The organism is Chryseobacterium sp. Mn2064, assembly GCF_049319685.1.
In the GTDB taxonomy this organism is placed as follows: Bacteria; Bacteroidota; Bacteroidia; order Flavobacteriales; family Weeksellaceae; genus Chryseobacterium.
This window is the reverse complement of the sequence record NZ_JBMOUE010000001.1, coordinates 57,672-288,357: the sequence shown is the minus strand read 5'-3', so window position 1 is coordinate 288,357 and position 230,686 is coordinate 57,672. Positions and strand designations below refer to the sequence as shown.

198 protein-coding genes, 2 tRNA genes, 1 pseudogene and 2 riboswitches (2 of these 203 only partly in view) are annotated in these 230,686 nt (G+C 36.3%); of the genes and pseudogenes, 96 read left to right on the top strand and 105 right to left on the bottom strand.

Annotation, left to right across the window (positions count from 1 at the left end; all coding sequences use genetic code 11):
* On the bottom strand, nucleotides 1-728 hold the 5' end (the start) of the coding sequence (locus ACL9RH_RS01270; protein WP_422691512.1) for a family 20 glycosylhydrolase. 1,522 nt of this gene lie to the left of the window's left edge; the window shows 728 of its 2,250 coding nt (coding positions 1-728); its start codon is at nucleotides 726-728; its stop codon lies beyond the left edge, outside the window.
* A gap of 190 nt (nucleotides 729-918) precedes the next feature.
* Between ACL9RH_RS01270 and ACL9RH_RS01265 the strand changes: the two genes are divergently transcribed.
* Nucleotides 919-1,725: a DUF4197 domain-containing protein gene (locus ACL9RH_RS01265; RefSeq protein ID WP_422691511.1), complete on the top strand. Its 807-nt coding sequence runs from the start codon at nucleotides 919-921 to the stop codon at nucleotides 1,723-1,725.
* A 98-nt stretch (nucleotides 1,726-1,823) separates the two neighbouring features.
* Here ACL9RH_RS01265 and ACL9RH_RS01260 read toward each other — a convergent pair whose 3' ends face one another.
* Nucleotides 1,824-2,978, bottom strand: a complete 1,155-nt coding sequence (locus ACL9RH_RS01260; protein WP_422691510.1) for an MFS transporter — start codon at nucleotides 2,976-2,978, stop codon at nucleotides 1,824-1,826.
* A gap of 75 nt (nucleotides 2,979-3,053) precedes the next feature.
* On the opposite strand from ACL9RH_RS01260, the gene ACL9RH_RS01255 reads away from it, so the two are divergent.
* Entirely contained in the window at nucleotides 3,054-3,836 is a 783-nt protein-coding gene (locus ACL9RH_RS01255) for an AraC family transcriptional regulator (RefSeq protein WP_422691509.1), read from the top strand.
* A 223-nt stretch (nucleotides 3,837-4,059) separates the two neighbouring features.
* Here the strand turns inward: ACL9RH_RS01255 and rplS are convergent, their stop codons facing one another.
* On the bottom strand, nucleotides 4,060-4,416 hold the full coding sequence (gene rplS / locus ACL9RH_RS01250; protein ID WP_002980648.1) for a 50S ribosomal protein L19: 357 nt from the start codon (nucleotides 4,414-4,416) through the stop codon (nucleotides 4,060-4,062).
* A 295-nt stretch (nucleotides 4,417-4,711) separates the two neighbouring features.
* On the opposite strand from rplS, the gene ACL9RH_RS01245 reads away from it, so the two are divergent.
* On the top strand, nucleotides 4,712-7,450 hold the full coding sequence (locus tag ACL9RH_RS01245) for a fibronectin type III domain-containing protein (RefSeq protein ID WP_422691508.1): 2,739 nt from the start codon (nucleotides 4,712-4,714) through the stop codon (nucleotides 7,448-7,450).
* Nucleotides 7,451-7,516: 66 nt separating this feature from the next.
* Here the strand turns inward: ACL9RH_RS01245 and ACL9RH_RS01240 are convergent, their stop codons facing one another.
* Both ACL9RH_RS01240 and ACL9RH_RS01235 read right to left on the bottom strand, forming a co-directional pair.
* Entirely contained in the window at nucleotides 7,517-9,046 is a 1,530-nt protein-coding gene (locus ACL9RH_RS01240) for a membrane-binding protein (RefSeq protein ID WP_422691507.1), read from the bottom strand.
* Between the two features lie 49 nt (nucleotides 9,047-9,095).
* Nucleotides 9,096-9,590, bottom strand: a complete 495-nt coding sequence (locus tag ACL9RH_RS01235; RefSeq protein WP_422691506.1) for a DoxX family protein — start codon at nucleotides 9,588-9,590, stop codon at nucleotides 9,096-9,098.
* Between the two features lie 112 nt (nucleotides 9,591-9,702).
* On the opposite strand from ACL9RH_RS01235, the gene ACL9RH_RS01230 reads away from it, so the two are divergent.
* A complete protein-coding gene (locus ACL9RH_RS01230; RefSeq protein WP_422691505.1) occupies nucleotides 9,703-10,404 on the top strand; it encodes a CoA transferase subunit A in 702 nt (233 codons plus the stop codon).
* 47 nt (nucleotides 10,405-10,451) lie between these two features.
* Here the strand turns inward: ACL9RH_RS01230 and ACL9RH_RS01225 are convergent, their stop codons facing one another.
* Nucleotides 10,452-12,254: an ABC transporter ATP-binding protein gene (locus ACL9RH_RS01225; protein ID WP_422691504.1), complete on the bottom strand. Its 1,803-nt coding sequence runs from the start codon at nucleotides 12,252-12,254 to the stop codon at nucleotides 10,452-10,454.
* Nucleotides 12,255-12,378: 124 nt separating this feature from the next.
* On the opposite strand from ACL9RH_RS01225, the gene ACL9RH_RS01220 reads away from it, so the two are divergent.
* Nucleotides 12,379-13,032, top strand: a complete 654-nt coding sequence (locus ACL9RH_RS01220; protein WP_034695353.1) for a CoA transferase subunit B — start codon at nucleotides 12,379-12,381, stop codon at nucleotides 13,030-13,032.
* A gap of 73 nt (nucleotides 13,033-13,105) precedes the next feature.
* Here ACL9RH_RS01220 and ACL9RH_RS01215 read toward each other — a convergent pair whose 3' ends face one another.
* The 9 genes from ACL9RH_RS01215 to ACL9RH_RS01175 form a co-directional block, all read right to left on the bottom strand.
* Complete coding sequence (locus ACL9RH_RS01215; RefSeq protein WP_422691503.1) at nucleotides 13,106-14,098, bottom strand: alpha/beta fold hydrolase; 993 nt, start codon at nucleotides 14,096-14,098, stop codon at nucleotides 13,106-13,108.
* Nucleotides 14,099-14,185: 87 nt separating this feature from the next.
* Nucleotides 14,186-15,172 carry an EamA family transporter gene (locus tag ACL9RH_RS01210; RefSeq protein WP_422691502.1) on the bottom strand — a complete coding sequence of 329 codons (987 nt, stop codon included), beginning with the start codon at nucleotides 15,170-15,172 and terminating at the stop codon, nucleotides 14,186-14,188.
* A gap of 121 nt (nucleotides 15,173-15,293) precedes the next feature.
* Complete coding sequence (locus ACL9RH_RS01205; RefSeq protein ID WP_422691501.1) at nucleotides 15,294-17,915, bottom strand: T9SS-dependent M36 family metallopeptidase; 2,622 nt, start codon at nucleotides 17,913-17,915, stop codon at nucleotides 15,294-15,296.
* Nucleotides 17,916-18,173: 258 nt separating this feature from the next.
* A complete protein-coding gene (locus ACL9RH_RS01200) occupies nucleotides 18,174-19,592 on the bottom strand; it encodes a T9SS type A sorting domain-containing protein (protein WP_422691500.1) in 1,419 nt (472 codons plus the stop codon).
* A gap of 232 nt (nucleotides 19,593-19,824) precedes the next feature.
* Nucleotides 19,825-20,742: a helix-turn-helix domain-containing protein gene (locus ACL9RH_RS01195; RefSeq protein WP_422691499.1), complete on the bottom strand. Its 918-nt coding sequence runs from the start codon at nucleotides 20,740-20,742 to the stop codon at nucleotides 19,825-19,827.
* A 36-nt stretch (nucleotides 20,743-20,778) separates the two neighbouring features.
* Nucleotides 20,779-21,594 carry an SDR family oxidoreductase gene (locus ACL9RH_RS01190; protein ID WP_422691498.1) on the bottom strand — a complete coding sequence of 272 codons (816 nt, stop codon included), beginning with the start codon at nucleotides 21,592-21,594 and terminating at the stop codon, nucleotides 20,779-20,781.
* Nucleotides 21,595-21,807: 213 nt separating this feature from the next.
* On the bottom strand, nucleotides 21,808-23,598 hold the full coding sequence (gene rpsA / locus ACL9RH_RS01185; protein WP_149834761.1) for a 30S ribosomal protein S1: 1,791 nt from the start codon (nucleotides 23,596-23,598) through the stop codon (nucleotides 21,808-21,810).
* Nucleotides 23,599-23,861: 263 nt separating this feature from the next.
* Nucleotides 23,862-26,414, bottom strand: coding sequence for a DEAD/DEAH box helicase family protein (locus tag ACL9RH_RS01180; protein ID WP_422691497.1), 2,553 nt, complete (start codon nucleotides 26,412-26,414; stop codon nucleotides 23,862-23,864).
* A 4-nt stretch (nucleotides 26,415-26,418) separates the two neighbouring features.
* Nucleotides 26,419-28,308 (bottom strand): DNA methyltransferase, encoded by a 1,890-nt coding sequence (locus ACL9RH_RS01175; protein WP_422691496.1) that lies wholly within the window; start codon nucleotides 28,306-28,308, stop codon nucleotides 26,419-26,421.
* A gap of 186 nt (nucleotides 28,309-28,494) precedes the next feature.
* Here ACL9RH_RS01175 and ACL9RH_RS01170 point away from each other — a divergent pair, with 186 nt between their 5' ends.
* On the top strand, nucleotides 28,495-29,802 hold the full coding sequence (locus ACL9RH_RS01170) for a DEAD/DEAH box helicase (protein WP_422691495.1): 1,308 nt from the start codon (nucleotides 28,495-28,497) through the stop codon (nucleotides 29,800-29,802).
* A 74-nt stretch (nucleotides 29,803-29,876) separates the two neighbouring features.
* On the opposite strand, the gene ACL9RH_RS01165 is transcribed toward ACL9RH_RS01170, so the two are convergent.
* A complete protein-coding gene (locus ACL9RH_RS01165; protein WP_422691494.1) occupies nucleotides 29,877-30,770 on the bottom strand; it encodes an SMP-30/gluconolactonase/LRE family protein in 894 nt (297 codons plus the stop codon).
* A gap of 258 nt (nucleotides 30,771-31,028) precedes the next feature.
* On the opposite strand from ACL9RH_RS01165, the gene ccoG reads away from it, so the two are divergent.
* Nucleotides 31,029-32,471 carry a cytochrome c oxidase accessory protein CcoG gene (ccoG, locus tag ACL9RH_RS01160; RefSeq protein WP_422691493.1) on the top strand — a complete coding sequence of 481 codons (1,443 nt, stop codon included), beginning with the start codon at nucleotides 31,029-31,031 and terminating at the stop codon, nucleotides 32,469-32,471.
* A gap of 174 nt (nucleotides 32,472-32,645) precedes the next feature.
* On the opposite strand, the gene ACL9RH_RS01155 is transcribed toward ccoG, so the two are convergent.
* Nucleotides 32,646-33,527: an AraC family transcriptional regulator gene (locus ACL9RH_RS01155; protein ID WP_422691492.1), complete on the bottom strand. Its 882-nt coding sequence runs from the start codon at nucleotides 33,525-33,527 to the stop codon at nucleotides 32,646-32,648.
* A 227-nt stretch (nucleotides 33,528-33,754) separates the two neighbouring features.
* Here ACL9RH_RS01155 and ACL9RH_RS01150 point away from each other — a divergent pair, with 227 nt between their 5' ends.
* Together ACL9RH_RS01150 and ACL9RH_RS01145 are read left to right on the top strand one after the other, a co-directional pair.
* Nucleotides 33,755-34,093 carry a MerR family transcriptional regulator gene (locus ACL9RH_RS01150; RefSeq protein ID WP_422691491.1) on the top strand — a complete coding sequence of 113 codons (339 nt, stop codon included), beginning with the start codon at nucleotides 33,755-33,757 and terminating at the stop codon, nucleotides 34,091-34,093.
* Nucleotides 34,094-34,289: 196 nt separating this feature from the next.
* A complete protein-coding gene (locus ACL9RH_RS01145) occupies nucleotides 34,290-35,534 on the top strand; it encodes a hypothetical protein (protein WP_422691490.1) in 1,245 nt (414 codons plus the stop codon).
* 81 nt (nucleotides 35,535-35,615) lie between these two features.
* Here the strand turns inward: ACL9RH_RS01145 and rluF are convergent, their stop codons facing one another.
* From rluF to ACL9RH_RS01115, 6 genes are all read right to left on the bottom strand, one after another.
* Nucleotides 35,616-36,335, bottom strand: coding sequence for a 23S rRNA pseudouridine(2604) synthase RluF (gene rluF, locus ACL9RH_RS01140; RefSeq protein WP_422691489.1), 720 nt, complete (start codon nucleotides 36,333-36,335; stop codon nucleotides 35,616-35,618).
* Complete coding sequence (locus ACL9RH_RS01135; RefSeq protein ID WP_422691488.1) at nucleotides 36,335-36,913, bottom strand: hypothetical protein; 579 nt, start codon at nucleotides 36,911-36,913, stop codon at nucleotides 36,335-36,337. The genes rluF and ACL9RH_RS01135 overlap by 1 nt, the downstream gene beginning before the upstream one ends.
* 59 nt (nucleotides 36,914-36,972) lie before the next feature.
* Nucleotides 36,973-37,671: a tRNA pseudouridine(55) synthase TruB gene (gene truB / locus ACL9RH_RS01130; protein WP_422691487.1), complete on the bottom strand. Its 699-nt coding sequence runs from the start codon at nucleotides 37,669-37,671 to the stop codon at nucleotides 36,973-36,975.
* A gap of 18 nt (nucleotides 37,672-37,689) precedes the next feature.
* Nucleotides 37,690-38,508 carry an undecaprenyl-diphosphate phosphatase gene (locus ACL9RH_RS01125; RefSeq protein ID WP_422691486.1) on the bottom strand — a complete coding sequence of 273 codons (819 nt, stop codon included), beginning with the start codon at nucleotides 38,506-38,508 and terminating at the stop codon, nucleotides 37,690-37,692.
* 175 nt (nucleotides 38,509-38,683) lie between these two features.
* The gene (locus tag ACL9RH_RS01120; protein WP_422691485.1) at nucleotides 38,684-38,980 is read right to left on the bottom strand and encodes a DUF3098 domain-containing protein; all 297 of its coding nucleotides are present in this window, start codon (nucleotides 38,978-38,980) and stop codon (nucleotides 38,684-38,686) included.
* A 2-nt stretch (nucleotides 38,981-38,982) separates the two neighbouring features.
* Nucleotides 38,983-39,882, bottom strand: coding sequence for a cell division protein FtsX (locus ACL9RH_RS01115; RefSeq protein ID WP_422691484.1), 900 nt, complete (start codon nucleotides 39,880-39,882; stop codon nucleotides 38,983-38,985).
* A gap of 91 nt (nucleotides 39,883-39,973) precedes the next feature.
* On the opposite strand from ACL9RH_RS01115, the gene rsmA reads away from it, so the two are divergent.
* Nucleotides 39,974-40,744, top strand: a complete 771-nt coding sequence (rsmA, locus tag ACL9RH_RS01110; RefSeq protein WP_422691483.1) for a 16S rRNA (adenine(1518)-N(6)/adenine(1519)-N(6))-dimethyltransferase RsmA — start codon at nucleotides 39,974-39,976, stop codon at nucleotides 40,742-40,744.
* Nucleotides 40,745-40,900: 156 nt separating this feature from the next.
* Here the strand turns inward: rsmA and ACL9RH_RS01105 are convergent, their stop codons facing one another.
* The 8 genes from ACL9RH_RS01105 to ACL9RH_RS01070 form a co-directional block, all read right to left on the bottom strand.
* Nucleotides 40,901-43,267, bottom strand: a complete 2,367-nt coding sequence (locus ACL9RH_RS01105; protein WP_422691482.1) for a choice-of-anchor L domain-containing protein — start codon at nucleotides 43,265-43,267, stop codon at nucleotides 40,901-40,903.
* A gap of 346 nt (nucleotides 43,268-43,613) precedes the next feature.
* Nucleotides 43,614-47,219 (bottom strand): choice-of-anchor L domain-containing protein, encoded by a 3,606-nt coding sequence (locus tag ACL9RH_RS01100; protein ID WP_422691481.1) that lies wholly within the window; start codon nucleotides 47,217-47,219, stop codon nucleotides 43,614-43,616.
* Between the two features lie 169 nt (nucleotides 47,220-47,388).
* A complete protein-coding gene (locus tag ACL9RH_RS01095) occupies nucleotides 47,389-49,746 on the bottom strand; it encodes a choice-of-anchor L domain-containing protein (protein ID WP_422691480.1) in 2,358 nt (785 codons plus the stop codon).
* A gap of 218 nt (nucleotides 49,747-49,964) precedes the next feature.
* Nucleotides 49,965-50,522, bottom strand: coding sequence for a hypothetical protein (locus ACL9RH_RS01090; protein WP_422691479.1), 558 nt, complete (start codon nucleotides 50,520-50,522; stop codon nucleotides 49,965-49,967).
* 15 nt (nucleotides 50,523-50,537) lie between these two features.
* A complete protein-coding gene (locus tag ACL9RH_RS01085) occupies nucleotides 50,538-51,308 on the bottom strand; it encodes a TIGR02757 family protein (RefSeq protein ID WP_422691478.1) in 771 nt (256 codons plus the stop codon).
* A gap of 7 nt (nucleotides 51,309-51,315) precedes the next feature.
* Nucleotides 51,316-52,230 carry a ribonuclease Z gene (locus ACL9RH_RS01080; protein WP_422691477.1) on the bottom strand — a complete coding sequence of 305 codons (915 nt, stop codon included), beginning with the start codon at nucleotides 52,228-52,230 and terminating at the stop codon, nucleotides 51,316-51,318.
* Between the two features lie 68 nt (nucleotides 52,231-52,298).
* Complete coding sequence (gene rdgB / locus ACL9RH_RS01075; RefSeq protein ID WP_422691476.1) at nucleotides 52,299-52,874, bottom strand: RdgB/HAM1 family non-canonical purine NTP pyrophosphatase; 576 nt, start codon at nucleotides 52,872-52,874, stop codon at nucleotides 52,299-52,301.
* A 42-nt stretch (nucleotides 52,875-52,916) separates the two neighbouring features.
* The gene (locus tag ACL9RH_RS01070; protein WP_422691475.1) at nucleotides 52,917-53,747 is read right to left on the bottom strand and encodes a lysostaphin resistance A-like protein; all 831 of its coding nucleotides are present in this window, start codon (nucleotides 53,745-53,747) and stop codon (nucleotides 52,917-52,919) included.
* A gap of 107 nt (nucleotides 53,748-53,854) precedes the next feature.
* Here ACL9RH_RS01070 and ACL9RH_RS01065 point away from each other — a divergent pair, with 107 nt between their 5' ends.
* The 6 genes from ACL9RH_RS01065 to ACL9RH_RS01040 all read left to right on the top strand — a co-directional run bounded on the left by ACL9RH_RS01065 (nucleotide 53,855) and on the right by ACL9RH_RS01040 (nucleotide 60,076).
* Nucleotides 53,855-54,559, top strand: a complete 705-nt coding sequence (locus ACL9RH_RS01065; RefSeq protein WP_422691474.1) for a hypothetical protein — start codon at nucleotides 53,855-53,857, stop codon at nucleotides 54,557-54,559.
* A gap of 1 nt (nucleotide 54,560) precedes the next feature.
* Nucleotides 54,561-55,271 carry a hypothetical protein gene (locus tag ACL9RH_RS01060; protein WP_422691473.1) on the top strand — a complete coding sequence of 237 codons (711 nt, stop codon included), beginning with the start codon at nucleotides 54,561-54,563 and terminating at the stop codon, nucleotides 55,269-55,271.
* Nucleotides 55,272-55,556: 285 nt separating this feature from the next.
* The gene (locus ACL9RH_RS01055) at nucleotides 55,557-56,030 is read left to right on the top strand and encodes a hypothetical protein (protein WP_422691472.1); all 474 of its coding nucleotides are present in this window, start codon (nucleotides 55,557-55,559) and stop codon (nucleotides 56,028-56,030) included.
* Nucleotides 56,031-56,108: 78 nt separating this feature from the next.
* A complete protein-coding gene (locus ACL9RH_RS01050; protein ID WP_422691471.1) occupies nucleotides 56,109-57,704 on the top strand; it encodes a peptide chain release factor 3 in 1,596 nt (531 codons plus the stop codon).
* 279 nt (nucleotides 57,705-57,983) lie between these two features.
* Entirely contained in the window at nucleotides 57,984-58,925 is a 942-nt protein-coding gene (locus tag ACL9RH_RS01045) for a hypothetical protein (RefSeq protein ID WP_422691470.1), read from the top strand.
* Nucleotides 58,926-59,044: 119 nt separating this feature from the next.
* Nucleotides 59,045-60,076, top strand: coding sequence for a cupin domain-containing protein (locus ACL9RH_RS01040; protein WP_422691469.1), 1,032 nt, complete (start codon nucleotides 59,045-59,047; stop codon nucleotides 60,074-60,076).
* 114 nt (nucleotides 60,077-60,190) lie between these two features.
* Here ACL9RH_RS01040 and ACL9RH_RS01035 read toward each other — a convergent pair whose 3' ends face one another.
* Nucleotides 60,191-60,556: a hypothetical protein gene (locus ACL9RH_RS01035; protein WP_422691468.1), complete on the bottom strand. Its 366-nt coding sequence runs from the start codon at nucleotides 60,554-60,556 to the stop codon at nucleotides 60,191-60,193.
* A 23-nt stretch (nucleotides 60,557-60,579) separates the two neighbouring features.
* Entirely contained in the window at nucleotides 60,580-61,719 is a 1,140-nt protein-coding gene (locus tag ACL9RH_RS01030; protein WP_422691467.1) for an acyl-CoA dehydrogenase, read from the bottom strand.
* A gap of 343 nt (nucleotides 61,720-62,062) precedes the next feature.
* Between ACL9RH_RS01030 and ACL9RH_RS01025 the strand changes: the two genes are divergently transcribed.
* From ACL9RH_RS01025 to ACL9RH_RS01015, 3 genes are all read left to right on the top strand, one after another.
* Nucleotides 62,063-63,841 (top strand): AMP-dependent synthetase/ligase, encoded by a 1,779-nt coding sequence (locus ACL9RH_RS01025; RefSeq protein ID WP_422691466.1) that lies wholly within the window; start codon nucleotides 62,063-62,065, stop codon nucleotides 63,839-63,841.
* A gap of 10 nt (nucleotides 63,842-63,851) precedes the next feature.
* The gene (locus tag ACL9RH_RS01020; protein ID WP_422691465.1) at nucleotides 63,852-64,514 is read left to right on the top strand and encodes a hypothetical protein; all 663 of its coding nucleotides are present in this window, start codon (nucleotides 63,852-63,854) and stop codon (nucleotides 64,512-64,514) included.
* Nucleotides 64,515-64,591: 77 nt separating this feature from the next.
* On the top strand, nucleotides 64,592-65,020 hold the full coding sequence (locus tag ACL9RH_RS01015) for a hypothetical protein (protein WP_422691464.1): 429 nt from the start codon (nucleotides 64,592-64,594) through the stop codon (nucleotides 65,018-65,020).
* A gap of 91 nt (nucleotides 65,021-65,111) precedes the next feature.
* Here ACL9RH_RS01015 and ACL9RH_RS01010 read toward each other — a convergent pair whose 3' ends face one another.
* Complete coding sequence (locus tag ACL9RH_RS01010; protein ID WP_129058254.1) at nucleotides 65,112-65,888, bottom strand: zinc ribbon domain-containing protein; 777 nt, start codon at nucleotides 65,886-65,888, stop codon at nucleotides 65,112-65,114.
* Between the two features lie 2 nt (nucleotides 65,889-65,890).
* Entirely contained in the window at nucleotides 65,891-66,988 is a 1,098-nt protein-coding gene (locus tag ACL9RH_RS01005) for a Nif3-like dinuclear metal center hexameric protein (RefSeq protein WP_422691463.1), read from the bottom strand.
* A 61-nt stretch (nucleotides 66,989-67,049) separates the two neighbouring features.
* Here ACL9RH_RS01005 and ACL9RH_RS01000 point away from each other — a divergent pair, with 61 nt between their 5' ends.
* Complete coding sequence (locus ACL9RH_RS01000) at nucleotides 67,050-67,877, top strand: ion transporter (RefSeq protein WP_422691462.1); 828 nt, start codon at nucleotides 67,050-67,052, stop codon at nucleotides 67,875-67,877.
* 52 nt (nucleotides 67,878-67,929) lie between these two features.
* Nucleotides 67,930-68,088, top strand: coding sequence for a hypothetical protein (locus ACL9RH_RS00995; RefSeq protein WP_422691461.1), 159 nt, complete (start codon nucleotides 67,930-67,932; stop codon nucleotides 68,086-68,088).
* Between the two features lie 153 nt (nucleotides 68,089-68,241).
* Here the strand turns inward: ACL9RH_RS00995 and ACL9RH_RS00990 are convergent, their stop codons facing one another.
* The 3 genes from ACL9RH_RS00990 to dnaE all read right to left on the bottom strand — a co-directional run bounded on the left by ACL9RH_RS00990 (nucleotide 68,242) and on the right by dnaE (nucleotide 79,072).
* Nucleotides 68,242-70,569, bottom strand: a complete 2,328-nt coding sequence (locus ACL9RH_RS00990; RefSeq protein WP_422691460.1) for a GEVED domain-containing protein — start codon at nucleotides 70,567-70,569, stop codon at nucleotides 68,242-68,244.
* A gap of 222 nt (nucleotides 70,570-70,791) precedes the next feature.
* Nucleotides 70,792-74,076 carry a fibronectin type III domain-containing protein gene (locus ACL9RH_RS00985; protein WP_422691459.1) on the bottom strand — a complete coding sequence of 1,095 codons (3,285 nt, stop codon included), beginning with the start codon at nucleotides 74,074-74,076 and terminating at the stop codon, nucleotides 70,792-70,794.
* A gap of 328 nt (nucleotides 74,077-74,404) precedes the next feature.
* On the bottom strand, nucleotides 74,405-79,072 hold the full coding sequence (gene dnaE, locus ACL9RH_RS00980; RefSeq protein ID WP_422691458.1) for a DNA polymerase III subunit alpha: 4,668 nt from the start codon (nucleotides 79,070-79,072) through the stop codon (nucleotides 74,405-74,407).
* Between the two features lie 263 nt (nucleotides 79,073-79,335).
* On the opposite strand from dnaE, the gene ACL9RH_RS00975 reads away from it, so the two are divergent.
* The 5 genes from ACL9RH_RS00975 (at nucleotide 79,336) to ACL9RH_RS00955 (ending at nucleotide 86,893) form a co-directional block, all read left to right on the top strand.
* The gene (locus ACL9RH_RS00975; protein WP_422691457.1) at nucleotides 79,336-81,477 is read left to right on the top strand and encodes a S8 family peptidase; all 2,142 of its coding nucleotides are present in this window, start codon (nucleotides 79,336-79,338) and stop codon (nucleotides 81,475-81,477) included.
* 76 nt (nucleotides 81,478-81,553) lie between these two features.
* Entirely contained in the window at nucleotides 81,554-83,626 is a 2,073-nt protein-coding gene (locus tag ACL9RH_RS00970; protein ID WP_422691456.1) for an alpha-ketoacid dehydrogenase subunit alpha/beta, read from the top strand.
* Between the two features lie 207 nt (nucleotides 83,627-83,833).
* Nucleotides 83,834-84,862 (top strand): bestrophin family protein, encoded by a 1,029-nt coding sequence (locus ACL9RH_RS00965; protein WP_422691455.1) that lies wholly within the window; start codon nucleotides 83,834-83,836, stop codon nucleotides 84,860-84,862.
* Nucleotides 84,863-85,053: 191 nt separating this feature from the next.
* Complete coding sequence (locus ACL9RH_RS00960) at nucleotides 85,054-86,139, top strand: serine hydrolase domain-containing protein (RefSeq protein WP_422691454.1); 1,086 nt, start codon at nucleotides 85,054-85,056, stop codon at nucleotides 86,137-86,139.
* Nucleotides 86,140-86,155: 16 nt separating this feature from the next.
* Nucleotides 86,156-86,893 (top strand): hypothetical protein, encoded by a 738-nt coding sequence (locus ACL9RH_RS00955; RefSeq protein ID WP_422691453.1) that lies wholly within the window; start codon nucleotides 86,156-86,158, stop codon nucleotides 86,891-86,893.
* 32 nt (nucleotides 86,894-86,925) lie between these two features.
* Here ACL9RH_RS00955 and ACL9RH_RS00950 read toward each other — a convergent pair whose 3' ends face one another.
* Entirely contained in the window at nucleotides 86,926-87,384 is a 459-nt protein-coding gene (locus ACL9RH_RS00950; protein ID WP_422691452.1) for an Lrp/AsnC family transcriptional regulator, read from the bottom strand.
* 157 nt (nucleotides 87,385-87,541) lie between these two features.
* Here ACL9RH_RS00950 and ACL9RH_RS00945 point away from each other — a divergent pair, with 157 nt between their 5' ends.
* On the top strand, nucleotides 87,542-88,768 hold the full coding sequence (locus ACL9RH_RS00945) for an aminotransferase class I/II-fold pyridoxal phosphate-dependent enzyme (RefSeq protein ID WP_422691451.1): 1,227 nt from the start codon (nucleotides 87,542-87,544) through the stop codon (nucleotides 88,766-88,768).
* Nucleotides 88,769-88,848: 80 nt separating this feature from the next.
* Here ACL9RH_RS00945 and ACL9RH_RS00940 read toward each other — a convergent pair whose 3' ends face one another.
* Entirely contained in the window at nucleotides 88,849-89,484 is a 636-nt protein-coding gene (locus tag ACL9RH_RS00940; RefSeq protein WP_422691450.1) for an immunity protein Imm33 domain-containing protein, read from the bottom strand.
* Nucleotides 89,485-89,568: 84 nt separating this feature from the next.
* Nucleotides 89,569-90,573, bottom strand: a complete 1,005-nt coding sequence (locus tag ACL9RH_RS00935; RefSeq protein WP_422691449.1) for a glycosyltransferase — start codon at nucleotides 90,571-90,573, stop codon at nucleotides 89,569-89,571.
* Nucleotides 90,574-90,779: 206 nt separating this feature from the next.
* Here ACL9RH_RS00935 and ACL9RH_RS00930 point away from each other — a divergent pair, with 206 nt between their 5' ends.
* Both ACL9RH_RS00930 and ACL9RH_RS00925 read left to right on the top strand, forming a co-directional pair.
* Nucleotides 90,780-91,793 carry an SDR family NAD(P)-dependent oxidoreductase gene (locus ACL9RH_RS00930; RefSeq protein ID WP_422691448.1) on the top strand — a complete coding sequence of 338 codons (1,014 nt, stop codon included), beginning with the start codon at nucleotides 90,780-90,782 and terminating at the stop codon, nucleotides 91,791-91,793.
* Between the two features lie 39 nt (nucleotides 91,794-91,832).
* Nucleotides 91,833-92,636, top strand: coding sequence for a helix-turn-helix domain-containing protein (locus ACL9RH_RS00925; protein WP_422691447.1), 804 nt, complete (start codon nucleotides 91,833-91,835; stop codon nucleotides 92,634-92,636).
* A 255-nt stretch (nucleotides 92,637-92,891) separates the two neighbouring features.
* On the opposite strand, the gene ACL9RH_RS00920 is transcribed toward ACL9RH_RS00925, so the two are convergent.
* On the bottom strand, nucleotides 92,892-94,058 hold the full coding sequence (locus tag ACL9RH_RS00920; protein ID WP_422691446.1) for a THUMP domain-containing class I SAM-dependent RNA methyltransferase: 1,167 nt from the start codon (nucleotides 94,056-94,058) through the stop codon (nucleotides 92,892-92,894).
* Between the two features lie 137 nt (nucleotides 94,059-94,195).
* Between ACL9RH_RS00920 and ACL9RH_RS00915 the strand changes: the two genes are divergently transcribed.
* Nucleotides 94,196-94,921 (top strand): class I SAM-dependent DNA methyltransferase, encoded by a 726-nt coding sequence (locus tag ACL9RH_RS00915; RefSeq protein ID WP_422691445.1) that lies wholly within the window; start codon nucleotides 94,196-94,198, stop codon nucleotides 94,919-94,921.
* The gene (locus tag ACL9RH_RS00910) at nucleotides 94,921-95,646 is read left to right on the top strand and encodes a ZIP family metal transporter (RefSeq protein ID WP_422691444.1); all 726 of its coding nucleotides are present in this window, start codon (nucleotides 94,921-94,923) and stop codon (nucleotides 95,644-95,646) included. Before ACL9RH_RS00915 ends, ACL9RH_RS00910 begins: the two co-directional genes overlap by 1 nt.
* 58 nt (nucleotides 95,647-95,704) lie before the next feature.
* Here ACL9RH_RS00910 and ACL9RH_RS00905 read toward each other — a convergent pair whose 3' ends face one another.
* Complete coding sequence (locus ACL9RH_RS00905) at nucleotides 95,705-97,096, bottom strand: OmpP1/FadL family transporter (protein WP_422691442.1); 1,392 nt, start codon at nucleotides 97,094-97,096, stop codon at nucleotides 95,705-95,707.
* Between the two features lie 54 nt (nucleotides 97,097-97,150).
* Nucleotides 97,151-98,269, bottom strand: coding sequence for a prolyl-tRNA synthetase (locus ACL9RH_RS00900; RefSeq protein ID WP_422691441.1), 1,119 nt, complete (start codon nucleotides 98,267-98,269; stop codon nucleotides 97,151-97,153).
* Nucleotides 98,270-98,413: 144 nt separating this feature from the next.
* Here ACL9RH_RS00900 and proS point away from each other — a divergent pair, with 144 nt between their 5' ends.
* From proS to dnaJ, 5 genes are all read left to right on the top strand, one after another.
* Nucleotides 98,414-99,889 carry a proline--tRNA ligase gene (gene proS, locus ACL9RH_RS00895; RefSeq protein ID WP_422691440.1) on the top strand — a complete coding sequence of 492 codons (1,476 nt, stop codon included), beginning with the start codon at nucleotides 98,414-98,416 and terminating at the stop codon, nucleotides 99,887-99,889.
* A gap of 116 nt (nucleotides 99,890-100,005) precedes the next feature.
* Nucleotides 100,006-101,322 (top strand): DUF937 domain-containing protein, encoded by a 1,317-nt coding sequence (locus ACL9RH_RS00890; RefSeq protein ID WP_422691439.1) that lies wholly within the window; start codon nucleotides 100,006-100,008, stop codon nucleotides 101,320-101,322.
* A gap of 113 nt (nucleotides 101,323-101,435) precedes the next feature.
* Nucleotides 101,436-102,770, top strand: coding sequence for an Nramp family divalent metal transporter (locus ACL9RH_RS00885; protein ID WP_422691438.1), 1,335 nt, complete (start codon nucleotides 101,436-101,438; stop codon nucleotides 102,768-102,770).
* A 197-nt stretch (nucleotides 102,771-102,967) separates the two neighbouring features.
* On the top strand, nucleotides 102,968-103,504 hold the full coding sequence (locus ACL9RH_RS00880; RefSeq protein WP_422691437.1) for a nucleotide exchange factor GrpE: 537 nt from the start codon (nucleotides 102,968-102,970) through the stop codon (nucleotides 103,502-103,504).
* 101 nt (nucleotides 103,505-103,605) lie between these two features.
* Entirely contained in the window at nucleotides 103,606-104,721 is a 1,116-nt protein-coding gene (gene dnaJ / locus ACL9RH_RS00875; RefSeq protein WP_422691436.1) for a molecular chaperone DnaJ, read from the top strand.
* A 250-nt stretch (nucleotides 104,722-104,971) separates the two neighbouring features.
* Here dnaJ and ACL9RH_RS00870 read toward each other — a convergent pair whose 3' ends face one another.
* Nucleotides 104,972-105,853, bottom strand: coding sequence for a DUF808 domain-containing protein (locus ACL9RH_RS00870; RefSeq protein ID WP_422691435.1), 882 nt, complete (start codon nucleotides 105,851-105,853; stop codon nucleotides 104,972-104,974).
* Nucleotides 105,854-105,985: 132 nt separating this feature from the next.
* Between ACL9RH_RS00870 and ACL9RH_RS00865 the strand changes: the two genes are divergently transcribed.
* Entirely contained in the window at nucleotides 105,986-106,855 is an 870-nt protein-coding gene (locus ACL9RH_RS00865; RefSeq protein WP_422691434.1) for an alpha/beta hydrolase, read from the top strand.
* A gap of 114 nt (nucleotides 106,856-106,969) precedes the next feature.
* Here ACL9RH_RS00865 and ACL9RH_RS00860 read toward each other — a convergent pair whose 3' ends face one another.
* The 5 genes from ACL9RH_RS00860 to ACL9RH_RS00840 all read right to left on the bottom strand — a co-directional run bounded on the left by ACL9RH_RS00860 (nucleotide 106,970) and on the right by ACL9RH_RS00840 (nucleotide 111,998).
* Nucleotides 106,970-107,665 (bottom strand): DedA family protein, encoded by a 696-nt coding sequence (locus tag ACL9RH_RS00860; RefSeq protein ID WP_422691433.1) that lies wholly within the window; start codon nucleotides 107,663-107,665, stop codon nucleotides 106,970-106,972.
* 85 nt (nucleotides 107,666-107,750) lie between these two features.
* Nucleotides 107,751-108,863: a peptide chain release factor 2 gene (gene prfB / locus ACL9RH_RS00855; RefSeq protein ID WP_422692643.1), complete on the bottom strand. Its 1,113-nt coding sequence runs from the start codon at nucleotides 108,861-108,863 to the stop codon at nucleotides 107,751-107,753.
* 143 nt (nucleotides 108,864-109,006) lie between these two features.
* Nucleotides 109,007-109,489: a hypothetical protein gene (locus tag ACL9RH_RS00850; RefSeq protein WP_422691432.1), complete on the bottom strand. Its 483-nt coding sequence runs from the start codon at nucleotides 109,487-109,489 to the stop codon at nucleotides 109,007-109,009.
* Nucleotides 109,490-109,503: 14 nt separating this feature from the next.
* Nucleotides 109,504-110,610 carry an NAD(P)/FAD-dependent oxidoreductase gene (locus ACL9RH_RS00845; RefSeq protein ID WP_422691431.1) on the bottom strand — a complete coding sequence of 369 codons (1,107 nt, stop codon included), beginning with the start codon at nucleotides 110,608-110,610 and terminating at the stop codon, nucleotides 109,504-109,506.
* A gap of 29 nt (nucleotides 110,611-110,639) precedes the next feature.
* Nucleotides 110,640-111,998 carry an AAA family ATPase gene (locus ACL9RH_RS00840; protein ID WP_422691430.1) on the bottom strand — a complete coding sequence of 453 codons (1,359 nt, stop codon included), beginning with the start codon at nucleotides 111,996-111,998 and terminating at the stop codon, nucleotides 110,640-110,642.
* A gap of 116 nt (nucleotides 111,999-112,114) precedes the next feature.
* On the opposite strand from ACL9RH_RS00840, the gene ACL9RH_RS00835 reads away from it, so the two are divergent.
* From ACL9RH_RS00835 to ACL9RH_RS00825, 3 genes are all read left to right on the top strand, one after another.
* Nucleotides 112,115-113,017, top strand: a complete 903-nt coding sequence (locus ACL9RH_RS00835; RefSeq protein WP_422691429.1) for an ABC transporter ATP-binding protein — start codon at nucleotides 112,115-112,117, stop codon at nucleotides 113,015-113,017.
* Nucleotides 113,018-113,019: 2 nt separating this feature from the next.
* Complete coding sequence (locus ACL9RH_RS00830) at nucleotides 113,020-113,865, top strand: ABC transporter permease (protein WP_422691428.1); 846 nt, start codon at nucleotides 113,020-113,022, stop codon at nucleotides 113,863-113,865.
* 112 nt (nucleotides 113,866-113,977) lie between these two features.
* Entirely contained in the window at nucleotides 113,978-114,616 is a 639-nt protein-coding gene (locus ACL9RH_RS00825; RefSeq protein WP_422691427.1) for a hypothetical protein, read from the top strand.
* A gap of 56 nt (nucleotides 114,617-114,672) precedes the next feature.
* On the opposite strand, the gene msrB is transcribed toward ACL9RH_RS00825, so the two are convergent.
* The 4 genes from msrB to ACL9RH_RS00805 all read right to left on the bottom strand — a co-directional run bounded on the left by msrB (nucleotide 114,673) and on the right by ACL9RH_RS00805 (nucleotide 117,146).
* Nucleotides 114,673-115,767, bottom strand: coding sequence for a peptide-methionine (R)-S-oxide reductase MsrB (gene msrB / locus ACL9RH_RS00820; protein ID WP_422691426.1), 1,095 nt, complete (start codon nucleotides 115,765-115,767; stop codon nucleotides 114,673-114,675).
* A 17-nt stretch (nucleotides 115,768-115,784) separates the two neighbouring features.
* Complete coding sequence (locus ACL9RH_RS00815; RefSeq protein ID WP_422691425.1) at nucleotides 115,785-116,240, bottom strand: DUF417 family protein; 456 nt, start codon at nucleotides 116,238-116,240, stop codon at nucleotides 115,785-115,787.
* 79 nt (nucleotides 116,241-116,319) lie between these two features.
* A complete protein-coding gene (locus tag ACL9RH_RS00810; protein WP_422691424.1) occupies nucleotides 116,320-116,589 on the bottom strand; it encodes a hypothetical protein in 270 nt (89 codons plus the stop codon).
* 2 nt (nucleotides 116,590-116,591) lie between these two features.
* On the bottom strand, nucleotides 116,592-117,146 hold the full coding sequence (locus ACL9RH_RS00805) for a sigma-70 family RNA polymerase sigma factor (RefSeq protein WP_422691423.1): 555 nt from the start codon (nucleotides 117,144-117,146) through the stop codon (nucleotides 116,592-116,594).
* 269 nt (nucleotides 117,147-117,415) lie between these two features.
* Here ACL9RH_RS00805 and alaS point away from each other — a divergent pair, with 269 nt between their 5' ends.
* The 4 genes from alaS to ACL9RH_RS00785 all read left to right on the top strand — a co-directional run bounded on the left by alaS (nucleotide 117,416) and on the right by ACL9RH_RS00785 (nucleotide 124,442).
* On the top strand, nucleotides 117,416-120,019 hold the full coding sequence (alaS, locus tag ACL9RH_RS00800; RefSeq protein ID WP_422691422.1) for an alanine--tRNA ligase: 2,604 nt from the start codon (nucleotides 117,416-117,418) through the stop codon (nucleotides 120,017-120,019).
* Between the two features lie 236 nt (nucleotides 120,020-120,255).
* A complete protein-coding gene (locus ACL9RH_RS00795) occupies nucleotides 120,256-122,652 on the top strand; it encodes a hypothetical protein (protein ID WP_422691421.1) in 2,397 nt (798 codons plus the stop codon).
* A gap of 75 nt (nucleotides 122,653-122,727) precedes the next feature.
* Entirely contained in the window at nucleotides 122,728-122,964 is a 237-nt protein-coding gene (locus ACL9RH_RS00790) for a hypothetical protein (protein WP_422691420.1), read from the top strand.
* 8 nt (nucleotides 122,965-122,972) lie between these two features.
* Complete coding sequence (locus ACL9RH_RS00785) at nucleotides 122,973-124,442, top strand: M20/M25/M40 family metallo-hydrolase (protein ID WP_422691419.1); 1,470 nt, start codon at nucleotides 122,973-122,975, stop codon at nucleotides 124,440-124,442.
* 124 nt (nucleotides 124,443-124,566) lie between these two features.
* Here ACL9RH_RS00785 and ilvA read toward each other — a convergent pair whose 3' ends face one another.
* The 7 genes from ilvA to folP form a co-directional block, all read right to left on the bottom strand.
* Nucleotides 124,567-125,829 (bottom strand): threonine ammonia-lyase IlvA, encoded by a 1,263-nt coding sequence (gene ilvA / locus ACL9RH_RS00780; protein ID WP_422691418.1) that lies wholly within the window; start codon nucleotides 125,827-125,829, stop codon nucleotides 124,567-124,569.
* A gap of 14 nt (nucleotides 125,830-125,843) precedes the next feature.
* The gene (gene ilvC, locus ACL9RH_RS00775) at nucleotides 125,844-126,890 is read right to left on the bottom strand and encodes a ketol-acid reductoisomerase (RefSeq protein ID WP_422691417.1); all 1,047 of its coding nucleotides are present in this window, start codon (nucleotides 126,888-126,890) and stop codon (nucleotides 125,844-125,846) included.
* Between the two features lie 146 nt (nucleotides 126,891-127,036).
* Nucleotides 127,037-127,318 (bottom strand): ACT domain-containing protein, encoded by a 282-nt coding sequence (locus ACL9RH_RS00770; protein WP_422691416.1) that lies wholly within the window; start codon nucleotides 127,316-127,318, stop codon nucleotides 127,037-127,039.
* Between the two features lie 15 nt (nucleotides 127,319-127,333).
* Entirely contained in the window at nucleotides 127,334-129,055 is a 1,722-nt protein-coding gene (gene ilvB / locus ACL9RH_RS00765; protein ID WP_422691415.1) for a biosynthetic-type acetolactate synthase large subunit, read from the bottom strand.
* 10 nt (nucleotides 129,056-129,065) lie between these two features.
* A complete protein-coding gene (gene ilvD / locus ACL9RH_RS00760) occupies nucleotides 129,066-130,745 on the bottom strand; it encodes a dihydroxy-acid dehydratase (RefSeq protein ID WP_422691414.1) in 1,680 nt (559 codons plus the stop codon).
* Nucleotides 130,746-130,912: 167 nt separating this feature from the next.
* Nucleotides 130,913-131,785: a branched-chain-amino-acid transaminase gene (gene ilvE / locus ACL9RH_RS00755; RefSeq protein ID WP_422691413.1), complete on the bottom strand. Its 873-nt coding sequence runs from the start codon at nucleotides 131,783-131,785 to the stop codon at nucleotides 130,913-130,915.
* Nucleotides 131,786-132,151: 366 nt separating this feature from the next.
* On the bottom strand, nucleotides 132,152-132,922 hold the full coding sequence (gene folP, locus ACL9RH_RS00750) for a dihydropteroate synthase (protein WP_422691412.1): 771 nt from the start codon (nucleotides 132,920-132,922) through the stop codon (nucleotides 132,152-132,154).
* A 340-nt stretch (nucleotides 132,923-133,262) separates the two neighbouring features.
* Here folP and ACL9RH_RS00745 point away from each other — a divergent pair, with 340 nt between their 5' ends.
* The 5 genes from ACL9RH_RS00745 (at nucleotide 133,263) to tpiA (ending at nucleotide 136,575) form a co-directional block, all read left to right on the top strand.
* Entirely contained in the window at nucleotides 133,263-133,829 is a 567-nt protein-coding gene (locus ACL9RH_RS00745) for a DUF1599 domain-containing protein (protein WP_422691411.1), read from the top strand.
* Between the two features lies 1 nt (nucleotide 133,830).
* Nucleotides 133,831-134,940 (top strand): BT_3928 family protein, encoded by a 1,110-nt coding sequence (locus ACL9RH_RS00740; protein WP_422691410.1) that lies wholly within the window; start codon nucleotides 133,831-133,833, stop codon nucleotides 134,938-134,940.
* 90 nt (nucleotides 134,941-135,030) lie between these two features.
* On the top strand, nucleotides 135,031-135,381 hold the full coding sequence (locus ACL9RH_RS00735) for a TerB family tellurite resistance protein (protein WP_422691409.1): 351 nt from the start codon (nucleotides 135,031-135,033) through the stop codon (nucleotides 135,379-135,381).
* A gap of 17 nt (nucleotides 135,382-135,398) precedes the next feature.
* Nucleotides 135,399-135,803, top strand: coding sequence for a hypothetical protein (locus tag ACL9RH_RS00730; protein ID WP_422691408.1), 405 nt, complete (start codon nucleotides 135,399-135,401; stop codon nucleotides 135,801-135,803).
* Nucleotides 135,804-135,816: 13 nt separating this feature from the next.
* Nucleotides 135,817-136,575 carry a triose-phosphate isomerase gene (gene tpiA, locus ACL9RH_RS00725; protein WP_422691407.1) on the top strand — a complete coding sequence of 253 codons (759 nt, stop codon included), beginning with the start codon at nucleotides 135,817-135,819 and terminating at the stop codon, nucleotides 136,573-136,575.
* 75 nt (nucleotides 136,576-136,650) lie between these two features.
* Here the strand turns inward: tpiA and ACL9RH_RS00720 are convergent, their stop codons facing one another.
* Nucleotides 136,651-137,922: an esterase-like activity of phytase family protein gene (locus tag ACL9RH_RS00720; protein WP_422691406.1), complete on the bottom strand. Its 1,272-nt coding sequence runs from the start codon at nucleotides 137,920-137,922 to the stop codon at nucleotides 136,651-136,653.
* A gap of 260 nt (nucleotides 137,923-138,182) precedes the next feature.
* Nucleotides 138,183-138,372: riboswitch (cobalamin riboswitch) on the top strand.
* A 62-nt stretch (nucleotides 138,373-138,434) separates the two neighbouring features.
* On the opposite strand from ACL9RH_RS00720, the gene ACL9RH_RS00715 reads away from it, so the two are divergent.
* From ACL9RH_RS00715 to ACL9RH_RS00705, 3 genes are all read left to right on the top strand, one after another.
* Nucleotides 138,435-139,541, top strand: a complete 1,107-nt coding sequence (locus tag ACL9RH_RS00715) for a T9SS type A sorting domain-containing protein (protein ID WP_422691405.1) — start codon at nucleotides 138,435-138,437, stop codon at nucleotides 139,539-139,541.
* Between the two features lie 319 nt (nucleotides 139,542-139,860).
* Nucleotides 139,861-140,051: riboswitch (cobalamin riboswitch) on the top strand.
* Nucleotides 140,052-140,155: 104 nt separating this feature from the next.
* Complete coding sequence (locus ACL9RH_RS00710; protein ID WP_422691404.1) at nucleotides 140,156-141,436, top strand: T9SS type A sorting domain-containing protein; 1,281 nt, start codon at nucleotides 140,156-140,158, stop codon at nucleotides 141,434-141,436.
* An 8-nt stretch (nucleotides 141,437-141,444) separates the two neighbouring features.
* Nucleotides 141,445-142,569, top strand: a complete 1,125-nt coding sequence (locus tag ACL9RH_RS00705) for a T9SS type A sorting domain-containing protein (protein WP_422691403.1) — start codon at nucleotides 141,445-141,447, stop codon at nucleotides 142,567-142,569.
* 76 nt (nucleotides 142,570-142,645) lie between these two features.
* Here the strand turns inward: ACL9RH_RS00705 and clpP are convergent, their stop codons facing one another.
* Nucleotides 142,646-143,332, bottom strand: a complete 687-nt coding sequence (gene clpP, locus ACL9RH_RS00700) for an ATP-dependent Clp endopeptidase proteolytic subunit ClpP (RefSeq protein ID WP_027373257.1) — start codon at nucleotides 143,330-143,332, stop codon at nucleotides 142,646-142,648.
* A 111-nt stretch (nucleotides 143,333-143,443) separates the two neighbouring features.
* Nucleotides 143,444-145,429, bottom strand: coding sequence for a DNA primase (dnaG, locus tag ACL9RH_RS00695; RefSeq protein WP_422691402.1), 1,986 nt, complete (start codon nucleotides 145,427-145,429; stop codon nucleotides 143,444-143,446).
* Nucleotides 145,430-145,532: 103 nt separating this feature from the next.
* Between dnaG and tsaE the strand changes: the two genes are divergently transcribed.
* From tsaE to ACL9RH_RS00635, 12 genes are all read left to right on the top strand, one after another.
* Complete coding sequence (tsaE, locus tag ACL9RH_RS00690) at nucleotides 145,533-145,940, top strand: tRNA (adenosine(37)-N6)-threonylcarbamoyltransferase complex ATPase subunit type 1 TsaE (protein WP_422691401.1); 408 nt, start codon at nucleotides 145,533-145,535, stop codon at nucleotides 145,938-145,940.
* A gap of 67 nt (nucleotides 145,941-146,007) precedes the next feature.
* Nucleotides 146,008-147,198 carry an alanine dehydrogenase gene (locus tag ACL9RH_RS00685; RefSeq protein WP_422691400.1) on the top strand — a complete coding sequence of 397 codons (1,191 nt, stop codon included), beginning with the start codon at nucleotides 146,008-146,010 and terminating at the stop codon, nucleotides 147,196-147,198.
* Nucleotides 147,198-147,569 (top strand): hypothetical protein, encoded by a 372-nt coding sequence (locus ACL9RH_RS00680; RefSeq protein ID WP_422691399.1) that lies wholly within the window; start codon nucleotides 147,198-147,200, stop codon nucleotides 147,567-147,569. The genes ACL9RH_RS00685 and ACL9RH_RS00680 overlap by 1 nt, the downstream gene beginning before the upstream one ends.
* Before the next feature lie 20 nt (nucleotides 147,570-147,589).
* Nucleotides 147,590-148,363 carry a histidine kinase gene (locus ACL9RH_RS00675; RefSeq protein WP_422691398.1) on the top strand — a complete coding sequence of 258 codons (774 nt, stop codon included), beginning with the start codon at nucleotides 147,590-147,592 and terminating at the stop codon, nucleotides 148,361-148,363.
* Complete coding sequence (locus ACL9RH_RS00670; protein ID WP_422691397.1) at nucleotides 148,338-149,048, top strand: LytR/AlgR family response regulator transcription factor; 711 nt, start codon at nucleotides 148,338-148,340, stop codon at nucleotides 149,046-149,048. The genes ACL9RH_RS00675 and ACL9RH_RS00670 overlap by 26 nt, the downstream gene beginning before the upstream one ends.
* 108 nt (nucleotides 149,049-149,156) lie before the next feature.
* A complete protein-coding gene (locus ACL9RH_RS00665) occupies nucleotides 149,157-149,546 on the top strand; it encodes a hypothetical protein (protein ID WP_422691396.1) in 390 nt (129 codons plus the stop codon).
* Between the two features lie 98 nt (nucleotides 149,547-149,644).
* Nucleotides 149,645-151,930 (top strand): cation:proton antiporter, encoded by a 2,286-nt coding sequence (locus ACL9RH_RS00660; RefSeq protein ID WP_422691395.1) that lies wholly within the window; start codon nucleotides 149,645-149,647, stop codon nucleotides 151,928-151,930.
* 246 nt (nucleotides 151,931-152,176) lie between these two features.
* Complete coding sequence (locus ACL9RH_RS00655; protein WP_422691394.1) at nucleotides 152,177-152,698, top strand: hypothetical protein; 522 nt, start codon at nucleotides 152,177-152,179, stop codon at nucleotides 152,696-152,698.
* Between the two features lie 240 nt (nucleotides 152,699-152,938).
* On the top strand, nucleotides 152,939-153,781 hold the full coding sequence (locus ACL9RH_RS00650; protein WP_422691393.1) for a prephenate dehydrogenase: 843 nt from the start codon (nucleotides 152,939-152,941) through the stop codon (nucleotides 153,779-153,781).
* 309 nt (nucleotides 153,782-154,090) lie between these two features.
* Complete coding sequence (locus tag ACL9RH_RS00645; protein ID WP_422691392.1) at nucleotides 154,091-154,366, top strand: DUF2089 family protein; 276 nt, start codon at nucleotides 154,091-154,093, stop codon at nucleotides 154,364-154,366.
* A 10-nt stretch (nucleotides 154,367-154,376) separates the two neighbouring features.
* Nucleotides 154,377-154,958: a YIP1 family protein gene (locus ACL9RH_RS00640; RefSeq protein ID WP_422691391.1), complete on the top strand. Its 582-nt coding sequence runs from the start codon at nucleotides 154,377-154,379 to the stop codon at nucleotides 154,956-154,958.
* Between the two features lie 7 nt (nucleotides 154,959-154,965).
* Nucleotides 154,966-156,597: a serine hydrolase domain-containing protein gene (locus ACL9RH_RS00635; RefSeq protein WP_422691390.1), complete on the top strand. Its 1,632-nt coding sequence runs from the start codon at nucleotides 154,966-154,968 to the stop codon at nucleotides 156,595-156,597.
* A gap of 67 nt (nucleotides 156,598-156,664) precedes the next feature.
* Here the strand turns inward: ACL9RH_RS00635 and ACL9RH_RS00630 are convergent, their stop codons facing one another.
* From ACL9RH_RS00630 to ACL9RH_RS00595, 8 genes are all read right to left on the bottom strand, one after another.
* Nucleotides 156,665-158,083 (bottom strand): L-serine ammonia-lyase, encoded by a 1,419-nt coding sequence (locus ACL9RH_RS00630; RefSeq protein ID WP_422691389.1) that lies wholly within the window; start codon nucleotides 158,081-158,083, stop codon nucleotides 156,665-156,667.
* Nucleotides 158,084-158,181: 98 nt separating this feature from the next.
* Complete coding sequence (locus tag ACL9RH_RS00625; RefSeq protein ID WP_422691388.1) at nucleotides 158,182-159,525, bottom strand: ammonium transporter; 1,344 nt, start codon at nucleotides 159,523-159,525, stop codon at nucleotides 158,182-158,184.
* A gap of 85 nt (nucleotides 159,526-159,610) precedes the next feature.
* Nucleotides 159,611-160,261 carry an alpha/beta hydrolase gene (locus tag ACL9RH_RS00620; protein ID WP_422691387.1) on the bottom strand — a complete coding sequence of 217 codons (651 nt, stop codon included), beginning with the start codon at nucleotides 160,259-160,261 and terminating at the stop codon, nucleotides 159,611-159,613.
* A 136-nt stretch (nucleotides 160,262-160,397) separates the two neighbouring features.
* A complete protein-coding gene (locus ACL9RH_RS00615; protein WP_422691386.1) occupies nucleotides 160,398-161,027 on the bottom strand; it encodes a YceI family protein in 630 nt (209 codons plus the stop codon).
* Nucleotides 161,028-161,105: 78 nt separating this feature from the next.
* Nucleotides 161,106-161,672, bottom strand: a complete 567-nt coding sequence (locus ACL9RH_RS00610) for a YceI family protein (protein WP_422691385.1) — start codon at nucleotides 161,670-161,672, stop codon at nucleotides 161,106-161,108.
* 145 nt (nucleotides 161,673-161,817) lie between these two features.
* On the bottom strand, nucleotides 161,818-162,867 hold the full coding sequence (locus tag ACL9RH_RS00605) for a glucokinase (RefSeq protein WP_422691384.1): 1,050 nt from the start codon (nucleotides 162,865-162,867) through the stop codon (nucleotides 161,818-161,820).
* A gap of 116 nt (nucleotides 162,868-162,983) precedes the next feature.
* A complete protein-coding gene (locus ACL9RH_RS00600) occupies nucleotides 162,984-163,547 on the bottom strand; it encodes a hypothetical protein (protein ID WP_422691383.1) in 564 nt (187 codons plus the stop codon).
* A 265-nt stretch (nucleotides 163,548-163,812) separates the two neighbouring features.
* Nucleotides 163,813-165,153 carry a DUF2268 domain-containing putative Zn-dependent protease gene (locus ACL9RH_RS00595; protein WP_422691382.1) on the bottom strand — a complete coding sequence of 447 codons (1,341 nt, stop codon included), beginning with the start codon at nucleotides 165,151-165,153 and terminating at the stop codon, nucleotides 163,813-163,815.
* Between the two features lie 291 nt (nucleotides 165,154-165,444).
* Here ACL9RH_RS00595 and ACL9RH_RS00590 point away from each other — a divergent pair, with 291 nt between their 5' ends.
* Together ACL9RH_RS00590 and ACL9RH_RS00585 are read left to right on the top strand one after the other, a co-directional pair.
* Nucleotides 165,445-166,824, top strand: coding sequence for a DUF1800 domain-containing protein (locus ACL9RH_RS00590; RefSeq protein ID WP_422691381.1), 1,380 nt, complete (start codon nucleotides 165,445-165,447; stop codon nucleotides 166,822-166,824).
* A gap of 95 nt (nucleotides 166,825-166,919) precedes the next feature.
* Nucleotides 166,920-168,104 carry a DUF1501 domain-containing protein gene (locus ACL9RH_RS00585; RefSeq protein WP_422691380.1) on the top strand — a complete coding sequence of 395 codons (1,185 nt, stop codon included), beginning with the start codon at nucleotides 166,920-166,922 and terminating at the stop codon, nucleotides 168,102-168,104.
* Nucleotides 168,105-168,212: 108 nt separating this feature from the next.
* Here ACL9RH_RS00585 and ACL9RH_RS00580 read toward each other — a convergent pair whose 3' ends face one another.
* From ACL9RH_RS00580 to ACL9RH_RS00570, 3 genes are all read right to left on the bottom strand, one after another.
* Complete coding sequence (locus tag ACL9RH_RS00580; RefSeq protein ID WP_422691379.1) at nucleotides 168,213-168,350, bottom strand: hypothetical protein; 138 nt, start codon at nucleotides 168,348-168,350, stop codon at nucleotides 168,213-168,215.
* Between the two features lie 88 nt (nucleotides 168,351-168,438).
* Nucleotides 168,439-169,458, bottom strand: a complete 1,020-nt coding sequence (locus ACL9RH_RS00575) for a helix-turn-helix transcriptional regulator (RefSeq protein ID WP_422691378.1) — start codon at nucleotides 169,456-169,458, stop codon at nucleotides 168,439-168,441.
* Nucleotides 169,459-169,540: 82 nt separating this feature from the next.
* Nucleotides 169,541-169,876, bottom strand: a complete 336-nt coding sequence (locus tag ACL9RH_RS00570; RefSeq protein WP_422691377.1) for a HopJ type III effector protein — start codon at nucleotides 169,874-169,876, stop codon at nucleotides 169,541-169,543.
* A gap of 156 nt (nucleotides 169,877-170,032) precedes the next feature.
* Between ACL9RH_RS00570 and ACL9RH_RS00565 the strand changes: the two genes are divergently transcribed.
* The 4 genes from ACL9RH_RS00565 (at nucleotide 170,033) to ACL9RH_RS00550 (ending at nucleotide 175,009) form a co-directional block, all read left to right on the top strand.
* Nucleotides 170,033-171,415 (top strand): RtcB family protein, encoded by a 1,383-nt coding sequence (locus ACL9RH_RS00565; protein ID WP_422691376.1) that lies wholly within the window; start codon nucleotides 170,033-170,035, stop codon nucleotides 171,413-171,415.
* A gap of 127 nt (nucleotides 171,416-171,542) precedes the next feature.
* Nucleotides 171,543-171,655: transfer RNA gene (locus tag ACL9RH_RS00560), tRNA-OTHER, on the top strand.
* A gap of 243 nt (nucleotides 171,656-171,898) precedes the next feature.
* Nucleotides 171,899-173,653 (top strand): hypothetical protein, encoded by a 1,755-nt coding sequence (locus ACL9RH_RS00555; protein ID WP_422691375.1) that lies wholly within the window; start codon nucleotides 171,899-171,901, stop codon nucleotides 173,651-173,653.
* A gap of 150 nt (nucleotides 173,654-173,803) precedes the next feature.
* Nucleotides 173,804-175,009 (top strand): hypothetical protein, encoded by a 1,206-nt coding sequence (locus ACL9RH_RS00550; RefSeq protein ID WP_422691374.1) that lies wholly within the window; start codon nucleotides 173,804-173,806, stop codon nucleotides 175,007-175,009.
* Nucleotides 175,010-175,074: 65 nt separating this feature from the next.
* Here ACL9RH_RS00550 and cobC read toward each other — a convergent pair whose 3' ends face one another.
* Nucleotides 175,075-175,629, bottom strand: coding sequence for an alpha-ribazole phosphatase family protein (gene cobC, locus ACL9RH_RS00545; protein WP_422691373.1), 555 nt, complete (start codon nucleotides 175,627-175,629; stop codon nucleotides 175,075-175,077).
* Nucleotides 175,614-176,396 carry an adenosylcobinamide-GDP ribazoletransferase gene (locus ACL9RH_RS00540; protein ID WP_422691372.1) on the bottom strand — a complete coding sequence of 261 codons (783 nt, stop codon included), beginning with the start codon at nucleotides 176,394-176,396 and terminating at the stop codon, nucleotides 175,614-175,616. Before ACL9RH_RS00540 ends, cobC begins: the two co-directional genes overlap by 16 nt.
* Nucleotides 176,397-176,576: 180 nt before the next feature.
* On the opposite strand from ACL9RH_RS00540, the gene ACL9RH_RS00535 reads away from it, so the two are divergent.
* On the top strand, nucleotides 176,577-177,569 hold the full coding sequence (locus ACL9RH_RS00535; protein WP_422691371.1) for a hypothetical protein: 993 nt from the start codon (nucleotides 176,577-176,579) through the stop codon (nucleotides 177,567-177,569).
* 57 nt (nucleotides 177,570-177,626) lie between these two features.
* Here the strand turns inward: ACL9RH_RS00535 and cobT are convergent, their stop codons facing one another.
* Nucleotides 177,627-178,634, bottom strand: coding sequence for a nicotinate-nucleotide--dimethylbenzimidazole phosphoribosyltransferase (gene cobT / locus ACL9RH_RS00530; protein WP_422691370.1), 1,008 nt, complete (start codon nucleotides 178,632-178,634; stop codon nucleotides 177,627-177,629).
* Nucleotides 178,635-178,870: 236 nt separating this feature from the next.
* Here cobT and ACL9RH_RS00525 point away from each other — a divergent pair, with 236 nt between their 5' ends.
* The 5 genes from ACL9RH_RS00525 to ACL9RH_RS00505 all read left to right on the top strand — a co-directional run bounded on the left by ACL9RH_RS00525 (nucleotide 178,871) and on the right by ACL9RH_RS00505 (nucleotide 183,687).
* On the top strand, nucleotides 178,871-179,620 hold the full coding sequence (locus ACL9RH_RS00525; protein ID WP_422691369.1) for a nucleotidyltransferase domain-containing protein: 750 nt from the start codon (nucleotides 178,871-178,873) through the stop codon (nucleotides 179,618-179,620).
* An 11-nt stretch (nucleotides 179,621-179,631) separates the two neighbouring features.
* Nucleotides 179,632-180,288, top strand: coding sequence for a hypothetical protein (locus ACL9RH_RS00520; protein ID WP_422691368.1), 657 nt, complete (start codon nucleotides 179,632-179,634; stop codon nucleotides 180,286-180,288).
* Nucleotides 180,285-181,016: an ATP-grasp domain-containing protein gene (locus ACL9RH_RS00515; protein ID WP_422691367.1), complete on the top strand. Its 732-nt coding sequence runs from the start codon at nucleotides 180,285-180,287 to the stop codon at nucleotides 181,014-181,016. Before ACL9RH_RS00520 ends, ACL9RH_RS00515 begins: the two co-directional genes overlap by 4 nt.
* Before the next feature lie 66 nt (nucleotides 181,017-181,082).
* On the top strand, nucleotides 181,083-182,294 hold the full coding sequence (locus tag ACL9RH_RS00510) for a hypothetical protein (protein WP_422691366.1): 1,212 nt from the start codon (nucleotides 181,083-181,085) through the stop codon (nucleotides 182,292-182,294).
* 316 nt (nucleotides 182,295-182,610) lie between these two features.
* The gene (locus ACL9RH_RS00505) at nucleotides 182,611-183,687 is read left to right on the top strand and encodes a nucleotidyltransferase domain-containing protein (RefSeq protein ID WP_422691365.1); all 1,077 of its coding nucleotides are present in this window, start codon (nucleotides 182,611-182,613) and stop codon (nucleotides 183,685-183,687) included.
* 72 nt (nucleotides 183,688-183,759) lie between these two features.
* Here the strand turns inward: ACL9RH_RS00505 and ACL9RH_RS00500 are convergent, their stop codons facing one another.
* A complete protein-coding gene (locus ACL9RH_RS00500) occupies nucleotides 183,760-184,101 on the bottom strand; it encodes a TfoX/Sxy family protein (RefSeq protein ID WP_422691364.1) in 342 nt (113 codons plus the stop codon).
* A gap of 168 nt (nucleotides 184,102-184,269) precedes the next feature.
* On the opposite strand from ACL9RH_RS00500, the gene ACL9RH_RS00495 reads away from it, so the two are divergent.
* From ACL9RH_RS00495 to ACL9RH_RS00480, 4 genes are all read left to right on the top strand, one after another.
* Nucleotides 184,270-184,785, top strand: a complete 516-nt coding sequence (locus ACL9RH_RS00495) for a DUF2975 domain-containing protein (protein WP_422691363.1) — start codon at nucleotides 184,270-184,272, stop codon at nucleotides 184,783-184,785.
* Nucleotide 184,786: 1 nt separating this feature from the next.
* Entirely contained in the window at nucleotides 184,787-184,990 is a 204-nt protein-coding gene (locus ACL9RH_RS00490) for a helix-turn-helix domain-containing protein (protein WP_002980904.1), read from the top strand.
* A gap of 200 nt (nucleotides 184,991-185,190) precedes the next feature.
* The gene (locus ACL9RH_RS00485) at nucleotides 185,191-186,063 is read left to right on the top strand and encodes an ABC transporter ATP-binding protein (protein ID WP_422691362.1); all 873 of its coding nucleotides are present in this window, start codon (nucleotides 185,191-185,193) and stop codon (nucleotides 186,061-186,063) included.
* 2 nt (nucleotides 186,064-186,065) lie between these two features.
* A complete protein-coding gene (locus tag ACL9RH_RS00480; RefSeq protein ID WP_422691361.1) occupies nucleotides 186,066-189,230 on the top strand; it encodes a M1 family aminopeptidase in 3,165 nt (1,054 codons plus the stop codon).
* Nucleotides 189,231-189,314: 84 nt separating this feature from the next.
* Here the strand turns inward: ACL9RH_RS00480 and ACL9RH_RS00475 are convergent, their stop codons facing one another.
* A complete protein-coding gene (locus ACL9RH_RS00475; protein ID WP_422691360.1) occupies nucleotides 189,315-191,555 on the bottom strand; it encodes a polyribonucleotide nucleotidyltransferase in 2,241 nt (746 codons plus the stop codon).
* Between the two features lie 441 nt (nucleotides 191,556-191,996).
* Between ACL9RH_RS00475 and ACL9RH_RS00470 the strand changes: the two genes are divergently transcribed.
* Nucleotides 191,997-193,421, top strand: coding sequence for a sugar MFS transporter (locus ACL9RH_RS00470; RefSeq protein ID WP_422691359.1), 1,425 nt, complete (start codon nucleotides 191,997-191,999; stop codon nucleotides 193,419-193,421).
* Nucleotides 193,422-193,544: 123 nt separating this feature from the next.
* The gene (locus ACL9RH_RS00465) at nucleotides 193,545-193,904 is read left to right on the top strand and encodes a DUF4260 domain-containing protein (RefSeq protein WP_422691358.1); all 360 of its coding nucleotides are present in this window, start codon (nucleotides 193,545-193,547) and stop codon (nucleotides 193,902-193,904) included.
* Between the two features lie 5 nt (nucleotides 193,905-193,909).
* On the opposite strand, the gene ACL9RH_RS00460 is transcribed toward ACL9RH_RS00465, so the two are convergent.
* The gene (locus ACL9RH_RS00460) at nucleotides 193,910-194,680 is read right to left on the bottom strand and encodes a hypothetical protein (RefSeq protein ID WP_422691357.1); all 771 of its coding nucleotides are present in this window, start codon (nucleotides 194,678-194,680) and stop codon (nucleotides 193,910-193,912) included.
* Nucleotides 194,681-194,873: 193 nt separating this feature from the next.
* Complete coding sequence (gene rpsO, locus ACL9RH_RS00455) at nucleotides 194,874-195,143, bottom strand: 30S ribosomal protein S15 (RefSeq protein ID WP_048509788.1); 270 nt, start codon at nucleotides 195,141-195,143, stop codon at nucleotides 194,874-194,876.
* A 173-nt stretch (nucleotides 195,144-195,316) separates the two neighbouring features.
* Here rpsO and ACL9RH_RS00450 point away from each other — a divergent pair, with 173 nt between their 5' ends.
* From ACL9RH_RS00450 to ACL9RH_RS00420, 7 genes are all read left to right on the top strand, one after another.
* Entirely contained in the window at nucleotides 195,317-195,865 is a 549-nt protein-coding gene (locus tag ACL9RH_RS00450; protein ID WP_422691356.1) for a pyruvate decarboxylase, read from the top strand.
* Nucleotides 195,866-196,074: 209 nt separating this feature from the next.
* Entirely contained in the window at nucleotides 196,075-196,221 is a 147-nt protein-coding gene (locus ACL9RH_RS00445) for a bacteriocin-like protein (protein ID WP_422691355.1), read from the top strand.
* 157 nt (nucleotides 196,222-196,378) lie between these two features.
* Nucleotides 196,379-196,525 carry a bacteriocin-like protein gene (locus ACL9RH_RS00440; protein WP_422691354.1) on the top strand — a complete coding sequence of 49 codons (147 nt, stop codon included), beginning with the start codon at nucleotides 196,379-196,381 and terminating at the stop codon, nucleotides 196,523-196,525.
* A 35-nt stretch (nucleotides 196,526-196,560) separates the two neighbouring features.
* Nucleotides 196,561-196,731, top strand: coding sequence for a hypothetical protein (locus tag ACL9RH_RS00435; RefSeq protein ID WP_422691353.1), 171 nt, complete (start codon nucleotides 196,561-196,563; stop codon nucleotides 196,729-196,731).
* Between the two features lie 168 nt (nucleotides 196,732-196,899).
* A complete protein-coding gene (gene mgtE / locus ACL9RH_RS00430; RefSeq protein ID WP_422691352.1) occupies nucleotides 196,900-198,222 on the top strand; it encodes a magnesium transporter in 1,323 nt (440 codons plus the stop codon).
* A gap of 26 nt (nucleotides 198,223-198,248) precedes the next feature.
* Complete coding sequence (locus tag ACL9RH_RS00425) at nucleotides 198,249-198,989, top strand: ABC transporter substrate-binding protein (RefSeq protein WP_422691351.1); 741 nt, start codon at nucleotides 198,249-198,251, stop codon at nucleotides 198,987-198,989.
* A gap of 113 nt (nucleotides 198,990-199,102) precedes the next feature.
* Complete coding sequence (locus tag ACL9RH_RS00420) at nucleotides 199,103-199,573, top strand: cupin domain-containing protein (protein ID WP_422691350.1); 471 nt, start codon at nucleotides 199,103-199,105, stop codon at nucleotides 199,571-199,573.
* Between the two features lie 74 nt (nucleotides 199,574-199,647).
* On the opposite strand, the gene ACL9RH_RS00415 is transcribed toward ACL9RH_RS00420, so the two are convergent.
* Entirely contained in the window at nucleotides 199,648-200,097 is a 450-nt protein-coding gene (locus tag ACL9RH_RS00415; RefSeq protein ID WP_422691349.1) for a GAF domain-containing protein, read from the bottom strand.
* 13 nt (nucleotides 200,098-200,110) lie between these two features.
* On the bottom strand, nucleotides 200,111-201,538 hold the full coding sequence (locus ACL9RH_RS00410; protein WP_422691348.1) for a TonB-dependent receptor: 1,428 nt from the start codon (nucleotides 201,536-201,538) through the stop codon (nucleotides 200,111-200,113).
* A 54-nt stretch (nucleotides 201,539-201,592) separates the two neighbouring features.
* Here ACL9RH_RS00410 and ACL9RH_RS00405 point away from each other — a divergent pair, with 54 nt between their 5' ends.
* Together ACL9RH_RS00405 and ACL9RH_RS00400 are read left to right on the top strand one after the other, a co-directional pair.
* The gene (locus ACL9RH_RS00405; protein ID WP_422691347.1) at nucleotides 201,593-202,360 is read left to right on the top strand and encodes an MBL fold metallo-hydrolase; all 768 of its coding nucleotides are present in this window, start codon (nucleotides 201,593-201,595) and stop codon (nucleotides 202,358-202,360) included.
* Nucleotides 202,361-202,451: 91 nt separating this feature from the next.
* Nucleotides 202,452-202,531: transfer RNA gene (locus ACL9RH_RS00400), tRNA-Leu, on the top strand.
* Between the two features lie 57 nt (nucleotides 202,532-202,588).
* Here ACL9RH_RS00400 and ACL9RH_RS00395 read toward each other — a convergent pair.
* Complete coding sequence (locus ACL9RH_RS00395) at nucleotides 202,589-202,999, bottom strand: hypothetical protein (protein WP_422691346.1); 411 nt, start codon at nucleotides 202,997-202,999, stop codon at nucleotides 202,589-202,591.
* Between the two features lie 504 nt (nucleotides 203,000-203,503).
* Between ACL9RH_RS00395 and ACL9RH_RS00390 the strand changes: the two genes are divergently transcribed.
* Complete coding sequence (locus tag ACL9RH_RS00390) at nucleotides 203,504-204,901, top strand: hypothetical protein (protein WP_422691345.1); 1,398 nt, start codon at nucleotides 203,504-203,506, stop codon at nucleotides 204,899-204,901.
* A gap of 183 nt (nucleotides 204,902-205,084) precedes the next feature.
* Here ACL9RH_RS00390 and ACL9RH_RS00385 read toward each other — a convergent pair whose 3' ends face one another.
* From ACL9RH_RS00385 to ACL9RH_RS00335, 11 genes are all read right to left on the bottom strand, one after another.
* Nucleotides 205,085-205,771, bottom strand: coding sequence for a hypothetical protein (locus tag ACL9RH_RS00385; protein ID WP_422691344.1), 687 nt, complete (start codon nucleotides 205,769-205,771; stop codon nucleotides 205,085-205,087).
* Nucleotides 205,772-205,817: 46 nt separating this feature from the next.
* On the bottom strand, nucleotides 205,818-206,765 hold the full coding sequence (locus tag ACL9RH_RS00380) for a hypothetical protein (protein WP_422691342.1): 948 nt from the start codon (nucleotides 206,763-206,765) through the stop codon (nucleotides 205,818-205,820).
* Between the two features lie 82 nt (nucleotides 206,766-206,847).
* Entirely contained in the window at nucleotides 206,848-207,705 is an 858-nt protein-coding gene (locus tag ACL9RH_RS00375; RefSeq protein ID WP_422691341.1) for a tetratricopeptide repeat protein, read from the bottom strand.
* The gene (locus ACL9RH_RS00370) at nucleotides 207,686-209,095 is read right to left on the bottom strand and encodes a hypothetical protein (RefSeq protein ID WP_422691340.1); all 1,410 of its coding nucleotides are present in this window, start codon (nucleotides 209,093-209,095) and stop codon (nucleotides 207,686-207,688) included. Before ACL9RH_RS00370 ends, ACL9RH_RS00375 begins: the two co-directional genes overlap by 20 nt.
* A complete protein-coding gene (locus ACL9RH_RS00365; protein WP_422691339.1) occupies nucleotides 209,083-209,781 on the bottom strand; it encodes a hypothetical protein in 699 nt (232 codons plus the stop codon). Before ACL9RH_RS00365 ends, ACL9RH_RS00370 begins: the two co-directional genes overlap by 13 nt.
* A gap of 19 nt (nucleotides 209,782-209,800) precedes the next feature.
* Nucleotides 209,801-211,444: a phospholipase effector Tle1 domain-containing protein gene (locus ACL9RH_RS00360; RefSeq protein WP_422691338.1), complete on the bottom strand. Its 1,644-nt coding sequence runs from the start codon at nucleotides 211,442-211,444 to the stop codon at nucleotides 209,801-209,803.
* A 32-nt stretch (nucleotides 211,445-211,476) separates the two neighbouring features.
* A complete protein-coding gene (locus ACL9RH_RS00355; RefSeq protein WP_422691337.1) occupies nucleotides 211,477-212,574 on the bottom strand; it encodes a DUF2931 family protein in 1,098 nt (365 codons plus the stop codon).
* A 47-nt stretch (nucleotides 212,575-212,621) separates the two neighbouring features.
* A complete protein-coding gene (locus tag ACL9RH_RS00350) occupies nucleotides 212,622-214,481 on the bottom strand; it encodes a type VI secretion system Vgr family protein (RefSeq protein ID WP_422691336.1) in 1,860 nt (619 codons plus the stop codon).
* Nucleotides 214,482-214,730: 249 nt separating this feature from the next.
* Nucleotides 214,731-215,138, bottom strand: coding sequence for a type VI secretion system tube protein TssD (gene tssD, locus ACL9RH_RS00345; RefSeq protein WP_422691335.1), 408 nt, complete (start codon nucleotides 215,136-215,138; stop codon nucleotides 214,731-214,733).
* A 178-nt stretch (nucleotides 215,139-215,316) separates the two neighbouring features.
* The gene (locus ACL9RH_RS00340) at nucleotides 215,317-216,012 is read right to left on the bottom strand and encodes a VIT1/CCC1 transporter family protein (protein WP_422691334.1); all 696 of its coding nucleotides are present in this window, start codon (nucleotides 216,010-216,012) and stop codon (nucleotides 215,317-215,319) included.
* Nucleotides 216,013-216,169: 157 nt separating this feature from the next.
* The gene (locus ACL9RH_RS00335) at nucleotides 216,170-216,916 is read right to left on the bottom strand and encodes a polysaccharide deacetylase family protein (protein WP_422691333.1); all 747 of its coding nucleotides are present in this window, start codon (nucleotides 216,914-216,916) and stop codon (nucleotides 216,170-216,172) included.
* Between the two features lie 234 nt (nucleotides 216,917-217,150).
* On the opposite strand from ACL9RH_RS00335, the gene lgt reads away from it, so the two are divergent.
* Nucleotides 217,151-217,987 (top strand): prolipoprotein diacylglyceryl transferase, encoded by an 837-nt coding sequence (gene lgt, locus ACL9RH_RS00330; protein ID WP_422691332.1) that lies wholly within the window; start codon nucleotides 217,151-217,153, stop codon nucleotides 217,985-217,987.
* A gap of 77 nt (nucleotides 217,988-218,064) precedes the next feature.
* Here lgt and ACL9RH_RS00325 read toward each other — a convergent pair.
* Nucleotides 218,065-218,821: pseudogene (locus tag ACL9RH_RS00325) on the bottom strand (SDR family oxidoreductase).
* Between the two features lie 865 nt (nucleotides 218,822-219,686).
* Here ACL9RH_RS00325 and ACL9RH_RS00320 point away from each other — a divergent pair.
* Nucleotides 219,687-220,115 (top strand): cold shock domain-containing protein, encoded by a 429-nt coding sequence (locus tag ACL9RH_RS00320; RefSeq protein ID WP_422691331.1) that lies wholly within the window; start codon nucleotides 219,687-219,689, stop codon nucleotides 220,113-220,115.
* Between the two features lie 101 nt (nucleotides 220,116-220,216).
* Here ACL9RH_RS00320 and ACL9RH_RS00315 read toward each other — a convergent pair whose 3' ends face one another.
* From ACL9RH_RS00315 to queG, 8 genes are all read right to left on the bottom strand, one after another.
* Nucleotides 220,217-221,659 (bottom strand): TolC family protein, encoded by a 1,443-nt coding sequence (locus tag ACL9RH_RS00315; RefSeq protein WP_422691330.1) that lies wholly within the window; start codon nucleotides 221,657-221,659, stop codon nucleotides 220,217-220,219.
* Entirely contained in the window at nucleotides 221,640-224,762 is a 3,123-nt protein-coding gene (locus tag ACL9RH_RS00310; RefSeq protein ID WP_422691329.1) for an efflux RND transporter permease subunit, read from the bottom strand. Before ACL9RH_RS00310 ends, ACL9RH_RS00315 begins: the two co-directional genes overlap by 20 nt.
* Nucleotides 224,763-224,790: 28 nt before the next feature.
* A complete protein-coding gene (locus ACL9RH_RS00305) occupies nucleotides 224,791-225,879 on the bottom strand; it encodes an efflux RND transporter periplasmic adaptor subunit (RefSeq protein WP_422691328.1) in 1,089 nt (362 codons plus the stop codon).
* Between the two features lie 60 nt (nucleotides 225,880-225,939).
* Nucleotides 225,940-226,272 carry a hypothetical protein gene (locus ACL9RH_RS00300; protein WP_422691327.1) on the bottom strand — a complete coding sequence of 111 codons (333 nt, stop codon included), beginning with the start codon at nucleotides 226,270-226,272 and terminating at the stop codon, nucleotides 225,940-225,942.
* A gap of 237 nt (nucleotides 226,273-226,509) precedes the next feature.
* The gene (locus ACL9RH_RS00295; protein ID WP_422691326.1) at nucleotides 226,510-226,962 is read right to left on the bottom strand and encodes an SRPBCC family protein; all 453 of its coding nucleotides are present in this window, start codon (nucleotides 226,960-226,962) and stop codon (nucleotides 226,510-226,512) included.
* Between the two features lie 78 nt (nucleotides 226,963-227,040).
* Complete coding sequence (locus ACL9RH_RS00290; RefSeq protein WP_422691325.1) at nucleotides 227,041-227,688, bottom strand: murein L,D-transpeptidase catalytic domain-containing protein; 648 nt, start codon at nucleotides 227,686-227,688, stop codon at nucleotides 227,041-227,043.
* Nucleotides 227,688-228,371 (bottom strand): TIGR02117 family protein, encoded by a 684-nt coding sequence (locus ACL9RH_RS00285; RefSeq protein ID WP_422691324.1) that lies wholly within the window; start codon nucleotides 228,369-228,371, stop codon nucleotides 227,688-227,690. The genes ACL9RH_RS00290 and ACL9RH_RS00285 overlap by 1 nt, the downstream gene beginning before the upstream one ends.
* A 353-nt stretch (nucleotides 228,372-228,724) precedes the next feature.
* Nucleotides 228,725-229,669: a tRNA epoxyqueuosine(34) reductase QueG gene (gene queG, locus ACL9RH_RS00280; RefSeq protein ID WP_422691323.1), complete on the bottom strand. Its 945-nt coding sequence runs from the start codon at nucleotides 229,667-229,669 to the stop codon at nucleotides 228,725-228,727.
* Nucleotides 229,670-229,839: 170 nt separating this feature from the next.
* Here queG and ACL9RH_RS00275 point away from each other — a divergent pair, with 170 nt between their 5' ends.
* Together ACL9RH_RS00275 and ACL9RH_RS00270 are read left to right on the top strand one after the other, a co-directional pair.
* Nucleotides 229,840-230,139 carry a rhodanese-like domain-containing protein gene (locus ACL9RH_RS00275; protein ID WP_422691322.1) on the top strand — a complete coding sequence of 100 codons (300 nt, stop codon included), beginning with the start codon at nucleotides 229,840-229,842 and terminating at the stop codon, nucleotides 230,137-230,139.
* A 27-nt stretch (nucleotides 230,140-230,166) separates the two neighbouring features.
* A protein-coding gene (locus tag ACL9RH_RS00270) for a hypothetical protein (protein WP_422691321.1) crosses the window boundary here: on the top strand, nucleotides 230,167-230,686 show its 5' portion. Its footprint extends 98 nt past the window's final position; only the first 520 of its 618 coding nucleotides appear in the window; its start codon is at nucleotides 230,167-230,169; its stop codon lies beyond the right edge, outside the window.

Here is a 230,686-nt window from a genome sequence, read left to right as displayed (position 1 = left end):
CTTTTCTGTGCATATTTCACTACATCTTTTATCTGTTCCTGCGTATAAAAATAAGGTCCGTAAGGTTTTCCATCGAAGGTATTGTCTACATAAGCTCCAATCATGGATTCTTTACGTTTTGAACCTATTTGAGTAAGTTTTGGATATTTTTCAATCTCAATTCTCCATCCCTGATCATCTGTTAAATGCCAGTGAAAAGTATTCAGTTTATACATGGCCAGATAATCAATATACTGCTTCACTTCATCTACTGTGAAAAAGTGTCGGCAGACATCAAGATGCATTCCTCTCCATGCAAATTTTGGCTGGTCTTCGATTTTCATGGCTGGAATTTTCTTTGTCTCTTTATACTGTTCCATAATCTGAATCAGGGTTTGAAGGGCAAGAAAATATCCTTGTGGAGTATAAGATGTAATCTGAATATTTTTAGGAGAAATCTCTAATGAATAATATTCTTTTTTCTGTTCGGTACCGGAGATTAAGGAGTGGTTCAATTGAGCTCCCTGATTTTTCTGAACGTTTTGAAATTTCAAAGCAGATCCCAGACGCTTTTTGAAATATTCTGTTTCTTCTTTCGGTAAGTTCACACTTAGCAATAAGGTTTCAGGAATTGTGAATTCACCCTGCAAAAATTCAACTTTTTGGGGATAAGGGATTACATTCAATCTATTCTGAGCAAAAATTACGTTTGAAATCAACACAAAAAATATTAAAAAGGTCCGTATCATGAGATGAGATTAAGGTTTAGCTAAGATAATTATTTTCTAAAACCTGTAACTCATATTGGGTTATTAAAACTGGGATATACAAAATATTATCAATCCAGAATCGTTTTTCTAGGGAATTAATTTTATGGTTTGCTTTTTGCTAAGGATATGCCGATTAAAAAATTTAGTTTTAAATTTGTAAAAAAATACGATGAAAAAAAGCATTTTTCTGGCTGCCGGACTATTATTCTCCATTTCTACGCAGGCACAATTATTAGACATGATAAAATCTACTGTTAAAGACAAAACAGGTGTAGATTTGAATACCCCGGTAAAAACAAAAGGCACAACGACTACTTCTACAACTACGACGTCTTCCAATATTTCATCTGCTAATTTGGGTAATCTTACTTCTTCCCAAATTTCATCAGGATTAAAAGAAGCTCTGAATATTGGTGTTACGGATGGAGTAAAGAAACTGGCTGTTACGGATGGCTTTCTAAAAAATGAAGCGGTAAAGATTCTCATGCCGGAAAAATTAAGGAAAATAGATACGACACTACGTTCTATCGGAATGGGAAGTCTTGCTGACGAAGGTGTGAAGCTTCTCAACAGAGCCGCTGAAGATGCTGTAACAGAAGCCGCTCCTATTTTCACCAAAGCGATCACTTCTATGACCATTACTGATGCCAAAAATATATTATTAGGCAGTGACAATGCCGCTACTTCCTATTTACAGGGCAAAACGCAAAGTCAACTGTTCACCGCTTTCCAACCTAAAGTAAAAGCCTCTCTTGGAAAAGTAGGTGCAGATACAGTATGGAAAAATCTGATCTCAAAATACAATACCTTCACAGGGCAATCTGTAACGACTGATCTTAATGAGTATGTTACCACAGAAACCATCAACGGTGTCTTCAAGATGGTGGCCGATAAAGAAAGCGGAATCAGAAATACTCCTGCGATGAGAACAACAAGTATTCTTCAGAAAGTCTTTGGAGCTCAGGACGGAAAATAATTTCACCAGGTGAAATTCAGATAAGATATTATAGTAAACGGCTGTTTCATTGATGAAACAGCCGTTTATTTTTATGTATTATTTAAAAAGTATCATTTTTAAGTGATTGATTTTATTTCTTTTTGATACCTCATGCATAAAGCTCCAACTCCAATTCCCGAAAAAATGAGGCAGGAAATTCCTAAATTCTGTAGATACCCTATACTCACCAACCCTACTCCTATCAGTGTATAATAAATAAGACCAAACAAAGCCCCGGCACTTCCTGTCTCATCTTTATATCTGATTAACGCAGTGCTTAAAATGTTCGGAATCGTAATACTGAAGGCCGTTACAATAAAAAAGTAAGGAACCAGAAAGGCTATTCCGTAACGCAATAATATCCAGACAAAAAAAGAGGAAATAAAAGCTCCTAATACTCCTGTTTTTATTAAAATATTAGGGTCAGTATTTCTCAACAGTAAGAATCTATTGAGTTTTGCTCCTGCGAAAGTTCCTCCGGCCAGTACAATACTGCTGTATCCGAATGCATAAGAAGAATAATGATTTTCTTTAAATATAAATGGTGCCAATGAGTAGTAAGAAAACAGCAGCACATTGAAACTCATGATCAACAGACAGGATCTGATAATTTCACGATCCTTAGCCATACGTTTTAGTAAGTTCAGAATTGTATGGATATTCATTTCTTTTTCTGAATGATTGGTTTCAGAAATTCTTTTTACGGAAAGCATATAAAATACAACAGCCAGAAAACACAACACTATAAAAACGCCCTGATGTCCTGTAAAAGAAGCCAACACAGATCCTGCTGTCATCCCGATAACAGGACTAACAGATAAACCTATTCCTATCCAAGAAAATACCTTATTGATGCTACTTTTGTCATACATATCCCGTAAAATAGTTTGGGTAGCAATAGAGCCTACGGCAATTCCGAAAGCTGAAATCATTCTTGCTCCCAACAAGATGATAAAATAAGGAGCAAAAATAGCAGCAAAAGTTCCTATTCCGTAAGTAATAAGTCCATATTCTAAGGTTTTTTTTCTTCCGATTCTGTCACATTGTACTCCCCAAAACGCGACTCCTAAGGCAAAAGCTACAAAGTACAAGCTTATCGTCAATGTCGCGGAATCTTCCTTTACCCTGAACTGCTCCTGTACCATTGGCAGCACGGGACTATAGATTGTCTCTACAAACTGTGGAAGCATTACCAGCAAAGTCAATAACCAAAGAGGATTTGTCTTTTTCATTTTTTTCTGCAAAGTTTTGAAATTTCCGATGTATATTTATAATGATATAAAAACAAAAAACATTAAAAATAAGACATGGCTATATTGAAGCAAAACGAAGAATTTGACCCGGATTCTATTAAAGAAAAGGTAGTAGGAATTGCTTCAGATATGATCATGCATGACTCCGGATTCCATCATCATAACACAAAAGCACAGCTTCTTTATGCGCCATCAGGGTGTATGACAGTAACTACTGCTGACAGGCAATTTGTACTTCCTCCATTCAGAATGTTGTGGATCCCAGCTTCTGAAGTTCATAGAGTGAATTTCAGAAATATTGTTTCTTACCGATCTATTTATTTTGATGAAAGTATCTCTGGGAAATATGTACATTCTGGGCTTAAGGTTTTGAATGTAAACCCACTCTTAAAAGAGGTTATTGAAAGAATATGTTTCTGGGATTGGAATTTTCTCCGTAAGGATCAGGAGCATATTATCAATGTTCTTTGGGACGAGATCAATGCTGCCCCCGAAGAAAATCTATCACTTACGATGCCAAAAGATCAGCGTTTGAAAAGAGCTACAGAAAACTGGACAAAACGCATTTCGATGCCTCCTATGTTAAAAAAACTTGCAGAAGAAATCGGAGGGGTTGAAAAAACCATTACCCGTATTTTCAAGAGAGAGACAGGGCTTTCTTATCAGGAATGGAGGCAGCAGTGGCGGCTACAGAGATCAATAGAGCTTTTGGTGGACGGAAATTCAATAGGAGAAGTGTCTCATATTTTAGATTTTTCTTCGGATAGTGCGTTTATAGAGTTTTTTAAAAAACATACTGGGTCGACACCGTTGCAGTATCTTATGAAAAATGAGTGATGTTTTTTTAGGAATATGTTGTTTATTGGATGTTTTTATTTTTGACCACAGATGGTGCGGATTTGCACAGATGTTTGTGTTTCTTTGATGGTAAAAATTAGGATACTGATGTTATCTTATTATAATTATATCGGGATTCTGGATAGATGATAAGTTTATGTATAAAAAAAGAAGCTGTCTACGGATTGTAAACAGCCTCTTTTTGTATTTATTGTTGTCTGAATTATTTCTTCTTGTAAGCAGCGTCTTTGATTCTTGCTTTTTTACCTCTAAGGTCTCTGAAGTAGTAAATTCTAGCTCTTCTAACTCTACCTCTTCTGTCAACCTCGATTTTCTGAAGTGCAGGCATGTTGATAGGGAATACTCTTTCTACACCTACATCACCACTCATTTTTCTGATGGTAAAAGTTTTTGTAGATCCAGTTCCTCTCAATTGGATAACTGTTCCTTTGAAGAACTGAGTTCTAGTCTTTTGTCCTTCTTTAATTTCGTAATACACAGTAATTGTATCACCCGCTTTGAATTCAGGGAATTCTTTTTTAGCAATGTACTTGTCTTGTACGTACTTTAATAAATCCATTATTAATAAAATAAAATGTTAAAGCTAAGCAACTTACACGTTTTTCGTCAGAGGTTGAATAACAGGTTGCAAATGTACAAAATACTTTTTGAATATACCAAACAATTAATGTATTAAAAACTATAATTTTTCAATTCTGATTTTGCTAAAAACTTAACGGTTTCTTTAAGATTCCATCAGATAGAGTTTATATGGGTAACATACTTTTGCCCGAAATGTAAACCAGAATAATACTTTTTTAAAATCCCTGATTTACAATCCACACCTCTACACACTACTTAAAATATAAACTATTATGAAACATTATTTCTTCTTTTTTTGTTTCGCGGTCCAGATGGCTTTTGGGCAGGTTTTGTATCCTTATTTACAAAACCCTACCCCGAACTCTATGATCGTCAATTGGAAAACGTCTTCCGATAATGAAACAACGGTAATTTATGGAGATTCTCCAACCAACCTCAACGTAACAGTAACGGGTACCACCAATATCTTTTCAGATACGGGATACAATAATAACTACTATTACCACACTGCTAAAGTCACTAATTTACAGCCTAATACAAAATATTATTACAAAATAAAAACGGGAGCCAATGAATCTGCGGTTTACAACTTCAGAACGTTGCCGTTACCAGGCCAGTCCGTTACTGCCAATGGAAAGATCCGTTTCCTGATTATGGGAGATAACCAGATTAAAGCTGAACCTCGATATGACAGTCTTACGTTTAATGCTTTTAAGAAGCTGAAACAAAAGTTTGGCGCCACCTCAGATCCATCAGACAATATTGCGCTTACCTTCATGGTAGGAGATCAGGTAGATGTCGGGACTTTGGATCACTATGAGAATGTCCATTTTAAAAAGAATATCAAATTGTCTCCTTATCTGCCTATTCAGACAACAGTAGGAAATCATGAAATGTATGGAACAATGGGAATGAATTCTTACTATGCCCATTTTTATATTGATGAGATCAGTTATAAAGGCATAAGCTCAGGAAATGAAAATTATTATGCTCAGCAGGCTGGTAATGTATTATTCATCAGTTTAAGTTCAGAGCATACAGGCTCTGCACAGCAGACCTGGCTTCAGCAGGTTTTAACCGCGGCTAATAGTGATACTACTGTAGACTGGATCATCTCTTTAAGCCACAGACCTTACCAGGCAGAGCAATATGTAGGCGATATTTCTACATGGGTAAGAGAAAATGCAGTACCACTTTTGGTGACTTCAGATAAATACCTGATGCACGTGGGTGCCCATCATCATTTATACCACAGAGGACAGCTTAAAAATACACCGAATTATCAGATTATTTCAGGGGGAACTGCCTGGGATCAATATTGGGGAATGTCTAATGAAAAAGATTTTGATGATGTACAAAAAACCTTAACAGACTGGACGTACCAAATTGTGGAGGTAGATATCCCAACCGGAAAAGTAGATATTGAGTGCTACTCTATTGGCGGAGTTTATAATAAAAAAAACAATGTACTGGTAGATTCTTTCCACCGATATAAAAATCAGCCTAAACCGGCAAAGCCTTCTATTACCAATACATTCTCCGCTCCTATTACTTTACCTTTGACATTGGATGGAAGCACATTCTCTTCTTCCAACGGAGAGCTTCTAAATACAACCCAGTTTCTGATCAGTAAAGCATCCAATTTTTCTGTGATTGAAAAGGAGGTATACCGTGATTTTGAAAACTGGTTCGGTAAAGACGGAAATGGCACTCCCGATAAAACCAAAAATCTCAATGAAGGAGTCGATATTACCAAAGTTACTTTCGCTGCGAATTCTATCCCCAACGGAATTTATTATGTGAAGACCCGATACAGAGACAGAAATCTGGAATGGAGTGAATGGAGTGATGTAAAACAGTTTGAGATCACAGGAAGTGTAGTATCTAACCCTACTTTTACGCTGGACAAAACGGAGTATACTCAAAACGAGCCGATCACTGCAACGTTCACAGATGGTCCAGGAAATCAGCAGGACTGGGTAGGAATCTATAAAAAAGGACAGACTCCTGCTTCTACAACTTCTCAAGGATATATTTATACCAACGGACAAACGGCAGGAACAGTGACCTTTAATAATGGTATAGCCAATAAAGGACAGTATTTTGCAGCCTTTTTTGCCAACGCTGGATATACAGAAATTACGGCCAGAAAAAATTTCTATGTAGGACCTAAAGTTCAGCTTCAGACAACTGCCGATACGTATCCTGTAGGAGGAACGGTAGTCATTAATTTCACCAATGCTCCAAGTTTACAGAAAGACTGGATTGGAATTTATAAAATGGGACAAACTCCGGGAACTACCGCTTCTATCAAATGGAGCTATGTAACAACAGCATCGGGGACCCTTAATTTTACAGGGCTTCCAAAAGGATATTATTATGCTCAGTATTTGCTGGAAGACGGCTATAACGGAATTGGAGAAAAAGTATTCTTTAAAGTGGGTGACATCGTTACAGATTTATGGATCAACAAACCAGTGTATACTTTGGGCGAAAATATTACAGCCTCATGGACGGACTCTCCGGGAATCATTAAAGACTGGTTAGGAATTTACCCACAAAATATTCAGACACCGGACGATAATTTTGTTTCTTATACTTATTTCGACGGAGTCACTCAGGGAACAAAAACAATTCAGGGAACAGCAGTACCTACTACACCAGGAAATTATTATATGGTAATGTTTACCAATGATTCTTATACCGAAGTTTCCAACAGAGTACAGTTTCAGGTTACCTCTCCTACTTTGGGTGTTGAAGAAACAAAAAGTACAGAAAAAAATGTAGTGCTATATCCGAATCCTACAAAACCTGGGCAGCCCACTTTCATTAAAAGTGATTATCCGATTGAAAAAATCGAATTGGTTTCTGCTTCGGGAGAACTGCTTTATGTTTCTAAAAACATTAATAACCAACGTTTCTCTTTGGTGAATGAAAATCTTCCTAAAGGAGTTTACTTCGTAAAAGTACATGGCAGAAAGCTGTTTACTTTAAAGCTGATCATTCAGTAACGAGTAAATTAAATACGATTATCATAAATCAGGCTGTCATTTCTGACAGCCTGATTTTATTTTTTATTAGTCTAAACTATTATATAAATCTTCTTCAAGAATAATGGTCTGACTGGCATTCGAGAAGTAATCATCTCCTGTGCTGGCCAGAACTTTAGAATCCTGAACCAACTTTCCTTCTTCATTATAAATTTTCAATAGAATCCATTTTCCGCTGCGTTCCAGCTCTTTGACTCCGTTTACTGTTTTCAGCTTCACTTTACCGGATTGAAGACCGCCTGCTTTTACGGTAGCTTTGTTACTTGCTTTGCCTTTTATATACTGTACAATTTGGCCTGTAAAATTGGAATAGTCTCCATCTTCATTAGGAGATTGGGTAAAAGTATATAAAACAGCTCCTTTGTTGTTGTAAACTGTTCCTTCATAGCCATTTTGCTTTGCATTAAGCTTTTTTTCCGACTTCAGCTTCTTCTCTTCTGTATACGTCTTTGTATTCACTACAATTCCGTCTTTGTATTGGTCTTCATTAAGACCTTCATAAGCGATCCCATTATAAGGCATCCCTTCTTTATAGGTCAAAACCGATTTCAAATTTCCTTCAGAATAATATTTAACTTCTTGTGTAACATCATCTTTAAGAAACGTTTCGGTTGACAGTTTTCCGTTTTCATCAAAGACCTTATTAGCAGTAACTTTTCCATTCTGGTAAACATCTATCGTAGAAATTAGCTCGTCGCCATATGCAAACTGATAATCTTCTCCCTCCGTTGGCCTGTAAATATCACTCTCTTTATCATACTGATATACCAGATGGCCTATCTTTTTTCCTGATTGGTCGTAAGTGGTTTTATATCCGTCTTTTTTATTTCTTTTCTGTTCCTGTAAAAGCTTCCCGTTTTTTGAATAGATAACCCCTTCTTTGATGCTGCCGTCACTTTTATATTTCTCAATCTTGGCAATTCTCATAGGATTTGGGTGATAATCTACCTGCGTACTTTCTCCGGAACCTGAAGATGCACTTCCCAGATATTTCCCCTTATCTCCATAAAATTTTGTTTCATACTGCCCTGCTTTATTGGTAAGAGTTTCATGTCGGATACCTTTGATATCTTCATCATACACGGTAGATTTCACAGCTACGGAATTCTCGTAATCGCTGACACTGTTATAAAAATATTCGCTTTCAGGATCTTTGTAGGTAAAAGATTTTCCAGAGAAAGTTCCATCTGATTTATAGACAACATCTTCTACAAGCCTGCCTTTGGTATCATATGTTTGAGAAGGCCCTGACTGCTTCCCTTTAGAATAAGTGACAAAGCTCATTACTTTTCCATCAGGTGTATACCATACTACTTTTCCGTCAAAAACTTCGTTGTTGGGAGTTGTATCAGAAGCCAGACCTTCCATTTGAAGAGCTCCGTCTTTATAGAAATCCTTGATGAGTGTAAGTTTACCTTTAGGTGAGGTTTCACGGTAATATTCCATTTTATCCTGGGTTGTTTTTTCCCAGTTCTCGTCGAAATAAGTCTTCTCTTGTGAATATACGTTGATACTGATTACTAAAGCCAGTAATGCGGACGTAAATAATTTTTTCATGTTTTTTTATTGAGTTTATATATGATGTAAAATTTCAGGGTATTTGTTTTTATCTAAAGTGATTTTTCTTTTTTCCAATAAATCGGTCAACTCCAAAGGCTTTATAGCCATACAGGGAAAATAAGCCTAACAGCATAATATAAAGCACCTGAGGAAGGAAAAAGAAATAAGTAAGCCAGGTGAATCGGTCCATTGCTCTTGAAGGTGTTTTAGGATCTATAGGAATAAGTTCTATAGGAATAGAATGAATATCTTTTGAAAAAAGTGCTACTAACATGATAATAATAAGTGAAAGTGCACTGAACCTGGTGAATAAGCCGATGAGAAGGAATAAGCCCCATATCATTTCGTTGAAAGCAACAAAATTGGCCATAAGCTGAGGAGAAGAAAATCCCAGACTGCTTATAGTTTTAAGCATGTATCCTTGAAAGATAGGATCAAATAATTTGTTAAAGCCTGTAATGAAGAAAAACAAGCCTATGAATAGCCTGCAAATGACATAAAAAACATCAGCAGCATTATTAAAATTCTCTTTTTGTCTCATTGGTGTTTAAAATTTTAACTTGTCAAAAATACAGAAAAGTTAAGATATAGCCTAAATGTCGGATATATGAGAAAATTTATTAAATTTAGCCAACAGAAAAATCTAATATTTCATGATAGATAAAAGAGTAAAAAATGCAAAGGAAGCCATCGAAGGTATACAGGATGGAATGACGTTGATGTTGGGCGGGTTTGGACTTTGCGGAATCCCTGAAAACTCGATCAATGCTTTGGTAGAAAGCGATGTAAAAGATCTTACCTGTATTTCAAACAATGCTGGTGTAGATGATTTCGGATTGGGATTATTGCTTCACAAAAGACAAATCAAGAAAATGATCTCTTCTTATGTAGGAGAAAACGCAGAATTTGAAAGACAGATGCTGTCAGGTGAATTGGATGTAGAACTTACTCCACAGGGAACTTTAGCGGAAAAATGCAGAGCTGCTCAGGCAGGAATTCCAGCCTTTTACACTCCTGCAGGATACGGAACTGAAGTAGCCGAAGGAAAAGAAGTAAAAGAATTCAAAGGAAAACCTCATATCCTGGAACATGCTTATGATGCAGATTATTCTATCGTAAAAGCCTGGAAAGGAGACCACGCTGGAAACCTTATCTTCAAAGGATCTGCAAGAAACTTCAACCATCCGATGGCGGGTGCTGCAAAAATTACCATTGCTGAAGTAGAAGAACTGGTAGAACCGGGACAATTGGATCCGAACGAGATTCACATTCCGGGAATCATGATTCAGAGAATTTTCCAGGGAGAAAAATTCGAAAAGAGAATTGAACAGAGAACGGTAAGAAGTAAAGAATAAACGTTCTCTATAAAAATAAAAAGCGCTGAGATTATTCAGCGCTTTTTTTATTCTTGGATAGTTAGGGTTTTTCTTTCTCCGATCTGTTGTCTCCACATCGCGTAATAAAGCCCTTTCTCGGCTATCAGGTTAGCATGAGAGCCTGTTTCTACGACTTGTCCACGTTCCAGAACATAAATTTTGTCTGCATGCATAATAGTACTTAAACGGTGGGCAATAAGTACGGTAATCTGCTCTCTTTCTTTCGAAATGTCTTTGATTGTGGTGGTAATTTCCTCTTCGGTAATACTGTCCAGTGCAGAAGTAGCTTCATCAAAAATCAATAGATGAGGTTTTCTTAAAAGCGCTCTGGCAATAGCAATTCTCTGCTTTTCACCGCCACTCAGTTTCAGGCCGCCTTCACCAATAACAGTTTCTATTCCTTTTTCTGCTCTTTCCAATAAGGCTGTACAACTTGATTTCTGTAAAGCAAGGGCCAGTTCCTGTTCCGTGGCAGAAGGATTCACAAAAAGAAGGTTTTCTTTGATGGTTCCCGCAAACAACTGAGTATCCTGAGTTACAAAACCAATCTGATTTCTCAGCTCATCGAAGTCAAATTCTTTTCCATTCACTCCATTATAGAAAATATTCCCTTCCTGAGGTCTGTACAAACCTACAAGCAGTTTCACCAATGTACTTTTCCCGGAACCACTTGGCCCTACAAAAGCAATGGTTTCACCATTTTTGAGATCGAAGGAGATATTATTCAACGCTTTATATTGAGCGGACTGATGTTTAAAAGAAACGTGTTTGAACTCCAGTTCTTCAATGGCTCCGATCTGTTTAGGATGAAGAGGTTTTTCCTCCACTGCTTTATTCATCAGACGGTCAAAGTTTTGAAGAGACGCTTCTGCTTCACGGTAAGAGATAATAATATTACCGATTTCCTGCATGGGCCCAAAAATAAAGAACCCATAAAACATAAGCGAAAGGTATTGCCCCGGAGTCACAATGTTCTTAAAAATCAGGTACAATAGCGTAAGGGTAATCATCTGTTGAAGAAAATTAACCATTGTCCCCTGAATAAAGCTTAAAGAACGGATGCTCTTCACTTTTCTAAGTTCAAGTCCCAGAATTTTGTAGGTATTGTTGTTTAAACGGATTACTTCCTGATTGGTTAATCCTAAACTTTTAACAATTTCAATATTTCTCAAACTTTCGGTAGTACTTCCTGCTAAAGCGGTTGTTTCAGTAACGATGTTTTTCTGAATGCTTTTTATTCTTTTACTCAACAAATTGGTAACAAAGGCAATCAGGAAAATTCCGCAGATATAGACTGGCATTATTGACCAGTGTAAACGGATCGCATACACAGAAACGAAGATAATACTCACCAAAATTCCAAAGAAAATATTAATAAAATTACTGATGAATTTCACAGTATCTTCTCTTACTTTTGTTAAAATCGACAGGGTTTCTCCACTTCTCTGGTCTTCAAATTCCTGATAAGGCAGCGCCATAGAATGCTTCAGACCATCTGTAAATATTTTTGCTCCAAACTTTTGGGTAATGACGCTCACCACATAATCCTGAAAAGCTTTGGCAATTCTACTTACCATAGCCGTTCCGATAAGCAGTCCTAAAAAGTAAAAAGCACCATGATAGGCAGAACTTCCGTATAAATATTCATTCAGGTTTCTCGGCAGCAGTTTTTCTTTATCAAAAAAATTAGGATGGGTAACCAGCTGGTCGAGGATATTTCCTGTAATAGCCGGTGCAAATAAAGAGAAAACCTGGTTAATGGTAGCCAACAGTAAAGAAATGACTATCAGCCACTGATAAGGTTTAAGGTATCTAAAAAGTATTTTCATTCTAGTAAAAAATAATGGAACAAAATTACAGATATTATTTTAACTAACAGTGTTAATTATTGAACACAACAAAGCTCTTTTGTATTCTGATGAAAATAATTAAATTGCAGTCTAAGTTTTTATTATGCTTACAAAAGAACAAATTGCCAAAAGAATTTCAAAAGAACTGAAAGATCGTTATTATGTAAACCTGGGGATAGGAATTCCTACTTTGGTTGCCAACTATGTTCCGGAAGGGATCTCTGTAGAATTTCAGAGTGAAAACGGAGTTTTGGGGATGGGCCCCTTCCCTTTTGAAGGTGAAGAAGATGCTGATATCATCAATGCCGGAAAACAAACCATTACTATTTTAGAGGGAGGTTCGTTCTTCGATTCTGCTTTTAGTTTCGGAATGATCCGCGGTCAGAAGGTAGATCTTACTATTCTGGGTGCTATGGAAGTTTCAGAAAACGGAGATATTGCCAACTGGAAAATTCCGGGAAAAATGGTAAAAGGAATGGGTGGCGCTATGGACCTGGTAGCTTCTGCTGAAAATATTATTGTTGCGATGATGCACGTAAACAAAGCAGGAGAAAGCAAAATTCTTAAAAAATGTACACTTCCTCTGACAGGAGTAAACTGTGTGAAGAAAGTAGTTACAGAATTAGCTGTACTGGATGTTACCCCACAAGGTTTCAAACTGGTTGAAAGAGCTCCGGGTGTATCGGTTGAAGATATTATCAAGGCTACAGAAGCAGATCTGATCATTGAAGGTGAAATTCCTGAAATGCAATTCTAAAATATTATAAAGAAAGGTTGTTTCAGCAGTGAAACAACCTTTTTTATTACATTGAGATTTTCTTTATCTTTATTTATTTAATAAAATCATAAAGCGCACTGAAAAATTGAGGATAGACTTCAATATGAGGCAAATGCCCTACATTTTCAATTTCTACCAGTTTTGATCCTGTAATTTCGCGCTGGGTCTTTTTTCCCAATTCCTGATACTGCCCCATTTTCGGTTGAAGCTCTTTCGGCGCCCTATCTTTACCAATTGCCGTTCTGTCTCTCGTTCCAATGATGAGTAAGGTGGGTGCTTTTATATTTTTAAATTCATAACAAACCGGCTGATTGTAGATCATGTCGGAAGTAAGAGCAGCATCCCATGCCACTTGTGGGTAATCTTTATGGAGCGTCCAACCGGCAATTAGATCCAGCCAGGGCTGATATTCTTCTTTCCAATGATTATCGTAATAGAATTTCAGCTGGTAATTTTTATAGGTTTCCGCTGTATTTTTAAGCTCAGACTGATACGCCTGATCAATAGTCTGATATCCTGCAAAAGTCTTATAATCTTCCAACCCTATTGGGTTTTCCAGAATCAGTTTTTGAACTTTTTCCGGAAATAGCAGGGTAAATCTGGTTGCTACCATCCCTCCCATGGAATGTCCCAAAACAATTGCTTTATCTATTTGTAATTCATCCAAGACAGCTTTCGTATTTTCAGCAAGTTGAGAAAATGAAAATTGATAGCTATGAGGTTTTGAGGATTTTCCAAAGCCAATCTGATCCGGAATAACTACCCTAAATCCTTTATCTGACAAATCTTTAGCAGTTTTTTGCCAATATGCTCCATTAAAGTTTTTTCCATGGAGAAGCATTATGGTTTTTCCGTTTGGTTTTTGAGGCTTTACATCCATATAAGCCATTTTCAGATCATTATCCTGAGATTTTATATTAAGAAAATGAACTTCATAAGGATACTGATAATCAGACAACATTGCATCCAAAGGTTTTACCTGTGAAGACATATATGTAGATGCAGCAAGGGTAAAAACCGTTATGAGACTTCTGAAGTATTTCATGAAATTTTATTTTAGATTCTTAAAATTAAAAAAACCGCTCCAAAAGGAACGGCTTTCAATTGATATTTTTATTTAAATATTATTTTTTTACGATAATTCTGCTATTGTTGCTTCTTTTTCTTTTTTGGAAGGAAGATTCATTAGAACGATAGCAAAAAGGATGAGTACAATCCCTACCCATTGTATTAAAACTACTTTTTCACCTAATAAAACAAAGGCCATCGTTACGGAAACCGGAAGTTCTAAAGATGAAACAATACTTCCCAATCCTAATCCGGCATTCGGGAAACCGATATTAAATAAAACCGGCGGAATAATGGTTCCAAACAATGCCAGAACTGCTCCATACGTCCAGAATATTGAATAGTTGAACGAGTGAATATGCTCTGTATTTTCTGTAAAGTTTAAATAAAATGACTTCAAACCATCAAAATACATAGGTCCTATCTGAGCAAAGAATAAAAATGCAAAAATCACGATTGAACCTCCTACCAGCATAATAATACTCTTTCTGAAAACAGGGAGATGAGTAGCCAGCGTATTGGATGTAAACATTGTCAGTGTATATGAAGCAGCTGCCATCAATCCCCAAAATACACCATGCCAATCCAGTTCGATTTCCATATTAATAAGATTGGTTGCCAGAACGGTTCCCAACAATACGATCACTACAGAAATGACTTTTCTTACATTGGGCAGCTTTCTCGTGATAATACTTTCTACCACAACACTAAACCACACCGATTGCATCAGTAAAACAATAGCAATAGAAACATTGATATACTGGACCGCTATATAATAAAACAAACTGGTACCCCCTAATGAAGTTCCGGCTAAGATCAGCATTCTTACTTCTTTTGAGCTAGGTAAAGACAATTTTTGCTTTGCAGTTAACGTTTGAATAAAATTCAGGATCAAAAGTCCTGTGAGACCTAATACGAATTGAGAGGTAGTTACTTCCGAAGTGGTAAACCCATCATGGTAAGCCATTTTCACGAAAGTGGCCAACATACCATATATACTAGCTCCAATTCCTACAAATAAAACACCTTTTAGTATATTTTTCTTCTTCATAATTTTTTTAACAGCCTGCAAAGGTACAACATATAAATTAAATCGTTTCAAGGTATAATGGTAAATAAAATCGCCACAAGCTTTGCTTGTGGCGATTTTTAAAATAGATTATATAAATCCCTTATTTTTTTACAATTACTTTTGAAGCTGCTTCAAAACCAAGTCCTTTTATTTTTACCATATAGGTACCATTAACCAGATTGGTTGTAGAAACCGCTTTTTTAGCATCAGTAGAAATTTTATCTTCTGAAGAAATCAACTTTCCAGACATGTCATAAAGCTCTAGGCTTACTTTCCCAATAGTATTGTTTGGGAAACTGATGAAGAATTCATCTTTGGCAGGGTTTGGATAGATAGAGATTTTACTATCTTTAGCAGAACTTACTTCGTTGGTAGACAGTAAACATTCTGCCGGTACAGTAAAGTCCTGCACCTGATCGTTAATATTATTTTTAACTCCTGCTGAAGCGTTCACACCTAATCCTCTTTTTGCAAAGACATTCCAAATCATACATTTATCTACTCCTGCAGTTGTATTTAATTCCGCTGCTAATATGGCATCTCGTCCTTCGATGAAGCTAGGGTTACATACCTGAAGTTTCAATGCATTTGTAACAAGTTGCAATACTCTTGTGCTTCCATTGGTTGTATTTGCCAATACATCTGAAGAATATCCATATTTTTCAACATACTTCCAGTGAAGATCCCACAGCATCGTTGCCCAAACGAAACCTATAGAGTGTACATCGGTAACCAATGATCCATTGCTCATAAATTCCATTCCATTAGTGTTTCCGTACGTGAAGCCATTCACAGTAAAGTTCGGTGAATATTTTGCAGGTCTGATACCAGCACCACTAGTTGCCTGCCCTATTGCATAAGTACCAATACCTCTTGCTACTGAAGCGTCATCTCCTGGTTTGTTAGTCAGCATCAATGCAAAGAAATCTGACCATCCTTCTCCCATTTGCTCTTTACTTACATTGGTATTTAAACATGCTGCTCCCGTACCTGTAAGTCTATTTGAAATTCCGTGGCCGTATTCATGAGCTACGATACCGTTATCAAAACTTCCGTCCGGAGTCATATTGGCCTTCAGGGTAACATTTACGTTTGTACTTGCGGCAAGCTGAGTTTTTATATATTCTCCTTCCGTATTGGCTATAAGTACAGAAGGAATTGTAATGGTAGGATCTGATCCGGACATATTACTCAACGTCGAACCATTTACTGAGTTGTTATAAACAATTGCGGCTATAGCTCCTGCATCCTGAAGATTTTTTACTTTAACAGTAAAAGAACATGTTCCTCTTTCAACCAAACCTATTTTTTCTGTTAGAGAATTTGCTGGTAAAGCTGTACATCCATCCAGGACTGTAGAAAGTTTTACATCTCCTGTTATCCCATTTAAAGGCAATGAGTTTCCGAACAATGCAACACCAGCTCCTGGTGTACGAGAAACCGCTGCTGTGGGTGCATTATAATAAAATACACGGCCTACAGGAGACCAAAGATACATTTGCATCTTACCGTTATAACCATCCTGTGGTGAAGAGAAGTTCGCATTGTTTGATCCGCTTCCGTCCTGTGCCTCAGCATATACAGAATCGTCATCAACACCTCCTTTTCCAAAATTGTTTTGCTGGAAGTTTCTTGCCGTCTCTGTAAATCCAAATTGATAGAAAATGTCATGCATTTTATTGTTCATATAGAACAAGTTTGTAATCGCTGCATTTCTATTATTAAGAGGTGTCTCGTTAATATTGAACGGGAAGTCGAAATTTCTTGCTGCCCCACCATCTGCTGGTGCCCCGGTAAGATAAGACGGAGGAGTAAGAGCTGTTCCTGCAGCATCTTCATACGCGAATACGTTGTTTCCTCTAGTAATAGTATAGTGATCTATTCCATCAGAATGCCATCCTTCCGGAGAAGCATTTAACAACCAAGGATTGGTAACAAGTGATCTGGATCCGAAAGTCGCGGCTTCAATTGGTAAAGGAAATACATTATAGGTTGCATTATCCGGCGAGAACATAGCTGCATTATTCTGCACTATTCTGTTCTGAGGGCCAATAAGCGTATTTTCGAAATGATCAGAGTGGTTATGTGTAGCATCTGAAGAATATGCATCATCATGGAAGTTACATGATAATGTCAGATTATTTTTGGATAGGATATTTCCATTATTGGCATCCACCAAGATATTCCAATAATTTGGAGATTTTGGTTCTTCCAAAGTGTATTCGTAGGCAAGACGAAGGTTTCCACCTTCATCGCTTGTATAGACTAATCTTTGGTTGGCTGAAGTAGATCTCTGTTTAGTTTTTTCAAGATATCCAAGAATGGTAAAATTTGCAATATCAGAATTTTTCAGTTCTTCGGCAATCTTCTTTAAAGCCGTTGACTTAGTGATTACAGCAGTACCTGGAGTAGAGCTTGTATAATTTTTCACAAAATTATCTGTATAGTAAACAATCTTGTTGTCTTTAATAAGTGCTGTACCAACAGAATTGTATACCGGTAAGCCATTAAACGTTTGTAAAAATTTCACAACGTTACCATTCAGTGATTTTGAAGGATCTACATTATCTATGATGATATTATTAAGATCGGACTTCTTATATTCTCTTATTTTATTTTGAGAAATATAATCTTTAATCAGCTTTTCATTATCTTGTCCAAACAATACAGTTGGAAAAGCAGAAAAAACCGCAAACAAAAGAGGTAGAGTTCTATTTTTCATATCCATTATTAAAGTCGCTAATCTACAAATATTTCACAATATACAACCCATTACAATTCAATAAAATTCAAAAATAAACAAATACAAATGTAAAATAACTCCAATTTTACAGTTACATATTTCTCAACCTAGAGAACTCGTAATTCATTTTACACGGTTAATCCTACTCTTAACAATCGTTAACATTATTTTAATTTCTTTTTATTTGAAAAAAATACTCATAAAAAAACTGCCCAAAAGAGCAGTTCGACATTTTACTTATTTTTTAATAATTTTCTCTGAATACTTTTCATTTTTATCTGTAATGAAGTAAACAATATACACTCCTTCTTTTCGGGAACTTATATTGATGTCCAATTCTTTTTCTTTGTTTACCGCTTTCGTATACATTACATTTCCTGTCACATCTCTGATCTCTAATTTTCCTGTTTCAATATCTTTGCTCAGAATAACCTTAAAGATTCCGTTATTAGGATTAGGTGTCACGGTAAACATTTTTTCTTTCAAAGTTGGTTTCGCAGCTCTTAAATGCGGACATTTCATTGTAATATCATAATCAAAGAACGGATAGTTGTTCCAACTATAGGCAATCTCATACTGTCCATTATAAAGGTAAACCATAGAGAGTTTAAACTTCTGTTCTCCTGTTGCACCTCCATTCACTGCTCCGTCAAAATCCGAAGGCTGAGGATAATAAGACACAAAGTTTCCAGGACCAAATGATGGAGTGAACGGTATAGGAAATACGGTTCCATTCTGTAAACCTATCAGTTCTAGCTTGAAATGTACTAAGGTAGCTCCGGGTGGAAGATAATAATATCCTCCAATACCTGACGTCTGCCCTATACACTCTCCCGGTTCATATCTGAAGTTCAACGTTCCCATTCCATTGGAACTGCATATATTCCCTGCAAGGTTTTGCCAGTAATCCATTTCTGGCTGCCCTACACTGAATCCGTTAGGTCTGCTATAATATAATCTTGGTAGTGTACCGAAATCAGGGTCTAAAGTATTAGGCTCCAACCCTCCTGTATATGAACCTCCTGCACTTGCAATAGAAGCAGCTGCTCCTACCGCCAGATTATTTGTATTGGTATGAATCATTGTAAATTGCGCTCCCATTTCTTTAAACTTTACAGCAGTTTCAAAAGCAATAGGATTACTATAGCCTGTATTGTTATAATTTACCAGATAAGACCCGTTAGCTCCCCCTGAGTTTCTTTCAGCATCTGTAAACACCACAAACTTTAAAGGCTGCATATTCCCCAAAGAGGTTTGAGGGCTTACAATATCAGTACCTCCTGTTCCATTTAAAGCGTTCGCAACTAAATTAAGAGATTCATTAAAAAGATCCCCAAAATCAAGGCGTCTTTCAAAATTTTGAGCTGTAAATCCGTCATTGGTAAAATCAGATTCAATATAAATTAAAGCTTTACCCTGCCCACTGGTATCACCATATATTCCGGTTCCGTATTGTACAACGGCAACTCTGTTTTTTGTATTACATGCTAAAAGCTGCTCCATCAATTTAATAGCTCCTCTTTTCATATTAGCATATTCAGCAGTGGTGATGGAGTTTCCATTATCCAGCATAATAATGTAGTCGTTCCCTTGCGCTTTAAGACCGCTCCATGACATCATGAATGCCAAAAGGAAAAATAAAAATGTTTTTTTCATAGTTACTATTTTAAATTCAGTCGCCTAAAAATAACATTTTTTCTTAATCAAGTGAAATATTTTAATAAAATTAAAAATAACACATAAATATTTTAATTATAAATAAGAATTCAAGATAAAAAATATACCCTTTGAAAATTCAAAAGGTATATGATGATTCATTAATTTCTGTCAGACTATTCTGTAAAATCGCTTTTAACACATTCAATTCCAGTATCAATTCTTTTATAGATTAATTAAACGAATTCCTGAATTCTAAGGGAGTCATTCCTGTTTTCAATTTAAATAGTCTACTGAAATACTGCGGATATTCAAATCCAAGATTGTAAGCAATTTCGCTTACTGAAGCCTCAGATGTTAATAAATTTTCTTTGGCATATTCAATCAATTGATACTGTATCAGTTCTTTGGCATTTTTACCTGTTTCTCTTTTTATCAGATCACTAAAATATTTGGCAGAGAGAAACACTTTACCTGCAAAATACTGAACAGATGGAAGCCCTTCAGTTTTTAATTTACCACTATTGAAGTAGTCTTTCAGCAATCTTTCAAATTTTGCAACGATATCAGTATTTGATGATTTCCGTGTGATAAACTGTCTGTCATAGAATCTTGTACAGTAATTTAACAAAACTTCTATCAAAGAAACAAGTATGGCCTGGCTATGCAAATCTATATTCGTATGAAGCTCTTTTTCAATATTTGAGAGACATTCTGAAAGGATTTCTTTTTCAGAGCCGGACAGATGAAGTGCTTCATTGGCCTGATATTCAAAAAATGAATAGGAGGAAATTTTTCTTGATAAAGAATAACCATTAAATAAATCAGGATGAATAAACAGTCCCCATCCTGACATATTTTCTGTCTCCTCCTCTTCCTGTTCCATTTCAAGGACTTGATTGGGAGCCAGACATATTAGACTTCCATCTTGAAAATCAACTATTTTTCTTCCATATTTCAAATTGTTTTTATTGATATCTTTAAATATCAGGCAATAGAAACTTGCGGAAACCCTGGTATAATCTTCAATAAAATTCTTAACCCAACGAAAATCTATAACCGCCACCAAAGGATGGAAAACCTGGGACGACTTCAATCCGAAAAATGAATATATATCCGTAACCGATGTTAAATTTACTACAGAACTCATTGTAAAAAGAATATTATGAATAGATTATTATGTTTATTATAGTCCGAATTGTTTTTTGATTTCTTTTATAAACGCATCATCTCCTAAAGCTTGTCGGTTTTCTATAATCATCTTTGCATCTTCCCCTGCTATATACCGAAGTTTATCTGTTCCATCGGTAGCTGCTTCATAAATAACGTCCGCTACCATCGTTGCCTCTGAGGCATTTTCAAACATTACTTTTACATTGCCCATCAATTTATTTACCAGATCCTGATATTCAATGATGGTTTCATCGTTTTGCAAATCCAAAGATCTGCCTGCAAATTCGGTTGCAATGGTTCCGGGTTCAATAATCTTCATTTTACCACCGAATTGTTCCAGCTCAAAGTTTAATGCTTCCGATATCCCTTCTACTGCAAATTTAGAACCATGATATAATGCTCCAAAAGGCAATGTCATTTTTCCTGCCATGGATGAGATATTGATGATCATCCCATTTTTATTTTTTCTAAAGTGGGGAATTAAAGCTTTGCTTACCTCTAATAAACCGATCACATTGGTGTTGAACTGTCGAACAACCTGCTCTTTAGAAAATGCTTCTAACGGACCATAAGCTCCATATCCTGCGTTATTCAACAAAACATCAACATTACCAAATTCTGCAATACCTATACGTATGGCATCACTAATAGATTGATCATCTGTAACATCCAACTTTGTCACCAAAACACGTTCAAGGTTTTTAAGTTCAGTTTCAGCTTCCGGATTTCTCATGGTTGCAATGACATTCCAGTTTTTACTTTGAAATAGTTTGGCGGTTGCTTTTCCTATGCCTGAACTGGCACCTGTAATTAAGATTGTATTTCTCATTTTTATTTAAATTAATGAGGCAAAGTTCTTCATTTATAAGGCGTCAGAAAGTATACATTTAGTATGAATTTGTATACAAATTCCGGTTTATGAAAGCAGATGTAAGGTACAAAAACAGACCTGAATATTTTTACTTGTGGTAAAATACCATGAAGTGAACATAAAAAAAGCCGCTCATTTGAGCGGCTTAGTATTGATAAAATGATCCAAGGATTATTTACCTTCTTCCATTTTTCTTTTTAATTCTGCTAATGCATCGATATCTCCAAGAGTAGATCTTTCTTCGTTGTTAGAAGAAGAAGAAACGTTTCTAGAAGAAGATTCTTTTACGTTTTTCTTTTCTTCGTCTCTGAAGATCCCTGTGTGAGAAACTACAACTCTCTTGAATTCTTTGTTGAATTCAATTACTTTGAATTGAGCATCTTCACCTTTCTTGATTTTAGATCCATCTTCTTTCTCTAATAATCTTGAAGGGCAGAAAGCTTCAACCTCAGCATCTTCGAATTGTACAGAAGCTCCTTTATCGTGAACTTCTACAGCTTTACCAGCGTGGATAGTTCCTTCAGCATATTTAGTTTCGAATTTATCCCATGGGTTTTCAGTCAATTGCTTGTGACCTAGAGATAGTCTTCTAGCTTGGATATCTAGCTCAAGAACTACAACGTCTAATTTATCACCTACTGCACAGAACTCAGATGGGTGCTTGATTTTCTTAGTCCAAGAAAGATCAGAGATGTAGATTAATCCGTCGATACCTTCTTCTAACTCTACGAATACACCAAAGTTAGTGAAGTTTCTTACAGTTCCTACATGCTGAGATCCTACTGGATACTTAGCTTCGATGTTTTCCCATGGATCTTTAGATAATTGCTTGATACCAAGAGAAATTTTTCTTTCTTCTCTGTCTAAAGTTAATACTTCAGCTTCTACTTCATCACCTACTTTTACGAAATCTCCAGCAGATCTTAAGTGAGTAGACCAAGACATTTCAGAAACGTGGATTAATCCTTCAACACCTGGAGCGATTTCTACGAATGCACCATAGTCAGCAAGAACTACTACTTTTCCTTTTACTTTGTCTCCTACTTTTAAGTCAGCAGAAAGAGCATCCCAAGGATGAGCTTCTAATTGCTTCATACCTAATTGGATTCTTGTTTTCTCATCATCGAAATCAAGGATTACAACTTTTACAGTTTGTCCGTCCTCAAGGATTTCAGATGGGTGGTTCACTCTAGACCAAGAAAGGTCTGTAATGTGGATCAATCCATCTACACCTCCTAAGTCAATGAATACACCGTAAGAAGTGATGTTCTTAACAGTTCCTTCAAGAACCTGACCTTTTTCAAGTTGAGCGATGATTTCTTTTTTCTGACCTTCGATATCTGCTTCGATCAATGCTTTGTGAGATACAACTACGTTTTTGAACTCAGGGTTGATTTTCACAACTTTGAACTCCATAGTCTTTCCTACGAACTGATCGTAATCTTTAATTGGCTTAACGTCAATTTGAGAACCTGGTAAGAATGCTTCGATTCCGTGAACGTCAACGATCATACCACCTTTAGTTCTAGATTTAACAAAACCGTTAACGATTTCTCCAGTTTCGTGAAGTTCGTTTACTTTATCCCAAGCTTTAAGCGTTCTTGCTTTTCTGTGAGATAACTGTAATTGTCCAGTTTTGTCTTCTCTCTTGTCAACCATTACTTCTACCTCATCACCTACTTTTAGGCCTTGGTTGTAACGGAATTCGTTTAGAGAGATAACACCTTCAGATTTGAAGTTGATGTCTACGATAGCTTCTTTGTCAGTTAATCTTACAACTTTACCAACTAAAACGTCGTTATCGTCTAGGTTGTTTAAAGATCCGTTGTAGATTTCTTCTAAATCGCTTTTTTCTTTTCTCGCATCTGCATCAAGACCTGATTCGAAAGAATCCCAATCAAATTGTTCTGGTGCTACGTTTTGGTTTAATAAAACCTCTGCTGAATTTGTCTCTTTTGACATTTTCTAATAAAAATTTGTATTCCTTCTTTTTTAACGGTTTGAATAAATGCGGATTAAAAAATACGGAAGTAATTAATTGTAAGTAATTTACTCTTCAAACCTTTTCGCCACAAAAGTGGGTGCAAAGATATGAATTTTATTTAAAACAAACAATAGATCTTCTTGGATAAATTTCATCTCCAAACAACTGATTATCAATCTTAAAATTAAGATTAAAAAGAGGTAAGAATTTAAAAATTGAAAGACACGGAAATGAGATCACATCAGTCTGCAAAAGTTTTTTCAAGGGCTTCTTCAAACTCTTTTTCAGTTTCATGGTTATAGAATGGTACTGCAGTGATTAAATAATGGTCGGTATGAATGGTAATGGTTTTCTTTTCATCACCTAAGTTTCGTAAAAAATCATCTTTCCATTTATCATAATCAAGCAGGTGGGTTCCTTTTGGCTCTATGAAAACCTGATAAGTAAGTTCTTTATCTTTCTTCTGGCTGCAAAACAGGATAAAATCCGGTTCAAAAGCACGGCCCAGTTTATCAAAGATCTTCACTTCTCTTTCATTACGAATCAGATGAATTTCCTGAAATTTCTGCTTCAGTGCTTTAAATCGTCTGGAAAACAATTCTACAAATCTTTTTTCTTCATTAGTTCCATAGTTGGCATTATAAACGTACCAAGGTTCTTCCGAAACCAACTTCTCCTGTCCTTTTGCTCTTTCACTGTTTTTTTTAACCCTGATTTCTTTATCTCTGAAAACCTTGTGAATAGGTTCTGCCTGGAAAGAGGAACCTTCGTAATCCGGAACATTATGTTTAATACTAACTTCTATGTTTTGGAGCAACGCATTCAGTGCCTGGAGATAGTCAAAATGTGAAATAATCTGAAGACGCTCTTGAGTTCCGTAGAATATGATTTCTATTCCGCCCAAATATTTCTCATCCTCTATAAAATCCCAGATAGATGCTATATTGGGAAAATATCGCGAAAGGTTATTAAAATAATAAAAAGGATTCCGGCTTACAGCGTATCTGATAACGTGTTTCTGAATCTGCTTGATTTTGATCCCCACAGATTTTCTGCCTTCATCGGCTAGATCATAGTTTTCTGCTTCGGAAAAAATATGGGAAGTCCTTCCGTTTCCCGAAGAAAGCTGATAACTGAACTTAGGCTTCATAATTCCTAAATCTTCAAAAGATTTTACCCGGGCAAAACTTTTAGATATTTTCTTGTTAGAAAAAACAACTCCATTCTTGTAAAGGTTTGTGCTTTTAAAGGTCGTTTTTAGTTTTAATTGCTTCGTTTCAAGATCGGCGTCATCTTCATATATTCCGGAGTCTGCCAATGCTTTTTTAAGTTCTGAGATATAGCGGCTATCTTCTTTGGTATGATAATACAATTCTTCTAAAATTTTCAGATCATTGGAAATGTCATTATCATATTTCCTTATAAATTTATCTTCATCTTCTTTTACGGTAAAAGGATAATATCTCGCTCCGCGGCCAATTAACTGGGCTTCGGAAAGCGTTGTTTTTCCAGGTTTGTTATCTTTTCCATCGCGATCTTCATACAGTCTTACAATGTCAAAAAGATTTAAAACATCCCAACCTTCATTGAGTTTCTGAACCGCAAATATGGCGCGGATCGGGTTATTTTCATCTTCTAATGTATTAAGCAATACCTGATTTTTTTCCGCTTCCATATCATTATTGGCACTTAAACAATTTTCTTCCTTGAAATTGGCCTGTATTCGTTTTACAATATCATCATTTGAAATATTCTTACTTTCAAAAAATCCAAAAGCTTTTTGAATAACAGAAACGGCAGAGGTTTTTCTTATCTTTTCTACCATTGTTTCAGAAAATTCGTCTATCAGTTTATGGAAGTTTTCTTTATTCTGCTCAGATTCTTTGATGGTTTTCTTCGCTTTGAAAAGAATAACAGGTTTCAGATTCACATGGTGAACGGCGGCTAATTCCTGACGGTATAAATTAAGAATCAATGCCTGAATTATCCTTTCTCTTTCATCATACATGGAACGGACAAGATTGATTTCCTTGGAAAATTTATCCATTCTGAACTGGGCCAAATCATATTTATAAATCACTTTGTCTTTGTACTTCTCTGTAATTTCCCGACTTTCATAATCCAAAGTGGCAGTGAATTCCAGCAGGATATTTTCGTAATTCTGATGAAGAATCTCCAAAACAGTTTCCTCCCAGCTTCCAAAGAGATTTCCGCTTTTTGTGCCGCTATTCAGGTGATGCGCTTCATCGGCAATCAGAACTATGTTTTTGTCCTGAAAGTCCTCATAGGTAATGCTGTTTTCTTTAGTATTGTTTAAATCAATATGAAGCTGCTGGATCGTAGTAAATTTGATATTGATATTTTCATGATCGGCTTCATCAAAGTTATCAATCTCTTTCAAAAAAACTTCTTTACCATTGATAACAATCTTTGTATTAAACAAATATTTGGAGGTATGAACATTAAGAAAGTTATCTTTCGTCTTTTGAATAATATTATTACTGTTAACAAAAAACAGAAAGTTACGATATCCTTTTTCATACAAATGAAGCATTAACCCGCCCATTACCATTGTTTTCCCACTTCCTGTTGCCATATTATAAAGAAGATGCAAAGGTTTTTTAGGTTTACCGTCAAAATCTTCCCGTTCTGTATATAAATAACGTTTGAATGCTTCTTCCTGATAAGGACGAATGCCAAATTTCAGATTGTCGGTGATGCCATTCGGTAAAGTAACTTCCGCTAAAGCCTTACGTGCAAACGGATTATTGAAAATTTCGTGTAAAAATGCCATTGGGTTAGTTTTTAAGTTGATAAAATTCTCTCGTTACTTTTTCTTCTTCAGCTGTACATTCAAAATTTTTGTCATTCAACGAAGAAAGGTTAACGTATAGCTGATTCTTATCCAACAGCTCACAAAGATGTTGTTTTTGTTCCTGTAGGCTTAACATTTTAAAATCTTCAATGTGCTGCTCCTGCTTTTGAATATCAACATTATAATTCAGGAAAGATTTGGCTTTCATCTCTTCCCAAATCTGAAGAAGAGCTTTCTCATCTTTTGCGTTTTCTATTTTTTCTATGAAAGTTTGATTGTATTTTTTGAGTTCGAGGTAGGTAAAGGAGCCGCCGCCTTGCCAGTTGAGAGATTTTGAGATACCGCCTTGTTCTCCATCAATCACTTTTTTCAAGCGCTCTACAGCAACAGTTTCTATATAATCCATTTGCTCTATTCCGATATACTGACGATTCATTTTGTGAGCTGTCGAAGCTGTGGTTCCGCTGCCGAGATGGTAATCGAGAATGATATCAGTTTCCAATGTGGATATTTCAATTAATTTTGCTATTAATTGTTCTGGCTTAGGGTAAGCAAATACTTTAGTTTTAAAAATATCTTGAAGATTTTTCGTTCCTTGTCCAGAGAATGATTCGCTGATCCATGAATTAAAAACTATTTGCTTTGTTCCATCTTTTTCATATATTTTTTCATACAATTCTTTTCTACCATCTTTTTCCATTAATATTACTTCATTAGCCTCAATTGACTTTTGAAGTTTGGCTTCGCTCCACCTCCAACAACCTTCAGTCCCGTCAGGAAGAATAGGAAAAATAGTTTCATTATTAAATTCTATTCCATAGTATAAATTTGGTCTATCAATTCTCCTACTATTACTTCCCCATTTTCTGATTAATTGAATTTTATATTTTCCTTTTTCATCCTTTAATGAATAACTAGAGAGATCTTCAACCGTAGTCTTAAAAATCTCTAATTCAGAAATATTTCTCGAGAAACAAATAATTGTCTCATGAATCTGAGCGATAAATTTACTATCCTGTCTTCCTCCTCTACCTTTCCAAACAATATTGCTTACAAAATTTTCTCTTATAAAAATTTCGTCCATTAATATTTTTAGATATGCTTGTTCGTTATCATCGCATTGCACAAAAATCAATCCGTCACTTCTTAATAAATCTCTTGCGATAGTTAATCTATTCTTCATAAAACTCAACCAAGTAGAATGATTAAAACTATCATTATATTTAAATCCGTCATTTCCCGTATTATAAGGCGGATCTATATAAATCAGTTTCACTTTCCCTGCAAATTCTTTTTTCAGAGAATGCAATGCCAGAAGATTATTGCCTTTAATAATCAGATTATCAGTAATGGTTCCGTTTTCGTTTCTGTTAAATTGATCAAAAGCGTGCTCTCCATCTTTGTCAAATCGTTTAGCATTCGTCAGGACTTTTGGATCAAGAAGTTCCGTAATTTCATCCTGCGCCAATGTTTCATTAAAGAAAATCTCTTCTCTTTTATCTTCTTCACGGCTTTGACCGCCTTCCAAAACACAATCTTTAAATGGCCACACCAACGATACTTCATTGCGCTGTTTCAGGTTTTTGCCATCAATCGTTAGACCAACTTTATTTTTAAACTGAGTATAACTGTCGTTCAGATAATTTTTCTGTTCAAGAAACTGAATGAAAAGATTTTGCTTAAAGACCAAAACATCTTTTACGGTCATGAAAAATTTTTCTTTCAGATCCGGATCTTCCAATAATAATCCGATGAGTTCTTCATCCAGGTTTTGTGCTTTATTCAGGACAACCCATTTTTTCACCTCTCCATTATCGGAAACATAATTCGGTTCTTTTTTAATTTGGCTTTCAAGAGTTTGATAAAGTTTCATGGTAATATGTTTTTATTGCCTCAAATTTATTGTCCTTGAGGTCTATCCAGTTACGGTTTCCCATAATTCAAGTGAGGCATGAGATTCTCAAACGGAACAATCAGAACCCTCCCCCCTCACAACACCTACTCTAAAACCCTCCAATTCTAAAACACGCCACCCATCTAAAATCATTACCTTTGCACCATGGAATTAGAATCAATCTATCAAAAGCTGCAGATTCAGGATATGAATCAGATGCAGAAATCTACTTATAAAGCGACAGAAAACAGTCAGGATGTTGTTTTACTTTCCCCTACAGGTTCAGGAAAAACGCTTGCCTTTTTATTTCCGGTTCTTAGGAATCTTAAAAAGAATGTGCAGGGAGTTCAGGCCTTGATATTGGTTCCCGCACGTGAACTGGCTTTACAGATTGAGCAGGTTTTTAAAGCAATGGGAACAGATTTTAAAGTATCTGTATGCTATGGTGGGCATGATAAAAAGATTGAAGTCAATAATTTAATTGAAGCTCCGGCAGTTTTAATCGGGACACCGGGAAGAGTAACTTATCATGTGAGAAATAATAATTTTGATCCTAAAACAATCAAAACATTGGTTCTTGATGAATTTGATAAGGCTCTGGAACTAGGTTTCCATGATGATATGGAGTTTATTTCTAATTCTTTAAAAGGACTTTCCCAAAGAATTTTAACTTCTGCAACAGCAATGGATGAAGTTCCCGCTTTTACAGGATTAAAGGATGAGAAAGTGATCAGTTTTCTGAAAGAAAATGATGTAAAACCAGATCTCCAATTGAGAAAGGTAATGACTATTTCTGAAGAAAAGCTGGACACACTCTTCAATCTCATTTGTAAAATTGGAAACAAAAGAACACTTATCTTCTGTAATCACCGTGATGCTGTAGACCGTATATCTGAGCTTCTTCATCAGATGGGAATCGATAGAGAAACTTTTCATGGCGGCATGGAGCAGGACGAAAGAGAACGTGCTTTGCTGAAGTTCAGAAATGATTCTGCGAGAATCCTTATCACCACAGATTTAGCTGCGCGAGGACTTGATATTCCTGAAGTGGAATCTATTGTTCATTATCAATTGCCTCCTAAAGAAGACGCATTTATCCACAGAAACGGACGTACTGCCAGAATGAACGCCAAAGGTTTTGTATACCTTATCATGACTGAAGATGAAAACTTTCCGTTTATTAAACATAATACTCCCGAAGAAAGTGTTGCAGGGTTTACCAAAGTTCCTCAAAAAACACCATTCCAGACGATCTATATCAGTGCCGGAAAAAAGGATAAGGTGAATAAAGTAGATATCGTAGGATATCTGCTTAAAAAAGGAGAATTACAGAAAGAAGATGTTGGTGTTATTGAAGTAAAAGATACCACCTCTTATGTTGCTGTTTCCCGAAACAAAGTAAATACTCTGTTGAGAAAGCTGCAAAATGAAAAACTTAAAGGTAAAAAGGTGAAAATGGAGATTGCTTATTAAGATAACAAGCCTAATAATTATTATATTGCCCCGAATAAACGAACCAATTGATTTGTTTATTCGGGGCAAAAATTTTACTTTATTCCTCTTACTCTCGTTGGAAATGTGTATACTGACTTTGATGCAGTAATAAAGAGTATATCATTATTTTTTCCGCCAAAGGTAACATTGGATGTCCATTTTTCAGGAATAGCAATATGATAAATTTTCTTTCCGGATCGATTGAAAACGTGTACTCCGTCTCCGGTTAAATAAAGATTTCCATGTTTATCCAATTCCATTCCGTCAGATCCCATTTCGCAGAACAGTTTTTTCTCAGAAAGCTTGCCTTCACCCAAAATATCATAAACGTAAGTTTTTCCAGCATCAATGTCCGATACATAGAGCTTTTTCAGCTTTTCACTTCCTGCAATTCCGTTGGGCTGGGTAAAAGTTTCCAATTTGGATATTCTCCCTTCTTTACTTCTGTAATAAAGGCTTTTGTTGGGTATTTCCTGTTTGAAATTCACCCAATAATCTCTTTCGTAAAGAGGATCTGTAAAGTACATTCCTCCCAACCCGTCGTTCCAAACATCATTAGGACCGTTGAGTCTTTTTCCTTCAAATCCTTTGAATAAAACCTCTACTTTTTTATCTTTTGAAATTTTCCACATTTCTCCCTGATCATCAGAACAGGTAATCAGATAATCGTCTTTATCAAAGTGAGTTCCGTTGGCTCTTCCTGTTTTATTCAAAAACTCGATAATACGGTTGGTTTTCCAGTCCCAGTAATAAATTTTATCATTAGGCTGATCTGTAAAATAAACATTTCCTTCTTTATCTGCAGAGGGCCCCTCTGTAAAACTAAACTGGTCCGAAACCTTCTCCGGCTTTACACCTTCATAAAACATTTTACTACTATTTACTGATTGACAGTTTACTAATGCTAAAACCAAACCAATCATTCCTATTTTCCAGATATTCTTCATGCCATACTTTTAAAGACTGCAATTTACAATATGCTTCATCGGATTCAAAATATTTTCTCATTTTGATACATTATAATTCATACAAACAAAATGTCCGAATTGTACTATTTTGGAAGTAGATCATATTAGGAGCCGGGCAATATATTACGGAGCTTTGCAGTAACGGAATCAACAGATTTTTTTCCGTCAAACAAAGGCTGAAAAATAAAACTGATCCGGATAAGAAATATTACTAAAATACTTTTATAGTCTATTATAATGAGTGCAGAGTCCAACAATATCAAATCTTTAGAAATTGAAAATGAAGATTTCAGAAATTCAGTAGGAACCATGGATGAAACGGGAAAAAGAAAATGGATTTTCCCAAGAAAGCCTAAAGGAAAATATACCAATTATAGGAATTATACCAGCTATTTTCTTCTTGCCTTATTTTTCGGATTGCCTTTCGTCACGATCAACAATAATCCTTTTTTACTGATTAATGTGATCGACAGGAAATTCTTTATTCTCGGTCAGCCTTTTTACCTTCAGGATTTCTTTATTTTAGCATTAGGTGCTGTTACTTCCGTGATATTTGTAATGCTTTTCACTGTAGTATTCGGAAGAATATTCTGTGGCTGGCTTTGCCCGCAAACGCTTTTTATGGAGATGGTTTTCCGTAAAATCGAATATTGGATTGAAGGTGACAGAAATAAGCAGATGAAGCTGGACAGACAGGAATGGGATGCTGAGAAAATCAGAAAAAGAGTAACAAAATGGTCTGTTTTCCTATTTATTTCATTGGTTATTTCTCACTTCATGTTCATGTACATTGTTGGATATAAGGAGGTTTTCCGAATTATGAGCGAAGGACCGGCAGAACATTCCCTGAAATTTATCACCATGATCTTTTTCACGATGACCTTCTATTTCGTTTTTGCATGGCTTCGTGAGCAGGTGTGTACCTTGGTCTGTCCTTACGGAAGATTACAGGGAGTACTGATCGACAAGCAGACCATCAATGTATATTATGATTTTAAAAGAGGGGAAGGACGAGCAAAATGGAGAAATAATGAAGACCGAAAAGTGGCAGGAAAAGGTGACTGTATCGATTGTAACCAATGTGTGGTAGTATGCCCAACAGGAATTGATATCAGAAACGGTCAACAGCTGGAATGCGTAAACTGTACTGCCTGTATAGATGCCTGTGACGAGGTAATGGAAAAAGTAGGTTTACCGAAGGGACTTGTTCGTTATGCTACAGAATCGGAGATTGAGAATCAGGAAAAATTCAAATTTACGTCAAGAATGAAGGCCACAACCGTTATACTTGCTCTTCTGATCGGATTCCTTGGATTTTTGATGTATGACCGTGGTTCTATGGAAGCAAAATTCATTAAACCTGCAGGATCTACTTTCTTCATCAAAGATGGTAAAATCACCAATACTTTCATTTATACTTTACTGAATAAATCTAATGAGAAAAAAATACTGACCATTAAAGTAATGACACCAGCTCATGCAGAGATTACTTATTTCGGTTCTGAAAAAATTATTCTGAAAGGAGACGAAATCCTGAAAGGAAACATCAATATTTCTTTCCCTGAGGAAGATATTAAGTTCTCAAAACAAAATATGGTGATTGGAGTTTTCAATGAAAAAGGAGAACTTGTAGATTCGTTTGAAACTACTTTTGAAGGGCCATTCAAGTTAGCTTTATAGATAATAGGAATAGGTTGCAGGGATTAGGAAAAGTAGTTGAGATTCCCTTAATTTCCATCCTCCGGAGGGGTGGCAAAAATTCTTAGAATTTTTGACGGGGTGGTTTACAACAATCTTCCTTTTTTCTACCATCCTTCCCAAACTTTAAACAAGAAACCATAAACATTAAACTCATTAAGCCTTATATTTCCTCATAAACTGAGTAGGGGTCATTCCGGAGCTTTTCCGGAATACTCTTACAAAGTAGGAATATTCTTCGTATCCCAGCCTCAGTGAAATCTCAACCAGGCTTTCATCCAGATACATCAACATCCTTTTGGCTTCCAGCACTACTCTTTCTGTAATCACATCTGTAGCTGTTTTCTGAACGACAGTTTGCACAATTCTATTTAAATGTTTAGAGGAAATCCCAAGCAGCGAGGCATAATAGGCAATAGATTTCTGTTCGGTAAAATGCTGTTCAATCAAATTCTCAAAATCCTGATAATGTTTAAAATAGGAAAGTCCGCCCGCTGAAGCCAATGTATCAAAATCTTTTGAAAACAAGCGGGTTGAGTTGATAAAAATTCTGGACATCAATGACAAGATCATTCCCTCTTTCATAATATTTTTAGATAAATGCTCCTGCCCCAGCTCCTGAAAAAGAGTAACTGTTGTTTTCAGATCTTCCGTATTCAGCTGTAATTTTCTTGGAAATGATACTGAACCGAAAAAAGGAAAATTTCTCAGTTTCTGATTAACATAATGCATTTCGTAAAATTCCTGAGAGCAGAAAAAAATATATCCTTCAATATCTTCTGAAAGCTCCCAGCTGTGAATCTGCCCGGGTGAAAGAAAAAAAAGACTTCCTTCAGTCACTTCATATTTCTGAAAATCAATTTCGTGTACTCCAACCCCATTGGTAAAAAGAACGGCAGCGTAAAAATCATGTCTGTGTGGCTTCTCAATATGGCTATGCCCCACTACCAGATGGTTTTTCATTGTGTTAAAATAAAAATCCGAGGTAGTTTTACCTTTCTGAAAAAGATCGATATGGAGAACTGAGATTGGATTCATCAACTAAATATTAGAAAAAACAGCATTAAGAGATATCATTCTTTAATGTCTTACAAATTTAGAAAAAAGAGAGGTTTATCTCTGTCTTTTTGAAACAATTTCACCATGAATCTACCTGTAAAAATTATCTTAGAAAATGAATAATATCAGGGTCTGAGCACTCTTTTAAAGATATATTTGGGTGAATCTTTAAAAAATTTTTATCTTTGAAGTTTAGGAGTTGTAAAATGAAAATAAATTTACCTGATAAGCTGTATTATTCTATAGGAGAAGTTGCGAAAGCATTTGATGTAAACACTTCATTAATACGTTATTGGGAACAGGAATTCCCTATTATCAAGCCTAAAAAAAATAAAAAAGGCAACCGATATTTCACTCCTGAAGATATCAAAAATCTACAGATGATCTATCATCTCGTAAAAGAAAAGGGATATACACTAGACGGAGCCCGAGTAGCTTTAACAACCAACAGCAAGATTTCCGAAACTATTACCATTATCGATCGCCTTGAATTTGTAAAAGCAGAGTTGATAAAACTGAAAGAGTCTTTGGGAGATCCTGAATAGGATTTTAAAGTTATTGCTAAACTCCATTTTCTTTAAATAATTCTACATTGTACGCTCAATACATATAATTTTAAAACAATTATATAAAATTTTCATACCAATTTTAAGCACTTCATTACCAGCTATTGCCATGCTTTGTTTTTATTAATATGTTTACTCTATGATGAGAAAAAACTATTACCAAAAACTGGCTTTTATGGTCACGCTTTTGACCATTCTATTGATCTATCAGAAATATACGAGTAAGGAAAAAGAGCCTTTTCCTGATATAAAATTCATTGCAGCATCCTCTACATCTACCCATCTGCTAAGCTTTGATCCTAATTCTCTGGATGAAACCCAGTGGCAAAAATTAGGATTTTCCGAGAAGCAAACTTCCACCATCCTTAAATACAAAAAAATAGTGGGTGGATATTTTACTTCGAAAGAACAGCTGAAAAAATGTTATGCCATTTCTGAAGAAAAATTTAATGAACTGGAGTCGTTTATTGTACTTCCCGAAACAGCTGAAAAGAGCTTTTCAAAGACATTTAAAAATATAAAGAAAGAGATTAGCATCACAGGGAAATTCAATCCGGATAGATATTCTGTAGACGAATGGATGAAAATAGGATTCAGTGAAAAGCAAAGTGAAGCCATATTAAAATATAAAAATTATTTGGGAGGAAGCTTTATCAGCAAAGAGAAATTCAGAGATTGTTTTATTATTTCCGCAGAAAATTACCAAAAACTTGAACCTTATTTGTTGTTGCCTGAAAAAACTCCGGATAATTTCAAAAAAATGGCTGGAAATACGATGGGGAAAGCAAAGATTCAATATCATTATTTTGATCCCAATCAGTTAGACAAAGAGGGTTGGATGATGTTTGGATTTTCAGAAAAGCAGGCTAATACTATTGTAAATTACCGTGACCGGAATTTAAAAGGAAGTTTCAAAAATCTGGAAGAACTTGAAAAGTGTTTTGTGATTTCCTCTGAAAAGTTTCAGGAAATGAAGCCTTATATTAAACTCAACACTGTTTCTACCAAAAGAGAAGACATAAAACAAGAGAAAACAGATTTCTCTAAAATAGATCTGAATGCAGTTACATTCAAACAGCTTATAGAATTCGGATTGGATGAGAGAAGTGCCGGCTCTATGATTGGCTTCAGAAAAAAGCTTGGCGGCTTCGTCAATAAGCAACAAATATTGGATACTTATAATATTGATAAAGAAATTGTACAGAAATTAATTTCAATGGCACCGCTGGATCCTTCAGGAGTTCCAAAGTATACCTTAACAGAAGCGCCAGAAGAATGGCTAAAGAATCACCCTTATTTCAAGTATTCTGCAGATAAGATTATCTACTACCGCATCAGCAATCCTGACGACAGAAAAATATGGAAGTTCCTAAAATTAAAGCCCGAATATGAGGAAAGGATGAGATGGTATACAAAATAACTGAAAAGTGGAAGGTTAAAAATGAAGAACTTACTTGCATTAAGCTATAAACTTCAACTTTTAACTTTCCACTTTTACTTCTTATACTGTTTTACTGGAATCGGTAAGCAATGTATTCAGCGTATTAAATTCTTCTTCTGTAAGATCTCTCCATTTTCCGATGGGAAGATCCAGTTTAATATTCATAATGCGGATCCTTTTCAGCTTTTTCACCTCATATCCAAGGTGTTCGCACATTCTTCGGATCTGTCTATTGAGCCCTTGCGTAAGAATAATTCTGAAATTCATTTCATCAATTTTTTCTACCTCACACTTTTTGGTCACGGTATCCAGAATAGGAACTCCGTTTCTCATTTTTTCAAGAAATCTTGGCGTAATCGGTTTGTCTACCCGTACCAAATATTCTTTTTCGTGATTATTTCTTGCTCTAAGAATTTTATTTACAATATCACCATCACTGGTTAAAAGAATCAACCCTTCACTGGGTTTATCCAGCCTTCCGATTGGAAAGATTCTTTTCGGATGATTGATATAGTCTACGATATTGTTTTTTTCACGTTTTGTATCGGTAGTACAAACAATTCCTACCGGTTTGTTGAAAGCAATATATACAGGCTTTTCCTGAGGTTCGCGAATGGGTTTTCCATCGACTTCTACAAGATCTTCATCAGAAACTTTGGTTCCCATTTCAGGAATTTTTCCATTAATTTTGATTCTGCCTTCTTCCAGCAATTTATCGGCTGCTCTTCTAGAACAGTATCCTACTTCTGATAAATATTTATTGATACGTGTCTTTTCCATTAGTCTATCCCGTAACCGGTATAATTTTTATTACTAAATATTGTAATTCCATAGCTCAATCCTATGAACGCTCCATTGTCACCATTTTTCAGGTGATGGGATTCAAAAACCAAACCTCCTTCCTGGCTTAATCTTTTTGAATAAGAAACCTGCATTCCAATTTTTCCTCCCCAAAATTCTGTATCTGAAACGGCAGAACGATTAAGCTGTTTTCCATAATTAAGATCTATGAAAAAAGGGCGGTCACCAGGTGAAAAAATGATTTTCGGCTGAATAACCCAATAGATCAGATGATAATTGTCCTGAGCAAAGCTATATTTGAATCCTGTTCCTATCGCAAAATTAGGAAGAAAATGATATCCTCCTATCGCCGTCATTCCATAGGTAAATTTACCGAATAATGGCTTCGGTTCAATATATTGCGAATGGGAACTTTCATTTTTCTTATTAATATTAAAACCTACATTGAGAGAGGGATTAAAATAAAAATCCATTTTCGGTTTTTTCTGTTCCGTATCCTGAGCAAATACCCTACACAATGCCAATACTGTAAGGAGCATGGATAATTTTGTTTTCATGGTATTTTAAATTTATCTTTATTGCTCAACTATTCCTGAGAATAAAGGATGGAATATCGTTATGAATTTTCGAATCTAAATTCATTATTTAAAAACTGATCGGTAGCATTCTCAATAGCATATTCTCCGATTTTTGTACGTCTCAATTGGGTAAGATATGCTCCTACTCCCAATTCCTGACCAATATCGTGAGCAAGGCTTCGAATATAAGTTCCTTTTGAACATCCTACCGTAAAACTTACCAAAGGAAAATTGATGGTAATATCTTTGATATAGTGGATGGTTGTTTTTCTGGATTTCATTTCCACTTCCTCTCCTGCCCTCGCAAGGTTGTAAGCTCTTTCGCCATCAATCTTTATTGCAGAATAAACAGGTGGTTTCTGTTCGATTTCCCCTACAAATTTCTCTAAAGCTTCTTTTACTTGATCTTCTGAAATATGGGCAATATCCTGATGAAGGGTTTCCGGCTTTTCAGTATCATAAGATTCTGTCTGTACTCCAATTTTGATCTCTGTCCAGTATTCTTTAGGAGCATCCTGAATTTCGGGAATCTTTTTGGTAAATTTTCCGCAACAAACGATCAGAAGTCCTGTTGCCCTGGGATCCAGTGTTCCTGCGTGCCCGATTTTAAATTTTTTAGGAAGATTGAACTCCCTTTTAAGTTTATATTTCATTTTATTGACAGCTTGGAAGGAAGTCCAGTCCAATGGCTTATCTAATAAAAATATGTGTCCTGATAATAGATCTTCTGCGGTCATGAATGAATAGGTATTCTTTTATTGAAAGAAGTAAAAATAGATTAACAAAGCCACTCCCACAAAAATACGATACCATCCCCAAGGTTTGAAACCATATTTGTTCAGCACTCCAATAAATGCTTTAATAGCGATAAGTGCTACAATAAATGCCACTACATTTCCTACGATAAAAATCATAATATGATCCTGTGATGCCATGATCATTTCATATCCTTTTTGTGGATTGGGAGTTTCTTTACCCCAGGTTTTAACAAAAACGGAATAAACAGTTACCGCCAACATTGTAGGAACTGCAAGAAAGAAAGAAAACTCTGCAGCCGCCTTTCTTGTAAGTCCCTGTGCCATCCCTCCAATAATAGAAGCAGCACTACGACTTGTTCCCGGCATCATTGCCAGACATTGCCAAAATCCTATGGTTACAGCTTTTTTTATGGTAATTCCTTTTTCATCATCAATTTTAGGGTTCTTAAACCATTTATCGGCAAACAGCAAAACAATTCCTCCTGCAACCAATACGGAAGAAATAGCGATCTGATTACCCAAAACAGCTTCTATCTTGTCATCAAATAAATATCCTAAAACCAATGCCGGGACTACAGCAAAAGCCAATTTAAAATAAAACTGGAGATTATTAAGATCAAAAAACTTTTTCCAATACGCTACTACAACAGAAAGGATAGCTCCAAACTGAATAGAAACCTGAAACATTTTTAAAAATTCAGTTTCTTCCAGACCCATAAGGTTTGCAGTGAATCCCATGTGTGCTGTAGACGAAATTGGAAGGTATTCTGTAAGTCCTTCTACGATGGCAATAATAATTGCTTTGATTAAATCCATATTCTTTTAAAATTAAAAGATTAAAAAATTTAAGAATTAAAAGACTGGTTATTCACCGATATAAATATTAATTTTTTTCTGAAAGAAAGTATATTGAGGTATACATTTTCCAATTAATATTCAATTGAATCTTTTAATTCTTAAATTTTTTAATCCTTAAATAAAGTTATTTTATTTATTTTCTTTTTAAGATAGCATACACTTCTATTACAAAACCAATTACAACGAAAAGAGGCGCTATTCTGATTCTTCTGATAGAGAAGATGTCGTCATTCCATGAGTTGGGATCCAATTTACCGTCTACCGTATTGGCATCCGGTCCCATCATCAGGAGAAACCCTACCACGATGAAAGCTAACCCGATCAGCATCCATTTAAAGTTCTGCTGTCCGAAATAGAATGTGTTTTCCTGTGGTACTTCTGCTTCTTTTCCAAAATCTGAAGCGGAAAATTTATTTGTTTTTTTACTCATTATTAAGAATAGTATAAATCGTCAACGTTTGATTTTAAGAATCTCCATGTAGCGAAAATTGTACTTAGGACAGAAATGAAAATTCCTACTCCCAATACAAGAATTACCAACCAGAAATATTGGTTGTTATCCGGTACGAATGCGGAACCAATCTGACTTGTAAAGTAATACCAAACTCCACCCAGTGCAAGAAGTCCTATTACGGAACCTATGGCTCCTAAAATAATAGCTTCTACAATAAACGGCTTAAGGATAAATCTTCTTTTCGCTCCAACCAACTGCATGGTTTTAATGATAAATCTTTTGGAAAATATTTTCAGACGGATGGAATTGTTAATCAATACCACTGCCAACACCAAAAACAGAATTGAAAACCCTAAGATCCACTTTAAGATTCTGCTTAGGTTGTTATATACATCCACCATCAAAGTACTGTCATTCTTCACATCAATAATTCCTGGAACAGATTTGATGACTTTGATTGCTTCGTCAATTTTTGTAGGATCTACGTATTCAGGCTTCAAAGCAATTTCAATAGATGAAGGGAAAATGTTTTCTTCAAATAAAGCATCGCTGTCAATTCCCATACTTCTTTTAGCTTCCTTGGCAGCCATCGCTCTGGAAATATAGGTTGCCTTTTTTACAGGAGCCAACATCTGTACTTGTTTAAAAGTTTCGTCCTCTAGTTTTGCAATTTTAATGGAGTCTTTAGCGTCATAGTTTTCATCAAAATAGGCATTTACTACCAATTGTTCTTTGATGTAGTCGGAATACTTTTGGGCATTAATTAAAATAAGCCCCATTAATCCCAACAAAAACAGCACTAAAGCAATACTTATCACTACCGTAATATTGCTGGACCGAAGCCTTTTCTTATTAAATTCATCTACAGATTTAGCCATTAATATTAAAATTTTTGGCTAAAATAGAAAAAAACTTCCGAAATTTGGGACGAAAAAAAGAAAATCATTGTTAATAAAATCATAAAAAACTTTGAGTGTAAAAGCAAAAAAACATCTTGGTCAGCACTTCCTGACAGATGAAAATATCGCAAGAAAAATCGTAGAAGGTCTTAGTTTTGAGAACTATAATAACATCATGGAAGTAGGCCCCGGAATGGGCGTTCTTACTAAATATCTTTTCGAAAAGGAACATAACATTTATCTTGCAGAGATCGACACGGAATCTATTGAATACCTGAAAAAGAACTATTCGAGAGCAACAGAAAATACTTTTGTGGGTGATTTTCTGAAACAGGATTTCAATTTTATCAAAGATGAGCAGATTGCCATCATTGGTAATTTCCCGTACAATATTTCTTCGCAGATCTTATTCAAGATTGTGGATCATTATGAACAGATTCCTGAGATGGTTGGAATGTTCCAGAAGGAAGTTGCTGAAAGAACCGCTGCGGTACCCAGAACTAAAGACTACGGCATCTTATCTGTCCTGATTCAGGCTTATTATGATGTATCATATATGTTTACCGTTCATGAAAATGTATTCAATCCGCCACCCAAAGTAAAATCGGGGGTCATCAGACTGACCAGAAATCCTAAAGAAGGTTTATCAGGTAATGAAGTACTTTTTAAGCAGATTGTAAAGGCTGGTTTCAACCAAAGAAGAAAAAAGCTTTCTAATGCATTGAAAATTTTGAATATTCCGGAAGCTCTGAAAGGTCATGAATTTTTAGATAAAAGAGCAGAAGAACTAAGTGTGGCAGATTTCATCGGCTTTGCTCATCTTTGGAAAGAAAATCAATAATCATTTGTAACCGAAAGAGCCTTTTAAAGCACTGGGTTATCCTTCAATAAAAAGAGACTGTTCTATAATGTTCAGTCTTTTTTTATGGATGTATTGAAAACAAAACCGGCTGCCTCAGAAATGAGGCAGCCGGTTTCTTATTATACATTATCAATATTAATTTCTATTCTTCAACATAATCCATCCGGACCAGTTCATCTGGGCTTTTGATTTCGGGTATTCAAAATTAAATTTATACCAGTACGTTGCTGTAGGCAATCTCTTCCCTCCTACTGTTCCGTCCCAAATAGGCGTGTCTTTTGAGAATCTGAACATTTCCGATCCATATCTGTCATAGATAGAACCTGTAAAGTTTTTGAATTGTCCAAATGCTTTAAGATCCAATACATCATTGATTCCATCTTCGTTTGGAGTAATGATATTATTGATTTGCAGAGTAAAGAAGTCTAAAGAACCGATACAGTGTGTTCCTACTCTTCTTACTAAAACGGTATAGTTGGTATTATCTAAAAGATTGGAAAATACATTTGAGTCCTGCCAAGTAATTCCATTATCAATTGAATATTCCAAAGTGCTTGGTAAGTTATTCATTAGTGGATTTTCTGCTGTAATTGTTACAGTCTTTTTGATACTTTCGTAGTTTAGACCTGTAACAAAAGGAGTTGCTGCGCCCATTACTTTGGCTTCGAAAATCTTTTTACAGATTCCGTTATCTACTTCCACAGAATAAATTCCCCACTGATCTACATCTATTTTCTGGGTAGTTGCTCCTGTGCTCCAAAGGTATTTAAATCCAGGACCCGCACCTGCATCAAGAGTTACTTTATCTCCTACACATATTTCAACGTCTTTCAAAGGTGATGTGATTTCAGGAGTAACTTCAATTCTTATGGTTGCAGGGTTCAAAGATTTACAACCTTTTGTTCCCAATGCATATACTGTAAATGTAGTCGTTTGGTATAAAGTAACGGTCTGCATATTTCCGGTTCCCAGGAAGTTGCTCCATTCATAGGTATCGCCACCTTCAGCAGTAAGGGTTACAGATTCTCCAGGACATATTTTTATTCTGGAAGATTTTACTTTAGCGGTAGGGGTTGTTTCTTTTAATAATTTCAGTTCAACCATTTTGCTACAGAAACCACCATTTGAAACTACAACATAAAGAATTTGTCCATCGTTACCATTGTAATTTAAAGGAGTTTGAATATAATTTCCGTTTTGCGCAATTGCGTCTGCCTGATCAACATAGAATTTAAAGATTGCTCCAGGCGTAGGGCTTATGAGCGGCATAACTGTACTTAAATCGAAAGTGGTAATATCCGGTGTGGTACAAAGCAGCAAAGTAGCATCCTGAGCCTGCGGAGTGGTACCTCCATGAATCTGTATAGAGGCTTTACCCGGACATGGGTTTCCAGGAACACTTACTTCAATGGTATAAGTACCCGGTTGAGTTGCTGTAATGGAATTAGTTGTCGCGTTAGGTACTGGTGTTCCATTAAAATACCATTGATACACTAAGTTAGGATCACTTACAGAAGCTGTAATCACCTGAGGTACATTATCACACACGTTAATATCTGAAGGAAGTTTCGCTCCTGAAGGGTCTAAAAGATCAACTCCAATATTGAAAGATCCTCCTTCCAAAAATACTGCAGAATCATAGCTATGGTCATTATAATCTGCAATAACCATTTTAAAATGATACTGCTGTCCTGCTACTACAGTAGCTGTTGCCGTAAGCGGAATGGTTCTTCCGTTAAAGTTTGTTTCTACGTTTGCAGTGTTATATCCTGCAAAATATTGTTCATTTACTGCTCCACACGTTGTTCCGATGGCCGGGTGAATATTGGTGATACTTACCGGTCCCGCTCCGTTTGGTAGCACGGCCATATTTACATAAGGTCCTCCTGCAGTTGGTCTCAATAATATAGCAAAAGCATCCGCATAATTACAAGGGAAAGTACTTGTATATTCTTCGGAAGCAATCAAATAATTAAATTTAATCTGAGAAGTAGTAGGAACGAAATCGAATTCCAGAAGTACGGCATCATATAAATTAACTTCAGGTACTCCTATCGCCTGCGCCAGGTCTGCGTCAGATCCTCCACCATTACTATCCCCAAGAGTTCCGGATTCAAGAGCGTTACCTGCTCTTCTGGCGTATCCTGTAGAAAGTATTAAACCATCTTTAAAAGGAAAGTTGGTTGTTGCCTTATGGAAATACCCCCATGCTCTATCTGCATTGCCAGGTGCATGATTTGGAGTAATTTTTACGTTGCTTACATTGGGAGTCAAACAGGTATTGGTTCCTGAAGAAATCAATACATCTTTCACCATCTTTTCTATTGTAAAACTACTTGCCGGATATGCAGGTGAGTTCACATCAATAAAGGCCCCTGCCCTGCGAGACATTGCCGATGATGGCTCTTTTACAGGTTTTCTGGGTTGTGTAGGTAGATTTTGTGAAAATAAGAGACTTGAAATGACAGTAAAGAATAAACAAAGCGGTAAAAGTCTTGACATAATATTTTTGTTTCAACAAATTTAATTTTTTTTTAAATATACCACACACATATTCATTATTTTTATAATAAAAATATAAAAACACAATACTCTTGCGTAAAATTCCTATTAGAAATACTCATTTTTGCAAAACACAGATAATACAATACACTCTAAAATGTTTAATATTTAGCAAAAATAACCTTCATTCCGTAATAATTTAAATTTTCAGGATATTTCGTTTTTCTATTCAAAAACGGAGTTTGCCTATAAAATATTATACTTTTATAAATCTCTATATTCATAAAATAACATCATAGAGAAAAACAAAAAAATCTTTCATTTCTGAAAGATTTTTTCTAATTATTTAATTTCTGTTTTTTAATAATATCCAGCCTGATCGCTGTTCCATTTTCTTACTTGCAGGATTTTCCCACTGTACTCTGTACCAATATGTACCGGTTGGCAGATTGATTCCTTTCAGCGATCCTCTCCATATAACATCCCCTTTTCCAGCTTTAAATACCTCCGCTCCATATCGATCAAAGATAGAAGCAGCAAAGTCTTTATATCCACTAATTCCTGTAAAGTCTATGGTATCATTTACCCCATCCATATTTGGTGTGATAGCATTACTGATCACAAATGTGAAATAATCTAAAGAACTTCCACATTTTGCACCTTTCACTCTCACCATCAGACTGTACATTGTATTATTTAGAATACCATAAAAGATATTTGATGCCTGCCATGTCAATCCGCCATCTATAGAATATTCCAAAATACCTCCTGTAGGATTGCTGGCTGTAGTCGTAAGAACATGATTATCATACACTATATTGGTAAATTGCGGAAGATCCGGATTAATAATCTGAGCAGAGAATGTTTTAGAACACACGCCATTACTTATTGTTACAGAATACGTTCCTGGCACATTCGTAGTAATGGATTGAGTGGTTGCTCCTGTATTCCATAAATAAGTATAGTTTGGTCCCGGCCCAGCATCCAACGTTCCATTATCTCCTGAACATACATACACATCCTGGATTGTAGAAACAATAGCCGGAACAACTTCAATTTTAATAGTGGCAGGATCCAGAGAGCTACATCCATTTCCTCCTAATGCATATACTGAATACACCGTAGTTGTTGTAGGTGTTACCACCTGAGTATTACCATTTCCTGTAAGGCCGATCCAATTATAAGTAACTCCTCCGGTAGCGGTAATAGTAACTGATTCTCCTGCACAAATCTTAGATTTAGATGCTGCAATTCCTGCAATTGGCGGACCTACCTGAACTGTAACAGTGGCAGGTGTTGCAGAGATACATCCGTTGGCTCCCACAGCATACACGGTATATACTGTTGTAGTGGTTGGAGAAACGACCTGAGTATTTCCGTTTCCGGCAAGACCTCCTCCCCAGTTATACGTTACACCTCCCGAAGCTGTAAGAGTAACAGATTCTCCTTCACAAATACGAGGTTGTGATGAAACTAATGCTGCAATTGGCTTCACTTTATCTTCCAATACTGTTACATTCATAGTATAAGTACAGCTTAGATTTCCTGGCTGAGAAATATTGGTTACTGTAAGGGTATAAATTCCGCCTGCACTTACAATTGGAGTAAGCGTGTTGGTTCCTGAAACAAAAGTTCCTCCCGTAGTAGTCCAAGCAATAGTAGAGCCAGTTGGTATTACGGAGGCAGAGGCATTGATGGTTACCTGAGGTGTTGTACAGGTAATTGTTGGAACCGCTGCTGCTGTTAATGTAGTTTCTGCAGTTTTTATCAATTGTAAAGAGACTACATAGCTACAACCACCATTGCTAACCAATACATAAATGGTTTGATTAGCCGGCGGAGAATATGTGGTAGGATTATTTATAAAATTACCATTGGCAGCGTTGGCATCTGCCTGATTAATATAGTAAGTAAATGTAACTCCCGTAGCAGAAGTCATCTGAGTTTCAGCTTCTGTAAGATTAAAAGTTAATCCCGGCTGATAACATTTATGCAATACTGCATTTTGAGCTGTAAAAGGTTCTGATACCTGAATTGTTATGGTACCTGGATTTTGAGAAACACACCCGTTAGCTCCCACCGCCGTTACGGTATAAGTCGTTGTAGTGGTTGGGGATACGGTTTGGGTATTTCCATTTCCTGGAAGACCAACCCAGTTATAAGTCACCCCTCCTGAAGCGGTAAGGGTAACAGATTCACCTTTACATATTTTTATTTTACTTGCTGTAATTCCTGAAACCGGTGGCGCGCTGTCTCCTGTAACGGTAACGTTTGCTACAGATGTACAGTTTACATTTCCAGGCTGATAAGTTTGAGCGATCGTTAAAGTATACGTTCCCGGAGCATTAATAACCGGTGTTAAAGTATTTCCGCCTGAAATAATATTTCCGCCTGTAGTAGTCCATGTGAAAGTAGATCCTGCAGGGTAAACGGAAGCAGAAGCATTCAGCGTAGTCTGAGAACTAGCACAGGTAAGTATTGGTGGCGGAACAATAGAAGCAGTCATCTGCGGAGCTTTTATCAGCTGTAATTGCACTACTTTTGAACAGAAACCGTTTCTTACTCTTACATAGATCGTCTGCCCACCAGGATTTGAATAAGCGGTAGGAGTAGGAATTGTATTGGCATTACCCGCCAGAGCATCTGCCTGTGTCAGATAATACGAAAATAAAGCACCCGGTGTCGTACTGATTGCGGGTTGTGCTAAAGGTAAATTAAACGTTGCATTTCCAGGAGCGTAACAAGCTGTTAATGTTGCATTCTGAGCAGTAGGGGTTGTTCCTCCTACGATAGTAACTGAAGCTTCTCCAGGACAACTATTTCCTGCAACATAAACCTTAACAGTATAAGTACCCGGCTGTGTCGCAGTATAGCTCGCGCTTGTTGCTCCAGGAATCTGAGTGGTTCCTAAAAACCATTGATAAGTAACATTCGTAGACTGTACAGAAGCTGTAAAAGTCTGTGGAACATTATCACATACATTGATAGAAGCAGGAAGCTGCACTCCTGAGGCATCTAAAATATTTACTCCAAGGTCAAAGGATCCTCCATCAAAAAACACGGCTGAATCAAAACTTGAGTCATCATAATCTGCCAGCACAATTTTGAAGTGGTAAGTCTGTCCCGGGATAACGGCAGCTTTTGCTGTTAAAGGAACAGTACGTCCATCAAAGTTCGTTTCAATATGTGCGGTGTTTATCCCTCCAAAATACGCTTCATTCACCGCGGCACAACCTGCAGAGTTTCCGGCAGGAATTGTTGGGTGAATATTTGTTACACTTACAGGCCCCGCTCCTCCCGGAAGAACTGCCAGATTGGTATAAGTAGGATCTCCCACTTTCTTCAGCAATAAAGCAAACCCATCGGTAATTCTACAAGGGAACTGATAGGTAGGATCATATTCTTTCGAAGCAAATAAATAACGGAATGCAATTTCATTAGAAACTGCCACAAAATCGAACTCTATATAAGTAGCATCTTTTAATCTGTTGTTATTGATTCCTAAAGCATTGGCAAGATCTATATCTCCTCCTGTCCCCAGGTCATCGCTCAAATTAGGCTGATAAACATTTCCGGCCTTATTAACGTATCCCGTTGAAAGAACAACTCCTTTCCCAAAAGGAAAATTGGTTGAAGCCTTGTTAAAATATCCCCAGCTTCTATTTTGATTGGACGCGGCTAAATTGGGAGATACCACAACATTACTTATGCTCGAAGAAATACAGGGTCCTCCGGAAATAAGAGAATTCTTTATCAGCTGTTCAATATTGTAACTGGATTCGGGATAGCTTGCTGCATTAACATCTATAAAAGCTCCTGCCCTCATTGCTGAAGAAGAAGGTCTCTTTGTATTAATTAAGCGTGATCTGTCCTGACCTTGACCCAGGATAAAATTCCCGATAAAGGCGAAAAACAATATTAAAAATAAATTTCCTATCCTCCTATTTAACATTTTATATTATTTTAAACAAAAATACTATTTTTTTTGATTAAAATTCATCTTAACATAATTTACATTATTACTAACGCAAATTTATTTCTCGTAGAATATCAACTCTATTTATTGCGATAAAATAAAAAAAGACTGACAAAACTGCCAGTCTTTCAATTATAGTTTAAAATTACTCTAAATTCTTAAGCAATATCCAACCTGTTTTCACGGTAAGCTGTTTGCTGGCCGGATCTTCAAAGGTTATCTGATACCAGTAGGATGAAGTTGGAAGTTTCTTGCCCTGGAAATACCCATCCCAATATGGCCTGATCTTTTCAGCTTTGAAAACTTCTCTTCCGTATCGGTCGAAAACCTGTCCGCTGAAATCTTTGTAATCTACAACACCACTGAAGTCTATGACATCGTTGATATTATCTCCATTCGGTGTAATTACATTTTTCATAACGAATGTAAAATATTCAAGGAAGCCAACACAGCTTGTATATTTTACCCTTACTCTAATGGCGATTACCTTATTTTTAGGAACATTATTAAATGTATTGGAAGACTGCCATGTCACTCCATTATCAATTGAGTACTCCAAGATTCCGTTACTAGGATTACTTGCAGTAAGGATCATGGTTCCTTTTTCGTTATAATCCACATTGGTCACTTCAGGAATAACCGCCTGAATCACCAGAGTTGTGAAGGTCTTAGAACACACTCCGTTACTAATCGTGACAGTATATTCCCCGGCTGTACTGGCTGTAATCGTCTGAGTTGTTTCTCCTGTACTCCATATATAGTTATACCCGGGACCTGATCCTGCATCCAGAACAATTTTATCTCCTTTACAGATATGCCCTCCTTTTAATGTAGAAACGATAGCCGGCACCACTTCGATAGTAACACGAACGGGTTGTAGAGATTTACATCCTTGCGCTCCTATTGCATACACCGTATAAGTGGTTGTTTTAGTAGGACTCACTGTTCTTATTCCTCCAGTACTTGATGTATCAGACCACTCGTAGGTTACGCCTCCGGAAGCGGTTAACAATGTCGATTCACCTACACAGATTTTCAGTTTTGAAGCGGTAATCTGCGTGATGGGTGTTTCTTCTTTTCTTAAAGTCAGTTTGGCAATTCTGCTACAAAATGCACCATTTGAAACAAAAACATAGAGCACCTGTCCATCTGTTCCGTTATAGGTAGTAAGATTTGTAATAAAACTGTTATTTTGAGCTACAGCATCTGCCTGGTTTAGGTAAAAACGAAATACTGCTCCTGGTGTAGTGCTGATTAAAGGTTTAGCATTTTCTAAATTAAAAGTTGTAATGGTAGGTGTTGTACAAAGCTTCATCACCGCATCCTGTACGGTAGGACTCGTTCCTCCCACCACTGTAATTGTAGCTTCACTTGGACACTGATTTCCCGGAACCATTACTTTTACAACATATACTCCCGGTTGAGTTGCAACATACACAGCGCTGGTTGCTCCTGGAATTGCCACTCCATCTTTATACCATTGAAAAGTCATTCCCGGAATTGCTGCAACCTGAGCTTTTAACTGCTTCGGTGTATTGTCACACATATTGATGCTGCCTGGTAAAACAGTACCCGCTTCATCCACAATTTTAATCCCTACATCAAAGGATCCTCCTTCCAGGAAAACAGCAGAGTCATGGGAAGGGTCTTTCGCATCTGCCAATACCATTTTGAAATGATAAGTCTGCCCCGGGATAACATCTGCTATAGCTGTAAGAGGAGTTGTTCTTCCAAAATAATTAGTAACTAAGTGTGGGGAATTTACACCACCAAAATAAGTGGCATTGATTGGACCACAAGAAAATCCGCTCCCTGCAGGTACAATATTGGTAGCACTCACGGGGCCTGCACCTCCTGGCAATATCGCCAGATTGGTATAAGTAGGATCTCCTACTTTCTTTAATAAAAGCGCAAATGCATCGGAATATCCCAGACATGGATAATTCGAAGTATACTCGTCCGAAGCAAATATATAATTAAATTTAACCTGATTAGAATTAGGTACAAAATCAAATTCCAGAGCTACCGCGTCTGTTAAACTTACGGTTGCACCTGTAGCAGTTACCAGATCCGGATCACTTCCTGTTCCTACAGACGCTCCTACGCCGGCAATATAGCTGTTTCCTGCTTCCGAAGCTTTACCGGTTGTCAGAACAATTCCATCTGTAAAAGGAAAGTTGGTGGTTCCTTTATGAAAGTATCCCCAAAATCTATCACTATTGCCTACTTCATGATTAGGAGAAACGGTAACGTTTGTCACATTAGCAGTAGTACAGTTGGTACCGCCATTGATCAGAATATTTTTCACCAGCTGCTCAGGAGTATAACTTGACGGTGTATAAGAAGCTACGTTTACATCTATAAACGCTCCGGCTCTAAGACTGGCAGTGGAAGGCCTTATCTTTTCCGTTTTTCTGGCAGGTACTCTTTGAGAAAATACAGAAACAGAAACCAATAAAAAGACAAAAAGGAAAAAATAGTTTTTTAATCTATAATTAATCATTTTATTTTCGTTTGCTCAAATGTAGCGAATTTATCTTAATCATTTTAATCCAAAACAGGCTTTTTATTTATTTTTTAATAAAAATTAATAGCAAATGTTTTTTATTATTACATTATTCACAAATTAATAGATTAAATTTCAGGAATAAAAAAAACAGACCTAAAAATGATCTGCTTTTATGTTTTTGTTCAAATAAAATATCTTTAAAGAGTGATTTTCTATTCTTCCTCTTTTTTTAATTGATCGATTTCATTCTGAAGCTGAGAAATAATGTCTTTCAAAGCCTTGATTTCATTCTTATTAGAGTTCACATTGCTTTTAAGAATTACATTCTTTGCCCTTTCATTATGATCTTCTTCTTCCTCTTCTTCATTGATCTCTTCAATATCTTCCTGAATATCCTCGATATCTTCATTGATCTCTTCAATGTCTTCACTAATCTCTTCTATATCTTCACTGATTTCCTCGATATCCTCCTGAATGTCTTCAATATCTTCACTGATCTCCTCAATATCCTCCTGAATGTCTTCAATTTTCTCGTGGCTCTTGTTAACCGACATCTGAATAAAAATAGCCAGGTAAATTGCCTCCAGAGAAAGCACCGTCGTCAGGATCAAAAGCATCTTGTCAAACTCCACCAGTTTTACCATAGGGAGCAGAAATGAGGTAAGAAAAAGCAGGGTATGCACAATCAGGGACTGAATAGAACCAATCCAAGAGGTGATACTGTCTGCTATTTTTTCAAGTATTTCTCCTTTTTCATTATATTTTCTCATCCTTCGTTTTATTTTTTACAACAGTTCTTTGGTGACTCCTAATCCAAACAATGCAAAATCATATTTTGCGGGATCTTTTTCATCAAACTTACGGATAGCCACATCCAATTCTTCTACTGTTTTCCAGTCGTTCTGTGTTCTCGAGACCAATCCCAGCTTTCTGGAAATATTCCCCGTATGAACATCTAAAGGAATAGAAAGGTGTTTCTGGTCTATATTTTCCCAAATTCCAAAATCTACTCCACGTTTGTCTTTACGAACCATCCATCTGAGAAACATAATGATCCTTTTGGCGGAAGAGTTTTTATGAGGCGAACTGATATGTTTATGACTTCTGTGTTTTTCCGTTTCCAGAAAGTTTGTTCTAAATCTTTCTATAGCGTACAGAAAATTGGTTTCCTGTTCTTTTACTTGAAACAAGGCTTCCAGGCTTTCATTTTCTTTGTAAATTCTTCCAAACTGTTTGATAAAGTAAGAAAAATCTTCACCGTTAAAAGTCCTGTGAATGCTTTTATCCTGAATAGGTTTCAAATCTTTTTCAGAATGGTTCAGCACAAAATCATAGGGTGAATTTCCCATGATATCCAGCATTTTTTCTGCAGATTTAATGATCGATTTTCTGTTTCCCCATGAAATAGTAGCCGCTAAAAAACCAGCAATTTCAATATCCTGTTTTACAGCAAAACGGTGCGGAATCTGGATCGGGTCATTTTCTATAAAATCTGGCGAGTTATACTGATCGGCTTTTTCATCGAGAAAACTTCTTAATTCTTCAAATTTCAGCATATTCTTTTCAAATCTTTACACTTTCCAACGCCTTTGGCAGGAATGAGTTGGGGAAAATACGTCTTGCTTCATCGGTAAACACGGTCAGGTCTGCATATCTGTTGGAAAAATGTCCGAGAATAAGCTTTCCAACCTCAGCTTTCTGCGCTATTGTTGCAGCTTCCAAGGCAGTCGTATGTCCTGTATAATCGGCCATTTCTTTAAGATCATGTAAAAATGTTGATTCATGATAAAGAACCGTAGCATTTTTAATAATCGGAATGACACTTTCAAGATAACGGGTATCACTACAGAAAGCATACGATACAGAAGGCGCCGGTTCTATGGTCAGGACTTCATTTTTAAGAACATAACCATCACTCAGTACAAAATCTTTTCCTGCCTTTATATTGTGATAATCACAGGTTTCAATTTCGCTGTACTTGGCAATTTCCTTCATATTAATATGTCTGTCTTTCGGTTTTTCTTTAAACAGGTAACCGTTGCAGTATATTCTGTGATCTAAAGGAATTGTATAGACCTCTACTCTATTATCTTCATAGATCTTTTCTGAATACTCTTTATCCAGCTCGTGGTACACCACTTCAAAACCACGATGGGTTTCTGTAATCTGAAAGATCGTCTCCATCATTTTCTTAATTCCCTTTGGACCATACACATGTAAAGGATTTTCTCTTCCTAATAAACGGAAAGAAGCAATAAGCCCCGGAAGCCCGAAACAGTGATCACCATGAAGGTGAGAAATAAAAATATGGTTGATTTTTGAAAATCTTGCTTTTGCTTTTCTCAGCTGCACCTGCGTACCTTCCCCACAATCGATCAGGAAATGTCTTTCTTCCATTTCCAGCAGCTGCGCTGTAGGAGAAGAATTGATGGTCGGAATGGCTGAGTTAAAGCCTAATATCGTTAAATAAGTACTCAAATCAATAGTTTATTGTAACAAATGTACGACAGAAAATCTAAATGGATATTTTACCTTTATAATAAAACTCAATCTGTCACTTTTAAAAAATCCATAAATAGGTCCAAAGCCTGTTTACGGTGGCTGATTTTGTTTTTATCTTCCGGATTCATTTCTGCAAAAGTTTTTTCATATCCCTGAGGAACAAAAATAGGGTCGTACCCAAAACCTTTGAATCCTTTATTCTCCGTTAATAAATTTCCGTATACTCTGCCTTCAAAATACTGTGCTCCATTTTCATCATAATAACATAAAACGGTAATGAAATAGGCTTTTCGGTTTTCGATTCCCTTCATTTCTTCCAATACTTTTTCTATGTTTTTAGCAAAATCATGATCGCCGGCATAACGGGCTGAGAATATTCCGGGTCTGCCATCCAGAGATTCTACCACCAAACCGCTATCGTCTCCTAAACTTGGAATTCCTGTTTTTTCGAAACAATATTTTGCTTTGATCAGGGCATTGGCGTTGAATGAGTCTCCGTCTTCTACAATTTCTTCGTGAATATTGTAGTCGGTAAGGCTTTTCACCACACATTCATTTCCCAGAATCTGTTGAATTTCCTCTTTTTTATGTTCGTTGTGTGTAGCTACTAATAATTCCATTTCTATATTCATTTTCAATTTTACTTTTTCAATTTTGAGCGTTTACAACTCTGCGTAATGCACTTTATACTTTTTCATAAAAAGATAATAAAATACTAAAAAAAGGACAATTCCGATTGCCAATATCAGCCATTCTGAAACTTTAAACGCCTGTGCAAAACTTTCATTTTTACCATAAATAACCAATAATGAGAGGGTCAGATTATTAAACCCATGTAATAGCATGGGCATCAATAACGACTTTGTTTTATGATAGACTAATCCCAACACACAACCTAGCATTACTGCACTGATAAACTGCCATGGATTTCCATGAACCACTCCAAAAATAATGGATGCATATAAAATTGCCTTCCACGGTTCTACTCCTTTATTAATCAATCCTTTTTGAATGATTCCCCTGAAGATAATTTCTTCAAAAATTGAAGCCATAATAACCGTCATGATCAACATAATCACCGGATCGTCGGTAAGCTGACTCATCAATCGGGTAAAATACTCATAAAAATCTCCAAAGAAAGGACCTGTAGTGGGAATCTGAGCCGTAATAAACTCTGAAATAAACATCATCCCGATCATCATGGGAAAAATAAGGAGATAGGTATAAAAGTTAACAGACGAAAAGTTGAAGTTAAGCTTCATGTTCGTAGTACGTCTTACAATGAAGAAATCAAAAAAAGCGATTGCTGTAAGGAATCCTACAGAATTGGCAACCATTAGAAACCATTCTTTAATTTCAAGATTTTCTTTGAAAACAACTTTCCAAAAAGTGCTGAATAAAGAAACAGCCATTGTTCCCACGAATAATCCAACCACCAAAACAACACCGCCAACCCATGTGAAGGTAAACTTCGGATATTTGCTATTTTCCATCCTTTCTCTGTAAAAGTTTATAAAAACAAAGATAATTTTTTTGGCTGCTACAGGCAACTAAAAAAGGAATTTCTTATTTTCGTTCCCTGATCCATGAACATCACAAAATGAATACCGAATCTCCATTCCAAAGGATTGAGTCTACCACCAACCTATTTGCAACTGTTCTTCTGTATGTACTTTGCACTGTTCTGGGCATTTCCTTCATTTTACTTTTTGTTTTAGGGCCAGTTTACGGAATTTATAAAAGAGGATTTGAAGCCATGCTTTCTGCGACTTTGATTTGCTGGGGACTTTCATTGCTGATTCTAATTCCTACGATCCGCTATTATATCATCAAAAGAAAAAAACTCGCTCATAAAATTGTTGTGGATGAAACGGGCATTGTCTATTACAACTCAAAAAATGAAATAACAGATCAGATATTGTACTCAGAACTTCGGCCTTCAAAACAAAATTTTGATATTTATACCGTAAATCCGGTAGGATCAGGAATTGTTCCCATGGTTGAGGTGACTTTACAACAGGAGAAAAACGAGGAATCTGTAAGACGTATTGATATGAATCTTCCTCTTAAAGTTATTAAAAATAAGTTTACGCTTTATGCCCAATTTCTCTATGGAATTGCTCTTTTTCGCACAGACTTAAAGATAGATCCAATGATCTTCCGTATTTATTCCATTGATACAGAGACATGGACAGTCAATAACAAAGGTATTTCACTAGGAGGTTGGCTTTTAATTTTAGCAGCACTTCTGATTACCGGATTAGTTATCGGATTTGTTTTTTTATTATCTGAAAACAAAAATTAATATGACCGAAAAATTTCCAGCAATAGAATCAAAAGCCAACCGGCCATTAACCTATTTTTTTCTGGGGATGATATGGTTGGCCATTATTGCGATCCTTGCAGTTATCGGGTTTGTCTTTGAGAATATTTATGATCATTTCAGATATTATATAAAAAACGACCTTGTCATTTTTATATTATTTGTTCTTGCGCTACTTCTTCTCCTATTTTGCTGCATTGCCCTGATTATGTCTGTAACATTTAGAAAAAAGCAAAAGCCAAGAAGAGTGATTGTAGATGAAAAAGGAGCGACTTTTTACAACAACCGGAATAGCATCATTGAAACCATATTGTACCGTGATCTTCAATCTGCTAAAAATCAATCCGACGATGTATATGTTTATAATACACAAAGCGTAAGATATCCTAAAACCACTTTACGTATTTATCTGAAAGATACAAAAGGCGAAATCATCTTCACAAGTGTTGATTTCAATTTTGAAATGACCATTCTGAATAACCAATATGACCTGTATCGTCATTTTCTAAAAGGCGTTCAACAGTTTCGCCCGGACCTGAAGATAAGTCAACAAACCATTGACCAATATTATCTTACCTCAGAACCTCCTAAAAGTACATTTGGAATGTTTGAATATTTCATGGCCGCTTTTTTCCTGTTAATCATTTCAGCAGTGATATACGCTTTTGTCATCATTATCCGATCTCTTCTTTAACCATTATCTTTAAAAAGTAAGAAAATCAACGTAAAAATCAGTAAATTTAAAAGAAAAACAACCCTTTTTTATAATGTATACAACCCTATGAAACTCCCTCTGATTATTCTCTTCTTTCTATTCTCCTGTTATTGCTTTGGACAAAATGATATTAAATTAGAAATCGTTAATGATACTATAGGTAAAACCTCTTACTTTGACCAAAATAATATTGTTTATTCCATAACCAATCTTTCGAATAAAAACTACGCTCTCATTTTTGATTCCTCCGAGTTCAATGAGTCTATGGAATATGCTGTTGAGCCTTTTTTTATTGGACTTCCTGATTATTATGTTTATGATAACAATACACCTCTACCAACAGCGATGTCTTTCCACATAGGAACAAATAAGTTACCTCAAGGCACCCATTCTAAAGCTTTTGGAATTTTTATTAAAGAAAACCGTAAGAGATTCAACAATAACATTTCAGACATAACCGCTGCTTATAGAGTCTCAAAGTGCATTTTATATTTAAAGGCAGGCGAAAAAAAAATTTTTACAACGCAGGTTGACTTTCCCGGTTATAAAGGCAGAGCTTTTGACATGAAAAATAAAAACATTTATTATTTTCAAATAAGTTTAAATAGCCCTAAAGATCTTATTTCCCAATATTATACTAAAGAAAAAAGAAACAAAAAAAACGATTATACGGTATTTACCGGGCAAGTATTTTCTAATAAAGTTCCTTTAATTTACCATATGTATGGGCAACATTAATTCTGAAACATTCATTGTTATCATTTAAATTTGAAAACCTCGTAAAAAATCCCGATTTTTGCAACTTCAAAATACGATATGTCAGACTTAATCAAAGAAATACAAAAAAGAAAGACCTTTGGGATCATTTCTCACCCGGATGCCGGAAAAACAACCCTTACTGAAAAGCTGCTTCTTTTCGGAGGTGCTATTCAGGAAGCGGGTGCAGTAAAATCCAACAAAATAAAAAAAGGAGCTACTTCCGACTTTATGGAGATTGAAAGACAGAGAGGGATCTCTGTAGCAACTTCCGTATTGGCTTTTGAATATAGAGATCATAAAATCAATATTCTGGATACACCTGGTCACAAAGACTTTGCAGAAGATACTTACCGAACATTAACGGCTGTAGATTCTGTAATTGTTGTAATTGACGTTGCAAAAGGGGTTGAGGAGCAAACTGAAAAACTGGTTCAGGTTTGTAGAATGCGAAACATTCCCATGTTGGTTTTCATCAACAAACTAGACCGTGAAGGTAAAGATGCTTTTGATCTTCTTGATGAAGTAGAACAGAAATTAGGATTAACGGTTTGTCCACTTTCATTACCTATTGGTATGGGAAGTGATTTCCAGGGAATTTACAATATCTGGGAAAACAACATTCAGTTATTCCTGGAAGAGAAAAAACAGAAAGTTGGAGATTCTATTAAGTTTGATGATATTAATGATACTTCCATTGATGAAGTAATTGGTGAAAAAGCTGCAAAAACGTTAAGAGAAGAACTTGATTTGATTCAGTCTGTTTACCCGGAATTTAATCGTGAAGATTATATGAAAGGAGACTTACAGCCTGTTTTCTTTGGTTCAGCTTTAAATAATTTTGGAGTTCGCGAATTATTGAATGCTTTCATTGATATTGCTCCAATGCCACAGCCCAAAGAAAGTGAAACCCGTTTAGTAAAACCTGAAGAGGAGACTTTCACAGGATTTGTTTTCAAAATCCACGCCAATATGGATCCCAAGCACAGAGACAGACTTGCATTCGTAAAAATTGTTTCTGGAACTTTCAAAAGAAACGAAAATTATCTATTGGTAAGAGAAGGCAAAAAAATGAAGTTCTCTTCTCCTAACGCCTTCTTTGCAGATAAAAAAGAAGTAGTGGAGGAAAGTTTCCCAGGTGATATCGTGGGTCTTCATGATACAGGGAGTTTCAGGATTGGTGATACTCTTACAGGTGGAGAAAAACTGAGTTTCAAAGGTATTCCAAGCTTCTCTCCGGAACATTTCCGTTATATCAACAATAATGATCCGTTAAAGGCTAAACAATTAGCCAAAGGTATTGATCAGTTGATGGATGAGGGAGTTGCACAGCTATTTACCCTTGAAATGAACAATAGAAAGATCATTGGAACTGTAGGAGCCCTTCAGTATGAAGTTATCCAATATCGTCTGGAGCATGAATATGGTGCTAAATGTACTTACGAACCACTTTCTATGCACAAAGCTTGTTGGGTAGAGGCTGACGAAAAGTCTGAAGAATTTAAAGAATTTGCGAGATTAAAACAGAGATTCTTAGCAAGAGATAAGTATGATCAGCTAGTGTTTTTAGCAGACTCCTCTTTCACTATTCATATGACACAGGAGAAATTCCCGAATGTGAAACTGCATTTCATCAGTGAATTCAGAGACCACTAAGTAAAAAACAGAATTGCCAAAAGGTGAAATTGTTACGAATATAGATCCGCAGAAAATTTCTGCGGATTTTTTTTGATATACTTTCTAAAAACACTCAACTGGAGAGAATAGATAATATTTTGCTTCCATATATAAAGATCAAGGCTTTGTAAATCTTTTGTAAAAAAAATACAAAACACTAGCAATAAAATAGTTACAATTTTACCAGCACAATACATTTCATTTACAATCTTTACAAGAGCTTCCCTTCTAATTTTACTTCATCAAAAAATTAATGTTATGAAAAAGTTCATATTACTAGTTGCTGTATCAAGCACTTTCATTATGTGTAAAAAAGGTGAAGTTTCACAAGATAAGATTGATGAAGCTATGAAAGCAACGGACAGCATCTCTACCGTCGCTCATGAAACAATAGATCATGCGGCTACTGTTGCAAACCAGGCTATGGATTCTGCCAGTATCAAAATAAAAGATTTTGACAATACCAAAGACGAGATCCAGAAGAAAATAGAAAACACCTCAAAAATGGTAGATTCTTTATCCGAAAAAGTTGCTTCCGCAAAATTGGAATCTAAAATTGAAAAGAAAGACTCTGCTATAAAAAAGGACGAAAAAATAGTTGTAAATGTTCCTGCACCAAAAGTCATTAAAGAAACAAAGATCGTTTATAAAGATAAGCCTCAGAATACTAATTATGAAAAAGACCTTTCTAAAGACAGAATAGTAAAATCTGGCTATCTTGGGATAAAAGCAGACAATGCTGAAACCGTTAAAGAAATTATCCGGGAAGAAGCTCTTAAAAATAACGGTTATATCAAATCCGAAAACCTTGGCTATATGGAGCCGGACAACAGACGTGAAGAAGATCAAAAAGTATATACGTTAGATATCAAAGTTCCTATTCAACATTTCGATGGTCTTATGGACGCTCTCAACTCCAATATTACGGATATTGATACTAAAGATATTCAGGTTTCAGGTCATCAGTACATTGAGAATACCATATGCAGCATCAATATTAATATTACAGACAAAACCAAGGCAGAAAAAGAACCTAAAACATTCGGAGGAAAATCTCTGGCCGCCATCGAATCGGGCTGGGATGTGATTACCTCTATTTTCCTGTTCATACTTCCTTTATGGCCTGTTCTGCTTATTGGAGGTGTAGGATATTATTTTTATAAGAAAAGAAATAAGAATATTCCTAATAAAAATGTTTAATCTATTTAGAAATTCGTTATCGCTACTTATTTTTAATTTTTTTTTAATAATAATTACAATTCCAAGTGATTTCTTATTTCTAAATTTATAAAAATATTCAACACCAAAACACCCGATTCATGAGTAAAGAACTTCCTAACTTTAAATATGAGTTAGAAAAAAAGGAACCCAGATTAGGCCCTGGTGGAGTTACAAGAGGAGTCTCTGTAAAAGAATTTGCAGCCTCTCAAAACCTGGCAGGAGTCAGTATGCACCTTGAACCGGGAGCCATCCGTGAACTTCATTGGCATGCCAATGCTGCAGAATGGGGGTATGTTTTGGAGGGACAGATGCGCACCACCGTCATCGATCCTCAGGGGAATGTTTTTATTGATATTTTTAATCCGGGAGATGTATGGTATTTCCCAAGAGGCTATGGCCACGTTCTACAATGTATAAGCAGTGAAAGCTGTCATTTTATATTGATTTTTGACAATGGTGATTTTTCTGAAGATCATACTTTCAGCATTACCGATTTTATTTCAAGTATTCCGGTGGAAATTGCGGCACAGAATTTAGGAATCACAGAAGAGGAAGTTAAAAAACTTCATCAGGGAGAAGCTTACTTTGCAAAATGTGACCTTCCAGACATTCGCTCCGGGCTTGCTTCACCAAGAAATGAAATCTCGCTGGTATCTAAACACCGTTATCCGCTGGGAGCACAGCAACCTATCGTGGTTCCGGGAGGAGGTTTACAGAGAGTGGTGACACAGAAGGAATTTGATATTGCCAAAACCATTACAGGAAGTATTTTTGAAATAGAACCGGGAGGATTAAGAGAATTACACTGGCATCCCAATGCAGACGAATGGCAATATTACATTCAGGGAAAAGCAGAGATGGGGGTTTTCCTTGCAGAAGGACAGTTTGTAAAAGACGAATTCAATAAAGGTGATGTAGGCTATGTTCCCATGGGAGCCGGGCATTACATCAAAAATATAGGAACAGAAAAGCTTATTGTTCTTTTAGGATTTAACAACGGATTGTATGAAGCGATTGATCTGAGCAGTTGGATCGGTGGAAATCCAAGAGATATTTTAAAAGGAAATTTTGGAGTAAGTGATGAAATTATTGATCAGTTTCCAACCTCCGGTAAGCTTATTATTAAATAAATGAATTTCAGTGATCTCACGGAATTCAGCATAAACCAGGAAATTTTTATTTCATATATTAATATTTTGTGATTTGGTGTAAAATAGGGCCCTCAACTGAGAGCCCTATTTGTTTTATTTCATATTCACTACTTTATCTACAATGTACGTTGTGTTTCCTCTCCATGGAAGAGCCCCTTTGTATTCTTTGTAATGAAGGTCAAAAGTTTTACCGCTATTGGTTTCCAACAGTTTGAAAACTTCCGGATCAGATACAGAAAATTCAAACTCGTAGCTTGTAATAGTTCCTGTTTTTCCGCTTCCAAAACCTTCCTGAATCAACTTCCCTTCATAAGTTTTGAAGACATAGCCTTTTTTCATAGCATAGTTCAGGTACCCTGACTTTACTCCTTCTCCGAAAACGAAAAAGTACTTATACCATACCAATACTCCTAAAAGGAGAAGTACGACCCCTAAAGTGATCCACAAAGATTTTTTCATAAGTAGTGTGTTTTAAATAATTTTTATTTTGCGATACTTCTTGAGATCACGATTTTCTGGATTTCAGAAGTTCCTTCGTAGATCTGAGTGATTTTTGCATCTCTCATCAATCTTTCTACGTGGTATTCTTTCACATATCCGTATCCACCGTGGATCTGTACGGCTTCAATAGTAGTATCCATTGCTACTTGAGAAGCATATAATTTTGCCATAGCTCCGCTTTCAGAGATATCTTTTCCTGCATCTTTTTCACAAGCCGCTTTAAAGCAAAGCATTCTTGCCGCAGTAATCTGAGTTGCCATATCAGCCAATTTGAAAGCAATCGCCTGGTGGTTGATGATTTCAGTTTTGAAAGCTTTTCTTGTTTTAGCATACTTCAAAGCCAATTCATAAGCTCCTGAAGCAATTCCTAAAGCCTGAGAAGCGATACCGATTCTTCCTCCGTTCAATACTGCCATTGCAAAATTGAAACCAAATCCGTCAGCACCAATTCTGTTTTCTTTCGGAACCTTTACATTATTAAAGATCAAAGAGTGGGTATCACTTCCTCTGATTCCTAATTTGTCTTCTTTAGCTCCGATTTCAAAACCTTCCCATCCTCTTTCTACGATGAAAGCGTTGATTCCTTTATGTTTTTTCTCAGGATCTGTCTGAGCGATTACAATATAATAAGAAGCTGTACTACCGTTCGTGATCCAGTTTTTAATACCATTTAAAAGATAGTAGTCTCCTTTATCTTCTGCAGTTGTTTTCTGAGAAGTTGCATCAGAACCCGCTTCAGGCTCAGATAATGCAAAAGCTCCAATTACCTGCCCGCTTGCAAGAGGAGTAAGATATTTTACTTTTTGTTCTTCAGATGCAAATTTCTCAAGACCGGCACAAACCAATGAGTTGTTTACAGACATTACTACCGCTGCAGAAGCATCCACTTTTGCAATCTCTTCCATTGCCAATACGTAAGAAACGCTGTCCATTCCTGCACCTCCGTATTTTGGATCAACCATCATTCCCAAAAGACCCATTTCTCCCATTTTCTTCACCTGTTCTGTAGGGAATTTCTGGTCGCGGTCTCTTTCAATCACTTCTGGTAATAATTCGTTTTGTGCAAAGTCTCTTGCTGCCTGCTGAATCATCAGCTGTTCTTCCGATAAATTAAAGTCCATAAAAAAAATAATTAGATAGCCGTAAATTTACACTTTTTAGCCAAATATGAAAAAAGAAATTAAAATCGGGAAAAAGGCAATCATAAAGGCGATTTTCAGAGTTTTAGAAAGGTGAGATAAGCAATTCTGCATTCACATGAAATGTCCCCTCCATATTATAAATAAGAAGTAAGAATTTTATTAATAAATCCTTTATCACAGCTTATATTCTATCACTTACGGCCCTCTTTTTGATGAATATATTATGGTTAGCATTCAAGTAAATTCTAATTATGAGAATCAAAAGTTCATAATTAAAAAAAATGCTTATATTTAAGTTTCTTTAAAAATTATTTAAAAAATCATGACGATCAAGAGATTATTCGATATTCCGCACTATGCTTTAGAAAAATATCCTAAAACGGATATGTTTGTCACAAAATATCAGGGTGAATGGAAAAAAACTTCTACTCAGGAGTTTATCAATGAAGGGAATAAAATATCCAGAGGATTGCTGAAACTGGGTATCAAACCAGGTGACAAGATCGCTTTGATCACAACCAATTCCCGTACGGAATGGGCTATTATGGATTTTGGAATGTCTCAGATCGGAGTTGTTTCTGTACCGGTATATCCAAGTATTTCACCGGAAGATTATGAATTTATCTTCAACAATGCTGAAATTCAGTACTGTTTTGTTTCCGATAAGGAGCTTTTGAATAAAGTGATGAAAGTAAAGCACAATATCCCAAGCTTACAGGGAATTTTTACTTTTGATAATATCAGTGGAGCAGCTAACTGGAGAGAAATTCTGGATTTGGGTAAAGACGAATCTACACAAATTGAAGTAGAAGACCTTTCTAATGCTATTAATACGGAAGATCTGGCTACCGTCATTTATACCTCAGGAACAACAGGCCGCCCTAAAGGAGTGATGCTTACTCACAATAATATCGTTTCAAACATATTGGGAGCGATCCCGAGAATTCCTAAAAAGAGAAATTTTGATTATAAAGAAGCAAGAGCATTAAGCTTCCTTCCTATCTGTCATATCTTTGAAAGAATGCTGTTCTACCTTTATCAATACAACGGTTTTTCCTTGTATTTTGCAGAAAGCATTGAAAAGATGGGAGAAAACGTAAAAGAAGTGAAACCTCACTATATGACCGTAGTTCCTAGGTTGGTAGAAAAAGTTTATGATAAAATTTACAATACAGGTTCTTCTGCGGGAGGATTGAAATCTAAAATTTTCTTCTGGGCTTTGAATTTAATTAGTAAAAAGAAAACAATATCCAAGCCTTCAGGACTTCAGGAAATTATCGCAGACAAACTGGTCTTTTCTAAGTGGAGAGAAGGGTTAGGTGGCGAAATCATTACTTTGGTTTCAGGATCTGCAGCATTGTCTACAAGACTTAACTTGATGTTCCAAAATGCAGGAATTCCTATTTTAGAAGGATATGGCTTAACGGAAACGTCTCCCGTAATTTCTGTTAACAGTTTCGACAAAATGAAAGTAGGAACGGTTGGAGTTCCGTTGGATAACTTAAAAGTAAAAATTCAGGAAGACGGAGAAATTACAGTAAAAGGTCCGTCAGTATTCAAAGGATATTTCCAGAACGATGAAATGACAAGAGAAGCCTTTACGGAAGACGGTTATTTCAAGACCGGGGATATCGGAAATATTGACAGCGACGGGTTCCTGCAGATTACCGACCGTAAAAAAGAAATGTTCAAAACCTCTGGTGGTAAATATATTGCTCCTCAAACGATTGAAAACCTGGCAAAAGCATCTAAATTCATCGAACAGATTATGGTAGTAGGGGATGGTGAAAAAATGCCATGTGCTTTGGTACAGCCTGATTTTGAGTTTGCTAAAAGCTGGGCCATGAGAAATAATTTGAACATTGGCTCTACACCGGAAGAAATTGCCAAAAGTCCTGAGCTGAAACAAAGAATTGAAAAAGAAATTGACGGCATCAATGAGCATCTCGGAAACTGGGAGAAAATCAAAAAAATAGAACTTACCCCTGAAATCTGGAGCATTGAAAGCGGGCTTCTTACTCCTACTTTAAAACTTAAAAGAAAAGCGGTAAAAGAAAAATTCATTGCTCTTTACAACAAGATGTATGAGCATCATGAATAATTGTATTACAATGAAAATACTTACTATATTCATCAGCCAATCCATCCTTATTGGGTTGGCTTTTTTCATGTGTTCCTGCCAGAAAAAAGAGGATAACAGTCAACTTACCATGGTAAAAGAACAAATAGAAGAACCTCCCCCTCCTCCCTCTTCGGATCTTCTTCATTCTTTGAAAGAAAAGGAATTACTGGATTATATACAGACAGCGAAAACAGTAAAGCCTAATCCTAACAACGGCGCACCTTTCAATCAGCTTGACTATGATAAGATTATTGCATATGATTTTCAAGGAGAAGAAGAAATGTATGAGGATGCCATTGACAGAAAAGGGAAATTCATCCCTGTTATCTTAAAACAACAGTTTCTGACACAACAACAAGCAGATCATATTTTGTCTGCTCTGGCTAAAAATTCCAGTTATGGAGGAGGCTCTGCTGCCTGCTTCAGACCTCATCTGGGATTGGTATTTTTTAAGGGAAATAAAAAGGTTAATCAGATCAGTATCTGCTTGAGTTGTAACGCTTCCCATTCTGAGATAGAAATTCCTGCAAAAAAACACAAACTGGTCAATAAAGGAACAAAAGATGAATATTCTCTGGAAGGATTTACTTCATCTGGTAAGAAGGCAATTGCTCAACTTTGTAAAAAGATCAACTTTCAGTATGGGAGATAATAGTATATATTGTTATACTGTAAGGTACACATCTTAAAAACAACAAGTGTATTATCTCACACCATCAAAAAATAGATATGAAGAAGTTAGTTTCATTAAGTTTATTATTTTCTATAATTTCTTGTACCAGACCAAATACTGATTCAAGTTTTTCAAAACCAATAAAAGTAATAAAATTTATGGGGATAAATAGTTATTCTAATGATATCAATCCTAAAATATTTTGGTCACATACTGATGAGCATATGTTTTTGTTTATGGAAAGAGCAGCTTTTCTTTCCGATATAGAAGCATATAAAGAAACATCTAGCAGTTCTCTTCATGAGTATATTTACGCTTTTATAACTCCAAAAGATACTTTATATTCAGATTACACACTCAAATCATGGATATTGATAAGGAATAAAAAAGAGAAATACTACTATGATGAGGAAGGAAAGACAATGAAATTTTTAAAAAGAACCTATCCTTTTTTTAGAGATTGCCTGAACGCTGATGGAATGTAACTTCTCTCGATACTTCACAATAAAATAGTATAGCAGATAAACAAAAAGCCTCGCAAAATTGCGAGGCTTTTATATTATTTAAAATCAATAATTAGAATTTAATTACAGATTTCATTCTTTCGTTTTCTTCCATTACCAACTCGTCATCTACAAGAATTTTTCCTGAATGCTCGTCAATAATGATTTTCTTTCTCTGAGCGATTTCCATCTGCTTCTGAGGAGGGATTGTGAAGAAAGATCCTTTTGGAGCACCTCTTTCTAATCCTACTACAGCAAGACCGTTGATAGAGTTTGTTCTGATTCTGTTGTAAGAAGCCAGTAATCTTTCGTCAATTTTACCTGCATATTCTTTAGACTGCTCTAGCAAATATTCTTCTTCTTTCTGAGTTTCAGAGATCAAACCTTCTAATTCTTCTTTTTTGAATTTTAAGTGGCTTTTCAAGTCGTTGATCTTTGCATTCAGTTCGCTTAAAGTTTCATTTTTGTGAGCAATTTTAGCTCCGAATTCTTTAATTCTTTTTTCAGCAAGCTGAATTTCCAGATCCTGGAATTCCATTTCTTTTCCTAATGCTTCAAACTCTTTATTGTTTCTTACATTATCCTGCTGAGATTTGTATTTCTCAATTAAAGTTTTAGCATGGTTAATCACTTCATGCTTCGTTTTGATCTGATCGTCCTGATCTTTGATGTCTGCATGAAATTTTTCAGCTCTCTTTTCAAGACCTTCAATCTCGATTTCAAGATCTTCAACTTCAATTGGCAATTCTCCTCTAGTATTTCGGATTTCATCCAATCTTGAATCAATGATCTGTAAATCGTATAAAGCTCTTAATTTTTCTTCAACTGAAATATCGTTGGTTTTTGCCATATTTAAATGAAATAATTTACTGGGTTTGTTTTTTCAATAGATTTTGAAATTGCAAATGTACTAAATTTTTGTGATAAAATTTCAAATAATTGTTGACTTACAAATTGTTCTGATTCATAATGACCTATATCGCAGATCAGCATTTTAGACTCTGCTAAAAAATAGTCGTGGTATTTCAAATCTCCGGTAAGATAAGCATCACATTTCTTTGATACCGCAGAACGTATTCCACTGGCTCCGGAACCTCCCAACACCCCTACTCTTTTAATTTTTTTGTTATTAAAAGCAGAATGTTTGATAACTTCCAGACCAAATTTTTCTTTTACAAATCCTAAGAAATCCTTTTCATCCATTTCTTCTTCAAGATCTCCGTACATTCCCAACCCAACATGATGATTTTTATTATCAAGACTGTAAATCTGATGAGCAACTTCTTCATAAGGATGTGCGTCTTTCATTGCTCCTACGATCTGGCCCTGTTTAAAACTTTCAAAAATAACAGAGATCATGTCTTCATCGGCATTTTCTCTAATATTCTGCTGTCCCGAAAACGGATTGGATCCTTCAATGGGACGAAATGTTCCGTTTCCATTTACAGTGAAGCTGCATTCGTCGTAGAACCCGATACTTCCTGCTCCCGCAGAAAATAAAGCTTCTTTTACTTTTTCTGAGTGATCTTTCGGAACGAAAACAGTCAGCTGCTTCAAATTATTTTCTTTAGGCTGAAGAATCTTCATATTCTTTAAACCCAACTGGCTGCATATCCCATGATTCACTCCAAAGAAATGATTATCAAATGCCGTATGGATGGCATAAATAGCGATTTTATTTTCAATTGCTTTCAGAACGGCTCTTTCAACATAATTTTTGCCTGTTAAAGATTTCAATCCTGAAAAAATAATAGGATGAAAACATACAATCAGATTGCAGTTTCTCTCTATTGCCTCCTGTACAACATTTTCCAATGCATCATGGCAAACCAGAATTCCGGACACATTTCTGTCGGGTACTCCACACAGCAATCCTACATTATCAAATCCTTCTGCCTGCTGTAGCGGAATGAGTTTATCTATTTCTGCAATTACTTTTCTTATTGTCATTTTATTCTGTATGTTTGCTACGAAAATAACGATAATTTGTTAATTTTAAAAAACATTAAATATGGAAAGAGAGCACAATCTTATTCCTGAAGACAAGCTTTGGAAAAGGTTTCTTTACCGGATCATTTACCGCTCTGATACAAAACTTGGGAAGCTTTTTGACATTATCTTACTGTCATTGATTCTTGTAAGCACCGCCATTATTATGATGGAAAGTGTTCCTAAGCTTGATATAAGATTCCATCTCACTTTTCTTATCCTTGAGTGGATTATTTCTCTGTTTTTTACGGCGGAATATTTGATGCGAATTACGGTGGTAAAAAATAAAAAAAACTATATTTTCAGTTTTTTGGGTATTATAGATTTTCTGGCGCTGGCTCCATTTTATCTTAGTTTTTTCTTTCCGGTTACCAAGTATTTCCTGATCTTCAGAATGCTGAGAATGTTGAGGATTTTCAGAATTTTCAACCTTCTGGATTTTATGAATGACGGGTACCTCATCGTACGGGCACTTAAAAACAGTTCTAGAAAAATATACATCTTCCTTTTGTTCCTTATTATCTTCTCGGTTATTGTCGGTTCACTTATGTTTATGGTGGAAGGCAATAGAAAAGGATTTGAAACCATACCGCAATCTATTTATTGGGCGGTAGTAACGGTAACCACCGTGGGATATGGAGATGTCTCTCCTATTACTCCTTTAGGAAAATTCTTTGCGGTTGTTCTCATGCTTGCTGGATATTCCATTATTGCGGTCCCAACAGGGATTGTAACAGCAGAAATGCGCAATAAGAGACAAAATCTGGAAAAGATATGTGACCGATGCGGAAATGAAGATATTGATGATGATGCAAGGTATTGCAAACAGTGTGGCAAGAAATTAGCTTAATACATATTATGAATGTTATTAATACATTTTTCTCACTAAATACCACAAAATTATGGAATCAACAAAGAAAAACAAACCGAACAGCTTAGTCGTCATTCTTTTTGCGCTGATTGTACTCATGGTCATTATTTATTTTATACTAGCCATGTTCTTCCCTTCTGTTTTTGACCTTATGAATACTGGAGATATACAACCGGTACCCAATAAGTAATTGAAAACAGCACATAAAACTTAAAAAAAGAATAGATTATTATAAAAAAATGAGTGAAAAAATCACTCATTTTTTTGTGTCAACTTTATTGACTCGTTCAAAAAAACCGGATCATGATACATGATCCGGCTTCGTTTTTGACAAAACTATTATCTATTTTCTAATTACTTTAACCGTTTGTTTAGATCCGTCCTTCATTTCTAAGGTAACCAAATAAATGCCTTGTTTCAATTCGTTTAAATGGATTGTTGAACCAGGGTTAGCGATCGTTTTCATCAGCCTTCCTGAAGCATCATTTACCAAAACATTTTTCACATTTTTAGCATCTGAAATATTCAGTACATCGGTGAATGGGTTAGGATATACTTTGATATCATTTTTCGTTTTAGAAACTTCTGTCACCGCAAGATTGGCCAAATTAACACTGATATCGTCCAGATACAGATTGTCCTGGTTAACATCTGAATAGGCATTAAATCCGAAATAATAAACCCCTGATGTAGGAACAGTAAATGTAACAGATTCATTATGCGCTGTATTATCGTTGATTGAAGGATAATCTGCTATAGGATTAGTCATTGCAGCTATCGTTGGAGAAGTTCCAAAAGCCACTTTCATTTTCTCTGTATACGCTGTTGAATTATTACCATATTTATAGCTAATGGTATACTGTACTCCAGCTGTCAGGTTCAGACCTTGAGTAAAGAACCAAGTGTCAGCAGCATCAAAGAAACTATATGAATATCTCAACACATTGGTTGTAAAGTCATTATTACCAGAAGGAGCAGACGATGTTTCCCAACTATTTCCTGATCCGGCATTAATATTTTCGGTACAACCTGGAAGACTTGGCGGAGTTACGTTTTCAAAATCTAAAACATAAGGTAGATTGGCGCTCGCACATAAAGTGGTGAAAGAAGTAGGGTCACTCCATGCACTTTTATCAGCAGCACTGCATACAGATCTTACCCATACATAATAATGAGTAGCAGAAGACAAACTCGGAATATTATAAGTTGCGGCTGTAATACCCGTAATATTAGGATTACTTGCTGCAGTTGGAGCGGTACTTGATGTACTGTAATAAATTTCATATCCTCCTGCAGGAGCCGGGGTTGGAGCTGTCCAGAAAAGTGTAGTTCCCGAAGAGGTTGTATTTGAAACGGTTAATAAACTAGGTTCGCTACAAGTAGGCGTTACATCTACTTTAATATCATCAACATACAATTCATTCATATCTGGATCAGAATAGGCCTGGAATCCGAAATAATAGACCCCTGTCGCTGTAGGGGTAAAATCTACAAAGTTACTGGTAGCTGTACTGTTCACTATATTAGGATGATCTGCAAGTGGATTGGTCATAGCTGAACCTGCTGCAGAAGTTCCATAGGCTACTTTTAATTTTTCAGGATAAACAATAGTTCCTTCTGCATTGGCGTATTTGTACTTGATTCTGTAGCTCACTCCCGAAGTAAGATTAATTCCGGAGGTAAAGAACCATGTATTGGCACTATTGGAAGAATTATAAGTGTATTGAAGAACTTTTCCTGTAAATCCTTGAGAAGCTAAATCGGAAGTTTCCCATAAATTTCCGTTCCCATCATTAACTACTGAAGTACAGATAGGCATATCTGGTAGTACTGCAGATTCGAAGTCCTGTACATAAGGGACTCCCACCGAAGTACATGCTGTAGTAAAAGTAGCCATTTGAGACCAGCCACTTTTATCTGTAGCACTACATACGGAACGTACCCATACACGATATGAGGTAGCAGCAGAAAGTGTTGTTAAATCTGCGCTTAAAGTATTTGTGCTTCCCGAAGGAATTGTGTTAGCGGTAGGAACTGATACAGTACCTGAGTAATAATATTCGTATCCATTAGCTGGAGAAGAGGTAGGAGCCGTCCACGCAAGGTGAGCAGATCCTGCGCTTACAGAAGACACTGTCAGTCCACTAGGAGCAAGGCATGTAGGAACTGATCCTATAACCACCGTATAATCATGAGCCTCACCATACCCTGAAATGTTACAAGGAATGGGCTGACTGGAATATCGATCTCCGACTCTCATCCTGTATGTACCTGGAGTAACGGTGGAAGGAATTGTAATAATACCTGACGTAACATTATTTCCTGCAACCGAAGCACTGCTTGCCGCAGCCACAAGTTCCGGCGCGGTGTCATCAAAGGTTCCGTCGTTATTAAAATCTATCCAAATACGTACGTTTTGATTAGCAAAGTTGTGAGTAACGGAAAAGTCATAGCTTAATCCTGCATTCAGGTTAATAGTCATAGAAGTATAATCTCCATATGCTCCTTGAGAACATCCTGTATTCTGGTGATCAAATCCTGCTGAAGGAATTGTAAAAGAATCTACTAAATCTCCTCCATCGCAACCACTGGCGTATTGTGGCACGCAATAGGTTTGTGCGAAGGACAAAGATCCAACAGTTAAAAAACTCGCGAGTAAAATATTTTTCATACAATGTACATTAGTTAATCAAATCTAGCAAAATACTTCAATAGAATAATATTTTTTTTAAACAAAATTTAACAAAAACAACAAAACATTAATCTATCACAAAATAAAAACACTACTTATTTATTGTAAAATCGGGATCAATTCAGAATTCCTTGTGAGAAATAATATCAAAAAAAGACTGCCTTTCACAAGACAGTCTCCGGTTTTTATTTAAATGAAAAATTATTTTTTAATAGCTTTCACGGTTTGCTTGGAACCATCTTTCATATTAAGAACTACTAAATACAAACCTTCTTTTAAGTCTCTCAATTGAAGTACTGTAGAAGGGTTTTCAATAGTTTTAACAAGTCTTCCTGCAACATCAATCACTGAAACAGATTGTACTTTTGCCACATCGGAAATCGTAAGTGTTTCTGTGAATGGATTAGGATATACTTTAATACTGTTAATTTTCGCCACTACTTCAGAAGTTCCCAAATTAGGATTCTGCTTTACCTCAACGTTATCAAGAAGAACATCATCGTAGAAATATCCGTTACCACTTACGTTCTTATCAACCGTAAATCTTACCTGAATGGTTGCTCCGATATAAGAAGCTGCCAAAGGAACTCCCACTGTTCTCCATTGGTTGGAGTTGGTTGTATCACTGAAAACAGACACCCATCCATTTCCATCGTTTACTTCTACTGTAAGTTTGTTATTATCACTAGTTGAAGTAACTACAGTTGTTCCTGTAGATTGGGAATGATTTTTAAACCAGTCAAAAGAAATGAAAGGCTGCGTCAACCCTGTTAAGCTGATTGATGGACTTACCAATTGTACAGTATTAGCTCCTGCCCCATTATATGGAGAACTAGCATCTACCCAGGCATAAGTACCTGCTGCCTTTCCATTATTAGCAGGGCTTGCACCATAATCTGCACTTCCTGAAAATTTCCAGAAAAGGTTAGGATCAGTACTTGTAGCAATAGGATTAATATTGTTCCAGCAAGCCGGAGCATTACCAGAATCGAAGTTTTGAGCAAATGGAGCCGTTGTTGTTACACAAAGGGTATTAAATACCGCAGCTGGAGAAGACCATACACTCTTATCAGAAGCGCTACATACAGATCTAACCCATAAATAATAAGTATTCGCAGGAGCCAAGCCAGTTAAAGGTGTAGAATTGGTAGTACTTGTTCCTGAAGCCTGAGTAGAAGCCGTAGGTGCAGTACCACTTGTAGAATAATAATATTCATAACCACCTCCCGGAACTTGCGTAGGAGCAGTCCAGGAAGCATTTGCTCCTGAAGCTGTAATACCTGAAACAGTAACTCCGGTAGGTTCAAAACATGTTGGGGTAATATCTACATTAATATCGTCTACATAAATCTGATTCATATCCGCGATAGAATAAGCCTGGAATCCAATATAATAAGTTCCTGTAGTTGTCGGAACAAAATCCGTATACGTGCTTGTTGAAACTCCACCGGTAAGAATATTCGAGTGATCAGCTATTGTATTGGTCATCGCTGCACTTGTTGCAGAGGATCCATAGGCTACTTTTAATTTTTCAGCATATTGAGTTGTTCCGGCTGCATTGGCATATTTATATTTAATTCTATAACTAACTCCTGCTGTAAGGTTAAGACCTTGTGTAAAGAACCATGTATTAGCCGCGCTGGAAGAGCTATATGAATAGTTAAGTACCTTACCTACAAAACTTGTTATAGAGCTAGTTGTTTTCCATGCATTTCCTGAACCGCTATTGATTACACTCGTACAACTTGGAACCGCCGGAGTCGTAACATTTTCAAAGTCTAAAGTATATGGAAGATTCGTTGATAAACAAGCCGTTTGGAATGATCTTACTGTACATGCTGTAGCAGGAGCTGCAGTAGCAGCAGTATAAGCCGACACAGAATAGTAGTAAGTTGTGGCATTAATCAGTGGGCTTGATAAGGTATAATTGTTATTAGCTCCACCTACGATATCTGTATCCAGAACTTCATTTCCACCGGAAGTGGTTCCAACTTTCAATTTATAGCCTGTCGCTCCGTTTATTGTATTCCAAGTTATGGTAGGAGTAACACTTACACCTGTTGCACTGGATGCAGGCGCAGTAACGGTAGGACAAAGGCCTAATGTTGTAAAGTTTCCGGAACTGGACCATAATCCTTTATCTGTACCATTACAGTTTGCTCTTACCCAATAATAATACAGGGTTGAAGGTACTAATCCTGATAAATTTGCAGTGACATTCCCTGCCCCTACGGATCCTGAAGGAGTAACTGTTGACGCTGGCGCTGTAGAAGATGTAGCATAGTAATATTCATAGCCACTTCCTGGAGGGGTTGTAGAAGCTGTCCAGTTAATTGTTGCCGTATCTGGAGCCAATGCTGATGAAGTAAGCCCTGTTACTGTACTGGCACAGCTAGGTACCGTTGTAAAAGATCCTGTAGATGCATACCCATTACCACTTCCTGCTAAATTCGGTATATGAGAATACATAGCCTGCGCAGAACCATTTAAAGCCTGCACCTGAAATTGGTAGGTCGTATTTTGAGTTAAACCTGAAATAGATGCTGTAGTAGCAGATACCGGATTACCACTAAAGTTAGTCCAGTCACAACTTCCCAATGCTCTATACTGAACATTATAAGCCGTTGCACCCGTAGGAGCTGTCCAACTCACAGTAGCACCTGCATTTGTAACTCCCGTTGTTGCCGCAAAAGTTCTTACCGGCAATAGAGTTCCCGGAGTCCATGTGTACTGAAGCCCTGCTGGAATTTTAACATTGGCATTGGTTCCACTGGAGAAAAGCATAGCACTGGAATTCGCATTTCCAGTTACCGCTTTAGACCAGTCGCAAGTAGTACCAGATGGTACATTCCCAATCATCAATGGGCTAACATTGGTGGAATAGGTAACACTGTTTCCTCTAATCCCTACCTGTGGAGTACTGTTCGACGTACTTGTTCCAGGATCTGTACAGTTACCGTATATTATCTTAATTTCACCGGTAGCGTATACAAGTCTGATCTGGAAATTCAATCTTTCTGTTGAACGGTTGCTGTAGTTAGCATGATCCTGCCATTGAACGACAAATTCAGATCCTAAATCCTCATACCTTACTTCATGGTTACCAGGAGGCTGAGTAGTATCTGATGCATAAAATCCCCCATCCTGTCCAAAAGCAGAAATCGCACCTGTTGTAGTTCCCAGGGTCGACAAAGGTGTATAGTTTGATCCAGCAGGCGCGGCTCCGAAAGTAATATATCCGTTCGCACTGATGTACAGACTGTTCATTGCAACACCCCCAAAATTAAACGGAGAAGACAAAGGAATTGCGGCCGAAACCTCATTGTCATAAGTGGTATTGTTTGTTAGGGGAAATAATTTTGTACCACCTGTAATAGGTACATAATTCACCCCGGTGCTTTTCGAGAAAGCATAATTAGCGACGTTTGTTTGTGCATAGACACCCATACTTAAGAGCGCTAAGCACGACAGTAGAATTTTTTTCATAAACTTAGTAATAATAAAAGTTAGGGAGGTAAATGTATAAATATTAATTTAAATATTAAAAATTATCTTAAAATATTAAATTAAAACAATTAAAACAACCATTATATTAAAATAAAATCAAACGTTTATTTAAAATTAACATTTATTTCATAATTCAATGATAAATCATAAAGCATTAACTACCAAGCCATTATGAAAACAAAAATCAACAATATATAATTCATCTTTTATTAACTAGTATAAAAAGTATTTAATTTCATAAATCCTATGCAAACAAAAAAAAGCGACTTTTTGAGCCGCTTTTTAACTATTATATTACAAATTTTCTTTAATTCAGATAAAATTCATACTTATTGAGTAGCTGAATTTCTTTAATCAAATCACCGTTAAGATCTACGGAATGTTTCATAGACTGAACTTCAATATGAGAATCGTCTTCTATGTTTTTAATGAAGAACTTCAGTTTTTGGTTTCCTTTATTTCTGTCAAGTACCGTTTTGAAAAAATCCAGATCTTCTTTTCTCACATCCATCACATCCATCACCAAAGAAATACTTTTAGCAAATCTCTCAAATGCTTCCTGGAGTTCTATCACATCAACTACATTCACAAAAACTCGTCCATCCTTTACCTGAGCAAATTTTATTTTGAAAATAACAAATCTCTGAACTTCCAGTTTTTCCTTCAGCCTCATATAATCCCTGTCTCCTAACCTGAACGAATATGAACCTGAATAGTCTTCCAAGGTCACAAAAGCTACTTTTTCGCCACTTCTGAAACCATCCTGAACTCTATATTCCGTAATCAAACCTGCTACCGTGTATTCTTTACCACCGCCGCCATTTTCTCTTTCCTTCTGAAGGGTTTTCCAGTCTTTCTTTTTCTCCTCAAACAATTCTTCCTGTTTGTTGGAAAAGGCCTGCTCTTTATAAGCATCTACCTCATCCAGATTTAAAAATGAAAAAGTTCCTTTAGGTTCTGCTTTTTTTGTTACTTCTTCTACAACTTCTTCTTCTCCGGCAACAACATCATCAGACACAATTTCTGTAAGATCCACCGAGTCATCCTGAGAGTCCTGTTCTAAGACTGGCGCTTCATCCGTTGGAGCTTTTTCCTCTTCTTCTTTTTCCAGCACAGATTTTTTGGAAAGCTGCCCCTGCATAAACTGAAACTGATACTTAAACTCATCCAGCGGATGGGCAGAAAGATAGAAACCGATAATTTCTTTTTCTTTATTAAGCTTGTGCATATTGGGCCACTCAGGACAAGGCGCGAGTTTCGGTTGTTCAATCTGAACTTCATCTGCGAAATCAGCAAATAGAGAGTGTTCCATCTCGTTTTTACTCTCCTGGAAACTCTGTCCGTATCTGATCAACCTTTCAAGATTGGTTTTCCCAGCCATATCAATATCGAAGTACTGACCTCTGTGGTAAGAGTGCAATTCGTCGAAAGCACCTGCCAACACCAAACTTTCCGCTACTCTTTTATTCATCTGAGACGGAAGTATTCTTTCGAAGAAATCGTAAATATTTTTAAATCTTCCGTTTTCTCTTTCTCTGGTAATCGCTTCACTAGGTCCTTCTCCAATTCCTTTGATTGCTCCTAAGCCAAAACGGATCTGGCCTTTTTCGTTTACTGAGAATTTATACTGAGATTCATTCACATCCGGTCCTAAAACATCCACTCCCATACTCTTACAATCTTCCATGAACATGGTAATCGATTCGGTATTGTTGATGTTATTACTCATCACACTTGCCATATATTCTGCCGGATAATTCGCTTTTAAATAAGCAGTCTGATAGGCAATAAAGGCATAACAGGTGGAGTGAGACTTATTGAAGGCATATTCTGCAAAGGCTTTCCAGTCGTTCCAGATTTTTTCCAGCCTTTCTTCATTAAGATTATTCTTTCGTCCTCCTTCAATGAATTTTGGATACATTTTATTCAGAACGTCAATCTGCTTTTTACCCATTGCTTTTCTCAAAGTATCGGCTTCGCCTTTTGTAAAGTCGGCCAATTTCTGGGATAAAAGCATTACCTGCTCCTGATAAACGGTAATTCCGTAAGTTTCTTTTAAATATTCTTCTGTCTCCGGTAAATCGTAGACAATTTCTTCAATCCCGTGCTTTCTGTTGATAAAGTTCGGGATGTATTTAATAGGACCCGGACGATACAATGCGTTCATGGCAATAAGATCGGCAAAAACTGTGGGTTTAAGCTCTCTCATGTATTTTTGCATTCCCGGACTTTCATACTGGAAAATCCCTACTGTTCTTCCTTCTTTAAATAACTGGTACGTTTTGGTATCATCAAGCGGGATAAGATCCGGATCAATATCTACTCCATATCTTGCTTTAACCAGTTTAAGTGCGTCTTTAATAATCGTAAGGGTTCTCAATCCCAGGAAGTCCATTTTCAGAAGCCCTGCACTTTCTGCTACGGAGTTATCAAACTGAGATACCAAAATATCGGCATCTTTAGCCGCAATCGTTACCGGAACAAGGTTACTTACATCTTCGGGCGTAATAATTACTCCACACGCGTGAATTCCCGTATTTCTGATGCACCCCTCCATTTTTTTGGCACTGGCAAGAACCCCATGACGTGCATCATCCGGACTATCCAGAACATATCTCATCTCATCGACAAGCATCTGTTCTTCCGGTTTCAGTTTATCATATTTCGCCAAGGCTTTTGCAATATTCATCCCCGGGCTTGGAGGAATCAGCTTCGCAATATTGTTTGTATCAGGAATAGGAACATCTAAAACTCTTCCGGCATCTTTAATAGCGGATTTCCCCCCCAATACGGAGTAAGTAATAATCTGCGCTACCTGAGTTTTACCATATTTTTCAACAACCCATTTGATAATTTTGTCTCGTCCTTCATCATCAAAGTCGATGTCAATATCGGGCATGGATACCCTTTCCGGGTTCAGGAATCTCTCAAAAAGGAGATCATATTTAATAGGGTCTACATTGGTAATTCCGATACAGTACGCCACCGCAGATCCGGCAGCAGAACCTCTTCCGGGACCTACCCAAACTCCCATATTACGGGCTTCATTACAGAAATCCTGTACAATAAGGAAATATCCGGGATAACCGGTATTGGCGATTACTTCAAGCTCGAAGTCAAGACGTTCTTTAATTTCATCTGTGATACCTGTAGATTCATATCTTTTCTTAGCCCCTTCGTAAGTAAGATAGGTAAGATAAGCCATCTCCCCTCTTTTTCCTCCGTCTATATCATCTTCTGCATGGATAAATTCTTCAGGAATATCAAACTTAGGAAGAAGTACGTCTCTTTTTAAGGTATAAGGCTTAAATTTAGCAAAGAACTCATCATAAGCTTCAAAAGCATCAGGGTAAGCAAGGAAAGCCGCCTTAATCTCATCAGAATTTTTAATGTAATATTCTCCTGTTGCCAACCCTCTTCTCTTTCCAAATCCTTTACCTACGGGAGTGGTCAATTTTTCGCCATCTTTTATACAACTTACGATATCCTGAATATTAGAATCGTCTTTATTGGTATAAAAAGTTTCGTTCTGCGCTAAAATCTTAACGTTATATTTATCTGCAAAATGTAGTAAGACATCATTTAAATGCTCTTCTTCTGGCAGTTCATGATTTTGAATCTGTACATAAAAATCATCTTCAAAAGTATCTTTCCACCATTTGAAAAGTTCTTCCCCTTTCTGCTCACCGGTATTTAACACAGCGTCCGGAATATCTCCAAGAATTCCCGAAGTTAAGGCGATTAGTCCTTCTTTATATTGTGCAATCACTTCACGGCTGATCCTTGGAACCCCAAAATAGAATCCTTTCAAAAAGCCGATACTCGAAAGTTTTGCTAAGTTTTTATATCCGTTAAAATCTTTTGCCAAAAGCACCACCTGCGTCCTTCTATCGGGATCATCTTTGGTAAACTGCTTCTGCTCATAACGGTCAGAGATGTAAAATTCACATCCTACAACAGGAATAAGAGGTTCAGAAACAGGTTCTACTTCATTGAATTCTGTTCCGTTTTCTTCTGCCTCCTGCTTTTTAGCCAGATATTCTTTATGCTTTTTTGCTCTGTCACCATTTGCACCTTCCACAGCAGAAACAAACTTAAACGCACCCATCATATTTCCCAAATCCACCATTCCGACAGCCGGGAAATTTTCATCAGATGCTTTTTTGATAAGGTCATTAATGCTTGAAGTAGCCGTTAATGTGGAGAAAACACTATGGTTATCAAAGTTGAAATATTTCCCCAGATCAATCTCGTCAACACTTCCGAAATCCTGCTGTTTTTTCTTGTTGTGAAAATCAGCGACCTGTCTTCGGATAACAATTCCGAAAGGTTTTATAGGATTAGGATAAAGGCTTCTAAAGTAAGCGAGTTGGTCTTCTGAGATTTTCAGTGTTTCAGCAGGAACCACTCCGATTCTCATCATTTCAAAGAAAACCTGTGCAGTAGCATTTACGTCAGCCGCCGCGTTGTGGGCTTCATCAAACTTGTTTCCATAAAGTTTTTCATAAAGCTCTTCAAGTTTTGGAGGTTTAAATCTACCACCTCGTCCTCCACCTAATTGACAGAAGTCCGTTCCCAGAATCATCGTATCAGCTTTAGGCTTTTCCTGTAGATTATCTTTTAAATTTTTTCTGTAAAATTCTGCTCCTACGATATTGTAGTCAAATTCAACGTTGTGTCCGGATACAACTCTTACTCTCTCCAGTACTTTAGAAAATTCTTCCAGTATTTCCTGCAGATCACGCCCTTCTTCATTGGCAATTTTAGTAGTAATCCCGTGAATTCTTGCCGCGTTGAAGGGAATATCATACCCTTCAGGCTTTATTATATAATCCTGATTTTCAATTAAATTACCATCATCATCATGCACCTGCCACGCGATCTGAACCATTCTTGGCCAGTTATCAGAATCTGAAAGCGGAGCGTTGAAATTTTTTGGTAAACCGGTTGTTTCTGTGTCAAAAATTAAGTACATATAATTTTCTAACTTTTTTATAAAAAGAGAATGTAAAGTTACTTCATTTTTTCCAATTATTACCTTATTAACCTAATACAAACATCCAATTAATAATATTAATAAAAAATAAAAATAAAGCATCAATAAACAATGATTTTAACTCTTAAAAACATAAATTAAAATTAGCTTAAAAAATTAGAGTTATTCATCAAAACTGTCTAAGAATTAAATTTTTACTATAATTTTGATCAACCTAATTTTTTAATAATTTATTAACCAAAATGAAGAAACAGCTACTTTTACTCAGTACTTTTGCGATTTCGCTAATAAGTGCACAAAACAATGATGAATTAAACAGAAAGCTCGAAAAGCAAAGAGCGGATAACAACGAGAGGTTTGAAGCCTACGTTTCGAAGAAATATGGTGCCAACAGAAGCCCTGAAGTGTTAAAAGAAATTGAGCTGCAAAGAACTACCCTTGCAGGGTTCTTACCTAACAACAGACCTTACTTCTTACAAGCAGCAGATATCGATCAGGTTAAAAACTCCAATTCAGATTTTCTACAGGGAGGAACTATCACTGGATTGACAGGATCTTTTAATGGTGAAGGTATTAAACTTACTATTTTTGACGGAAGTACCGCATCAGGAGTTGCCAGAGTATTTGCCAACCACATCTTTTTCAACAATATACCCAACCGAGTAATCAATAAAGAAGCCAGCACTGTGAATTACGGTGACCATGCAACGGCTGTAACCAGTTTCATAGGAGCTAAAGATTTTCCTTATCAGGTTACCTTCAATAATGGAACCACAAGACAGGTTAATTTTAGAGGAATTGCTCCTAATTCTACTATAGAAGCCTATGCATTTGGAACTTCTGTATTGGATGGAGAAACTGCACAAAGTACGGTTTTCCAGAAAATTGTTAAAGCCCAACCTAATATCTCCAACCATTCTTATGGAAGCAACCAGGGATGGTCAGATCCTCAAACGGTTAATAATGAAACCGCATGGGTATGGAATGGCGCATTTCAAAGCCCCAATACATCACTTGACGCCCAAGGCACCTATCTGACCAATGATCGTGATTATGACCAAATTGTATATAACAATCCATCTTACATCATAGTAAAATCTTCCGGAAATTCTTTTGGAGGAGGACCAAATGGCTCCACAAGTAATTATAAAAAATATTACACGGACGACTCCGGAAACTACGTTGAGTTTGCTGCAACCGATACATTACCTCAAAACAACTGTGCACAGGGATACGACTGTATTGGTATTGGTTCTTTAGGAAAAAACATTATTTCCGTTGGTGCTGTTGACAGAATTACAACTAATGACGGAAGATACGTAGCTTCTACTGATGTTATTCATTCCAGCTACAGTAGTGCAGGACCAAGAGATGACGGAGGTATCAAACCTGACATCACTGCTGTTGGTACAGACGTTGCCAGCGCATGGACAGAGAATTCAGCAACAGGAGGAAATCAGCTAAATATTGGAAACGGTACTTCTTATTCTGCTCCTGTAGTAACGGGAATTGTTGGACTTTGGACTCAAATTAACAAGCAACTGTTTTCAGGAAGCTTACTGAATGCTGCATCTGCTAAAACATTGATGGTGCATTCTGCAAAAGAAGCTGGTAACATTGGCCCCGATCCACAATTCGGATGGGGATTTATTGATGCGAAAAAAGGAGCGGAACTTTTGGTAGCAAAATCCAATAACAGTATTATTTTCAATGATGAAGTATTAAACAACGGAGTATCTAATGTAAAAACAGTAAAAGCATCGGGATCAGAACCGTTAAAAGTAACAATATCATGGATAGATCCTGAGTTCACCAACTTCACCAACCAATGGTCTGATATCTACAACAACAGAAACTCCAAACTTGTGAATGACCTGGATTTAAAAATCACTGATCTGGTAACCAATACCGTTTATTATCCATGGAAGCTGGATGCCAACAATCCAATGACCCCGGCAACAAAAGGTGATAACACGGTAGATAACGTAGAGCAGGTTATTGTAGATCTTCCAACTGCCGGAAGACCTTATAAGATTGAAATTACCAATAAAGGAATATTAAAGAATAATACAGGAGGTACTGCTCCGCAAAATTATTCCATTATTGTAACAGGATTTACAGAATTATTAGGAACAAAAGAAGCCACAAATCCTTTAACCAATCTCGCTATTGTTCCAACAATTACTAAAGATTTCACCAATGTTGTAAATGCCCCTAAAAAAGCGACTTTCAATGTATATGATCTTACAGGTAAAAAATTACAAAGCGGAACCGTTAATAATGATAAACAATCCATAGATTTATCCACTTACATCAAAGGTATTTATATCGTTGAAGTAAAGACAGACAAAGATGTTATTTCTAAAAAAGTGATCAAGGAATAACCTTTAAAAACAAAGATTTCTCACAAAATACTAACAGTTGTTAGTATTTTGTTTTTTTAATGTATATTTGCTTCCTATGGAAAATACACTTCACGAAAAAGTTTCTCAGGATATTTTACTTAAAGCGTACAATCATATGATGCTGGCAAAAGCCATGGCCGACATTTATGAAGAAAACAGAAATGTATGCAAATATGTTCACAGTACTTCAAGAGGTCATGAAGCCATACAACTGGCAACAGCTTATCAGCTTAAGAAAGAAGACTGGGTTTCTCCTTACTATAGAGATGAAAGCATTCTTCTAGGAATTGGTTTTGAACCTTATCAATTGATGCTTCAATTACTGGCTAAAGCTGATGATCCTTTTTCAGGAGGAAGATCTTACTATTCACACCCTTCAAGCAGAGATGAAAATAAGCCAAAAATCATTCATCAGAGTTCTGCTACAGGAATGCAGACCATCCCGACTACAGGGGTTGCTCAGGGGATAAAATATATTCAGGATTTCAAACTTCAGAATTTTGAAAACAATCCGGTTGTAGTATGCAGCTTAGGAGACAATTCTGTAACTGAAGGTGAAGTGAGTGAAGCTTTACAATTTGCAGCTTTACATCAGCTTCCTATTATCTTTCTTGTACAAGATAATGAATGGGGAATTTCTGTAACAAAAGAAGAAGCAAGAACTTGTGACGCTTACGATTTTGTAGCAGGTTTTACAGGTTTAAGCAGAATGAGAGTGGACGGAACTGACTTTGTAGAAAGCTTCGAAGCCATGAAAAAAGCGGTGGATTTTGTAAGAACAGAAAGAAAACCTCTGGTTGTTTGCGCAAAAACCGTACTTATTGGTCACCACACATCTGGAGTAAGAAGAGAATTCTATAGAGACGAAGAAGATTTAACAAAACATAGAGCTAAAGATCCGGGAGAAATCCTGAGAAGACAACTTCTGGAAGCAGGCGTTGATGAAGATCTGTTAAAACAAATTACTAAAAAGGCTCGTCTGGAAGCAGAAGAAGCCTTTGAAAGGGCTAAAAACGCTGAAGATCCAAAACCTGAAACCGTAATGCAGCACGTGTTTGCTCCTACTCCTATTACTGAGGAAACAGGAACCCGCGAACCTGCAAACGGAGAAAAAATTGTAATGGTAGATGCTGCTATTCACGCCATTCAGGAATTGATGTGGAAACACCCTGAAGCTCTTCTTTACGGACAGGATGTAGGTGAAAGAATTGGTGGAGTTTTCCGTGAAACCGTTACATTAGGTAAAAAATTTGGAAGCAAGAGAGTTTTCAATACAGCAATTCAGGAAGCATATATCATTGGTTCAACTGCCGGAATGAGCGCTGTAGGTTTGAAACCTATTGTTGAAGTTCAGTTTGCAGATTATATCTATCCTGGTATCAACCAATTAATTACAGAAATTTCAAAATCCAGCTACTTAAGTGGTGGGAAATATGCAGTAAGCAACATCATCCGTGTTCCTATCGGAGCTTACGGTGGTGGTGGGCCTTACCATAGTGGAAGTGTTGAAAGTATTTTAGCCAATATCAAAGGAATTAAAATAGCTTACCCAAGCAACGCAGCAGATTTCAAAGGATTATTAAAAGCAGCTTATTATGATCCTAACCCAGTTATCATGCTGGAACATAAAGGCTTATACTGGAGTAAAGTTCCAGGAACTGAAGATGCAAAAACAATAGAACCGGCAGAAGACTACATCCTTCCTTTTGGAAAAGGAAAAGTTGTGGTAGAAGCCAATAAAGAGGAAACCGAAAAAGGAAGAACTCTATTGGTTGTTACTTACGGAATGGGAGTTTACTGGGCTAAAGAAGCCGTGAAGCAATTCAATGGAAGAGTTGAAGTCATTGACCTTAGAACACTAATTCCACTAGATGAAGAACTTGTTTTCGAAAGGGTAAAAGCCCATGGAAAATGTATTGTACTTACAGAAGAACAGCTGAACAACTCTTTTGCAGAAGCGTTTGCTCACCGTATTTCTAAAAACTGCTTTACCTATCTTGATGCTCCTGTAGAAGCAATGGGATCATTAGATGTTCCGGCGGTACCTATCAACCTCGTTCTGGAAAAAGAAATGCTTCCTAACGCAGAGAAGCTCTCCAAGAAAATAGAAGAAATGCTTGCTTATTAAATAATTTACAAAAAAGACCTCTAAAATATTTTTAGAGGTTTTTTTATGCTTTTTTTCACTACTTTTATCTAGGATTACTCATCTCAATATTAGACTTTTATAATCGAAAAAAAATGTAAATACCAATTCCCTATTTCCCATACAAAGTAATATTCACTGTAGTTTGGTATTTATTTTGTCTGTACACCCAAAACACATTTCATCTTTATGATCACAACCAAATACGTCAATTATAAACAGGTTCTCAATCTATCCGGTACGCACCTTATCTTTATTTCAATTTGGTGTACGCTGATTGCAGTTCTCTTCTATTTTTTCAATTGGGAGTGGATGACAATTCCCTGGGTTCCTGTTGCTCTTATTGGTACAGCAGAAGCATTCCTGGTGGGTTTCAAAAATAACCAGGCATACGACCGACTTTGGGAAGCCCGAAAAATATGGGGTGGTATTGTGAACTCCAGCCGTTCGTTCGCATCTATGGTCTATGCATTTGATACCAAAAATGAAGAAATTGGCACTTTTGACCTTGAAGATCGTAAAAGAAGAATCGTTTTCCGACATATTGCGTGGCTGTATACTTTCCGTGAACAACTTCTGGTACCCACAGAATGGGAACATATAAGCAGTGAAAATAAATTTGGAAATATCAATCTAAGACGAAACAGGCTTATCAAAGCTGGGTTTCCTGATTATGGAAGAGCCCCTATTTTCCTTCACAAATATCTTTCAGAAGAAGAATACGATCTTAAAAATCATTATAAGAACTTTGCCACGTACCTGATCTCTCAGCAGGCCAAAGATATTAATGAACTGAAAAACATGAACGCAATCACAGATTTCAATCAGACTCAGCTTCAAAATAGTCTGAACGAATTTTATAATTTTCAGGGACAGGCGGAAAGAATCAAAAAATTTCCATCACCCAGACAATTTGCCAGTACAGCGTTCGTCTTTAACATTCTTTTCATCATGCTGCTCCCACTCGGACTGGTCAATGAGTTTGCAAAACTTGGAGACTGGGGAATCTGGACTTCCATTCCGTTCTGTATCATCATTGGGTGGATCTACATTATCATGGAGCTCGTAGGAGATTATTCTGAAAACCCTTTTGCCGGACTGATGTTCGACGTTCCTATGCTTTCTATATGCAGAACAATTGAAATCGATCTGCTTCAAATGAGTGGAGAAACCGACCTTCCAGAACCTATCTCTTCTAAAAACGGGGTACTTGTATAGTTTTCAGTTATCGTAAAATCCTATTACATAAAGGAAAAAAGATTCAATATATTTTGTGAAATACCTATTAAAAGTTCATCGTTTTTTATAATTTAGAGGAATTGAAAAAAGTATTGTATACATTTCTATTTTTGGAAACATACAATTGCTTTTTCGCTGGCTAATAATTCTATCTCCTCTTTTTTTAAACAATGAAATCCAAGAAACTCCTGCAGATTCTAGCTATATTAGTTCTTACCATTTTCTGCCCTGGCGTAAAATCGCAATCGTCTTTCAATAAAGAATTACCAAAAGATTTTGCAGAAAAATTCACTAAAGAGATAAATGACAGCATCCCTTCTCTTGGCTCGTTCATCGTTTCTCAGAATGACAGAATTTTATACGAGCAATATTTTCACGGAACCAATAAAGAAACCGTTTTCAGTGTAAAATCTGTTACCAAAAGCATAGTCTCTATTCTGGCAGGAATTGCAAAAGACAAAAATATTCTTCCCAATCTCAATACTCCGGTTCTAAAGATTCTTCCGGAGTACAATATTTCCAGAAGCAGATTCAAAAACATTTCCAATATTGAAGGAAAAGTAGCTCATGATTCTATTAGAAATACTTTGACACTTAGAAATTTACTGACCATGCAAGGTGGTTTTGACTGGGTTGAAAATTCCAAGATATCAACTGCGATGTCATTTTCTTATGATCCGGTAAAATTCGTTTTGGAGCTTCCTTTCGAAGAATATCCCGGCACGGTATTCAATTACAATAGCGGTGAGAGTCATATCTTTGGAGCTGCACTCTCAAAAATTGTAAAAGCCAATTTGAAGCAGTTTGCCAATGAAAATCTATTCAAACCTTTAAAAATTAACATTACCCGATGGGATACCGATTCCATGGACAGAAATATTGGAGGTTCTGAGCTTTTTATGAAATCAGAAGACATGCTGAAAATAGGATCTATGGTTCTTAATAATGGAAAATTCAGTGGCAGACAGATTGTATCCTCAAAATGGGTTCAGGAATCAACCTCTGAGCATGTAAAATTAGATTCCTGGGACGTAATGCCGAATGCCAACGGATATGGATATTATTGGTGGCGCAGAAAAACCAACGGCCATCAGGCATTTGTCGCAACAGGCTATGGCGGCCAGCTAATTTGTATTATTCCCGATTTAAAAATGGTTATTGTAACGACCTGTCTGTTGAATGACAGTAACAAAGGAAGAGCAGATATTAAAAGACTGCATTATTTCATCGATAAAATCACAAAAGCTGACTACTAAACCTAAAAGCACTGAAATGAACATTAAACGATATACCACTTTTTCTCTCCTGCTATTGGCAATAATGTCTTTCGCACAATCTGGCGAATCCATTCAAAAGGTAAGAGAAAAACAACTCAACCTTCAAAATAAAACCGAATCGCTGGATTTTAAAAGAATGGAAACCGAACTTAAGGAACAAAGTAAAGACGAAAGTCCTTTTACCTACGGGATTTTTCCTTATCCTATTTATGACAGCATTCAAAAGGATGGTTTTAAAGGAGTGGGAACCTCTGGAAATTTTTTCGGACTGAAACTTAAGAATAAAAGAATTGTTTATACAAGCTTTACAGAAAAGAACTGGGGAACTTTAAATTCACACAAAGTGAAAGGAAAAGACAGAGTATTTTTCACCCTTCTTGTTCTTACCGATTTCATTGATGACAAAAAATATTCTTCCAGTAAAATGCATATTGTTTCAAGGAATTTTCCGGATGTCATCGGACAAGGATTTGTAAAAACGTCCCTTCATAAAATCGATTTCTCCGCATTTACCACTCTTGAAGGAGATGATTTTGCCATTGTAAACCTAAAACTTTATCACCTGAAACACGGTAATATTATTCTCATTGCTCCTCAAAAAGATGGAAGCCTGAGAAGTATGCAACTCAAAAATGAAGCGGATCTTACCACAGAAACACTTAATCCTTTTTTGCAGGAACTCATAAAAAAGCCTGAAATAACAGCATTTTTCATCAATAAAGATTCAATCTGAGAACTTTAAGTCTGAATAAAAAACACGATCATTTATAATACAATAGCGGTTGTATTTTTCACCTCAGAAATCATAAAAGAGCTATGAGTGCTGGCAATATGCTGAAGTGTTGTCAGCTTTGTAAGCATGAAATTACGATAGTCTTCAATATCTTTCACACCTATTTTGAGAATATAATCGTAATCTCCACTTACATGGAAACATTCTGTAACTTCCTGAAGGTTCATTACTTCTTTTTCAAACTGTAGTACGAACTCTTTTTTGTGCTGCGTGAGTTTTACATGGCAAAGCACAATAAAATCTCTTTTAATCTTCTGTCTGTTCAATAAGGCAACATATCTGGAAATAACTCCTGCATTTTCAAGCTTTTTTACCCTTTCATACACAGCAGTAACCGACAATCCGAGCTTTCCGGATAGCTCTTTGGTGGTTTGTTTACAGTCTTCCTGTAAAAACAACAGCAGTTTTTTATCAATTTCATCGAGTTCCATAGATAATTTTTTGGTGAAAATTTAATATCCTCGAAGATACTAATTATATTTTCTAAATAAATAACATTTAGCAGTTTTATATACTATAAATTTAAATTTATATTGTAATAATTAGGAAAATAATGCAAATTGGGCCAATAAAATAAAAACAATATTCATGGAAAACTTTAACGCAGCCAATGAGATCCAGGATCTTCAGTATTTTGGAGAATTCGGAGGAGTAAATCCTTCAATTTCTGACAGTTCAACCTATACTTTCCTTTCTGCAAAGACGATGTTTGACACTTTTGAAGGAAATGCGGAAGGATGTTATCTGTATTCCAGACATTCATCACCCATGAACCTTTATCTGGCACAGGCTCTTGCCAAAATGGAAAACACAGAGTCGGCCAACGTTACCGCATCCGGAATGGGAGCTATCACTTCTGTTCTTATGCAGTTGTGTAAAAGCGGAGATCATATTATTTCCAGCAGAACCATCTATGGAGGAACCTATGCTTTTCTGAAAAACTTTATGCCACAGTTCAATATAGCCACTACATTTGTGGATATCAATAATTTTGAAGTGATAGAAAATGCTATCACTCCTAATACAAAAGTGATCTATTGCGAGAGTGTAAGCAATCCTCTTCTTGAAGTGGCAGATCTCAGAAAATTATCCGAAATCTGTAAAAAACACAATTTAAAACTGATTGTTGACAATACATTTTCCCCACTTTCCATTTCACCTCAACTATTTGGAGCTGACGTTGTTATCCATAGTTTAACAAAATTTATCAACGGAAGCAGTGATACGGTGGGAGGTGTATATTGCGGAACTCAGGCTTTCATTGACGATACTAAAAATGTAAACTCAGGTGCGTGTATGCTTCTTGGACCGACAATGGACAGCTTACGATCGTCAAGTATCCTAAAGAACTTAAGAACACTACACATCAGAATAAAACAACATAGCTACAACGCGATGTATCTTGCTGAAAGATTTGAAAAAGACGGCTTAAAAGTATCCTATCCAGGGTTGCCATCTCATAAAAATCATGAATTAATGAGCAGCATGATTGATCAGGAGTACGGATTTGGAGGATTGTTAACTCTGGATGCCGGAACTACTGAAAAAGCCAACGAACTGATGGAAATGATGCAGACAGAGAATCTGGGTTACCTGGCTGTAAGCTTAGGATTCTACAAAACCTTATTCTCGTGCTCAGGAAAATCTACCTCTTCGGAAATTCCAGAGGAAGAACGTGCTTCTATCGGGATTTCTGATGGCCTGATCAGATTTTCTATCGGCCTAGACCACGATATCAAAAGAACCTATCATAAAATGAAAGAATGTATGCTAAAAGTAGGCGTTCTTAACCATGAAAACATTTCTATATCCTAATTTTATTGTAAAGGCTGCTGGTAGAGCAGCCTTTTTCTTTCTCTTGACATACTAGTCATAAGCCATTTTTAAGTTCAGAGTTATTCCTCCTCATTTTTACGTATTTCAACATTCCCTTCTTTCATAAGGAATCGGTGTCCGAAAGGTATAGCCAGATATTTTAAGATATCTGGGCGAGAAAAAGCAACATGGTAAAAATGCACCACTTTTAATGATTTAATATCATTATTATAATCATCTGTAATAAGATACCAGCCACACTCATCCTGAGGTGAATCATATCTAATCCCTTCTATATCTTTCCCTTCGTAAACTCCATCTGATATAACTATCGATTGATTAAAGTTTGGAAAAAGTGGAATAAGACTTTCTTGCCAACAAACTTCTCCTTGATGCCTAACAACTGAAATGGCCGTATCACACCCTTTATTAAAATCACTACCTTCAGAGTTGACTTCATAAATAGTATAGAAATTGTCTTTATCTAATCTAAATTGCAACAACCATGAATAATAGCCTATATTTTGGTTTTCAGAAATAATACGCTTAGTATCTAAAATATAATCGATAATATATTTAATAACATATATATAGTTTTCAGGAAGATTTCTACCAATGACAATTCTAACTTCTTTATCCAGATAAAAATTCAAACCCTTAGTTTCAACATAAGTATTATTACTTACATTTATTTCAATTTCTTTATATGTTATCATCTTTTATAAAATCTTTTTTGACAGTCTCTTTTTATTAGAGAAAAATGCCATATAATCTTAACTAAAATTAAAAAGATCTTATCGTTACTTTTTATAGTAATGATGAGGAAAAGCATCTTCCGGTTTCATTCTCAAAACATTCAGAAGAATCCAGGATTTTAAAAATCCATAGCCATAAGAAAACATTTGAATATAGGTAGAAATAACCGCCATTCCGGCAATACTGATGTTTTTAGTAAGTAACAAAGCATGGAAAAGTACCAAAAACGTATATAAACCATAAAAAGCCAGAATAATTCCTCGGCCTAAAATGAAATATTCTAAAAATCCCATCATATATCCTAGCATGAATAAAGTAGGAAAAGCAAAGGAAATTTTCACATAATTAGGGTGTCGTTGGTTCAGGATTGGTCTTGCACATCCAAACTGGTATACCTGTTTGGAGAACTTTCCAAAATCTACTCTACGCTTATGATAGACGGCAATATTTTCAAAAAAAGCAGTGGTAAATCCGTTTTCCCAAAGCGTCATAGACAGATCCGGGTCCTCGCCTATTCTCATCTCAGAAAAACCTCCGACCTTTTCAAAAACAGCTTTTTTCACTCCCATATTAAAACTTCTGGGTTGAAACTTTGAAACTGCTTTTTTACTTCCTCTGATTCCTCCTGTTGTAAAAACGGAAGTCATGGAATACGAAATAGCCTTCTGCATCAGGTTGAAACCTTTGTGCGCCTTATCTGCACCGCCAAATGCATCACAAGGAATGGTAAGGATATCGTTTTTAATATGTTCAATATAATCCTTCTCTACAATCACATCACTGTCTACAAAAACCAGCCAATCATTAGCTGCTCGTGCTGCTCCGTAATTTCTTGAAAGCCCCGGCCCTGAATTATCTTTTCTGAAATATTTGATATCCAGACTTTCTTCAAAGTTTTTTATTGTAGGTTTCAAATCGATCATAGAACCATCGTCTACGATAATCATTTCAAACTCTTTATCGGTCTGTTGGGTCAAAGAAGTCAGCAACTCAAAAAGTTCATCTTTTCGGTTGTAAATAGCAACAACAATAGAAATAGTAGGCTTCAAATTAAAAATTTTTCAAAATTACTTATTCAAAAATAAAACAGCAAACAGTTTAACAGCTTATTCTGATAAATTAACGGACACAAAATTCACTTATTGTATCTACTTATATAACAGGTGAAATTCTGAACCAACTTATTTGACATTTTAAACAAAATGAACACAAACGATACCTTATAACTTTGCTATAGAAATTTAAAAACAAAAAAATGAAACAGAATATCAATCCAATGCAGCAACCTTTACATTCAGGGTTCACAGCTTATTCAACAGCGCAGGAAGTAATCAACGGAATGGATCTTAAAGGAAAAACAGTCATTATCACCGGGGGGTATGCCGGAATTGGTCTGGAGACGACAAAAATACTTGTTTCTGCCGGAGCAGAGGTAATTGTTCCTGCGAGAGATACTGAAAAGGCTGCACAAAATCTTTCAGGAATCAACAATATTGAACTCGAAGTAATGGATCTTATGAATCCCACTTCTATTGATCACTTTGCAGAAAGGTTTATTTCATCAGGCAGAAAATTGGATCTTCTCATCAATAATGCAGGAATTATGTGGGTTCCTTTGCGTAGAGACAGTAGAGGTTTCGAATCTCAGCTGGCAACCAACTATCTTGGTTTATTTCACCTTACGGCAAAGCTATGGCCGGCTCTGAAAAAAGCAAACGGAGCAAGAGTCGTTAATGTTTCTTCGTATGGTCATCAGATCGCGCCTTTTGATTTTGAAGATCCTAATTTTGAAAAAAGAGATTATGAGACACTTTTAGGATACGGACAGTCTAAAACGGCCTGTAATTTATTCTCGGTAGAACTTGATGAGAGAGGAAAAAAATCGAATATCAGAGCTTACTCTCTTCATCCGGGATCTGTTTTCGGAACAGATCTGGGTAGAGAAGAGCCTATTGAACTTTATAAACAACTCGGTACCCATGACGAAAACGGAAATATCAAACCTGAAGTGAAAGCACGATTGAAAACCATTCCACAAGGGGCTGCTACAACAATCTGGTGCGCTGTAAGTCCTCAACTTAATGAAATTGGCGGAGTGTATTGTGAAAACTGTGATATTGCAGAAATAGACAATGGTCAAATTGAGCACAGGTTCGATGAACCAGCCACTATTCGAGGAGTACAAGCTTACTCTGTTGATAGAAATAATGCTGAACTTTTATGGAAATTAAGTGAAGAAATGCTGGGATTTCAGTTTGATGCTCAATAACTGTTTTTTAAATACATTTGTAATGAAAAACTTTTGACAATGGATTTCCAGATTCAGTATCTCACTCCGGACATTAAGCTTTCGAGTTATGATGATAAGCTATTCAAAACGGAAACAGTTTTTGAGTATCATATGCTGGTTTGGTTTATTTCAGGGGAAACGAAAATTATTCAGGCAGATAAAACTTATCTTTTTAAAGCCGGAGATATTTTCCTGATTCCCAGAAATCATCTGGCTACAATCATCAATTATCCTAAGGATGGACTTCCACATAAAGCTGTAGCCATGCATCTTACCACAGAACGCCTGAAACAGTTTTATGCTAACACTGATCATCAGAAAGCCATATCCCGGGAGTCATCTATTTACAGTTTTAGCAGCCATCCTCTTTTGAGCAGCTGTCTTGCATCACTGATTCCTTATTTTGAAATAGAAGGTCCTTTTCCTGAAAACATTGCTCATTTAAAGATCACGGAAGCCATCAGTATTATCAGGGAAATCAATCCGGAAATAGATTCTGTATTGGCAGATTTTGATGAACCGGGAAAAGTAGATCTGATTAATTTCATGGAAAAAAACTTCATGTTCAATATGTCTTTGGAGCGATTTGGCTACCTTACCGGAAGAAGTTTATCTACCTTTAACAGGGATTTCAGGAAGATTTTTCAGACAACTCCACAACGCTGGCTGACACAGAAACGTCTCGAATTGGCCTATTATCATTTATCAGAAAAGCGGAAAAAACCTTCCGATGTTTTTCTGGAAGTAGGCTTTGAGGATCTTTCTCATTTTTCTCATGCATTTAAAAAACAATATGGTTTTGCTCCGTCAATGGCACGATAACAAAAAAAGGTTGTACAGTGTGTACAACCTTTTTTTGTTATGATTTTAATTAATCCTGAAGTTATTTTTTCTTTAAAGTATCTAAATCTTTTAACTCTTTATTTTGAGATATTATATTATGATTTAATGCTTTTCTTTCAGGTTTTGACTGTGATGATCGTGACGATTTTGATCCAGAACCAAACAGATCTAGTAAATCAAAAAGGACATCAAATATGTCAAAAAAATTCCAGGACATTCTAATCTCAGAGGTTATTATTTATTATCTTCCAATTTATGAACCTTTTTCGTTCCTTCATACATTTCGTACTGTAAAAATCTCGTTTCCAGTTTTCCGTTGAAAAGTTTGATCTTTCTTGAAGGACGAAGACCGATTTTCTTCACCGCTTCAAGATCAGATGAAATAAGCCACGCCAGTGTGTTAGGATAATGTGTTTTGAAAGTATCTCCTATTTTTTTGTAGAAATCATCGTCGTTAATAGAAATTCTCTCATCGTATGGCGGATTGAAGACCATTAACAATGGGAAAAGATCTTTTTTAGACTCGAAGAAGTCCTGTTTTCTAATCTCAATAACATCTTCCATTTCGGCAGCTTCTACGTTCATTCTTGCAGCATTCAGCATTCTTGCATCAATATCATAGCCTACAATTTTTCCGTCAAACTGTCTTACTCTGTTAATTCTGAATTCTTTGATTTTTGCAAACAGGTCTGCATCGTAGTTATTCCAGTTCTGGAAACCGAATCTTTTTCTGAAAATCTGAGCCGGAAGATCCATGGCGATCATCGCCGCTTCAATCAGTAATGTTCCGGAACCACACATTGGATCAAGGAAGTTACCTTTTCCATCCCAACCAGCCAACTGAAGCATTCCGCTTGCCAATACTTCGTTGATAGGTGCTTCTCCCTGCTCTCTTCTGTATCCTCTTTTGAATAAAGGATCTCCTGAAGAATCCATAGAGATCATTACCAGTTCTCTGTCAATATGAAGATGGAATTTGATGTCCGGGTTTCTCGTTTCTACATTTGGACGTCTTTTGAATTTTTCCTGGAAATAATCTACAATCGCATCCTTCATTTTTAAAGTAACAAACTGAGAATGTTTGAAAGTTTCAGAGTTTACGGTTGCATCAATAGAGAAAGACTGATCAACATCCATAAAGTTTTCCCATTCAAATTTAAATAGTCTGTCGTAGAACTGATGCTGATTAAAAGCCTTAAATTCATGAATAGGTACAAGGATTTTCAATGCCGTTCTCGCAGAGTAATTAATTTTATAAAGGAAACCAAGATCACCTTCACAATTTACCGCTCTGTTTTTAATTTCAACATTTCTTCCGCCCAATTTCTTGATTTCTTCTGCCAGAATCTGCTCCAATCCGAAGAATGTTTTTATCTGTATTTTAATATTTTCTGTATCCATAAGTTTGAATTAAAAGATTTAAAGCTTTAACAATTAAAAGATTAGCTATTCAATTTCTTGTCCAATTGAATTTTTCAATCTCTTAATGTTGTAAAATACTTTGCTTTTAACCGCACAAATTTAGTTATTTTTGCATTATGGAATGGTTTGAATCTTGGTTTGATACCCCTTATTATCATTTGCTCTATAGCAACAGAGACTATACTGAAGCCGAAAACTTCATCACAAAGCTTACTGCGGATCTTCAGCTGCCGCCTCAGTCCAAAATTATAGATCTTGCCTGTGGAAAGGGAAGACACTCTGTTTTTCTCAATAAATTAGGATACGATGTTTTGGGATTGGATCTTTCAAGACAAAGTATTGAATCGGATAAACAATACGAAAATCAGACCTTGATTTTCGAAGTTCACGACATGAGAAATCCAATTGATGCGGATCCTATGGATGCTGTTTTCAATCTTTTTACAAGTTTTGGATATTTTGATAACGAAAATGACGACAAAAAAGTATTTCAGTCCGTGTATAACGCCTTAAAGCCTGGCGGATATTTCGTTCTGGATTATCTGAATGAGCAATATGTAAGAAATACGCTGGTTCCTGAAATGGTTATCAACCGTGGAAATATTGATTTCAAAATACTGAAAAAAATAGAAGGCAGACATATTATTAAAGATATTCGTTTTGAAACAGAAGGCAAACCTTTTCACTTTTTTGAGAAAGTAAAACTTCACACGCTGGAAGCTATTCATAACTATGCTTCGGAATGTGGTTTTGAAAGAATAAAAATTTGGGGAGATTACCAACTCAATGAGTTTGATAAGGAAACCTCGCCACGTTGCATCAATTTATTTAAGAAAAAATAATGACAACAGTACTTTTACTGGTTTTAAGTGTCGTTTCCGGAGTATTTCTGGGAAAGCATTTTGGTAAAAAGGAAAAACTGGCCAAGAATCTATTGATATTGAGTGCCGGTTTTCTGATCACCATCTGTCTGAATGAAGTTTTCCCACAGGTATATACTTCTTCTGCGGGTGGTAGTCTTGGAATATTCGTTATTGCAGGAGTTCTTCTGCAGATGATTCTTGAGGCGCTTACCAAAGGTTTTGAACACGGTCACTTTCATCATCATAATGAGCACAATATTCTGCCTGTTGCCTTAATGGTAGGGCTGTTTATTCATGCATTTATTGAAGGAATTCCTCTTGCCAATGAAGAACATACGCTTTCTCCTTATCTTTTAGGAATTCTGTTTCACAATCTTCCTATTTCATTTATTTTGGGAGCATTTTTATTTAACGGAAAAAAAGATTCCAAGAGTAGTTCTTATCCTTCTTTTCTGATTATAGCATTATTTGCATTAGCTTCTCCGATGGGAATGCTGCTGGGAAATTATTTCAATCCAAACCTTCAGCCTTATTTTCTGGCGATCGTAGGAGGAATTTTTCTACACATCTCATCCGTTATTATTTTTGAAAGTAACAAAAACCATAATATTGATTGGGTAAAAATAGGTCTGGTCGTGCTGGGAGTTTCTTTAGCATTAGTCATGCATCTCTTTCATCAGCATCCTGATACTCATATTCATTAAAATAAAAAAGCTCCGAAAATTTCGGAGCTTTTATTTTTATTTATCGTTGTGCAAGAACTTAGAATTTCCATCCTAAAGTAAGGAAGAAGTTGTTTCTGGTGTTCTTTACCTCACTTACTGCATAAGTATCACTCTGAGCAATTTGAGTAGATGAATAGTAAGCTGTATCGAAATTACCGTCAATATATCCTCTCATGAAAGGATTACTATATTTGGAAGTAATGTTCTGATACGATGCATCAATATAGAATGACTTGAAGTCATAACCAATACCCACTGAAGCCGTATTTCTGTCGCTTAGCAAAAGATTGCTGTATGACTGATCTCCTGAAACTCCTGCATCATTAAATCTGCTAACGGTAAGAGCATCAAACGGACTAGACTGGTAAGCATAACCTCCTCTCAATCTGAATTGTTTTATACGATATTCGGCACCCACTCTAACTTCTGAAAGATTTTTATAGTTGTCTTTGAAGAAATCATTGTATTCTCTTTCTGCAGGTCCGTATACTTTATAATCAGGTTTTGTAAGTCCCAGTGTATAATCTACGTTCAATGAGAAGTTTTTACTTGCTACAAAAGCCGCACTTACGGTTGCTTTAAGCGGAGAAGTAAATTTTCTGTTTTCCGCACCCATATCATCTCCATAATTAGGATCATTATAGAATTGATATGTTCTGTCTATCGACCAGAAGGTTGGTGTTTCAAGGGAAGCACCAAGTCTGAAGTTAGGACTCAGCTTTCCGATAACCCCTAATGAAGCTGAAAAACCTGAAGATCTTTCGAAGAAAGGAGTATCCTGCTTGCTGAACAAACTTACAGAATTAGTCATAAGATTTCTATATCCTAATGTATCATACTGGTCAATCGACGCATTGAAGAAGTTTAATCCCGCACCAACGTAAAGGTTATGATTATAGTTTGCCCCAACCCCGAAACTCATCTTAGATACATTTCCGTATCGCTGATAGGAATGTCCTGACATTGCAGCACCTTTTGTTGGATCTGTCGCACTAAAATCATAGATTATATTATTGTTACCCGGCGAGTGAATTTCGTTATCAAGGGATTGATTGGAAAAATTAATACCAATATTGATAAACTTCCAACCTGATTCCGATGTCTGTGTCAAAGGAAAAGCAATAATCCCTCCAACGTTTCCAAGATCACCTCTTGTTTTGCTATAATCTAATGTAGAACCCGCCATAGAGCTGCTGTTCTTATTTCCTGAAATAGATAAAGTTCCCGAAACCTCTCCTGATATTGCAACCCCCAAACCTGCAGGGTTCGTTAGCAAAGAGTTTGCATCTCCTCCTAATGCTCCATTTGATCCACCCATTGCATTAAACTTAGCAGATCCCACCATAGGAGTAGTTGAGTAAGCTTCCACAGTATTTCTGATCACAGAAACATCCTGAGCCTGCGCAAAAAATGCGGCAGAAATACTCATTATTACTAAAGATTTTTTTAACATTATTTTTAAATAGTTTATTAGTTTGAACAATTATCTGAAGCCACCTCTTCCGCCTCCACCGGATCTGAAGCCACCGCCTCCACCGCCGGAACCTCCTCTGAAGCCACCGCCGCCAGAATTAAAGCCTCCACTGGATCTGAAACCTCCTGAATCATTAGATCTGAAACCTCCATTATTGTATCTTGGTTGAGATTGCTGATACTCAGGTCTTGGCTGTGGAGCCGAATTACGGAATCCGCCATTACCAGATTGTGAATTTCTGAATCCTCCGGAATTACCATTTCTGAATCCTCCAGAATTGCCATCTTGTCTGAATCCTCCAGAGTTTCCTTGTCTGAATCCTCCACTGGTAGTACCATCTCTGAAACCACCATTGGTAGAATTTCTAAATCCTCCGCTAGTTGTATTTCTGAATCCTGAATTAGCTGTATTGGTTCTGTAAACGGCATTAGCTACCCCTGGATTAACAAATCCTCTTCCTGTTGCTCCACTTCTTCTGTAGATAGGTCTGTTGTAGTAACCACCACCCCAGTATCCACCACCGTAACCGTAGCCCCAGTATGGATTTCCGTAGTAGCCACCCCAGAATGGATCATAATATCCTCCACCCCAGTATGGGCTACCCCATCCGAAAGAGCCTCCCCAGCCCCAACCGAATGATCCGCCCCAACCCCATGAAAGACTTGCACCCCAGCCCCAGCCGCGGTTCCATCCCCAATATGGGTTATAGCCTCCATACCAACCACCCCAACCATATGGAGATCCCCATCCCCATGAGTTGTCATAATAGTTGGTTTGTGAACCGGCATACATTCCCCAATCAGAATCAGTAGCATTGGAATTCCAATTGGTATTGGTTCCGCTCCAGTCACTATATTTGTTTTGCTGTTCTCTGGAATTCGTTTCTGCATTTTGAATCAAATTCGAATCCTGATAATAGTCATAATATTCTCCTACTCTGTTTCCGCTATCATTAATGATAACTCCTTCAGGTAGCGTATCCTTGTTAGGGTCATAATAAACCCCATCTGTCTCGCTATACCCTCCCATCTGAGCACCACAAGACACAAGCAATAATCCGCCCGATACGGCCAATATCCCTTTGGATCTTAGCAGACCAAGCAAATTTTTATGTATATTTCTTTTCATGATAACGTAAAAATTTTTAATTTAAATTATATTTGCAATCTGTACCAAAAATGTACCAAAATACTGGTAAAAAAATCTATCAAAAATAGATTTTTATTTTTAGATAACAATAATGTACAAAAGTTAAAAAAATTTTAAAAAGTAATGGCAAAATTAACCTCAAGAAGCGAAGATTACAGCAAATGGTATAATGAGCTTGTTGTAAAAGCTGACTTAGCTGAAAATTCAGGTGTGCGCGGATGTATGGTAATCAAACCATATGGCTATGCAATCTGGGAGAAAATGCGTGATGAAATGGATAAAAAATTCAAAGAAACAGGTCACGTTAACGCATATTTCCCGCTTTTTGTGCCCAAGAGCTTGTTTGAGGCTGAGGAAAAAAATGCAGAAGGCTTTGCAAAAGAATGCGCCGTTGTTACTCACTACAGATTAAAAACCGATCCCAACAATCCATCAAAACTGATTGTAGATCCGGATGCAAAACTGGAAGAAGAGCTTATCGTACGTCCTACATCAGAAGCAATTATCTGGAACACTTATAAAAACTGGATTCAGTCTTACAGAGATTTACCAATCCTTATCAACCAATGGGCAAATGTTGTACGTTGGGAAATGAGAACCCGTTTATTCCTTAGAACTGCAGAATTCTTATGGCAGGAAGGCCATACCGCTCACGCTACCAAAGATGAAGCTGTAGAAGAGGCAGAAAAAATGAACAAAGTATATGCTGATTTTGCAGAAAACTTTATGGCAATTCCTGTCATTCAGGGATTGAAAACTCCATCAGAAAGATTTGCAGGGGCAGATGAAACATACTGTATTGAAGCGTTAATGCAGGATGGTAAAGCCCTTCAGGCAGGTACTTCTCACTTCCTTGGTCAGAACTTTGCAAAAGCTTTTGATGTAAAATTCACCAATAAAGAAGGTAAAATAGAACACGCCTGGGCAACTTCATGGGGAACTTCAACCCGTTTGATGGGAGCTTTAATTATGACTCACTCTGACGATTTCGGACTGGTATTGCCTCCAACCCTTGCGCCGATTCAGGTTGTAATTGTTCCGATCTTTAAAGGAGAAGAGCAGCTGGAACAAATCAGCGAAGTGGCTTTGGATATTCAGGCTAAACTGAGAGCTAAAGGTATTTCTGTGAAGTTTGACAATGATACACAGAACAAACCGGGATGGAAATTTGCAGAATACGAATTGAAAGGTGTTCCTGTAAGAATCGCAATGGGACCAAGAGATCTTGAAAACAAATCTGTAGAGATTGCAAGAAGAGATAATCTTACCAAAGAAGTACGTTCTATTGAAGGTTTGGATACTTACATTGAAGAATTATTAAAAACGATACAACAGGATATTTACAATAAAGCTTTTGAATTCAGAAAGAACAATATCACGAAAGTAGATACTTACGAAGAGTTTAAAAAAGTTTTAGAAGAAAAAGGAGGTTTCATCTATGCACATTGGGACGGAACTGCTGAAGAAGAAGAGCAGATTAAAGACGAAACCAAAGCAACCATCAGATGTATTCCTTTAGATGATGACGTAGAAGAAGGAATTTCTCTGATTTCCGGGAAACCTTCTAAGAGACGTGTGTTATTCGCAAAAGCTTATTAATAATTTTGATGATTTTAAAAAAAATCGTTAATTTTTAAAGAAATATTCAAAAAAAGGTGACATTTGGACGGATTTTTGTTTAAATTTATCTCAACATTAATCTAAAAAAATTTATTATGTCTTTAAATGTCATCGATTTAATTAAAGGACAATTAGGTCCCGCTTTGGTTTCACAGGCTGCATCACAGTTTGGAGAAAGCGAATCTGGTATTTCTAAAGCAATTGGTGGCTTATTACCTGCAGTAGTAGGTGGATTGGCCAATAACGCAGACAACCCAGGAGTTGTGGATGCTATTACGAAAGCCTCATCAAGCGGAATTTTAGGAAATTTATTAGGCGATTCGTCTGGCAATCCTATTATTACCAATTTATTATCATCTCTTTTTGGAGATAAGATAGGCGGATTAGTAAATTCCATTGCCAGTTTTTCAGGAATCAGCAATACTTCTGCAGGTTCTTTGTTAAACCTGGTGACCGGGGCTACAGTAGGTACTGTAGGAAAATATGCAGCAGACAATAATTTGGGTGCTTCAGGTATTTCCAGCTTACTGAATGATCAGAAAGGCATTATCTCTTCTTTATTGCCGGCAGGTCTTTCTTTGGCATCCTTCGGATTAGGAGCTGAAAATTGGTTTGGCCAGGCAAAAGAAACGGTTTCTTCAGTAACGTCTACTGCTAAAGACAACCTTGCAGAAGGAGTGGCTACAGCAAGAGAAAACGTAACAGAAGGAGCAAGAGAAGTAAGAGAACGATTTGAAAATAACAACAATAACAATCAAGGCGGAGGCTCCATATGGAAATGGTTGCTTCCGCTTTTATTATTAATTGCTGCCGGATATTTCCTTTGGAAGCAGTGTGAGAAAAAACAGACTACTACCACAACTACCGTGTCTGACTCAACTGCTACAAAAACAGATACCGCAGTAACAACATCTGGAACAGCCGCTCCTGTAACAAAAACTGACGAAAACATAGACCTTAACGGAGTGATGTTAAAAGGTTACAAAGGAGGAATGGAAGATCAGATGATTGCATTCCTGAAATCAGGAGGATACAAAAATGCAGCTGACGATTCCGCATTGAAAGATAAGTGGTACGATTTTGATCACGTAAACTTTAAAATGGGAAGTTCTACTGAACTGGAAGCAGGTTCACAAGGGCAGCTTGATAACTTAGTAGCGATCCTTAAAGCTTTCCCTGAAGCAAAAGTTAAAATTGGAGGGTATACTGACAAAACAGGAAACGAAGCCAACAACGTAAAATTATCAAAAGCCAGAGCTGAATTTATTAAAGCTGCTTTAGGTAAGGCTGGAGTTGGAGCTCAGGTAATTGCGGCTGACGGATACGGAAGTCAATTTGCAAAAGTAGATGCTAAAGCTTCTGATGCAGAAAGAGCTGCAGACAGAAAAATGGCTGTAAGATTTGCAAAATAATCTTTAGACTCAATAAAAATTAGATCCCGGAACGTAATTTCCGGGATTTTTTCATCCTATGATTTTTGTGTTTACATTTATTTAATTAAATTTGTTAGTCATTTCTAACATTTATGAATTTCAATATAAAAAGCGCCTGGCGAAAAGATAAAACACTGCACTCATTACCAGAAGTTTATTCTTCTGTAAAAGTCCCTAAAAAAGCAAGCTTTTGGAGAAAATACCTTGCCTTTGCAGGTCCAGGATTAATGATTGCTGTGGGATATATGGACCCTGGAAACTGGGCAACAGATATAGCCGGAGGAGCGCAATTTGGATATACGCTACTTTCAGTAATCCTTATCTCCAATATTTTCGCAATGGTTTTACAGCATTTATCTGTAAAACTCGGAGTCGTTGCAGAAAGAGATCTTGCACAAGCTTGCCGTGACCACTTCAGTCCTACCACCAATTTTATTCTATGGGTATTCTGTGAAATAGCCATTGCCGCCTGTGATCTCGCCGAGGTCATTGGTTCTGCCATTGCCTTAAATTTATTATTTCACATTCCGCTCACCTGGGGTATTGTGATTACAACAGTAGATGTTCTCATCATACTTTTGCTTCAGTCAAAAGGTTTCCGTTGGATTGAAAGTATCGTAGGAGGACTTATTTTCATCATTCTGGCTTGTTTTGTCTATGAAATAGTGATTTCTCAACCTGCTATTAATGAAATATTCAGCGGACTTATTCCTCAGAAACAGATTATTCAGAATCCGGCTATGCTTTACATTGCTATCGGAATTTTGGGGGCAACCGTTATGCCTCATAACCTCTATCTTCACAGCAGTATTGTACAGACAAGAGACTACACCCGTGACACGGAAGGAAAAAAAGAAGCCATAAAATTTGCAACCCTGGACAGTACCGTATCTCTGATGCTCGCATTTTTCATCAATGCAGCTATACTTATTCTGGCAGCAGCAACCTTCCATACTACAGGAAATGAGCACATTGCAGATATTCACGATGCTTATAAAATGTTGACACCTATCCTGGGAGCTTCCATGGCCAGTATTGCATTTGCTATCGCCTTATTAGCTTCCGGACAAAATTCAACACTGACCGGTACATTGGCAGGGCAAATTGTAATGGAAGGTTTTCTTAATATCAGATTGAAACCTTGGCTGAGAAGACTTATCACAAGACTTATTGCTGTTATTCCGGCACTAATTGTAGCTATTCTTTACGGAGAACAAGGAACAACCGAATTGTTGGTGTTAAGCCAGGTAATATTATCTATGCAATTAAGTTTTGCTGTGGTTCCTTTGGTGATGTTTACCAATGACAAAGCCAAAATGGGAGAATTTGCCAATAAACCTCTTATGAAAATCTGCGTCTGGATCATTTCAATTATCATTATTATTCTAAATTTATATTTATTGTATCAAACGTTTACAGGACAATAAAAAATACAACTATAGTTTCAAATTGGCTATTGGATTTTCTTTAAAACAGATATTCAATAGCCAATTTTGTTTTGATCAGATGATATATTTTTCACCATCCATGATCTTTTTAGCGCTTATCATTTTTCTGCCTAAATGTCTTATTTTTTCCTTTGGCAGGTTCTTTGCGAAACATTCATGTAAATAAATATTGAATTATGGAAAACCAGGATATTAACGAAGAAAGCATCAATAATCAGGAAGAAAACAATGTTCAGAACGAAACAGCGGCTCAGGACAATGTGACAGCTACTCCTTCTCCAGAGGAACTTTTGGCAGAAGAGAAAGACCGTTACATCAGATTATATGCTGAATTCGAAAACTATAAAAAAAGAACTACTAAAGAGAAGATGGAATTCTTCCAATATGCTAACCAGGAAATGATGGTTTCTATGCTTGGCGTTTTGGATGATTTCGAAAGAGCTTTAAAGGAAATCGCTAAAAACGGAAATCCAGCTGATCTTCAGGGTGTAGAACTTATCTATCAGAAATTCAAAAGCAAACTTACTGAAAAAGGCTTACAAACGATGGAAGTAAAAGCTGGTGACAGCTTCAATGTAGACTTCCATGAAGCTATTACCCAAATTCCTGCTCCATCGGAAGATTTAAAAGGAAAAATCGTAGACGTTATCGAAACAGGTTACACTTTAGGCGATAAAGTGATCCGTTTTGCAAAAGTAGTAACAGGAAACTAAAATTTATAAATGATAAATGATGAGTGATAATAGATGATTATCTCACTTATTAACTTTAAAATATCTTTTATCATTTATCAACAATCAATTATTCAATTGTCATGTCAAAAAGAGATTATTACGAGGTTCTTGAGATCAGCAAATCTGCATCGGCCGACGAAATAAAAAAAGCATACCGTAAAATGGCCATCAAATTTCACCCTGATAAAAATCCGGGAGATAAGGAGGCTGAAGAAAAATTTAAAGAAGCAGCTGAAGCCTATGAGGTATTAAGCGACGATCAGAAACGTGCCAGATACGATCAGTTCGGTCATGCCGGAATGAGCGGAAACGGAGGTTTCGGTGGCGGCGGCTTCGGTGGAGGAATGAACATGGAGGATATTTTCAGTCAGTTTGGAGATATTTTCGGTGGTGGTTTCGGAGGATTCGGTGGCGGCGGTGGCCGTCAGCAGGTGAAAGGTTCTAATTTACGAATCAGAATCAAGCTGAACCTTGAGGAAATGGTAAACGGAACTCATAAAACCATCAAAGTAAAAAAAATGAAGATGGCAGAAGGTGCCACTTCAAAAACCTGTCCTACCTGTAACGGTTCCGGTGTTCAGCTTAAAGTAATGAACACAATGTTTGGTCAAATGCAGACTCAGACAACTTGCGGTACTTGCCAGGGAATCGGAAAGGTTGCTGATAAAATTCCAGCGGGAGCCAATGCACAAGGTCTTGTGAAAGATGAAGAAGAAATTACCATCAACATCCCTGCAGGAGCTAGAGACGGTATTCAGCTTAATGTAAGAGGAAAAGGAAATGATGCTCCTTTTGGTGGAACTCCAGGTGATCTATTGGTGATCATTGAAGAAGAAGTTGATCAAACCATTAAAAGAGAAGGCGATAATCTTCACCAGGAATTGTATGTTTCTTTTGCAGAAGCAGCATTAGGAACCAAAAAAGAAATTCCTACCGTAGGCGGAAAAGTAAAAATCACTGTTGACCCTGGAACACAATCCGGAAAAATCTTGAGACTGGCAGGAAAAGGACTTCCTAGCATCGATAGCTATGGAAAAGGAGATATGTTCATCCACATCAATGTATGGACTCCTCAAAAGCTTACTAAAGAACAGAAAGACTTCTTTGAAAAGCAGATGTCCAGCGGAGAAATGGTTGCAGAACCATCCGGAAAGGAAAAAACATTCTTTGATAAAGTGAAAGACTTATTCAACTAATATATACAAAAGAGGCCTTTAAGGTCTCTTTTTTTTGTTCTAATTTACGAGAATCTATACCAAAAATATCATTTTAACGCAAAGGATCATCCTTTCTTTTATATGATAAGAAAGCTGAGGGGACATCATCAATTTCATTGATTTTTACTAAGCTGACGAATAATCAGCAAGGATAGTTTTCCAATGAATCAAAAAAAATCCTGTACTCTCTCGAATACAGGATTTTCGGTTATTTAAATTTAATTCTGTTTTATTTTTTTGTGGCCAAAGAATAGATGGCTTTTCCTATAGTAAATACAGCTACTGTTGCTAATCCTCCTACAATTCCAAAAGTAAATTCTTTTAAAATATCCGGCCAGGTTGGAAACAGCTCATGCAGATAATGAATATTATGAGCGAAAATCCCTCCTGATACCAGAATCAAAGCGATAGTTCCCACCACTCCTAAAAGCTTAATGATCACCGGTAAAGCCTTTACCAAAAGATGACCAAGCTTAGAAAAAAATCCTTTATCATGGCTTTTTTTAATCAGTGAAAAACCTGCATCATCCATTCTCACAATCAGCGCAACGATTCCATAAACTCCTACTGTAGCCAAAAATGACACAAAAGTTACTGTAACAATCTGGGTAATCAGCGGATGCTCTTGTTGAATAACCGTTCCCAGTGCAATAATTACAATCTCAATAGAAAGTATAAAGTCTGTTCTGATGGCTGAGTTGATTTTCGCTTTTTCAGAAACTTCTGCGCTTTCCTCTACCACATTCTCGGCAACTGTTTCCTCCCCTTTATGAGAACGGTGAAACAGAAATTCTATAATTTTTTCAACTCCTTCAAAAGCGAGATAAAGCCCTCCAAGAATGAGAATAATTTCAATAGCTGGTTTATAAAGCCAATTGAGAAGAAAAGCAATAGGCAGAATGATAAGCTTATTAATAAATGAACCTTTGGTAATTGCCCATAAAACAGGAAGTTCTCTGGAAGAGATAAAGCCTGTCGCTTTCTCTGCATTTACTGCCAGATCATCACCCAAAATACCTGCAGTTTTCTGGGTTGCAATTTTACTGGTTACCGCTACATCGTCCATCAATGCTGCAATATCGTCTAAAATTGCAAAAAAGCCTGATGCCATATTTTAATTTTTTTTTAATATTTGTTAAGTTCAGCAAAAATAAATATTTAATTCTATTTTTCCATAGTTTACAAAATAATAATTTTATAGTACATGAAATTAAAAATCTGTTATTTTCACTACCTTTGATGTATGAAAAAGCTCGTTCTCCGGTATCATTTTTTCATTATGGGATGCATCGGTTTCCTTTTGCAGTCCTGTAATACAAAATTCAGAGTTTGGGTAGGTCCTGGAGGACAACAAAAGATCTACAACTTACAATACGGAGAACATAAAAGACAGAAAATGGATATCTTTCTCCCTAAAGATTATCCTCAAGACTCCCCTGTCGTGCTTATTGTACATGGTGGAGCATGGACGATGGGAAGAAAGGAACATATGATTCAGGTTCAAAAAATGCTTTTTGAGAATAAAATTCCAAGCATCAATATGAATTATCGTCTGGTTTCTAAAAAAAAGAAAATAACCTACAAACAGCAACTGGAAGATATTAGCGCTGCTATTGATAAATTTAATACTCTAGCGGAAAAAGCAGAACTTCAACCCAACAACTATGTTATTCTGGGAGAAAGTGCCGGCGGACATCTTGCTTTACTTTATGGATACAAAAACCCTGACCAGATCAGGAAGATCATTTCTTTAAGCGGTCCTACAGATTTTTACAGCCCGGAATATCTTCATTCATTTTATTCCCAATACACCTCTCCTACTTTCCAAAAAGTAGTGGGAACCAAATTTGAGCGTAAAAATATCTCTGAAGCTTTTAAAAAAGCAAGCCCCATTGCCAATATTACCAATGTGCCTACCCTTTTGTTTCAGGGAAATAATGATATTCTCGTCAATCAGCATCAGGGACTAGCGATGGATTCTGCACTTACCCGAATGAATGTTCCCCACAAATTAATCTTCATGAAAAGAACAGGCCATGTTCCAAGGTTTTTCAGTAAAAGGAAAAGGGATAGTATCATTTATCCAAACATTTTGGAATGGATCAGAAAATAATTCTTTAAAGCATAAGAATATTATCAATTCATTAACTTAGAAAAAAGAAGTATTTAAAGCAAAAAAAGCTGTTTCAGGATTGAAACAGCTTTTTTTATATTATTAGTAGTACTTTTATTCAAAGTCTTTATCTTCATATTTAGAGAAATCCTCTTTTTTTCCGAAAGCAAATTTAAAGATAACCGGAAGTGTTGTTACAAGAACGATAACAATGATGATATATTCCAGCTTTTCTTTCAGATTGATTCCAAACTGCTCCATAAATAATTTATCAAGGTAATGTCCGGCAAAGATCAAAATAAATGACCACAATACGGCTCCGATAACATTATCTCTCAGGAACTCTTTTTTATCCATCTTCACAATTCCGGCAACAATGGGAGTAAAAGTTCTCACCACCGGCAGGAATCTAGCCATAATAATAGCCAGCGCACCGTGCTTTTCAAAGAAATCGTGTGCCTGATAAAGATATTTCTTTTTAAAAAGCATTGAATCTGGTCTTTTATATAAAGCAGGTCCAGCTTTTCTACCGAAATAATATCCTACTTCATTTCCTATAATGGCTGCAAGGGCAACTCCGGAAGCCAATAGCGTGGTATCCATAAAATCGCTTCCTGTTGAGCCAAAAGTCTCTTTGATGATTTCAACGGCATAAATTCCTGAAACGAAAAGTAATGAGTCTCCAGGGAGGAAAAATCCTACAAAAAGACCTGTTTCAGCAAAAACAATAAATAAAATAAGCCAAAACCCTCCCATTTTAATATAAAACTCAGGGTTTAATAAATCCTTCCAGCTATTGAAATCTTCCATAAATATCGATGAACAACAAAAGTAGTTCTAAAATGTCTTAAACAAAAATTAATTATAAGATTTTAACTAAAATTCATGTGATATTTTACAGGTTAAGATCATCGTCGGAAACTGCGGTCCCATCGGCCATTAGGAAAGCTTTCAGGAATGGAGTGATATTTCCGTTCATTACAGCATCCACATCTGAAGTTTCGTGACCTGAACGTACATCTTTCACCAATTTGTACGGGTGCATCACATAGTTTCTGATCTGGCTTCCCCATTCGATCTTCATTTTGTTGGCCTCAATTTCGTTTCTGGCTTTCATACGTTCTTCCAATTCCATTTCATACAATCTTGAACGAAGGAGCTGCATGGCTTTTTCTTTATTCTGAAGCTGAGAACGGGACTCGGAGTTTTCAATGATAATTCCGGTGGGTGCGTGGCGAAGACGAACAGCGGTTTCCACTTTGTTTACGTTCTGTCCTCCAGCTCCGGAAGCTCTCATGGTTTCAAAACTGATATCGGCAGGATTGATATTGATTTCAATGGTATCATCTACCAAAGGATACACATATACGGATACAAAGCTTGTATGACGTTTTGCATTACTGTCAAATGGTGAAATTCTTACCAAACGGTGTACTCCATTCTCGCCTCTTAAATATCCAAAAGCAAATTCACCTTCAATTTCAAGGGTAACGGTTTTCACACCGGCAACATCACCTTCCTGGAAGTTCAGTTCGCGGATTTTATAGCCTTGCTTTTCTGCCCACATGGTATACATTCTCATCAACATAGAAGCCCAGTCACAACTTTCTGTTCCTCCGGCTCCGGCTGTAATCTGAAGAACGGCTGAAAGTTCGTCTCCTTCATTGGAAAGCATATTTTTAAATTCAAGGTCTTCAATTTTTTCTACCAATTGTGGGAAGGTTTCATCCAGCTCTTTTTCGGAATCCGGATCTTCTTTAGCAAAATCAGCCAAAACCTGCATATCTTCAAACTGGGTCTGAATTTCATCATAGCCTTCCACCCATTTTTTCTTGGAACGAAGCTGCTTTAGAAATGCTTCTGCTGTTTTAGGATTGTCCCAAAATTCAGGAGCAGCGGTTTTTTCATCATCATTGGCAATTTCAATCTTCTTTTTGTCAATCTGAAGGTATCTGTGTAAATCTTCAATTCTGGATTGAACTTCTTTTATCTGGTCGTTGTTGATCACGATTGTCTCTTTTTGCAAAAATAAGGAATTCTTTTGGAGTGTAAAGGCGAAAGTTTGGAGTTGAAAACATAGTTTTTCTTCATTATCACATCAGGTAATACTTTCAATAAATTAATAAATATTATTATTTGTATAATGAATGTTTACTCTTTAATGATTTCTGCTTCAAAACGTTCTTTCAAATATGCTTTTGATTTTCTACTTTCCCATTTGAAACCCGCCATTGATAATACATAAATAAACAATAACATGAATAAAGGCATGAAAAAAGTGATATGAGGTTTTTTCTCTGTGGTCATTACTACCAAGAAAAAACATATTGCAAATCCACAAAAAACGACTAAAAACCCTAATACTGGTCCCTGCAGCCTCATCGTTACCTCGACTTCTGTTTTATTATTCTTGTTCTGAACAATACCATTTATCTGGGGAAGAAAAGAGTTTCTATTTTCTATAATTCTATTTATTTCAAAGCGGTTTCCGTCAACAAAGCCTTCATAATCTTTTGGCTGGTTATCTCTGAACCCCCATTTTTTGGGTTGCACATGATCAGAAAGTCGTTGCATCACTTCCTGCTCTGGTAAATCTGTTCTGTAAATGATATGTTCAAAAGGCAGATATTTCATATTTCAGTATTTTTTTATATTAGATCTCTTACGATCTCACCTATCTTCGGAGCAAGAGCCACTCCCATTCCAGAAAGCCTTACCGCACAAAACTGTCTTTCTGAAAGTTTCTTCACAACAGGTGTTTTTTCACTTCCCATCGCCATAATACCCGACCAGCGAAGAGCAACCTTAAAATCCTGATCCGGGAGTATCACTTCTTTTAAGAAATGCTCCAGATGATTCTGCAAAAATACTGTAGTTTCCAAAACCGTGGTTTCTTCTGTTTTAAAATCCTGATTCCTCCCTCCTCCTAATAAAATTCTGTTTCCAAGATTTCGGAAATAGTAAAAGCCTTCATCATAATGGAAAGTTCCTTTAAGTTTGAGTCCTTCTATGGGTTCGGTTAGCAGAATTTGTCCGCGGGCAGGAATAATTTCTTCTTTTTCGAGAAACTTTGAACTGAAAGCATTGGTACAGTGAAGAACCTGCTCTGCTTTTACAGAAATTTCCGTTGAAAGATCAACTAGGACCTCGTTGTCTTTTTCTTCAATATTTTCAACTTCTGCACCGAATAAAAATTCTACTTTCAAATCATTACACTTTTCTAAAAGCTTTTGCAAAAGTTTTCCTGAGTGTAAGCTTCCTTCACAAGGATTTTCAATCAAAAAATTAGATTTTCCCAATCCAAATTCCTGTATTTTTTCCTGCTTAAGACTGTAGGTTTTTTCAAATCCGGTAATTGACCTCAACTTTTCATTAACGAGATCTATTTTTGATAATGGTTCTTCATTATTGACAATTTCATATCCTCCGTTGAGTTCAAAGTCTATCTCATTACTTTTAAAATAATGTCTGATCTTCTGAAGACCTTCAAACCGCATTCTAACAAGATCCAAGGTTTTCTCCCAACCCATTTTCTGAGCATCGGCAATCACTTCCGTAAGACTTCCAAAACAGGCAAAACCGGCGTTTCTCGTTGAAGCACCTAATGGAACAGAATTTCGTTCGATTACCAGAACAGATTTTTCCGGATATTGTTCTTTAATAGCAATAGCCGACCAAAGCCCGGAAAACCCTGCTCCAATGATGATAATATTTCTCTTCCTGTAAAAAGTTTCAGATTCCCAGATACTGATCATTGGTAATGATTGATAAGTAAAAAATAAGTTTAGCCGTTTTCTTCTTCTTTCTCTCCGTTATGATGAAAACCAATGGCTCTTCTTGGTTCTTCTACAATTTTATAGGTTTCGAGTTCATTTTTCAAGGCCTGGATTCTGAAACGGAATTCATCAAAGTTATTAATAATGACGTCTGCCAGGAAACGGGCTACCTGATCAAGATATTCTTCGGTAAGTTTTCCGGCAGAATCTCTTAATGCAGCATTCAGAATATTTTGATCAATCTTGAGTTTTTCGTTTCTTGTTCTCTGGTAGAGATTCTTGATTCGTTTTTTCAGGCTTTGGGTAAAGTCTATCAGCATCGTGTTACTGAAAGCTTTCATTTTGGAAGCGATTTCGTGCCAGAACGGAACTTTATCAGCTTTGTTGTTCTTGAGTATTTTGTAGAGAAGAGAATCTTCTTCGAGTCCTCTCGTCATGCCATATAAAATGATTTCTGATCGCTCTGACGCATTCGGTGGGAAAATAGGAATCATGACATCAAATCTTCCGGGAGCCAGAATTTCTTCATCGATCTCTGAAACGGAATTGGCAGAACCTACCATCAAGACTTCTTCTTTACCAAATTTGCTTATATAATGAAGGATGAGTTCCTGAGCTTCAAGATTGCAGGAAGCCACATCGTTTTCTGCTTTTCTCTGCATCATAATCTCATCAAAATCATCAAGGAAAAGCAACATTTTATTTTCTTTCATCATGTTCAGGAGAAAATCGCTGAAATTGATTTCGTTTCCATCGATCAAAGATGTTCCCAGATAATGTTTTTTAACCTCTTTAAACTGATATCCTATAATCTCAGCAATTTTATTGGCCCAGAAGATCTTTCCGCTTCCGGGAGGACCATACAGAATAATTCCTGCAGGTTTGTTGATTCCCCAATCTTTAATTTGTTGAGGATTTAAGAAAGGCTCCAATACGGCTGATGTATAGAAGAACAGGTCTCTATACCCTATAAAATCTCTTTTTTGTAAGCTGGTCTGATGTCCAAAGTAATCATATACAAATTTATAATTCCCGCCCAGTTTGTTATCAATACCATAACTTGAAATGGACGATTTGAAAAAACCGTTATCAAAAATATTAAGATTGTTGTCTTTAATCGCTTTTTCTACTTTGTCTTTGGGTTGGTTGATGACTTCAGCAATTTGCTCAAGGGTTTTATTTTTATCCAGATCTTTTTCATAGAGTCTTAAAAAGTCTACATTTTCACGGGCAAATTTTTCAAAATCCTCCTTTACATCAAAGTTGGTGCTGATACAGTCTACCAATTCAAGATCGAAATCCTGGATAAACTGTTTTATGGCTTCTGCAGAAACATTCAATTCTTCTGCGAGTTCAATTAATTTCATAACTTTTGATTAATTCTATCAAATTTAATCTATTTATAGAGAAATCTAAATTGATTTATGATAATTCTGTAACATTTTATAATTTATATAGACTACTACTATGTAAAACAAATTACATGGAAAAAATTTTATCAGTAAAAAATCTGACAAAAAAATTCAAAAGAGTTGTGGTGAACAATATTTCTTTTGATGTAGAAAAAGGAAATGTATACGGACTTCTCGGTCCTAATGGAAGTGGAAAATCTACCACCTTTGGAATGCTTCTTTCCACTATTAATCCTACCAGCGGAGACTGGTTCTGGTTCGGTAAAAAAGGAACAGACTCTGAAACATTAAAAAGAATCGGAGCCATTATCGAGCAGCCTAACTTTTACCCATATTTAAGTGCAGAGACGAATCTTAAAATCGTTGCTGAAATCAAAGGAGCATCCTACTCCCGAATTGAAGAAGTTCTGAAAATCGTTAATTTATATGAAAGAAGAAAAGATACTTTCAAAACCTTTTCTTTAGGAATGAAACAGCGTCTCGCTATTGCTTCTGCCATGCTGAACAACCCGGAAGTTCTCATTTTGGATGAGCCTACCAACGGACTTGATCCTGAAGGAATTATTCAGATCAGAGAAATCATCAACAATATTGCACAGCAAGGCATTACGATTATCATAGCAAGCCACCTTCTGGATGAAATTGAGAAAATCTGCAGCCATGTGATTGTACTGAAAGAAGGAAATTCCATCTATTGTGGAAGAGTAGATGAAATGACGTCTAATAATGGTTATTTTGAACTTAAAGCAGATAACAATACTTTGCTTGTAGGTATTCTGAATGAGCTTCAGTGGTTTACCTCCATCAATCAGGATGGGGAGCTTATTAAAGCTAAGATTCGTGATGATGCTTCTATTTCGGCTTCAGCCCTGAATCAGAAGCTGGCTGAAAAAGGAGTTTTCTTGTCCCATTTAACCAAGAAAAAGCTTTCTCTTGAATCTCAATTCCTTGAACTTGTAAAAAACACAAATTAATCATGATAAAATTATTAAAACTCGAATATTATAAAAATCTGAACTACAGACCATTCAAGATTTTTACAATCCTTTATTTTGCCATTCTTATTGCGCTTCTTTTCGTTGGTTTAGTGGATTTTGATCTTTTTGGAGGAACGGTTAACCTGAAAGAACAGGGAATTTATAATTTTCCTGAAATCTGGAATTTCACTACATGGATTGTGGCTTTACTGAAAATTTTCCTGGGTTTAATTATTGTTTTTTCTATTTCACAAGAATTCAGTAACAGGATGTTCAAGCAAAATACGATCGACGGACTGAGCAGAGAAGAATTTATTACTTCCAAGTTGCTTACCATAAGTATTTTCACCATTGTTTCAACTATTATCGTATTTGTTATAACCATATTTTTAGGCTATAAATACTCTAATACAAAGGAATCTACAAAAGTTTTTGCCGAGATTTTCTTCATTGGGAATTATCTTGTAAAACTATTTACCTTCTTCTCTTTTCTCATGTTTCTTTCTATTCTATTGAGAAAATCGGTATTTGTATTTCTTGCCCTATTCGTTTTCTGGATTGGTGAGGGCGTTTTAACAGCTATTGAAGTTTATTCAAGAGTAGCAGGAATACAGGGAGCACAAAGAAATGAAATCATTCAGAACGATTTTTTCTTTACCCATCTTTTACCGCTGGGAAGTATGTCTAATCTTATTCCTAATCCCATGATGAGACTGAATATGGCTAAAATGATGGGCGTAAAATATGAGTTTCACTACCCTACGGAAAGTCTTATTGCCTGTTTGGTATGGTCTGTTATTTTCATTTTCGGATCCTACTGGATTTTGAAAAAAAGGGATTGGTAGAATTTTTAATGAAAGAGTAAAGAATTTCAAAATTTAAATAATATTGTAAAGTGGTTCGTTTCGGGCCACTTTTTTTGGCTTAAAATTTTCATTCAACAGAAAAATACTAGCAATGAAAAAAATATACTACTTTCCGGGACTTATTAGTGCAGTTATAATTCCAATTCTGTTCTGGTATTATGGAAATCAAAGAGTTCATCCGCAATATATGTTTATGGATCTTGGGCTTCCTGCTAAAGAGCGACCAGAAAAGCCTTTACTAAATACTTTTGAACCTTTTAGAAACTGGGATTATAAAAAGATTACAGTACATCCTAATACTGCTCTTCAAAATCAGGAATTTTATATTTCAGAGCTTAAAAAATTACAGACAAAAAACGTAAAAGAATCAGGAATCGAGTTTATAATTGGGGATCAAAATACTTATCAGGATTTTATTGCTCTTATGGATGTAATGAAGCTTTCTAATCAGGAAATGTATACTGTAGATATGGAGAAAACGGGACATTTCTTTGCCCTTCATGAATATAGAGCTCCTGAAAAAGAAATCCATCCTACTTGTGGTGGTACAGTGGGTGGTCCATCAGATTACAAAGAAAAACAAACCCTGAATTTAATCAGACCAGATAGTTTTATCAATCACATTCCGCAACAGTCTTTTTATATCTTGTTTGGTTTTCTGCTCTTTGTGAATATATCTATGTTCAGCATCAAAGAAAATTTTCAGATCAGCAGAAAAAGACTGATATAGAAAAAGCTGTCCTAAATAGAACAGCTTTTTATAATTAGACACCAAAAAGTGTCTTTTTATTTTTTATCTAACAACGGAAGGTATTTTTCATATCCTTTACCTGCCATTTCAGCCTTAGGAATAAACTTCAGAGAAGCACTGTTGATACAGTAGCGGAGACCTCCTTTATCTGCAGGACCGTCTGTGAAAACGTGTCCTAAGTGAGCGTCACCCGTTTTGCTTCTTACTTCTACTCGATCCATTCCGTGAGTGCGGTCCATTTTCTCATCAATTAAGCCTTTTGTAATTGGTTTTGAGAAACTTGGCCATCCACAGCCGGATTCAAATTTATCTGTAGAGACGAATAAAGGTTCACCTGTTGTAATATCCACATAAATTCCTTCTCTGGTCTCGTTCCAGTATTCGTTTTGGAAGGCTCTTTCAGTACCATTTTCCTGAGTTACATTGTATTGTTCTGCAGTCAGTTTTTCTTTTAACACCTTTTTATCCTGTTTATGATAGGCGGGTTTTGGAAAAGGATTGGCTTTTTTAGCCATTTCAAAAAGACCTGGTTCAATATGACAGTATCCTCCTGGGTTTTTATCAAGATAATCCTGATGATAATCTTCTGCTTTATAGAAGTTTTTCAAAGGTATAGTTTCAACAAGTAATGGTTTACTGTAGTTTTTTGCTAATTTCTGAACTTCATCTTTTACGACAGCTTCATCCGTTTTATTGGTGAAATAGATTCCTGTTCTGTACTGGTTTCCTCTGTCATTTCCTTGTTGATCTTTGCTGGTTGGATCAATTGTTTTAAAATAGAGGTCTATCAGCAGTTTAAGATCTACCTGATCGGGATCATATTTTACTTTAACGGTTTCTGCAAACCCGGTTGTATGACTCACCACTTCTTCATAGGTTGGATTTTGAGTATTTCCATTGGCATATCCCACTTCGGTTCCTACCACTCCTCTGATCTGTTGAAAAAAATGTTCTGTTCCCCAGAAACAACCTCCTGCAAAATAAATTTCTTTGCTGTTTTTATTATCCATAACGTCATCTTTTTTTACTTCCGCTACATTATTGGGTTTGTTTTTTTTGAAAACCCCTGATCCTGCAGCAAATACTGCGATACCCAGAATGATTCCGAGTACAATTAATATATTTTTCATTTTATCCTTTTTATTCATTATTCATTAGTATTATTTTGAAACAGCATACATCCAAATCCTAACAACATGAGATCTTTTATAATAAAGAAATCTGTTACCGGTACTCCATCTACTATTTTCCATGTTCCCGGTGTAGTAAACAAGTAACTGATCGTTAACAGAAAAGTGGCTATCATTCCTGCTCCTGCATATTTTTTTAATACAGCAAATTTCGCACTAAATATGAGGAGTAAAGCAATGATAATTTCTATCGTTCCGATAAGATTTGACACTGCCTGAACGCTCATAATTTTATATACGAAAAAGGTTAAGAAATGGTTTTCCACCAATGGTTTTATTCCAGCAGCTTCTGTAGGAGTGAATTTGAAAATTCCGATCCAGAGTAATATAAGTGCCGCCCCGAAAAGCGAAATATAATATCCTAATCTGCTTATTAATTGATTGTTTCTGAATTTTGTTGTTGATCCGACCATATTTTTAAGATTTTGAATGAATACTTTGCTGTTTTCAGAAGTATAGTCGGAGCCATTTCAAAATCCTGACAAAAATTTTTTAAAAATTTAATTTATCGATCATTTTATTTTTAAAATCCTGAATTTCAGAGTCATTTATTTCTTTTTCTTTTTCTGAAAATGTTTTTTTGAAAATCTTATCCAGAACTTTTAGTTTTTCATTGTACATCTTACACCATTTACAGATCATCAGGTGCATCGTAAGCTTTCTGTTTTCCCGGGCAGAAATAGATTGGGCATTCTTTTTTTCCATGAGCAGAGTAGCTTCACTGCATGGTAAAAATAATATATGGAGAATTTTTCTAATCATGACTATAATCTTGAAAACCAATTGAATTCCAGACATTCTCTGAGCTGCATCCGGCTTCTTTGAAGAATCTTCCAAAGGTTAGTCGTAGAAACTTCTAATTCCTGACTGACTTCGGGTGCTTTTTTTTCTTCAATATAATACATCTTCAGCAGAATTTTCCATCGTGAAGGCAATTCATCAATGCATTCTTCCAGTGTTTTATTAAATTCGTCGTTGTCTAAAAGTTCATCTTCAGTTCCTGAAGCATTCCAATCTTTTAAAACATCGTCCCTCTTCCACGAGCCTGTTTCATCAAAAAAATGATCGAGCCTGATGTTGGGTTCGGATTTGTATTTTTTACGATAAAAATCAGCCACTTTTCTATTCAGAATGGCCATAAGCCAGGTAAGAGGATTACTTTTTCCCTCAAAAGAATCATACGATGAATAAGCCGCAAGAAAAACGTCCTGAACAACATCCTGCGCATCTTCTTTATTGGAAAGCACATACAGTGCCCGCTTCAAAAGCGGTCCCGAATATTGTTCTATCCAGCTTTTCAGCTCTTCATCTTTTGCCATTGGTTAGATTTTATCTTATCTCAGATCACAACGAAGATAATAAGTTAAATGGGAAACTGCAAAATTACAAAGATGACCGGTGATCACCTCTTTTCCAAACTCTATAGATTTCCGGACTCCACAAAAACTTATCATAAAGAAAATAATCCCCTGAAAGATGCTCTGTACGCCACCATTCAAAACATAGCATAAAATTATTACAAATCGCTTAAAAATCTTAAATTTGCATCTTATCAAAAATTTGATACTAAAAAAGCAAAAGCAATATTATGACATCACAAGAGATACGTCAAAAATTTTTAGATTATTTTAAAAGTGAGGGACACCTTATCGTTCCTTCAGCTCCTATTGTGCTGAAAGACGACCCTACCCTTATGTTTTCCAACTCCGGAATGACGCAGTTTAAGGATTTTTTCCTTGGCTACAAAACACCTACCGCCCCTAGAATTGCCGATACACAAAAGTGTCTGAGAGTTTCTGGGAAGCATAACGATTTGGATGATGTAGGTAGAGATACTTACCACCACACAATGTTTGAAATGCTGGGTAACTGGTCTTTCGGGGATTACTTCAAAAAAGAGGCTATTGCTTTTGCCTGGGAATTACTGACTGAAGTATACGGAATTCCAAAAGAAAATTTATACGTAACGATTTTTGAAGGGGATGCTTCAGAAAACCTTGACAGAGACCAGGATGCTTATAACTTCTGGAAATCTCATATTGCTGAGGACAGAATCATCAACGGAAATAAAAAAGATAACTTCTGGGAAATGGGTGAAAGCGGACCATGCGGACCATGCTCAGAAATCCATATCGATCTTAGAACTCCTGAAGAGAAAGCGGCTGTTCCGGGAATTACATTGGTGAACCAAGATCATCCACAGGTTGTGGAAGTTTGGAACTTGGTATTCATGGAATTCAACAGAAAGGCAGACCGATCTTTAGAAAAACTTCCTGCTCAGCACGTAGATACAGGAATGGGATTTGAGCGTCTTTGCATGGCTCTTCAAGGGAAATCTTCTAACTATGATACAGATGTTTTTACTCCTCTTATTTCTAAAGTTGAAGAACTTTCAGGAAAAAAATATACAGGAATTTTAGAGGACGAAAAAGATATTGCGATCCGTGTTGTGGTAGACCACATCAGAGCTGTTTCTTTTGCGATTGCAGACGGACAGCTTCCTTCAAGCGGAGGTGCAGGATATGTGATCAGAAGAATTTTAAGAAGAGGAATTTCTTATGCTTACAGATTCCTTGATATGAAAGAACCTTTCCTTTATAAACTGGTTGCTGTTCTTCAGGAGCAGATGGGACCTTTCTTCCCGGAAATTGAAAAACAGGGAAAACTGGTTACCGAGGTTATTAAAAGTGAAGAAGATTCATTCTTAAATACTATTGAAACAGGACTAATCCGTGTTGAAAAATTAATTCAGCAAACCATTGCAGACAATCAGAAGGTTTTACCAACCCTTGAGGTTTTTGAATTGTATGACACCTATGGTTTCCCTGATGATTTAACAAGAATTATTGCGGAAGAAAAAGGGTTAACTATTGATGAGGAAGGTTTCAAAGCAGAAAGAGAAAAGCAGAGAAAGCGTTCTCAGCAAGATTCTGCTCAAAAAGTATATGACTGGGTAACTTTAGAAGAAAGGGAAGAAAATTTTGTAGGATACGACCAAACTGAATCTGAAACTTATATTACAAGATACAGAAAGGTAGAAAATAAAGACGGAGAGTTTTATCAGGTAGTACTAAGCTCCACTCCATTCTATCCGGAAGGTGGTGGACAGGTTGGAGATAAAGGAGTATTGGGAAATGCTTCTGAAACCTTTGACGTTCTGGAAACTAAGAAAGAAAACGGATTAATCATTTCGTTGATCAATGGTCTTCCAAAAGATCCAAAGGCTTTATTTACGGCTAAAGTAAATGCTTCCGACAGAAAAAACTCTCAGGCAAACCACTCTGGAACTCACCTTTTACATGAAGCCTTAAGAGATGTTTTAGGAACTCACGTAGAACAGAAAGGTTCTTATGTAGGGCCTGATTATCTGCGTTTCGACTTCTCTCACTTCAATAAAATGACTGAAGAAGAACTGGCGTTAATTGAAGAAAAAGTAAACCACAAGATTAAAGAAAATATTGCCTTACAGGAGTTCAGAAGCATTCCTATTCAGGAAGCTTTGGATAAAGGAGCAATGGCTTTATTTGGTGAAAAATATGGTGACAATGTGAGAATGATCCAATTTGGAAGTTCAAAAGAACTTTGCGGTGGAACTCACGTAAAAAATACCAGCGAAATCGGACATTTCAAAATCGTTTCTGAAGGTTCGGCTGCTGCAGGAATCAGAAGAATTGAAGCAATCTCCGGAGATCAGTCTGAAGAATACTTCAAGAACCTGGAGAAGCAGATTGCAGAACTTTCTCAATTGCTGAAATCAAAAGACGTTGTAAGATCAATTGAAAAACTGATTGATGAAAATGCTTCATTAAAATCTGAAGTAGACGCTCTTAAAAAAGAAAAGGCAAAAGGAGAAATCAGCGACTGGAAAAATGCTTATGAACAGAAAGGAAACAAACAGCTTTTGGTAAAGAAAACTTCTCTGGACGCAGGTTCGGTAAAAGATATCGTTTTCCAACTGAAAAAAGAGATTCCAACTTCTGTGACGATCATTCTTTCTGATGCAGACGGTAAACCAATGATTACAGTAGGCGTTTCCGATGATTTGGCAGCAGATTACCAGGCTGGAACTATAGTAAAAGATCTTGCAAAAGAGATCCAAGGCGGTGGCGGTGGAAATCCTGGCTTTGCAACGGCCGGTGGTAAAAACCTGGACGGACTGGAAAATGCGTACCAAAAAGCATTAGCACTTTAAAAAAGAAAGTTCCTTTATGATATAGAAAACTCCTGAATATATGATGTTCAGGAGTTTTTTCATGAAAAATATCACGCTGCAGCCGAAAAGATTACTTCCATTACTATTACACTGTATACCACCTTTTGAAGCTTATGAAAATCTCCCATCGTATGTTTAGATTAAATCAATGTTATACTCTGTTAAAAACTTTTTCAACACAATAAATATTATTAATTTTGGCGTAGTATTTTTACATGAAAAGGGGTTTATTTTTATTATTTTTTCTGATGTTCTTTCTGGGGTATTCACAATCAAAAATTAAGGTTGTAGATGACGCCAATGAAAAACCTGTCCCTAATGCTAAAATATCTTGTGACAGCAAGATCATCGGTTACACCAACGATCAGGGAATTCTGGAGTTTACAGCACATTGTAACAACATAGAGATTGAAGCAGACGCTTATCAGAAAGTAACCGCTTCTCCTGAAAGCAGCATGGAAATTTCACTTATTAAGAAAGGTTCAAAAACAACGGCAATAGAAGCGGTAGTGATTGAAGATAAAAGTGACCCAAGAGCATTGGAAATCCTGAAAAAGGTAAATAAACTCTTTAACGAAAACTCTCCAAAAAGTCTGGGCTCTTATTCCTACAAATCTTATGAAAAAATTTCTCTGGATATTGATGAAGACAGTATTTCTCAATTTCAGGAGTATTTCAATGACTTAAATGTTTTCAAGAAAAAGAGAGAAAAAGATTCTCTAAATAATATCACTGCCAGAAAAGTATTTTCAAAAAGTAAACTGTTTCTGTGGGAAAGAGCACAGGAATTTCTGTATTCTAAAAAGTACGGTGAAAAAATCAACATTCTGGATAACAGAATTTCCGGACTGAAACAGCCTATCTACGAAATGATTGCGCTTCAGCAAAGTAACAGAGATATTGTTCCTGAGCAGGTAAAACCAGAAAACAGAGGTCTTTACCGATTCTTCCTTTCAGATACCATTGAGCTTGACGGAAGGAAAAACTTCGTGATCCGCTTTCGTGAAGTCAATTATAAAAACCCGGACAGAAAGAGAAAGTATAACGGTGCCATCTATGTAGACACCGAAACCTACGGAATCAAAAAAATTGAAAATTTCAGTAAGAATAAAAACGACGGGATCATTACCAGTACATGGGTATTTTACAATAACAAATGGTTTCTTGCCCACGAAAAAACCAAGCTTAAAATGGGTAAAATGGCCATGGATGATAAAGAGCGTATCAACAAAAAGGATAAAAAAAGCTTTGGGACCTACGCTTTCCTGACCTCAAAATATTTTGATTTTGAAGCCCCCATTGAAGAAAATGCCAAAGATTTTAAAGGCTATACCTTCTCTGTAAAAAGCATTGACGGACATTCTTTGGATAAATACAGAACAGATCCTCTCACCGCTAGGGAACAGAACACGTATAAAACAATCGACAGTTTAGGAAAAAAGTATAAAATCGATAGTAAAGCCCAGATTTTATCGGGACTTCTTAACGGCCAGATCAGAGTAGGTTCTGTAGATTTTGCCGTAGACGAGATTGTCAATTTCAACTCTTATGAAGGCTTCAGACTGGGATTAAAAGCCAAGCTGAATGAAAATTTCAACCCTTATTTCTCTCCTGATTATTATTTCGCTTATGGAGTAAAAGACAGAAATTGGAAATACGGAATGGGCCTTGATGTGAAAACAACTTTAGAAAAAAATTCCTTCTTCAGATTTGAGTTTTATGATGATGTTACTGCTTCCGGAGAGTTTAACCGAAAGCTTTGGAATTTCAAAATGAGAACCATGAACTTTGGGAATAATCTAAATAATGACAAATATTTTCACTTCAAAGGAGCTTCCCTATCCTATCTGAACGATGTTACCAATGGTCTTACTCTCGCTCTTGCGGTAAGAAGAAATATAGAAGGTGCAGAATTCGACTACCAGTTCAGAGACAGAGGAACTTCTTATACAAATTTCAATACATTATTTACGTTAAAATATTCTCCAAACTCTACCAATATCATGACTCCTCAGGGAAAATCTCTGATCGATCAGAAATATCCTGAGCTTTATTTCAATTATGAACAGAGTTATAAAGCTATTGGCGGAGATTTCAACTATTCCCGTTTTGATGCTCTTTTTGTGCATAATTTCAAAACTCCGATAGGAACTACAGGATTCAGGTTGTACGGCGGGGTTGTTCTGGGACAAGCTCCGATCTGGAAAAACTTTACCATGAACGGACTTGCCTCTCCGGGGAAAGATTTCAACTTTAACCTTACTTCTTACTTGGGATTTGCAACACTGGAAGGAGGTAAATATTATAATGATAAATTTGTAGCGTATTATTTCACTCATAAACTTCCCTTGTATTTTAAAAGCTTCGGGCACAATGTTTCCAGCTTCGACTTTGTTTTAAGAGGAACTATCGGGGATATGAAACATCAGGAATATCATCAGTTCAAGTTTAGAAAGCTTGATCACCTTTACCAGGAAGTCGGATTGGAATGGAATAACTTCCTGTCCAGCTATTTCAATCTGGGAGTTTTCTATAGGGTAGGTTATTACGCAACACCTCATTTCAATGAAAATTTTGCGATTCAGTTTAAGCTGAAGTTTTTGGAGTTTTAATCTTCCGGAAAAGACAAAATCTTTAATTTTGAAATATTTTTCAAACGCATTCAACGACAATATATACAAAAGAATATGCAGAAAATCGAAATCAAAGCAGAACAGTTTTTTGAATTATTACGATTAAAAGACACTCCAATGTGGGAAATCTTCTCACAGATGATCGATGGAAATGAAAAGGAGATTATCTTTTTAGACCATGAAGACAAGATCCTTTTTACTTATATTTTACCTTCTAACCCTGAAAAACTGGAAGAAGACAGAAAAGAGTTTTCAAAACAGTTTTCAGAGAAATTAGCTAACTTCAACTAAGAGTCCCCATGAATAAAAATTATGTTTTTTCTCTGCTGAGCATTTTCCTATTTGCGATCGGAAATGCTCAAAATTATAAAAAACCATTGGTTTCTGCCATCAAAGAATCTGACCTTCGTACGGATATGTATCAGCTGGCAGCAGACTCTTTCTGGGGCCGTGAAGCAGGAACTCTGGATGAACTGAAAGTATCTATGTGGCTTGCAGACAAAGCCAAAGAAGCTGGTATGAAACCCGCTGGAGATAATGGAACGTTTTTCCAGTTTTTTGATATGTACAGACACCAGGTGATTCCTCAGAGCAGCCTTAAAATCGGAGATAAGAGTCTTGCATTGTGGAAAGATTTTCTTGTGTCGGAACCTGTAAATGCTTCTATAGACTCCGAAATTATCTATGCTGGAAATGCTGAACCTGAAGACCTTTCCAAACTGAACATCAAAGGAAAAGTACTTGCTGTAAATGCTTCAGACAAAAATATTTCGAAAGATATGACTCTTTTTATAAGAAGATATCCTGGTTTTGTAAGAACCAAATATTACAATAAAGCTGCTGAACTGGGTGCGAAAGCAATCATCTTCGTTACCGATGATATTTCTGAAAAAAGCTGGGTAGAAGTACTTCCTCAAATGACCAGAGGAAGCTATGGCGTAGAAGGTTTGAGAGAAAAAATCACGAATAACATTCCGGTTTTATGGATCAAAAGAGAAAATGCCAATTGGGTAAAAAACAACTCTAAAGTCTCCTTGAACCTAATCACAGAAACCTATAAATATCCTTCTGTAAACATTATCGGAAAAATAGAAGGTACAGATCCGGTTCTTAAAAACGAATATGTTTTGCTAAGTGGACACCAGGATCACGACGGAATCAGACATCCTGTAAAAAATGACACCATCTACAATGGTGCTGATGATAATGCCAGTACATGTGTTGCTATGCTGGCTATGGCAAGAGCCTATAAAAAGCAACCAGGAAAAAGAAGTATCCTTTTTGTCTTCCATGGTGCAGAAGAAAGAGGATTACTGGGTTCCAGATGGCACGCTGCCCATCCTGTTGTTCCTAAAGAAAGCATTATAGCCGTTCTGAATGGTGATATGATCGGTAGAAATGATAATAATGAAGCTGCTTTACTGGGAGGAAATGCTCCTCACAAAAACTCTGAAGAGCTGGTGAAAATGGCCGAAGAAGCTAATAATGAAAGTACCAAATTCAAGTATCTGAAGGACTGGGATTCTCCAAGCCATGCAGAATATTTCTATTTCAGAAGTGACCATCTTCCGTATGCTAAGATTGGAATTCCTTCAATATTCTTTACCAGTGTTTTGCATGATCAGTATCATACCCCACAGGATGAATCTGAAAACATCAATTACAAAAAACTTTATAAAATGACTGAATGGATGTACAGAACATCCTGGAAAGTAGCCAATGAAATGGAACGTCCGAAAGTTATTCCGGGTTTTACGCTTGAAAGATAAAAAATAAAAAGCTTCACCAATAGTGAAGCTTTTTTCATTTGTGTTTTTAGAATATACGAAAATGAGAACCTGTTCCTCTAACTTGGAAATCCAAGAAGTGTATCTCTTTTTAAACCATACCTTTTTAAATAAGCAGATTCATCAGAGACGGATCATTGTTCAGGTAATTGACAAAAAAATCATGGCTTTTCATTTTATCAATTAATGGAGTAAAGTCTGTATTTTGTTTCAAAGCAATGCCTACGACAGCGATTCCTTTTTCTTTTGAATTTTTTTGGGTGTACTCAAAATAAGTGATGTCATCATCAGGTCCTAATACATCCATTACAAAAGTTTTCAAAGCGCCGGGACGTTGTGGAAATCTGACAAGGAAGTAGTGTTTCAAACCCGCATACAGCAATGCTTTTTCTTTGATTTCTTCCATTCTCGTAATATCATTATTGCTTCCGCTGATGATACATACTACATTTTTACCTTCTATATGATCCCTGTATTTTTCCAAAGCAGCTATTGAAAGAGCTCCCGCAGGTTCTACAACAATAGCATCCTTATTATATAATGAAAGAATTGTCTCGCATACCAGCCCTTCTTCTACTGTTACCATATCATACAAAGTTTGTTGGCAAAGCTCAAAAGTAAGGTTCCCAACCTGCTGTACTGCAGCACCGTCTACAAATCTGCTGATTTTCTCCAGAAGTACAGGTTGGCCTTTTTCTATTGCCTTTTTCATACTTGCTGCTGCGGAAGGTTCCACCCCAATTATTTTTGTCTGCGGGGAAAGCTCTTTAAAGACTGAACAAACTCCTGCTGCCAATCCTCCCCCGCCAATCGGAACGAAAAGATAGTCAATAGGAACTTCCGACTGTGCTAAAATTTCCATTGCTACAGTGGCTTGTCCTTCAATAATAGCATGATCATCAAAGGGATGAATGAAAGCTCCATTGTGTTCATTACAAAACCTCAACGCTGCGTCTTTGGCTTCGTCGAAAGTATCTCCATAGAGTACCACATCAATATAATTTCCTCCAAACATTTTGACCTGCTCCAGCTTTTGTCCCGGGGTTGGTAAAGGCATAAAAATAGTTCCTTTCACTTTCATCTTATGGCACGCAAAAGCGACTCCCTGTGCATGGTTTCCAGCGCTGGCACATACAACCCCCTTGGCTAGAGCTTCCGGAGACATGGTTGCCATTTTATTATACGCTCCTCTTATTTTGTAGGATCTTACCTGTTGAAGGTCTTCTCTTTTAAAACTTATTCTGGCTGTATAGACATTTGAAAGGTTATTGTTGATGGCTAAAGGTGTTTTAACAATTATATTTTTAAGACGTTCCTCTGCTTTATATACCTTCTCTAAAACAGAGGAACAGGTTTCTTCTTTCATCATTTTTTAAGGTTTGATTAGTTATTTTCCGGTCTCAGGCTTCGTACCGTTGCTCCGGCCTTCCACATTTCGCTTTCTCTCAGCTCGGTCAGTTCCACTTCCAGTTTTTCTCTGTAATCTGGTTTACTGTTGCTGTCGATAGATCTTTGGGCCTCGTTTCCTTTGGCTACGTTGTCATACAATTCTTCAAATAAAGGCGAAGTGGCATCTCTAAAACGTTTCCACCAATCCAAAGCTCCTCTTTGAGCGGTCGTACTGCAGTTGGCATACATCCAATCCATTCCGTTTTCTGCGACCAAAGGCATTAATGATTGGGTAAGTTCCTCAACAGTTTCGTTGAATGCTTCCGAAGGGCTGTGTCCATTCTTCCTTAAAACATCGTATTGTGCGGCAAATATTCCCTGTACAGCTCCCATCAGTGTACCTCGTTCTCCGGCAAGGTCGCTGTATACTTCTTTTTTAAAATCTGTTTCAAATAAATATCCACTTCCAATGGCAATTCCGAGAGCGACTACTCTATCTCTTGCTTTTCCTGTAGCATCCTGATGGATCGCAAAACTACTATTCAATCCTCTGTCCTGAAGAAACATTCTTCTCAATGATGTTCCTGAACCTTTAGGAGCAACCAGAAATACGTCAACATCCGCGGGTGGAACAATGCCTGTGCGTTCATTAAAAGTCACTCCAAAGCCGTGAGAGAAATACAACGCTTTACCCGGCGTAAGATGTTGCTTCACTTTCGGCCAGTACTCAATTTGTGCAGCATCACTCAGAAGATAGCAAATGATGGTTCCTTTTTGTAAGGCTTCTTCTATTTCAAATAATGTTTCACCGGGAACAAAACCATCTGCTACAGCTTTATCCCATGATTTCGAATTTTTTCTCTGTCCTACAATCACATTTATTCCGTTATCTTTTTGGTTAAGAGCCTGTCCAGGTCCCTGTACACCGTATCCAATAACCGCTACCACTTCATCTTTCAATACTTCCTGTGCTTTGTGTAGTGGAAATTCTTCTCTTGTTACTACGTTTTCCTCAACTCCTCCAAAATTCAATTTTGCCATTTTTCTTATTTTTATTTGTTATATTTTTTTGATTGATAAAACTTGTTTAATGCTTTATTTTAGTCACAAAAACCTTTCACTTAAAAAGAAATTAAGTGTTATAATAATGTGACGATACATAAAAGGGGAAACAGTTTGGGTGCTATTTAACTAGCATATTCCATTGCGGTGAAATATGGATTTTTATGATAATGAACTTCCAGTACATCGACCTGTTTTTCCATCTGTCGGGTAATTTTCTGTACAGAATCTTCAGTTTCACGAATCACGATTACAAACTTTTTTACACGTTCTGTTTCGGAAGGTCCTACATTAAAAGTGACCATAGAAATTCTTCTTCTGGAAAAAATAGCGTTGATCCTGCTGATCAGTCCTAAATAATCTTCGGTATATGCCGTAATGGTATATTCTTTCTGTTCTGTTTTCATCTTTTTATTTTTAATCTATTTGTTGCTCAATACAATTTCTGAAACGCTTTTTCCCTGAGGAATCATAGGAAACACGTTATGCTCTTTTCCAGTCATCACTTCTAAAAGGAATGCGCCTTTATGATCCAGCATTTCACGAAGCGCCTTTTCCAATTCTTGTCTTTGGGAGACTTTATTGCCTTCAATTCCATACCCTTTGGCTACCTGTACAAAATCCGGACTCTGAATATCTACTGAAGAATATCTTTCTTCATGAAACAATTCCTGCCACTGTCTTACCATTCCCAGATAGGAGTTATTCAGAATGAGGATTTTAACATTGGGACGATATTGCATAATGGTTCCAAGCTCCTGAATATTCATTTGTGCACCACCATCTCCCATAATGGCAATAACCGGACGGTTTTGTTCTCCATATGATGCTCCTACAGCTGCAGGAAGACAAAATCCCATGGTTCCAAGTCCTCCACTTGTAATATTGGTTCTTGGATGTTTAAATTTCGAATATCTGCAGGCGGACATCTGGTGCTGCCCAACATCAGTGACAATTACGGCTTCACCCACAGTCATTTCGTTGAGGGAACGAATGACTTCTCCCATAGTAATTTCACCTTCGGACGGATAGAGTTCTTTACTGATCAGAGCACTGTCTTCAACTTCGTAACAGGATTTAAACTTCTGTAACCATTCCGGATATTTTTTTTCTTTGATCCATGCGGTAAGAAGCGGCAATGTTTCTTTACAATTTCCTAATATCGGTACATCTGCTTTTACATTTTTATCGATTTCTGCTTTATCAATATCTAAGTGAATAATCTTCGCCTGTTTTGCATATTGATCCAATCTTCCTGTAACCCTGTCATCGAAACGCATTCCGACAGCGATAAGAACGTCACATTCGTTGGTCAGAACATTGGGTCCGTAATTTCCGTGCATCCCTACCATTCCTACTGATTGTGGATGATGGGTAGGAATAGAACTCATTCCCAGTACCGTCCATGCTACCGGTATTCCCGACTTCTCAACAAATTGAAGAAATTCTTTTTCGGCTTTCCCCAACATAATTCCCTGCCCTGCAATTACAAATGGCTTTTCAGCGTTATTGATCAGAAATGCAGCTTTTTCTATATTTTCATGACAAGGGATCGGATCGGGCTTATAGCTTCTTAATGAATGACATGGAGAATAGCCTTTATATAAAACATGCTGTAATTGGGCGTTTTTAGTGACATCAATCAATACAGGACCGGGGCGGCCTGATTTTGCAATATAAAAAGCCTTAGCCAATACTTCCGGAAGTTCATTAGCATCGGTCACCTGATAATTCCATTTGGTAACGGGACTTGTCACGTTGATGACGTCTATTTCCTGAAAAGCATCAGTTCCTAAAAGATGTTCAAAAACCTGTCCTGTAATACATACCAAAGGAGTATTATCCAGTAAAGCATCCGCCAGCCCTGTAACAAGATTTGTGGCTCCCGGTCCGCTGGTAGCCAATATGACCCCTACTTCACCAGACACTCTTGCCAATCCCTGCGCAGCATGTACAGCCGCCTGCTCGTGACGGACCAGGATATGTTCCAGCTTTCCCTGATAATCATAAAGAGCATCATAAATAGGGATAATAGCACCTCCTGGGTATCCGAAAACGGTTTTTACGCCTTCCTGAAGAAAAGCTTCAAGAATGATCCGGCTTCCGCTAAGTTCTGTTTTGATAGATGTATTTACATTCTCCATGATATTCTGATTATGAGATTTCGTCCGTTACACAACCTTCTGCGGCTGATGATACGGTTAATGCGTATTTATAGAGTAATCCTTTTTTTACTTTAAGAGAAGGCTTTTGCCATCCCTGTTTTCTTTTTTCTATTTCTTCTTCTGAAACTTTAAGCTGTATTGTGTTGTTTACAGCATCTATTTCAATGAGGTCGTCATTTTCTACAAAGGCAATGAGTCCTCCTTCATAAGCTTCGGGTGTAATGTGTCCTACAACAAAACCATGTGTCCCTCCGCTGAATCTTCCATCTGTGATTAATGCTACACTGCTGCCAAGTCCTGCCCCGATTAAAGCACTTGTAGGTTTCAGCATTTCTGGCATTCCGGGAGCTCCTTTTGGTCCTTCGTTTCGGATAACGATGACATCTCCTTGCTGTACTGTTCCGTCCTGAATTCCCTGGATGAGGTTTTTCTCTCCATCAAATACTCTTGCCTTTCCTACGAATCGTTCTCCTTCTTTTCCTGTTATTTTGGCTACACTTCCCTTTTCCGCAAGGTTACCATAGAGTATTCTGAGGTGCCCTGTCTCTTTCACCGGTGAAGAAAGTGGTCTTATGATCTTCTGCTTATTAAAATCCAGATCCGGTACATTCTCTAAGTTTTCAGCTAATGTTTTTCCGGTTACCGTTAAGCAGTCGCCATGTAATAATCCCTGTTTTAAAAGGTATTTCATCACCGATGGTATTCCTCCGTGTTCATACAGATCCTGCATCAGGTATTTACCACTTGGTTTAAGATCTGCCAGTACGGGAGTACAGTCGCTCATCTTCTGAAAATCGTCCTGATCAAGAGCCACTCCAACACTTTTGGCCATAGCAATAAAGTGTAATACGGCATTGGTACTTCCTCCAAGGATAACAATCATGCGAAGAGCATTTTCAAAAGCTTTGCGTGTCATGATATCGGAAGGTTTGATATCTTTCTCCAGTAATATTTTCAGATATTTTCCTGCTTTGTGACATTCCTCTTTCTTTTCTTTGCTTAACGCGGGATTGGATGAAGAATACGGAAGACTCATCCCAAGTGCTTCTATTGCTGATGCCATTGTATTAGCTGTATACATTCCACCACAGGCACCTGCGCCAGGACATGAGTTTTTTACCACTCCATCAAAATCCTCTTCTGAAATTTCTCCTGCTATTTTTTTCCCTAAAGCTTCAAAGGCAGAAACAATATTAAGCTGTTCCCCTTTATAGCATCCCGGAGCAATGGTTCCTCCATATACCATGATAGAAGGTCTGTTTAATCTTCCCATGGCAATGATGGTTCCCGGCATATTTTTATCGCATCCCGGCAAAGCAATTACTCCGTCATAATATTGGGCTCCACAGATCGCTTCAATACTGTCGGCAATTACATCACGGCTTACGAGTGAGTAGCGCATTCCATCTGTCCCATTGCTCATTCCGTCACTTACTCCAATTGTATTGAATATTAATCCTGCCAACCCATGTTCCCACGTTCCTTTTTTCACCATTTTTGCAAGATCGTTGAGGTGCATGTTACAAGTATTTCCATCATATCCCATACTGGCAATTCCGACCTGAGCCTTATGCATATCTTCTTCTGTAAAGCCTATTCCGTAAAGCATTGCTCTTGCCGCAGGCTGCTCACTATTCTGGGTAAATGTTTTTGAATATTTATTTAACATACTGTCTTAATTTTTCTCATCTTTTTCATTAAATCTTTACTTAATTCCGATCCAAAACTACAGCTTGTCATCTTTTTTTCATTTTCAATTTTTAAAAAACTACAATATTCAACCGTTTGAAAAACAACCTTAAATAATTAAAAATCAATTACTTAAAATCCATCAATTTACAATGACAGAAGTCTTACCTTTTTTAAATATGCCTTCTGAACTTTTTCACTTACTGTATCTTCCCATGCTTTTGTAAAAGGGACATCATCCAATGAATCTAGCGCGACAATTTCGGCCGCTGTTCCACAGAAGAATCCGGCATCGGCACCTCTCATTTCGTCAGGGATAAAAAAGGTTTCCTGAACAGGAATATTCAATTCATCACAGATCTCAAATACAGTCTGTCTGGTAATTCCCGGAAGAATACTTCCTTTTGCAGGGGTGTATAATGTTCCCTCTTTTTCATAAAAAACATTGGCTCCCGAGCTTTCAGCGACATAACCGTTTTCATCCAAAACCAACGCTTCATCGTACCCTTTATCTTTGGCATCCTGACAGGCAAGGATAGAGTTTACATAATGACCTCCCACCTTAGCCTCTACTTTGAAAGCTTTAGGATTGGGACGTTGAAATTCTGAAGTCATGATCTTCATTTTATCGGCAAGGTATCCGTTACTCCATTCCCAAGCCAGCAAAGAGAGATAGGATTTTTTCCCTTTTGAAAGAGACATATTGGGCGAACAAGTGACTAAAGGGCGGATATAAGCATCAGTAAATCCGTTTCGCTCTAAGAGTTCATAGGTAAGGTCTGTGAGCTGTTCTACGGAATACTCAAAAGGAATATACATAAGTTCTGCAGATCTTTTTAATCTTTCATAGTGTTCTGCGGCTTTAAAAATTTTCGGTCCTTGATCTGTAGAGTAAGATTTAATACCTTCAAAAACAGAATATCCATAGTGAAGAGATTGTCCGTAAAGATCTGTTCCTGCCTCTTTGGCTTTCATAAAGTTTCCGTCGAAATAGATGACAGTGTTGTCGTTGTAATACATATTGTGGGTTTAAAATTTAACAAAATGGAATAAAAAAAGCCCTCTCACGCTGTGAGAGGGCTCAATATATGTACAGTCATACACTTTCCTTCTCACAGTCGCAAGGGAATAATAATGACGATAATAATTACTGTTAATAACTGATACATATACTGTACAAATAAAAAATTAAAACAAAAAAAGCCGTTTCAAATATGAAACGGCCTATATATAATTTAAATTAAAATCTATTTTAAAACGCCGTTTCCTTACTGTTGTTAATGACAACAGCAATAATAGAAATGACGATAATATTTTTCTGATTCGTAAAATTCATGTTGCAAATGTATAAACTTTTTAAATACTCGCAAGTTTTTTTAACACTTTTTATTTTTTTTGTAAAAACAGGCCGACGGTTTTCTTTGCTTCAGCGACGTCATGAACTCTTAAAATCTTGGCCCCTTGCTCCAATACTTTTATATGAAGTTTCTGCGTTTCTTCATTGATATCCAATGGCGATTTACCAAGAGGTTTATAGATAAAAGATTTTCTAGAAATCCCTATCAATAAAGGCAGTCTTCCCAAACCGAGATATTCCACTTCATTGATCATTTTCATCTGATCTTCTCCTGTTTTTCCAAAGCCAAAACCAGGGTCTAGAATGATATCTTTTACTCCTTTTTTCAAAAGTAAATTTACTTTTTCAGAGAAATATCGATTCACATCTAATGTAATATCTTCAAACCTGGTTTTCTCATGCATTGTGTCGTAAGATGCGTTGATGTGCATCAGAATGTAAGGAAGTTGTGTGTGTGCTGCTGTATCAAACATTTCTTCATCATATTGACCTCCTGAGATATCATTGATTATATCCATACCTTCATTAAACCCAAACTTTACAGTATCTGCATAGAAAGTATCCACAGAAATGAGGGTTTCAGGAAACTCTTTTTTTATCTGAGAAATCATATTTCCCATTCTTCGGATCTCCTCTTCACTAGTTAGAAATTTAGCATTGGGACGGGTAGACTGAGGACCAATATCAATGATTTCAGCTCCTTCTTTTACTAATTTTTCAGTTTGTAGCAATGCAGCTTTTTCGTTGTTAAACTTTCCTCCATCAGAAAAGGAATCTGGGGTAAGGTTGAGAATTCCCATGATTTTCGGAGTGTCTAATTGGATTAAATGGCCGTGGCAATTGAGGGAGGGTTGGAGGGTTGGAGAGTTTGAGAGCATGGGTTTTATTATTGATGGTTGATGGTTGATGGTTGATGGTACAAAATTAAGAATTTGTAAGGGGTATTGACGTATTGACAGGCAATGTATTTTTGATCAAATTGGTTTTTGAGAGGCGGTCATTGCTTCTTGGGTTTTCAATTTTGATCATATTCTAATTTTTTGACTCACTCACCTCTCCCATTCTAATACACTCAAACTCTCCAGCTTCTTTTTAAAAATTTAAAAGCGAATTCGTATATTTGGAAGATTAAGAAAATTTATGCTAAAGACGTCAGTACAATTCGAGAAAGTTATCAGTGAGTGTCGTGATCTTTTCGGTAAAAAGTTACAGGATTACGGTGCAGCCTGGAGGGTTTTAAGACCGAGTTCCATTACGGATCAGATTTACATTAAAGTCAATAGAATCCGTACGCTGCAGATGACTGATAAAAAAATGGTGGATGAGAGTGAGGAAGGTGAATTTGTCGCAATTGTCAACTATTCTATTATTGGGCTTATTCAGCTGGAGAAAGGTCTTTCCAATGATTTCAATGAAAATAAAGAGGAAATTTTAGGTTTGTATGACAAATATGCCAATGAAGCCAAAGCCTTGATGGAAAGAAAAAACCATGACTACGGTGAAGCCTGGAGAGATATGCGAATCTCTTCGATCACGGATCTTATTTATCAGAAAGTATTAAGAACGAAGCAGATTGAGGACAATCAGGGGCAAACCATTGTTTCTGAAGGCCTTGATGCCAACTATTTCGATATGCTGAACTATGCTGTTTTCTGTCTGATCAAGTTCTCTGAACAAGATAATCAATTCAAACCCAAAACTATTTAACATGATCAAAGGTTTATTACGCTTTATTATTGCTGTTATTTTTATCCTTTCCGGCTTTGTAAAAGCTGTGGATCTGGTAGGATTTTCCTTTAAAATGGAAGAATATTTCTCGCCAGCTGTGTTCAATATGCCGTTTTTTGAGAAGTTTGCCTTGCTATTTTCCATTATTGTGGTGGTGCTGGAACTTTTCTTAGGATTTATGCTGCTTCTGAAACTAAAGCTTAAATTTACCTTATCCATCCTCATAGCCCTTTGTATTTTCTTCGGGTTCCTTACCTTTTATTCTGCGTATTTCAATGTAGTAACAGATTGCGGATGTTTTGGAGATGCCATCAAATTTACGCCGTGGCAAAGCTTCCTTAAAGATGTTGTACTACTGATAGGGTTAATCATTGTATTCATCATGTACAGAAAAGAATTCCGTAAGAAAGACGAATATGGAGTAACTAAGAAAGAGCCTTCCAATACTTTTAAATATATTCTTTTAACGGTTTTCTCTCTGGCTATGATTTATGTTATGGCACAGGGAATTATGCACGAACCGATGATTGATTTCCGTGATTATAAAATAGGAACCAACATCAAAGGAGAAAAAGAGAAAATCAGTAAAAACCCTTCTGAATATAAGACTTTTTATACCCTTAAAAATCAGAAAACAGGAGCTGTTGTCAAAGTCAATCAGGACGATTACATTAAAGAAACAAAATATTGGGAAGAAGGTTCCCCATGGAAAATTGAAGATGGAAAAAACGAATCTGTTCTCATCAAGGAAGGATACAAATCTGAGATTGTTAAATTTAAAATCGAAGATCCTACAGGAATGGAACTTACTCAAGAAATAATCAATGCTCCGAAAGCCGTTTTGGTATTTTCTTATTATCCGAAAGACGTTCCTGCTGACCTTCTAAGCAAAGTAGAAGCTAAAGTAAATGCTCAAAAAGGAGCTTTAATTTATGGTATTTCTACAGAGCCCCGTACTTTTAAAACGATCAAAAATGCGATGATGGATGGTACAGCCATTAAGACCATTGCAAGAAGTAATCCTTTCGTATTGATCCTTCAAAATGGTAAGATCGTTGATAAACAGCCTGCAAAGGACTACGTTGAATAATAAAAAAGGATAAAATATAAGTGATTAAAGTACAAAATCATCACTATCTATTATCAAATTGAAACACTAAACTTAAACATAAAACAGCTCATGCAAAAATCAAATAAATCTATCGCAGGTTACCACTTACTTATGATCCTTTCTTCTGTAGACGGCGAGTTTGCGCCTGAAGAAGGAATGCTTGTTCAGCAGTATCTTGCGGATGAATTCCCTTTCCGAATGAATCTTGACAATGAACTGGAAACTCTTGCTCTTTTACAGCCTGAAGAGTGGAAAGACCACTTCGAATTTCATGCAAGATGCTTCCATGAAGATTCTACAGAAGATGAGCGTGTAAAATTTGTACAGTTTGCTAAGTCATTAATCAAAGCAGACAATAAAGTAACAGATGAGGAACACACTTTCTATATTCTTCTGAAAAACTTATGGGGATTATCATAAATTAAAAATAAACAACCATGAAAAAATTATTTGTTTTATCTCTGATTGCTATGGCAACAGGGTTAACTGCACAAAAGAAAGAATATGACCCCAAAGTAATGGGATGCTATAAAGGATCAGAAGTAAACCAACAGGTTGATGGAATGTCGAAATACTGGATATCCTGCAGACTGGAAAAAGGCAAAAGCATATTGATGTATGTAGCTATTAATTCAGAAGGGCAAGTATCGCAACAGACTGAAAACGGCAGTTGGTGGACCAGCGGAGGTAAATATTATGAGCTTCACAAAGTGGATAACGTTACAGATATCTACAATTATGAAATTTTAGCCAATGGTGACGTTAAATTTCACTCTATAGAGCTAATGGGCCAAAAAGACAACACCTATATATTTACCGACACGAAAATACAGGAAGATTAAATAAAAAATAATTATGAGAAGAAAGATAGTTGCAGGCAACTGGAAAATGAACAAAAATGTAATTGATGCTCAACAATTGATGATCCAATTACTAAGTTATAAAAATAATAATGCGACCAACTGTGAGGTTTGGATCGCTCCACCATCTTTGTATCTGATGATGGCAAAAGACATTTTTGAAAAGGATGAAATTGGTGTATTCTCTCAAGATATGAGCGAGCATGAAAGTGGCGCTTACACGGGAGAAATTTCTGCAGATATGCTGGAATCTATTGACGCTACCGGATCATTAATCGGGCATTCTGAAAGAAGACAATATCACGGAGAAACAGATTCTCACTGCAACAAAAAAATTAAATTAGCTTTAGATAAAGGGCTTATTCCCGTTTATTGCAACGGAGAAACTCTTGAGCAGAGAAAGGCAGGACAACATCTGGAAGTGGTAAAAAACCAGACGGAAACAGCTCTTTTCACTCTTTCTGCTGAGGAAATTAAGAAAGTAGTTATCGCTTACGAACCAGTTTGGGCAATTGGAACAGGAGAAACAGCAACTCCGGAACAGGCTCAGGAGATTCATGCTCACATCAGAAACATTATTGCCGCTAAGTACGGACAGGAAGTTGCCGATGAGATTTCTATTCTTTACGGAGGTTCTGTAAAACCTGATAACGCGAAAGAAATCTTCTCTCAACCTGATATTGACGGAGGTCTTATTGGAGGAGCCGCTTTAAAATTAGAGGATTTCTCTAAAATTATTGAGGGTTTCAACTAGTATTGAAATAATATCAATCTATAATAAAAACGGCGGAATCTTCGATTCCGCCGTTTTCTGTTAAAAAAAATCTAATTATTGAATATCGACTACGTACATCGTACCTTTGTCTACTTTTCCTGTTTTAGGTAAAATTTTGGCTTTCGGATTTCCATTTCCGTCATCTACTACACCGAAATCATCGTCATTGAAAACGGCCAGTTTGTTATTTCCTAAATACACAATTCCTTCAAACTTGTCATGCTCATATCCCAGTTTTGCAACCAGATCTACCGCTAATGTTTTTGACACCGTTTTTATTCCTGCATTGGTAAGTTCGTCCCATGAACACTGTTCTAAGGCTTTACCGTTTACTTTCATACCGTCTACAGCATTCATATCAGATCCCGTTACATCAGTAGCATTGGCCAGATTGATTCTGTATACTTTTTTAATACCTCCCTGAGATCCGAAATTACCATCTCTTTCAATCACCAAAAATTCGGTATTACTCAACGCTGTAATATCACAAACAGAGTCAGAAGCTCCGCCATCTTGTCTGTATAAAAACTGTTTGGTCTGTCCCGTTACCGTATCAAAGGTTACAATTCTCGTTAAGGTTGTATTGGTTGCCAGGGCTTTACTTGGAACGTACATCATAGACTGTATTGTTCCTACCAGCGTTCTTCCATCCGGTGTAAGAGCAAGACCTTCCATTCCTCTGTTGGCTCTTCTTTTCGCCAACACAGCAGGCAGCTTTCTTGGTCCGGTATTTACTCCAACCGGGCTTATTCTTTCCAGTTCCATTCCATCGGCACTATAATGTACAATGTGCGGACCATATTCGTCGGAAACCCAGAAAGTACCATCAGCTGCTGCTACAATACTTTCGCTGTCCAAGCCATATTTATCTGTACCCAGAATATTTCCTGAAGCATCATAAGCCACTTCCCCGGTACTTCCCATTCCTACAGGGTTTGGTAGTCCTGTGATAGGTGTTCCGGATGGATTTTTAAGCTTTATATATTTGATTACTTCTATATTTCCGTCTGCATTGATCTTGAAATGCATAATGGTAGGGGTAAAATTGGGCGTGAGGAATTTTTTACCATTCAGGTAATCGGTATTAGGACCGCGGTCTGTAATCACATAAAATTCTCCTTTTCTTGTTGGATGAGCTGCTGCACCGGAGCCAAATCCTCCGTTGATAACATCTACTCCATTGAGGGTAACCATTTTGGTAAATGGAAATTCCTGAGGAAGTTTGGAATAGTTAATATCCGGGCTGTTGATTACAGTATTATCTCCATCAGTATTACACGAAGTCAATACTGCCAGCATTAAAACAGGCAATAGTAATTTTTTCATATTCACTTTTATGGCTGCGAAAATAGAAACTGATTGTAAACTGATCTTGAATGCAATGATAATTGTATTTTAATAATAGATCCTGCAAAATGAATTCAATATAAACAACAAAACTTTCAATTTTAATTTTAAAAAGCAAACAACTTCTTTCCATTAGCTATCAATATCATAAAATCACTATTCAAAAACTATAATTCCCCTTGTGAAAAACCTGAAAACAAAAGATAATTCACAAAATACAGTCTAAATATTTATATGATATATTTGCAGACTTTTAAGGCTGAACACTGTTCATTAATAGGGAATCAGGTGAGAAGATTATTCAAATCCTGGGCTGTACCCGCAACTGTAAACTATTCAACTTATAGTATACAATACCACTGGATATCCAATCCGGGAAGGTAACTATAAGATGTAAGCCAGGAGACCTGCCTTAAATTTAAACTTCAGAAGAATACTTTCTTTTCCTCTGCAAGTAAGTTTCGGGAAAAAAACTTTAAATTAATAATATCATGAAGAAAATCTATTTCTTTTTCTTGCTGCTCATTATGCAGTGTTTGTCGGCCCAGTTTACAGAAAACGACATTAAATTTTGGGTAGGAACTGGTTCCAAAAAGGCCTATTTCATTGCTGATTTTAACGATAACAATACTCCAACCTCTTATGCCTGGGGCTATCGCTTTGATTCCAATTCTCTGACGATGGAAGATATGATCACAGCTATTGCCGCAGCAGAACCCAAAATGGAAATTGAGATTCCATCAGGGTTTCTTTACAGTTTAAACTATAACCATCATATTCCAAGCCTTGATGATTACTGGTCTACCTGGTCAGGAACTACTTCTGAGGCTATGTCATTCAATAACGGAGTGAATAATGATCCATTAATTGATGGAAAATGGTATGGCGTTTCTTATGGTTTTGATCCACCTTCCAAACCTTCTACTCCAGTCCCTGCGTACAGCTCTTTATGGTATAGCGCTTCTCAAATTATCAACTGGATAGGAACAGGGAATAATAAAAGTCTTATCGTTATCGACTTTGGAACAGATGGGAATATTGGCAACGCTAATTCTTTTGTATTTGGAATCAGATATAATGGAACGATCAGCGCTGAACAGGCTTTACAGCAGATACAGACTCAGGCTTCTTATTTCAACTTTACCGCTGCCAATAATCAGGTTGTTCATCTTTCTCTGAACAGTTTTACGGGTGACAACGCAGGGACAGACAGTTGGAAATTATACAAAGGAAAAGATCTTTCCAGCTGGCAAACAAAATCTAACCTGTCTCAGATTCAATTAAGTAATAATGACTGGATGGGATTAAGCTTTGGACAGAGGAGACCTATTACGCCTACAGAAGCGGCCAATGCGACATTAGGTGTGGCTTCCGTTAATAAAAAAGCATTCAGCATTTATCCAAATCCAGCAAGTGATTTTATCCAGATTAGCACTCCTGAGCAAGTAAAAGAAGTGAATATTTATTCCGCTTCTGGCCAAAAGGTGATTACAACACAGGCTGCCAAAGTCAATATTCATGCACTAAGTTCAGGAATTTATTTTGTAGAGATTAAAACATCTAGTCAATCTACAATACACAAAATTGTTAAAAAGTAGAAATACTTTACTTACTTATAGTTTATCAATCTTACCCTTTTTCACTATTGGAATGGTGTAAGGATGACAACATACAAAAGAGGCTTTTCAGTTTTTGGAAAAGTCTCTTTTTTGTGATTAAGATTGTATTTTAATAAAAGAACTTTTAAAATGATCTGAATATCCTTCACAAACTTCTTTATTTTAATTCGAAAAATTTAACAACATCAACACATTCATTATCATTTTAATAAAAACAACATGAAAAATATTTATTTAATTTCAGAAAAGCCTAAAAATCAGACATAATTCACAAAAAATCACTTATAATTTATGTGATATATTTGCAGCGTTTTAAGGTTGAACACTGTTCATTAATAGGGAATCAGGTAAAAATATTATTTCAATCCTGAGCTGTACCCGCAACTGTAAACTATTCAACTTATAGTACGCAATGCCACTGGACCTAGAAATCCGGGAAGGTGACTATAAGATGTGAGCCAGGAGACCTGCCTTAGACTAATTTCAACTTTCGGGAATAAAAGTTTATGAAATATAAATCTCAACAGATTTTTTCATGAATGTTTTGCCCTAAAGTGACGTTTTCGGGAAGAAAAACTTTAATTAATAATATCATGAAGAAAATCTATTTTCTTATTCTTGCATTTGTCATTTCTTTTGCAAATGCTCAAACTGAAGGAGTCCTGGTACTCAACGAAGGCGGCGCCGGAAGCAACAATGCTGAAGTATCGCTAATCTCCAACCAATCGGTTGTTACCAACAACTATTATAAAACCCACAACAATAATGCAGCGCTAGGAGATACTGCACAGGACATTAAAATTTTTGGTGATAAAATATTTGTAGTTCTTAATATTTCCAATCAGATAAAAGTTCTTAATAAGTCGGATTTTTCTTTGATTACCACTATCACATCCAATGTTAAAAACCCAAGATACATTGCTTTCAGCGGAAATAAATTCTTTGTAACGAACTGGGGAGCAACCGGTGGGCAAACCAACTATGTAGCTGTTTATGACCTCAACACTTATACCCATCAGGCTAATATCACGGTTGGAGAAGGACCTGAAAAAATCTACAGCAAAGACAATAAACTGTATGTTTTGCTAAAAGGAGGTTTCGGAATCAACCATTTTATGGATGTTATTGATGCTACAAGCAACGCTGTTTTATCAGAAATAAATGTAGGAGATTTTCCACACAGTATTTTTGAAAAAGATAACCTTCTTTACATCATGAGTTCAGGAAATCCTTACGTTTCCAATTCTTTTGGAACTTTTACGGTTTACAATACAACAACTCAGAGTGTTGCTTCCACTACAACATTTCCTGCTGGAACAAAACCTGCTTATATGGATACGGATGGTACGAATATTTACTATGTGAAAGATGCTTCTATTTATAAAACCTCTATTGCAGCGCCTTCTTTTTCAACCAATGCAATTGCAACTCCTCCTATTACAGTAAACAGTTATGGTTCAGCGTATGGATTTAACATCGTTAATAACAATATCTATATAGCAGATCCGCAAGGCTATGTTGCTCCTGGAAAAGTCTACATGTATAACTTACAGGGAACATTACAAAATACTTTTACGGTAGGTCTGCTTCCTAATCAAATTATTGCTTACAGCAGCGCATCTTCAAATCTTTCAACGGTTGAAAATGCAAAAACATCTAAATTGTCATTATATCCAAACCCTGCAAGTGACAAATTCTATGTACAAGGCTTAAACACTGGAAATGTTCAGGTTTATGATGCGAATGGCAGAATGATCATCAACACTCAGTACACTCAAAACGGAGTTGATGTAAATAATCTTCCTAAAGGAGTATATATTGTAAAAATCACTGATAAAAACAACATCTTCAGCGAAAAACTAATCATCAAGTAAGATTTACAATGCAAAAAATAATAAGCTTTATCAGTATTTTCATTGTTGGCTTTTGTTTTGCCCAATTCACGGCCAATGATGTAAAGTTCTTTGTGGGAACAGGTTCTCAGACTGCCTATTTTGTAGCAGATTTTAAGGATGGAACGGATGACAGATCTTACGCATGGGGAGTAAGGTTTAATCCCGGACAAAATATAACCGGAGCTCAGATGCTTGAGATGATCAAAAACGCGGAACCTGCTTTTGATTATAATGCAACCTTTAATAATGGTTTTCTTGATAAGGTAAGTTTCAATAACCATTCACAGCAATCCACACCAGATTGGTGGAGCCTATGGACTGGTGACAGTACCAGCAGCTGGGGTCTGGGAGGATGGATGAACAGCGGAATCCTTGTAGACGGTAAATGGTATGGTGCAAGCTACGGATTCAACAATCCTACTGCACAGGCACCTGCTACTCCTATTGCAGCTTACGGTTCTTCATGGTATAATGCCTCTCAGATTACCCATTGGATAGGCACCGGGGCTAATAAAAGCTTAGTGGTTGTAGATTTTGGAACTGATAATGCTAATGGAACTGCAGATTCTTTTGTTTTTGGAATTCAATACAACGGAACGATCACTGCTGAACAGGCTCTGCAGATGATTGCTGCTCAGACAAGTACCTTTAATTATACTTCAGCAGCCAATCAGGTTTCCTCTTTATCATTACAGTCTTTTTCCGGAACAGCCAATGGAAGCAACTCCTGGAAGTTATATAAAGGAAATAATTTATCAAACTGGAAAAGTAACGCCGATCTTTCAGCAATCACTCTCAATAACAATGAATGGTTTGGGTTAAGTTTCGGGCAAAGAAGACCCTTCACGCCAACTGAGGCTTCTAATATTACACTGGGAACCACCAATGTGAGTAAGAAAAGTTTCGCTATTTATCCAAATCCGGCAAGTGACTTTATTCAGATTGAAAGTCCTGAAAAAATTAAAGAAGTGAATATTTATAGTGTTTCGGGGCAGAAAGTCATAACGACTCAAACTTCTAAAATCAACATTCAATCTTTAGCCACAGGAATATATTTTGTTGAGATTACAACCAATAACAAGACAACAGTACATAAAATTGTAAAGAAATAAGAAGTTGATCTCATAATCTATAGATCACAAAAAGCGCATCCGATTGGATGCGCTTTTCTTATGATTTTGCAATCAATTATTTTTTCTCTGTAGATCTTTGTAAAACCTCATCTACCATTCCGTAGCCTTTAGCTTCTTCAGAAGTCATCCAGTAATCTCTGTCAGAAGATTTCTCTACCCACTCGTACGTTTGACCTGAATGGTGGCCGATGATTTCATAAAGCTCCTGCTTTAATTTCAACATTTCTCTTAAGTTGATTTCCATATCAGAAGCAACTCCCTGAGCACCTCCTGAAGGCTGGTGAATCATTACTCTTGAGTGCTTAAGCGCAGAACGCTTTCCTTTTTCTCCTGCTACCAAAAGAACAGCTCCCATAGAAGCAGCCATCCCTGTACAGATTGTTGCTACATCAGGCTTGATGATCTGCATCGTGTCATAAATACCTAAACCGGCATATACACTACCACCCGGAGAATTGATATAGATCTGAATATCTTTTGAAGGATCAGCACTTTCTAAGAATAAAAGCTGTGCAGTCACAATATTCGCTACCTGATCGTCAATACCTGTTCCCAGGAAGATAATTCTGTCCATCATCAGACGGGAGAAAACGTCCATCTGAGCTACGTTTAATCTTCTTTCTTCCATGATGTACGGAGTCAAATTCGTTGGACCATACATTCCCATATACTGATCGGTAACCAGACCGTTGTTTCCTAAATGTTTTACAGAGAAATCTCTGAATTCTTTTTTAATGTCCATATTTCTATTATGTATTATTTTAAACAAATATTTCAAAGTTTAAATTACAATATTTATTCCTAAAATTTTATAGGACTTTTTGTCACAGAATACAAAAAAATTGTCTTTAAACTACCTTTTTCTATCTACATAAATTCCTTTAATCGGGGAATATTCGATAATATTACTGAGCCTTATCGAGGCCTGTTTCAGTAAAGTGATCTTTTTAATCAGTTCATAATACTTTGTCTCATCCGTATTGCTGTACTGATCAAGCTCTTTTGCCGTTTCTTTAATCAGATAATCAATATATCTGTATTTATGCAGAAGAACATCTCCTTGAATCTGGTCTGCAACTTTATCTCCATAGTTGGGAGGATAAATATTTCTCGAAGCCCAGTTTTCAAGATCATCCAAAGGAATCAAAGCATCTACTACTTTGTTTGTGATCGCTTCATCCATAAAAGATACAAAAAAGTTTCCACTTCTCAACTCATCTTTTTGAATCCCTTCCCTCACCTGTTCAATGATGATTTCATTTCCTTTAATCAAAAATGCATACTGTTCCTCTTCAAAATGATGAAGAATCTCTTCAATCACGGTGATTTCGTATTCTTCATTCTGTTCATTTCTTCTCTTCAGAACAATATCCCCGAACGCCAGCATATGCTCAACCAGTTTATTTTCCATAAACAGCACCTGAAACAGGAAAGGATCTTCCTTTTCCTCATCTAAAGGAACAATCTCCATTTTAGGAGCTGCCTTATCTTTTTGCTGTTGCTGAACATGATGATTCTGGTTCTGGGTAATCTGTTTCTGAACATCCAGCTCATTAAAGAGACTCTGCTCAGAAAGTCCGAATTTATTGGAAACCTCTTTAAGATATACCTCTCTTTTCAGAGCATTTTGTACAAAGGAAACAGATTTTACAATATCCCTTATAGCTTCTGCCTTTCTTATAGGATCATTTCCTATATCTTTTAATAGAATTTCCGCTTTGAAATCGATGAAATCCATCGCTTCATTTTCGATATACTTTTCAACGTAATCCTGCGGATGTTTTCTGGCAAAGGAATCTGGATCGTCACCGTCGGGGAAAAGTAGTACACGAATATTCATTCCTTCCGTCAAAAGCATATCAATACTTCGGAAACTGGCTTTGATTCCGGCATTATCTCCGTCAAAAAGAATGGTTACATTTTCTGTAAGTCTTTTGATCAGTTTAATCTGCTCGGTTGTCAGGGAAGTTCCGGAACTTGCTACCACATTTTCTATTCCGGACATATGAAGTGAAATCACATCCATGTATCCTTCCACCAAAAGACAGGCATTCTTTCGGGAAATAGCCTGCTTACTTTGATTTAGCCCGTAAAGGACGTTCGATTTATGGTAAATTTCTGTTTCCGGCGAGTTAAGATATTTTGCCGTTTTGACATTATTTTTAAGAATTCTGGCTCCAAAACCAAGAACTCTTCCTGAAAAGCTATGAATCGGAAAGATGACCCTTTCACGGAAACGGTCTACTCCTGCCGGGGTATTTTCAGGGAAAATAGAGAGTCCTGATCTTTCCAGGATTTCTTTGGAGTACCCTTTCTCCAAAGCATACGTTGTAAAGGCATTTTTTATTTCAGGAGAATATCCAAGCTGGAATTTCCTGATGATATCATCCTTCAGTTCTCTCTCTTTAAAATACGATAAACCGATACTTCTTCCTTCTTTTTCGTCCCAAAGGATTTCCTGAAAGTAGGTATTGGCAACCTCATGAATTTTATAGAGAAGATCTTTTTCAGTTTGGGCATTTTTGGCCTCCTCAGAAATTTCACGCTGATCTTCTTCAATTTCAATTCCATATTTTTTCGCAGCATGGCGAAGGGCTTCGGGATAAGTAAAGTTCTCAATTTCCATCAGGAAAGAAATGGCTGTTCCTCCTTTTCCGGTTGAGAAATCTTTCCAGATCTGTTTACTGGCTGACACTACAAAACTGGGTGTTTTTTCCTCATGAAACGGACTCAGTCCCTTATAGTTAGACCCGGCTCTTTTCAACTGCACATATTCACCCACAATCTCTTCAACGCGGATCGTGGAGAATATTTTATCAATGGTCTGTTTGGAAATCATAGTACAAAAATACACATAAAAAAAAACCTTACAATTATATAATACGTGTGCATTATATTTAGTAAGTTTTATCATTATTTTTGCAAAACAAATTAGGTATTATATGCAGTTCACTATACATAAAATCGAAGACTGGCAGGAAGTTGTTGACAGCATCCTTCCTCAATTAAAGCACAATATTCTGCTATTAAAAGGAAATCTGGGAGCCGGAAAAACCACTTTTACCCAATTTCTGCTTAAAAATCTTGGCAGCACAGATGAAGTCAACTCTCCTACCTACTCTATTGTCAATGAGTATATGACTCCCAAAGGAAAAATATATCATTTTGATCTTTACCGCCTAAAAAACATTGAAGAAGTATACGATATTGGTATTGAAGAATATCTTGATAATTCTTTCCTGTGCATCATAGAATGGCCGGAAGTGTATGAAGAAGAGCTCTACGGGCTCAACTACCACACAATGAGTATTGTGAACACGGGTGAAAACAGAGAAGTTTCATTCGATTAAATATTATGTATCTTTGCTCATTAATTGAGTGTAAAAAACAATCTGTAAGACATAATTTAATTTAAGGATGAGTACAAATATTTTTACTCCTTTCACAGAAGAAGAATTGATGCCGAAAGAGGAAAAATTGGACGTTATAAAAAAAGGAAAACAGTTCAGCATTGGAATTCCTAAAGAAACCTGTCTCAACGAGAGGAGAACATGCATTACTCCAGACGCCGTACAGGTGCTGGTAGAACATGGTCATGAGATTATTATAGAAGCCGGAGCCGGACAAGGTTCATTTTTTACAGATTTACAATATTCTGAATCCGGAGCTAAGATCACCAACGACCCTAAAGAGGCTTTCGGGCAGGATTTGATTTTAAAAATCAACCCACCTACCGAAGAAGAAATTGAGTATATGAAGCCTAATACCTATCTGGTTTCAGCGCTTCAGATCAATCTTAGAGACAAAGAATATTTTATAAAACTTGCAGAAAGAAAAATAAATGCCATCGCTTTCGAATTTATTGTAGATGAATACAAGCAACTGGCATTGGTAAGATTAATCGGAGAAATTGCAGGAACCGTTTCTATTCTATATGCATCTGAACTTCTTGCTTTATCTAACGGGCTAATGCTTGGCGGAATTACAGGAGTAAGACCTACTGAAGTAGTTGTTTTAGGAGCCGGAATTGTAGGTGAATTTGCAACAAAAGCAGCAATAGGACTTGGAGCCAGCGTAAAAGTTTTCGACAATTCATTATCCAAACTGAGAAGGCTTCATACCATCGTAGACAGCCGCGTTCCTACATCCATCATTGATCCTAAAGAACTCAGCAAAAGCCTCAGACGTGCCGATGTCGTTATTGGAGCCCTTCCAAGGTTAAATATGACCCCAATCGTTACTGAAGATATGGTCATGAAAATGAAAAAAGGCAGCGTTATCATTGATATTACGATCGACAACGGTAAAGTTATTGAAACATCAGAACTGACAACCATGGAAGATCCTTACATCATCAAACATGGAGTGATTCATTGTGGACTTCCGAACCTGACATCCAGAATGCCTAGAACGACCACAAAGGCGATTTCCAATTTCTTCCTTTCCTATATTTTGAATTATGATGAAGAAGGCGGCTTTGAAAATATGCTGATCCGCAAAAACGAAATGAAGCAGAGTTTATATATGTACAAAGGAAGACATACCAAAAAGATCATCTGTGACCGTTTCGGACTTACCTACCACGATATCAATCTTTTAATTTTCTAATGAAAAAACTGAAATTTTATGCAATAGGCTTCATTCCGGGGCTTGTGATTGTATTTTTTATTCTAAACAAAAAGGGAGCAAGCTGTAGCGGTTATCTCCCAAACAGCCGTGTTATTGCAGAAACGCTCTCTAAAGAATTCAAATATTCCGAAGAGGCTAAAGCAGCCATGACTACTAATAAAATTGATGAAAAGTTTGTAAAAGACAGCATCATTACCAACGGAAAGGTAGATTTCGACAGAAGCCATGCACAGAAAAAACCGTGCCCGGACTACGTCATCACTTATCCTGAAAAAAATCCATCTTACGAGGTCGCTTTTGAAAAGTGTGAAGAAACGGTAACGTTAACCAGTCTGAAAAAACTTAAATAGTTTTCTGTAACTGACACAATATGGAAGGCAATTACTACATGATTCATGATTATCTGATATTCATCGGAGTTTTTGCCATTTTCTTTTTTTTGACAACAAGCATTTATCTGTTCAGTCAGAATCAAAAGATAAAACTGAAAAATGCCAAGCTCTCTGAAGCCAACAAAATCATTGAACAGCGACTGAATGAAGTACGTCTGGAACATATCGGAACCAAACTGAACCCGCATCTTTTTAAAAACATTCTCAATTCCGTTCAGTCTCATGCCTATCAGACCTACATGTCACTGGACAAACTGGCCAATGTTCTGGATTATATTTTGTATGAAAGCAACAACAAATATGTCAGCCCAAAAGAAGAACTGAATTTTGCATTAAACCTTATTGAAATCAATAAGATAAAAATCAATCCTCTTTTCGATTTCAGAATTAAATCCAGAATTGACAAAACCGATTCTGTGTACGAAGAAAAGGTATTTGCACCGCTGATTTCGGTTGATCTTATTGAGAATGCCTTCAAGCACACCGATTTTTTGGCTCAGGATTCTTTTATTTCTATTTATATGGAGCTTGATCAGGGAGTTTTTACCATGAAGGTCAGCAATAAAGCTTCTCTGAAAAATGTTCTTGCAAAAGAAAAAAGCGGTTTCGGGAGCCAGTCTTTTGATCAGAGGCTTAAAATGATCTACAGTACCTACTACCAACTGGAAAGAAGTTCAAAAAATGGAATCTTTACAGCCGAATTAAAAATCAATTTAGGAGAATTCTATGATAAAATGCGTTATTCTGGATGATGAGCTGCTTGCGATAAGTTATCTTAAACTTCTATGTGAACAGATTGATGAGGTAGAGGTCGTAAAGGCATTCAACGATCCTAAAATTTTTCTGAAAGAAATTGACACCTTAGACTGTAACCTTTGTATACTGGATATTGAAATGCCGGGCATGACAGGACTTCAGGTGGCTGAATTAATTTCAGGTTCAAAAAAAATCATCTTTACGACAGCGTACAAAGAATATGCAGCCGAAGCTTTTGATCTGAATGTGGTAGACTATGTAAGAAAACCGATTAAAAAAGAACGACTGATTCAGGCCTTTGAAAAAGCGAAAGAACAGATCAGTACTGTTCAGAAGAAAACTTTTATCGAATGGAATACCAATATCGGAAAAACCATTATCCCTACAGAACAGATTGTTTATATCAAGACCTCTGAAATTGACAGCCGAGATAAAGATATTACCCTGAACGACGGCACCATTATCGTTCTCAAGAACCTCAACTTTAAAAACCTCCTGGAAATGCTTCCTGCGAGAGATTTTGCTCAGGTCAACAAAAAAGAGATCATTGCATTATCCTCTATCAAAGTATTTACTACCAACGAGATTATCACCACAATCCACACCGAAGGAGAAAACTTCCTGAAGCTTCAGATTGGAGATACCTACAAAAATTCTCTGATGGAACTGTTCGGAAAATAGACTTTTCAAACCTTTCCCGTTTCGTTACAGAAAGCTTTACCTTTATTACATCGCCGTATTTTGAAGCGGTTGTCCATTGTACTTTTGCTGCTGATTAAATGATAAATAATGAAAAACTTTCTTTATGCAGTGGGAGTCCTATTATCCGGACTGTGCTTTTCTCAGGAAAACAGTTCAAAAGTAAAAGCATCATTTTTTGAGGGAATTGCAGTTGCCGGATATCTAGATAACGGAGCTTTCATCAATTTTACAGGCCCGAATGTAAATGCTACCTACAAGGGCTTTAAATTCATTGTAGGAATGCTTCCTTCCCTGAGAATCAAAGAAGATAATGCTCCAGGGACCAAAAACAGCCCTATCACTCCTAATCTGGGAGCCGGACTTACAATGGTTTACAAAAAAATAGCACTCCAGATTCCTTTCTATTATAATACGAAAACCTCTACACAAGACGGGAAATGGAAAATGGGGATCGGGATCGGATATTCTTTCAAATAGATTTTGTTACATTTTTTGAAACATTCATTACATTTTAAAAACTAAGGTATTTTAATATAAGTATATTCTTATCAACTTTGCATCAAAATATAGGCGTTATGAATTTGGGGAAATATAAAAATATTATTTTTTACATCAGTACAATAGCATTTTTTTCATGCTTGATGTATTGGTTTTTTATTGAAGGAAAAACACTGGAAGTCGGAGAAAATATTCCGGCGCCAAAAGCTACAGGATCTACGATGTGGGAGAATTTTGCAGATTCTTTCCTTACCAATCTTCATCACCCTCTTGCCCTTCTTCTTGCACAGATTGTCACCATCATTCTGGTGGCCAAGTTATTTGGATGGATATGTGTAAAGCTGAAGCAGCCATCGGTAATTGGTGAGATGATTGCAGGTATCGTTCTTGGCCCGTCCCTTTTTGGATTGTATTTCCCGGAACTTTCCGCATTTATTTTCCCTAAAGAATCGCTGGGTAACTTACAGTTCCTGAGCCAGATCGGTCTGATTCTCTTTATGTATATCGTAGGAATGGAGCTTGATCTGACTGTTCTCAGAAAAAAAGCACATGATGCTGTTGTCATCAGCCATGCGAGTATTATCATTCCTTTTGCATTAGGAGTAGGACTTTCCTATTTTATCTATAAAGAATTTGCACCGGAAGGTATTCAGTTCAGCTCATTTGCCCTCTTTATTGCGATTGCAATGAGTATTACTGCATTCCCGGTTTTGGCCAGAATTGTTCAGGAGCGAAACCTCCACAAAACAAAAATTGGAACCGTTGTCATTACCTGTGCCGCAGCAGATGACATTACAGCCTGGTGTATACTTGCAGCCGTTATTGCGATTGTAAAAGCGGGCTCTTTTTCAGGATCGGTATTTGTTATTTTAATGGCCATTCTGTATGTATTTATTATGATCAAAGCGGTGAGACCATTCCTGAACAGGATTGCTGAATCACAAAAAGGTAAAGGCTTCATCAGTAAAGCTCTTGTTGCCATATTTTTCTTAATCCTGATTATTTCATCATATGCTACTGAAGTGATAGGGATCCATGCACTTTTTGGAGCTTTCATGGCCGGAGCAATCATGCCAGAGAATGTAAAATTCAGAAATCTTTTCATAGAAAAAGTAGAAGATGTTGCATTGGTACTTTTACTCCCGCTCTTTTTTGTATTTACAGGATTAAGAACTCAAATCGGACTATTGAATGATCCTCACCTTTGGAAAATAGGAGGACTTATCATCCTGACAGCCGTAACGGGAAAATTTGTTGGAAGCGCACTTACTGCAAAATTCCTGAAGATCAGTTGGAAAGACAGTCTCACAATAGGTGCCTTAATGAATACAAGAGGGCTTACCGAACTTATTGTACTTAACATTGGTTATGATTTAGGAGTTTTAGGTCCGGAATTGTTTGCAATGCTTGTAATTATGGCGCTATTCACTACTTTTATGACGGGGCCGTGCCTTGATATTATCAATTATTTTTTCAAAGGCAAAAAATCAATGATCGAAGAAGAGCAGGAAGACGATGATTCCAAATATAGAGTGCTTCTCTCTTTTGAAACCGCAAAATCAGGAAGCAAACTATTGAGACTGGCCGATAATTTCACTCATAAAATGAATGGAAATAAAAGCGTAACCGCAATGACCATTGCTCCTGTTGACGAACTTCATGCTTTCGACATTGAAAACTTCGAAAAAGAACAGTTTAAAAATGTGATTGAAACTTCTCACGAACTTCAGCTTGAAGTGACTACGCTTTTCAAGGCATCCACAGATGTAGAAAGCGACCTTACCAATATTACCAATAAGGGAAATTATGATCTGCTTCTTATTATGCTTGGAAAATCTATGTATGAAGGAAGTTTATTAGGCAGATTATTAGGATTTACCACAAAAATCATCAATCCCGAAAAATTATTGAACACCGTTAAAGGAAAAGGAAATATCTTCAACAACTCTCCATTTGACGATCTTACGTTGCAGGTATTAGACAAAGCAACCATACCTGTTGGCGTTTTAGTAGACAAAGAATTCAATACGGCTGATAAGATATTTGTTCCAATCTTTAACCTTAGTGATTTTTACCTGCTTGAATATGCGAAAAGACTGATCAATAACAACAATTCTCAGATTATAATTCTGGATGCTGCAGGACAGATCCGCAACAATATTGAAGTGAAGGAACTGATTAGAAGCATTGAACAGGTAGCACCCAATCATATCACTTTATACAATGAGAAAAAGATTGAGAAAGAATTCCTAAACTCTCAGGACCTGATGCTCATCAGCAGCAAAAGCTGGAAGAACCTTATTGATACCAAAAGTCTTTGGCTGTCGGACATTCCTTCCACTTTGATTATTTCAAACCCATAAACACACACCGATATTTCTATTTCTACCGGAAGCTGTAAATATTATTCGTTGTCTGTAAAGAAAAAACGAGTATATTTATGGCTTCCTTTTTTGGGAAACACCACTCATTCGAAAGAAAAAATACAATATCCCGATGGCACCTTCATATAAAGAAATTTGCAGTTTTCAGGGTAATGCGATTTCTCTTTGACGATAAAAAAATATAAAATAACCAAAGAATAAGATCATAATATGTGCCGATATGCCATGATGGTTTACAAAGGTCATTATGCCTGTTTTAACTGCCAAAAAACCTTCAAAAGACGTATATTGAAAGATGTGAACAAAGATGCTGTCACTTCTGTAGAAGCCAAATGCCCCGAATGCGGTAATCTCATGGCCAATATGGGGCTTGATTTTGAATCGCCTGCAAAAAATGATCATAAGCAATGGGCACACATCCGTGATCTTTACACGGTCGGGATAACTTTTCATTCATGTGGCTGTTCAGGCCCGGGATATATTCCTCAGGATCGTAAAGCAATCATTGCCTACCTTGAAAAAATTCGTTCAGCATATATGCATTCTCTGGTATTCTGGAGATATCGTATAGAACCTGAAACTAAAAAGGAAAGAGAAATGGAATACCAGAAAAATGGCTCTCATCTGTGGACTGTTAGCCACAATGCTTTTAAAGAAACGGTAACCAATCAGGAAGGAATAAATTATTGGATCAGCAAGATCAAGGAAGTAGAAGAAAGGCTTCATATTATCAAGGAAAGCAAATAATAGATCCTGATCATTGGGAAATATAAGTGATGCAAAGAACTGTATAGATGCAATCCATATATAATTTAGATAAGAAATTTATAAAGTTTAAAAAATATTTTATACCTTCGCTTCGTGAATTTTAACAACGGAACATATTATTATAGAATTTTTAACTCAGAACTGGGATAGGGATTCTTATGAACATAACTTACAACCTCGTCCTTGACGAGGTTTTTTTATTTACAAAAAGTTTAAAAGATGAAAATAAGTATTATTGGAACAGGATTAATCGGTGGTTCGATGGCGTTGAAGTTAAGAGAAAAAGGAATTGCTGACTTCATCTATGGAATTGATAACGATCAGAAACATATTAACGATGCATTAGAATTGAAGATCATTGATGCTGGAGCCAATCTTGAAGAAGGAGTGAAAAATTCCGATCTTATCATTATTGCTATTCCGGTGGATGCTGCCAGAAAGATACTTCCGGGAGTTTTGGATCTTGTATCCCAACATCAAACTGTTATGGATGCCGGTTCCACCAAAGCAGGTATTGTAAAAGCGGTAGAAAACCATCCGAACCGTTCCAGATTTGTTGCTTTTCACCCGATGTGGGGTACAGAAAACAGTGGTCCAAAATCCGCTATTTCTGAAAGTTTCTCGGGAAAAGCTGGAGTAATCTGCAACAAAGAAGAGTCTGCCGAAGATGCATTGCAAACCGTTGAAAAAATTGTTGAAGCTTTGGATATGCATATGATTTATATGAATGCTGAAGACCACGATATCCATACCGCTTATATTTCCCATATTTCCCACATTACTTCTTACGCTCTTGCCAATACCGTATTGGAAAAAGAACGTGAGGAGGAAACTATTTTCCAGCTTGCCAGTTCAGGTTTTTCAAGTACTGTACGTCTTGCCAAATCTCATCCTGAAATGTGGGTTCCGATATTTAAACAAAACAAAGAAAATGTACTGGATGTGTTAAACGAGCATATTTCTCAGCTCAGAAAATTCAAATCTGCTTTGGAAAAAGAAAACTATGAATACCTTGAGGAATTGATTACAAACGCTAACAGAATCAGAGGAATTTTAAGATAGAACTTCTCAGATAGGAAGCTGAGAACTCACTTCTTCAGATAATAAATATAGAATACTGAGATTCCTTCGGAATGACATCTACTGCGTTTAATTTATCCGCAATCTCTGTCATTTCGAAGGAATTTTGCTTTTATAGAGATTTCACGGAAAATTCAGCTTTCTGTACTATTTTTTCATTCTTAATTTTGATTTCTTTCTACTCTCAAAATTCCTCATCATTTATTCACTTCATCCAATTTAATTTTAATAAAATTAAAAAATATTTTAACTTTATTAAAAAAATTATTACTTTCGTAAAAAAAATAATCCATGAAACTACCTATAGTCTGCCCAAGTTGTGATCATACTCTTAACGTAAGCCAGATGAAATGCCCAAGCTGTAAAACAGAAGTCAGCGGTGACTATGAGCTTCCGGTTCTCCTTAAACTCAATCGTGAGGAACAGGATTTCGTTCTCAACTTTTTTCTATCCAGTGGAAGCATCAAAGAAATGGCCAAGCAGGCAGGCCTGTCTTATCCAACGATGAGGAATAAAATGGATGACCTTATTACTAAAATTGATCAACTAAAAACTAATAACCTATAAAACTCCTTTTATGAACTGGAAAACCGTCTTCAACCCTTTTGAAAAATTCGACGAAAAGTGGCTGCTTCTTGCCAGCATACTCACCGTGATCATTTCAATTGCAATGGGATATTGGTCCGGTACTGCTTTCTTTAGCATTTATAGAATCAACAACGTAGAAATTGTTTCTCTTCAGGCTATTGCTTTACCTACGCTGGCCAGTTTCGCTTTTTCTATCATTATTCTTTTTATACTGGGCAAAATCCTGAATAGTAAAACCCGATTTATAGACATTGTAAATACAGTTTTACTTTCACAGCTTATCCTTATTATCCTGCAGCCGATTGATCAGATTCCCTTTATCAATGCAGCTCAAAAAAGAATGATCCTGTATTCTAAAAATCCCACAGAATCTATTCCATTACTGGATATGAGTGTGATGATGGGAATGGCTTTACTCAGTCTTGTTTTGCTAACTTATAGTATTGCCATTTTCTATAACGGTTTTAAAACGGCAACCAATATCAAAAAATGGCAGCATATTGTTCTTTTTGTGGTTATATCTCTCGTTACCACTTTAATCTGCCAGATTCTTACGTCTAAATTTATTTAAAAATACTATGAAAATTAAATTATTATCAGTGCTGGTTTTTCTGGCACACCTTTGTCACGCCCAAATCGAAGGAACATGGAAAGGAGAACTGGATCTTAAAAGCTCAAAACTTCCTATCATCATCAAAGTAAAAAAGGAGAAAAACGGATACAGCTCTGCTCTCACCAGTCCAATGCAAAGCTCCCAAAGTATTAATGCTGATCAAACACAGTTCAGTAATGATGAGCTTAATTTTGAAATACAAAACCTAGGGGCTTCATATAAAGGAACATTCAAAGCGGATCATTTTGAAGGAAACTTCACCCAAAAAGGAAGGACTTTTCCACTGAATTTCTTCAGAGAGTTTCAGAAAAGCCAAGATATTCCTTATCTTAATGGTAAAACTATTAATTCCAAAAAGATTGATGATTTCCTAGATTATATTGTTCGAAACAACCAGGGAATTGGCAGTGTAGCGATTTTCAGAAACGGCTCGGAGGTTTATCACAAAGATTTCGGGCAGGAACAGCTTAAAAATGTTTCTTATGATAAAAACACTCAATATCAGATAGGGTCTGTAAGCAAACTCATCACTGCTGTTATGCTGCTACAGCTTGTTGAACAGAATAAACTCAGTTTACATGATAAACTTTCAAAGTTTTATCCGGAAATTCCTTACGCGGAAAGCATTACGATAAAACAGATGATGAACCATACCAGCGGACTGGGCGATTATGTTGGAAAACCTGAAAACAACTGGCTTTTTGGAAAACCCGTGGGAGATGCTGCCATTATTTCTGCGATTACCAAAGAAGGTGTAAATTCTCTTCCTGGAAAAAAATTGAGATATTCCAATTCGGCTTATTTTCTACTGAGCAGGATTTTAGAAAAATTACATAATCAGCCTTATCATATTATTTTAAAGGAAAATATTCTGAATAAAGCCGAAATGAATCACACCTTTTCAGCTCTTGATCATCCTGACAATATTTTTAAATCTTATGAGCTTTCCAATGGGAACTGGACTGAAGTAAAAGATTTTGATTTTAATAATTGTATCGGTTTGGGTGATATCGTTTCTACCACAGAAGACATGAATATTTTCATCAATGCTTTATTCAACGGAAAATTCATTAGTGAGAAGACATTGAAAATGATGACTTCCGATAAGGATGAGAAAATATTTGGTAAAGGAATTATGAAAATGCCTTTCTATAATATCATTTCTTACGGACATGGTGGTGATACCGCCGGGACCCACTCTACTGTATCTTACCAACCTGAAGATAAGCTGTCATTTGCAGTCACGATTAACGGGAAAAGTTTTCCTCACAATCAATTGTTTTTAGGTATTTTGAATTTAATGTATGACAGAAATTATGAATATCCTGTGTTTGATACTTCCAAAATATCTAAGTCTGAACTGGAAAAATATCCCGGAGAGTATTCGTCCAAAGATATTCCGCTAGGCTTAAAAATATTTATTAAAAATGACAAGCTTTATGCGCAGGGAACAGGACAGCCGGAATTTGAGCTGGAATATATAGAAAAGGATCGATTTAAATTTGATCCAGTAGGCTTGAGTATCACTTTCCTTCCTGAAAAAAGCCAGCTACAGCTTACACAAGGTGGAAAAACATTTCTATTTGACAGAAAATAAATTGATATCCATAAAAAAATCCTTAGACCATGATCTAAGGATTTTCTATTCTATTAATTCGTTTTTATTAACATTCTGGGACGTTGACTGCAATGGCTAATCCTCCTTCAGAAGTTTCTTTAAAGCGGTCGCTCATAGACTGAGCTGTTTCCCACATGGTCTGGATCACCTCATCTAAGGTTACCTTTGCTTTAGCGGGATCACTTTCCAGAGCAATATTGGCTGCTGTAATGGCTTTCATTGCACCCATGGTATTTCTTTCGATACAAGGGATCTGCACAAGACCTTTGATAGGGTCACAGGTTAGTCCAAGATGATGTTCCATCGCAATTTCTGCTGCCATTAATACCTGTCCTACGCTTCCGCCTAAGATTTCAGTAAGTCCTGCTGCTGCCATTGCTGAAGACACACCAATTTCTGCCTGACAGCCTCCCATAGCTGCAGAAATGGTGGCATTTTTCTTAAATAATGTTCCAATTTCTCCTGCAACCAGTAAGAACCTTACAATATCTTCTTCACTTTTGAATGCTGTGAATGCCTGTGAATACATCAAAACTGCCGGGATAACACCACTTGCTCCATTGGTTGGCGCTGTGATAATTCTTCCAAAGCTTGCATTTTCTTCATTTACTGCTAATGCAAAACACGCAATCCACTTATTGATATTGGTAAAATTCTCTTCAGCATCTACTACAAGCTTGAACCATTCGTCTTTGTTTTTATAGATTTTATCGCCAAGAAGTTTTCTGTTGAGACCTGCTGCTCTTCGGGAAACATTCAGTCCTCCCGGAAGGATCCCTTCTTTATTCACTCCTTTATAGATGCATTCTTTGATTTGATTCCAGATATATAGAGCTTCCTGTCTGGTTTCTTCCTGTGGTCTCCAGCTTTCTTCATTGATCAGAATTAAGTCGGAAATTCTGCTGAATCCCAGTTTTTCACAGTATTTTACAATATCTGAAGATTTATGACACGGATATAATGTACGTACACACTGTTTTTGGATTGAATTTTTTTCCTGGCTGGCGATGAAACCACCTCCTACAGAGTAAAAATCCTGTACGAGCTCTGTTCCATCTTCAAAAACGGCTCTGAAGATCATTCCATTGGGATGAAAATCAAGAGATTTTTTCATATTAAGAACCAAATGGTGACCGTAAACAAAAGGAATTTCCTTTTCTCCACCAAGGTTAATAATCTGGTCTTTTTTTATTTTTTCTATTTTTTCGTCAATTTTGGTGGTATCGATGATTTTAAAATCTTCCCCATTCAACCCAAGCATTCCGGCGATATCTGTTCCGTGACCGATTCCCGTTTTTGCCAGTGAACCAAAAAATTCGAGGAAAACTTCTTTTACCTCTTCAATTGACCTTTCTCTTTTTATAATTCTGATAAATGCAGATGCTGCATTCCAAGGGCCCATCGTATGCGAACTGGAGGGGCCTATTCCTACTTTAATAATCTCAAAAACCGATATTGATTCCATAAATGATTCGTCATTTTCCTCAAAAGCAAAGATACATGATAAATCTTAATAAAAATAAGGTTCTGAGCATTCATAGCCGTTTAAAAAATTGAAAAAAACTACATCAGGCTTTCTTCATGCTGGGAAAGATCGAGCCCTCTATTCTCTGACTCTTCGGATACCCTCAGTGTGATCATGGAATCTGTTATTTTATACAGTAATAAAGACCCAAAAAACGTAAAAGCAGATACTAGAATCAATGCCACCATATGATGAAGAAACACCTCTACACCGCCATGAAGAAGGCTTGCTTTTTCACCATGGGCAAAAATTGCCGTGAGAACCATCCCCATGATTCCTCCTACTCCATGACAGGCAAATACATCCAGCGTATCATCAAACTTTTTTAACGCTTTCCAGTTCACCATCACATTCGAAACAATAGCAGTAATAAATCCTATAAAAAGACTCTCCTGAATGGTAACAAACCCGCAACCAGGAGTAATTGCCACTAACCCGACCACCGCTCCGATGCAGGCTCCCAACGCGGACACACTTCTTCCATTGATCCTGTCGAAAAAAATCCATGTCATCATTGCTGATGCTGAAGCAATAGTCGTTGTACCGAATGCTGTAGCTGCCGAAGCAGAAGCACTCAAAGCCGAGCCTGCATTGAACCCGAACCAGCCAAACCACAACATCCCTGTTCCCAAAAGTACATAAGGAATATTGGAAGGCTCATGATGAGGATTTTTTCTGTTTCCTACCACCAGCGCTCCGGCAAGTGCTGCAAACCCGGCACTCATATGAACAACTGTTCCACCAGCAAAATCTTTTACTCCAAAATATTTATTCAGAAGACCTTCGGGATGCCAAACCATATGACAGAGGGGCGTATAAATAAAAAGACAAAAAAGAACAATAAATAGTAGATAGGAAATAAACCGCACCCGCTCGGCAAAAGAACCTGTAATAATAGCAGGCGTAATAACGGCGAATTTCATCTGAAAAAGAGCAAAAAGGATAAAGGGAATGGTAGAAGCCATCTGATGATGCGGCAACACTCCTACTCTGCTAAAAAAAGGATAGCTTAAGGGGTTTCCGATAATTCCATAATGAATACCATTAAGGGTAAAACCCAGTGAATCGCCAAAAGACAGAGAAAAACCAACCACTACCCACAAAATAGAGATCACTCCTAAAGCAATAAAGCTTTGTAACATTGTGGAAATAACATTTTTTTTCCCCACCATTCCTCCGTAAAAGAAAGAAAGACCGGGAGTCATAAGGAGCACAAGACCTGCAGCTGCGAGAATCCAGGCTACATCTGCTCCTACTATTTTATCTTCACTGAGAAATTCTCCTGTATTGACAGTATCAGAAGAAGGATTCCAGAATAAACCTCCAATTGCTACGAGAGCGATAATGGAAAAAGAAACGATCCATTTTAATCCTATTTTCATAAAATTCACATTTAACCCCATCAAAATTAAACATAAATACTATAAAAACATACTTTTTAAACAAAATACCCCTATAAAAAATTAATTAATGAGCAATTATTTTATTTTCACTAAAAACTTCTTTAAGTATTTTTGAAACTTCTTTAGATTTTGTAGCAGGAAAAAGATGGGTTCCGCCTTTGATCACATAATCCGGATTCGAATATTTGATGGGAAAAATAATGTCTTTGTCTCCCAAAATCTGAATTACTTTAGGGTTTTCTTCAAACTTCCATTCTGCAACCTTTTCTACCGACCATTTCAGGTAATAAGGATCTCTTACTTTGAAATACTGAAATATTTTTGAATTTTTAGAGTCAAAAAACTTTTGAATGACGCCTGCTTTATCATTGAATAATCCTACAGGAAGTATTCTTGGAATTTTTGTAATTTCTCCTGTTTTAATGAATTTGGATTTTTCTTTATCAGATTTTATACTTCCCAGGATTACGACTTTTTCTGCGGATTTCAATCGATTAATTTCCTGCACAATAATTCCTCCAAAAGAATATCCCAGAAGAGAAAACGGCTCAGAGTCGTCTACTTTCTCACCCATTCTTTTAATATAATGATCAAATGTCTCATTTTTTTCCGGAATAAGCCAGTCTATAAAGATCAATTCATAGTCCTTGGGAAATTCTATTCTTTCAAGTACCTTAAAGTCCGCACCCAGGCCACTTACAATGTAAAGTTTCATCTTACTAATTTATAAAAATTACAGAAAAGCAGAAAGTAGAAAAGCGTACATGAAGAGAATTTAAAAGTGGCAATTAAGTCAATAAAAAAGAGCAATTCTTATGAACTGCTCTTCTTGATCGATATAATATCTGATACTATTTTTTCTTTTTTACAGGAATTCTGTTCTCGTTATCCAGCATTTGAGTGGAAACTTTGAATTGAATATCCATTTCATTTTTGATGAAATAATCTTTCAATGAAGATTGGTAGAATACTTTAAAGTCTCTTCTATTCAGAGAGAATTTAGCTGATTCAATAGAAGTTGTAAACTGAGTAACATATACATTAGCCGGGAAAGAAATTGTTTTTCTCACTCCTTTCAACGTAAGATCTCCGTATACGGTAGAATTATACTCACTGTTTGCTAAAGGAATAATTTTAGTCAGGTGGAATTTCGCAACCGGGAATTTTTTTACTTCGAAGAAATTAGTGCTTTTTAGATCGTCAGTAAGTTTGATCTGATCTTCATCAGAAACATCTCCTGCCATCATACTTCTCATATCTATTACAAATTCTCCGTCTACCAATACAGTATGGTCAAAATTGAATTTTCCACTTTTCAGTTTTACGGTTCCTGAGTGAGATGAAGCTTCGGTTTTTACAACTTTATATCCCCACCATCTGATCTCTGATGAAGTCACTTTTGCAACTTTATCAAACTTCTTTTGGGCAGAAACAAATGATATGCTTGCGCACACCATAGCAAACAATAGTAATCTTTTCATTCTTTTTTATTTACAATTCAACAAAAATAAAAAAAAGTGTAGAACTTCTACACTTTTAATAATCTTTTTTTGATTAATTTATTGAGCAGTAACCTTTACAAGCATATCAATATCATCTTTCACAAAAACATCCTGCATTGTAGACTTGTATGCTACATCAAATTTCTGTCTGTCGAAAGAGAACTTGTTAGATACTAAGCTTACTACACCTTTGCTGTAAGAAATCTTCGCAGGGAAAGTAATAGCGCTTGTTTTACCTTTTACAGTAAGGTTACCTGTTACTAAAGAGCTATACACTTTATCGTTATTTTTCTTTACACCAGTAATTTTGAAAGCTGCTGTAGGGAATTTTTCAACTTCAAAGAAATCACCGTTTTTAAGGTGACCGTTTAATTTTTGTTGGTATTCACCTGTAAGGTCAGTTGAAGTAATAGAAGTCATATCCAATACGAAGTTTCCACCTACCAATTGGTTTCCTTTCATTACTAGATCTCCTGACTTCACTTTTACAGTACCGTCGTGAGAGCTTGCCTCAGATTTTGCTACTTTATATCCCCACCAGTGTACATCAGACGCTACTACTTTTTTAGATTGTCCGAAAGCTAAACCACCAGCTAAAACTGCTAATAAAAATATTTTTTTCATTGAATAGAGTTGTTTGTTTATTTTGATGATGCAAATGTAGCTATCTTCTTTCATAGACAGCATTGATGTATATCAATAAAATTAATTATTTTTATGAATAATATCATCTTAAAAAAAAACTCCGAATTTCTTCGGAGTTTATATTTTATAGTTGATAATAAGCGGTGTAAAGTGCCACCCCTTTCAATGCGGTGTGGTTTTGCTTCACCAAATAGATTGGAATATTTTTAAGCATTTCTTCCATTTTATCACTGATCTTGAATTTTTCATAGAATTTATCTTTGTCGATATATTCTCTCATCAACTGAGGCAGGTCTCCCGCGATTAGTAATCCTCCTGTTGCCTTCAATTTCAATGTTAAGTTATTGGCTTCACGGGCCAGGAACTCCAGGAAGGTATCTAAAGCAATTCTGCAGATCAGAACATTTTCTTCTACAGCTGCTTTGTAAAGTTCTTCTACGAAATTACCCTGCGCCAGACGTTCTCCCAACCATTCCGGTTCTGGGTGTCTTTTTACGTCTCTCAGGAATCTGTAAATATTGAATAAACCTGTTTTAGACAATACATTTTCCCAGCTTACAATTCCATAAATATTATTCAGGAACTGGTAAAATTCTACTTCTACATTGGTTCTTGGTGAAAATTCAGAATGTCCTCCTTCCGTAGCAAAAGGTCTCAGGTTTTTTCCATCAAAGAAATATCCAGCTTCTCCTAATCCGTTTCCGGGAGCCAGGATGGCTACATTTCCTTTTTCAAGATGTCCGCTGGTATAGATGGCGTCAAGATCGTTGTCTTCAAGAAGCGCCATTCCGTAAGCAGAAGCTTCCAGGTCGTTCAGCATTTCTACTTTTTCAAACCCGAAGTCTCTTTTATACTCTTCAATGTCTAAACTCCAGCCTAGTCTTGCAGGGCTACTTTTCCCGTCAAGTACAGGACCTGGCACAGCCATTCCAAGGCGTTTTACGTTTTCCAGCTGATTGTCCTGAATAAATTTCTTCAAAATATCAGAAAAAGAAGCATATTCTTTTGTTGAATATACGTTCTGAAGTTTTATCTCAAGACCTCCTTTACCGGAAACAAAATAGCCTAAGATGGTCATATCTTCGCGGAGACTGGCTCCGATGATAGACACATTATCGTTATTACCGTTATCTACTCCTGGTAAATAAAGCGGAAACTTTGGATTCAGAATCATAACCTCAAATTTTACCAAATATAATAATTGTTTTTGTAAATCCTGCACAGAACAAAAAAACCTTTCCACTTTCGTGAAAAGGTTTTGGTTAATAATTGTTTATATATTAAATCTAACTACTTTCCTAATGGAATATTGTAACCGAATCCTACTCCGATATTTCCCACATTATAGTCCTGACCAACTAAATCTCCTTTAGTTCCTACAAAAACCTTCTGGTATTGTACGAAAAAGTTCCAGTCTCTATTGTGGTATCCGATCTCCGGTTTGATGTAAAAACCTCCACTTGCTCTTTCAACATTCGTGTTGGAAGCAACTTGCTTATCTCCAACCAAGAATCCGTATCCTAAATCAGTTCCAAAGTAGAATCCAGTTTGTTTTGGATAGATTCTTACTAACGCTGCTACAGGTACTACTCCTACATCATTATTTTTATAACCGTTGTTTTCTTTTCCGAAATAATGAGTATATCCTGTTGCAATACCTAATCCAAACCCTGGAGTGATCAGGTTCTGGTAAGCTACATCTACGCCTACAGCGGCAGATAGATTATCTGAAGGAACTGCTAAACCAACATTTGCACCTACTTTGATCATATTGTTCATTTGAGCACTTTGAGCACTTGCTACACCTGCTGTTAAAATTCCAGCCAGCAAGATTGCTTGTTTAAACATTTTCATAACTCTAATTTTTTAATTTTACTAAACTAGAAGATGTAAAAATCATGCCAAGCAAGGCCCTCATTACCACTTTAACACTCAAAAACAACATAAACACATGAATATCAACCTATTATTTTTAACAAAATTTAAATGTTTGTTTAACAAAATTTATCAAAAAAGTATCTTAAAAAGTGAATTAAGGAAAAAAACAATATCAAAATACCTTCATAAAAAACAGATCTTGTAATCATTTCTACTCTTATCTTTGAATAGATCAATCTTTTTATCTGAATTTCAGATCATATTTACTTTTATCCAAAAATATCAGAGGATTATCCATTTCAATCATTTCTTTGATCGCTTTTTCTTTATCCTCAGCATTTTCATAATAAGCTTCAGCGATTTTATAGCCCATTCTATATCCTAAATCTCCCGGTCTGTCTTTACTGCTGGCCGCATTAAATAGCCAATTTTTCGGATTTTTTGTACAGAGTTCACTTTTCATCTCCTCCCATAACTGTTTTTCGTTGGCAGTGGCATACAATGCAGCACGGCTTTTAACTTCCTCCTTTCTGTTCATGATCAGTTTTTCGGAAATATAGCTGGCAACCCCTTCTTTTATTACATTTTCTAATAAATTACATTGGCAGGCATATTTGTTTATAGGTACCTGCTGGGTATGAATATACTCATGGACAACGGTTTCTTTTACATAATTGATAACATCCTCCAGATTGGAGCGGGATACGATATCAGCCTTCAGGTTTTCATTTGTGATTTCGGAAACATCGCTGTTTTTATCTCCTGCAAACATTTCAACACCAATCAACAGATAATGACCCGATATGGTTCCTCCTGTGGATACCGGGCCTATTGTAAAGGCTATTTTAGCGGGTTTACTTTTGGGGTATAACTCGGCAAACTCAGCAATAATAGTTTTGAATTTCTCCGATTTTGAAATACTGATTGAGTTATCTCTGACGCTTTTATAGTATTTCTTATATTTTTTGATTCTTTCCACGAAAAACTCGGCGGAAAAGTATCTCACTTTCTCAAATTCTTTTAAACCATTGGTGCCACGGTCCAAATAATATTTCTGAATAGTCTGAACACTGTCCTGATAAGACTTGCTGTATTGTAATTTGTCATAAGCTTCCCAAAAATGCTGAATATCAATAGTCGTAATATCTTTTACGTTTTCTTTTTTTAAATCTTCCGACTGCCTGGTACGCCATTCTATTTCTGATTTATCTAATGTTCTTATATGTATTCGAATAATTCCGTTGGAAACTGGTTTCTGAGAAACGGATTTGATATTGACTCTGTATTCTCCATTCTTTTCCGTGCTGTATTCTAATTTATCATATCCCTTGCTGCCATCAGCAACATCAACAGAAGAGATCTTTTGATTATCTGAATTGTACAGATTGATTTCAATGTCTATATTTTCCTGATACACTTTTATTACATATGTTTTCCCTTTTTCGAATGGAATGTTATAATTAAGATCTTCTTTGCCATCGAATGCAATGGTTTGATCATTCATCTTAAATATCCCTTTCTGCGCCTGCAATAAAGGAGATAAAGTAAAAAGGGCCAAAAATAATAGAAGTAGTTTATTCATATTCTTTTATTAAAAGACAATTTAAACAACATTTCCATTACATTTTATACATTAAATATTTCATTTACCATAAAACAATTAATACAAAATATAGATTAAGCAATAACTATTTATAAAAATCTCCCATTCTCTTATATTCTTTAAAACATAGAAAATCCTCCTCCAATACATGAAATTCATGGATTATCATCCCTTCTCCTTCCTTCCTATTCTATAATATTAACAATCATTAACCCGTTATAGTTTTAACTTTTTTCATACAGAAGTATCAAAAAAATAAATATTCTCACCATGGCTGATTCATTATTAAAAAACAAGCATCTCCTTTGGCGCGCAGGTTTCGGTGTTGGAATTAATCAAATTGATGATTTGAAAAATAAAAACACAAAAACGTTATTAAGTGAATTATTTAAAGAAGGTCATTTTACAGAGATCACGTATGACACACCGGATGCAGATCAGGCGGCAGACTATATGAACAGTACAGCTACTGCAGAAAATAAAAAGGAAATGCAACGTATTTTCAGGGAACAAAATAATGAATTGAACCTGAACTTCCTGAATTCAATCGTGAACAGTAAAGAGCAAATGAGAGAAAAAATGGCTTTTTTCTGGCACGGACATTTTGCTTCAAGAGTTCAGAATCCTAAGTTTAACAGACAGCTTCTGAATATCATCAGAAAGAATGCATTGGGAAGCTTTAAAGACCTTCTGTTTGAAGTAAGCCAATCACCGGCGATGCTGAACTTTCTGAATAACCAACAAAACAAGAAAGATCATCCTAATGAAAATTTTGCCAGAGAAGTGATGGAACTTTTCACGATGGGTAGAGGAAATTATACAGAAAAAGATGTTCGTGAAGGCGCCAGAGCTTTTACAGGATGGAGTTATGATAAGGAAGGCAATTTCAAGGAGAGAAAGAATCTTCATGATGAAGGGGCTAAAAATTTTCTAGGAAAGACGGGAAACTTCGATGGCAGCGATGTTTTAAATATTATTCTGGAGCAGAAAGCTACGGCTCAATTTATTACCACTAAGATCTATAAGTTTTTCGTCAATGAGAAGATAGATGATGATCATATCAACCGATTAAGTGCCAGCTTTTACAGTTCCGGGTATGATATCAAAAAGCTGATGCACGATATCTTTTCAAGCGAGTGGTTTTATGATCAAAAAAATATAGGAAACCGCATAAAATCTCCGATAGAGCTTATGGCGGGAATAATGCGGATACTTCCCATGCAGATTCAAAATCCGGAAAACCTCATCGTTTATCAAAAACTGCTGGGACAAATGTTGCTGTATCCTCCCAATGTAGCTGGCTGGCCCAATGGAAAATCATGGATTGACAGCTCTACTCTTATGCTTCGGCTTCAGGTTCCACAGATCTGGTCTGGCCTTCGACCACTGGAATATAGCCCCAGACAGGATGATGATATTGATATGGGAATGAAATCTAAAGAAACAGCTTTAAATAAAACATTTAAAAACCCCAACATCACCATCGACTGGAATCGTATAGACAATATATTTGCTCATAAAAACTGCGAAGATTATCTGATCCAGAATATCCAAAGTATGGATCTTAACACGGTGAAGAGTTTTTCCGACAACAGTATAAAAATGAATGTCATCAACCTAATGTCTACCCCAGAATATCAGTTGTGCTAGACAGAAGTTTAGAGATAACCCGTGATAGCGAATTGTTGATTATTTCACTTTTCAGCCTGTCATCATCAGCCCCCCTTTAACCTAAAAACAAAGTTATGCTAATCAAAAGACGAGATTTCCTCAAAATAAGTTCATTGGCTACTGCTTCCCTGCTGATGCCTAATTTTCTAAAATCAATGACATTGGATGATGCTCTGGCTCCCAATCAAAATATACTTGTCGTGCTGCAATTTACAGGTGGAAATGACGGTTTGAATACCATCATCCCTGCAAAAAATGACATTTATTTCAGAGAAAGGAAAACATTGGCCATTCAGAATTCACTGGCGCTGACGGATGAAGCAGGAATTAATCCTTCCCTTTCTTATTTTAAAGAATTATTTGATAGCGGAGAACTTTCTGTGATGAATAATGTAGGATATCCCAATCCCGATAAATCTCACTTCAGAAGTATGGATATCTGGCAATCTGCAAGCCGAAGCGATCAGTTTCTGGAAACCGGTTGGCTGGGACGTTTCCTTGATGAAGAATGTTACCGTTGTGAACATCCTACACAGGCACTGGAAGTAGATGATATGCTCAGCCTTGCCTTAAAAGGACAAAACAACAAGGCATTTGCCTTCAAAGATCCTAAAAGACTGTACCAAACCAGCCAGGAGAAGTATTTCAAATCTTTATATGACCATCATCACGATGACGAAACGGTTTCGTATCTGTATCAGACATTAGGATCAACAATCAATAATGCGGATTATATTTTTGAAAAAAGTAAAGCAAAAAAAACTGAACAGACTTATCCTAATTCTCAGTTGGGAAAAGATTTTAAAACAGTAGCCTCTTTAATAAAATCTGACATCAATACACAGGTATATTATCTTTCAATCGGAAGTTTTGATACACACGTCAACCAAAATGAACGACAGCAAAAATTATTTGAAGACATCAATGAATCGGTAAAATCTTTTGTCGCAGATATGAAAGGTAATGGGCTCTTCAATAATATTTTACTAATGACATTCTCAGAATTCGGACGCCGTGTTGCTCAGAACGCAAGTAATGGAACCGACCACGGAACTGCCAACCAAATGTTCTTCATCAGTGGAAATCTTAAAAAGAAAGGATTATTGAATACACTCCCCGATCTTCAAAACCTAAATGAAGGCGACCTCATCTATAAAGAAGATTTCAGAAAAGTATATGCTACGATTCTAAAAAACTGGCTCAAAGCCGATTCTTCCAAAGTATTGGGCTGGAAAGACGGAATCTATGATTTTGTGTAAGGAAACTCACGAATATTATCTGTATCATAATATTAAAACCATAAAAAAGAGACTGTTACCATGATATACAGTCTCTTTTCAATACTATTAAATTTTACTACTTGTTTTTTATGCAGTAATCTGCTTAGGCTCTTTCTCGCTCTGATCATCTTGTTTATCAAGCTTTTCAGATATTTTTTTTACAACATATTCTATTACCAGTGGTGCTAAAATTGCAACTAATGCTTTAAATATTCTTGATTTCATAAACAACGTGATTTTGTATTCATTGATAATACAATTTCTGAGCCAAGCTGAAAACATTCATTCATTTGCCGATAAAGACGCCCATGCATTATTTTTTGTCCGGGACAATAAAATTCTGATAGTTTTTACTTCCTGCATTGAATTTTTCTTTCAGTTTCAATCGTAGCTTTTCGGGTTTATGTACGATCAGAGAATCTCCGAATCCCAATAGAAGCCTTTCCAACTCAAAATTCAGCTGAACACAGATTTTAAAAACTGTTCCTTCATGATCTTCGCTGATGATCTCCTGGCTTTTATGCAGTGGTTTTGTCTTTACATAAGGAGCATTCCCGGCATCTACCCAGAATACTACATTCCTGGGCGACATTCCTTCAGCAACAGTAACGCCTACAATATCTTTAAAATAGTCGTCGCCATCCAGATTTTTATCAACATACGGAAGAGCATCATCTATTTCTATACTTTCCATTCGGTCCAACGCCAGATTATACATTTTATCTTTGTAAAGACAGATCAGGAACCAACGGTTATTAAATTCCTTTAACAGCTGCGGGTGAACGGTAAAAATATTCGATTCTCTAGCTGTAAAGCTTTTGTAAAGAATTTTTAATACTTTCTTATTGGCAATACTTTCATACAGAATATCTATATTTTCAAGACCTTTCAGTTGTTCATTTTTGTCCAGATGGATGATGGATTTCTGATTGGTTGCATGAATGGAATCTTCCAGCTTTTGAATAACCCCGTTCATTTCTTTAAACATAGAAAAATCTTTGAACTGTTTCAGAATCTGAACAGCATTATTCATCGCCTTCAGATCACTTTCGTTCACGGAAATATTATGAATACTGTAGTCCGGATCACTATAGCGGTAATATTTTCTTTCATAAACTTCGATAGGAGCTTCATACCCGAACTTCTCACTCCGCATATTCTGCAGATCAAGCTGTACGGTTCGCTTGCTCACATAAGATTCCTTGCCTTCAAATTCAAATAAAGCTTCAGAACACTCATCAATAAGATCTTCGAGTGTATATTTCCTGTATTTGTTTTTGAGGCATTTATCTAATGTTTTATACCGAATCAGAGCATTTTTATTGGATGACATACCTTAGTGTTTTATGATTAGTGTTTTTGGTGACAAATAAATTCAGTGATCCATTTGCCTTGGTGCTCTTTTTCGTTAAAAACTATTTTTCCTTTAAAGCATTTCCTTCAAAAGTAATACCTTCCCATCCGAATTTCATAAAGTTCCTGATATTCTGATGATCTTCCCCTTCAGGATTTTTCAAAACATCTTCTCTGTAAAATTCTCCAAAAAGTTTAAGCGTTTTTTCCTCTGAAAGATTTTGAATACTTGCGTAGCTGAAAACTTTACATGATCCGTTGTTTTGTCCGGCCTGGTTGGTAGTATCACCATTTTTAAAAGCTGTAGGCACGAAGTCATAGTTATTGTCGATATAAGCAATAACATCCGCAAACTGGATGGTTTCAGGAAAATGAGTTAATTGTTCTAATAATACCATAAGTATTGTTTTTAATGATTACTTTTTCGAGGAGATTACCCAACTGTTTCGGTCGTTTTATCCTCTTTTTTTTTGTAAAAATAATTATTTTTTTAAATCTACGCAAAACTATTGCGCAATTATACACTTACTTTGCATCATCAAAACAAGAATAAGATGGAATTTAATGGAAATCACTTAATCGAATTAGGATATAGATCTGCAAAATGGTTTAAAGAAGCCATTGCTTATATCAATGAAAATAATCTGGACGAAATTCAGATCAAAGAATATCTGGAGCAGTTTAAACAACCTGATCTTATCCCGCTTCATGAAAAAGCAAAAGATTTTGTGATCAACATCAGAGCTGAACATGAAAGCGAAAATGATAACGTTGAAAAAGTAATCAGAACCATGAAAGTTTTGATGAAAACACCAACCTTAACCGAAGGCGCATTAATGCCAGATGCCTGTCCCACAGGTCCTGAAGGACAGATTCCTGTAGGAGGTGTGGTGGTTGCTCAGAATGCAATTCATCCTGGATTCCATAGCGCAGATATCTGTTGTTCTGTAATGCTGACGGATTTTGGTAAAGCAGATCCTAAAGAAGTATTGGATGCAGCCCATTCTGTGACTCATTTCGGATATGGAGGAAGACCAAGAGGAGAACAGATGCCAATGTCTCAGGAACTGATGGATGCCTTCAGAGAAAACGACTTCCTGAATGATGAAAAACTGATCAGCATTGCCCGTTCTCATATGGGAACTCAGGGAGACGGAAATCATTTCCTTTTCGTTGGAACGTCTAAAAATACAGGAAACACAATGATGGTAACCCACCACGGATCAAGAGCTCCGGGAGCCGCATTATATGATAAAGGAATGAAAACCGCCAACCGTTTCAGACAGGAAATTTCCCCTGAAACATTGAGAGAGAATGCATGGATCCCTTATAATACGGAAGAAGGAAAATCATATTGGGAAGCGCTTCAGCTAATCAGGCAATGGACTAAAGAAAATCATACATCCATTCATGATGCTGTATTGAACAAGCTGGAAATAGAGAAAGAAAACAGATATTGGAACGAACATAACTTCGTTTTCAAAGATGGAAACCAGTTCTACCACGCCAAAGGTGCCACTCCGTTGGATGATAAGTTTATGCCGGATATTACAGGACCAAGATTGATTCCTTTAAATATGTCTGAGCCAGTACTTATCGTTCAGGGAACGACGAATGAAAGAAACTTAGGTTTTGCACCACACGGGGCAGGAAGAAATTTCAGCAGAAGTCAGCATAAAAAGTCTATGGCTCATAAAACGACTGAAGAAATTTTCAATGAAGAAACAGCAGGACTTGATATCCGTTTCTACTCTAATGAAATTGATATTTCTGAACTTCCGAGTGCTTATAAAAGTGCTAAAAATGTAAGAGCGCAGATTGAAGAGTTCGGACTTTGTGAAGTTCTGGATGAAGTGATGCCATACGGATGTATCATGGCCGGGGATGTTGAGAAAAATGCACCATGGAAGAGAAAGAAAAAATATAGAAAAGCATAATTTTTATTACTAAAATTCTGCTTCATATGTTAAACCTTATGGGTTTATAAAAAAACGATCAAAAACTAACAACCAACCTTACAGGCGAAAAACCTGTAAGGTAAATGAAAACTTTTTCATAACGGCAGGAACAGTAGCTCAGATGGTAGAGCAACAATAATTACTTTTCGCTGCAGGCAAAATAAAGTTCCTATAGATTACCAAGATTGTAGGTCACAGGTTCGAGTCCTGCCTGTTCCTCAACACTCAGAAAATACTTATATTCAGGTATCAGTAATTTTCAGATGTAAAAAAACTGAAGGCAAAGAAAGTTCCTATATTTTAGAATTACTTTCCGCCTTTTTACCAACTACAAGGCAAAGGGAGTTCCTATATTTTTTGGATAAATTACTCCCCGCTTTTTATAAACTATAGGTAAAAGGAGTTCCTATACACTTCACTCGTAATGAATTTACTCCTCACTTATTTTTTAAATTAAAAACAATGAAAACACTAAAATTATTCAATGCTGTTCTGGCTCAAAAATCGGATGAAAAACCATTTATTTCTGATAAAGGTTATATCATTGAGTCTGATGCTTTATGGGCAAGAAAAGAAATCGCTGCCTATTATGCCAAAGAAAAACTGAATGGAAATGACTTGAATAAAACCTTTCATAAATCCTGGGAGAAGATAAAAAACACCTCCAGAATCGATTTATTATTTGAGCAGATCAACCATTATATTTCAACTTACGGAAGTCATTTCCAAAGTGAAATCTATATTCCTAATGAGATCGTGAATATTCCTGAAACAAAGCTGATTTTTAAGATCATTAAAGCTTATACTGTAGAAGAAATGCAGGAAAAATGTCTGGCTCTTTTAAGATCCGGAATTGCGTTGAAAGAAGAAACCATTGATGAACTTCTTTATATTTTACATACGGAACTGGAATATGATTTTACGGGAAAAGAAAATATCAGAAATAAAGAAGCAGTTATAAAAATCGCGGATCTGTACGATATTTATCCTGAAAATCCGGTAGAGTTTTTCCGTTATGTGATTTATAAAACGACTCTTACAACGCTTTTAATCAAAAATGATGATTTGATTAATACAATCAAGCAGAGTCATTTTAATCCAAGCTTCTTATTTGAAAGTTTTGGAATGGAAAAAATGGCGGAAATTTTCAACAGATTTAAACCACTATTTCTTGCTTATAAAAACAGAGCTCCAAAAGCCATCAATAAAATTTCTAAGCTTTCCAAAATACATCATAAACCACTGGTTTCAAACCCTTTGAATGAAGCTTCCAATACCTTACTGGAAACGGGTGATTGGCACTGGCTGGAGAATGCGACACCATTTGCGTTATTCAAGGCACTGTCGGCATGTTACTCAAGAATGTACGGTCAGGATACTTTTGTGTACAGAATAAGAAACGGAAAATCTTGGGTAAAAAAGGGTAAGGAAAACTACGTGACTCAATTTAACTATGAATTCATTTTGGATTTTCTGAAACTGAAATATGAAAACCTATCCGGAAAGAAATTCTATTTCCCAGAAAATATAGAGTTTGCCCTTCCAACTTCTGAAAAGATGTTTGTAGGAAATATTCCTACCGGAACGCGTTTTTATGGCGATAGACTAGCTGTAGGTATTTATTGGGAAGATCGATGGGGAGCCAGGGATCTTGACCTTTCCGGATTAAATATCGCCGGAAAGATAGGATGGAATGCTGCTTACAATTATGATGACGGACAATTGATGTACTCCGGAGATATGACTTCAGCTCCTCACGGTGCGGTTGAATATCTTTACGCCAATAAAGGACTAAGCGCACCAACGCTTGTGATGAATAATGTTTTCAGTGGGGATGCAAATTGCGGATATAAAATTGTAATTGGAAAAGGAGATCATATTTCCTACGAGTATATGATGAACCCCAATAATCTTTTTGCTGAAGCCAAATGTAATTCTGTTCAAAAACAAATGATCCTTGGAATGCTGGTGGCAAAAAATAAAAAACAATGTTTTGTACTCTTGAATTTCGGAGCCGGGCATTCTCATGTTTCAGGTAATAATGAGGTTTCGAAGATGGCCACAAGTGCATTGTACCAGCAATGGTACGAAGCGATGCCCTTCAATGAGCTTATCAAAGAACTGGGTGGTGAGATTACTACAGAAAAAGCAGACGCTGATTTTGACTTCTCGCTGGAAAGCCTTGAAAAAGATAGTTTTATCAGAATTTTTAAGTAAATTCCATGGCGTCATCTGATTATATTGGGTGGCGTTTTTTATTTTATATCACTCAAATACAATACATTATACGGTGGTCAAATTATTTTTTAAAAGTGATGATCTTTTTTCTATATTTGCCGACCTATTTAAAAAACTAATAACATAATCATGAAGAAATTATTATTTCTATTCTTATCTCTTACGCTTGCATCATGTGGATCAGACAGCGGCAGAGATGACGAAAGTGGCACAGCCAATAACTTCAATGCCTCTTCAAAAGTGGTAACAGGCAAACCCAGTTTCAGCAATGCACAGTTCAAATTTGCGGGTACAGTCATTTCTTCCGGTCCCGGATATTTAAAGCGTGGCTTCTGCTGGGGAAAAAATATAAACCCTACTATCAGCAATTCCAAAACGGTTGAAGAATATACTGATACAACGGGAGATTTTCAACTGACAGCAACGTACAGCACTGATTTTGAAAAATCAACTACTTATTATGTAAGAGCATATATCCAGTCTAATAATGGGAGTATTACGTATGGAGAAAATGTGACCTTCGTTACTCCCGCAAAAATGGATATTACTTTCAAAATGGCTAAAGCGATATATACAACCTCAGCTACATTAAGTACTGAAGATATTGCGGTAAATTATCTTGAATCATTTTATCCTGATGAAAAAGGATTCTGCTACAGAACCAGTACCGGAGTCAATATTTCCAACGGTCAAATCATTAAAATATCGAATCCTAATAATTATTCAGCATACGAACTGGAAGCTACCGCCTTACTTCCCAACACCACATATTATGTAAGGTCTTATGTAAAAGAGGGTGCGCAGGTCTATTATTCGGATGAAAAAACATTTACAACAGCGGGTGCTATTGGGGCTTCAGGTGGATATGTTTTTTATGATAAAGGAGAGTTTACGGATGGTTGGAGATATCTGGAAGCGGCACCTGCCAACCTTACCTATAATGGTTCTGATAAGATCAGATGGGGTTGCACATTTAATATCATCAATCAGACTCAGGCAGCAATGGGATCAGGCCCTGCTAATACGGCAAGAATCATTTCCCAGTGCTCTGATGCCAACTGTGCCGCCAGATTATGCGCCAATTATACAGTAAATGGTATCAATAACTGGTTTCTACCATCTGAAGACGAACTGATGGCATTCTATAAAAGTTCCAAAAACGTTTACAATATTGCAGCAAACCCGTGGAATGATGTATCACAAAAATATTTTTGGAGTTCTACCGAAGTACCGGCTATCAATTCAGCAAGAATTCTTGACGGATATGTAGGGCATACTTGGGAATACAACAAAGATTACAATATGGTTAGGGTAAGACCTTTCAGAAGATTTTAAAATATTTTACAAGACAAAAACCGCTTCTCTAAGCGGTTTTTTCTATTACTAGGATTAAAAAAAATCTATATATTCATACTTTTAACAGAGAAAAGTCCTTCATTCAAATTAATAATCACTTTTTTTCCGTAATCAATCTGAATAGTAAACATATTTTCCAATGGGAACTGAAGTACAGCCTGCAGAATAAGGCGTATTACACCTGCGTGAGTAATGATCAGTACCTTACTGATATTCTTTTTTAATGTGAGTTCATACCAGAAACTATGCACACGGATTTGCATTTCACGAAGATTTTCACCGCCGTTCGCTTTAATATTCACAAAATCATGATACCAAGGATTGATCTCTTCTTCTGGAATATCACTCCATTTTTTCAGCTCCCAACTCCCGAAATTCATTTCCCGCAGCCTTTCATCTGTCTTATAATCATCATTAAAATGATCTGCCAAGAGGCGGCACCGTAAAGACGGGCTTGAAACCACAAGATCAAAGTCATGATCTGTAAGTATTCTTTTAAAATCGTCCTGATAATTTTCCTTTAAGGGGATATCTGCAAATCCGTAGCACAGATTTTCAGGATTATCTACAGCGGTATGACGGATCAGATGAATTTCCATACGATAATTGTTCCAAGGTAAAATAAAACTTCGCAAATCTGCTGTACAGAGCCCAGACAGTCGCCTGTATACCCACCAATATGTTTTTTAAAATACCATCCGAGATAAATTTTTCCTACATATGCCAATGCAAAAGCAATGATCAGCCGCCAGTCGGGAATCAGGGTAAAAGCGATTAAAACACCGATAAAACTTACTAATAATGCTTTCCCATTCAGTGGTTTATTGGCTAAAGGTTTAGATTTACTCACGTCAATATCGGTCACATATTCATGGGTATAAATCATCGTTCCTGAAATAAATCTGCTTGATGTGTGGGCTAGTATAATAATACATGAAGTCTTCAATAAATCTATTGTACCCAATGCCTGAATACTGTAAAATTTCAAAGCAAAAAGAAGAATAATTCCAATGGTTCCATATGCTCCTACTCTGCTGTCTTTCATAATGGTAAGAATTTTTTCTTTTCCATATCCACCTCCAAAACTGTCGCACATATCTGTAAAACCGTCTTCATGAAATGCCCCGGTAAGTAAAACACTGGAAATCATCATCAAAACAATACCTATTTCCAGATTAAAAAGCAAGCTGCCGAGATAAAAGATTACTGCATTAATGAATCCCACAACGAGTCCTACCCAGGCAAAATATTTTTGGGATTTGTTCATAATATCCGAAGAATAAGGGATTTTGAACGGAACGGGAATTCTTGTAAAAAACATCAATGCCGTTGCCAGGTAGATCAGTTCATTTTTTAGGACTTTCATCTATACTTTTTTAATATAAAACTGGAAGAATCATTCTCTGTAAAATTAGGAAAGCTTTTAACAATGATAAAGAGATCCATTGAAAAAAAAGGAAACATGAGTCTTATCATCTGAAATTTATACTTTTTATTTCCCAAGTATTTTTAGTTTTGCATCGTAATAACCATGAAAAAAAATCAAATGAAAAAGTCTTATTTCATTGCACTATGCGTTGTAGCTATGACCAGCTGCTCAGCTCCAGGTGATGAACTACTAAGTCAGGACGAGTCTAACAACTTACAGACTCTTAACGGATCAAATTCTAATATATTAGCCAAAGGAGGCTTCAGAGACAATCCGGATACGCCAAGCCCTCCACCTTCAGGAATCTGGGCAAAATCTTTTTACTTAACCAACCCTATTTACGGTTTCTACAGTGACCTTACCAAAAAGCACCTGTATAATACCTCTCCTTTACCATCGGAGCTTCCTAAATCCTATCCCGGACTAAGCTATTATTTTATGGAGAGATTATTAGGTTCTGCAGATGGGCCTGGGCCAACCATTACAAGATGGTTTCATACAGGTAGTAATGATTTGGTATTAACAACCAATCCTAATGAACTTGTCGGCCAGAGTAACTGGGAAAGAAGAGATCTTGGAACCAGCTACAATGGTGATGAGCCTGGAAGTTTCCCTATTTACAGGTATTTCAATTCCGGTAAGAAGACTCACTTCTATACCAGAGACAAGAATGAACTGGGAGATGGAAAAGATGGTTATGTTTACGAGGGACTTGCTTTCTACTTAAAAGATTCAGAACCTAAAGCGTATCGAATTCATGACGGAAAATTCTACCAGGATAATAATACAGGAGCGCTGTATGTAGTGTTTGAAAGTACTCTAAGACGTATTGAGTCCGCAGCTGTTATGAATAACCTATTCTCTCCTCTTATTGTTCTTCCTGGAAATGTAGACGAAGAGCTTACTGGAGACAGAGGACCTGATATCACTTCATCAGCCCAGCTTGTACAAAATACCAACGACGGTAAAATATATATGGTAGATGATGGATTATACAGATACATTCCTGATACGCAAACATTTAATGCATTTAGATTCAAAGAAAGTTCTATTCAGCGCAAGCCAGTACGTATGATGTTTGTAGGCAAGAATATTGTCAAAACATACTAATAGATTTATTATAGAAACATTGAAGGGGCATTATAGCCCCTTTATTTTTATCTAAATCTAAGATGATTTATTGGAAATATGAGCATCTTCAAAACTTGACATTTCATTCAGAAAGTTAACCGCACTTTGAATAAGCGGATAAGCCAATGCACATCCCGTTCCTTCACCCAGGCGCAGATTCAGGTTTAAAAGAGCATTTTCTCTCATCAATCCCAGCAATTGAGGATGGGCATTTTCATTGCTTACATGGCAGAAGATGCAATTGTTCAGAATTTCCGGGTTCTTTTTCCAGACAGTGGCTACTGCTACAGTGGCAATAAACCCGTCTACCATGATCAGCATGTTCTGATGATAGGCTTCTTCTATCGCTCCGATCATCTGGGCTATTTCTAATCCGCCGAAAGTTTGTGCAATTTCGTCTTCAGCCATTTCGGACGGATATTTTTCTATAGCTTCTGTTAAGATATGAACCTTATTTTGCAACTGATGGTCATTCAGCCCCGTTCCGCGCCCGATACAGTTTTTAATCGGAATATCAAACAATTTACTCATCATTAAAGAAGAAGCGGAGGTATTCCCGATTCCCATTTCCCCGAAACCAATGATATTACAACCTTTTCGTGCAATGTCGTGAACCACGCTTTTTCCATTTTTAAGTGCCTGCTGATACTCTTCATAAGTCATAGCAGGTTCTACCAGAATATTACGGCTGGATTTTCGGACTTTTTTATCCACCAGATTCAATCCTTCCGGAAAATCGAAATTCACTCCGGCATCCACAATTTTAATCTTAATATCATTCTGTCTGCAAAAAACATTGATGGCAGCCCCTCCGCCAAGGAAATTCATCACCATTTGATAGGTTACTTCCTGTGGATAAGCACTTACACCTGCCGTAGCAATCCCATGATCAGCGGCAAAAACCACCATATGAGGATTCAATAGCTTTGGAGAAGTCGTTTTCTGAACCATTCCAATTTTATGAGCAATGTGCTCAAGATGTCCTAATGCCCCTAAAGGTTTTGTTTTAAAATCAATTTTATGCTGTAATTCTGATGATAACATGGATCTTGATAGTTATATTAAATGAAAAAATGCAATATTAGTAAAATAGAGAGTATTCTGTATCATGTAATTATAGAAGTTTGAAATTTGATACTGTAAGTTAGAAAGGAAACTTCCCCATTCTCAAAAGTTCTTACGCTCCAACCTGACAATCTGTACCGTAAATCCCACAATAAAAAATATACGTAAGTACATTGCGTAGACAACTTATTACTTTGTACCATCAATAAAAAACAATGACACCAAAAATACTTGAAAAAATAAAAGAAGTTGAAGCTACACGTGATGTAGAAGTTCTTCTTGTCGTAGAATCGGGAAGCAGAGCCTGGGGTTTTGCCTCTCCTGACAGTGATTATGATATACGTTTCATATACCGTCATGAAAAAGACTGGTATCTTTCTCCATGGGATAAGGATGAAACGATAGAGTTTATGACAGAAGACGATCTGGACGGTTCCGGTTGGGATCTGAGAAAGACTTTTCATCTTTTACTAAAATCGAACGCAGCTTTGCTGAGCTGGTTCTATTCGCCAATCGTTTATAAAGCCAATGAAAGATTTGTAGAGATTTTCAAACCTCTGGCTGATGCCTGCTTTTCACCAATAGCCGTTTCTTACCATTATTTGAGCATGAGCAAAAAATATCTGGAAGCCTGCAGAAATGATGAAGTAAAATTAAAAAGTTACTTTTATTGCTTGCGAACCACATTAACAGGAAAGTGGATCATAGAGAAAGGAACGGTTCCACCTGTACTGTTCAGCGATCTGCTAGTGTTAACAGATGATGATACAAGGCGGAAAATAGAAGATCTTATTGCCTTAAAAGCCACCAAAGGAGAATCTTATTACCACCCGAACGATTGGGACCTGTTTGATTTTCTGGAGAAAACGATCGCTGAGAATGAAGAAAAATCAAAAGGTTTATCAGGAGGAAAGGCGGATAAAGGTGAGATGGAAAGAGTTTTTAGAGAGATATTAAAACTTTAAAGAAAGATAGAATGAAAATATTTAACTTCTTCAAAAAGAAGTATACTCAACCCCTTCAAGAGAAGACTGATAAATTGATTCCAAAAGGGAAAGAGAAAATGCATGAATTTATTGAAAGATGTCAATTTTTAAAGAAAGAAATGGGAATTGAAGTTCCTCTGTCAGTGATGGAAACTTTCAAAAGGTATGATCTCCCCAAACACAATTATTTCTATAGTATTTTTTGGAATGTTGATGATGATAGTTTTACCGTTTTCTATACGGAAGATTTTATTGAATTAGTTGCTACCCGATACAAAGAAACTCATGGAAAAGATGCAGATTTAGCTCCATTGATAGATCAGCTTGATGAGGCGGTTTATGAATTCCGTATGAAAGAAGATTGTTTCGACAGAACCAACCCTTCTTTTGATTTTATCAACAACTGTTATGAAGAATTCAGAAAGTCTGGAGAAGAACTTATTATCACCATGGATCTGGGAAATTATGACAATCTCGTTCTCAATAAAGAAGAAAAAGGCAATGTCGGGTATAATTTATCATCTTATAAAACAACTGCAGGAATGCAATATAAATTTCTTACACAATTCAGAGCTTTATCGGAACTCATCCAAGAAACCCTAGACAGTCAGCAAAATCATTATGAATCTTATAATACAATCAAATGAAAAATATAATCGCTCTATCTCCTATATATACGGACGACAGCAACAATCTTAAGAAAGCATCACTCAACTCTCCTTATGAGCTGAACCGATTCAATGCAAAATGGAATGTTCCGGAGGAATTTCGTGCGGATGTAGTAGCGGTGTATGGTGAAGATATTTATGCTGAAATTGTTGCTGAACAATGCAATTTAACATTAACAAAGCCCGATGATAACTGGCTTTCTAAAATTTCAGAAGAGTTTACAAAGCGGAAAATTGCTTACGGAAAACTGAAAGATTTTGTACATGAAGAAAATATTTTCATCAAATGTTCAGATTTTAAAAGCTTTAAAGCAGGTGTTTTCGATAAAGTAACCAATATTAAAGGTTTTGAAACACTGGATCCGGAAAGCATGGTTTTCACTTCTGAAGTTGTAGAATGGGAACTTGAAGTAAGGTGCTTTGTACTCAATAATGAAATTAAAACCTATTCTTCTTATTGGCGAAATGATGTATTTGATACCCATGAACTTTCAGAAAAAGAAAAAAACGATATGTTTGGCTTTTTTCGCTCCTTTATTCAAAAATATTCCTCCACGCTGCCCGTTGCCATCGTTCTGGATTTCGGAATTATAAAAGGAAAAGGCTGGGCATTGATTGAAGCCAACCCTGCATGGTGTTCCGGACTGTATGCGTGTGACGCCGAAAAAGCCCTGCAAGTGATTGCGAAGAGCTGTATCAAAAAATAAACGATTACGGGAATCCACAATCGTTTAATATAAACTAAGAATATTTTTGTTAAAAATATTCTTAGTATGAAAAAAGTAAATGTTCTAAGATTTTTTTTAGCATCCCCAAGTGATGTTAAAGCAGAAAGACAAATGTTTTTTGCGTTAAAAGAAGAGTTAGATTTTTTAATCGGGAAAGATAAAAATATAAAATTTGAAATCGTCAATTGGGAAAAAAACACTTACCCAGGAAAAGGTGATGATGCTCAAGATGTAATCAATAATCAAATTAATAATCAGTATGATGTCTTTGTTGGAATTTTTTGGCAAAGATTTGGAACACCTACAAACAGACACGAGTCTGGCACCTTAGAAGAATACGAAAATGCAAAAACCAAATATGAAAAAGATAAGGAAAACACTCATATTATGATGTATTTTAAGACTGAAGGGAATCAAAATGTTTATGATATTGATCTAAAACAATTTCAAAAAGTTAAAGACTTTAGACAGAAAATTTCAATGGAGGATGGTGTTTTATTTTCTGAATTTGAAAAAACAGAAGACTTAAAAAATTTAGCTTTATTACATATCTCAAATTTAGTAAGTCAAAAATTTTCTCGAAAAAAAACAGTTGCCAAAAAAAATACTCTTAAAAAAAATGATACTTCTATTGAAGAGACAACCGACAAATATGAATTATTAGCTATGAAAATTGACAAAGGAGACTATAACTTAGAGTTTGAGAATTTTATAGAAGATGTAGAAAAAACTCTTGGCTTCTTTTCTGATTTAACCACAACAACGAATAAACTTACAGTTGCTATGAATTTCTTCACCACAAAAACTGGTGAAAGAACAAAGCAACTAGACAGAGTGAAAACAATCAAAGATGAAAGGCTAAAATTGAGTAAAGCAAAACAGATATCAAATGAATATGCTTTAGATTTAGATAAATATTCAGAAGATTTTGAAACCCTTTTGCCGGAATTTAAAGACGCAATCAGTAATAGTATTCAATCTTACTCAGAAATTATTCTTAAAGCGGTCAATTCTAATACATTTGATAAAGACAGAAAGGATGAATTGTTAGCAAACATCCCAATATTTTTAGAATCTGTTGAAGGTGCAATTGATGGTACCGCAAGCTTCTTAGAAACATTTACACAAATGAATACACATTTTACTTCAAAATTTAGTACCGCTAAAAGAAGAGCAGAACTAGCAACTAATAATATGTTTAAAGAATTATTAAGAACAAAAAAGTTATTGAAACAATTATTGGATGATAATAAATAAGATTAAGAGAATATTTAAATCATGAAATAAAAAATATTCTAAAAATGAGTTATTTGAGATTTTTCTATTCCTCATTTGTTACGCTTAAAATAGCAAGTTAGAATACGTAAAAACATATTATTTATATATAACCCAACTCCTCCATCAAATCATTGGTGGAGTGTTTTTCTGTAAAAATCTCGAGAATTAACAAAACAAACCGGGCTATTAAAAATGTCCATTTTTTTATAGCCGATTATCTTTTTAATCGATAAAATTCACTTGTGCAAAAACACTACGTAGTTTTATAGCTAATTTGCACTCAAAAAAATTAATCATGATCATCCAGGATTTAAAAAACAAAAAACTTCTTCTCTTCGAAGCTATTTCGGGAAGTCGCGCTTTTGGGCTGGCAACAGAAAATTCGGACACAGACATTAGAGGAGTGTATTACCTGCCTAAGGAAGATTTCTTTGGACTGAACTATATTCCGCAGATTTCCAATGAGACGAATGATATTACGTATTATGAAATCGGGAGGTTTGTAGAATTGCTTCAGAAAAACAATCCTAATATTCTGGAAATTCTGGCAAGTCCGGAAGACTGTATTCAATACAAACATCCGTTGATGGATTTGCTGAAAACTGAGGATTTCCTTTCAAAATTATGCAAAGATACGTTTGCCGGGTATGCTGTTTCCCAGATCAAAAAGGCAAAAGGTCTCAATAAAAAAATTTTAAATCCTATTGATAAAGAAAGAAAATCGATCCTGGATTTTTGTTTTATCCTGGAAGGACAAAATTCAATACCATTGAAAAAATGGCTATATAAATTCCTCTCTGGAAAACGGGGTGGTCTATCACAAAAAAATTGTGGATTAATAAACATTGACCATACCAAGGGAATGTTTGCTTTATTTTATGATGAATCGGGAACATTGGGCTATAAAGGAATTATTCAGAATGAAGAGGCGAATCAGGTTTGTGTATCATCCATTCCCAAAGATGAAAAACCCATTGCCTATCTGTTCTGCAATCTCGATGCCTACTCTGTGTATTGCAAAGACTACAGGGAATATTGGAAATGGGTCGCTGAGCGCAATGAAGACCGTTACAATGTCAATCAGACTCACGGACAGAATTATGACAGCAAAAATATGATGCACACCATACGATTGCTACAGTCCTGCGAACAGATTTTTAAAAATAATACCCTTCAGATTCGGGTTGATAATCGTGAAGAACTTCTTGATATCAAAGCAGGCCATCAATCTTACGAGACAGTAATGAAAAAAGCTGAGGGACTCATTCAATCTATTGAGGACCTTTACTCTACCTCCCACTTACCTGAGTATCCTGATGTAGAAAAAACAACAAAAACACTGATTAAAATAAGGGAAACCCTTTATCAATAACGAGTTATGAATAGTGGGACTGTTAAATCCAAGCACTCCCACTCTCTTACCCTCAAATTCTCAAACCCCAAATCACTTCTTCGAAGCCTTCGCCATCGGATTATAATCAAGACATATTTTGATCCAATATTCAAAATCATCAGGTTTTCGGTAGCCAATAGGTTCTACATAACAATAACCTTTCAACTGCTTTCCTTTCATCATCATCGGTAAAAAACCTTTCTTCTCCGAAACTTCATCTTCCAATTTAGGATCAAAACGGCACATCAGATTATCATGACTTATGTTGATGCACATCTTTCCATTCACAAGAAAAGACAATCCGCTGAACATTTTTTTTTCCTCGATCTCTATGTTGTTTTCCATGGAAAGCCGTTCACGTACCCGATCGGCAAGTTCTGTACTATAGGCCATGATTTTATTTTTTTTTGTTATTTAAAATTAATTAAAAACTGTGATTATCACACTATTTCTTCCAGATTATTGATGAATCTAAAATTAAATAAATAAAATTTTATTTAAATAAATTATTGTTTTACGATAATTTATTATACATTTGCAATATTAATTAATGTTCATACCATGAACCAGACTAAAATTATTTCAAGGATTTTATTTTATATCTGCTCCTTACTTTCAGCTGGATATTTAATCACTTTTGTGTATTCCTTATTTTGCCTTATCACAGGATTTTCGGTTACGCCCTATAAAGAAGGGAAATTCCTTCATATCAATTATCCATTTACGGAAGAGCCGTTTCTGAATATAGAAAGCAATTACCCTTATATGATATTCTCTTTTATGTTGGTTCTTATCACCTATGGAATCTTTTTCTGTTTATCTGCCCGCGTTTTCAAAGTATTTTTCCAACAAAAGCTGTTTACTCAGGAGAATATCATTCAGCTTAAGAAATTTTACCTGTACAATATTTTCATTCCGCTTCCACTGGTTATAATCGCGAGTTTCTTTGTGAAAGTAGAAAGTATGATATGGGGACTGGTGTTTATTCACTTTATGCTCGGAATTTTCTGTCTCTTTCTTGCTAATATCTTCAAGCAAGGACTACATTTGCAAAACGAACAAGATCTATTTATATAAAATGCCAATAATAGTCAACTTAGATGTGATGCTTGCCAAACGAAAAATGCAGAGTAAAGAATTGGCAGAAAAACTGGGAATCACTCCTGTGAACCTATCAATCCTCAAAACCGGAAAAGCAAAAGGAGTACGTTTTGATACTCTGGAAGCCATCTGCAAAATCCTGGAATGCCAGCCAGGAGATATCCTCGAATTTAAAGAGTAAGTGAGATGTAGGGTTTGGAGTTTGAGGGGGAAAGTGTTTTAGAGTGAGAGTATAATAGTTTCCTTTTATCTTCTTGCATCCAACAACTAACCTTTAATTTCTAACTTTCAGCATCTAAACTAGCATCCAGCAACTAAATTCTAACTTCTAAACGAGCTGCCAAAAGGCTGCCTGTCCTTCTATTCCCCAAACACAACGCTATGAATGCATTATCAATCAACAATCTCAACCTTACCTACCCCAATGGTTTTCAGGCCGTAAAAGATATTTCTTTGGAAATCACCAATGGAATGTTTGGTTTATTAGGTCCGAACGGAGCGGGTAAATCGTCTCTGATGAAAACCATTGTAGGTTTACAGAAACCCACTTCAGGAACTCTATTTTTCAATGAAGTAGATCTTATCAAAAATCCGGATTATATCAAGAAAAACTTAGGATTTCTCCCTCAGGATTTTGGTGTTTATCCTAAAATTTCGGCGTATGATCTTCTGGAACATATCGCTATATTAAAGGGTATTACAAACGCTTCGCAGAGAAAAGATCAGATTCGCAGCCTTCTTGATAAAGTTAACCTTTCCGGATTTGCAAAAAAAGAAGTTCATACCTTTTCAGGAGGAATGAAACAACGGTTTGGAGTCGCTCAGGCTTTGCTTGGGAATCCTAAAATCATTATTGCCGACGAACCTACTGCAGGACTTGATCCTGAAGAACGAAACAGGTTCAATACATTGCTGAGCGAAATCAGTCGTGATGTTATTGTGATTCTTTCTACCCATCTGGTGGAGGATGTAAGAAATCTCTGTTCTGAAATGGCCGTTATAAACAATGGACAGATCCTTAGAAAAGGAAATCCTGGAAAATTAATAACTGAACTGGAACAGAAAATCTGGTCAAAATCCATTGACAAACAGGAACTGGAAAACTACAGTTCACGCTATGAAATCATCAGCAGACAGCTGGTAGAAAGAGCGCTTCACATTACTGTTTTTTCTGAAGAAACTCTCCAAGATTTCACTCCTGTAAATCCTTTACTGGAGCACGTTTACTTTCATTCATTAACGCAAACTCCTTAGTTATGAACGCCATATTTTTATTCGAAGCCAAGCGCAACATCAAGCATTGGCCAGCTTATCTTATTGCCTTTATTTTGTTAACCATGGGTATTTTTTGTGGCAGTCAGTTCAATCTTTCCGTAGGTCAGGGAATCTATCTTAATTCGCCTTACACCATCGGATTTATGACGGGAATGCTGAGTCTTTCTATTATTTTCTTTGCGATTCTGTATGCTTTACAACTTCTCTTTAAAGATCATGATTCAAAGTTTGCACCTATTTTATTTTCATTTCCTTTATCGAAAAAATTTTATGTGAATGGTCTTTTTCTGACTTACTTTTTACAGACATTTTTAAGTTTTTCCTTTTTAATACTCGGTTTCCTCATCGGTCAGAGCCTGCGCAACGGAAGTGAAATACAAAATACATTCAACATCATTTACTATTTTTATCCTTTATTGATTTTTGGAATTATCAATAGTTTTTTTATCTGCAGCTTTCTGTTTTTCATTTCCCTTACCGTTAAAAAAAAGCTGCTGGTTGTAGTAGGTGGATTATTCCTTTACGTTTTTTATATGATTGTCTTATTATTTTCCAACTCACCATTTATGGCTGGAAGCACCCCTCAGTCACTGGAAGTACAACATTTTTCGGCCATATTCGACCCGTTTGGTATTTCATCTTATTTCACAGAATCTATGCACCTTACTGCAGATCAGAAAAACAGACAGATTGTTCCTTTTACCGGTTATTTTCTTCTTAACAGAGCCCTATTTTTCCTCATTTCTATCACACTTATATGGCTAACCTCCCGCTTATTTTCGTTTTCAGATCATTCGGGACAGAAAATAAAAAAATCTACATGGGTAAATCCTATATCATCCCAGACATTACCCTCCGGATATTCTACCGTACTTCCTGATTTCAGGAGAAAGGCTTCACTACGCTCAATGTTTTCTTTTGTAAAAATCGATTTAACTTACCTTTTCAAAAGTGTTACTATTCCTGCTGTTTCTATTCTTCTTTTATTTTGTGTCGGAATGGAAATGTATGCCGAAATTGAAAAAGGAATTCGGCTTCCACAGAAATTTGCCAGTTCCGGATTGATGGCAACAACAATTTCTGAAAATTTTTCTTTGCTGGGATTGCTGATTTCCACCTATTTTCTGAATGATCTGTATTGGAGGAGCCATTCTTCAGGATTCTTTATGATCGAAAACAGTACATTTTTTGCTAAAAATCGTTTAACAGGACATTTTATTTCCATTACTATTCTTCTGTTCTTTTTCACCATTATTTTAATTGTTCAGGGAATAGTCTTTCAGGCAATGTATCAATACTTTTATATTGACTGGAATGCTTATCTCGGTGTTTTTGTTTTCAATACCTTTCCCATAATCCTGTTCTCAGGATTGATTTTATTAATCAATAATTGGATTTCTCACAAATTTATCGCGTTAGGAGTTTCAATTATTGCCGTATTTATATTATCAGGACCCGTTTCCATGAAAATTCTTTTTTATCCTGTTCTGAGAATATTTTCAGATTTCAAAGGCAGCTACAGTGATTTTAATGGATATGGAATATATCTGACAGCTTTTTTACAACGGCTTTTATTCGGTTTTGGATTGATCCTCGCACTTTGGACAATAACCCAATGGATAAAGACTAAAAAAACATCTTGGATTCCAGTATTTTTCAGCCTTGTTCTTCTCTTTATCGGGGTTTTATGTGGAAGATCTTTTATGGAAGGTTACATTCCGGAGAATAAAGAGGAGACCATTTTACAATCGGTTCAGTATGAAAAGTTCTACAAAAAGTATGAGAAACTACCACAACCTGACATTATTGATGTGACTACTGAGATTCAACTGTATTCTTCTGAAAATGCTTATCAGATTACAGGAAGATATATTCTTAAAAATCAATCGGGGGAGCCCATTGATAAAATACTCATCAATTTTAATAAGGACTTAAAACTCCAGTCAGCGGTTTTCAAACATGGTTCAGAAATCATAACATTAAATAATTCTACTGCTGAAATTTCTTTAAAAAAGCCAATCCTTCCTGATGACATCTCTTCATTAGATTTTATACTCTCCTATCAATGGTATGCAGTAAATGGTCATCGTTCTTTCAATGCAATCATCGGAAATGGTTCTTTTATGAGGATCAGCAGATATTATCCAACTATTGGGTATCAAAAAGAATATGAAATTCAGGATCCGCAGGAAAGAAATAAGTTTCAACTCGGAACCCTTACAGAAATGAAGAAACCGGAAGCTCCGGAAGTATTCAAAAGAGATTTTATCAATCTGAATATGACTGTTTCCACGGAAAAAGATCAAACCGCTGTGGGTACAGGTGATCTGATCAGAAAATGGACTGCTGCCGACAGAAATTATTTTCAATATAGATCTCATCAGATTCCTTTCCGTTTTGCTGTTTCTTCTGCAGAATATAAAGAGAAAAGCATGGTTTATAAAGGGATTACCATCAACATTCTATATCATAAAAAGCATGCTGAAAACGTAAATCATCTTCTCAAAAATGTAAAACTTACCTTGGATTACTGTCAGCAAAATTTTGGTCCGTATCCTTTTAAATCGATCACTTTTGCAGAAATTTCATCGTATACAAAAGGATTTGCTGCAACCGCTTATCCATCTTCGATCTTTATGCCTGAAAATATGGTTTTTCATGCCAATATTGAGGCAGATAAGAAGCAGGATGTCATCAATGAACTTGCTGGGCATGAGCTTTCACATCTTTGGTGGGGAAACAGTCAGATCAATCCTGATGAAAGAGAAGGTTCTGTGATGCTTACAGAAACTCTTGCCATGTACACAGAAATGATGCTTTACAAAAAAATGCATGGAAAAGTGAACATGATGGAAAGAGTAAAAGTACATCAACAGATCTACGATAGTGAGAAAGGGCTATCCGAGGACGTTCCTATTTATAAAGCTACGGGTGATGCTCCTCATATTTCCTACTCCAAAGGAGCTGTAGCAATGGTGGCCTTAAGCGATCTTATTGGTGAAGAGAACGTGAATTTGGCGTTGAGACGTTTTTTAAACAACAATCAATATCCAAAAAAACCAAGCTCTTTGGATTTGATTCATGAGCTTTATAAGGTTTCTCCTGATAAAATGACACGGAAAAAAATTGACGCATTATTTAAATAAAGAAATACAACTGGTTTGTTAATATTATAAAAGCAAAAAAATCCCTCAAAACTGAGGGATTTCTATATTTAGGAAAATATCTTATTAAGCTTCGTTAGAAGGTTCCTGCTTTTCAGCTGGTCTTTCACCTTGTGGCTTCTGTCCTTCCGGTCTTCTTTGTCCGTCTGGTTTACCTTGTCCTTCTGGTCTTGGTTTTCCTTCTGGTCTTGGAGGTCTTGGTAAAAGAACTTTACGGGAAAGTTTCATTTTTTTACGATCATCGTAACCCATAAACTTCACTTCTACTTCGTCACCTTCTGCGTAAGGAACTTTGTCCAGACGAGCCCATTCAATTTCTGAAATGTGAAGAAGTCCTTCTGTACCTTTAGCAATTGCTACGAAAGCACCGAAATCCATTACTTTTACTACTTTACCTTTGTAAACTTCTCCTACAACCGGTACGAAAGTAATTTCATTAATTTTTGCGATAGCAGCATTAATCTTCTCTCTGTCTGTTCCTGAAATTTCGATACGTCCGATTTCTCCAATTTCTTCAATAGCGATAACGGTTTCTGTATCTTTCTGCATCTGCTGGATAATTTTTCCACCAGGCCCAATTACAGCACCAATGAAATCTTTAGCGATTTCCATTACGACCATCTTCGGAGCGTGAGGTTTAACGTCTGCTCTAGGAGTGGCAATTGTTTCAGTGATTTTATTCAGGATGTGTAATCTTCCGTCTTTAGCCTGCATCAAAGCTTTTTCCATGATGTCCATAGAAAGTCCCTGGATTTTGATATCCATCTGACAAGCTGTAATACCGTCTGCAGTACCCGTTACTTTGAAGTCCATATCTCCAAGGTGATCTTCGTCTCCTAAGATATCGGAAAGTACAGTGAATTTACCAGATTTTGTATCAGTAATCAATCCCATTGCAATACCTGAAACAGGTTTTGTAATCTGTACCCCTGCATCCATCAATGCTAATGTTCCTGCACAAACGGTTGCCATTGAAGAAGAACCGTTAGATTCAAGGATATCAGAAACGATTCTGATAGTGTATGGATTTTCTGCAGGAATTACTGCTGTTAGAGCTCTTTGAGCCAAGTTCCCGTGTCCTACTTCTCTTCTTGAAGTTCCTCTTAAAGGTCTTGCTTCACCTGTTGAGAATGGAGGGAAGTTGTAGTGTAGGAAGAATCTTTCGTCATGCTGCGTAATTACGCTGTCGATCATGTTTGCATCTTTCACAGAACCTAACGTTACTGCTGTTAAAGACTGAGTTTCACCTCTTGTAAACACTGCAGAACCGTGAGCCCCCGGAAGGTAATCAATCTCTGACCAGATAGGACGGATCGTTTGAGGATCACGACCATCAAGACGGATATTGTCTTCAAGGATCATTTGACGCATTGCTTCTTTTTCTACATCGTGGTAGTATACTTTAACGAAAGGAGTTACTCTTGCCAGCTCTTCTTCATTTTCAGCATATTGTGCTAAGAAATCTGCAAGAACTGCTTTGAATTTTTCTCCTCTTTCTTCTTTATTAGATGGAGTTTTTGCTACTTCATATACTTTGTCATAGCACTCTTTCCATACTTTTTCACGAATTTCTTCGTCGTGATCTTCGTGGCTGTATTCTCTTTTAGGGAAAGATTTTCCTACTTTCTCAGCAAGTCTTTCCTGAGCTTCGATCTGTTTTTTGATCTCTGCATGAGCGAAGTTGATCGCTTCAAGCATTTCCTGCTCAGAGATCTCCTTCATTTCTCCTTCTACCATTACAATGGAGTCTTTAGTAGCTCCCACCATAATGTCGATATCTGATTTTAATAAGTTTTCGTAACTTGGATTAACGGCTAATTGTCCGTCGATTCTTACGACTCTTGCTTCAGACATTGGCCCGTTGAAAGGAATATCTGTAATAGCAATAGCTGCAGAAGCTGCCAAACCTGCTAGTGCTTCAGGCATTACTTCTTTATCGTAAGAGATTAATGAGATCATCACCTGTACTTCCGCATGGAAATCTTCAGGGAAAAGTGGACGTAGAACTCTGTCTACCAATCTCATCGTAAGCACTTCATCATCAGATGGTTTTGCTTCTCTACGGAAGAAATTCCCAGGAATTCTTCCCCCTGCATAAAACTTTTCTCTGTAATCTACTGTTAATGGTAAAAAGTCTACACCAGGATTTGCTTCTTTATTGGCTACAACAGTTGCTAAAAGCATTGTTCCGCCACATTTAACCACTACAGATCCGTCAGCCTGCTTCGCCAGCTTTCCCGTTTCAATAGTGATTTCCCTGCCGTCTGCAAGGATAATCGTTTCTGTAAACGCTTGAGGTATACTCATAAAATTGCTTCTTTATACTCCGTATTGAGTATGATTAATATTTAAACTCTTTAAATTTCGTTTGCAAAGGTACTATATAATAATGATATATTAAATTTTTCAATTGCTTAAATAGGGCTTTAAAATACAAAAATTTGGCTATCAGTTTCATGAAATATTAAATAATTATCATTATTCATTCAAACCTGTTCATTATTTATTAAAATAAAAACCTGTTTTTTTAAATATTTTGCATTGAAAAATCCTCTTCTTTTTGTATTATTGTCTCAAAAAATGAAAATAATATTTTAACCTGGTAAAAAGTAGACTTTTTCATTATAAAAAATCTCAAAATAATTGCAAAAATATAGGCTGATCCCTATATTTGCCCTACTTCACAAAATACCATGCTGTAGGCAAAAAAGTTAAGGACCTTTCCTTACCACAGATAAATAAATGTTTATGATTAATAAAGAAGTACAACCGCAAAGCAGGAATTACACGGTTCCGTTGATTACCATCACCCTGCTGTTTTTTATGTGGGGTTTCATTACCTGTATGAATGACATCCTGATTCCCTATCTGAAACAACTTTTCAATCTTACCTTTTTCGAATCCATGCTGGTACAGTTCTGTTTCTTCGGAGCGTACTTTATCGGATCGCTGATTTATTTCATGATCTCCATCACCAAAGGAGATCCTATCAATAAATTAGGATATAAAAAAGGAATCCTGTTTGGAATATTTCTGGCTGCTTTTGGCTGTGTTTTATTTTATCCGGCAGCTACTTTTTCATACTATCCTTTGTTTTTGGGTGCTTTATTCATTTTAGGATTAGGTTTCACCGTATTACAGATTACAGCCAATGCCTATGTTTCTTTATTGGGTAGTGAGGATTCTGCTTCAAGCCGTCTGAATATGACCCAGGCATTCAATGCATTCGGAACTACAATTGCTCCAGTACTGGGTGGGCATCTTATTTTTGAGTTTTTCTCATCTCCGGACGGTTCATTCAGTGCAGTAGCAACCCGTATACCTTACCTGATCTTCGCAGGAATTCTTTTATTGGTAGCATTACTGATTTCCCGAGTAAAACTTCCGTCTTTCCAAACGGGAGGAGAAGAAGAAATTGTAAAAGGCTGGGGAGCTCTTGAATTTAGCCATCTGAAATTTGGAGTTTTTGCCATGTTCTGTTATGTAGGAGGTGAAGTTGCCGTAGGAAGTTTCATCATCAGCTTTTTGGAGCAACCGCAGATTATGGGCTTTAATGAAATTATCAGTAAAAACTATCTTTCACTCTATTGGGGAGGTGCTATGATTGGACGTTTTCTTGGGGCTATTTCTCTAAACCAGTCATTAAGTCAGGAAAAGAAAGCGCTTTACATGCTCGGTGCAGCAGGGGCTGTTTTCCTTGTTATTTTCAGCATTGTAAACCTTAGTTTTTCACAGGTCAGCTTTTTCCTTGCATTTATTGTGCTTAATTTTATTGCCTTTTTTGTGGGTAAATCGGCTCCTGCAAGAACATTATCCATCTTTGCGGCCATCAATGTTATATTACTTATTTCAGCGATGGTAAATCATGGTGAATTAGCGATGTACAGTATTTTGGGAATCGGAATTTTCAATTCTATCATGTTCTCCAATATTTATACGCTGGCCATCTCAGGGCTTGGAAAATATACCAGCCAGGGATCGTCTTTGGTGGTAATGGCAATTTTAGGAGGCGCAATTGTTCCTATATTCCAGGGATATCTGGCGGATCAGTTTGGAGTGCAGCATTCCTTTATCATCCCTGTATTCTGCTATCTTATTATTCTGATTTTCGGAGCGTATTGTACCAAATATCTTGGACATGTAGAAAATACAGAAAACAAATCAGGACACTAAAATCAATTCTATAAAAATATAAAAAGCGGAGTATCTCAAAGTATTCCGCTTTATTTTTTATATTTTCATGATGTAACTTTTTGTCATAAAAAGGAACTTATCGTAGATATTAACACAATGATTATGAAATTACAATTAAAACTCGAATACGCCGCATTCCTCTTATTAGGAATATATGCTTTTGCTCAAACAGAATACTCCTGGTGGTGGTTTGCCTTATTATTCTTTGCTCCGGATGTTTCCATGTTGGGCTATACAGTGAATACAAAAACAGGTGCATTTCTTTATAATCTTTTTCACCATTTGGGAGTAGCAATCATTGTTTATCTTGCGGGAGTATATCTATCCCTTCCCTATTTACAGCTGACTGGTACCATCCTATTTTCTCATTCTGCCTTTGACAGGATTTTGGGTTACGGATTGAAATACCCCGATAGTTTTCAGAACACCCATTTAGGGAAGATTGGAAAAAACAAGGAATAATTCGATTATCCCCACCAGAATTGGTTCAAATAATAATATTCATTTTGATATTCTATAACAAAACAATCATCATAGAAGGTTTTATAAGAAAAAATACGGGTAATATCATAAACAAATAAAGAGTCTATTAAAAAAAACAAGGTACTTGAAAAGTTTTTAGAGTGCACTTCATTATCATGAGTGTCATGTAAAGCCTTTTCAATAAAGTTTGTTAGTAGATTCTTATAATCCTTCCTATCAAGTTCATTAAGACTATCGTTAATTTTAAGTTCAATTTCCGACATAGCTTTCCCTTTATACAACTCAAAACTTTCAAAATAGTTTCCGCCTTTAAATTTTCTTTCCATATAAGGATTTACCGCCATCAGGAAACCTTCGATAAGATTCATTTTATAGTTTTCATTCAACACTCTTTCTTTATAAGGATCCGGAATTTCATAATCATATTTTTCAAAATACCTAACAAGCTTACCTGCTACCCAAAGAGATCTTGTACTTATAAATTGTCCTGGTTGTAAGGGTAATAACTTTATTATAAATTCATTGATATAAAATTCTCTTCCATAGCCAAGATCATTCCTCTGTATCATATCAGACATATCAGAATCTGTTTCCTCTACCTGGTTTTCATTGACTGTTATCTCATGCAGATTTTCATTAAAAAGGGTATAACTGTAATATCCCTGAAGAGTTTTTTCTTTAATAATAACTCTATGTTCATCTTTAAAAAAATGAGAAAGAGCGGCTTGCTTCTTGTTCTTAAAACGTATTTTCATTGTATTACTTTTTACTGGAATTATAATTCCTATTTTGATACTGCAAAGTAAAAAACAAAATACGCAATCATGATGCGCACAAATAAAATATTGAAAATTTTCTCGTTAAGGACAAAATAGTAAGTTCGTTAATTCTTAAAAACAAAAAAGCAACCTCTTTCGAAGTTGCTTTTATTTTGAAAATCTTTATAGATTATTTTCTTAAACCTAATTCAGCAATAATTGCTCTATATCTTGCGATATCTTTGTTTTTAAGGTAATCTAGTAAACTTTTTCTCTTACCTACCAATTTCACTAGAGATCTCTCTGTGTTGAAATCATGACGGTTAGCCTTTAAGTGCTGAGATAAGTGATTGATTCTGAAAGTGAAAAGAGCGATTTGTCCTTCAGCACTTCCTGTGTCTTGTGCAGATTTCCCGTGTTTTGAGAAAATTTCCTGCTTTTTTTCTGTTGTTAAGTACATTCCAATATTGTTTAATGATTATTATGTAACGGGTGCAAAGTTACGACTATTTTTTGATTCTGCAAACATTATTGATTTCATAAATCAAATTTGATAGAAAAAAATGTTAAAAAATTCTTAATAAATTTTACGAAATACAACGAAAAGGCAGTAATTTTGCATTCGAATTACAAATGAAAAAAATTATATTCTTTACAGCAGTTATTAGTTTTTTCTTTATCGGTTTTACTTCAGTTAAAGCCCAGAGAAATGCTGATGATAAAATAAAAAAAGTACTGTACTTCAATCCTGAGGTAGAGCCAGATATTGAGGAGATAAAAGACCCTACTAATAATGCTTTTTTTGACGCAGTTTCCGACAATTTTAGTGGAAAAAGAAACAAAATGCTCAGAGCAGAAGTTCAGATTCCGTACGATAGTATCGATAAGCAGACCATCATGGATTACTGTGTAAATAATGATGCTGACTTCGCCATAGTTTCCAAAGTGAGATATTTTAAAGTAGGTTTCGGGAAATACGTTTTCTCTAATCAGGTTGTTGTAAGCATGAAACTTTTTGGTGCTGACGGAACCTTGGTAACGGAATCGGATCATGATACCTATCGTAAAAATATGCGTCTGTTAGGTTCTACCGTAAATTCCGTTAAAATTGGTACTGAAGGAGCTATTAAAGGAATTATCAAGAAACTGAGAAAGCTAAAACCAACGGAAGCCGAACTTTAGTTTCCAATATAAAGTTCTATTTTATCTATTTCTATTGACTGCCTAATGACGCTTCATTAGACTATTTTCCTATCTTTCAATTTTCACAAAACACAAAAATCCAACACAAACACCACAATAACAACTAATTAATGGTTAATTATTCTCACCAACCAATGAATAATTATAAAATTTTCATTACTTTAGTGTTACATTAAAACCTAAATCATATGAAAAATCTTAAGAAACTCAACAGACAAGAGCAGAAAGAAATTAAAGGAAACGGTATTATCAAAGGATGTACAGAGCATTTTGAATGTCCGGGTGGATCATGCTGCCGCAACAGATGTGTTTTATATCCATGCCCTTTAGAATAACATCTGAGAAAAAATGATATACAGACACCTGCTTCCAACAGGTGTTTTTTTATTTAAACCTCACACAATAAACTGATTAACAATTAAATATTTTCACCAAGTAATGAATAATTTAAAAAAAATGACTATTTTAGTTTTGCATTAAAATCTAAAACATATGAAAAATCTAAAAAAAATCAGTAGAAAAGCTGCCAAAGAGATCAATGGTGGAGCCGGACCTATCCGTTGCAGTGAAACGAAGCCCTGCTTTATCGGAATTTGCTGTAGAGGTACATGTATGGAAAATGCCTGTTTTGAAGAATAGTACTCTTCTATGTGTTAACTATCAAAATTAATTTCATGAAAAATTCTAATCTAAAAAGACTGAACAGACAGGAACAAAAGGCCATTAAAGGCAGCGGTCCTATCAAAAAATGCAGTTCAAGCGCACAATGCGATCCTGGTGAATGCTGCGAAGGAGGAATGTGTTTACTCTCTCCTATTTTACAATGTGAACCTATTTTTGAATAATATAGGCATTATAATTTTTTAAAATTTAATTTTTGAACATCCGCTTCGGTGGGTGTTTTTTTATGAGCTGAAAAAAGTATTACACTTTAATTAATCCTTAATTTTCCCAGTTTATTGGCCAGTCTTAAAAATTTGAATTATTTTTGCATATCCAAAAAATTTCACGTTTTGAATTCTAGAGACGAACTTATCTTCAACCCTGCCGATATTGCCGAAACTCTCAGCGAACTTCATGCTGACGAGAGGCTTCTCGCGTTCCTGAAGGTTCCGAAAGAATACAAAGCGGAAGTTTTCTCTCACCTTGACCCTGATTTCCAGGAAGATACCATCAGAAGTATCGGAAGCGATGAAGTTTCCGAAATTTTGAATGCCATGACTCCGGATGACAGAACAGCCCTTTTTGAGGACTTCCCGGATGAGCTGATCAAATATTCTATTAATCATCTTAACCCTCAGGAAAGAAGGATTGCCTTGAAACTTCTAGGTTATAATTCTGATTCTATTGCCCGTCTGATGACGCCCTATTACATCCAAATCCGTAAAGAATGGACCGTAAAAAGATGTCTTCAGCAGATCAAAAAGGTAGGAAAAAGGGTGGAAACAATGAACTACCTCTATGTAGTGGATGAAAGAAACCGCCTGATTGATGACCTTGCTATCGGAACTTTGCTTCTGGAAGAGGAAGACACTCTGGTTTCTGACATTACAGACAATCATTTTGTTGCCATTACTACAACTACTTCCAAGGAAGATGCTGTTACTTATTTTGAAAAGTATGACCGTGGAGCTCTTCCCATCATCACAGAAGCGGGTGTTTTGGTAGGTATTGTAACGATTGACGACATTCTGGATCAGATTGAACAACAGAATACGGAAGATATTCAGAAATTTGGGGGATTGGAAGCATTAGATCTTCCTTATACCCAGACTTCATGGACAGAAATGATCAAAAAAAGAGCGACATGGCTTATCATTCTTTTCGTATCTGAAATGCTGACCGCTTCAGCCATGGGATATTTCGACAAAGAAATTGAAAAAGCAGTTGTACTTGCCTTATTTGTTCCATTGATTATTTCCAGTGGTGGAAATTCAGGATCGCAGGCTGCTACTCTTATCATTCGTGCGATGGCCCTTCAGGAAATCAATCTGAAAGACTGGTGGTATGTCATGAAAAAAGAAATAATCTCCGGATTATGTCTGGGAGCTATTTTAGGAGCCATTGGTTTTATCAGGATCATGCTATGGCAAAAGATTGGCTTTTTCAATTATGGTGAGTATTGGGTATATGTAGGGCTGAGCGTATCTATTTCCTTGATTGCCATTGTACTGTGGGGAACTTTATCAGGATCTATGATTCCGTTTGTATTAAAGAAATTAAAACTCGACCCTGCAACTTCTTCCGCTCCTTTTGTAGCAACATTGGTGGATGTAACAGGTCTTATCATCTATTTTACCGTAGCCGGACTTTTCTTAACCGGAAAACTTTTGTAATTTTAGGCATCATCTAACATGCCAATATGAAAATTGTTTCACTTGTACCCTCCATTACAGAGGCTTTATTCGACTTGGGACTGACCGAAAATGAAGTGATCGGACGGACAAAATTTTGTATTCATCCTCAGGATAAAGTAAAAAATGTAACTGTAATAGGAGGTACAAAAAATATTAATATAGAAAAAATCAAAGCTTTACAACCGGGTCTTATTCTTGCCAATAAAGAAGAAAACATCAAAGAGCAGGTTGAAGCTTTAATGAAAGATTATAAAGTAATGGTTACCAACGTTGAAACCATTGAAGATAATTATTATCTTCTTAAAAACCTTGGAAATCTTCTCGGCAAGGAAGAAAGAGCACAACTTTTCAATCTTAAAATTTACGAAATCCTCAATCAGACTAAGATTGAAAACAATATAAAAGTTGCATATCTTATCTGGAATAATCCTTACATGACTATTGGCGCGGATACATTTATTCATAGGATTTTATCAGAAATAGGATTTGAAAATATCTTTAAAAACAAAACCCGCTACCCTACTATCACTACAGAAGATCTTTCGGAAGCAGATGTGATTATGCTTTCCTCAGAACCTTTTCCTTTTAAAGAAAAACATATTGCGGAACTGAAAACCGTTTATCCTGAAAAAAAGATCATGATTGTGGATGGTGAAGCTTTTTCCTGGTACGGAACCCATATTGCAAAATGTGGAAACTATTTTAAAGAAATGCTTGCTGAAGTTCTTATGGTACAACAAAGCTGATTTTTATATTGATAGATAATATTGAGTAAAAGAATTTATTTTATCGAACTTAATATCTCTCTTTTTGCATACTTTTTGGTGCATGTGCTGTAATTTAAATTACTATTTAGCCCATGTCTGGAACAGTTATATTATCTGAAGGAGCGGAATTCGATCATGTTGTACAGGAAGTTTCAAAATATATTCACCTTTATGTAATGCCTTTTGAAAAGGACGAGAGAAGTTTTACCCGCATCGAGAGACGGGAAAATATGTATGGCGGAAACGGTACTGTATATATGATACAGATGTTTGATCAATCGGAATTGGCCAATAATCGTCTTGCAGCCTATATGGTTTTACTCAATAAAGGTGATGAATCCGGATTTCATACTCACTTCCAAAGAAATGAACAGGAATTGTATGTCGTTGTTCACGGAACCGGAGAATATCGGGAAAGAACCGGCTTAGAAGGGACAATACGTACAAAAACTCTTCAAAAAGGAGATATTACCTCCATTCATTCTGTAGGATATCATTCTATAGAAAATACTGGAAATGAACCTTTAATCATGTTTGTGATCACGACTAACAATCCTCATTGATAAACAATAATTATAAACATAAAAAAACCTCCAACTTTCAAAGGCTGGAGGTTTTTTATATCTTTTAGACTGTGTTACAAAATTTTAGAAACTTCTTTACAAAGCCATTCCAATAACTCTCTGTCTTCATCCGTAAAAGGATCTATGGTGTGAGAATCAATATCAATCTGGCCAATGTTTTGTCCGTCTTTAAATATAGGTACTACAATTTCTGCTTTTGTATCGATAGAACAGCTTAAATAGTTGCTTTCTTCGTGTACATCCGGCACAACAAATGTCTCATTGGAAACGGCAACCTGTCCGCAAATTCCCTTTCCGTAAGGAATAATGGTATGATCTGTAGGGGCTCCTACGTAAGGGCCTAAGATCAGTTCTTCTTTGTCGCCATTCTTGAAATAAAAACCTGTCCAGTTGAAATAAGAAATTTCCTGATCCAGCAGGTGGCAAACTTTTTCAAGTTTTTCGTTGGTATTATGTTTAGGACTTTCAAGAATTGAGGAAAGTCTTTTCTTTAATTCTGACATTGTATTTATTATTTTAAGAGAATTGTTTTAGGGAAAGTTCTTCTTTATAGCCAAACATTCCGCGCTCTTTGATCATTTCTGCAACACCTTCCGGAACCTGAGTTTCCCAACCTTTGGTACAGCAGGCAATTTTTCTCAAAATCTCTCTTGAGTAAATTTCTAAAAACTCCGGATTATAATTGGTAATATCTACAATACGATTATTACGTTTGAAATATTTATAGAGTTCTTTCAGGTTTTCTTCCACCTTCAGATTTGAAGAATCCAATAACTGATGCGTTTCTGGATCTTTATATGGGTAAAGATACACTCTCATTCCGTTTCTGAAAAACTTACCGAATGCTTCCAGAATTCCTCCGGACATATCTTTATAATATTTTTCGTCAAATACCATCAATAGGTTATTCACTCCCATAGCTACACCGATATCTCCACTGGTGTAAGACGCAAAATAGTCAATCAGTCTATAATATTCTGAGAAGTTTGAAATGATAACCGTATATCCCAGTTTACCAAGAATATCTACTCTATCCAGAAAATCACGTTCATCAATATCACCGTCTGCTCTAAGATTGGAAATGGTAATTTCAATAAGAACTTCTGTTTCTTCATGGGTACAGATTGCGTCCTTGAAAAACATATCCATCCCGTTTTGAAGCATATCAATGTTGACTTTCGTTACTGGTCTGAAACTTCCTCTTATCGCGAAGATGTTTTTCTTATACAGAACATCAGCAGGAAGCATATTGCTCCCTTGAGAGTTGAAAATAACAGCGTCTGTCATTCCATTTTTCACGAGCTGCAAAGACATCAGTCTGTTGTCTACATAGGCAAAAGCAGGTCCGCTAAAATCAATCATATCAATTTCCAGGTTGTCTTTTGCGATGTCATCATACAAAGATTCAACAAGTGTTCGTGGATTATCAAAGTAATTAAAAGCCCCAAAAATAAGGTTGACACCGAGATTACCTAATGTTTCCTGCTGTAAAGTAGCATCATTTTCTTTGAACTTTACGTGGATAACGATCTCGTTGTAGTCTTCGTTTTCTTTGGTCTGAAAACGAATTCCTACCCAGCCATGGCCTTTAACTGTTTTGTCGAAATTAATTGTTGTTACGGTGTTCGCATAAGAGAAGAACTTTCTGTCAGGATTGTTGTCTCTGGAGATTCTTTCTTCAATCAATGCGACTTCATAACGGAGCATTTTGCGAAGTCTGTTTTGGGTTACATACCTGTTTTTGACTTCTTTTCCGTAGATGGCATCACTAAAATCTTTGTCGTAAGCCGACATTGCCTTAGCAATTGTACCGGAAGCTCCCCCTGCTCTAAAAAAGTGACGAACAGTCTCCTGCCCGGCTCCAATTTCTGCGAAAGTACCATAAATAGTAGGATCTAGATTAATTGTTAATGCTTTTTGCTTAGGAGTTAGTTTCTGATACATTAGGACGTGAAATTTTTTGTAAATTTACCAAAATTAAACCAACCTCAAAACAAAATGAAGTTGAAATTTTTAGGAACTGGTACTTCTCAAGGTGTACCCGTTATAGGCTGTACATGTGAAGTCTGTACTTCCCCAAATCCCAAAGACAAACGTTTACGTTCTTCCGTGATGGTAACTACGGAGGAAAATAAAAAAATATTGATCGACTGCGGCCCCGATTTCCGACAACAAATGCTCACCAACCATGAGCAAAACGTGGATATTGCCCTGATTACTCATGAGCATAACGATCATGTTATTGGATTGGATGATATGCGCCCACTGATTTTCAAAAGTGGAAAGGATGTTCCGTTGTACTGTTATTCAAGGGTAGCACATGAGATCAAAAACCGTTTTCCTTATGCTTTTGCCGATGTAAGATATCCTGGGGCTCCAGCTTTTGAGCTTCACGAAATTGAAAACAAACCGTTTCATGTTCTGAATACGGAAATTACTCCAATTGAAGTCATTCACTATAAAATCAGTGTTTTTGGGTACAAATTCAAAAAACTGGCTTACATTACGGATGCCGGCTTTATTTCAGAAACAGAAAAGGAAAAACTGAAAGATCTGGATGTTTTGATATTAAACTGTATCAGAAAATTTGATCCGCATCCTGCTCATTTTATCCTTCCCGATGTGATTAAACTGTTTGAAGAGCTAAAACCTAAAAAATTATTTTTAACTCACATCAGTCACCATTTAGGAGTGCATGACATTGAAGATAAACAACTTCCGGTCGGAATGCATCTTGCCTACGACGGACTGGAAATTATTTTTTAAAAAAAATCTTGAAAAAGCTTTTGAACATTGAAAAAAGTTCCTATATTTGCACACCAATTTGAAACAAACAACAAGTTTGAATCAACATCAAGCCCAGGTGGCGGAATTGGTAGACGCGCTGGTCTCAAACACCAGTTCTTAGGAGTACCGGTTCGATCCCGGTCCTGGGTACAAAAAACCTCTGAAATCATTCGATTTTCAGAGGTTTTTGCTTTTACAACCGATTATCTACTGAATTTTAACATAGCATAAGCTTTTTTTCAATTGCTCCTCAACATATCTTATATAATCATATTCTGTTAATCCTATATCATATTTTTCCCATGGAGACATTAGGCCTTTATTTTTTTGAATAAAAGAATTAATTAACTCCAATATTTCTTTTCTATTAAATTCTTCTCCTATATAATTTTCAAGTCTTTCAAATTCTTCATGGTTAACAATTACATTATACAGAGATGATAATTGCTGCTTAAAATTGTTTTCACCAAAGAGAATTATTGAATTTTCTAATTCGGAAACTGAAGTTTTGTTTAAAATAAAAATTGGAGTATGTATTGAGTAAGGTTCTCCCCAATCAAACTTCTTCTCTTCAATTTTACAATGGGGTATGGTTTCTATATCAATATAATCCTTCATTATTTAGTAAATTTTGTTTTCATTGTTTGTTTAAACTTTTATACAAGCTTGAATAAAGAGTTTGTCATTTTTATACCATCTACAAATCTCTCATATTTTTTTCATAGCTATCAATTTTTGTGTAAATATAAACTTGTTTAAGCTTTTGAAAGTAAAAGTTTTAAAACAATACACTTCTTTATATTCTGTTATAGAGATTGTTGAAGCCTATCTTTATTAAAAAAGCCATGCAGATCTCCACCTGAATTCTCTTCTTGTAACCCTGAAATTATTAAAATTTTCTTCTTGAAAAAACATAATATTTATTTAATCCCTACTTAATCATTCACTTTTTACCAAAAATCACGTATTTATACGTGATTACAGAAGAAAAAATTGAAATATTTTTGTACAACCAATTTACAGTATATCATTGATCTATTTTGTTTTACTAAAAAATAAAGAACATAAATACATCCGTGATCTGTAAAAAAACTAATAAACCAAAAACTAATAAACGGAGGCATGAAAATTAAACAATTTTATCCCCTGATCGTCTTATGTACGACGGTCTCTATGGCCTATTCTCAGATAGGAATTAACACCCCCAACCCACAGGCGACTTTGGATGTTGTGGCAAGTATGAACCCTAACATGACTGATGGTATTTTGCCTCCTCGAATTTCTAAACAGCAATTGGCTGAAAAAGAATCGGGAACTTATGGAAGCGATCAGGCAGGAGCAATTGTTTATATTACAGACATTACTGCACCATCCGGAACAATACCGAGCGCAGCACGTGTTGGCAGTATCCACCATACAGGATATCATTATTTTACAGGGTTGCAATGGGTGCCTTTTTCAGTAAATCTTTACAATTCTGATGGTACTCTTTCAGAAAACAGAGTGGTAACACAAGATGCCAATACTTTAGCATTTACTTCTACGTCTGTGAATGGCTTTTCTGTTGACGGAACTACATTTTCCGTAGATGCTTTTAACCACAGAATTGGATTGGGAACAAGTTCACCAGAAACCAGATTTCATGTAGTTTCTACAACTCCGGTATCGAACAGATACAATCTTATTGATGCAACAACCGGAGCTAGTCAATATGGAATTATGGCCTTAAGAAATACTTCCGCTCTGGCTTCAGGAAACTATTCTTTGCTTGGGTTCACCAATAATGGGCCATCTGCCTCTGGTGCCAACTGGGTACTGGGATCTATTCGTACTGGAACTACATTAACGAATGGTACAGAAGAAGATTTCTATATTGGAAACTCAATTGGGGGAAGTTTAATTGAAAGAGTAAGAATTAACCCTATAACGGGAAATGTAGGGATAGGAACATCCTCTCCTACGAACAGACTTCACGTAAATGCTAATAACCCTATAAGATTGGAAGGACTACAACCCTCTTCTGGCTCTACAGGAACTTTAACTGTAAACAATAAAGGTATTGTTCAACTACAAAACACATCTAGCATAAGTGCAGCCAGAGGTACTGGTACTGCAATCATATCGTCTAACAATACGTTTACCAATACACTTGTTTCCACAAAAAATTTCGACAATCTGAATGAATTGACAGGAAATACTTTTATACCTACCTCAACAGGTTTATATAAGATTGATTTTACAATCAATTACCCTCAAAGAGGTGCAATTGAAGATGATGGAGATGGATATTTAGGATATTCACAAATCAGTTTAAACGGAGTTCAACAATCATATACAAGTGCTAAAGTAACTCTACCGGAAACACTGGGCGCTCCTTCTTTCATTACATGTACAAATTCAGCTTTACTCAAGATAAGTGCTGGTGAAGTACTTTCTTTCCAGGCGCTTTCATTTGGATCAACGGCTGATTCTACCAATATTCTAGCTCCTTTTACAATTAGTATAACTCGAATAGATTAATTCATTATTTGAATTGAAAATAAAACAGGTAAAAGTTCCCATTTACCTTCAGAGACGACATTCTATTAACACAAATAAAGGACATTTACGATTCAGTAAATGTCTTTTTTATTACAACAAATTCTTATAATAATTTTTGTAAGTGGGAATATTGTTGATGTTTTTGGCTGTAATTATGTTTTATTACTCTATCAATCGTTTCTTATACTGTGGTGCTAAAAATTTTTCAATTTCTTTATAAGTGAAATAAACAGAATATTCTGGGTAACCATTATTAGTTCTATTTTTCTCATCATAAAAAATGAAGTTTATACCTTTTATCTTTCCTGATTTAGCTGTACCTATTTTATAGTGATTAAGATTGTCTATTGGAAAAGATATATTATTCTCTATTTTTAGCTTTTTATACAATTTTTGCAGAAGTATCTTTTTATTAGTAAATAAATTTTCTCCAATCTCAATGTCATTCGTTTCGTCAAAGAAATAATAGATTGTGTCTTCCCAAGGAGATCCATAAGACTGGATATGTACAGATATATTTAATAAGCCACTTTTATTCAGAAAAATAGTATACTTTTCAAATCCGAATTGACTGTCTCGCAGAGAATTTGTTGAAATTAATCTTTTTAAAGTATCTCTCTTTGCATTCAATCTTTTCTCCGGACTGTCAAAGAAAGTACCGTTAAAAATATCATAACTCTTTTGAAGTTTATGATAAATTCCAGGAGTTTTTCTTGCTATTTTCAATTCCTGTAACTCAAAACATTCTTTAGAAACACATACTGAATCTTTTAATATAGAAACATTTTGAGCGTATGAAAATAAGCTAAACAGAAAAATAAATAATATGTTACAAAAGGTTTTTATCATTTCCCTTTTCTACTTTTAAAATTAAAAAACGGCTCATAGAAATATATTATTTAGAAGATTTTATTTTAGATATATTATCAGAAGTTAGCATAAATACTTTCGTTGGAAAGCTTTTAAAAGAAACCTGTTTAATTTCATATTGAGTTTCTTTACCTAATCCTACTTGAAATGATGAAACCTTTTCTTCATAAATGTGTTTGTTACTATCAATCAGAATTTCATTATCGGTTACGAGTCTGCTTTCAACATTGGTATGTTTGGTGTATTTAAAGATTCCTTTATTGGAAAAAGTTAATTTTTTTTCCATTTCTTTATCTCCTTCAGTAGATTCTTTTAGAACATATTTTAGGATCCCTGACTTATCATATACGAATTTCACATTCCATTTATCTAAATAATCCGTTGCCTGAGTTCTGTATGATTCCATAACTGCTTTAAGTATTTTAAAATCGTTATATTTATATTTTTCATAGGACAGGATGTACTTTAAATCTTCCAGATCATATACTGTCAGATAATCTTCCAGAAAATCAATCAGATCAGGAATATTTAAAAGATCACCAATACTCTTATGTAAATAGATATAATAGGAATCATTTAGGTAAAATATATCTTTATCTCCAACTGAAATTGATTTTTCTTTGTCATTGAAATTTAATTTAAGTTGGGTAGTGTAGCTTCCATGTTCATATTTCAATATAAGGTTGCTTTGAGATCTTGCCAATGTACATATTTGTGGAGACTTTTTTGCTAATATCTGAGAATCAGTAAATTTATAAAAAGCTACACTATCTTTTTTAGGACTTGATATGTAAATCAGATGGTTTGTACTAATCTTATCGCTCTTATCAACCCTTTTTTCATCAACATATTCTCCTTTATCAATAATTTTGTTAACAATATAAGTAATTGTATAGGGCCTGGATGGTTGTTGCGCATGTATATTTATGTGAAACAAACCTAAAATTAATAATATGTATGCTAATTTTTTCATTAATGGAAATAAAAGTAATCTCAGCCTATTTCCTACAATAATTTATAATAATGGTGCTCTAAGAAAATCTATATAATATTTCCTATTTTATTCTTTCTCCAATATACTTCGGAATTTTATTCAGTTCTTTCTTTTGGCTCTTCATTAGAGTAAGATATTTACTATAATTCTCTTTAGCAGATTCTTTATCACCAAGTGCCCAATAACTATCTGCCAAATTTAAGTAGGCTACCATTCTAGCAGGAAATTTGTCAATGATCTGTTTTAAAAGTTCAATACCAATTGGGTAATTGCCATTTTCAGTAAGGGTGTAGGCAATATTATTATAATCATCTAAATCAGCCCTAGATAACGTAAATTTTGTTCTAAAATCAGACAATGTTGATTTATTAAAGCTCTTTGCTAATAATGGATAATTAGATACATCTGCATATAGTTTTTTAATATCTTTATATGGCTTGATTATTCCTATATTATCAAAAAATGTTAATGATTTAAATCCTTTTGAATCTATCTCAAGCATATCAGAATCGACCGTTTTTAACGGAAGATTAATGCTTTTAGTTAAGATTTTAAAATTTTGATCCTCACATTCCTGACAAGGATTATAAAAATTAACATTTTTTATACACCATTCTTTTTTATAAAAGATATTAATTGTAGCATATAATACCTTATCTCCACTATAATATACAGCAATTTCATAAGGATTTATATATTCAATCTTTGTATTCATGAGTGCAGTGATTTCCGGCAATTCAATGCTACTTGAAGTTTTATTACCAAAATTAACTGTTAAAAGACCTTTTTCTAATACAACCATATCTTCAAGATTATCACGATCTAAGTCATAATAATTATGTTGAGCTAAAGCAAAATCCGCAAAGAATAAGGAGATAATTAATAATACTTTCAGTCTTTTATTTTTTGATTTTATCACGATTAATACATTTTGTGTTAAACATAAATACATTATTTTTCAATTCGTTATAATAAGTATTTCTTTCAGTCATTCCATTTCCTCCTCCATTTACAAATTTTGAAATTATACTAAGATACTTATCTCCATAATCGGAAACCTCATTTAAATTTTTATGTAATATTTCTTTATACTTTTCTTTATTAGCTTTTGTACTATACTCTACAGTTTTATAGATATCCCAGAACCAGCCGGCTGAATCAATTGCAAAAAATAAATTATTGGCCAATAATCCCGCTCCATCTACATCCACTAAATCAACAACTTTCTCTTTTATTTTTTTCTTTTTCTTGTCTAAAACAGGTTTCCCTTCTTTGTCAACCTTAGTTTTAGTATAAATATATTTTTCTTGATATTGTTTCTTTCTATCAAATAATTCATCTATTTTTTTTCCTTGTACTAATTGAGGTTTTTTTAAAATGACATAGCTAAAATATTCTTTTTGTTGATCTCTCCATGTTAATTGCATCGCACCTCTTCCCTTGTATCTTGGTCCATCTCCAACAACAGTATGCCCATGTTGCTTAGATTCTGGATGATTTCCAGGATCATATCCAACACCACTAGCATACTCAAGGGTAGTCCCGAGTCTTGCTGTTTCATGATAACATTGTGCAAAAAAATGTATTTTCCTTATACATGTAGTGATATGATAGGTTTTAAACATGGCATTTATTTCATCTAATAGCCTTTCATATGTGGTATCAGACTCTGGTAAAGGGCAATTTTCATCAGAAAATATTGCAGTAGATTTTTTCTTTTCAGATGCTCTAAGTTGTTTTACAATCAGCTTTAATTCATCTATTGTTAAATTTCTATCACAAAAACACTTTTTATCGTCTTTTTGTTCTGGCACCGGAGCTCCCTTAGTGTCAACACTTTCTGGAGCATTTACCTGTCCGGAGGTTACAAATTCTATTTTGCCGGTTTCGGGGGGAATATTTCCTGGCATTTTGCCGATTCCTGGTAAAGTAGATTTCTTTAGCAATACATAATTGTCCTGTACTTTTGCTGTTCCAAAATCTTGCCATTGTGTGAGGGTAATCATTTGAAAACCATCATTAAAAATAAAATTGGGAATTTGCTTTTCTACAATCGTTCCTGTCAGTTTATCTTGGGTAGTAGGAACATCAGTCAATACTTTAAACGTTCCCATGTGAGCATTGAATTTTATTTTCGCTCCATCTATAGCCAGCAGCAAACCTTCTTCTGTTTTATCTTTTTCCTCATTTTCGGCGCGCTTCTCTTCCATTTTTTGGTTATTGGCAGCCTTTACCTCATCAGGAGTCTCAGGGTTCTGATTTTGGTTTTCCGGAGAAGGATTTTCTTTATCGTTATTTAACCTATCCATAATAATGAATGTTTTAAATGGGTATTATCTTTTATAATTTCCGTAAAGCCTTCTTCATGATGCCCTTCTTTAAATACAAATAATCCTCTGAAATGTTCCACATGTGTAGAATCCAGATTTTCAGGGGAGATGGTTAACGTTACTGTATTACCATTTTTTACGGGATGGGTAATTTCTGTAAACCCTTCAGGAGTGATTCTTTTTTTCTGTTCATCGAATGATTGTAATAATCCATTGAAAAGCAGTCCAAACATATGATCTTTACTCAGAAAATCAATAAGTTTGTTTTCATCTTCCAGTAAACTGCTGATCTGACTGAAATATTGATTTATCGCATCACCTTCATGATTCTCCGAAAGTTTTGTGACTGTTGCCACCCATCTCAAACGAAGAGCATTAAGGTTATCAATTTTAACTATATTTCCGTGTTTGTCAATGGATACTTCCAGCTCATCAAATAAATAACTGATTTGTTTTAATAACTTTCCCATCGAGTTATCATCATTGGAGAAATTGAAATCTACCACGAGAACATGATATTTAAAATATTCTTTCTCATTTCCCAGATGATACACTTCTGCTGTTCTCACATAACTTTTGGCTGATGAATAAGAAGTTCCAGGGTTAGAAATAACCACGGTCTCCAACCTGTATGTTTTGCAGAAGTTTTTAAGAGGATGTTCCAATATTAGTTTTATTTATCTTTTAAAATTCCATTCTTCTTCGGTCATCAGTTGGTGAATACGCAAGAGTATCCAACAGGGTATTGATTTTTGCTGACCGGTGCAGATATCTGTTTTTAAGCTTTCTGAGCAGATAATCTGACTTGTATGCAGTAACAACCACTTCTTCCAATTGTACAGCCGCAACGGGATTTTCGACAGGGGTTTCTACCGGCACTTCTGCATTGCTTTCTTCCACTGCTTCCGGTTCTTCATTTTCGTGCTTAAAGTTTCCTTTAAGGGTCCAGTTTTCATTGTTGTCGATAATATGTATCTTCATGTATGCTTTTACTTCATCCAAAAAGGGATCATTCAATGCATAATCTTCCATTATTTTTGAATAGTAGAGATAATTGTTGTCTTCATTAAGATAGGGCAACGCGTAATCACACATAAAATGAAGCGGTATAAAGCTATAGCCTCTATACAGATACCGTGTTCCTGTAAGTACATACTTCCAATGAGCTTCCACGGCTAATTGTTCATTTTTAAACCATCCCTGTTCTATTAATTCATTTCTGAAACTTTCCAGTGAGCTTGAGAAATAGGCCTTTTCAAGCCATACATATTCTCTTTCTGTTACTCCTTCTGCCGGATCCGGAGTATAACCGCTTTCACTGATTTCTGCTGCAGACATTACATCATGGTTATAACTTCCTCCAACATCACTGTGCACGCCAGGAAAATTTCTTTCGATTCCTGATTTAAGATCTACAGGAAGGAATCTCGTCAGGGAGAAGTTCTTACGATGTTCATCAGCAGCTGTAAAATGAACCGCTTTTCTTGGAGCGCCCAATTCATGGAGATGAAGTTCACCTACCTTTTTTTGAAAACTCGGCAGGAGAAGACAGGTTGGATCATAGGATGCAACAGTATCATAAACTCCTATAAATCGGGTATGAATTGTCATAGAATCTACCAATTCCCGATCCAGTCCAGCCTGTAGAAGAGCCGTACCCAAATGCCCAAATTTAGGTAGTAAGCCCTCTTTCACCCACGATTTTTCAATAGCCATAAACTCACTCGTCTCATGATCTACTTCTATTTTCATTGCACCCTGAACCGGTGGATAGTAAGATTTTGGCGCATAGGCTCCCATCTGTAAATTATAGGCAAAGTTTCTGGCGGCTGCCGCTCCCCTGCTAAATCCGAAGATATCAACGGTGAGAACTATTGACTTGAGTTTTTTCTTACTTTTCCCTTCATCATTCGCTTTCTTCACGGCTTTGGCTAATGCTGTACATCCATTTCTTACTTTTCCTATAACGCCTGTTTTTCCACGGCCGTATTTAAAACCACCGCCTTCATCATCCGCTTTGTCTATCGTAGCAATTCCTTCTACATAAATAGAGTAAGCATTTCTTTGGGTGCACATATATTTTCTCGCAACATTGGTGAAATCGTTGCCGAAACTATTATCGTCTTTTGCATATTTTTCAAAAATCCTCCTTTCTTCTTCAGAGGCCGAAATATTGCGAAATTCTCCTTTTCCCTGAACCTTTTTGCGGATTTCTGTATTTTTGAGATTGTTTCGGGTTCCATCGAAAAACACTCCAAAACAAATATGAAGTTCTTCCGGAGGTGGAGGTTGGGGATTTCCTGTATTATAAACAAATGTTTTACTCATAATTCAATCATTAATAAGTGTTTTTTTTGTTTCTAGTTCACCGTTATTTCATTGTTTTTCAACCAGATTTCCTGTTTTCCTTTGATTAATTTCACAGAGGCAAAGTTTCTCAGTTCATTAACCCTGATAAGAATCTGGATTTGAGCTTTTTGATTGTCTTTATTCAGAGTTTCGAAGGCTTTTGTAATCTCCTGTGGATCGAAAATTATTGTTCCTTCGTAGATTTCTTTGCTTTCAAACCAACTGAAATATATTTTTTTAGGGACAGCTCTTTCTTTATTGCTGTTCCACTTCAGATCATCCGGGATATTTTTATATTCTTTGATCTGCTGATCTCCAAATAAAAATTCGTGTTCTCCATTTAATAAATAATAATCTACCTCATCGGTTATTCCGGTATTGGGGAATTCAAATTGTGTTCGCCAGTCATATTTCTGTCTGTATGTATCCCATTGTTTGTAAGGAATAGGTTTTCCTTCGTTTGCTTTTACGACTTCTTTTGGAATGATTCCAAACTCATGCATCACTTTATTCTGATAATTAGGATCGAACATATTTTTCTGTGGTCCGGGACTAAGAGCATCAATTTCGGTTTGAGGTATTGTGATCTTTTTCCCTTGATATCTCCCTACTTCCTGCTGTCTTCCCGCTCCTGAAAGCCAAATAACAACAGTTCCTCCGGGAGCAAATCCTACAATAATCTGATCATAATTTTCTTTTCTGGGCTGAGGATTGTCTTTACTTGTTGAGGGTACAAAATATCCGTCCTTAAAAAGTTTCTGTATTTTGTCGTACTCAATATCTGCATCTACTTCGTAAAATATTTTTTCTGCATAAGAAACCCAAATGACATGCAAATGGTTGGGAAGGCTTTTGTTTCCGTTACTCATCCCTCTGTTGGCTTCTCCCCATGATCCGCCTGTGGTTCCGCTATACAGGCTTGTAAATTCTCCATCTGCTGCTTCCAATCCTCCGCGATATACATCTACGGGATAACCTAAGGGAGCTGAGGTTGCCTCCAGCCATTCATATTTTGTCATTGTTTTTGTTTTTTGATGGTCTTTCTTTTCCTGACATGAGATCTGGGTAAAGAATAATATGCTTAATAGATATTTTATGAATTTGTTCATTATACAATTATTTATGGAAGTATGAGAGCAGAAATCCTCGTCATACCTTATCCTTTATTTACCTTGGCATCAATTTTACCAAGCACTTTCGCAACCCCCGAGCTTTGTAATAAAATATCTCCGTTTTTTGCTTTATGGGTCGTTGTGGAAGTTGTTTCTTTCAGATCACCTGTAATGTCGATCGTTTTATTTTCATTGATCGTTTGCGCATAATTTTTTGAAGTAAACTGGTGATTATTAATAATATTGATGGCATTATCATTTCCTACACTGGTTTTCATATCCTTTCCTACATTGATGGTAAGATTTTCACCGGCATTAAAGGTCATATTCTTAGGTGCCGTTACCGATATGTTTCCTTTTCCGTCCATAAAGTAGTTGTTTCCGCTAGGGTCGATAATGTTAACGCTACCTTCAGTATCATTCATTAAAATACGGATTCCACTTCTGGTCTGGATAGACTTCAAATGATTATCTATTCCACCACCGAGCCCGGTTCCACCGTGAAACATTCCTCCCATCACGAAAGGGCGATCCGGATGATTGTGCACAAACCCTACCATGACCTGATCTCCTACTTCCGGTATGGCAACATATCCTCTATTTTGAGTGATCTGATCTGTACCTCCGGCATCGGGAGACATCATTCGAATAAAATTGGTAGTATCGTGAAGCTGCCAGTCGAATCGCACTGTAACTCTTCCCTGCCCCAAAGGATCTGTATTCGAAATTACCGTGGCAATCTGAGGTTGTGCAATAGGTAAAGTAAAGTCAGGTGTCGGAATATATCCCGTATCTGAGGCAATCGCTTCAAATCTGCCTGAATAACGTCCCAGCGCATCCACTTCATGAATAACTTCTGTCATCATCAGTTTTGTAAAATAAGAAGTCTGGTTTGTATCTGTTTTCCGCATTTTGATATCGGCAACACATCCCGGATACAGAAAAGGAATGGTGGTTCCGCCTGAAACAGTAAATACTTCTACAGCTTTACTTCCTGCCGTACTCGTCTGGGAAATAACCACATCCATATCTGTAGCAGCTTTTATGGGAGCCACCTGTAGTGATGGAGTTTTGAATATTCCGTCGTTATTTTTATAAGCAGTTTTAGCCAGATTTCCTATATGCTGTATGGGTGTTTCTCCAGAGGTAAGTTTAGCATTAGAACTGCTGTTATACCCATAGAAACTAGGTTTTATATGAACCGCTTTTAATTCTACATTGACATCAGAGACATTACTGCCGTAAACCAATTCCAAAGCTTTATTCTGAGGAGGCATATTTCCGAAATGAAGGATTTCTCCATCATAATAGAACTGTTCGCCATAGGCTTCCGCCATTCTGCAGAGATAATTGTAATGGGTTTCATTATACTGCGCACTGTACAGGATCTGTGAAGAGGCTTTGGCATTGATTTTCACATCAAACTTACTGCTCTCTATTCCCTGCTTAATAACATTGGTGGCAATGATTCCCATATTGACAGGTTGGTCTCCTCCAAAACTTTGAGTATGAGGCGCAGCATCTAATAGAATGGTGGGACTGTACCCTTTTAAAACAATATTTCCAAGGCTATGATTTTCCTGGCTGAAACCTACTTTGGTAATCACTCCTACAAAGGTTCTTTCCGGACTTCCTTCTACATCTTTATATTTAAATACCACAGTAAGGCGTTTTCCCAAAAACTGTTGGGCTTCTTCCAAATCATGATTCTGTACACCGTTCAGGGTATCATGTGCCAAAGTAAGTTCAAAATCATGGTGCTTCTTTACACTTTGCTGTAAACGGAAATGCTTGAAGTGCTTTATCATTTTGCCTTCAATCACGATATCCAATTTCACCACACGGTTGATTCCAGGAATATGATTCTCCGAAATCTTTTCGGAATTCGAGACATTTTTATTCATATTATGTAAGGTGTTTGGCAAGATGTTCATTTTTGAATTAATTCTAAAAACAGACGATCTTCATATAAAGTTATCATTTTTTTACAACATTTAAATCACATGTATACGCTTTATTTTTAAAATTACGGCAATTCAATACGAAAAAGGCAGCGTTATGAATAGAATAAGAACAGACAAAAAAACAGAACAGCACCCTATCGGATGTACCATTCTGTTTTGATGTTTATTTGATTTCTAAGGGATTGATTCTTATGCAGAAGGCCATGCTCCATGGTAAGCGGAATTCCCCAAATCAATCTGCTCTGCACTTACAACAAAACTGATGTACATACTGTTTTCATCCACGGCATCGAAATCTACTTCGTGCTGGATAACGTACCCGTTTTGCCATTTTAAGGTGGTTAATGTTCCTTCTTCGTGAGATTTATTGAATGTTATTTCTCCCACAGTCGGTTTGTACTTACCGTTCAGAAGGCTTTCCAGAATGTCTGATTTTTCTGTAGCTTCTACCGTAATTTTGATAAGTGCATTGGAAGGATCTGAAGCTACACGTCCGGAAACGTCTGTAGATCTTGATACACTGTAGTTAAGCTTCAATAGCTTTTGTCCTTCTCCGTTGTTGAATTTTAAGATTCCTCTTGAATTTCTTTCTGCCATGATCGTAAATTTTAATCGTTAATATTTTGTGATTTGATGTTGGTTATATCACCAAATTTAGATGTATTTACGATAACAAAATGATTTTTAAGGATAAAAATGAAAAAGTGTAGTAATTCTACTACTAACAACTGTTAGGAACATGACTCTCTATAAATCAAAAACTTATAAAAAAGCATCATCCTATATTGACTCCGAAAACGCGTCCTACAAAAGCTGTAATGCCCATTGCCACTGTTCCCCAAAAACAAATTCTCAGCACCGCAATTTTAATGCTCGATCCTCCGGTTTTAGCAGATATTGCTCCCAGCAGCATCAAAAATATAATTGAAAAGCCATATTGAAAATACACCATCTGATGGATAGGAGCCAAAAGTGATACGGTAAACGGCAACAATGCTCCTACCGCAAAAGATCCAAATGAAGCCACAGCCGCTTGTAGAGGTTTTGCCTGAGTAATTTCGTTAATTCCCAATTCGTCTCTTGCGTGGGCACCCAATGCATCATGTTCTGTGAGTTCTGTAGCAACCTTCATAGCGGTTTCTTTGCTGCATCCTCTTCTTTCATAAATTTTCGCAAGCTCTCTCAGTTCTATTTCAGGCATCTGTTCAAGTTCGCGTTCCTCACGGATCAGGTCTGCTTTTTCTGTATCTTCCTGTGAACTTACAGATACATATTCTCCTGCTGCCATAGACATTGCTCCGGCAATCATTCCAGCTAAAGCGGCCAAAATGATAATATGACGTTCTGGCTCTGCTGCAGCCACTCCAATCACAATACTTGTGGTAGATAACAGCCCGTCATTGGCTCCCAATACCGCTGCCCGAAGCCATCCTACTCTGTTTACGTAATGTTTTTCTAACTTATGATGCATATCTGTGTTTATATTATTGAAGTTAGTTTCAAGGTACATTATTGAGCGGGAAGACATTATTGCTCTTATGGCATGTTTTATACATCTGATCTCTTCTGCCCAAACTCAGTTTAAAGTTATCAAATGTTTTTTCAAGAATGATTTTAAATTACGTTGCTTATTGAGGATAAAACCTCATCTGTTCAAAAATATAGTTTGGATTGTTTCTCAGCAGATCAATAAGCTGTTTGAGTTCGGATTCTTCCCAGGTTTTCTGAAACATTTCATCATGAATAAGCATCCCTACATTATTTTTGGTAAATGTTTTATCTGAGGTACAAAGCTTTTGAACCGCGGAATACATTTCACTCACCGTTTGTATTGGAGTTCCGTCTGAAGGGCGGTGCTGCCATTCCACATCCCAACCTACAACTTTATAACCAAGTGCTGCCAGTTGATCGGCAGTCTGTATTCCGTTGGTGACATCATTTTTTGAACGGCCTCCTAAACGCCACATATTACGTCCCGGAAGACGTACAATTTTATAAGGAAGTTTCAGAATGGTTTGATTGTACAGGATATCTTTTACCGATTTATCTACATCATTATAAAACGCTTCATAATGATCATTGGCGTGGGTAAAACTATGATTGTATTCATCTATATAAGGATTCTGATCATAATATTTGGCATAGGTATCCATCTGCTTGTCCTTTACCACATGCTCTCCTACCATAAAAACACTGATCTTAATCTTTTCTTTTAAAATAATATCATTGATATTTTCACTTCCGTTAAGCGGGCCGTCGTCGAAGGTAAGGTAGATATAGCATTTATCTGAAGGAGATACTCCTGTTTTTTGAGCATATAGAGAACTTCCGGTAAGCAAAAGAAATCCTGCAAAAGCAATAAAAAGTTTATTCATGATGAGTGGTTTACCAACAAATATAATAAGGATTTCAGTTTCAAAATATATTATTTTTTTATTTCGGGGCCTTTAATGAATATCAATTATTAGTTCAACACCGATTATAATGTACTGTTTTAAAAAGTTAATATTACAACTTAGAAAACAATATAAAACTTTAAAAATCAAACAACAAACAAATCAAAAAAGGCTTTTATCTTCACAAATTATGGTTTTCTTATCTTTGCAGTAATGAATTTACTATATATCAATTGGGACATCAATCCCGAGATCGTCAATATTTTGGGTATTCCATTAAAATATTACGGGTTGTTATTTCTTGCGGGTCTTGTTTTATGTTTAAACATTTTAAAAAAGATCTATAAAAAAGAAAATCTAAGCTCACAGGCTCACGAAGCACTTTTTTCTTATGCCCTTATCGGAATTCTGGTAGGAGCAAGATTGGGACATTGTCTTTTCTATGATTTTGACTATTATTCTCATCATGTGTTAGAAATATTTCTACCTATCCAGAAAGGACCTGACGGAGCTTATCATTTCACTGGTTTTGCAGGATTAGCAAGCCACGGAGGAGGTATAGGATTGGTAATTATGCTGCTTTTGTATGCAAGAAAATATGCTATTCCATTTATGACGATATTGGATGCGATAGCCATTGTACTTCCTTTAGGAGGAACGTTCATCAGGCTGGCGAATCTGATGAATTCGGAGATTATAGGAGTTCCTACGAATGTTCCATGGGCTTTTGTTTTCAAACAGGTAGATAATTTACCTAGACATCCGGCTCAGCTTTATGAAGCGATTTCTTACCTGATTATTTTCCTGATCGTTTATTTCATTTATAAGAAAAATATTTTCAAGATTGGAAAAGGATTCTATTTTGGAATCAGTATTCTGCTGATCTTTATAATGAGAATTCTGATTGAATTTATCAAAGTAGATCAGGTTGAATTTGAACACGGAATGATATTGAATATGGGACAGCTTCTCAGCATTCCTTTTGTTCTGTTAGGACTCTTCTTTATCATTAAAAGTATATTGGAAAAAGGAAAGATAAAAACCACTTAATTTCCCGATTCATTTTTACATAAAAATCTCCCTGAAAATTAATTTTCAGGGAGATTTTTTTAACGAATTATATCAGATTATCTTGTTGTATATCCTCCATTGGCAAAAATAGTCTGCCCGGTGATCCACCATCCGTCCGTTACTAAAAACTCTACCAAAGGGGCAATGTCTTTAATATCAGTAAGACCTCCTAACGCAGATGCAGACTTGTGATAAGCCACCGCATCATCCGTTTCCTGTCCGTAGAAGAAAGGAGTATCCATTGGGCCAGGTGCCACAGCTGTTACAGAAATTCCTCTTGCTCCAAATTCTTTAGATGCAGCTCTTGTAAAATGTTCTACCGGCGCTTTTGCCCCCTGCATAAGTAGAATATAGTCCTGTATAAGCAGCCAATAATGAGGTAACAATGGTACAAATTTTACCATTATCATTCAATTTTTTACCGGCTTCCTGCAAAAAGAAATAGGCTGACTTTGAATTGACATTGAACATGGTATCGTATTCCGCTTCTGTAGTTTCTGAAAACGGCTTTTTAAGGACCATTCCTACTGTATTGATAGCGATGTCTATTCCGCCAAAACGCGAAATGGTTTCATCAAAAAATTTCGTAAGGTTTTCTACTTTGGTAAGATCTCCCTGAAACAGAAATGCTTCTCCTCCCAACGCCTGAACTTCAGCCAGTGTCTTTTCGCTTTCGGCTCTGGAACTCTCGCTATTGTAGTGGATGGCTATTTTGGCTCCTTTTGCAGCAAAATCCTTACTCAATAAACCACCAAGGTTTTTACCTCCTCCGGCAATTAAAACAACTTTTCCTTGTACATCTTGTGTTGACATTTTTTCTATTTTAAATGTTAAGAAGACAAAGATGAATAATAAAAGTTACCTCAACATGGTGAAGTTTTCGGGAGTTATCTTAAAATTTAATCCGAATCGTTATGCAAAATGGAGATATCCTCCTATGAATTTTATAAAATTTTCGTTTAAAACTAAAACTCTGTTCATTTTTTTCACAACACCATGATAGAGAAGAAGGGTAGCTTTTTATTTATTATGTTTTGTTGCCATCGTTTTTATCAAAAATTCAGGAGTTGTCATCATTATACTCTTAATTTTTTATACAAACAGTACTTCATCAATATTTCACTATTTACCAGACAGATACACCTTACAATATGGTGCCTTTATTAAACACTTCAATATATTTCACCAATCGTGGTACATTTTAGGCACAACATTTGATACTTTACCACCCGTATTATACACCACTTCATTCTATAATATATTTTTTTTCACAAATCCTCAGCAAGCTGGGGATTTTTTGTGAAATCTGCAAAAAACAGCTTTATATCCTGTTATGTTCCTGTTATAAAGAATTTTGGCGCTTGGAAGAAAAAACCATTTCTGATAATCAATCATTTAAAAGAGCATTATTCATTTTATTGTTGTATATTTGCATATTATTAACCAAGTCATTACTTTGTTTTCTGTAACGACCAGAATAACTTTTATTCAGTCTTTGCTTTTTGAGCAGCCATATTTTACACTTTTATTCTTCTATTAAGAACAAACTTGTCGGAATTTTAAAGCTCTGTATGATTGGGAAAATCCAAAACAGGAAACATCGGCAGGCTTTATAGGGGTCTATTGGAGACCGGAGTGAACAATACAATTTATAGAAACTAAATACTAAAAATAATTTATGGCAGATTCTTTTTCTAAAAAGGAAAATTTCAAGAAAAAAATTCAAAAGCAAAAAGAAAAGGCGCTAAGACGCGAAGAACGTAAAACGAACAACAACAAAGGGAAAGACATGGAGGATGTATTCATGTACGTAGATGAATTCGGAAGATTGACTTCTACTCCCCCTGAACAAAGACAGGAAGTAAACCTTGATGAGATCCAACTGGGTGCAGCTCCTATCATTGAAGAAGATCCAAGAAAAACCGGAATCATTACTTTCCACAGTGAAAAAGGATATGGTTTCATTACTGAAGACAATACTAAAGAAAACATCTTCTTCCACAACAACAACTGTGCAGAAGCGGTAAAAAAAGGAAACAAAGTATCTTTTGAAAAAGAAAAGTCTCCTAAAGGATTTTCTGCGGTAAACATTCAGATTGTTAAATAATATTTGATCTATTGATTTGTGAAATCTTACAAATCAATTGTAAATAATACAGAAAGCCACCTTTTTAGGTGGCTTTCATGCATCGTAAAAAAAAGTAAAAATTAATCCAGCTTCCCACCCAATGCTTTAAACAGCAGAACGTTATTTCTGGTATTCTGATGCTGAAACTGCAACAAATCCAATTCAGCTGTAAGTTTGCTCTTTTGAGAGTTGATCAGTTCAAAATAATTGGCGTATCCCGTCAGATAGAGATCATTAGAAACCTCAACTCCTCGATCCAGAAAACCAACTTCCTCGGATTTCAGTTTTAAAACCCGCTCATAGATCTTTGTCTGTTTCAGGATAGACTGAAGCTCATTAAAAGCTGTTGTAATACTTTTCTGATAGTTTAAAAAAGCAATTTCCTGCTCTTTGCTGGCTACCTTGAATTCATATTTCAGCTGACCTTTATTAAAAACAGGAACCATTAATCCTCCTAACAGTTGCCCAGCTAATGAACTTGGCTTGAAAAGAGTTTCAACGGAGAAGGAGTTTAGCCCAAAACCTGCTCCCAAATCAATTTTTGGATAAAAAGCAGCTCTTGCAGCCTTTGCATCTGCCTGGGAAGCTTCCAAAACATAATAATTGGCGGCAACATCCGGTCTGGAATGAATCACCGCTTCTACATTAATCGTTTTATTAAGAACATCCAAATTGGTCGGCATAAGCGTCTTACCCCGTTTTACTTCTCCGCCGTAGCTTCCTGTAAGGGTTGTAATGGCTTGCTCTACGGTAACAATCTCGACTTTAATATGTTCAATCTCAGCAAGCCAGTTGTTATTCTGTGCTTTAAACTGCTGTACTGCAAGCTCTGTGGCCTTTCCTACTTCACGCTGAGCCAAAACAATTTCAAACGCTCTCTGCTGAAGATTATAGTTTTTCTGATAAATTGCAAGTCGGTTGTCTAAAGCTACCAGCTGATAATACAAATTAGCAATATCTGTGAAGAGTTCAACCTGAAGCAGCCTTAATCCTTCTGTAGAAGCCAGGAATTTCTTTTGGGCAGCAATCTTTTTATTTTTCAGCTTTCCCCAGGCATCGATTTCCCAACTGCTTCGGGCTCCTAACCAATAATTGGGAGTGAAATCCCGGTTGATCTTCTGCTCTTCAGTAATATTGGGCGAAAGATTGGTATCGTAGTTTCCTACTCCTTCCATTGTATATTTTCCGTATCGGTTTCCGGAAACTTCTGCCCCCACTTCAAGAGAGGGCAAAAGATCCATTTTAGAACGTTGGAGAAAGCTGTTGGCAATTTCCACTCTTTGCTGTGCAATCTGAAAATCCGGGTTGGCCTGTACTACTTTATCAAAAAGCTCAAGTAGAAGAGGATCTGTAAAATATGCTTTGAGATTAAGATGCTGAAATTCTTCTGAACTTGCAGGTTTAATAGGTGATTCAGGTAACGTTTGAGCTTTTTTCAGATCTGCGACCTGCGGAACAGCACATGATACTAAGCTCAATACCACAATTCCGTATATTATATTTCTATGATTTAATCTTTTCATCTTTCTTCTTATTTTCAAGTTTTGCAAAGAATATATACAATCCCGGAATGACCACCAGTCCGAAGATGGTTCCGATCAACATTCCTCCCGCAGCAGCTGTACCAATGGAACGGTTACCAATTGCTCCCGCTCCTGATGCGATACACAAAGGAATAAGCCCCGCCACAAAGGCAAAGGAAGTCATCAGAATGGGACGCAGACGCTGTCTTGCTCCTTCGATAGCTGCCGGAATGATATCAAACCCCTGCTTATTTCTGGCAACGGCAAATTCTACAATCAGGATGGCATTTTTAGCCAAAAGTCCGATTAGCATGACCAGAGCCACCTGTGCATAGATATTATTATCTAAGCCAGCCAACACCAAAGCGATGTAGGAACCGAAAATTCCTGTTGGAAGACTTAATAATACGGGCATTGGAAGAAGAAAACTCTCGTATTGGGCAGCTAGTAAAAGGTATACAAATAAGAGACAGATCAGGAAGATATAAATGGTTTGATTTCCTGATAAAATCTCTTCCCTCGTCATTCCCGACCACTCAATATCGAATCCTCTCGGAAGGACTTCTTTTGCTACACGTTCCACTGCTGCAATGGCATCTCCGGAGCTATACCCTTCTGCAGGTTCTCCGTTAATCATCGCAGACATATACATATTGTATCGGGTTAATACTTCCGGGCCGTAGACTTTTTCGATGGTGATAAATGTGGAAAAAGGAACCATTTCGCCTTTATCATTCTTTAAGTATAGATTCAGAATACTTTCGGGAGTATCTCTGTGCTCAGGGCTTGCCTGAACCATTACTTTATACATCTGGCTGAAACGGATAAAATTGGTCGCATAATAAGACCCCAGCATCGTCTGTAGCGTAGACATGGCATTATCTACCGAAATTCCTTTTTTTGCCGCCATATCATAATCTACATTGATCATATACTGAGGGAAAGTAGCATCAAAACTGGTAAAGTTGTTTTTGAGCTCAGGTGCTTCATTCAGTTTCTTCACAAAATCTTTGGTGATTTTATCTGTATTTTCGATGGTTCCTCCGGTTCTATCCAACAAACGCAGTTCAAAACCACTTGTATTTCCGAATCCGGGAACTGTTGGAGGCGCAAAGATTTCAATCTGGGCATCTGCAATACTTTTGGTTTTATCTGAAAGCTTTTCAATCAGCTCATTAACTGAGATATTTCTTTCTTTCCAGTCTTTAAGGTTGATCATTGCCATTCCGTAAGATGAGCCTGCAATTTCTGTTACAATACTATACCCTGCAAGTGTTGTTACGTTTTCTACGCCTTCAATTTTCTTTGCAATGACGGTTACTTCATCCAGTACTTTTTCCGTTCTTTCTACCGTTGCTCCCTGTGGTGTGGTTACACTTACGTATACCATTCCTTGATCTTCCATAGGAATAAAACCTGTGGGTAAAAACTTGCTCGTCACAAAAGTTAGCCCAACGAATAAAAATAGAATCCCAAAAGTCACTGTGGTTCTTGTTGCAAATTTTGATAAAACTCTAACATAACCATTGGTCAGTCGGTCAAATCCGGTATTAAAACTTCGGAAAAACCTATCAATGATTGTTTTCTTTTTATTATGATCGTGAGGTTTTAAAATAATGGCACACAGCGCCGGAGTAAGAGTCAATGCATTTACTCCTGAAATCACAATACTAATAGCCAGCGTTAATGAAAACTGTCTGTAAAATACTCCTACCGGACCATCAAGAAATGCTACAGGAATGAATACGGCAGACATTACAATGGTAATAGCAACTACAGCTCCGGCTATTTCTTTAGTAGCACTGACGGTGGCATCCATGGCATTCATTCCTTCTTCCATTTTAACATGGACGGCTTCTACAACAACAATAGCATTATCTACGACAATTCCGATGGCCAGAACCAAAGCAAAAAGCGTCAATAGGTTTACTGAGAAATCCAACATATTCATAAAAGCAAAGGTTCCTACCAATGCTACCGGCACAGCCAGTACAGGAATTAAAGTTGAACGCCAGTCCTGAAGAAATATAAATACTACAATTCCTACCAGAATAAAAGCTTCAATAAGAGTTGTAAGTACAGCACTGATAGAAGCATCCAAGAATCTGGACACATCATAAGCCATGTTATATTCCATTCCCGGAGGAAAGGATGATACTTTCAGCTCTTCCATTTTGGTCTTTACACTTTCTATTACTTCTGAAGCATTAGAACCGGGGCGCTGTTTCATCATGATCGAAGCGGAAGGTCTTCCGTCTGTCTTGGAAACCATTCCATAATTCATGGCTCCGAATTCTACTTTAGCAATATCTTTCAGCTTTAGAATGGTTCCGTCTACATCTGATCTTATGGGAACTTCTTCATATTGTTTAGGTTCGAAGAATTTCCCTTTATATTTAATAACGTATTGCAGCTGGCTGGAGGTTTTCCCGGAGGTTTCTCCCACCTTTCCAGGTGCTGCCGAGATATTCTGCTTTTGTAATGAGGTAATCACTTCATCAGCCGAAATATTGTAAGCGGCCATCTTCTGCGGATCCAGCCATACTCTCATGGAATACTCTTTTTGGCCCATGATTTCTGCACGTCCTACTCCATCAATACGCTTCAGTTCCTGAAGAACATTAATATCCGTAAAGTTGTAAATAAACTGTTCGTCCTGACTAGGATCTGTACTCGTAATATTGAGGTACATCAGCATACTGTTTACCTCTTTTTCTGTGGTTACTCCGGCCCGGATTACTTCTTCAGGAAGCTCATCAAGAATGGTTGTTACTCTATTCTGAACGTTTACTGCTGCCACATCAGGATCTGTTCCTACTTCAAAGAAAACCTGAATCAAGGTGAGACCGTCATTAGAAGTTACGGTCGACATATAAGTCATTCCCGGAACTCCATTGATTGCCCTTTCTAAAGGGAGAGCCACTGCATTGGCTGATACTTCGGCATTCGCTCCCGTATATTTTGCGGTTACCGTTACAGAAGGCGGTACGATATCCGGAAACTGGGTAATCGGCATCTTTAGAAGAGCCATAATTCCCAGAAGTACAAACACTATGGAAATAACCAACGAAAGAACCTTTCGTCTTATAAACATTTCTACCATTGTTAATTGATTTAAAGATTATGAAAGGTTAATACTTCTTTTTGATTTTGATGACATCTCCATCTTTCAAAGACTGAGTTCCTTCATAAATGATTAAATCTCCCTTTTTAAGACCACTTTCCACCATGTAAGAATCTCTTAAGGTTGTTCCGATCTTAATATTGGTCATTTTCACTTTGTTCTGTTTATTAACCACAAAAACATAAGTTTTATCCTGAATAGAGAAGGTAGATTTCTGCGGAATAAGAATGGCGTTATTCTGTTGCTCCGAGATAATAAGCTTTCCGGAAGTTCCGTGCTTGATCAGTCGGTCCGGATTTGGGAAAAGTACTTTATAACGAATAGATCCGGTAGCTCTGTCTATTTCTCCTTCGGCTGTTTTTAAAGCTCCGTTAAACTGATAATTTACGCCATTAGGAAGCGTCAGTTCGATTTTCTGATGATTCCCTATTTTGTCATTAGCCAGAAGCTCAAAGTACATATTTTCCGGAATCGAAAAGTAAGCGTAGACTTCATTAAGCTGAGACAAAGTGGTTAATAAAGTTCCATTTTCCACCAAACTTCCGTCTTTAAGAGGAATCACATCAATAACTCCATCGAAAGGGGCTGTGATCTTCGTAAAACTAACTTTCTGAAGAACAGCTCTCTTCTCAGCATCAGCAAAGGATTGTTTAGCTTGTGCAGATGACAGTTTTGCCTTTACCATTTCAAGTTCGTTGTTGGCAACAAATTTTTTGGCATGAAGACTCTGGATTTGTTTCAATTCTACTTCTGCAATTCTTACATCGGCTTGAGCCTGTTTCAGCGCGGCATTGGCTTTAAGAAGTTCCATCTGAAGTTCAGCATCGTTAATTTTAAACAGAGCTTGCCCCTGATGCACAAACTGTCCCTCATTCACATAGATATGCTGAATAATCCCTCCAATCCTGGAACGCATTTCTACGTTTTTCTTAGCCTGAATATCAGTGACAAACTGGTTGCTTACCAGCGTATCTTTTTCTTTGATTTCCAGTACGGGAACTTCTTTATCTTTCTGATTGTTTTTTTTGTTGTCTTTACTGCATGACACAGCGAATAATATTGCAAGACTGCAAATTATTACATTTTTAAAATACATTTTTAAATGTTTAGGTTATAAAATTTCCGTTAAAATGATTTGGTTTTCAGAAATTTACCCCTAAAACAATTGGAGGAGATGGAGGAAAGATTTAACTCCGCAAATAATGGATAAGGCAATATTAGGAAGAGTAATTTTAGGAATAACTTTTAGAATTCCTGAAAAATCACCTACTGCGAGCTCATCTTTACGAACAGAATGTTTTACAATTTTAGAGGCTGCAGGCAGTGCATGCGTGTTCATATCCGCCTCTTCGTAGACATCCAGCAGGTAAATATTACTTACATGAGGAACATGCGGAATATCCTGCAACGATTCTTCTGCCCAATTCGAATTGAATAGAGAAAAAACCAGTAGGATATAAAATAAGAAAAATGACCTCAGACCTGCCATGTCAAACAGAACACATTAGTTTTTTAGTAAAAAAACGATAATTCTGCAAAATTAGGGATTTTTAATGGAGTTCCTGTCCTTTTACTGTTAAAAAAACGTAAAGAATATACAAACGTATGAATATTTTCAACCCTAACAACACGGTAAATTTTAATAATCAAATGATTAGAGTTATCAAGGTTTTTGCTAATGTATTTGATTGATAAAAGAAAAGATTTAAACTTAAAACGGATTGTTTTAAAACAATTTACTCAACACTCTGAAACGATAATCAAAAATATGTTCCAGTTTCTTTCTGACAAAGAGATTGTGAGCTATTTCCCCCAGAAAGCCCATCGGAAGTTCATAATCAATTGTATCTTTCATTAGCACTCCTTCTTCATTGGGAATAAATTCATGATGATGGTTCCACAATTTATACGGACCTTTTCTCTGAAAATCGATAAAACTTTTCTGAAAATCTACGTGAGTGATCTCGGTCTGCCATTTCATTTTAATTCCAAACAACGGGGAAACATAATAATCAATCAGCATTCCTTCATAGATTTCATCATCTTTCATTTCTGTTAAAACGATAAAACCCATGTCTTTTGGAGTGATCTCTGACAGATTGTTGGCTGAAGAGAAAAATTTCCATGCAGTTTCTATATCACAGCTCAGCTGCTGTTCCCTTACAAGTTGGTGTTTCATACGAATGATTTTATATTCGAAAACGAATGTGTTTAATTTTTCACACCAAAATTACGATTATAGATTAACATTTCGTCTTTAATTATAGATCCACATTAAAACAGGTTTTCCAGCCTTCTGAATCATTGGATCAATCTCCCGCATCGCGTTGTTGGAAATTGTAGGACAGCCCCAACCTTCTGGAGACCCTTTGGGAAAGACTTCCTGATCACTCATCTGATCCCAGGAATGAAAAACAATAAATCTTTTCAAAGCATTGTTGTTGGTTTCTTCAAGGCCATGCATCAGATATTTTATATGAATTCCCCAATCGCTGTAGCCTCTTCCCTGCAATTTGTATTTTCCAAGGGATGAGAGGTGGCTGCCATCATCATTGCTGAAGCCGGGATTGTCTTTGGAATCATCTTTACTCCATGAATTGGTTCCACACCCATGTCCTACCAGATATTTTCCGGAAACAGCATTCTTTTTAAAATCCCAGATAAAAAAACGGTTGACGCCTGAGTGAAGGCTCATATCAATCAGAATACAGAAATCGGAATTCAAGTTTTTCGATTTACAGAATGTCAATGCTTCTTCAGCTTTCGCTTTGAGTCTGGACAGATCGGCTTCCGGTTTCTTTTCAACTTCATCCGAAGTAACTATTTCTCTTATTATATTACCTCTTCTTTCCTGACTACAGGAAAAAACGAAAGTAAGGGCACATAGCAAAAAGATAGACTTCATTATTTATAGTGTCGAAAAATTCCAAAATCTGTTGGTGTCCAAAGTGCAGCTTTCTGTCCGGCAGCTTTTAAAGCATTATTAGACCATGTATTGCAAGTATATAAAAAGCTGTAAGTACCCTGAGCATCATAGAACGCATCATTATCACTATATACTGCATTGGTAGGAATAAGGATGAAATTTCCATTCTGATCTCTGTCGAATTTATTTTCTACATATTTCACAAGATTTTCATACTGTCCTCTGCTGATCATAATCATTTTACAATCTTCACCTTCTTTCATGGTGGTATAATAGGTGCAATGCATCGCCGAATCGCTCAGCCAAAATGCGGCTTTCAATGCTGTAGATAATTTGAGATCAGCCCAAGTTGGTGTATCAAGGTAAAAACCTTTGTCTCCCCATCCTATTCCGATATAATGATAGTCTGTTCTTTTGGATTTTGTATTGGCAAAAGGAATTTTAAGACTCCAATCCTGAAGATCGTTTTTCACAGGCATCACGATGTCTGTATGCACGCCATTGGTATAAATATAAATAGGTATTTCTTTCTTCTGTCCGTCATCTTTAGCAGAAACAGAAATAAAGGGCAATCCAAGCCCCAGCAGCACATAGATAAGAACTAATCCCAAAATGATTCCTATCGTTTTGAGCACATACATTAAAATAATTTTCACCGTCATGTTTTTTAATAAAATTTAATCTACACTTTTTTGTAAAAGTATTTGTTTTAATCGAAAAAATCGTTAAATTTAGTTACGAAATATTCACAAATATGCGTAAAAATACCAAATCCCAGAAAAGATTTAAAGTAAGAGTAAAAACTGCTCCAAAAAGAATACAAAAAAAACGTTGATTTTCGGTGAGATTTGATCTCCTGAAAATCAATTTTTCTTTTTAGGAAAGGCTTTTCAAGTAACTTATTGAAAAAAATCTTTACCTCCTTACAGCAAAAAGTTGAAGGAATGGTCGTTTATCTGCTTTAGTTTGGAAATGAGAGAAATTCCAAAGAAGGAATTGTCACCAAAAGTTGAGCCTAAAGTAAGTCTGAAGATTTCTGTAAAAATTCAATATTGCGCTTCAGGCCTGCAAATTTGGTTCTTTTCACGGGTGATTTTCTAAAGATCTCTGAGAAAATTTCTTGGGTAAGTTCTTTCCATTCTCCTTTTTTGAAGTTTTTCAATGCTTCGTTAGGCTTAAAACGGCTTTGTTTATTGGGTGCTGAAAAACGGTTCCATGGGCACACGTCCTGGCAGATATCACATCCAAACATCCAATCTTCCATTTTATCTTTAAAATGGGCCGGAATTTCGTCCCTAAGCTCTATGGTTGCATAGGAAATACATTTGCTGCCATCAATAATCTTTTCTGAAACAATAGCATCTGTAGGACAGGCATCAACACATTTTCTACAGGTTCCGCAATGGTCTGTGGTTTCATGATCGGGAACAAGTTCAAGTTCACAGATAATTTCAGCAAGAAAATAAAAAGAACCGTTTTGTTTAGTAATGAGATTGGCATTTTTCCCTACCCATCCTATTCCCGATTTTCGAGCCCAGGCTCTTTCTAGAACGGGCGCTGAATCTACAAAGACCCTAAAACCGAATTCTCCAATTTCTTCCTGCAGTTCGGCAACCATCTCGCGGAGAATTTCTTTGATCACCTCGTGATAATCTTCTGCGTAAGCGTATTTGGATATTTTATAGTTCTCCAGTACGGATATTTTTTCTTCAGGAAAGTAGTTATAGGAAAGTGAAATTACAGATTTGGAACCTTCAACCAGAAGTCTTGGATCAAGTCTTTTGTCGAAATGATTTTCCATATATTTCATTTGGCCGTTGAAGTTGTTCTTCAACCATCGTTCAAGGCGGGGAGCCTCTTCCTCTAAAAAATCAGCCTTTGAAATACCACAGTTCTGAAAACCAAAACTTTTTGCTTTGGCTTTTATCAGTTGAGAATATTTTTCGGCATTTGCATTCATAATTTCACACTGCAAAACTAAGATTATTTTATGAATCTTTCAGGGTACAATCATTTTCATACATAACTTCTATGCTGTTTCTTTTCTTAAAATTTATGCCTTCATTAAGATTTTTTTCAAAAAAAAATTACGTAATTTGGTTCATAATTTAATGTTTAAAATAAACAACTATGTCTTTAATAGAAGTAATACAATCTGGAAACTATGAATTGATCGACGTTCGTGAGCCAATGGAGCTTGAAATGGACGGAAATATAGAAGGAGCTAAGAATATTCCTCTTGGTGAAGTAGAAGATAGACAGGAAGAGATTTTATCTATCGAGAAACCGGTAATCTTATTCTGCAGAAGTGGAAACAGAAGTGGAAAAGCTTTGGAATACCTTACTTCTCAGGGATTAAAGGAAGGCTATAACGGCGGTGGCTGGGCTGAACTGAAAGATACACTTGAAGCAAACAGAGGAACTTTTTAAAAGTTCCTTTTTTTATATTTTTTCGTGATGAATTTAAAAGATCATTTTGTACAGCTTTGTTCGCCTTTTACTCAAAACCAGGCTTTCATTTTCTCTTTATGGAAGGAAATCGAAACAAAATATGCTGAAAAAGGCAGACACTATCATAATCTTCTCCATTTGAGCAGTATGTTTACAGAGTTGGAAGAAGTGAAAGATCAGATTATTAATTTTCCGGCAATTTCTTTCGCTGTATTTTATCACGATATTATTTATGATGCAACGTCTAAATCTAATGAGGAGAAGAGTGCTTTAACGGCTGAAAAAAGACTTAAAGAACTTGGATTAGCCACTCACGAGATTACTTTGATCTCTGAAGAAATTCTTGCTACAAAACATCATCAGAAATCTGACAACGGAGATATTAATTATCTTTTGGATGCTGATCTTTCTATTTTGGGGAAAGATTGGTCTATTTACTCAAATTATACACAAAATATTAGAAAAGAATATTCCATTTATCCGGATTTACTTTATAAACCTGGAAGAAAAAAGGTACTGAATCACT

Bases quoted from the DNA above. Each gene is read 5' to 3' on its own strand.
- ACL9RH_RS01090 (WP_422691479.1), bottom strand. From the start codon at position 50,522: ATGAGAAAATATAATGAAAAAGGAGAAATACTTGAAAAAATAGCAGAC.
- ACL9RH_RS00930 (WP_422691448.1), top strand. From the start codon at position 90,780: ATGAAACAGAATATCAATCCAATGCAGCAACCTTTACATTCAGGGTTC.
- ACL9RH_RS01125 (WP_422691486.1), bottom strand. From the start codon at position 38,508: ATGGATTTAATCAAAGCAATTATTATTGCCATCGTAGAAGGACTTACA.
- ACL9RH_RS01220 (WP_034695353.1), top strand. From the start codon at position 12,379: ATGCTTACAAAAGAACAAATTGCCAAAAGAATTTCAAAAGAACTGAAA.
- ACL9RH_RS00845 (WP_422691431.1), bottom strand. From the start codon at position 110,610: ATGATCAGTATCTGGGAATCTGAAACTTTTTACAGGAAGAGAAATATT.
- ACL9RH_RS00540 (WP_422691372.1), bottom strand. From the start codon at position 176,396: ATGAAAGTCCTAAAAAATGAACTGATCTACCTGGCAACGGCATTGATG.
- ACL9RH_RS00305 (WP_422691328.1), bottom strand. From the start codon at position 225,879: ATGTATTTTAAAAATGTAATAATTTGCAGTCTTGCAATATTATTCGCT.
- ACL9RH_RS00475 (WP_422691360.1), bottom strand. From the start codon at position 191,555: ATGAGTATACCTCAAGCGTTTACAGAAACGATTATCCTTGCAGACGGC.
- ACL9RH_RS01040 (WP_422691469.1), top strand. From the start codon at position 59,045: ATGAGTAAAGAACTTCCTAACTTTAAATATGAGTTAGAAAAAAAGGAA.
- ACL9RH_RS00990 (WP_422691460.1), bottom strand. From the start codon at position 70,569: ATGAAAAATATTTTACTCGCGAGTTTTTTAACTGTTGGATCTTTGTCC.
- ACL9RH_RS00470 (WP_422691359.1), top strand. From the start codon at position 191,997: ATGATTAATAAAGAAGTACAACCGCAAAGCAGGAATTACACGGTTCCG.
- ACL9RH_RS00655 (WP_422691394.1), top strand. From the start codon at position 152,177: ATGATGGTTTACAAAGGTCATTATGCCTGTTTTAACTGCCAAAAAACC.
- ACL9RH_RS01255 (WP_422691509.1), top strand. From the start codon at position 3,054: ATGGCTATATTGAAGCAAAACGAAGAATTTGACCCGGATTCTATTAAA.
- ACL9RH_RS00785 (WP_422691419.1), top strand. From the start codon at position 122,973: ATGAATAAAAATTATGTTTTTTCTCTGCTGAGCATTTTCCTATTTGCG.
- ACL9RH_RS00860 (WP_422691433.1), bottom strand. From the start codon at position 107,665: ATGGAAGATTTCAATAGCTGGAAGGATTTATTAAACCCTGAGTTTTAT.
- ACL9RH_RS00605 (WP_422691384.1), bottom strand. From the start codon at position 162,867: ATGATTCTGAATCCAAAGTTTCCGCTTTATTTACCAGGAGTAGATAAC.
- ACL9RH_RS00995 (WP_422691461.1), top strand. From the start codon at position 67,930: ATGGAATCAACAAAGAAAAACAAACCGAACAGCTTAGTCGTCATTCTT.
- ACL9RH_RS00350 (WP_422691336.1), bottom strand. From the start codon at position 214,481: ATGAATAAAAATGTCTCGAATTCCGAAAAGATTTCGGAGAATCATATT.
- ACL9RH_RS00590 (WP_422691381.1), top strand. From the start codon at position 165,445: ATGGCTGATTCATTATTAAAAAACAAGCATCTCCTTTGGCGCGCAGGT.
- ACL9RH_RS00485 (WP_422691362.1), top strand. From the start codon at position 185,191: ATGAATGCATTATCAATCAACAATCTCAACCTTACCTACCCCAATGGT.
- ACL9RH_RS00520 (WP_422691368.1), top strand. From the start codon at position 179,632: ATGAAAATATTTAACTTCTTCAAAAAGAAGTATACTCAACCCCTTCAA.
- ACL9RH_RS01145 (WP_422691490.1), top strand. From the start codon at position 34,290: ATGGTCACGCTTTTGACCATTCTATTGATCTATCAGAAATATACGAGT.
- ACL9RH_RS01245 (WP_422691508.1), top strand. From the start codon at position 4,712: ATGAAACATTATTTCTTCTTTTTTTGTTTCGCGGTCCAGATGGCTTTT.
- ACL9RH_RS01265 (WP_422691511.1), top strand. From the start codon at position 919: ATGAAAAAAAGCATTTTTCTGGCTGCCGGACTATTATTCTCCATTTCT.
- ACL9RH_RS01155 (WP_422691492.1), bottom strand. From the start codon at position 33,527: ATGAATCCAATCTCAGTTCTCCATATCGATCTTTTTCAGAAAGGTAAA.
- rluF (WP_422691489.1), bottom strand. From the start codon at position 36,335: ATGGAAAAGACACGTATCAATAAATATTTATCAGAAGTAGGATACTGT.
- ACL9RH_RS01190 (WP_422691498.1), bottom strand. From the start codon at position 21,594: ATGAGAAATACAATCTTAATTACAGGTGCCAGTTCAGGCATAGGAAAA.
- ACL9RH_RS00730 (WP_422691408.1), top strand. From the start codon at position 135,399: ATGAAAAAATTATTTGTTTTATCTCTGATTGCTATGGCAACAGGGTTA.
- ACL9RH_RS00555 (WP_422691375.1), top strand. From the start codon at position 171,899: ATGAAAACACTAAAATTATTCAATGCTGTTCTGGCTCAAAAATCGGAT.
- ACL9RH_RS00635 (WP_422691390.1), top strand. From the start codon at position 154,966: ATGAAAATTAAATTATTATCAGTGCTGGTTTTTCTGGCACACCTTTGT.
- ACL9RH_RS00905 (WP_422691442.1), bottom strand. From the start codon at position 97,096: ATGAGTATTTCTGCCGCATTTTTTGCGCAGGCTCAGGATGTTTCTGTG.
- ACL9RH_RS00885 (WP_422691438.1), top strand. From the start codon at position 101,436: ATGAATTTCAATATAAAAAGCGCCTGGCGAAAAGATAAAACACTGCAC.
- queG (WP_422691323.1), bottom strand. From the start codon at position 229,669: ATGAATGCAAATGCCGAAAAATATTCTCAACTGATAAAAGCCAAAGCA.
- ACL9RH_RS01205 (WP_422691501.1), bottom strand. From the start codon at position 17,915: ATGAAAAATAGAACTCTACCTCTTTTGTTTGCGGTTTTTTCTGCTTTT.
- cobT (WP_422691370.1), bottom strand. From the start codon at position 178,634: ATGTTATCATCAGAATTACAGCATAAAATTGATTTTAAAACAAAACCT.
- ACL9RH_RS01170 (WP_422691495.1), top strand. From the start codon at position 28,495: ATGGAATTAGAATCAATCTATCAAAAGCTGCAGATTCAGGATATGAAT.
- ACL9RH_RS00525 (WP_422691369.1), top strand. From the start codon at position 178,871: ATGACACCAAAAATACTTGAAAAAATAAAAGAAGTTGAAGCTACACGT.
- ACL9RH_RS01235 (WP_422691506.1), bottom strand. From the start codon at position 9,590: ATGAGACAAAAAGAGAATTTTAATAATGCTGCTGATGTTTTTTATGTC.
- ACL9RH_RS01070 (WP_422691475.1), bottom strand. From the start codon at position 53,747: ATGGAAAATAGCAAATATCCGAAGTTTACCTTCACATGGGTTGGCGGT.
- ACL9RH_RS01055 (WP_422691472.1), top strand. From the start codon at position 55,557: ATGGAATATGCTGTTGAGCCTTTTTTTATTGGACTTCCTGATTATTAT.
- ilvD (WP_422691414.1), bottom strand. From the start codon at position 130,745: ATGTTAAATAAATATTCAAAAACATTTACCCAGAATAGTGAGCAGCCT.
- ACL9RH_RS00740 (WP_422691410.1), top strand. From the start codon at position 133,831: ATGATCAAAGGTTTATTACGCTTTATTATTGCTGTTATTTTTATCCTT.
- ACL9RH_RS01065 (WP_422691474.1), top strand. From the start codon at position 53,855: ATGAATACCGAATCTCCATTCCAAAGGATTGAGTCTACCACCAACCTA.
- ACL9RH_RS01120 (WP_422691485.1), bottom strand. From the start codon at position 38,980: ATGAGTAAAAAAACAAATAAATTTTCCGCTTCAGATTTTGGAAAAGAA.
- ACL9RH_RS00770 (WP_422691416.1), bottom strand. From the start codon at position 127,318: ATGAAAACAGAACAGAAAGAATATACCATTACGGCATATACCGAAGAT.
- folP (WP_422691412.1), bottom strand. From the start codon at position 132,922: ATGGGAATTCTCAACCTTACCCCAGATTCCTTTTCTGATGGAGGAAAG.
- ACL9RH_RS00275 (WP_422691322.1), top strand. From the start codon at position 229,840: ATGTCTTTAATAGAAGTAATACAATCTGGAAACTATGAATTGATCGAC.
- ACL9RH_RS00640 (WP_422691391.1), top strand. From the start codon at position 154,377: ATGAACTGGAAAACCGTCTTCAACCCTTTTGAAAAATTCGACGAAAAG.
- tsaE (WP_422691401.1), top strand. From the start codon at position 145,533: ATGCAGTTCACTATACATAAAATCGAAGACTGGCAGGAAGTTGTTGAC.
- ACL9RH_RS01045 (WP_422691470.1), top strand. From the start codon at position 57,984: ATGAAAAAGTTCATATTACTAGTTGCTGTATCAAGCACTTTCATTATG.
- ACL9RH_RS00480 (WP_422691361.1), top strand. From the start codon at position 186,066: ATGAACGCCATATTTTTATTCGAAGCCAAGCGCAACATCAAGCATTGG.
- cobC (WP_422691373.1), bottom strand. From the start codon at position 175,629: ATGGAAATTCATCTGATCCGTCATACCGCTGTAGATAATCCTGAAAAT.
- ACL9RH_RS00355 (WP_422691337.1), bottom strand. From the start codon at position 212,574: ATGAACAAATTCATAAAATATCTATTAAGCATATTATTCTTTACCCAG.
- ACL9RH_RS00950 (WP_422691452.1), bottom strand. From the start codon at position 87,384: ATGGAACTCGATGAAATTGATAAAAAACTGCTGTTGTTTTTACAGGAA.
- rpsO (WP_048509788.1), bottom strand. From the start codon at position 195,143: ATGTACTTAACAACAGAAAAAAAGCAGGAAATTTTCTCAAAACACGGG.
- ACL9RH_RS01215 (WP_422691503.1), bottom strand. From the start codon at position 14,098: ATGAAATACTTCAGAAGTCTCATAACGGTTTTTACCCTTGCTGCATCT.
- ACL9RH_RS00515 (WP_422691367.1), top strand. From the start codon at position 180,285: ATGAAAAATATAATCGCTCTATCTCCTATATATACGGACGACAGCAAC.
- ACL9RH_RS00335 (WP_422691333.1), bottom strand. From the start codon at position 216,916: ATGAATAAACTTTTTATTGCTTTTGCAGGATTTCTTTTGCTTACCGGA.
- ACL9RH_RS00715 (WP_422691405.1), top strand. From the start codon at position 138,435: ATGAAGAAAATCTATTTCTTTTTCTTGCTGCTCATTATGCAGTGTTTG.
- ACL9RH_RS00425 (WP_422691351.1), top strand. From the start codon at position 198,249: ATGAAAATTGTTTCACTTGTACCCTCCATTACAGAGGCTTTATTCGAC.
- ilvA (WP_422691418.1), bottom strand. From the start codon at position 125,829: ATGATGAAAGAAGAAACCTGTTCCTCTGTTTTAGAGAAGGTATATAAA.
- ACL9RH_RS00880 (WP_422691437.1), top strand. From the start codon at position 102,968: ATGGAAAACCAGGATATTAACGAAGAAAGCATCAATAATCAGGAAGAA.
- ACL9RH_RS01095 (WP_422691480.1), bottom strand. From the start codon at position 49,746: ATGATTAATTATAGATTAAAAAACTATTTTTTCCTTTTTGTCTTTTTA.
- ACL9RH_RS00630 (WP_422691389.1), bottom strand. From the start codon at position 158,083: ATGGAATCAATATCGGTTTTTGAGATTATTAAAGTAGGAATAGGCCCC.
- ACL9RH_RS01175 (WP_422691496.1), bottom strand. From the start codon at position 28,308: ATGAAACTTTATCAAACTCTTGAAAGCCAAATTAAAAAAGAACCGAAT.
- ACL9RH_RS00705 (WP_422691403.1), top strand. From the start codon at position 141,445: ATGCAAAAAATAATAAGCTTTATCAGTATTTTCATTGTTGGCTTTTGT.
- ACL9RH_RS00970 (WP_422691456.1), top strand. From the start codon at position 81,554: ATGGAAAATACACTTCACGAAAAAGTTTCTCAGGATATTTTACTTAAA.
- ACL9RH_RS00890 (WP_422691439.1), top strand. From the start codon at position 100,006: ATGTCTTTAAATGTCATCGATTTAATTAAAGGACAATTAGGTCCCGCT.
- ACL9RH_RS00550 (WP_422691374.1), top strand. From the start codon at position 173,804: ATGAAGAAATTATTATTTCTATTCTTATCTCTTACGCTTGCATCATGT.
- ACL9RH_RS00580 (WP_422691379.1), bottom strand. From the start codon at position 168,350: ATGAAATCAAGAATATTTAAAGCATTAGTTGCAATTTTAGCACCACTG.
- ccoG (WP_422691493.1), top strand. From the start codon at position 31,029: ATGAGTGCAGAGTCCAACAATATCAAATCTTTAGAAATTGAAAATGAA.
- clpP (WP_027373257.1), bottom strand. From the start codon at position 143,332: ATGGACATTAAAAAAGAATTCAGAGATTTCTCTGTAAAACATTTAGGA.
- ACL9RH_RS00435 (WP_422691353.1), top strand. From the start codon at position 196,561: ATGAAAAATTCTAATCTAAAAAGACTGAACAGACAGGAACAAAAGGCC.
- dnaG (WP_422691402.1), bottom strand. From the start codon at position 145,429: ATGATTTCCAAACAGACCATTGATAAAATATTCTCCACGATCCGCGTT.
- ACL9RH_RS00500 (WP_422691364.1), bottom strand. From the start codon at position 184,101: ATGGCCTATAGTACAGAACTTGCCGATCGGGTACGTGAACGGCTTTCC.
- tpiA (WP_422691407.1), top strand. From the start codon at position 135,817: ATGAGAAGAAAGATAGTTGCAGGCAACTGGAAAATGAACAAAAATGTA.
- ACL9RH_RS00685 (WP_422691400.1), top strand. From the start codon at position 146,008: ATGAGTACAAATATTTTTACTCCTTTCACAGAAGAAGAATTGATGCCG.
- ACL9RH_RS01230 (WP_422691505.1), top strand. From the start codon at position 9,703: ATGATAGATAAAAGAGTAAAAAATGCAAAGGAAGCCATCGAAGGTATA.
- ACL9RH_RS00460 (WP_422691357.1), bottom strand. From the start codon at position 194,680: ATGAAAATACGTTTTAAGAACAAGAAGCAAGCCGCTCTTTCTCATTTT.
- ACL9RH_RS00405 (WP_422691347.1), top strand. From the start codon at position 201,593: ATGAAGTTGAAATTTTTAGGAACTGGTACTTCTCAAGGTGTACCCGTT.
- ACL9RH_RS00925 (WP_422691447.1), top strand. From the start codon at position 91,833: ATGGATTTCCAGATTCAGTATCTCACTCCGGACATTAAGCTTTCGAGT.
- ACL9RH_RS00830 (WP_422691428.1), top strand. From the start codon at position 113,020: ATGATAAAATTATTAAAACTCGAATATTATAAAAATCTGAACTACAGA.
- ACL9RH_RS01180 (WP_422691497.1), bottom strand. From the start codon at position 26,414: ATGGCATTTTTACACGAAATTTTCAATAATCCGTTTGCACGTAAGGCT.
- ACL9RH_RS00865 (WP_422691434.1), top strand. From the start codon at position 105,986: ATGAAAAAGCTCGTTCTCCGGTATCATTTTTTCATTATGGGATGCATC.
- ACL9RH_RS01025 (WP_422691466.1), top strand. From the start codon at position 62,063: ATGACGATCAAGAGATTATTCGATATTCCGCACTATGCTTTAGAAAAA.
- ACL9RH_RS00975 (WP_422691457.1), top strand. From the start codon at position 79,336: ATGAAGAAACAGCTACTTTTACTCAGTACTTTTGCGATTTCGCTAATA.
- ilvE (WP_422691413.1), bottom strand. From the start codon at position 131,785: ATGTATTACAACGACAACACTGTCATCTATTTCGACGGAAACTTTATG.
- ilvB (WP_422691415.1), bottom strand. From the start codon at position 129,055: ATGGAGAATGTAAATACATCTATCAAAACAGAACTTAGCGGAAGCCGG.
- ACL9RH_RS01015 (WP_422691464.1), top strand. From the start codon at position 64,592: ATGAAGAAGTTAGTTTCATTAAGTTTATTATTTTCTATAATTTCTTGT.
- ACL9RH_RS00505 (WP_422691365.1), top strand. From the start codon at position 182,611: ATGATCATCCAGGATTTAAAAAACAAAAAACTTCTTCTCTTCGAAGCT.
- ACL9RH_RS01115 (WP_422691484.1), bottom strand. From the start codon at position 39,882: ATGGCTAAATCTGTAGATGAATTTAATAAGAAAAGGCTTCGGTCCAGC.
- ACL9RH_RS00300 (WP_422691327.1), bottom strand. From the start codon at position 226,272: ATGGCAGGTCTGAGGTCATTTTTCTTATTTTATATCCTACTGGTTTTT.
- ACL9RH_RS00835 (WP_422691429.1), top strand. From the start codon at position 112,115: ATGGAAAAAATTTTATCAGTAAAAAATCTGACAAAAAAATTCAAAAGA.
- ACL9RH_RS00840 (WP_422691430.1), bottom strand. From the start codon at position 111,998: ATGAAATTAATTGAACTCGCAGAAGAATTGAATGTTTCTGCAGAAGCC.
- proS (WP_422691440.1), top strand. From the start codon at position 98,414: ATGGCAAAATTAACCTCAAGAAGCGAAGATTACAGCAAATGGTATAAT.
- ACL9RH_RS00985 (WP_422691459.1), bottom strand. From the start codon at position 74,076: ATGAAAAAAATTCTACTGTCGTGCTTAGCGCTCTTAAGTATGGGTGTC.
- ACL9RH_RS01105 (WP_422691482.1), bottom strand. From the start codon at position 43,267: ATGTCAAGACTTTTACCGCTTTGTTTATTCTTTACTGTCATTTCAAGT.
- ACL9RH_RS00850 (WP_422691432.1), bottom strand. From the start codon at position 109,489: ATGAAATATCTGCCTTTTGAACATATCATTTACAGAACAGATTTACCA.
- ACL9RH_RS01085 (WP_422691478.1), bottom strand. From the start codon at position 51,308: ATGCTGAAATTTGAAGAATTAAGAAGTTTTCTCGATGAAAAAGCCGAT.
- ACL9RH_RS00620 (WP_422691387.1), bottom strand. From the start codon at position 160,261: ATGAAACTTTACATTGTAAGTGGCCTGGGTGCGGACTTTAAGGTACTT.
- ACL9RH_RS00675 (WP_422691398.1), top strand. From the start codon at position 147,590: ATGGAAGGCAATTACTACATGATTCATGATTATCTGATATTCATCGGA.
- lgt (WP_422691332.1), top strand. From the start codon at position 217,151: ATGAATTTACTATATATCAATTGGGACATCAATCCCGAGATCGTCAAT.
- ACL9RH_RS00650 (WP_422691393.1), top strand. From the start codon at position 152,939: ATGAAAATAAGTATTATTGGAACAGGATTAATCGGTGGTTCGATGGCG.
- ACL9RH_RS00495 (WP_422691363.1), top strand. From the start codon at position 184,270: ATGAACCAGACTAAAATTATTTCAAGGATTTTATTTTATATCTGCTCC.
- ACL9RH_RS01210 (WP_422691502.1), bottom strand. From the start codon at position 15,172: ATGAAGAAGAAAAATATACTAAAAGGTGTTTTATTTGTAGGAATTGGA.
- ACL9RH_RS00815 (WP_422691425.1), bottom strand. From the start codon at position 116,240: ATGGTCGGATCAACAACAAAATTCAGAAACAATCAATTAATAAGCAGA.
- ACL9RH_RS01060 (WP_422691473.1), top strand. From the start codon at position 54,561: ATGACCGAAAAATTTCCAGCAATAGAATCAAAAGCCAACCGGCCATTA.
- ACL9RH_RS00285 (WP_422691324.1), bottom strand. From the start codon at position 228,371: ATGACGGTGAAAATTATTTTAATGTATGTGCTCAAAACGATAGGAATC.
- truB (WP_422691487.1), bottom strand. From the start codon at position 37,671: ATGACCGCAGAAGATCTATTATCAGGACACATATTTTTATTAGATAAG.
- ACL9RH_RS00450 (WP_422691356.1), top strand. From the start codon at position 195,317: ATGAAAAAAATTATATTCTTTACAGCAGTTATTAGTTTTTTCTTTATC.
- ACL9RH_RS00720 (WP_422691406.1), bottom strand. From the start codon at position 137,922: ATGAAAAAATTACTATTGCCTGTTTTAATGCTGGCAGTATTGACTTCG.
- ACL9RH_RS00465 (WP_422691358.1), top strand. From the start codon at position 193,545: ATGAAATTACAATTAAAACTCGAATACGCCGCATTCCTCTTATTAGGA.
- ACL9RH_RS00680 (WP_422691399.1), top strand. From the start codon at position 147,198: ATGAAAAAACTGAAATTTTATGCAATAGGCTTCATTCCGGGGCTTGTG.
- ACL9RH_RS00585 (WP_422691380.1), top strand. From the start codon at position 166,920: ATGCTAATCAAAAGACGAGATTTCCTCAAAATAAGTTCATTGGCTACT.
- ACL9RH_RS00920 (WP_422691446.1), bottom strand. From the start codon at position 94,058: ATGGATACAGAAAATATTAAAATACAGATAAAAACATTCTTCGGATTG.
- ACL9RH_RS00385 (WP_422691344.1), bottom strand. From the start codon at position 205,771: ATGATAAAAACCTTTTGTAACATATTATTTATTTTTCTGTTTAGCTTA.
- ACL9RH_RS00900 (WP_422691441.1), bottom strand. From the start codon at position 98,269: ATGAAAAGAAATATACATAAAAATTTGCTTGGTCTGCTAAGATCCAAA.
- ACL9RH_RS00915 (WP_422691445.1), top strand. From the start codon at position 94,196: ATGGAATGGTTTGAATCTTGGTTTGATACCCCTTATTATCATTTGCTC.
- ACL9RH_RS00490 (WP_002980904.1), top strand. From the start codon at position 184,787: ATGCCAATAATAGTCAACTTAGATGTGATGCTTGCCAAACGAAAAATG.
- ACL9RH_RS00600 (WP_422691383.1), bottom strand. From the start codon at position 163,547: ATGAAAATGTTTAAACAAGCAATCTTGCTGGCTGGAATTTTAACAGCA.
- ACL9RH_RS01240 (WP_422691507.1), bottom strand. From the start codon at position 9,046: ATGAAAAAATTATTTACGTCCGCATTACTGGCTTTAGTAATCAGTATC.
- ACL9RH_RS00575 (WP_422691378.1), bottom strand. From the start codon at position 169,458: ATGTCATCCAATAAAAATGCTCTGATTCGGTATAAAACATTAGATAAA.
- ACL9RH_RS00645 (WP_422691392.1), top strand. From the start codon at position 154,091: ATGAAACTACCTATAGTCTGCCCAAGTTGTGATCATACTCTTAACGTA.
- ACL9RH_RS00410 (WP_422691348.1), bottom strand. From the start codon at position 201,538: ATGTATCAGAAACTAACTCCTAAGCAAAAAGCATTAACAATTAATCTA.
- dnaE (WP_422691458.1), bottom strand. From the start codon at position 79,072: ATGTACTTAATTTTTGACACAGAAACAACCGGTTTACCAAAAAATTTC.
- rplS (WP_002980648.1), bottom strand. From the start codon at position 4,416: ATGGATTTATTAAAGTACGTACAAGACAAGTACATTGCTAAAAAAGAA.
- ACL9RH_RS00610 (WP_422691385.1), bottom strand. From the start codon at position 161,672: ATGAAAAAAATATTTTTATTAGCAGTTTTAGCTGGTGGTTTAGCTTTC.
- ACL9RH_RS00360 (WP_422691338.1), bottom strand. From the start codon at position 211,444: ATGAGTAAAACATTTGTTTATAATACAGGAAATCCCCAACCTCCACCT.
- ACL9RH_RS00660 (WP_422691395.1), top strand. From the start codon at position 149,645: ATGAATTTGGGGAAATATAAAAATATTATTTTTTACATCAGTACAATA.
- rdgB (WP_422691476.1), bottom strand. From the start codon at position 52,874: ATGGAATTATTAGTAGCTACACACAACGAACATAAAAAAGAGGAAATT.
- ACL9RH_RS00710 (WP_422691404.1), top strand. From the start codon at position 140,156: ATGAAGAAAATCTATTTTCTTATTCTTGCATTTGTCATTTCTTTTGCA.
- ACL9RH_RS01005 (WP_422691463.1), bottom strand. From the start codon at position 66,988: ATGACAATAAGAAAAGTAATTGCAGAAATAGATAAACTCATTCCGCTA.
- ACL9RH_RS00810 (WP_422691424.1), bottom strand. From the start codon at position 116,589: ATGATTAGAAAAATTCTCCATATATTATTTTTACCATGCAGTGAAGCT.
- ACL9RH_RS00395 (WP_422691346.1), bottom strand. From the start codon at position 202,999: ATGAAGGATTATATTGATATAGAAACCATACCCCATTGTAAAATTGAA.
- ACL9RH_RS00745 (WP_422691411.1), top strand. From the start codon at position 133,263: ATGCTAAAGACGTCAGTACAATTCGAGAAAGTTATCAGTGAGTGTCGT.
- rpsA (WP_149834761.1), bottom strand. From the start codon at position 23,598: ATGTCAAAAGAGACAAATTCAGCAGAGGTTTTATTAAACCAAAACGTA.
- msrB (WP_422691426.1), bottom strand. From the start codon at position 115,767: ATGAAAAATATATTAATTGTACTCGGAATCATTCTGGGTATCGCAGTA.
- ACL9RH_RS00790 (WP_422691420.1), top strand. From the start codon at position 122,728: ATGCAGAAAATCGAAATCAAAGCAGAACAGTTTTTTGAATTATTACGA.
- ACL9RH_RS01000 (WP_422691462.1), top strand. From the start codon at position 67,050: ATGGAAAGAGAGCACAATCTTATTCCTGAAGACAAGCTTTGGAAAAGG.
- ACL9RH_RS00370 (WP_422691340.1), bottom strand. From the start codon at position 209,095: ATGGATAGGTTAAATAACGATAAAGAAAATCCTTCTCCGGAAAACCAA.
- alaS (WP_422691422.1), top strand. From the start codon at position 117,416: ATGACATCACAAGAGATACGTCAAAAATTTTTAGATTATTTTAAAAGT.
- ACL9RH_RS01100 (WP_422691481.1), bottom strand. From the start codon at position 47,219: ATGTTAAATAGGAGGATAGGAAATTTATTTTTAATATTGTTTTTCGCC.
- ACL9RH_RS00595 (WP_422691382.1), bottom strand. From the start codon at position 165,153: ATGAATAAACTACTTCTATTATTTTTGGCCCTTTTTACTTTATCTCCT.
- ACL9RH_RS01035 (WP_422691468.1), bottom strand. From the start codon at position 60,556: ATGAAAAAATCTTTGTGGATCACTTTAGGGGTCGTACTTCTCCTTTTA.
- ACL9RH_RS00805 (WP_422691423.1), bottom strand. From the start codon at position 117,146: ATGGCAAAAGATGAAGAGCTGAAAAGCTGGATAGAACAATATTCGGGA.
- ilvC (WP_422691417.1), bottom strand. From the start codon at position 126,890: ATGGCAAAATTGAATTTTGGAGGAGTTGAGGAAAACGTAGTAACAAGA.
- ACL9RH_RS00825 (WP_422691427.1), top strand. From the start codon at position 113,978: ATGAAAAAAATATACTACTTTCCGGGACTTATTAGTGCAGTTATAATT.
- ACL9RH_RS00955 (WP_422691453.1), top strand. From the start codon at position 86,156: ATGAACATTAAACGATATACCACTTTTTCTCTCCTGCTATTGGCAATA.
- ACL9RH_RS00940 (WP_422691450.1), bottom strand. From the start codon at position 89,484: ATGATAACATATAAAGAAATTGAAATAAATGTAAGTAATAATACTTAT.
- ACL9RH_RS00945 (WP_422691451.1), top strand. From the start codon at position 87,542: ATGGAAAACTTTAACGCAGCCAATGAGATCCAGGATCTTCAGTATTTT.
- ACL9RH_RS00440 (WP_422691354.1), top strand. From the start codon at position 196,379: ATGAAAAATCTAAAAAAAATCAGTAGAAAAGCTGCCAAAGAGATCAAT.
- ACL9RH_RS01200 (WP_422691500.1), bottom strand. From the start codon at position 19,592: ATGAAAAAAACATTTTTATTTTTCCTTTTGGCATTCATGATGTCATGG.
- ACL9RH_RS00735 (WP_422691409.1), top strand. From the start codon at position 135,031: ATGCAAAAATCAAATAAATCTATCGCAGGTTACCACTTACTTATGATC.
- ACL9RH_RS01020 (WP_422691465.1), top strand. From the start codon at position 63,852: ATGAAAATACTTACTATATTCATCAGCCAATCCATCCTTATTGGGTTG.
- ACL9RH_RS01225 (WP_422691504.1), bottom strand. From the start codon at position 12,254: ATGAAAATACTTTTTAGATACCTTAAACCTTATCAGTGGCTGATAGTC.
- ACL9RH_RS00960 (WP_422691454.1), top strand. From the start codon at position 85,054: ATGAAATCCAAGAAACTCCTGCAGATTCTAGCTATATTAGTTCTTACC.
- ACL9RH_RS00665 (WP_422691396.1), top strand. From the start codon at position 149,157: ATGAAAAACTTTCTTTATGCAGTGGGAGTCCTATTATCCGGACTGTGC.
- ACL9RH_RS00870 (WP_422691435.1), bottom strand. From the start codon at position 105,853: ATGGCATCAGGCTTTTTTGCAATTTTAGACGATATTGCAGCATTGATG.
- ACL9RH_RS00310 (WP_422691329.1), bottom strand. From the start codon at position 224,762: ATGGTAGAAATGTTTATAAGACGAAAGGTTCTTTCGTTGGTTATTTCC.
- ACL9RH_RS01030 (WP_422691467.1), bottom strand. From the start codon at position 61,719: ATGGACTTTAATTTATCGGAAGAACAGCTGATGATTCAGCAGGCAGCA.
- ACL9RH_RS00535 (WP_422691371.1), top strand. From the start codon at position 176,577: ATGAAAAAGTCTTATTTCATTGCACTATGCGTTGTAGCTATGACCAGC.
- ACL9RH_RS01260 (WP_422691510.1), bottom strand. From the start codon at position 2,978: ATGAAAAAGACAAATCCTCTTTGGTTATTGACTTTGCTGGTAATGCTT.
- ACL9RH_RS00965 (WP_422691455.1), top strand. From the start codon at position 83,834: ATGATCACAACCAAATACGTCAATTATAAACAGGTTCTCAATCTATCC.
- ACL9RH_RS01150 (WP_422691491.1), top strand. From the start codon at position 33,755: ATGAAAATAAATTTACCTGATAAGCTGTATTATTCTATAGGAGAAGTT.
- ACL9RH_RS00445 (WP_422691355.1), top strand. From the start codon at position 196,075: ATGAAAAATCTTAAGAAACTCAACAGACAAGAGCAGAAAGAAATTAAA.
- ACL9RH_RS00290 (WP_422691325.1), bottom strand. From the start codon at position 227,688: ATGAAGTCTATCTTTTTGCTATGTGCCCTTACTTTCGTTTTTTCCTGT.
- ACL9RH_RS00625 (WP_422691388.1), bottom strand. From the start codon at position 159,525: ATGAAAATAGGATTAAAATGGATCGTTTCTTTTTCCATTATCGCTCTC.
- ACL9RH_RS00320 (WP_422691331.1), top strand. From the start codon at position 219,687: ATGGCAGATTCTTTTTCTAAAAAGGAAAATTTCAAGAAAAAAATTCAA.
- dnaJ (WP_422691436.1), top strand. From the start codon at position 103,606: ATGTCAAAAAGAGATTATTACGAGGTTCTTGAGATCAGCAAATCTGCA.
- ACL9RH_RS00795 (WP_422691421.1), top strand. From the start codon at position 120,256: ATGAAAAGGGGTTTATTTTTATTATTTTTTCTGATGTTCTTTCTGGGG.
- ACL9RH_RS00615 (WP_422691386.1), bottom strand. From the start codon at position 161,027: ATGAAAAGATTACTATTGTTTGCTATGGTGTGCGCAAGCATATCATTT.
- ACL9RH_RS00380 (WP_422691342.1), bottom strand. From the start codon at position 206,765: ATGAAAAAATTAGCATACATATTATTAATTTTAGGTTTGTTTCACATA.
- ACL9RH_RS01165 (WP_422691494.1), bottom strand. From the start codon at position 30,770: ATGAAGAATATCTGGAAAATAGGAATGATTGGTTTGGTTTTAGCATTA.
- ACL9RH_RS00510 (WP_422691366.1), top strand. From the start codon at position 181,083: ATGAAAAAAGTAAATGTTCTAAGATTTTTTTTAGCATCCCCAAGTGAT.
- ACL9RH_RS00315 (WP_422691330.1), bottom strand. From the start codon at position 221,659: ATGAAAAGATTAAATCATAGAAATATAATATACGGAATTGTGGTATTG.
- ACL9RH_RS01135 (WP_422691488.1), bottom strand. From the start codon at position 36,913: ATGAAAACAAAATTATCCATGCTCCTTACAGTATTGGCATTGTGTAGG.
- ACL9RH_RS01195 (WP_422691499.1), bottom strand. From the start codon at position 20,742: ATGAGTTCTGTAGTAAATTTAACATCGGTTACGGATATATATTCATTT.
- ACL9RH_RS00390 (WP_422691345.1), top strand. From the start codon at position 203,504: ATGAAAATTAAACAATTTTATCCCCTGATCGTCTTATGTACGACGGTC.
- ACL9RH_RS00670 (WP_422691397.1), top strand. From the start codon at position 148,338: ATGATAAAATGCGTTATTCTGGATGATGAGCTGCTTGCGATAAGTTAT.
- ACL9RH_RS01010 (WP_129058254.1), bottom strand. From the start codon at position 65,888: ATGGCAAAAACCAACGATATTTCAGTTGAAGAAAAATTAAGAGCTTTA.
- ACL9RH_RS00420 (WP_422691350.1), top strand. From the start codon at position 199,103: ATGTCTGGAACAGTTATATTATCTGAAGGAGCGGAATTCGATCATGTT.
- ACL9RH_RS00910 (WP_422691444.1), top strand. From the start codon at position 94,921: ATGACAACAGTACTTTTACTGGTTTTAAGTGTCGTTTCCGGAGTATTT.
- ACL9RH_RS00295 (WP_422691326.1), bottom strand. From the start codon at position 226,962: ATGAAACACCAACTTGTAAGGGAACAGCAGCTGAGCTGTGATATAGAA.
- ACL9RH_RS00565 (WP_422691376.1), top strand. From the start codon at position 170,033: ATGGAATTTAATGGAAATCACTTAATCGAATTAGGATATAGATCTGCA.
- ACL9RH_RS01050 (WP_422691471.1), top strand. From the start codon at position 56,109: ATGTCAGACTTAATCAAAGAAATACAAAAAAGAAAGACCTTTGGGATC.
- ACL9RH_RS00415 (WP_422691349.1), bottom strand. From the start codon at position 200,097: ATGTCAGAATTAAAGAAAAGACTTTCCTCAATTCTTGAAAGTCCTAAA.
- ACL9RH_RS00570 (WP_422691377.1), bottom strand. From the start codon at position 169,876: ATGGTATTATTAGAACAATTAACTCATTTTCCTGAAACCATCCAGTTT.
- ACL9RH_RS00340 (WP_422691334.1), bottom strand. From the start codon at position 216,012: ATGCATCATAAGTTAGAAAAACATTACGTAAACAGAGTAGGATGGCTT.
- tssD (WP_422691335.1), bottom strand. From the start codon at position 215,138: ATGGCAGAAAGAAATTCAAGAGGAATCTTAAAATTCAACAACGGAGAA.